The 230686-nt window shown below is 60.5% G+C and carries 213 protein-coding genes, 2 tRNA genes and 7 pseudogenes (2 of these 222 cut by a window edge); 105 read left to right on the top strand and 117 right to left on the bottom strand.

The window, feature by feature from the left end:
* The 3 genes from V1289_RS30805 to V1289_RS30795 all read right to left on the bottom strand — a co-directional run.
* Positions 1–451: the 5' portion of a hypothetical protein gene (locus tag V1289_RS30805; protein WP_334401563.1), read on the bottom strand. Its footprint begins 59 nt before the window's first position; 451 of the gene's 510 nt are visible here — the first part of the coding sequence; it begins with the start codon at positions 449–451; its stop codon lies beyond the left edge, outside the window.
* Between the two features lie 23 nt (positions 452–474).
* Positions 475–1113 carry a hypothetical protein gene (locus V1289_RS30800; RefSeq protein ID WP_334401561.1) on the bottom strand — a complete coding sequence of 213 codons (639 nt, stop codon included), beginning with the start codon at positions 1111–1113 and terminating at the stop codon, positions 475–477.
* A 305-nt stretch (positions 1114–1418) separates the two neighbouring features.
* On the bottom strand, positions 1419–1712 hold the full coding sequence (locus tag V1289_RS30795) for a LexA family protein (protein WP_334401559.1): 294 nt from the start codon (positions 1710–1712) through the stop codon (positions 1419–1421).
* A gap of 37 nt (positions 1713–1749) precedes the next feature.
* Here V1289_RS30795 and V1289_RS30790 point away from each other — a divergent pair, with 37 nt between their 5' ends.
* Positions 1750–2871, top strand: coding sequence for an IS630 family transposase (locus V1289_RS30790; RefSeq protein WP_334401557.1), 1122 nt, complete (start codon positions 1750–1752; stop codon positions 2869–2871).
* Between the two features lie 48 nt (positions 2872–2919).
* Here V1289_RS30790 and V1289_RS30785 read toward each other — a convergent pair whose 3' ends face one another.
* Positions 2920–3162 carry a hypothetical protein gene (locus V1289_RS30785; protein WP_334401554.1) on the bottom strand — a complete coding sequence of 81 codons (243 nt, stop codon included), beginning with the start codon at positions 3160–3162 and terminating at the stop codon, positions 2920–2922.
* A 1690-nt stretch (positions 3163–4852) separates the two neighbouring features.
* Between V1289_RS30785 and V1289_RS30780 the strand changes: the two genes are divergently transcribed.
* Positions 4853–5092, top strand: coding sequence for a hypothetical protein (locus V1289_RS30780; RefSeq protein ID WP_334401552.1), 240 nt, complete (start codon positions 4853–4855; stop codon positions 5090–5092).
* 590 nt (positions 5093–5682) lie between these two features.
* Positions 5683–6918, top strand: coding sequence for an IS701 family transposase (locus V1289_RS30775; RefSeq protein ID WP_334401550.1), 1236 nt, complete (start codon positions 5683–5685; stop codon positions 6916–6918).
* Positions 6919–7401: 483 nt separating this feature from the next.
* Here V1289_RS30775 and V1289_RS30770 read toward each other — a convergent pair whose 3' ends face one another.
* Positions 7402–7587, bottom strand: coding sequence for a hypothetical protein (locus V1289_RS30770; protein ID WP_334401548.1), 186 nt, complete (start codon positions 7585–7587; stop codon positions 7402–7404).
* 359 nt (positions 7588–7946) lie between these two features.
* Between V1289_RS30770 and V1289_RS30765 the strand changes: the two genes are divergently transcribed.
* Positions 7947–8231, top strand: a complete 285-nt coding sequence (locus V1289_RS30765) for a DNA -binding domain-containing protein (protein WP_334401546.1) — start codon at positions 7947–7949, stop codon at positions 8229–8231.
* A gap of 355 nt (positions 8232–8586) precedes the next feature.
* Here the strand turns inward: V1289_RS30765 and V1289_RS30760 are convergent.
* The 3 genes and pseudogenes from V1289_RS30760 to V1289_RS30750 all read right to left on the bottom strand — a co-directional run.
* Positions 8587–8712, bottom strand: a pseudogene (locus V1289_RS30760) (integrase core domain-containing protein); the annotation flags it as partial.
* A gap of 220 nt (positions 8713–8932) precedes the next feature.
* The gene (locus tag V1289_RS30755; RefSeq protein ID WP_334401544.1) at positions 8933–10069 is read right to left on the bottom strand and encodes a tetratricopeptide repeat protein; all 1137 of its coding nucleotides are present in this window, start codon (positions 10067–10069) and stop codon (positions 8933–8935) included.
* 475 nt (positions 10070–10544) lie between these two features.
* Positions 10545–10931: a hypothetical protein gene (locus V1289_RS30750; protein WP_334401542.1), complete on the bottom strand. Its 387-nt coding sequence runs from the start codon at positions 10929–10931 to the stop codon at positions 10545–10547.
* A gap of 86 nt (positions 10932–11017) precedes the next feature.
* Here V1289_RS30750 and V1289_RS30745 point away from each other — a divergent pair, with 86 nt between their 5' ends.
* The 3 genes from V1289_RS30745 to V1289_RS30735 are packed head-to-tail and all read left to right on the top strand — an operon-like array spanning position 11018 to position 14414.
* The gene (locus V1289_RS30745; protein WP_334401540.1) at positions 11018–12589 is read left to right on the top strand and encodes a recombinase family protein; all 1572 of its coding nucleotides are present in this window, start codon (positions 11018–11020) and stop codon (positions 12587–12589) included.
* Positions 12586–13497, top strand: a complete 912-nt coding sequence (locus V1289_RS30740; RefSeq protein ID WP_334401538.1) for a plasmid partitioning protein RepB C-terminal domain-containing protein — start codon at positions 12586–12588, stop codon at positions 13495–13497. Before V1289_RS30745 ends, V1289_RS30740 begins: the two co-directional genes overlap by 4 nt.
* Positions 13494–14414, top strand: coding sequence for a plasmid partitioning protein RepB C-terminal domain-containing protein (locus tag V1289_RS30735; protein WP_334401536.1), 921 nt, complete (start codon positions 13494–13496; stop codon positions 14412–14414). The genes V1289_RS30740 and V1289_RS30735 overlap by 4 nt, the downstream gene beginning before the upstream one ends.
* 212 nt (positions 14415–14626) lie before the next feature.
* On the opposite strand, the gene V1289_RS30730 is transcribed toward V1289_RS30735, so the two are convergent.
* Entirely contained in the window at positions 14627–15304 is a 678-nt protein-coding gene (locus tag V1289_RS30730) for an RES family NAD+ phosphorylase (RefSeq protein ID WP_334401534.1), read from the bottom strand.
* A complete protein-coding gene (locus V1289_RS30725; RefSeq protein ID WP_334396176.1) occupies positions 15301–15738 on the bottom strand; it encodes an MbcA/ParS/Xre antitoxin family protein in 438 nt (145 codons plus the stop codon). Before V1289_RS30725 ends, V1289_RS30730 begins: the two co-directional genes overlap by 4 nt.
* Before the next feature lie 190 nt (positions 15739–15928).
* Between V1289_RS30725 and V1289_RS30720 the strand changes: the two genes are divergently transcribed.
* Together V1289_RS30720 and V1289_RS30715 are read left to right on the top strand one after the other, a co-directional pair.
* Entirely contained in the window at positions 15929–16822 is an 894-nt protein-coding gene (locus V1289_RS30720) for a 3'-5' exonuclease (protein WP_334401532.1), read from the top strand.
* 215 nt (positions 16823–17037) lie between these two features.
* The gene (locus tag V1289_RS30715; protein WP_334401530.1) at positions 17038–17214 is read left to right on the top strand and encodes a hypothetical protein; all 177 of its coding nucleotides are present in this window, start codon (positions 17038–17040) and stop codon (positions 17212–17214) included.
* 274 nt (positions 17215–17488) lie between these two features.
* Here V1289_RS30715 and V1289_RS30710 read toward each other — a convergent pair whose 3' ends face one another.
* The 5 genes from V1289_RS30710 to zorA are packed head-to-tail and all read right to left on the bottom strand — an operon-like array spanning position 17489 to position 25859.
* The gene (locus V1289_RS30710; RefSeq protein ID WP_334401528.1) at positions 17489–18409 is read right to left on the bottom strand and encodes an ASCH domain-containing protein; all 921 of its coding nucleotides are present in this window, start codon (positions 18407–18409) and stop codon (positions 17489–17491) included.
* Positions 18406–21399: a DEAD/DEAH box helicase gene (locus V1289_RS30705; protein ID WP_334401526.1), complete on the bottom strand. Its 2994-nt coding sequence runs from the start codon at positions 21397–21399 to the stop codon at positions 18406–18408. The genes V1289_RS30710 and V1289_RS30705 overlap by 4 nt, the downstream gene beginning before the upstream one ends.
* Positions 21399–22790 (bottom strand): EH signature domain-containing protein, encoded by a 1392-nt coding sequence (locus V1289_RS30700; protein WP_334401524.1) that lies wholly within the window; start codon positions 22788–22790, stop codon positions 21399–21401. The genes V1289_RS30705 and V1289_RS30700 overlap by 1 nt, the downstream gene beginning before the upstream one ends.
* On the bottom strand, positions 22787–23659 hold the full coding sequence (locus V1289_RS30695) for an OmpA/MotB family protein (RefSeq protein WP_334401523.1): 873 nt from the start codon (positions 23657–23659) through the stop codon (positions 22787–22789). Before V1289_RS30695 ends, V1289_RS30700 begins: the two co-directional genes overlap by 4 nt.
* Positions 23660–23669: 10 nt before the next feature.
* Complete coding sequence (zorA, locus tag V1289_RS30690; protein ID WP_334401521.1) at positions 23670–25859, bottom strand: anti-phage ZorAB system protein ZorA; 2190 nt, start codon at positions 25857–25859, stop codon at positions 23670–23672.
* 694 nt (positions 25860–26553) lie between these two features.
* Between zorA and V1289_RS30685 the strand changes: the two genes are divergently transcribed.
* The 3 genes from V1289_RS30685 to V1289_RS30675 are packed head-to-tail and all read left to right on the top strand — an operon-like array spanning position 26554 to position 31630.
* The gene (locus V1289_RS30685) at positions 26554–28149 is read left to right on the top strand and encodes an anti-phage dCTP deaminase (RefSeq protein WP_334401518.1); all 1596 of its coding nucleotides are present in this window, start codon (positions 26554–26556) and stop codon (positions 28147–28149) included.
* Positions 28149–30119: a toll/interleukin-1 receptor domain-containing protein gene (locus tag V1289_RS30680; RefSeq protein ID WP_334401515.1), complete on the top strand. Its 1971-nt coding sequence runs from the start codon at positions 28149–28151 to the stop codon at positions 30117–30119. Before V1289_RS30685 ends, V1289_RS30680 begins: the two co-directional genes overlap by 1 nt.
* The gene (locus tag V1289_RS30675) at positions 30116–31630 is read left to right on the top strand and encodes an argonaute/piwi family protein (protein ID WP_334401513.1); all 1515 of its coding nucleotides are present in this window, start codon (positions 30116–30118) and stop codon (positions 31628–31630) included. The genes V1289_RS30680 and V1289_RS30675 overlap by 4 nt, the downstream gene beginning before the upstream one ends.
* Positions 31631–31909: 279 nt before the next feature.
* On the opposite strand, the gene V1289_RS30670 is transcribed toward V1289_RS30675, so the two are convergent.
* On the bottom strand, positions 31910–35698 hold the full coding sequence (locus V1289_RS30670) for an AAA family ATPase (protein ID WP_334401511.1): 3789 nt from the start codon (positions 35696–35698) through the stop codon (positions 31910–31912).
* Between the two features lie 238 nt (positions 35699–35936).
* Entirely contained in the window at positions 35937–36362 is a 426-nt protein-coding gene (locus tag V1289_RS30665) for a hypothetical protein (protein WP_334401509.1), read from the bottom strand.
* A 142-nt stretch (positions 36363–36504) separates the two neighbouring features.
* On the opposite strand from V1289_RS30665, the gene V1289_RS30660 reads away from it, so the two are divergent.
* From V1289_RS30660 to V1289_RS30645, 4 genes are all read left to right on the top strand, one after another.
* The gene (locus V1289_RS30660; RefSeq protein ID WP_334401507.1) at positions 36505–37005 is read left to right on the top strand and encodes a hypothetical protein; all 501 of its coding nucleotides are present in this window, start codon (positions 36505–36507) and stop codon (positions 37003–37005) included.
* 2 nt (positions 37006–37007) lie between these two features.
* Complete coding sequence (locus V1289_RS30655; RefSeq protein WP_334401506.1) at positions 37008–37400, top strand: hypothetical protein; 393 nt, start codon at positions 37008–37010, stop codon at positions 37398–37400.
* A gap of 13 nt (positions 37401–37413) precedes the next feature.
* Positions 37414–38193, top strand: a complete 780-nt coding sequence (locus V1289_RS30650) for a pentapeptide repeat-containing protein (RefSeq protein WP_334401504.1) — start codon at positions 37414–37416, stop codon at positions 38191–38193.
* A gap of 129 nt (positions 38194–38322) precedes the next feature.
* Positions 38323–38949: a hypothetical protein gene (locus V1289_RS30645; protein ID WP_334401502.1), complete on the top strand. Its 627-nt coding sequence runs from the start codon at positions 38323–38325 to the stop codon at positions 38947–38949.
* Between the two features lie 201 nt (positions 38950–39150).
* Here V1289_RS30645 and V1289_RS30640 read toward each other — a convergent pair whose 3' ends face one another.
* The 11 genes from V1289_RS30640 to V1289_RS30590 all read right to left on the bottom strand — a co-directional run bounded on the left by V1289_RS30640 (position 39151) and on the right by V1289_RS30590 (position 52331).
* Positions 39151–42177, bottom strand: coding sequence for a DEAD/DEAH box helicase (locus V1289_RS30640; RefSeq protein WP_334401500.1), 3027 nt, complete (start codon positions 42175–42177; stop codon positions 39151–39153).
* A 46-nt stretch (positions 42178–42223) separates the two neighbouring features.
* Positions 42224–43042, bottom strand: a complete 819-nt coding sequence (locus V1289_RS30635; RefSeq protein ID WP_334401498.1) for a virulence associated protein — start codon at positions 43040–43042, stop codon at positions 42224–42226.
* Between the two features lie 57 nt (positions 43043–43099).
* Positions 43100–43735, bottom strand: a complete 636-nt coding sequence (locus V1289_RS30630; RefSeq protein WP_334401496.1) for a M48 family metallopeptidase — start codon at positions 43733–43735, stop codon at positions 43100–43102.
* 73 nt (positions 43736–43808) lie between these two features.
* Positions 43809–47003 carry a type I restriction endonuclease subunit R gene (locus V1289_RS30625; RefSeq protein ID WP_334401494.1) on the bottom strand — a complete coding sequence of 1065 codons (3195 nt, stop codon included), beginning with the start codon at positions 47001–47003 and terminating at the stop codon, positions 43809–43811.
* A complete protein-coding gene (locus V1289_RS30620) occupies positions 47000–48121 on the bottom strand; it encodes a restriction endonuclease subunit S (protein ID WP_334401492.1) in 1122 nt (373 codons plus the stop codon). The genes V1289_RS30625 and V1289_RS30620 overlap by 4 nt, the downstream gene beginning before the upstream one ends.
* A 145-nt stretch (positions 48122–48266) precedes the next feature.
* A complete protein-coding gene (locus V1289_RS30615; RefSeq protein WP_334401491.1) occupies positions 48267–49799 on the bottom strand; it encodes a type I restriction-modification system subunit M in 1533 nt (510 codons plus the stop codon).
* 15 nt (positions 49800–49814) lie between these two features.
* Positions 49815–50465: a restriction endonuclease subunit S gene (locus tag V1289_RS30610; RefSeq protein WP_334401489.1), complete on the bottom strand. Its 651-nt coding sequence runs from the start codon at positions 50463–50465 to the stop codon at positions 49815–49817.
* A 461-nt stretch (positions 50466–50926) separates the two neighbouring features.
* On the bottom strand, positions 50927–51211 hold the full coding sequence (locus V1289_RS30605) for a hypothetical protein (RefSeq protein WP_334401487.1): 285 nt from the start codon (positions 51209–51211) through the stop codon (positions 50927–50929).
* Positions 51208–51405 (bottom strand): hypothetical protein, encoded by a 198-nt coding sequence (locus V1289_RS30600; protein WP_334401485.1) that lies wholly within the window; start codon positions 51403–51405, stop codon positions 51208–51210. The genes V1289_RS30605 and V1289_RS30600 overlap by 4 nt, the downstream gene beginning before the upstream one ends.
* 36 nt (positions 51406–51441) lie before the next feature.
* Positions 51442–51618 carry a hypothetical protein gene (locus tag V1289_RS30595; protein WP_334401483.1) on the bottom strand — a complete coding sequence of 59 codons (177 nt, stop codon included), beginning with the start codon at positions 51616–51618 and terminating at the stop codon, positions 51442–51444.
* 23 nt (positions 51619–51641) lie between these two features.
* Positions 51642–52331 carry an SDR family NAD(P)-dependent oxidoreductase gene (locus V1289_RS30590; protein ID WP_334401481.1) on the bottom strand — a complete coding sequence of 230 codons (690 nt, stop codon included), beginning with the start codon at positions 52329–52331 and terminating at the stop codon, positions 51642–51644.
* A gap of 180 nt (positions 52332–52511) precedes the next feature.
* Here V1289_RS30590 and V1289_RS30585 point away from each other — a divergent pair, with 180 nt between their 5' ends.
* Complete coding sequence (locus V1289_RS30585; protein ID WP_334401479.1) at positions 52512–53426, top strand: LysR family transcriptional regulator; 915 nt, start codon at positions 52512–52514, stop codon at positions 53424–53426.
* A 56-nt stretch (positions 53427–53482) separates the two neighbouring features.
* On the opposite strand, the gene V1289_RS30580 is transcribed toward V1289_RS30585, so the two are convergent.
* Entirely contained in the window at positions 53483–53734 is a 252-nt protein-coding gene (locus V1289_RS30580; protein WP_334401477.1) for a helix-turn-helix domain-containing protein, read from the bottom strand.
* Between the two features lie 53 nt (positions 53735–53787).
* Between V1289_RS30580 and V1289_RS30575 the strand changes: the two genes are divergently transcribed.
* The 8 genes from V1289_RS30575 (at position 53788) to V1289_RS30545 (ending at position 59587) form a co-directional block, all read left to right on the top strand.
* Positions 53788–54360 (top strand): DUF4339 domain-containing protein, encoded by a 573-nt coding sequence (locus tag V1289_RS30575; protein WP_334401475.1) that lies wholly within the window; start codon positions 53788–53790, stop codon positions 54358–54360.
* A 1-nt stretch (position 54361) separates the two neighbouring features.
* Complete coding sequence (locus V1289_RS30570) at positions 54362–54796, top strand: superinfection immunity protein (RefSeq protein WP_334401473.1); 435 nt, start codon at positions 54362–54364, stop codon at positions 54794–54796.
* Positions 54797–54844: 48 nt separating this feature from the next.
* On the top strand, positions 54845–55606 hold the full coding sequence (locus V1289_RS30565) for a PP2C family protein-serine/threonine phosphatase (RefSeq protein WP_334401471.1): 762 nt from the start codon (positions 54845–54847) through the stop codon (positions 55604–55606).
* A gap of 463 nt (positions 55607–56069) precedes the next feature.
* On the top strand, positions 56070–56315 hold the full coding sequence (locus V1289_RS30560) for a DUF3489 domain-containing protein (RefSeq protein WP_334401469.1): 246 nt from the start codon (positions 56070–56072) through the stop codon (positions 56313–56315).
* A gap of 4 nt (positions 56316–56319) precedes the next feature.
* Entirely contained in the window at positions 56320–56829 is a 510-nt protein-coding gene (locus V1289_RS30555) for a DUF2924 domain-containing protein (RefSeq protein WP_334401467.1), read from the top strand.
* A complete protein-coding gene (locus V1289_RS30550) occupies positions 56826–58445 on the top strand; it encodes a recombinase family protein (protein ID WP_334401465.1) in 1620 nt (539 codons plus the stop codon). The genes V1289_RS30555 and V1289_RS30550 overlap by 4 nt, the downstream gene beginning before the upstream one ends.
* Positions 58446–58969: 524 nt before the next feature.
* A complete protein-coding gene (gene tnpA / locus V1289_RS49900) occupies positions 58970–59293 on the top strand; it encodes an IS66 family insertion sequence element accessory protein TnpA (protein ID WP_442896093.1) in 324 nt (107 codons plus the stop codon).
* Between the two features lie 51 nt (positions 59294–59344).
* The gene (locus tag V1289_RS30545) at positions 59345–59587 is read left to right on the top strand and encodes a hypothetical protein (RefSeq protein WP_334401463.1); all 243 of its coding nucleotides are present in this window, start codon (positions 59345–59347) and stop codon (positions 59585–59587) included.
* 447 nt (positions 59588–60034) lie between these two features.
* Here V1289_RS30545 and V1289_RS30540 read toward each other — a convergent pair whose 3' ends face one another.
* Together V1289_RS30540 and V1289_RS30535 are read right to left on the bottom strand one after the other, a co-directional pair.
* Positions 60035–61006: an alpha/beta fold hydrolase gene (locus V1289_RS30540; RefSeq protein WP_442896206.1), complete on the bottom strand. Its 972-nt coding sequence runs from the start codon at positions 61004–61006 to the stop codon at positions 60035–60037.
* 50 nt (positions 61007–61056) lie between these two features.
* Positions 61057–62295, bottom strand: coding sequence for an MFS transporter (locus V1289_RS30535; protein ID WP_334401459.1), 1239 nt, complete (start codon positions 62293–62295; stop codon positions 61057–61059).
* Positions 62296–62395: 100 nt separating this feature from the next.
* Between V1289_RS30535 and V1289_RS30530 the strand changes: the two genes are divergently transcribed.
* Both V1289_RS30530 and V1289_RS30525 read left to right on the top strand, forming a co-directional pair.
* A complete protein-coding gene (locus V1289_RS30530) occupies positions 62396–63304 on the top strand; it encodes a LysR family transcriptional regulator (RefSeq protein WP_334401457.1) in 909 nt (302 codons plus the stop codon).
* Between the two features lie 293 nt (positions 63305–63597).
* Positions 63598–63723, top strand: a pseudogene (locus V1289_RS30525) (WD40 repeat domain-containing protein); the annotation flags it as partial.
* A 556-nt stretch (positions 63724–64279) separates the two neighbouring features.
* Here the strand turns inward: V1289_RS30525 and ltrA are convergent.
* The 3 genes from ltrA to V1289_RS30510 all read right to left on the bottom strand — a co-directional run bounded on the left by ltrA (position 64280) and on the right by V1289_RS30510 (position 67515).
* Complete coding sequence (gene ltrA, locus V1289_RS30520; RefSeq protein WP_442896092.1) at positions 64280–65812, bottom strand: group II intron reverse transcriptase/maturase; 1533 nt, start codon at positions 65810–65812, stop codon at positions 64280–64282.
* A 410-nt stretch (positions 65813–66222) separates the two neighbouring features.
* Positions 66223–66441, bottom strand: coding sequence for an ATP-binding protein (locus V1289_RS30515; RefSeq protein WP_334401454.1), 219 nt, complete (start codon positions 66439–66441; stop codon positions 66223–66225).
* A gap of 123 nt (positions 66442–66564) precedes the next feature.
* Entirely contained in the window at positions 66565–67515 is a 951-nt protein-coding gene (locus V1289_RS30510) for a LysR family transcriptional regulator (protein ID WP_334401452.1), read from the bottom strand.
* Positions 67516–67614: 99 nt separating this feature from the next.
* Between V1289_RS30510 and V1289_RS30505 the strand changes: the two genes are divergently transcribed.
* Both V1289_RS30505 and V1289_RS30500 read left to right on the top strand, forming a co-directional pair.
* The gene (locus V1289_RS30505; protein ID WP_334401450.1) at positions 67615–68631 is read left to right on the top strand and encodes an NADP-dependent oxidoreductase; all 1017 of its coding nucleotides are present in this window, start codon (positions 67615–67617) and stop codon (positions 68629–68631) included.
* Positions 68632–69394: 763 nt separating this feature from the next.
* Positions 69395–70078 carry an integrase core domain-containing protein gene (locus V1289_RS30500; protein ID WP_334401448.1) on the top strand — a complete coding sequence of 228 codons (684 nt, stop codon included), beginning with the start codon at positions 69395–69397 and terminating at the stop codon, positions 70076–70078.
* Between the two features lie 373 nt (positions 70079–70451).
* Here V1289_RS30500 and V1289_RS30495 read toward each other — a convergent pair whose 3' ends face one another.
* From V1289_RS30495 to V1289_RS30470, 6 genes are all read right to left on the bottom strand, one after another.
* Positions 70452–71390: an acetamidase/formamidase family protein gene (locus V1289_RS30495; RefSeq protein WP_334401447.1), complete on the bottom strand. Its 939-nt coding sequence runs from the start codon at positions 71388–71390 to the stop codon at positions 70452–70454.
* A 30-nt stretch (positions 71391–71420) separates the two neighbouring features.
* Positions 71421–72113, bottom strand: a complete 693-nt coding sequence (locus tag V1289_RS30490; RefSeq protein ID WP_334401445.1) for an ATP-binding cassette domain-containing protein — start codon at positions 72111–72113, stop codon at positions 71421–71423.
* A gap of 2 nt (positions 72114–72115) precedes the next feature.
* On the bottom strand, positions 72116–72844 hold the full coding sequence (locus tag V1289_RS30485; protein ID WP_334401443.1) for an ABC transporter ATP-binding protein: 729 nt from the start codon (positions 72842–72844) through the stop codon (positions 72116–72118).
* Positions 72844–73938 carry an urea ABC transporter permease subunit UrtC gene (gene urtC, locus V1289_RS30480; RefSeq protein WP_334401441.1) on the bottom strand — a complete coding sequence of 365 codons (1095 nt, stop codon included), beginning with the start codon at positions 73936–73938 and terminating at the stop codon, positions 72844–72846. The genes V1289_RS30485 and urtC overlap by 1 nt, the downstream gene beginning before the upstream one ends.
* Positions 73935–75551 carry an urea ABC transporter permease subunit UrtB gene (urtB, locus tag V1289_RS30475; RefSeq protein WP_334401439.1) on the bottom strand — a complete coding sequence of 539 codons (1617 nt, stop codon included), beginning with the start codon at positions 75549–75551 and terminating at the stop codon, positions 73935–73937. Before urtB ends, urtC begins: the two co-directional genes overlap by 4 nt.
* Positions 75552–75613: 62 nt before the next feature.
* Complete coding sequence (locus tag V1289_RS30470; RefSeq protein ID WP_334401437.1) at positions 75614–76867, bottom strand: urea ABC transporter substrate-binding protein; 1254 nt, start codon at positions 76865–76867, stop codon at positions 75614–75616.
* 281 nt (positions 76868–77148) lie between these two features.
* Here V1289_RS30470 and V1289_RS49895 point away from each other — a divergent pair, with 281 nt between their 5' ends.
* Both V1289_RS49895 and V1289_RS30460 read left to right on the top strand, forming a co-directional pair.
* On the top strand, positions 77149–77562 hold the full coding sequence (locus V1289_RS49895) for a transposase (RefSeq protein ID WP_442896091.1): 414 nt from the start codon (positions 77149–77151) through the stop codon (positions 77560–77562).
* Positions 77448–77798, top strand: coding sequence for a DNA methyltransferase (locus tag V1289_RS30460; protein WP_334401435.1), 351 nt, complete (start codon positions 77448–77450; stop codon positions 77796–77798). The genes V1289_RS49895 and V1289_RS30460 overlap by 115 nt, the downstream gene beginning before the upstream one ends.
* A 143-nt stretch (positions 77799–77941) precedes the next feature.
* Here V1289_RS30460 and V1289_RS49890 read toward each other — a convergent pair whose 3' ends face one another.
* The 10 genes from V1289_RS49890 to V1289_RS30415 all read right to left on the bottom strand — a co-directional run bounded on the left by V1289_RS49890 (position 77942) and on the right by V1289_RS30415 (position 87496).
* The gene (locus tag V1289_RS49890; protein WP_442896205.1) at positions 77942–78157 is read right to left on the bottom strand and encodes an integrase core domain-containing protein; all 216 of its coding nucleotides are present in this window, start codon (positions 78155–78157) and stop codon (positions 77942–77944) included.
* A 470-nt stretch (positions 78158–78627) separates the two neighbouring features.
* Positions 78628–80034 (bottom strand): amidase, encoded by a 1407-nt coding sequence (locus V1289_RS30455; RefSeq protein ID WP_334401433.1) that lies wholly within the window; start codon positions 80032–80034, stop codon positions 78628–78630.
* Between the two features lie 2 nt (positions 80035–80036).
* Positions 80037–80249 carry a hypothetical protein gene (locus tag V1289_RS30450; protein WP_334401431.1) on the bottom strand — a complete coding sequence of 71 codons (213 nt, stop codon included), beginning with the start codon at positions 80247–80249 and terminating at the stop codon, positions 80037–80039.
* Between the two features lie 38 nt (positions 80250–80287).
* Positions 80288–81721, bottom strand: coding sequence for an amidase (locus tag V1289_RS30445; RefSeq protein ID WP_334401429.1), 1434 nt, complete (start codon positions 81719–81721; stop codon positions 80288–80290).
* The gene (locus tag V1289_RS30440; RefSeq protein ID WP_045006966.1) at positions 81718–81936 is read right to left on the bottom strand and encodes a hypothetical protein; all 219 of its coding nucleotides are present in this window, start codon (positions 81934–81936) and stop codon (positions 81718–81720) included. The genes V1289_RS30445 and V1289_RS30440 overlap by 4 nt, the downstream gene beginning before the upstream one ends.
* Before the next feature lie 13 nt (positions 81937–81949).
* The gene (locus V1289_RS30435; RefSeq protein ID WP_334401420.1) at positions 81950–82963 is read right to left on the bottom strand and encodes an ABC transporter ATP-binding protein; all 1014 of its coding nucleotides are present in this window, start codon (positions 82961–82963) and stop codon (positions 81950–81952) included.
* Entirely contained in the window at positions 82963–84015 is a 1053-nt protein-coding gene (locus tag V1289_RS30430) for an ABC transporter ATP-binding protein (RefSeq protein WP_334401419.1), read from the bottom strand. The genes V1289_RS30435 and V1289_RS30430 overlap by 1 nt, the downstream gene beginning before the upstream one ends.
* Positions 84012–84923, bottom strand: coding sequence for an ABC transporter permease (locus V1289_RS30425; protein WP_334401418.1), 912 nt, complete (start codon positions 84921–84923; stop codon positions 84012–84014). The genes V1289_RS30430 and V1289_RS30425 overlap by 4 nt, the downstream gene beginning before the upstream one ends.
* On the bottom strand, positions 84924–85880 hold the full coding sequence (locus V1289_RS30420) for an ABC transporter permease (protein ID WP_334401417.1): 957 nt from the start codon (positions 85878–85880) through the stop codon (positions 84924–84926).
* Between the two features lie 11 nt (positions 85881–85891).
* Positions 85892–87496, bottom strand: a complete 1605-nt coding sequence (locus tag V1289_RS30415) for an ABC transporter substrate-binding protein (protein ID WP_334401414.1) — start codon at positions 87494–87496, stop codon at positions 85892–85894.
* Positions 87497–88542: 1046 nt separating this feature from the next.
* Between V1289_RS30415 and V1289_RS30410 the strand changes: the two genes are divergently transcribed.
* A complete protein-coding gene (locus V1289_RS30410) occupies positions 88543–88986 on the top strand; it encodes an integrase core domain-containing protein (RefSeq protein WP_334401412.1) in 444 nt (147 codons plus the stop codon).
* A gap of 485 nt (positions 88987–89471) precedes the next feature.
* A complete protein-coding gene (locus V1289_RS30405; protein ID WP_334401410.1) occupies positions 89472–90482 on the top strand; it encodes an alpha/beta fold hydrolase in 1011 nt (336 codons plus the stop codon).
* Here the strand turns inward: V1289_RS30405 and V1289_RS30400 are convergent.
* The gene (locus V1289_RS30400; RefSeq protein ID WP_334401408.1) at positions 90479–91630 is read right to left on the bottom strand and encodes an aromatic ring-hydroxylating oxygenase subunit alpha; all 1152 of its coding nucleotides are present in this window, start codon (positions 91628–91630) and stop codon (positions 90479–90481) included. The two genes, V1289_RS30405 and V1289_RS30400, sit on opposite strands and share 4 nt — an antisense overlap.
* A gap of 169 nt (positions 91631–91799) precedes the next feature.
* Here V1289_RS30400 and V1289_RS30395 point away from each other — a divergent pair, with 169 nt between their 5' ends.
* From V1289_RS30395 to V1289_RS30380, 4 genes are all read left to right on the top strand, one after another.
* Positions 91800–92714, top strand: a complete 915-nt coding sequence (locus V1289_RS30395) for a polysaccharide deacetylase family protein (RefSeq protein ID WP_334401406.1) — start codon at positions 91800–91802, stop codon at positions 92712–92714.
* 11 nt (positions 92715–92725) lie between these two features.
* Positions 92726–93643 (top strand): NAD-dependent epimerase/dehydratase family protein, encoded by a 918-nt coding sequence (locus V1289_RS30390; RefSeq protein ID WP_334401404.1) that lies wholly within the window; start codon positions 92726–92728, stop codon positions 93641–93643.
* A 110-nt stretch (positions 93644–93753) separates the two neighbouring features.
* The gene (locus tag V1289_RS30385; RefSeq protein ID WP_334401402.1) at positions 93754–94626 is read left to right on the top strand and encodes an ABC transporter substrate-binding protein; all 873 of its coding nucleotides are present in this window, start codon (positions 93754–93756) and stop codon (positions 94624–94626) included.
* A 21-nt stretch (positions 94627–94647) separates the two neighbouring features.
* Entirely contained in the window at positions 94648–96390 is a 1743-nt protein-coding gene (locus V1289_RS30380; RefSeq protein WP_334401400.1) for an amino acid ABC transporter permease/ATP-binding protein, read from the top strand.
* Positions 96391–96434: 44 nt separating this feature from the next.
* Here the strand turns inward: V1289_RS30380 and V1289_RS30375 are convergent, their stop codons facing one another.
* Positions 96435–97193 carry an SDR family NAD(P)-dependent oxidoreductase gene (locus V1289_RS30375; protein WP_334401398.1) on the bottom strand — a complete coding sequence of 253 codons (759 nt, stop codon included), beginning with the start codon at positions 97191–97193 and terminating at the stop codon, positions 96435–96437.
* Between the two features lie 716 nt (positions 97194–97909).
* Here V1289_RS30375 and V1289_RS30370 point away from each other — a divergent pair.
* Both V1289_RS30370 and rpmD read left to right on the top strand, forming a co-directional pair.
* Entirely contained in the window at positions 97910–98911 is a 1002-nt protein-coding gene (locus V1289_RS30370; protein ID WP_334401396.1) for a DUF4365 domain-containing protein, read from the top strand.
* A gap of 62 nt (positions 98912–98973) precedes the next feature.
* A pseudogene (gene rpmD, locus V1289_RS30365) lies at positions 98974–99132 on the top strand (50S ribosomal protein L30); the annotation flags it as partial.
* A 1371-nt stretch (positions 99133–100503) separates the two neighbouring features.
* Here the strand turns inward: rpmD and V1289_RS30360 are convergent.
* Positions 100504–101538 carry a hypothetical protein gene (locus tag V1289_RS30360; protein WP_334401394.1) on the bottom strand — a complete coding sequence of 345 codons (1035 nt, stop codon included), beginning with the start codon at positions 101536–101538 and terminating at the stop codon, positions 100504–100506.
* 283 nt (positions 101539–101821) lie between these two features.
* Here V1289_RS30360 and V1289_RS30355 point away from each other — a divergent pair, with 283 nt between their 5' ends.
* Positions 101822–103000 (top strand): restriction endonuclease, encoded by a 1179-nt coding sequence (locus V1289_RS30355; protein WP_334401392.1) that lies wholly within the window; start codon positions 101822–101824, stop codon positions 102998–103000.
* Here V1289_RS30355 and V1289_RS30350 read toward each other — a convergent pair.
* From V1289_RS30350 to V1289_RS30325, 6 genes are read right to left on the bottom strand one after another with little or no spacing between them, the layout of a single operon-like run.
* Positions 102997–105069: an AIPR family protein gene (locus tag V1289_RS30350; RefSeq protein WP_334407736.1), complete on the bottom strand. Its 2073-nt coding sequence runs from the start codon at positions 105067–105069 to the stop codon at positions 102997–102999. The genes V1289_RS30355 and V1289_RS30350 overlap by 4 nt on opposite strands.
* Positions 105069–106040, bottom strand: a complete 972-nt coding sequence (locus V1289_RS30345; RefSeq protein ID WP_334401390.1) for a PD-(D/E)XK motif protein — start codon at positions 106038–106040, stop codon at positions 105069–105071. The genes V1289_RS30350 and V1289_RS30345 overlap by 1 nt, the downstream gene beginning before the upstream one ends.
* Positions 106037–108793: a Z1 domain-containing protein gene (locus V1289_RS30340; RefSeq protein ID WP_334401387.1), complete on the bottom strand. Its 2757-nt coding sequence runs from the start codon at positions 108791–108793 to the stop codon at positions 106037–106039. Before V1289_RS30340 ends, V1289_RS30345 begins: the two co-directional genes overlap by 4 nt.
* On the bottom strand, positions 108790–110286 hold the full coding sequence (locus V1289_RS30335) for an ATP-binding protein (RefSeq protein ID WP_334401385.1): 1497 nt from the start codon (positions 110284–110286) through the stop codon (positions 108790–108792). The genes V1289_RS30340 and V1289_RS30335 overlap by 4 nt, the downstream gene beginning before the upstream one ends.
* Positions 110287–110290: 4 nt before the next feature.
* A complete protein-coding gene (locus V1289_RS30330; RefSeq protein WP_334401383.1) occupies positions 110291–111787 on the bottom strand; it encodes a DNA cytosine methyltransferase in 1497 nt (498 codons plus the stop codon).
* Entirely contained in the window at positions 111784–112197 is a 414-nt protein-coding gene (locus V1289_RS30325) for a very short patch repair endonuclease (protein ID WP_334401381.1), read from the bottom strand. Before V1289_RS30325 ends, V1289_RS30330 begins: the two co-directional genes overlap by 4 nt.
* 221 nt (positions 112198–112418) lie before the next feature.
* Here V1289_RS30325 and V1289_RS30320 point away from each other — a divergent pair.
* A pseudogene (locus V1289_RS30320) lies at positions 112419–113000 on the top strand (tyrosine-type recombinase/integrase); the annotation flags it as partial.
* A gap of 59 nt (positions 113001–113059) precedes the next feature.
* Here the strand turns inward: V1289_RS30320 and V1289_RS49885 are convergent.
* On the bottom strand, positions 113060–113311 hold the full coding sequence (locus V1289_RS49885) for a DNA cytosine methyltransferase (RefSeq protein ID WP_442896090.1): 252 nt from the start codon (positions 113309–113311) through the stop codon (positions 113060–113062).
* 243 nt (positions 113312–113554) lie between these two features.
* On the opposite strand from V1289_RS49885, the gene V1289_RS30315 reads away from it, so the two are divergent.
* The 5 genes from V1289_RS30315 to V1289_RS30295 all read left to right on the top strand — a co-directional run bounded on the left by V1289_RS30315 (position 113555) and on the right by V1289_RS30295 (position 117099).
* Entirely contained in the window at positions 113555–113980 is a 426-nt protein-coding gene (locus V1289_RS30315) for a hypothetical protein (RefSeq protein WP_334401377.1), read from the top strand.
* Positions 113981–113997: 17 nt separating this feature from the next.
* Positions 113998–114255 (top strand): hypothetical protein, encoded by a 258-nt coding sequence (locus V1289_RS30310; protein WP_334401375.1) that lies wholly within the window; start codon positions 113998–114000, stop codon positions 114253–114255.
* Positions 114256–114612: 357 nt separating this feature from the next.
* A complete protein-coding gene (locus V1289_RS30305) occupies positions 114613–114969 on the top strand; it encodes a DUF3489 domain-containing protein (protein WP_334401373.1) in 357 nt (118 codons plus the stop codon).
* A gap of 4 nt (positions 114970–114973) precedes the next feature.
* Complete coding sequence (locus tag V1289_RS30300; RefSeq protein ID WP_334407735.1) at positions 114974–115483, top strand: DUF2924 domain-containing protein; 510 nt, start codon at positions 114974–114976, stop codon at positions 115481–115483.
* Positions 115480–117099, top strand: a complete 1620-nt coding sequence (locus V1289_RS30295) for a recombinase family protein (protein WP_334401370.1) — start codon at positions 115480–115482, stop codon at positions 117097–117099. The genes V1289_RS30300 and V1289_RS30295 overlap by 4 nt, the downstream gene beginning before the upstream one ends.
* Before the next feature lie 609 nt (positions 117100–117708).
* Here V1289_RS30295 and V1289_RS30290 read toward each other — a convergent pair.
* The 5 genes from V1289_RS30290 to cpdR all read right to left on the bottom strand — a co-directional run bounded on the left by V1289_RS30290 (position 117709) and on the right by cpdR (position 121782).
* Positions 117709–118227, bottom strand: coding sequence for a DUF6398 domain-containing protein (locus V1289_RS30290; RefSeq protein ID WP_334401368.1), 519 nt, complete (start codon positions 118225–118227; stop codon positions 117709–117711).
* A gap of 134 nt (positions 118228–118361) precedes the next feature.
* The gene (locus V1289_RS30285) at positions 118362–119972 is read right to left on the bottom strand and encodes a DEAD/DEAH box helicase family protein (protein WP_334401366.1); all 1611 of its coding nucleotides are present in this window, start codon (positions 119970–119972) and stop codon (positions 118362–118364) included.
* A 31-nt stretch (positions 119973–120003) separates the two neighbouring features.
* Entirely contained in the window at positions 120004–120858 is an 855-nt protein-coding gene (locus V1289_RS30280; RefSeq protein ID WP_334401364.1) for a TOTE conflict system archaeo-eukaryotic primase domain-containing protein, read from the bottom strand.
* Between the two features lie 388 nt (positions 120859–121246).
* Positions 121247–121321 (bottom strand) — tRNA-Val (locus tag V1289_RS30275).
* 101 nt (positions 121322–121422) lie between these two features.
* Positions 121423–121782: a cell cycle two-component system response regulator CpdR gene (gene cpdR, locus V1289_RS30270; protein ID WP_309182138.1), complete on the bottom strand. Its 360-nt coding sequence runs from the start codon at positions 121780–121782 to the stop codon at positions 121423–121425.
* Positions 121783–122086: 304 nt separating this feature from the next.
* Between cpdR and V1289_RS30265 the strand changes: the two genes are divergently transcribed.
* Both V1289_RS30265 and hisN read left to right on the top strand, forming a co-directional pair.
* Entirely contained in the window at positions 122087–122974 is an 888-nt protein-coding gene (locus V1289_RS30265; protein ID WP_334401362.1) for an N-formylglutamate amidohydrolase, read from the top strand.
* 504 nt (positions 122975–123478) lie between these two features.
* Complete coding sequence (gene hisN / locus V1289_RS30260; protein ID WP_334401360.1) at positions 123479–124258, top strand: histidinol-phosphatase; 780 nt, start codon at positions 123479–123481, stop codon at positions 124256–124258.
* Positions 124259–124354: 96 nt separating this feature from the next.
* On the opposite strand, the gene V1289_RS49880 is transcribed toward hisN, so the two are convergent.
* From V1289_RS49880 to V1289_RS30240, 4 genes are all read right to left on the bottom strand, one after another.
* Positions 124355–124738 (bottom strand): hypothetical protein, encoded by a 384-nt coding sequence (locus V1289_RS49880; RefSeq protein ID WP_442896204.1) that lies wholly within the window; start codon positions 124736–124738, stop codon positions 124355–124357.
* Positions 124739–125071: 333 nt separating this feature from the next.
* On the bottom strand, positions 125072–125203 hold the full coding sequence (locus V1289_RS30250; protein WP_334401356.1) for a hypothetical protein: 132 nt from the start codon (positions 125201–125203) through the stop codon (positions 125072–125074).
* A 322-nt stretch (positions 125204–125525) separates the two neighbouring features.
* Positions 125526–126725, bottom strand: coding sequence for an extracellular catalytic domain type 1 short-chain-length polyhydroxyalkanoate depolymerase (locus V1289_RS30245; protein ID WP_334401354.1), 1200 nt, complete (start codon positions 126723–126725; stop codon positions 125526–125528).
* Positions 126726–126730: 5 nt separating this feature from the next.
* The gene (locus V1289_RS30240; RefSeq protein WP_334401352.1) at positions 126731–127150 is read right to left on the bottom strand and encodes a CopG family transcriptional regulator; all 420 of its coding nucleotides are present in this window, start codon (positions 127148–127150) and stop codon (positions 126731–126733) included.
* A 243-nt stretch (positions 127151–127393) separates the two neighbouring features.
* On the opposite strand from V1289_RS30240, the pseudogene V1289_RS30235 reads away from it, so the two are divergent.
* Positions 127394–128143, top strand: a pseudogene (locus V1289_RS30235) (IS5 family transposase).
* A gap of 9 nt (positions 128144–128152) precedes the next feature.
* Here the strand turns inward: V1289_RS30235 and V1289_RS30230 are convergent.
* Positions 128153–130174: a fused MFS/spermidine synthase gene (locus tag V1289_RS30230; protein WP_334401351.1), complete on the bottom strand. Its 2022-nt coding sequence runs from the start codon at positions 130172–130174 to the stop codon at positions 128153–128155.
* Positions 130175–130660: 486 nt separating this feature from the next.
* On the opposite strand from V1289_RS30230, the gene V1289_RS30225 reads away from it, so the two are divergent.
* Positions 130661–131629, top strand: a complete 969-nt coding sequence (locus V1289_RS30225) for a tripartite tricarboxylate transporter substrate binding protein (RefSeq protein ID WP_334401349.1) — start codon at positions 130661–130663, stop codon at positions 131627–131629.
* 111 nt (positions 131630–131740) lie between these two features.
* Here the strand turns inward: V1289_RS30225 and V1289_RS30220 are convergent, their stop codons facing one another.
* Positions 131741–132631 (bottom strand): LysR family transcriptional regulator, encoded by an 891-nt coding sequence (locus V1289_RS30220; protein WP_334401347.1) that lies wholly within the window; start codon positions 132629–132631, stop codon positions 131741–131743.
* Positions 132632–132715: 84 nt separating this feature from the next.
* On the opposite strand from V1289_RS30220, the gene V1289_RS30215 reads away from it, so the two are divergent.
* Positions 132716–133468: a sulfite exporter TauE/SafE family protein gene (locus tag V1289_RS30215; protein WP_334407734.1), complete on the top strand. Its 753-nt coding sequence runs from the start codon at positions 132716–132718 to the stop codon at positions 133466–133468.
* Positions 133469–133586: 118 nt separating this feature from the next.
* Here the strand turns inward: V1289_RS30215 and V1289_RS30210 are convergent, their stop codons facing one another.
* On the bottom strand, positions 133587–134222 hold the full coding sequence (locus tag V1289_RS30210; protein WP_334401345.1) for a LysE family translocator: 636 nt from the start codon (positions 134220–134222) through the stop codon (positions 133587–133589).
* A gap of 168 nt (positions 134223–134390) precedes the next feature.
* Between V1289_RS30210 and V1289_RS30205 the strand changes: the two genes are divergently transcribed.
* Together V1289_RS30205 and V1289_RS30200 are read left to right on the top strand one after the other, a co-directional pair.
* Positions 134391–136193 (top strand): adenylate/guanylate cyclase domain-containing protein, encoded by a 1803-nt coding sequence (locus V1289_RS30205; protein WP_334401343.1) that lies wholly within the window; start codon positions 134391–134393, stop codon positions 136191–136193.
* 190 nt (positions 136194–136383) lie between these two features.
* A complete protein-coding gene (locus V1289_RS30200; RefSeq protein WP_442896089.1) occupies positions 136384–137040 on the top strand; it encodes a hypothetical protein in 657 nt (218 codons plus the stop codon).
* A 138-nt stretch (positions 137041–137178) separates the two neighbouring features.
* Here the strand turns inward: V1289_RS30200 and V1289_RS30195 are convergent, their stop codons facing one another.
* Entirely contained in the window at positions 137179–138126 is a 948-nt protein-coding gene (locus V1289_RS30195) for an alpha/beta hydrolase (RefSeq protein ID WP_309182128.1), read from the bottom strand.
* 220 nt (positions 138127–138346) lie between these two features.
* Between V1289_RS30195 and V1289_RS30190 the strand changes: the two genes are divergently transcribed.
* Together V1289_RS30190 and V1289_RS30185 are read left to right on the top strand one after the other, a co-directional pair.
* Positions 138347–138823: an Hsp20 family protein gene (locus V1289_RS30190; protein ID WP_334401340.1), complete on the top strand. Its 477-nt coding sequence runs from the start codon at positions 138347–138349 to the stop codon at positions 138821–138823.
* Positions 138824–139203: 380 nt separating this feature from the next.
* Entirely contained in the window at positions 139204–139974 is a 771-nt protein-coding gene (locus V1289_RS30185; RefSeq protein WP_442896203.1) for an alpha/beta fold hydrolase, read from the top strand.
* Between the two features lie 55 nt (positions 139975–140029).
* On the opposite strand, the gene V1289_RS30180 is transcribed toward V1289_RS30185, so the two are convergent.
* A complete protein-coding gene (locus tag V1289_RS30180) occupies positions 140030–140704 on the bottom strand; it encodes a hypothetical protein (protein ID WP_334401336.1) in 675 nt (224 codons plus the stop codon).
* Between the two features lie 479 nt (positions 140705–141183).
* Here V1289_RS30180 and gltB point away from each other — a divergent pair, with 479 nt between their 5' ends.
* Entirely contained in the window at positions 141184–145917 is a 4734-nt protein-coding gene (gltB, locus tag V1289_RS30175; RefSeq protein WP_334401334.1) for a glutamate synthase large subunit, read from the top strand.
* Positions 145918–146074: 157 nt separating this feature from the next.
* Complete coding sequence (locus V1289_RS30170; protein WP_334401332.1) at positions 146075–147532, top strand: glutamate synthase subunit beta; 1458 nt, start codon at positions 146075–146077, stop codon at positions 147530–147532.
* A 37-nt stretch (positions 147533–147569) separates the two neighbouring features.
* Here V1289_RS30170 and V1289_RS30165 read toward each other — a convergent pair whose 3' ends face one another.
* Both V1289_RS30165 and V1289_RS30160 read right to left on the bottom strand, forming a co-directional pair.
* Entirely contained in the window at positions 147570–147716 is a 147-nt protein-coding gene (locus V1289_RS30165; protein WP_334401330.1) for a hypothetical protein, read from the bottom strand.
* A 234-nt stretch (positions 147717–147950) separates the two neighbouring features.
* Positions 147951–149669, bottom strand: coding sequence for an outer membrane beta-barrel protein (locus tag V1289_RS30160; protein ID WP_334401328.1), 1719 nt, complete (start codon positions 149667–149669; stop codon positions 147951–147953).
* Positions 149670–149867: 198 nt separating this feature from the next.
* Here V1289_RS30160 and V1289_RS30155 point away from each other — a divergent pair, with 198 nt between their 5' ends.
* A complete protein-coding gene (locus V1289_RS30155; RefSeq protein ID WP_334401326.1) occupies positions 149868–150881 on the top strand; it encodes a KpsF/GutQ family sugar-phosphate isomerase in 1014 nt (337 codons plus the stop codon).
* A 129-nt stretch (positions 150882–151010) separates the two neighbouring features.
* Here the strand turns inward: V1289_RS30155 and V1289_RS30150 are convergent, their stop codons facing one another.
* A complete protein-coding gene (locus tag V1289_RS30150; protein ID WP_334401324.1) occupies positions 151011–151550 on the bottom strand; it encodes a carboxymuconolactone decarboxylase family protein in 540 nt (179 codons plus the stop codon).
* Between the two features lie 72 nt (positions 151551–151622).
* Between V1289_RS30150 and V1289_RS30145 the strand changes: the two genes are divergently transcribed.
* Positions 151623–151964, top strand: coding sequence for a winged helix-turn-helix transcriptional regulator (locus V1289_RS30145; RefSeq protein ID WP_334401322.1), 342 nt, complete (start codon positions 151623–151625; stop codon positions 151962–151964).
* Here the strand turns inward: V1289_RS30145 and V1289_RS30140 are convergent.
* From V1289_RS30140 to hemH, 4 genes are all read right to left on the bottom strand, one after another.
* Positions 151961–152407 carry an NfeD family protein gene (locus V1289_RS30140; RefSeq protein WP_309182115.1) on the bottom strand — a complete coding sequence of 149 codons (447 nt, stop codon included), beginning with the start codon at positions 152405–152407 and terminating at the stop codon, positions 151961–151963. The genes V1289_RS30145 and V1289_RS30140 overlap by 4 nt on opposite strands.
* Positions 152408–152675: 268 nt before the next feature.
* Positions 152676–153674 (bottom strand): SPFH domain-containing protein, encoded by a 999-nt coding sequence (locus tag V1289_RS30135; RefSeq protein WP_334401318.1) that lies wholly within the window; start codon positions 153672–153674, stop codon positions 152676–152678.
* Positions 153675–153937: 263 nt separating this feature from the next.
* Complete coding sequence (locus V1289_RS30130) at positions 153938–154933, bottom strand: ABC transporter substrate-binding protein (RefSeq protein ID WP_334401316.1); 996 nt, start codon at positions 154931–154933, stop codon at positions 153938–153940.
* A gap of 86 nt (positions 154934–155019) precedes the next feature.
* Entirely contained in the window at positions 155020–156057 is a 1038-nt protein-coding gene (gene hemH / locus V1289_RS30125; RefSeq protein ID WP_334401314.1) for a ferrochelatase, read from the bottom strand.
* An 89-nt stretch (positions 156058–156146) separates the two neighbouring features.
* On the opposite strand from hemH, the gene V1289_RS30120 reads away from it, so the two are divergent.
* Entirely contained in the window at positions 156147–156545 is a 399-nt protein-coding gene (locus V1289_RS30120; protein ID WP_334401312.1) for an MAPEG family protein, read from the top strand.
* 224 nt (positions 156546–156769) lie between these two features.
* Here V1289_RS30120 and V1289_RS30115 read toward each other — a convergent pair whose 3' ends face one another.
* From V1289_RS30115 to V1289_RS30105, 3 genes are all read right to left on the bottom strand, one after another.
* On the bottom strand, positions 156770–157249 hold the full coding sequence (locus V1289_RS30115) for a Crp/Fnr family transcriptional regulator (RefSeq protein ID WP_334401310.1): 480 nt from the start codon (positions 157247–157249) through the stop codon (positions 156770–156772).
* A gap of 323 nt (positions 157250–157572) precedes the next feature.
* Entirely contained in the window at positions 157573–158010 is a 438-nt protein-coding gene (locus V1289_RS30110; protein WP_334401308.1) for a hypothetical protein, read from the bottom strand.
* Positions 158011–158276: 266 nt separating this feature from the next.
* Positions 158277–159137 carry a LysR substrate-binding domain-containing protein gene (locus V1289_RS30105; RefSeq protein WP_334401306.1) on the bottom strand — a complete coding sequence of 287 codons (861 nt, stop codon included), beginning with the start codon at positions 159135–159137 and terminating at the stop codon, positions 158277–158279.
* A 34-nt stretch (positions 159138–159171) separates the two neighbouring features.
* Between V1289_RS30105 and V1289_RS49875 the strand changes: the two are divergent.
* The 10 genes and pseudogenes from V1289_RS49875 to V1289_RS30055 all read left to right on the top strand — a co-directional run.
* A pseudogene (locus V1289_RS49875) lies at positions 159172–159654 on the top strand (MBL fold metallo-hydrolase); the annotation flags it as partial.
* Positions 159655–159796: 142 nt separating this feature from the next.
* Positions 159797–160210: an MBL fold metallo-hydrolase gene (locus V1289_RS30095; RefSeq protein ID WP_334401302.1), complete on the top strand. Its 414-nt coding sequence runs from the start codon at positions 159797–159799 to the stop codon at positions 160208–160210.
* Between the two features lie 79 nt (positions 160211–160289).
* The gene (locus V1289_RS30090) at positions 160290–160916 is read left to right on the top strand and encodes an FMN-dependent NADH-azoreductase (RefSeq protein ID WP_334401300.1); all 627 of its coding nucleotides are present in this window, start codon (positions 160290–160292) and stop codon (positions 160914–160916) included.
* Between the two features lie 150 nt (positions 160917–161066).
* Entirely contained in the window at positions 161067–161186 is a 120-nt protein-coding gene (locus V1289_RS30085; protein WP_334401298.1) for a DUF2798 domain-containing protein, read from the top strand.
* Positions 161187–161375: 189 nt separating this feature from the next.
* Complete coding sequence (mdcA, locus tag V1289_RS30080) at positions 161376–163028, top strand: malonate decarboxylase subunit alpha (protein ID WP_334401296.1); 1653 nt, start codon at positions 161376–161378, stop codon at positions 163026–163028.
* 13 nt (positions 163029–163041) lie between these two features.
* Positions 163042–164316, top strand: a complete 1275-nt coding sequence (locus tag V1289_RS30075; RefSeq protein WP_334401294.1) for a malonyl-CoA decarboxylase — start codon at positions 163042–163044, stop codon at positions 164314–164316.
* 148 nt (positions 164317–164464) lie between these two features.
* Positions 164465–165244 (top strand): alpha/beta fold hydrolase, encoded by a 780-nt coding sequence (locus V1289_RS30070; protein WP_334401292.1) that lies wholly within the window; start codon positions 164465–164467, stop codon positions 165242–165244.
* A 41-nt stretch (positions 165245–165285) separates the two neighbouring features.
* The gene (locus tag V1289_RS30065) at positions 165286–165711 is read left to right on the top strand and encodes an OsmC family protein (RefSeq protein ID WP_334401290.1); all 426 of its coding nucleotides are present in this window, start codon (positions 165286–165288) and stop codon (positions 165709–165711) included.
* A gap of 214 nt (positions 165712–165925) precedes the next feature.
* Positions 165926–166342: a tautomerase family protein gene (locus V1289_RS30060; RefSeq protein ID WP_334401287.1), complete on the top strand. Its 417-nt coding sequence runs from the start codon at positions 165926–165928 to the stop codon at positions 166340–166342.
* Positions 166343–166410: 68 nt separating this feature from the next.
* Positions 166411–167139 carry an SDR family oxidoreductase gene (locus V1289_RS30055; protein ID WP_334401285.1) on the top strand — a complete coding sequence of 243 codons (729 nt, stop codon included), beginning with the start codon at positions 166411–166413 and terminating at the stop codon, positions 167137–167139.
* 168 nt (positions 167140–167307) lie between these two features.
* Here V1289_RS30055 and V1289_RS30050 read toward each other — a convergent pair whose 3' ends face one another.
* Positions 167308–169068 (bottom strand): IS1634 family transposase, encoded by a 1761-nt coding sequence (locus V1289_RS30050; protein WP_334395305.1) that lies wholly within the window; start codon positions 169066–169068, stop codon positions 167308–167310.
* Positions 169069–169483: 415 nt separating this feature from the next.
* On the opposite strand from V1289_RS30050, the gene V1289_RS30045 reads away from it, so the two are divergent.
* The 3 genes from V1289_RS30045 (at position 169484) to V1289_RS30035 (ending at position 172942) form a co-directional block, all read left to right on the top strand.
* Positions 169484–170839, top strand: coding sequence for a hypothetical protein (locus V1289_RS30045; RefSeq protein WP_334401283.1), 1356 nt, complete (start codon positions 169484–169486; stop codon positions 170837–170839).
* Between the two features lie 74 nt (positions 170840–170913).
* Positions 170914–171975 (top strand): hypothetical protein, encoded by a 1062-nt coding sequence (locus V1289_RS30040; protein ID WP_334401281.1) that lies wholly within the window; start codon positions 170914–170916, stop codon positions 171973–171975.
* A gap of 289 nt (positions 171976–172264) precedes the next feature.
* Positions 172265–172942: a hypothetical protein gene (locus V1289_RS30035; RefSeq protein WP_334401279.1), complete on the top strand. Its 678-nt coding sequence runs from the start codon at positions 172265–172267 to the stop codon at positions 172940–172942.
* Positions 172943–173315: 373 nt separating this feature from the next.
* Here the strand turns inward: V1289_RS30035 and V1289_RS30030 are convergent, their stop codons facing one another.
* Genes V1289_RS30030 through V1289_RS30020 form a run of 3 tightly spaced genes read right to left on the bottom strand, consistent with a single transcriptional unit; the run spans position 173316 to position 177095 of the window.
* Complete coding sequence (locus tag V1289_RS30030; protein WP_442896088.1) at positions 173316–174383, bottom strand: nickel/cobalt transporter; 1068 nt, start codon at positions 174381–174383, stop codon at positions 173316–173318.
* Positions 174374–175018 carry a DUF1007 family protein gene (locus V1289_RS30025; RefSeq protein WP_442896087.1) on the bottom strand — a complete coding sequence of 215 codons (645 nt, stop codon included), beginning with the start codon at positions 175016–175018 and terminating at the stop codon, positions 174374–174376. Before V1289_RS30025 ends, V1289_RS30030 begins: the two co-directional genes overlap by 10 nt.
* 1 nt (position 175019) lies before the next feature.
* Positions 175020–177095: a M3 family metallopeptidase gene (locus V1289_RS30020; protein WP_334401277.1), complete on the bottom strand. Its 2076-nt coding sequence runs from the start codon at positions 177093–177095 to the stop codon at positions 175020–175022.
* Positions 177096–177344: 249 nt separating this feature from the next.
* On the opposite strand from V1289_RS30020, the gene V1289_RS30015 reads away from it, so the two are divergent.
* From V1289_RS30015 to V1289_RS29980, 8 genes are all read left to right on the top strand, one after another.
* On the top strand, positions 177345–177605 hold the full coding sequence (locus tag V1289_RS30015; protein WP_074270880.1) for a hypothetical protein: 261 nt from the start codon (positions 177345–177347) through the stop codon (positions 177603–177605).
* Between the two features lie 722 nt (positions 177606–178327).
* Positions 178328–179470, top strand: coding sequence for a type III PLP-dependent enzyme (locus tag V1289_RS30010; protein WP_334401275.1), 1143 nt, complete (start codon positions 178328–178330; stop codon positions 179468–179470).
* Between the two features lie 122 nt (positions 179471–179592).
* Positions 179593–180216, top strand: coding sequence for a GNAT family N-acetyltransferase (locus tag V1289_RS30005; protein WP_334401273.1), 624 nt, complete (start codon positions 179593–179595; stop codon positions 180214–180216).
* A gap of 10 nt (positions 180217–180226) precedes the next feature.
* The gene (locus V1289_RS30000; protein WP_334401271.1) at positions 180227–180397 is read left to right on the top strand and encodes a hypothetical protein; all 171 of its coding nucleotides are present in this window, start codon (positions 180227–180229) and stop codon (positions 180395–180397) included.
* 128 nt (positions 180398–180525) lie between these two features.
* A complete protein-coding gene (locus V1289_RS29995; protein ID WP_334401269.1) occupies positions 180526–180915 on the top strand; it encodes a RidA family protein in 390 nt (129 codons plus the stop codon).
* 104 nt (positions 180916–181019) lie between these two features.
* Positions 181020–182450, top strand: a complete 1431-nt coding sequence (locus V1289_RS29990; protein WP_334401267.1) for a homospermidine synthase — start codon at positions 181020–181022, stop codon at positions 182448–182450.
* 15 nt (positions 182451–182465) lie between these two features.
* Entirely contained in the window at positions 182466–182843 is a 378-nt protein-coding gene (locus V1289_RS29985) for a hypothetical protein (protein ID WP_334401265.1), read from the top strand.
* A gap of 184 nt (positions 182844–183027) precedes the next feature.
* On the top strand, positions 183028–183246 hold the full coding sequence (locus V1289_RS29980; RefSeq protein ID WP_334401263.1) for a hypothetical protein: 219 nt from the start codon (positions 183028–183030) through the stop codon (positions 183244–183246).
* A 13-nt stretch (positions 183247–183259) separates the two neighbouring features.
* On the opposite strand, the gene V1289_RS29975 is transcribed toward V1289_RS29980, so the two are convergent.
* The 12 genes from V1289_RS29975 to V1289_RS29920 all read right to left on the bottom strand — a co-directional run bounded on the left by V1289_RS29975 (position 183260) and on the right by V1289_RS29920 (position 192265).
* Positions 183260–184000 carry an acetoacetate decarboxylase gene (locus V1289_RS29975; RefSeq protein ID WP_334407731.1) on the bottom strand — a complete coding sequence of 247 codons (741 nt, stop codon included), beginning with the start codon at positions 183998–184000 and terminating at the stop codon, positions 183260–183262.
* A 272-nt stretch (positions 184001–184272) separates the two neighbouring features.
* On the bottom strand, positions 184273–184608 hold the full coding sequence (locus tag V1289_RS29970; RefSeq protein ID WP_334407730.1) for a hypothetical protein: 336 nt from the start codon (positions 184606–184608) through the stop codon (positions 184273–184275).
* Between the two features lie 103 nt (positions 184609–184711).
* A complete protein-coding gene (locus V1289_RS29965; protein WP_334401261.1) occupies positions 184712–185428 on the bottom strand; it encodes an MgtC/SapB family protein in 717 nt (238 codons plus the stop codon).
* Between the two features lie 34 nt (positions 185429–185462).
* Positions 185463–186479, bottom strand: coding sequence for a WD40 repeat domain-containing protein (locus tag V1289_RS29960; protein ID WP_334407729.1), 1017 nt, complete (start codon positions 186477–186479; stop codon positions 185463–185465).
* Positions 186479–187537 (bottom strand): CobW family GTP-binding protein, encoded by a 1059-nt coding sequence (locus V1289_RS29955; RefSeq protein ID WP_334401259.1) that lies wholly within the window; start codon positions 187535–187537, stop codon positions 186479–186481. The genes V1289_RS29960 and V1289_RS29955 overlap by 1 nt, the downstream gene beginning before the upstream one ends.
* A 57-nt stretch (positions 187538–187594) precedes the next feature.
* Positions 187595–188464 (bottom strand): metal ABC transporter substrate-binding protein, encoded by an 870-nt coding sequence (locus V1289_RS29950; RefSeq protein ID WP_334401257.1) that lies wholly within the window; start codon positions 188462–188464, stop codon positions 187595–187597.
* A 2-nt stretch (positions 188465–188466) separates the two neighbouring features.
* A complete protein-coding gene (locus tag V1289_RS29945) occupies positions 188467–189336 on the bottom strand; it encodes a metal ABC transporter permease (protein ID WP_334401255.1) in 870 nt (289 codons plus the stop codon).
* Positions 189337–189342: 6 nt separating this feature from the next.
* Positions 189343–190098: a metal ABC transporter ATP-binding protein gene (locus tag V1289_RS29940; RefSeq protein ID WP_334401253.1), complete on the bottom strand. Its 756-nt coding sequence runs from the start codon at positions 190096–190098 to the stop codon at positions 189343–189345.
* A 2-nt stretch (positions 190099–190100) separates the two neighbouring features.
* Positions 190101–190301 (bottom strand): hypothetical protein, encoded by a 201-nt coding sequence (locus V1289_RS29935; protein ID WP_334401251.1) that lies wholly within the window; start codon positions 190299–190301, stop codon positions 190101–190103.
* A gap of 47 nt (positions 190302–190348) precedes the next feature.
* Positions 190349–190849 (bottom strand): hypothetical protein, encoded by a 501-nt coding sequence (locus V1289_RS29930; protein ID WP_334401249.1) that lies wholly within the window; start codon positions 190847–190849, stop codon positions 190349–190351.
* On the bottom strand, positions 190846–191445 hold the full coding sequence (locus tag V1289_RS29925; protein WP_334401247.1) for a permease: 600 nt from the start codon (positions 191443–191445) through the stop codon (positions 190846–190848). The genes V1289_RS29930 and V1289_RS29925 overlap by 4 nt, the downstream gene beginning before the upstream one ends.
* A gap of 223 nt (positions 191446–191668) precedes the next feature.
* Positions 191669–192265 (bottom strand): superoxide dismutase, encoded by a 597-nt coding sequence (locus V1289_RS29920; protein WP_334401245.1) that lies wholly within the window; start codon positions 192263–192265, stop codon positions 191669–191671.
* Positions 192266–192453: 188 nt separating this feature from the next.
* Here V1289_RS29920 and V1289_RS29915 point away from each other — a divergent pair, with 188 nt between their 5' ends.
* The gene (locus V1289_RS29915; protein WP_334401243.1) at positions 192454–192957 is read left to right on the top strand and encodes a hypothetical protein; all 504 of its coding nucleotides are present in this window, start codon (positions 192454–192456) and stop codon (positions 192955–192957) included.
* Between the two features lie 43 nt (positions 192958–193000).
* On the opposite strand, the gene V1289_RS29910 is transcribed toward V1289_RS29915, so the two are convergent.
* The gene (locus V1289_RS29910; protein WP_334401241.1) at positions 193001–194497 is read right to left on the bottom strand and encodes a caspase family protein; all 1497 of its coding nucleotides are present in this window, start codon (positions 194495–194497) and stop codon (positions 193001–193003) included.
* A 183-nt stretch (positions 194498–194680) separates the two neighbouring features.
* On the opposite strand from V1289_RS29910, the gene V1289_RS29905 reads away from it, so the two are divergent.
* The 3 genes from V1289_RS29905 to V1289_RS29895 all read left to right on the top strand — a co-directional run bounded on the left by V1289_RS29905 (position 194681) and on the right by V1289_RS29895 (position 197186).
* Positions 194681–195208, top strand: a complete 528-nt coding sequence (locus V1289_RS29905) for a GNAT family N-acetyltransferase (RefSeq protein WP_334401240.1) — start codon at positions 194681–194683, stop codon at positions 195206–195208.
* Between the two features lie 92 nt (positions 195209–195300).
* Positions 195301–196674, top strand: coding sequence for an MATE family efflux transporter (locus V1289_RS29900; RefSeq protein WP_334401238.1), 1374 nt, complete (start codon positions 195301–195303; stop codon positions 196672–196674).
* 68 nt (positions 196675–196742) lie between these two features.
* Positions 196743–197186, top strand: a complete 444-nt coding sequence (locus tag V1289_RS29895) for a DUF2147 domain-containing protein (RefSeq protein ID WP_334401236.1) — start codon at positions 196743–196745, stop codon at positions 197184–197186.
* Between the two features lie 184 nt (positions 197187–197370).
* Here the strand turns inward: V1289_RS29895 and V1289_RS29890 are convergent, their stop codons facing one another.
* Positions 197371–198519 carry a DUF3095 domain-containing protein gene (locus tag V1289_RS29890; RefSeq protein WP_334401233.1) on the bottom strand — a complete coding sequence of 383 codons (1149 nt, stop codon included), beginning with the start codon at positions 198517–198519 and terminating at the stop codon, positions 197371–197373.
* Positions 198520–198706: 187 nt separating this feature from the next.
* Between V1289_RS29890 and V1289_RS29885 the strand changes: the two genes are divergently transcribed.
* Positions 198707–199369: a DUF2278 family protein gene (locus V1289_RS29885; RefSeq protein ID WP_334401231.1), complete on the top strand. Its 663-nt coding sequence runs from the start codon at positions 198707–198709 to the stop codon at positions 199367–199369.
* 14 nt (positions 199370–199383) lie between these two features.
* Here V1289_RS29885 and htpG read toward each other — a convergent pair whose 3' ends face one another.
* From htpG to V1289_RS29835, 10 genes are all read right to left on the bottom strand, one after another.
* Positions 199384–201252, bottom strand: coding sequence for a molecular chaperone HtpG (htpG, locus tag V1289_RS29880; protein ID WP_334401229.1), 1869 nt, complete (start codon positions 201250–201252; stop codon positions 199384–199386).
* A 103-nt stretch (positions 201253–201355) separates the two neighbouring features.
* A complete protein-coding gene (locus V1289_RS29875) occupies positions 201356–202162 on the bottom strand; it encodes an MBL fold metallo-hydrolase (protein WP_334401227.1) in 807 nt (268 codons plus the stop codon).
* Between the two features lie 283 nt (positions 202163–202445).
* Complete coding sequence (locus V1289_RS29870; protein WP_334401225.1) at positions 202446–202640, bottom strand: hypothetical protein; 195 nt, start codon at positions 202638–202640, stop codon at positions 202446–202448.
* Positions 202604–203452, bottom strand: coding sequence for a sigma factor (locus V1289_RS29865; protein WP_334401223.1), 849 nt, complete (start codon positions 203450–203452; stop codon positions 202604–202606). The genes V1289_RS29870 and V1289_RS29865 overlap by 37 nt, the downstream gene beginning before the upstream one ends.
* Positions 203453–203918: 466 nt before the next feature.
* Entirely contained in the window at positions 203919–204173 is a 255-nt protein-coding gene (locus V1289_RS29860; protein WP_334401220.1) for a hypothetical protein, read from the bottom strand.
* A 198-nt stretch (positions 204174–204371) separates the two neighbouring features.
* On the bottom strand, positions 204372–204989 hold the full coding sequence (locus V1289_RS29855) for a hypothetical protein (RefSeq protein WP_334401218.1): 618 nt from the start codon (positions 204987–204989) through the stop codon (positions 204372–204374).
* Complete coding sequence (locus V1289_RS29850; RefSeq protein WP_334401216.1) at positions 204961–205302, bottom strand: hypothetical protein; 342 nt, start codon at positions 205300–205302, stop codon at positions 204961–204963. Before V1289_RS29850 ends, V1289_RS29855 begins: the two co-directional genes overlap by 29 nt.
* Positions 205303–205869: 567 nt before the next feature.
* Complete coding sequence (locus tag V1289_RS29845; protein ID WP_334401214.1) at positions 205870–206331, bottom strand: hypothetical protein; 462 nt, start codon at positions 206329–206331, stop codon at positions 205870–205872.
* On the bottom strand, positions 206328–206561 hold the full coding sequence (locus tag V1289_RS29840) for a hypothetical protein (protein ID WP_334401212.1): 234 nt from the start codon (positions 206559–206561) through the stop codon (positions 206328–206330). The genes V1289_RS29845 and V1289_RS29840 overlap by 4 nt, the downstream gene beginning before the upstream one ends.
* Positions 206562–207116: 555 nt before the next feature.
* Positions 207117–208178: a YeiH family protein gene (locus tag V1289_RS29835; protein ID WP_334401210.1), complete on the bottom strand. Its 1062-nt coding sequence runs from the start codon at positions 208176–208178 to the stop codon at positions 207117–207119.
* 87 nt (positions 208179–208265) lie between these two features.
* On the opposite strand from V1289_RS29835, the gene V1289_RS29830 reads away from it, so the two are divergent.
* A complete protein-coding gene (locus V1289_RS29830; RefSeq protein ID WP_334401208.1) occupies positions 208266–209204 on the top strand; it encodes a LysR family transcriptional regulator in 939 nt (312 codons plus the stop codon).
* Here the strand turns inward: V1289_RS29830 and V1289_RS29825 are convergent.
* Together V1289_RS29825 and V1289_RS29820 are read right to left on the bottom strand one after the other, a co-directional pair.
* On the bottom strand, positions 209191–209391 hold the full coding sequence (locus V1289_RS29825; RefSeq protein ID WP_334401206.1) for a hypothetical protein: 201 nt from the start codon (positions 209389–209391) through the stop codon (positions 209191–209193). The genes V1289_RS29830 and V1289_RS29825 overlap by 14 nt on opposite strands.
* Before the next feature lie 246 nt (positions 209392–209637).
* Positions 209638–209714 (bottom strand) — tRNA-Met (locus tag V1289_RS29820).
* Positions 209715–210025: 311 nt separating this feature from the next.
* On the opposite strand from V1289_RS29820, the gene V1289_RS29815 reads away from it, so the two are divergent.
* The 4 genes from V1289_RS29815 to V1289_RS29800 all read left to right on the top strand — a co-directional run bounded on the left by V1289_RS29815 (position 210026) and on the right by V1289_RS29800 (position 214561).
* Positions 210026–211459 (top strand): coniferyl aldehyde dehydrogenase, encoded by a 1434-nt coding sequence (locus tag V1289_RS29815; protein WP_334401204.1) that lies wholly within the window; start codon positions 210026–210028, stop codon positions 211457–211459.
* Positions 211460–211596: 137 nt separating this feature from the next.
* Positions 211597–213204, top strand: a complete 1608-nt coding sequence (locus V1289_RS29810) for a GMC family oxidoreductase (RefSeq protein WP_334401202.1) — start codon at positions 211597–211599, stop codon at positions 213202–213204.
* 667 nt (positions 213205–213871) lie between these two features.
* Positions 213872–214126, top strand: a complete 255-nt coding sequence (locus V1289_RS29805) for a type II toxin-antitoxin system prevent-host-death family antitoxin (protein WP_334401200.1) — start codon at positions 213872–213874, stop codon at positions 214124–214126.
* 9 nt (positions 214127–214135) lie between these two features.
* A complete protein-coding gene (locus V1289_RS29800; RefSeq protein ID WP_334401198.1) occupies positions 214136–214561 on the top strand; it encodes a hypothetical protein in 426 nt (141 codons plus the stop codon).
* A gap of 782 nt (positions 214562–215343) precedes the next feature.
* On the opposite strand, the gene V1289_RS29795 is transcribed toward V1289_RS29800, so the two are convergent.
* Complete coding sequence (locus tag V1289_RS29795) at positions 215344–215718, bottom strand: hypothetical protein (RefSeq protein WP_334401196.1); 375 nt, start codon at positions 215716–215718, stop codon at positions 215344–215346.
* Between the two features lie 351 nt (positions 215719–216069).
* Here V1289_RS29795 and V1289_RS29790 point away from each other — a divergent pair, with 351 nt between their 5' ends.
* From V1289_RS29790 to V1289_RS29760, 7 genes are all read left to right on the top strand, one after another.
* A complete protein-coding gene (locus V1289_RS29790; RefSeq protein WP_334401194.1) occupies positions 216070–216585 on the top strand; it encodes a CvpA family protein in 516 nt (171 codons plus the stop codon).
* A gap of 135 nt (positions 216586–216720) precedes the next feature.
* Positions 216721–217503 (top strand): SDR family oxidoreductase, encoded by a 783-nt coding sequence (locus tag V1289_RS29785; protein ID WP_309182042.1) that lies wholly within the window; start codon positions 216721–216723, stop codon positions 217501–217503.
* A complete protein-coding gene (locus V1289_RS29780; RefSeq protein ID WP_334401191.1) occupies positions 217500–218489 on the top strand; it encodes an NADPH:quinone reductase in 990 nt (329 codons plus the stop codon). The genes V1289_RS29785 and V1289_RS29780 overlap by 4 nt, the downstream gene beginning before the upstream one ends.
* A 35-nt stretch (positions 218490–218524) precedes the next feature.
* On the top strand, positions 218525–219373 hold the full coding sequence (locus V1289_RS29775; RefSeq protein ID WP_334401189.1) for an MBL fold metallo-hydrolase: 849 nt from the start codon (positions 218525–218527) through the stop codon (positions 219371–219373).
* A gap of 243 nt (positions 219374–219616) precedes the next feature.
* On the top strand, positions 219617–220459 hold the full coding sequence (locus V1289_RS29770) for a fumarylacetoacetate hydrolase family protein (RefSeq protein WP_334401187.1): 843 nt from the start codon (positions 219617–219619) through the stop codon (positions 220457–220459).
* A gap of 137 nt (positions 220460–220596) precedes the next feature.
* Positions 220597–221211 carry a glutathione S-transferase family protein gene (locus V1289_RS29765; RefSeq protein ID WP_334401185.1) on the top strand — a complete coding sequence of 205 codons (615 nt, stop codon included), beginning with the start codon at positions 220597–220599 and terminating at the stop codon, positions 221209–221211.
* 12 nt (positions 221212–221223) lie between these two features.
* The gene (locus V1289_RS29760) at positions 221224–222093 is read left to right on the top strand and encodes an MBL fold metallo-hydrolase (protein WP_334401183.1); all 870 of its coding nucleotides are present in this window, start codon (positions 221224–221226) and stop codon (positions 222091–222093) included.
* A 223-nt stretch (positions 222094–222316) separates the two neighbouring features.
* Here the strand turns inward: V1289_RS29760 and V1289_RS29755 are convergent, their stop codons facing one another.
* Positions 222317–222859 (bottom strand): methylated-DNA--[protein]-cysteine S-methyltransferase, encoded by a 543-nt coding sequence (locus V1289_RS29755; protein ID WP_334401182.1) that lies wholly within the window; start codon positions 222857–222859, stop codon positions 222317–222319.
* A 187-nt stretch (positions 222860–223046) separates the two neighbouring features.
* On the opposite strand from V1289_RS29755, the gene V1289_RS29750 reads away from it, so the two are divergent.
* From V1289_RS29750 to V1289_RS29725, 6 genes and pseudogenes are all read left to right on the top strand, one after another.
* Complete coding sequence (locus V1289_RS29750; RefSeq protein ID WP_334401180.1) at positions 223047–223859, top strand: alpha/beta fold hydrolase; 813 nt, start codon at positions 223047–223049, stop codon at positions 223857–223859.
* Positions 223860–223863: 4 nt separating this feature from the next.
* Positions 223864–224672, top strand: a pseudogene (locus tag V1289_RS29745) (alpha/beta fold hydrolase).
* 38 nt (positions 224673–224710) lie between these two features.
* On the top strand, positions 224711–224965 hold the full coding sequence (locus tag V1289_RS29740; protein WP_334401179.1) for a hypothetical protein: 255 nt from the start codon (positions 224711–224713) through the stop codon (positions 224963–224965).
* Between the two features lie 87 nt (positions 224966–225052).
* Positions 225053–225826, top strand: a complete 774-nt coding sequence (locus V1289_RS29735; protein ID WP_334401178.1) for a GntR family transcriptional regulator — start codon at positions 225053–225055, stop codon at positions 225824–225826.
* A 17-nt stretch (positions 225827–225843) separates the two neighbouring features.
* Complete coding sequence (locus V1289_RS29730) at positions 225844–226644, top strand: phytanoyl-CoA dioxygenase family protein (protein WP_334401177.1); 801 nt, start codon at positions 225844–225846, stop codon at positions 226642–226644.
* A 205-nt stretch (positions 226645–226849) separates the two neighbouring features.
* Complete coding sequence (locus tag V1289_RS29725) at positions 226850–228190, top strand: NAD(P)H-dependent oxidoreductase (protein WP_334401176.1); 1341 nt, start codon at positions 226850–226852, stop codon at positions 228188–228190.
* On the opposite strand, the gene V1289_RS29720 is transcribed toward V1289_RS29725, so the two are convergent.
* A complete protein-coding gene (locus tag V1289_RS29720; protein WP_334401175.1) occupies positions 228156–229241 on the bottom strand; it encodes an NAD-dependent epimerase/dehydratase family protein in 1086 nt (361 codons plus the stop codon). The two genes, V1289_RS29725 and V1289_RS29720, sit on opposite strands and share 35 nt — an antisense overlap.
* A 433-nt stretch (positions 229242–229674) precedes the next feature.
* Between V1289_RS29720 and V1289_RS29715 the strand changes: the two genes are divergently transcribed.
* Positions 229675–230686, top strand: partial view of a TRAP transporter substrate-binding protein gene (locus V1289_RS29715; protein ID WP_334401174.1) — the 5' portion only. It continues 77 nt past the right edge of the window; only the first 1012 of its 1089 coding nucleotides appear in the window; its start codon is at positions 229675–229677; its stop codon lies beyond the right edge, outside the window.

The raw sequence follows: 230686 nt of genomic DNA, 5'->3' as shown, positions 1-230686 counted from the left end.
CCTTTTTAGCTTCCGCAATCGTCATCCTGCCCTCCCCTGCCATGGCGGCCGGCCGCGGCGGCATCGGCTTGAACTTCAATCCGCGCAACTCGATGCCCAAGTCTTTCAGCGTGCCATATACAACGGGGTTACGCAGCTCCTTCCTCCAGATTTCGGCAAGCGCAAGCTCGGCGTATTCAGATATCTGGATCCGGTAGCGCGGTTGGTTTCGCTCATTTTCGCTGCCGTCGATCTTTGCGAGTCCGGCAATTCGACCGACAAGGAAGGCAGCCCTGTGCGCAATCCCTTCAGCTCGATTTTTCCAGTCCGATCTCCTGCAACAGACGAGATATTCGAGACGGCCGGCGTTCTTCGGATTTAGAACCCAGTTCCCCGAACCTCCCTCATCCAAAATGCTCTGCTTACTCTCTGCAGTGAACACGACGACGGCGGCTTTTTCGTCCTTGGGCATCTGATCTCAATCCTGCCAATCCCTCAATCGTCGTCCCACGACAACAGAGCCTTCCGAGTAGCCCCGTGGGCGACCATCAGATCGTCTGCAGCCTGATGAAGCAAGCGGCTAGGTGCATGATGCCCGTAGGCTCCCCGCTCGTTGCGCAACCCATGAACCAACAACAATAGCTTATCCGCCAATTCACGAGGCCCGCGGAAGCCCGCCGCTTCGCACAGCCTGACTACACGGCGACGCTCGGCCTGCCAATACTGCTCGATCTCCGCGAGCAGTGGGTTCCTCGAACCTACTTCGAGTTCTGCAGCTGAGCGGGCTAGGAGCCGTTCCGGCTCGAAGCGATCATCCCTTCGCCCTTCCTCGAAAAACATCCAGTATCGCAAACGTCCTTCGGGATCGTTTGGGTATTTTCCTTCAACCTCTCGCCAATAATTCTCCGCTTCCTGAATTAGCGACTTCAAAAAAATGGAAATAAGACGCTGAGGATGACCGAAGTGTTTTAAGACGGTATCGATATTCGAAGTCGCCTCATGCGCAATCGAATGAGGACTCACCCGAATACCAAAGATCCGAAACATTTTATCGGACGTTTCCAGAATGCGCTGCTTTGCGGGCTTGTCCAATAATGAATGGGTAGGCTGTACCGTCTTGAGATCCTTTTTCACCGGAAAATCCCTCTACACATGTGCCCCATATACATAGCACAAAGTATGCCAGAAGTATCTGATCTATCCGGGCGCAGGTGGAAGTGGTCCTCGATGGTCCAAGCACGTCAACGGTTGGGCGAGCTGCCGCGACCAGGTAAGAAAATTGGTAAGCCCATGATTTATTTATGAAAACTGAATGCGTCAGTGACTCCAACTGAGCCGGCTGGGCAAATCTGCCCTCATTTGAAGGATTTTGACCCTGTGGCGGGGGCGGAAGAAGACTAAATCTCACCCATGGCCTTCCTAGTACCTCGTCACATTGATTATGACTGGTTGATTCCGAGCCAGTTCAGGATGGGCAGGTCTTTCGGAGCAACGAGGATTTGGATGCTTCGGGCGACGCCGGGTTGACGCCTGATGAGACCGTTTCGTTCGAGCGTCACGATCATCTGGTGGACCGATGGCGGGCTGACTTGAAAGTGGCGCTGCATGTCGGCTTCAGCGGGCGGGCGCCGGAACATGTGCGCGTAGGTGTAGATGAAAGCCAGGTACTGGCCTTGCTTTTCGGTGAAGCCTTGAGCCGTGAGGCTGCGAGCGGCGCCTGATTTTCGATTCATTTGTCGATTCGTCCGGTCCTCCGACAAGGAGGTCGGGATGAATCTACGTTATCGGGTCGCATTGAGCCAAGCCGAACGCAGCGAACTCACCGCGATGTTGAGCAAGGGCAAGCGGGCCGCCCGCAAGCTCAAGCGCGCCCAGATCTTGCTGGCGGCCGATGCCGGCCGCAGCGATGAAGAGATTGCCCGCGCCGTGGCGGTGGGCGGTTCCACCGTGTACCGGACCAAGCGGCGCTTCGTGGAAGGCAATCTGGAACGGGCGCTGAGCGAGGATCCGCGTCCAGGCGCGGAGCGCAAGCTCACTGGCAAGGAGGAAGCCCTGCTGGTGGCAACGGCTTGCGCAACCCCTCCGGAGGGTCGCGCCCGCTGGACGTTGGAGCTTTTGGCCGACGCCATGGTCAAGCTCACCGGGCACGAGAGCCTGTCGGGCGAGACGGTACGCCGGCGGCTGGCCGAAAACGGCCTCAAGCCATGGCGCAAGGATATGTGGTGCATTCCAAAGGTCGATGGCGAATATGTCGCCCGCATGGAAGACGTGCTCGACCTCTATGCCGAAGCGCCTGATCCCGACCGGCCGGTGGTCTGCTTCGACGAGAGCCCGGTCCAGCTCATCGGCGAGGTTCGCGAGCCGATCCCCGCCGAGCCGGGCCAACTCGAACGCTACGATTGCGAATATCGCCGCAACGGCACCGTCAATCTCTTCGTCTGCGTCGACGTGCATCGGCCCTGGCGCAAGGTCAAAGTCACAGAGCGACGGGCGGCAGAAGATTACGCCCAATGCATGCGCGAACTGGTCGATGTCCATTATCCCGATGCCGCGTGCATCCGGGTCGTGCAGGACAATCTGTCGACCCACTCCGTAGGCGCCCTCTATGCGGCATTCGCACCCGCCGAAGCCCGGCGCATCTTGCGCCGGCTGGAGTTCCACTACACCCCCAAGCATGCCAGTTGGCTCAACATGGTCGAGATCGAGATCGGCGTACTCCGCGGCCAGTGCCTGGACCGCAGAATCGACGATCCCAAGCGTCTGATCAGCGAAATCGCCGCACGGGAGCAGCAACGAAACGCCGCCGCTGCCCGCATCAAATGGATGTTCACAACCGAAAAAGCCCGCGCCAAAATGGGCCGCGCTTATCCCGCAACGTCCAAAGAGTCATAATCACTGTGACGAGGTACTAGGCCGTTTAGGCGGCTATCGCTTTTTGGCCTATTTCTTTCGCGCCATCGCGTCCCTGCGCTTCACAGTCCAATCAGTTTTTGGATAGCCGTTCATGAAGTGCTTGCCGGCTTCGTCGAGGCTGTCGAATAGCTGTAGCAGTTCCTGCTCTAGCAGGCCGACGCGCGGACGCGGCAGTGTGGTGACGGTGGCGGGCATTGCCGCGGTCGCCGGTGCAGCGCCTTTCGGGCGCCGCTTGCGGGGAAATTTGATCACGTAACAGGACATGCTCATTTGGTCACCCTGCGCGATGCCGGCGATTACATCGCGAACTTGCCGAAAAGGAATCGGACCTGCCCGAATGGCAGGATGCGGTCCAAGCGCTGATGCTGGTGGAGCGCGGCGGGCCGATGATGTTCGCGCGCAATGGCGTGATGCGAGCATTGAGCCGCGACCTCAAAACTGCTTAGCAGCCACGCATCTCAAACATGGTAACGCCACAAAGTAGCACCAAATCGGGTGGAACCTAAAATGCGAGACAAGGGGTCCACGAAGGTAGGGGTCCACATGATCTGGCTGCTCGTTTTCGTCTTGATTTGCGCAATCAACGTCGTGGCTGGCCGAGCCCATAGCCGATATCTCGACAGGCTCGAAGCGAGATCGGACTCTATCCAGCTATTTCTGGGCGGTTCCCCTGACTGCGTGGATCAAATCAAGCCTGTTGACCATTTAGCGGCGGAAAAGGATCGCAACTCCACGAGCCTCGCGCCGGGCGGGGATCGGCTTCATGACGCTCGCCGACGCAAAGTCGCTGCTTAGAGTGAGCGCCAAAGCGCGCGTTCGATCAGCCAGCACTGATGGCCAGATGAAGTGCGGCTATCCGATCTGGAAGCGCGGTTTGCATGCAAGGCGTGCGGCAAACGTGGTGCCGACGTGCGGCCGGACTTTCACTGGAACAAGCCGCCCGTCGCGGCGCTGGGCTATCGCTAGTGCCGTGGTCGAGGTTACACTGAGGAGTACGGCTGCTGCGCTGCTACCCGCCGCTTCAAGAGGTGGATTTAGTGAAACGCGGCGATCCCCGCTGCGGTGACAGATTCGAGAACCGGGACTCGTCTGGCGCGGCGCGCACCGCGCTTCCCAAGGAAGAAGCAGACACGCCCCGCACATCCGACACCAGGAACATCGCCAATGATCAAAGAGAGACTAGGAATATTGATAGTGACTTTTTTACTCTGCGTTCCGCTGTGCGCGCGCGCTCAGAGCACGTACACCCAAGGCGGCATTCGCAATGGATATGGCGGCGGATCAATTGGTACAGCGAGTTCGCCGACTTCGGCCAACACCGCTGCAGGATCGGCTTCGATCACCCCATCGGTAAATCGCAATTCGATGGGAACCGGCCAGAAGCCGTCCGAGGGCGCTCTTGGGCTTACCCCTCAACTTCAAAAAGAACTCGGGATTAGTCGGCAACAATAGTCAATCCATTGCATCCCTGAGGGGAGTTTCTGTCGCTGGTCAGTTTTGATTACTCTCTGGCTGTCTGTATTTCAGGCCGCACCTCGCACGAAAAACCCGCCGGGGTGAGCCGGCGGGCTGATAAGGCCACGAAACCATTTTCCAAGTCCGCGAAGCCGGCCGGAAACAAACCCGGCCTAACATCTCCTCATTAGACCAGAGGGGATTCGGTCATGCGGGACTTCATCAACGTTTTGTATCGCGAATTTTGCCTGGCACGTCTGGTTGAGATGCGGCAGTTGGAACTTAAGAACTGACAGTCGCGATTATGAGAAGCGAAACGCCGGTCATGGCAACCGTTTTGACGGCACTGGCAGTTGCCACGGTGGTCCGGGCAACGATAGGCCCGCCACAGCATCATTCGACTAAACCAGCCCGGGTCGCAATCAAGCAGTAAAAGAGAGGCCCGGCGCACGACGTTGCCGGACGACATACGCCGAGCCCCACCAGACCGTGGATTTCCCCTGGGATGGCCCTGTTTAAACTTGGCAAGATTCTTGGCAAAATTGCATTGGTCGCACGCGAGCAGAAAATCACTCTTGGAGAAATGCGCCACTCAGGCCCTCGCCGGCTGCTGGTCTACTGCGGCGACTACAAGTGCTCGCACTCAGTCAAGATCAACGGAGAACGCTGGCCCGATCAGGTCTGGCTGTCAGACCTTGAGCCGCTGTTCGTCTGCCGGGCCCTGCAGGATTTCTGTGATCGCTAGCCAGACTTGACCGTCACACCAAACGCCCTCTTCAGGTCAGTGACCGCCCATCTATTGCCTTTTTTTGGGCGAGAATGACAGTCTTAGCATTCCCCGTAACCTAGCGGCCACCGCAGGGGGGGAGGCTGCAATGACGGATCGATCCCACGAGATCCCGCAGGACGACCTCCGTAACCTTGTCCGCGTTGTCTCAGCTTGCACATTAGGCCTCTGGGCATTCGCAGCAGGTTTGCTGATCGGCGTCTTCCTGTTTTCGTGATCGAGGGCCTGCCCGAGCGGTCGAATTTTTTTGGCGCACCCGGCCGCCGCGCAAGAGACGATGCCGGGGTACTGGCCGAAATAAGTGTCTAAACCCGAATTTAATGGGATCGGCGGATCGCAAAACCTACATCGAAATTGTGTCGGCTCCCTCCGGCACACCTCCCTGGACTGCGGCCCCAGCTGCGCCCCCGCGCTGGGGCCGTTTCTTTGGATCACCCGCCGGATCAAAACAGGCCACTGCTCGCCGACCGGTACTGGCCTGTTTCGATCCCTAGGTGGCCTAGCACTACAGTTGCCTTTTATGCAGTTTTCTGAATCCATGGGCAACCATGATTCGAAGATCGTGGACGCGGCCAGCGTCGATTGAAGAGACGCTTGCGCTGTGGGCGGCGTCGCTTCGTGAGATCAAGAAACGGATACGTCCGTTGTTCAATCAAGATCGTGTTGCGAGGAATGCAGGCTTGTTTCTGGAAAGCCTGCTCGGAGATGAGCAACGCAAGACCGGTTGGATGCGCGCGGAGGCAGCTGGCGATCCCGGTCCTTGGCGGCAACAGGCGATCCTGGGTCGCAGGGATTGGGATGCTGATGGTCTGCGCGATATCGTCCGCGATTATGTCATCGAGCATTTGGCGGATGACGATGCGGTGCTGGTGATCGACGAGACCGGCTTTCTCAAGCAAGGCAAGGCGTCGTGCGGGGTGGCGCGGCAATACACTGGTTCCGCCGGCAAGATCACGAACTGCCAGATCGGCGTCTTCGCCGCCTACGTGTCGCGCCACGGTCATGCGTTCATCGATCGCGCGCTGTATCTTCCGAAGGAATGGACCGACGATCCAGATCGTCTGGAAGCCGCATATGTGCCTCCCGGTGCCGGCTTTGCGACCAAGCCAAAGCTTGCAACGAGCATGATCGCACGCGCCATAGCCGCGTCTGTACCATTCAAGTGGGTTGCCGGTGATACTGTCTACGGTGTTGGCGATATCGAACAGCAATTACGCCGGGCAGGCAAAGGCTACGTGCTCGGGGTCAGCAGCGCTCATGTATTTCAATCCTGGGGCAAGCGGCGATCGGTCGCCGGCAAGGCCGCGGACATCGCTCGGACGCGGCGCGCGTCCGATTGGAAACGCCTGTCGGCAGGGGCCGGAACCAAAGGACCGCGGCTGCACGATTGGTGCTATCTCGAATTGGCCGATCTCGAGGTCGAAGAATTTTACAGCGCAAATCATGGTCTTTGGACACGAGGTCTGCTGATCCGTCGTCGTATCGCCGATGGCGATCTCGCCTTCTTCACCACCTGGTGTCCAGCGGGAACATCCATCGAAACGCTGGTGGCGGTCGAAGGCCATCGGTGGGCGATCGAGGACAGCTTTGAGACCGCGAAAAACGAGTTCGGGCTCGATCACAACGAGAGCAGATCCTGGCATGGGTGGCATCGCCACGTTTCCCTGGTGATGCTCGCCTTCGCCATGATGGCGGTGATCCGCCATCGCGCCAATTCGCCGCCGCCCAAAAAAACGAAACGCCGAACCACGGCAAAACTCAAAATATCACCAATCCGTCATTGATCCGTTGGTCAATCCAGGAAGTCCGCCGCATCGCCATCAGGCTCGCCCGAAAGCGGATCCAACCCGCACACATCATCGCATGGTCACTCTGGCGCAGAGCTCACCAGGCCGCCGCCCAACGGGCCCACTTCAAAAAACGACAACTGTAATGCTAGTTTGAAAATAGCAGTGGCCTAGTTTCAATTTAGGAACCCGGCCGCCCGGCCCAAGTTTATGTTCGGGGCGACAAAAACGCGGGTGCAGTCGCTCGCCTAACACAACAACGTGGTCAAGGCATTCCCGTCGGATCGAACCGATCAGCCTTTCAGCATATGCGTTTTCACGACGTTCAAGAGTTCGTTCCGGTCGAACGATGCTTGCCGCGGGTTCGACACGGCGAAAGGATCGAGCCGGAATGTTTCGTGTTATCCGGGAACGGGATAAACGAATGGGCCTGCGCATGGCGGCGCGACATCCTCTGAAATGTTTTGGACTCGATCAGCGCTAGCGCTCGCGGTCGACCATTCGCATGTAACTCATGCGATCGAACCAGGATGGATCGCCTCCCCCGCCGTTGAGGTACCAGGACCATGCCCGGGCTCTCTCCATATCGGCGCGCTCGGTCGCTGACAGATGGCCGACGTGTTCGCCGAACGGATTCCAGATTTCATCCAAAGAGTCCCGGGGCATCGGTGTTCCTCCGCGCTTTGCCCGGCCAGTCTACAACCGCTCGCGAAATGCGGGTGCATGAAACATCAGCGGTTCGCGAAGTTTGCAATTCATTCCCTTCAATGACCGGGTTCGCATGAACCCGGACTAGGCCCGCGCCAATGAGCGGGGTATGGCGGTCAAGGCCGCCGCCCTGGCGGCGCTCGCCCTGGCCTTGACGGCCATGGGGTCGCAGACCCTGGTCTTCCAGTGATGCCCGGTCTGCATCGCGTGATGCACGACCAGCAGGCTTGACCAGAAGACTTCTTTCCGTAACCTTCAAGCGCTAGAAACGACACGTCCAGGCGAGATACCAGCTTGACCGCTTGCGAGTTTGTCCAATGAAAAAGCCGCCGCTCGATCCCGATATCGCGGACACCGCGCCCACAGATGCGATGCTGACACGTTACGACGAAGAGCACATCATCACCTATTTGCGCCTGCTGGACGCGGATGCGGACGGCGCGGACTGGCAAGAGGTGGCGCGCATCGTGTTGCATATCGATCCGGAACGTGAACCGGAACGCGCCCGGCGAGCCTTCGACAGTCACCTCGCCCGCGCGAGATGGATGACCGAGCAGGGCTACCGGCAGCTGTTGCGAGGCGGCGCATCGAATCTGAATTGATGATCGCCTGTCCCGCGTGAGCCGCAGGCGTAGCGCAGGAAAAGAGGCGTATCAGGCGGAGCGCAGCGACGACAACTCGCCGACGCCGAGACCGGTTAAAAGGGCACCCGCAGGAGCGTGAGCATAGCGACGCCGCAGGCAGCACGCGGGACCGAGTGCCCCCGGCGAGGCGTTCATTATCTTTTGCGCGAGGGATTGTCACCGGAGGCCGAGACCTGTGCCTGTCGTAAATCAAATCCGAACATATTGGTGGTGCAGGCCGCCCAGGACCGAACGGCAGAATGGTCCCGGCCAGTTTGACGGCGCGCGAGACCGGCGCATCCTTCTCCAACATGTACGACAGCAGTATATGACGGAGGTGTCGCTCGCCGAACACAACAACGTGGTCAAGGCACTCCCGTCGGATCGAACCGATCAGCCGTTCGGCATATCCATTTTGCCATGGGGAGTGCGGCGATGTCGGCCGGTCACGAATGCCCATTGATCGAAGTCTTCGGATGAAGACCTCACCATAGGCCCCATCCCGGTCACGGATCAGGTAGCGGGGAGCCTGCTCCCAACCGCATGCTTCCGTGACCTGATTTGCGATCCATTCTGCAGTGGGGTTAGCTGTGACGCCAAACCACAAAATTTGTCGTCTGCCGTGTCCTCGCCATCGACGGCGTCGGTCTCGATGTCCCATCCGTATCGGACGCCCATGTTCAGTTTTTCCCTTGCGAAGCAGTCGCAGTTCGAGGTGGCGGCAGCACGAATTTCCCTGGCATCATTGCCTCCGTTCGATGTGTGACTGAGAAAGCATTGCCGAAAAAGGGCAGGCTCGCCTCATTCGCTGGGAGCGATCGCGTTTTGGCCAGGTTCGTCCAGATAAATGGTAGTTTTACTTTTTTTTTGGAAGTCGATTTCTTTGGAGATGCCGATGTTTTCAACTGATCAAGCCTTGATTGTATCGCTACCGCCTGAGGATACGCATCGCTAACGGTCAACAAATGGGACATGACCCTTTCTGCCAAGAGCCTCGCCGCTTTCTCATAATACAATTTCGAATCAGCGCGGCAGCTCTCGTCACGGTATGTCTGTAGGAGATCGAAATTCGATGCAGCCACACCCAAATAGGCCTTCATTAGCTGTGCCGATTGAGAATCATGATCGATGTGTTCAATTGCGTCTTTCATCGTCGAGATAACTTTGTCCAAACCTTCTCGCTTCTTTTCGATCCGTGCCAACTCGTTGTAGGCGTCGGTCATAATGAAGGTTGAATCGATCCATCTATCTCGCACTTCGCCAGGTTGCCAAATGAGGAGGGCGGACCCCTTTGCAGCTATGGACTTTTTGAATTCATCTATCTCACCGGTGACTTTGCCAATCTCAAGGTGTGCAATCCCAAGGTTGGTTTGGGTGTGCGCCCAAGATGAAGAGTCTCGTTTCTGATTGATGTATTCGAGGGCTTGGTTAAACAATCGCGCGGCTTCTCTTAGCGCTTCGAGATTGTTGGTCTCTTTGCCTAATTGAAAGTTGGCTATCGCAAGATTGTATCTAACCTGTCCCTTTACATAATTGCTTGAACCGGCATCGCTTTCATATGCCTGCTTAAGATATTCAAAGCTCTTCTGTTCCATTTTAGGATCATGCGATTGCTCTCCTATGTTGCGATAGGCAACGGCTAGGTTTGAGAGGGCCGTTGGATCGCTCGATAAGTATCGGGCGCCATTCGGGTTCGCCAAAAGCTTTTCATATATCGAGACTGTTTCGAACGGACGATTCATATGAATATTGCATGCTGCGAGGTACTGCATTGCAGCGATCCAATCGTGCGATCCCACCTCCACCTTGTTGACCATGCCATCGAGAATAACCCCCACAGACTTACTGGCGGAGAGAGAGGAGCTGGGATCGAACCTTCTCTGCGTAGACCAGAGTAGTCTAGGGAACCCAGGCGGATCAGGTTCCCTTTAAAGGGGACGGCCCACCCAGCTCCCCCGGTCAGACCGCAGATGGCTGTACGGCCCCCAGCCTGCCGCGCCCCCGCGGCCAGCCAATCGATAGCCGCGACGAGCGCACGGCAAACGCCCGACATCGGCGCCATGCCCAGGTCGAGCACCCTGATTGACCGGATCCGCGAGCCCGGCGCGGGGTCATCATCCGGATTAGGCCGGCCGATGTCGCCCGCCCGGCGGCTCGCGGGTGAAGGGCTTGCGAATCCCCCAGCCGCGCGCCATGGCGGGATAAAGTCCGCCTTGTACTTCGCCGGACAGGGCTATGGTTGGTTGGCTTGTACTCCATCGAGCGCAGCGCCGAGGCCTCCAACCGAGGGACTTACTCCCCGATGATGGCCATCAACTCCAACACCTTTTGCCTCAGATCCTCTACGTTTCCACCTACAAACCGATCGTGCCGATCCGCCATCAACAAAATGGCATTTAGCACCTGGTCTGAATGCTGAGCCAATACTACGAGGTGTCGGCCGCAGGGTGCGTATCGTCCTGAAATCCAATTTCTGACCGTGCGCTCATTCGCACCCGTCCAGCCCGCCACCAACTTCGCGCGCGAGTTTCGATCCTTGAGCTCCGACGTCAGTGCCGACGCAATTTTCATCGCGAAGGCATGATCGTCAAGGCTGAAATCCGAACCGCCGTGCCCGCCCCTTTTGGGAAAGGACTTACCCCTTTTCGGAAAGGACTTACCCTTTTTTGGAAACGACATTCCAGCCTCCTGTCCCGTAGGATCAGGCGGGTAACTCATGAACGCCTTGGGGGAGGCCGGCAAACTCGCGTTGGATTGGGTGCTGATTGACAAAGCGCATCAAAAGCTTCGGCAAGAGCTCAAATCAAGGGGAAGGTCCTTCTCTAGCCGCCGCCTATGTCCGGATGTCGACGGATCTCCAGAAATACTCCACCGAAAATCAACTCGCCACGATCCGTCGCTATGCCGAACAACGTGGCTTCTCGATCGTGCGAGTCTTTGAAGATTCCGGCCGTAGCGGTCTAAGAATAGACAATCGTGATGGATTGCAATCTCTCATGCTGGAAGTGGAATCTGGCACTGCCGAATTCCAAGCGATTTTGGTTTATGATGTCAGCCGCTGGGGGCGATTTCAGGATGCGGATGAAGGTGCATATCACGAGCACGTTTGCTCTCGTGCGGGAATCCGCGTCCACTATTGCGGCGAGCAATTCGATAACGACGGCAGCATCGGTTCGATCCTGCTAAAGAACGTCAAACGGGTCATGGCCGGCGAATACAGCCGCGAGCTTTCGGTCAAGGTCTTTGCGGGGCAATGCCGACTTATCGAACACGGTTTTCGCCAGGGCGGTCCTGCCGGATTTGGTTTGCGACGCCTCTTGATCGATGAGGGTCGGAACCCCAAGGGTGAGCTCGGCCGTGGTGACCGAAAGAGCCTCCAAACCGATCGTGTTGTGCTTACCCCTGGTCCGCTTGAAGAGATCGAACACGTTCACAGCATCTATTTGATGTTCGTTGAAGAAGGAAAGTCGGAGCGGGAAATCGCGTTAGCTCTAAACCAATGGGGCATCTTAAGCGATCTTGGTCGTCCGTGGACCCGTGCATCGATCCATCAGATTCTGACTAACGAAAAATACATTGGGAACAACATCTTTAATCGCGTTTCATACAAATTAAAGCAACGCCGTGTGGTCAATCGGCCAGACACCTGGGTTCGGGCGGATGGCGTCTTCCCTTCGATCGTAGATCGAGCGCTTTTTGAGCGCGCGAGAGCCATCATCGACCAGCGGGGCAATCATTATTCCGACGAAGAGTTGCTCTCCCTGCTCCAGGCCGTCCTTGACGAAGAGGGATCGTTGTCTGGTCTTATCATCGATGAGCGCGACGGCATGCCTTCGTCGAGCCTATATCGGCACCGATTCGGAAGCCTTTTGAGGGCTTACAACCTGATCGGTTACGCGCCAGATCGTGATTATCGGTACATCGAAATCAACCGGCACATACGCGAGTCCTTCCCCGGAGTGTTAGCTGAAATTGTAGCGGGCCTCGAAAGTGTGGGCGGAACCGTCGTCTGTGACCCCATAACTCAGCTCCTTCTGATCAACAAGGAATTTACGGCATCCATCGTATTAGCGCGGTCCTTCGAGACCCAGGCCGGAGCGCTTCGATGGCAAATTCGCTTTGACACGGGTCTTGCGCCGGACGTCACGGTTGCCGTTCGCCTAGATCGCTCGAACGAACGCCCCCTCGACTATTACATTCTTCCAAGTATCGACATGAATGCTAGCCGGATACGGATGGCGGAAGACAATGCACTTTCGCTCGACGCTTACCGATTCGAATCGCTCGATTTTCTCTATTCGATGGCGGCCCACACCTCATTTCTGGAGGTAGCATGACCAAATCCAAATCGCGAGGACCTAAACATGTAAAGACCATCCCGATTGACCAGATTCGCTTTCTAAATCCGAGAGTGCGCAATCGCCGCAATTTTCAGGAGATCGTGCAGAGCATCGCCAATGTCGGGCTCAAGCGTCCGGTCACGGTTAGCCCACGAAAGAGCAATGCGGACTCGGCAAGCTATGATCTTGTGTGTGGCCAGGGCCGGATCGAAGCGTTCATTCAGCTCGGTCAGACAGAGATTCCGGCCATAGTCATTGAGGCCGAGGAAAGCGATTGCCTAGTTATGAGCCTGGTTGAAAATTGTGCCAGGCGCCAGCATCGAGCTATCGACCTGTTGCAGGATATCAGCACGCTGCGCGGCCGCGGCTATAGCGACCGCGAGATTGCACCAAAGATCGGCGTTAGCGTCGAATACATTCATATGATTGGCGCCCTATTGGAAAAGGGTGAGGAACGGCTCGTCACGGCTGTTGAAGCAGGCATTCTTCCCCTCAATATGGCGATCGAGATTGCAAAATCGAGCGATGAGGATGTTCAGCAAGCTCTGACGCAGGCGTACACGGAAAAGAAATTACGCGGAAAGAAGCTGGTCGCAGTGCGCAGGATTATCGAGCAGCGACGGCGCAGCGGCAAACACATTCATGACAGCCGGTTTGGACGGCGCGACGGCGCCAAGCGACCGCTTACCGGCGAATCGATCATTCGTGTCTATCGCCAAGAGGCGGACCGCCAAAAGCTGCTCGTCAAGAAGGCCGAGGTCACACAAAGCCGATTACTGTTCATCGTCGAGGCTATCCGAGAGCTTCGCGACGATGAGAATTTTGCAAATCTGCTTAAGGCCGAGCGTCTCGACACTATGCCTGCCTTTCTGGAACAGAGGATCGCCGATGGATTAGCGATATGAGCAAACCAGTTGATACCAGTTCCTCAAACACGATCACCCAGGCTTTTGGCTCCGATTTCGTGGTGGTGCAGATCGCCTCGATCTTGCCGGTCAAGGCGATCGAGAAAACCGTAAAATCCAGTCACAAATACCACCAGATTGCAGCCTCTATTCGCGAGATCGGACTGGTCGAACCCCCCGTCGTCATTCAGGACACAAGAGATCCCAATTCCTACCTATTGCTTGATGGCCATTTGCGGATCGAAGTGCTTCGCGACCTGGGGGAGAGCGAGGTCGAATGCCTGGTCTCGACCGATGATGAAGCGTTTACCTACAACAAGCGCATTAGCCGCCTGTCTCCGATCCAGGAGCAGCGAATGATCGCCAAAGCGATCGAGCGCAACGTCCCCAAGGATAAGATCGCACGGGCCCTGGACATCAATGTTCGCAGCATATCGCGTAAAGTTCAGCTGCTGGACGGGATATGCGAGGAGGTCGTCGGCCTATTGAAGGACAGGATGTGTCCACTGGCTGTCTTTGATGTTCTGCGCAAGATGGGCCCCCTGCGTCAGATCGAGGCCGCCGAACTCCTGATTAATGCCAACAATTTTTCTGTCAGTTATGCGTCAGCCATACTGGCCAGCACTCCCCAGGCCCAGCTGGTCACGCCACAGACGCCAAAACGGTTGAAGGGCATGACAGCCGAAGCTATTGCCCGCATGGAACGCGAGCTTTCCCGATTACAGGAAGCGATATCCTCGATCCAGGATTCTTATGGTCAGGATCACCTGCATCTCACTGTCGTAAAGGGCTATCTCCGCAAGTTGATCAGCAATGATCGCGTCGCGCGCTATCTCGAGCAGTATCAGCCTGAGCTATTTATCGAGTTTCAGAAGATCGCCGACATGACGTCAACGCTTCCGAGCGAAGCGGAATAAGGCAAAAAGGGGACCCGGACCCATAAGCGCGGGGACCGCAGGAGAAGCCGCACGCTGGGGCGGATCAATTGCGGCGATGGGGATGGCGGCGAACCCGTCCGGAGCCCATCAGGCTGGTCGAGTTTTCGCTGGCCGGACAGATGAAATGTGTGTCAGCGTGCGAGACCGGCGCACGCTGACACCTGTGACACGGTTATTCAAATCCGATAAAATCAGCCCGCGCTTATTTGTGTCACCTGAGGTTCTGGGTGGCCTTCCCATTTGCATTCGAAGTGCGCACCCGTTCGCACGTTATTGACGAGAGCGGGGCGGAAGCAAACGATACACTCGCCACCCGGATTGCGGACGCTGCGGTACCACAGGCCGTTCGATCCTCTCTCCAAGAGCGTGGCACCGAGCTGTTGGCCTGCGACGTAGCTATTCGGATCGTGACACGCATCGAACTCTGGGCTCGCTCGCACGTCATGAAATTCGGTTTCGAAATCCGCCAGGTACTGACGCATCTGAACCGTCGTTTCGAGGATGCCGCTTTCGGCGATCTCTTTGGTCCTGTGAAAAACTGTCTCCTTAATCGCAGTCTCAATTGACAGCGCCGCATACCAGGCGCCGCGGTCACTGCTCGTAAAGCGGCCACCCGTCTCGTGCGGGTGACAGTACGCTGCCATAATCGCGGTCGCATTGGCGCGTCCCAATACCCATTCCGGAGCCGGAAGAATGCTGAGCACACCAAGCTCGGCCGATATTCGATCGTTGGTCCAGCCTTCAAGCTCTGCGACCGCTTCAAAATCTTGGGGCGACGTGATGAGGTCGAGGATCCCGGTCGGCGGATAGCGGCTTGGGATCAGGCGATGCGTATCCTTCAGGCTCGCCACACTAATCGGCGGGCTCAATTCCAGCCACCTCGTCGGGCATCAAGCAGCCGCCGGACCCGATACAGCCCATCCATCCCGCCATCCGCCGTCATCCATTCGATCGGCGGGCGCCCACCAAATAGCGGATTGGAGTTCGGCAGCCTGATCCAGCGGTCTGCGAAGTCGGGGTAGAGAATATGAAGCGCCTTGAAGATGCCGATCAGGAGCGAGATACGGGTGAGGGCATCGTAGGACAGCGTACCGACGTTACCGTTGCGATAGTTGTGATAGGTCGATTCGCTCGGCCACCCCAACAGCGCGCGACGCTCGCCGACGGAGAGCTTCCAACGGTCGGCAAGATTGAAGAAGGTGCGCATCGCAGGCCCGGACATCTTCTTGCGGACGTCGGGGTCTGATCGACGGTCCAAAGCGACCGGCTCGGCGATGGTTGGGACCTTTTCGGGGATTACCATGCTAAACTCCAAATATGGAGTATATACTCCAGATCTGGAGATAGCTCAAGCGCAGCGCCATGAATCCTATTGATTTGGCAGGGGATTTAGGCTTATGGTCCTACACTATGATTAATTACCCAAACATTCGACCCGTGCGTAGCATAGGGTTGCCGTCCCATTTCGCGCCAAAATCCGCCCGAGCACGCGAATGACGACTATCGACCAAGACCTCGCCGCCATGGCCCAAACGCTCGAAGAGTCAGGAGAATATCGCGTTCTACGACGATTGGCCTTTCGGCAGCGGTTTTCGACACCGACGGAGCTCACCAAAGTCGGAATTTTACTCGACGTCGAGACCACCGGCCTGGATACCGCCTCTGACGAGGTGGTCGAGCTCGGTATGGTCAAGTTCTCCTATCATCCAGACGGCACGGTCGCAGCCGTCCTCGATAGGTTTAGCTCTCTCAACGAGCCAATCAAAACGATTCCCGAAGAAGCCATCAAGCTCCACGGCATCACCAACGAAATGGCCGCCGGCCACAAAATCGATGGCGATTCCGTCACCGCGTTTGCTTCCGACGCCGCGATCATTATCGCCCACAACGCGGCCTTCGACCGCAAATTTGCCGAAAGATATTGGCCGATTTTTGCGACCAAGCCTTGGGCCTGTTCGGTGAGCCAAATTGAATGGCGCGCCCACGGATTTGAAGGATCAAGGCTGGGCTATTTACTCAACGGCATCGGGTTGTTTCACAGGTCACACCGGGCCGTCGACGACTGCCATGCGCTGTTGGAAATTCTGGCGCACACCATTTCTGGCACTGAGCGAACCGCGTTGTCGTTGCTGCTTGAGAACGCCCGCCGAAAAACCATTCGGATTTGGGCGGAACAAGCCCCGTTCGATCTCAAAGACGAACTCAAAAAGCGCGGCTACCGCTGGAGCCCAGGCGATGAGGGCCGCCCGAAAGCCTGGTATGTCGATATCGACGAGGCCAAGCGAGACGACGAGATCGCGTATTTGAGACAATCGATTTATCTTCGGGATGTTGATTTGTTCGAACAGACCCTGTCGGCATTGGATCGATTCTCGATCCGAATTTAGCGGGATCCACCTGGCACTCGGTTTCGCCTACGCTTAAAGGCCGATTCGAAATCGTAAACCATCATCGCTCGTCAGCTTCGGTTTACCAGACCCTTTAAGCTTTCACGGCAGCAGCCGTGACATGGTGGCTGCCAGATCGGGGACACACCTCGACAGGGAAAGCGTCAGGTCAGGCCGCCAAGCGCGCCTGACCCGCTATCTTCTCGGGGAATGCAATGCGCGCGAAGACAACGCCACAGCGGTCCAAGCGCAAAAAGGCAAAGACCCAGCAGACGCCGGCCTATACCTCGCCGACGTTGCTAATGGCCACGCGAAACCTGATCAATATGGTCGCGGTCGTTACGACCTCGGGCGCGGTTCTGCTCACGCTTCTTGCCGCCAAATATTTTTGAGCCGGACGCGGATGAGAAATTATGGAATATTGGCGGGGTGCATTGCAGCATGCGCCTCACTACTCTGACATCCCACGGTCGTTGCCTAACCCGGATCGCTCTCCAAATTCCCTCGGTCGGCTGATTTTCCGAACGACATTCTTGATCAATTCCTTTTCGCGTCGATAGCACACTGCTCTACACGCCAAGCCGGTATGAACGTCGCGATGGAGAGTGCCACCGATGATACTGCCATAGCGTCGTTGGTGTGGATCATGCTGCCCTGTCCTGTTGGTTACTTACTGCGGATAAATTCGATCAGTTTGCCGAAATGCTCGCCGGCACGCTGCTCTTCCAGCAGCCAGCCATGCCCAAACGGCTCGCCGTCCTGCTGCGGCCCCTTGAAGGCCCGGAAGGCGCTGTGACGCATGCGATGGTCATTGGTCCTGGCATTGACGAAGCGCTGCGCTCCGGGAATGACCGCCACGTCAGGCGCTATCCGGCCGTCGAGCGCCGGCGCCAGGAAGATCTGGAATCGTGGCGAGGACCGCGCCATGCGGTTCACTAGGACGATCTGGTCCCCTGCCCGCGACGGCACAGTAAAACTGCGCATCTTCGTCGTCTCGGAGCCAAGCGCCTTGACCCTCACTCCAAGCCTGTCGGCGGTAGCGACGAGTTCAGCTTCCAGTGCCGGCGAAATCCTGGCTTCAGTCCCGCGAATGCGATCCGGCTCCTGCTCGGCAGCGTCGGAGATGGTGGGAGCTTTAGCCGGACGAGACGGCGCCGACGGCGGTGAGGGTCTCGCGGTCGCCACGACTGGTTCGGCCGGGCTTCCGAGCTTGCCACGCGCGACCGACTGGGTAACGCCGGGGTCAAGATTGACCCAAGTGACCGCGCCGCTCGGATGAAGATACGGGACGGGCGACGACAGCCGCCGCGCGTTGACGATCAGCCACGGGAACAGCCAGCCGTTCGCAATGGCGCTTCCCTGCTCCGATGGCGGCACGCCATGGAACTGGACGGAATCGGCAAGCCCCCGCGCATCAAGTTGAGGCAAGCTGTTAACGAGGTCGGCGACACCGACGATCTGGCCAGTGCCTTTTCGGATGAGCGCGATTTCGCCGCGCATCGTTGTGTGCTGGGTGCGCAGTTCCCACGTCTTGCTGCCGTCCATGATCATGCCGATCCATGGCTCCCTGATTATCAAGCCCTTCACAGCCGTGTCCCGCCTTCGGACGTTCCGATGGTCTCATTGAAGAGTACACCGACGTCGGCCTCCCCCACCGGCGGCGCCAGCATGTGGCGCGACAGCGAGCGCTTGGATTCAAGCAATCGGTCGAGATTGGCGTCGAAAGATCTGTCGCCGAGCGACGGATGCACGGCCATCGGCACGTGGACCGTCACCGGCTTTGATTGTCCGATGCGATAGACGCGATCATTGCACTGGTCCTCGACGGCCGGATTCCACCAGCGGCTGAGATGGATCACGTGGTTGGCGGCCGTGATGGTGAGGCCGACGCCTGCAGCTTTCGGCGACAGAACCATCAGGTTGAAGCCCGGAAGTCCGTTCTGAAAGCGATCGACGATGTCCTGGCGCTTCGCGCCCGGCGTCGTTCCGTTGATGATGACGGGCTCCGACCTCAATCCGAGCAGCGTCGCCGCCGCTGCCGCAAAGGTGGCCTGGACGTCGCGATGCTCCAGAAAGACTAGCGCCTTTTCGTCGTTCTTCTCAATCTGCCTAAGAATTGCGAAGACCTCTTTCACTCGCGCGGATTCGCTGACCCATTTGGTCGCCGCTTCCGGATCATAGGGATCGATATCGCCGCCCCCGTCGGGATGAAGCGAAATGGATCGAAGCGCGTGGATCACCTTCAGCATCGCGCCGGGCGATCGCTCGCCTGACTGCGCCTCCCGGACCGCACTCGCATAGGCCTCGCTTTGCGCTGGTGGCATCTCGACGCGATAGGGCTTGATGCTCTTTGCCGGTAGGCCGACCAGGATCTGGTCCTTCATTCGCCGCAGCATGATGGCGGGAAGACCGAGCCGCGGTTCATCAAGCTTTGCCTTGAGGTCTTTCAACGCGTCATGGGCATCTTCGGTATGGGTGGCGGAGAACGTCTTCAGGTCTCCGAGATACCCGGGCGCCACGCGGTCCATGATGCACCACAGATCTTCCAGGCGGTTCTCGATCGGCGTCCCAGTCAGGCCGAGCACGAAATCCGCATTCAGCGCCTTGGCGGCATGGGTATTGATGGTGCCCGGCGACTTCACCTTTTGCATTTCGTCGAAAATGACGATGGAGCATGGAACCCGCGCAAAGGCCCGATGATTGTCGGCGAGCGTCTCATAAGTCGTCAGGATCCAGTCCGCGCTCCGGAGCCTGTCGACATCCAGCGCATCCTCCGGCGTCCAGTCGGCCGCCTTCGCGCGCTTGAGCTTTTTGAGCCCGGAGCCGAACGCGTCGATCCGGTCACCCAGAACATCGGGCGCAAGGTGAAGCGCAGACTCCGCCGCCCAGTTTCGCAGGAGAGCGGTAGGCGCAACGATTAAGATCGGACCTTTGGCGGGCGCGCCCGAAACTCCGCGGGCCTTCGCGGTCATATTGGCTCGAACCCAGGCAATGAAGGCCAATGCCTGGAATGTCTTGCCAAGGCCCATGTCGTCCGCAAGCAGAACGCCTGGCCAGCCAGCCTCCCATGCATCAACCAGCCATTTGAGGCCTTCCGTTTGATGCGGCTTCGGCCGGGTCAGGGCAAGGCTGGCAATCGGCAAGTCCCGGCTGATCAAGACCGGCCGTCGCGGATGGCTGAGCTGATGTTCTACGCCGTCGATATTCTGCTTGATGATGAGCACGTTTTCATCGTCAACAGGCAGATCCTCATCCTCGTCAGGCTCTGGGTTTACATCAGTGCCCGGCTCTTTCGTTGGGAACCGCAAACCTGTTACGGCAGCTTCCACCTCGACGACCGTATAGATTTCCTCATCGATGGCGACGTCCGGACGCTCTTCTCGCTTAGCGACATCGACCTGCTCGATAATCTCGTCGAGCCGTTCCGGCGTCAGTTCGATGGTCCTACCGCGCAACGTGACCGGGAACGTCTCGGGTGCCCACTGCCCAGCCTTCTTCTGCATCCAGGGCAGCTTCGGCGGATCCCAGATTCCCAATCCGAGGACGCGCTCGGAATATTGCCTCGTCTCGACAAAAAGACCAATCGCGGCCAGATCAGCATCATCGCGTCCAAGCGCCGTTGCGATGGCAGGTCGTGGATTACGAAGGAAGTTGCGACGGACCTCCGGATTGGCCTTACGCATTTCGCGAACAACGTCGAGCGCAACCTTGAGGTCCGGGTCGAGGATGACGAAGGTATTGCGGGCGAGAACGTAGGCGTCGTGGGTTTTGCCTGAAGGGCCAAATCGCTCGTCGGCGAACCTCTTCTGCAACTCCGGTGGCAGCAACGCGTCGGCGCTGTCGTCGCGAAGTTCGCCATCGACGGCCTCATCGTCTCCGTCATCCTGAATTGGAGCGTTATCGTCCAGGGACGGAGCCTTGTTGCGCCCCATTAGCACGGGGACCAGGTCAGGTCCGTTTGCGGTTTCGCGCGCGTCGAGCGCGAAACTGCCGGCCTGATAGATCGTCAGTGAACCAAGAAAGCCATCCGCCTTAACCTCTGATCCAGTCACTTCCTGCAGCGCGGCCTGAACCGGTTGCCACTTCGCGATGCGGGTCTCGATATCGCGACCGACGCTGTCATTAAAGCCGTCAATCGCCTCCAGAAGCTCGAACAAGGCAGACGAGAGACGTGAAGTCTGGTCGCCGACCTCAACGAACGCGCCCACCCGATTGGCCGAAACTGAACGCGTGCGTTCGTCAAACCAACGTACGCGGATCGTCCCGTCAGGTGTGTCAAGCCGTCCATCGAACGTCAGCGTCACCGACACCAGCGAGAGCGCCGGCATATTGAGCTGGTTGGCGATCGACGCAGGCATCTTTGCAGCATACCGGTGTGACAACAGGAACGATTTTTCGTCCGCGCGCGCATCCTGGCTTTCTACAGCCGCCATCAGCACACGCGCTGCCACGCCGCTCGAACCCGCCTCATCCGCCCAATCCGACACGGCAACATCGATGGACTTGAGCAGGCGCCGGCGTTTCGCTTGAATGCGAACGCCGTCCGGCAGCAATGAGCAGGAATATGTAAGGGCCATTAGGTTACCTGATACTCGCGTTGACCAATTCGAACGCCGGTCATCTGATGGATCTTTTCCGCTACCTTAGACTGCCACGCATAATTTTCCGCACCTTGGTGCGATATTGCAAAGATGGGTTCAGCGAGATTGGAATATGCTCCTTCAGGAGCCCGCAAATCGTGGGGTCGGTAGGTAATCGCATGGAGCGCAGGAGCCCCGCCCGCTTCCGCGTCATTCCAAATGATGCATCGGCCCGCGTGACTCCATTCCGCAACGACGCCACGACCGATCCGCAGCAAGAGAACCGCCTGTCCCTTCAAAACAGAGCCACGGTCAAACGTTGCAAAAGAGATTTCTTTGCCAAAGGTGCGACGAGCGACGTCTGCACCGAGGGGCGTGAAAACAACCCAGGCATCGGAGATGAGCCCGCGATCATATACCGCGCCCCAAAACGCCCGACGGTGCTTCCACATTCTATCGTCGGCCGTCTGATCAACCACTTCGAGGAACTGTCTGAGGGACTGTTTTGTCAGCCAACGCCGAACAATTGCGGCAGCCTCCCGCATCCGGGCCCACTTCGCCGGCTGCGATCGCGGGTCGCCAAAGAGGCGGAGCAGAATTGCCAGGAATTTGTCAGTGACGCCCTCTTCGGGAGTGGTGTCGCCAAACGGCAAAAGCAGGGCATCCGCAACCAGCGGGCCATGCTCCTGAAACAACAATTCACGGCCATCCCGGAGTGCGAATGTCTTGACGCATTTCAGCCGCACCTCGTGCCGCGGCTCTTTCCCATCACGCATCTGTTCAAGCGCCCTCGCGATGCTATACTTGGCAAAACCGGATTGTGCATTCACGGCGCCCAGCCCATACCCAGACAGCACTTCTGTTGGTGATATGCTACGCTCGACCGCCATCCGCGCCAGGTTTTGCGGCCCATCCACAAAATGGAACAGGCTCAGGTCGTTTTGGAGCGGTGCCCACGGCTTACCCATGCCGCTGGCTAGGCGCATCAGAACTGAGGAGATATCCTCGATCCGATTCCGATCAGGCGCATAACTCGCCATGTAAGACGAGGCCAACGCCCGAAACGGTTGCCTCCTGCCCGAGGTCTCCGTCGCTTTTATCAGCGACGCGACTGTTGGGTTGCTCAACGCCAATGCGGGCGTCGTCTCCCACAGGCACCAGGCCGCATCGCGCGCTTCACGTCGTGTCAGTTCACCCGTGGTGATCACCTTTTCCAAAATGTCTTTGGCGACAAGGTTGTAGTTTTTGCTGGGCTTGGGTGAATCGGAGCCCGAGGCGGCAGAACCGATCTTGTCTGCCTCACGGGCAGTTCGGGTAATCGCCGGAATCGGCAAGGCGGGCAGCCGGGCGGTTCGCAAGGTTCGTATCGAAGCCTTGAAGCCACTCATTTGCGGCGCCCGCTGGCGGTCACAAGTCGGTCGATCTCGACCTTCATGGAGTCCGTCAGGTTGATGATCTGCTTAAGGCGCTGCTTGGAATCGACTTCCATGACGAAGCGGAGGTCGATTCGACGATTCCTAGCCCATGCCTCACGGTTTTCACTGGGATCGATCGGTCGTGTGGACGCGTAGCCCGAGACAGAAATGATTTCCTCATTGCGAGTGTTGCGCAAGGTACGCAGGCTAGGCGCGAAGTTGACGATCTCGCGATAGGTATTCACTGATCTTTCCGCCGAGAGCTGCCAGTTGTACCGATCGTCGCCTCCCCTGGCGCCGGTCGAATCGGTATGCCCCTCGATAAATACAGTCTCAATGCTCGACTCTAGCCCGGCGCGACATTTGTTCTGCCCCGCCGAAATCTGACATGCCACATAGTTCGGGATCACCTTTTCAAGAACGCGTGCGATCCTGTCGACGTTGAATTTGGCTCTGTCCAAGAGAACGGACTGGCTGGCATCGAACCGAACGGCGTCTTCGGTAAGGCGCAAAACGCCGTTCGCCTCGTCGATCTGGACGTCCATGCCGTCCGCTTTAAGCTCCGATTTCAGGGTCGTGAGAAGTTTACGTCGCGTTTCCTGGCTTCTGTCCATCGATGCAATTTCTGCCTTCACATCCTTCTGCAGATCATCGAGCTTGCGCGCGACTTCCCGCGCGACATCGATGGCATTGTCCTGGACATCGGTCTTGGTTCTGAAATCAAGAGCGAAGATCATGAGCATAATGATAAAAATAAACAGTACGCCGACCATCATATCAGTCATCGAGACGAAATAGTTCTCGCCTTCTTCTGATTCTGAGGCGCTCTCGTCCGCAATCATTGCTCAGTCCTCATTGCCGAGCCGGCGACCGAAGCGCGACTTTCAAATCCGAAACTGATTCCCCGAGCTCTTCGGTATTGCTCTTCAACTCCTCCAGGAATGGGTTTAGCCGCGAGATGGCCGTTGCAAAACTTTCATCGACTTTGGACGCGTAGGAGACAAGTTGCTGACCTTGAGTGCTAACTGCCTCTGACAGATCGCCGATTGCCTTTCCGAGCTCCTCGTCGACACGCTCGAATTTCTCGGAATAACCAGTCCAGACGGTGGAAAGCTGGCCAATATGTGCCCCTAGCGTCCCTGCGAAGTCCGCCGCCGATCGCTGTCCAACCTCGAAGCTTGCGACAGACCGAGTTACAGACTCAGCGAGTTTCGCGTTTGAATCGACAACGCTTACGGAAATACGCTCGCTCGCGCCGGACACGGCGGTGGTCAAGCTCTGGGTCGCGCCGGCAATTCTCTCGCCCGACTGCAAAAGCGGAGCCGATGCTGAGCGAACGTCCTGTGCCGTTGCGCCGAAAGCGTCGGCAGCCAGCCGGGTTTGATCGGTGGCGTCTCTCAAAGCTGTCACCTGCGACGTCATTCCCAGTTCGACGCTGCGGATCGTGCTGGCAAAGGTTTCCAATTCGGTTCGAATAGATTGCATCGCCGCCGCGAGGCCATCCTTCAACGCATTCGCTGCCTGAGTTGAGGCCGCCGCGACGGCGTTTACTGCGCCCGATTGGGCCACGCCAACTATTGCATTGGTATCGCTCAATCGGCGCGACATGTCCTGATGGTAAGACTCGAGCCCACCGCGGAAACTCTCAACCTGACCTTCCAGCTTCGCCATGACGCGCGCCATCGCCTCCTCGACCTTCCCAGACGCGCCCGACGCTGCCTGTCCGAGCTGTTCATCCACCTTCTGATTGGCTCGCTCAAACGTCTCGCGCAACGCGCCGACGACATCCATGAGCGCGTTCCGGCTTTGCTCGGAACTCTCATTCATCCGGCCACCAGCGTCGGAGACCAGTCGATTGAGGTTCTCGGCGGCTTCGGTCATCCGGCGCCCGAAGTCTTCGCCCGTCCGACCGATCCCGCCCTGAGCCTCTACGAGCGCACCTTGCATGGTTTGTAATGTTTTGGTCAGCTCACGAAGTTCGTCGCCAGCTCCGACCTGAAGTGTCTGGCTGAACTCCTTCATGAGATCCGAGACTCCGCTCTGGCTCGATTCGGAAATTCGCTCCATCGCGTTGTTGATACTGGCTGTGACAGGAGCCATCGCGGTAGTAAATGCCGATTGTATTTGCGGTGAAATCTTTTCGCCCATGCGAGCAAAGAAGTCAGCGCTGTTTATCTGCTTCAATTCGGTGAGCTGAGCACTAAGGGACTCATTCATATTCCAGGCGATTGACTGTGATGAGACGAATCGCACGCGTTTCTCGAGTTGGTGGTTGAGCCGATCAAAAGCGGCCTCGATCCAAACGGTATAAAATCTAAAGAAAATCGACAACACGATGGACGATCCCAAGCCAGCGATGGAGGTCGTAAATTTGAATGTCGCAACTTTCAGCAGCTGGCGAGTGGCTATTTGCATACCGTTAGCATCGTTGCTACTGACGGCCGCCGATGCCTGTTGAAGCGCCAGAACGAGTCCGATAAAAGTGAGAAGCAGCCCGACACCAACGAAGTAGCCAGGTACACTCCCCATCATCTTCAATCCGGGCAATCGCTCTCTCGCAGCGCCAAAATTGAGGAGGCTGCCGGGGCGCACCGTCGTTTGTATTGCTTTTGCTCCGGGTATGCGGAATGTCGTCTGGTCAAATACTCGCCAAGCTTGGCCAATGAGTGGGTGCTTTGACAGACGCTGGTCAATCGCATCAAAATTTTCTGCGAATAAGGCTGAGCTTCTCGCCCTCGTGACTGGCCGGCTCGCATCGAAAATTGCAAGGCTGATAAGCACCACGTGCATGATAAAGTATGCGACAGCCAATCCGAGAGCCACCGCCCCAATCATAGCGGCCAGCGCAAAGGCGAAATCCTGCGAACTCAGACCTTCAAGATGCCCGGAGGCGAAAGCTAGGCCGATCGTCTCGTGAATGAGGGGGAATTCGAGAATAGGAAACTTCAGCGAAGTGGCGTAAACGGTGGCCGAAACGATAGCCCAGAACAAGACGAAACGAATCACGCCGCTCCACAGAAGGCGCGAAGAAAAAAGTCTCATTCGAAGAGCTCCCGGGGACCTTTAGTTCCAGACGCGCCTTTTGACTGCATTTTTTCATCGGCGCAATGCCGAGTTAGGCGTCAGTTGCCCATCGTCGCTCGTCACTATTTTTCCTCCACTTGTGAAGATGTTGCGAAGATCCCGGCCAGCATTGTGTCCGTGTTGTGAGCCGTCAAGCTCTCACGTCTCGGTCAAATGACGGACACAGAAGTCCCCGCCGTTTCACAATGAAAAGCTGACTTCGGTTATCGAAGGTTACGGAATTTCTCGCCTCAAAAAATTGCAAGCGGTTGGCGTCTTCCACCAGCTCGCGCAAGTACTGGCGCGCCTGAAAAGGGCCCATCCGCCAACAGAAATATGCTGGCTGCAGGACAGTCTTTTGGTGCTCCCTAGGGAAAGCACCGAGCAAAGCCGAAAGCCACTGATTCTTCGAGTGTTTTTGGCCGACCTACCGTTGCTGGGTAGCGAATTCGCGGTTGTCCGGAGGGCTGATCTACAAAAGCTCACGGTCGAGGGTGTGGTATCCCCGCCAAAAGCTTTTATTGGCGGGTAGCTCAGGTAGTAAGGGCCTGTGAATACTCGCTATTTGTAAGCCTTGTGAGGCTTACCTCGCGACTCCGACTTCGACCTTCGATACTATGATCTTATTCGATTTCCGATTCGTATAATTTAACCCGTATCGAGAACTTTTCATATGGCAGTGCAACCAGCAATTACTCCTCCCAATGCGAGCGGATCACTAAAGCCAGCGAAATCACTCGTTTTGGAAAATGCTTCCAACGAAGTTGTATTCGCAGTCGTCGGTTATGTTGGGTCCGGGACGAGCGAGATCGCCACGGCCCTCAAAGGCCTTCTTGAAAGCCCGGCACTGCCTGACGGACAATTCGATGTCGAAATCTTGAAAGCGCGAAAGGTAATCGAAGAATGGGCACCGAAGAATGACGAGCAGGTGCCCAACACACCCCCAAACAATCTGGCCACCACCGAAGCCTTCCAAGACCTCGGCGACAAGATGCGCTCGAAAGGTGACCATGCGATTGTCGCACGACACCTCATCGAAAAGATAAGGCTCACTCGCGCGGACAAGCTTGGGATTCAGAATCCCGGAGAGAGTGAGGTGCAACCTGACGGCACTCGCCGTGCATACATTCTAGATTCGATCCGGCATCCGGCCGAAGTTGAGTTGTTGCGCCGCGTGTACCAAGATGCGTTCGTATTGGTTGCTGTGGTATGCGAAGCAAATACCCGCCTGCAACGCATCGGGAAGAAATACACCAACGCAGGAGTTGGAGATTCTGAAACATTCATGGCGCGCGATGCTCGTGCCGCTGAAAAGCACGGCCAGCGCGTCTCCGATGCATTTCACATGGCGGACTACTTTGTAGACAATACCGCCGATCAATATCTAGAAGGTCAAGAACCCAATCCAGATTGGGATATCAGCGAGAAACTATCGCGGCTTATTCGAATTATGACTGCGGCGGACGTTGTTCGCCCTTCATTAGCCGAGACGGCGATGCATGACGCCTACGGCGCGGCGATGCAGAGTGCGTGCCTGTCACGACAAGTCGGCGCAGCACTTCTAGATGCGAACGGCAATGTAATCGCTACCGGGACGAATGAAGTCCCCCGTGCCGGAGGCGGCGTCTATGGTGAGTCATTCGTAGACAGCCAAGATGACCACCGCTGCGCTTATCAAAAGAGTGGGAAATTCTGCAGCAACACGAAGGAGCAGAATACCATCATCGAGCATTTGATTGAGGACGTTCCGGAGCTCGATAAGCTCGATAACATTAGGAAGAATTCTCTCAAGCTAGAATTGAGGGGTAGCCGCGTCGGGGATCTTCTAGAATTTAGCCGAGCCGTGCACGCCGAAATGGACGCTGTTTTCTCAGCCGCGAGAAAAGGGGTCACTACCGTCGGGACGCGCCTTTTTGTGACAACTTTTCCCTGTCACTATTGCGCACGAGGAATAGTAGCCGCCGGTATCGATGAAGTTCAATACATCGAACCCTACCCCAAGAGCCAAGCACTTACTCTTCATTCCGATGCCATAACTGTTCGCGCGAGTAAATGGCTTGAACCTAGCAAAGGTGGCAACAAAGTTCTGTTTCGCGCCTTTACCGGCGTTGCTCCTCGTCTATACAGACGAGCATTCTTGAAGGATCGCGATCTCAAGGATTCTAAAACAGGGGCATTTCAGATAGGAGTGCCTGAATGGGGCACACCTTGGCACCTTCAAGGTGTTAGCTATGTAGCGCTTGAGGCAGCTTTGGCCAAATCAAAATAATGGCGGATTTCAAAAAGCAAAGACCGAACTTCCTTCGGATTGTAGAGACCGAAGAAATCGACGCGCCTATTTCGCAGGATGTGTTTGCGCGACCTGCTTGGCAAAATACGCTGTTTGCAAACGAAAACCAGTCGCTCGTTATATTCTTAAACGTTGACGCGCTCACAGAGAACGATTTTCGGACGACTATTGAAGGCTCCAAGCCAAGATATGTTTTCGACGTTCGCCGCGTACCGCGCTTTGACATAGGTAGTCTAAATCGCCGAGAGGCGTTCGCGCTATTCAAAAGTCACGCGGCGCAGTACCTCGATCTTTCCAGCCTACATCGCGGCCTCCCCTCCCACCAGAGCTCTTCGGCAAAAGCGGCCGAAACAATATGGGACACGCAACTCGCACGGGCCTTGAAAGGTCCAATTGCGATCCTCGTCGACAGCAATCAATTCGACGAAGAATACGTTGCGCAATTGCTTGAGGGCCTTCCCATGGAGTCGCACGAGCCGTGGGATGTTCTGCGTCTTCCGTTTGTCAAAGCTAGTGCGAGTCGCGCAGATACCGCACGCTCAGTAATTTTCATCAGCCACGCGAACCCAGAGGATAACGTTTTCACTCTCTGGCTAACGCAACAACTTACGTTGCTCGGTTTCGAGGTCTGGTCGGACGTAAACAATCTGAAAGCTGGTGACAAATTCTGGGAAGACATCGAGTCAACCATACGGCTCAAGTCAGCCAAAGTGATTGTCGTACTGTCAAAATCTTCTCAGACAAAGGCAAATCTACTGGATGAGATTGACTTGGCTGTTCGCGTTGAACGCGCCGAAAATATTACCCGATTCGTGATCCCCGTGCGAATTGATGAAATAGGTTTCGACCAAGTCAGAGCCAACCTTGCTCGGAAAAATATCATCGACTTCAATCAAAACTGGGCCAACGGTTTGATGGCTGTCCTTGGAGCACTCGACGAAGATAGGGTACCAAAACGGACGGGGACTCTGTCCAGTGCCATGAGCAAAATTCAGCTGAGCGGCATACATAAGGTGCCGTTAGTCACGCATAAACCAGAGCTACTAACAAGCAATTGGCTACTGATTAATGACCTGCCGGATGTTATACGTCTATTCGACGTCGCCGCACCGGGCGATAAGATCGAAAGTATTGCTCGATCGCTGCGTGTACCATCCTTTAAGTACCTCCGACTTATCGGCTCGTTCTCTAGCGGCGAAGGAATCGCGGGCCCTGACTCGGCTTTGCCCGCTTTGACGGAAAAGTACGCAATACCTTTCGATGATTTCCTCAGAGGAGCCAGCTCTGAACTGCCCGGAATGAGAGCGCGCGACGCGCACAATCTCTCTATTAGCATGCTCCGCCAAGCTTGGGACTTTGAAATGGATAAGCGAGGCTTGCGCAGTTTTGCAATGGCTTCCAATGCCCTGGCTTGGTACATGCCCACTGATTTTATCCCGAATAACAAAGTGCAGTTTCTCGACGCAACTGGCAAAAAGCGCCGAAAATCACTAGTCGGTTGGAGTGAACGTAGAAAAGTCTTTTGGCACTTTGCCGTTGAAGCGCGGCCCGTACTGGGCGCACATCCTCGCTTTGTGCTGCGCCAGCATATTATTTTCACTGCGGACGGTTCGACTCCGCTCGTTAGCAAAGATCGAATGCATGCCCTTCGAAGGCGCTTCTGTAAGAGTTGGTGGAATGACCGTTGGAGAGATATGTTGATCGCCTTCGTCACTTGGTTGAGCCCAAGTGCGGGACTTAATTTGGGTGGTGATACAGTCCTCGGACTTGATGACCAACTTTTCTCGCTTTGGTCTCCTCTATCACTCGAAGACGATGCTAAAGTCTCCGTGGAGTCGACCGACGAAATAGTGGAAGATGACGAACTGTCTGCCGACGATGATGTGGTCGATTTGGAAGATACTTCGGAGTTCTCACCTTCTGAAACATCTGAAGTGATTGGCGAATGACCGACTTTGATAAAGTCAGCGTGCTCGACGAGCCAAAGCTAGAATTCGGGTTTCGACAACAACTTGAAGATCCGAGAAATGGCCTGTTTCTCTTCGGGCCGATAAACGATCACCGCAAACCGTCGCAAATACGCGCTGGCGTTGTTGGGACGCAGCAAGGCGTCTCGATATTTCATGACTGGCTTAATGAAACAAACCGATTCATTCCGCAGGTTTCGGAGGATTCCCCGCATCAATTTGCCTTCCCTGGATTTGAGGCAGCTTTCAGAACTAAGTGGCCGGCTACTCCCGTAGTTGAGATTGCGATCTCGGCAACTGAAATCGCTAACACCATCCGACAGTCGGATAGACACAAAGCCATATTCGACACCGTTTCACTGTTTGAGAAGCCAATTCGGCGGCAACTGCGCGAGGAAGACGCTGCAGTGGACGTCTGGTTTGTGGTTATTCCGGATGAAGTTTGGCGCTTGGGAAGACCTCTTTCCCGGCTGACGAAGACGGAAACGATTTATTCTGGCCGCTCCATCGGCCCAAAAGTCGCAAAGAGGCTATTTACGGAACCCTCGCTTTTTGCAGAGGAAATGAATGCGGCGGAAATCTACCGGTACGAGGTGAATTTTCATCATCAACTCAAAGCACGTCTGATAAATTCGCGCGCTGTCGTTCAAGTCGTACGAGAGAGTACACTAACGAGCGGCTTCTCGGATGACGTCCATCAAAGACGCTTACAAGACCCTGCGACCGTCGCTTGGAATCTTTGTACAACCGCGTTCTTCAAGAGCGGTGGCCGACCATGGAAACTCGCCGATGTGCGTGAAGGTGTTTGCTACGTAGGACTTGTTTTCAAAATCAACACCGCGGACCTTAGTAAGGGGAACGCCTGCTGTGGCGCACAGATGTTCTTGGATTCTGGCGATGGAATGGTTTTTAAGGGTGCGATGGGCCCATGGTACTCGAACGAGACAAAGGAATTTCACCTTCCGAAAACCGAAGCTCGTGCGCTTATGTCTCGGCTGCTCCAGTCATATATCGACGAACACAAAAGAGAACCCGTAGAACTATTTGTTCACGGACGCACGAGATTTAATGACGAAGAATGGGCCGGATTTCGCGAGGCGGTGCCCGCTCATATAAACCTCGTTGGCGTTAGAATAACCCGCTCCCAAGAAATGAAGCTGTTTGCTTCTGGACGCATACCGCTATTGCGGGGGTCATACTATAAACTGGGCCAACGTAGAGCGTTGCTTTGGACAACAGGATATATAGCGCCTCTTGCGACCTACCCCGGCCGCGAAGTCCCGAATCCTCTTCTGATTGAGGTAAACAGAGGTGACGCAGACATTGATAGGGTGCTTGCGGACATTATGGGGCTGACGAAAGTCAACTTCAACGCCTGCCTCTTTGCGGACGGATTGCCCGTAACTTTGCGCTTTGCAGACGCCGTAGGTGAGATACTTACGGCCGCTCCTATTTTAGACGACGCTCCCTTGCCTTTTAGGCATTACATTTAATTCGCGCAGGGTCGATACGCTTAACTTATTCAAATGCGTACAATTGCCGACAAATCAGCGTAGAAAGTGCATGGCTTCGGCCAAGCTGGCGGAGAGAGTGTCCAAATTAGTATATATCGCCCTCATTCGCATACGTTCGCCGACATTCAAGAAACACATGCGCCACAGGCGCGAGCAGTGCGCCGGGCCTCACGTGCGTTCGCCCCAATTCGCGTGCAATCTTCACGCATGTATGGGCCGGAATATGGGCCAAAGCGATCGACGGAAAGGTGAAGTCGCTTATCGACCCCACAGCCGCTCGATCAATGTCCGGATCGCCGGGGTATCAAGACCCTTTTTGGGTCCGTCCTCCGTGACGATCAGCCGACCGGTGGGCGTTCCTTCGCTCCAGCGCTTGATCTTGTTCTCGGCATAGAAGGCGAGCTTGGCTTTCCAGCGGCTTGCATAGTCGGGCTGGTCGAGCATGCCGCAGTGTTCCCAGTACCACGTTTCACCGTCACGATCCTCAATCGAGAAATCCGGCCAACGCTGCCTGTTGTTTTCGCCAACCAGGACGCGTTCAAAGAAATAGCGGATGCCAAGCTTCTTTTCCGCCTCGAACAGCAGATCGGCGATCACCAGTTCGGATTTTGAGCTTACTAAGTCGCCCCTCGCGCTGCGATGGATAAGCTTCTCCTCAAGGAATGTCCGTCCAACAGTGCCGGCAGGGGCTCCCGCCGGCGGGCCCGCATCGATCATCGTCGGCGGCGCAAACAGGTTGGTGATCCGCCGTGCAACCTCGGAGAAAAAGGGCGATCGCAGGGCCCGCAAATGCGCCAAATCGCCTTGATGAAGGATAACGACACGGTCCATTTGCCGGGTGAGAGCGGTGTAAAGCATTTCGCGCGAGAGCAACCGACTGCGCGCCGGCAAGACGAGGATCACTTTACCGAATTCGCTTCCTTGCGCCTTATGCACGGTGACAGCATAGGCCAGCTCCAGGATCGCCGTGCCCTCTTCTGAAAAGTCGCGTCCGCTGAAGCCGTAGGTCAGCTCCGGCTGCGAAGAGAACTGCACCTTCGTCCAGCTGGGTTTGTTGCCTGCTTTGTAGGCATCTCCCACAACGATACCAATCTCGCCGTTGGCAACATAGCCGTCACCTTTTTGTTTATCTGCGAAAGCATAGCTCTGCCGGTTGTGATTGCGGATACAAATAACCTTATCCCCATAAGTTATCTGCTCGGCACCGCGCGGCTGGATCATGCGATATTTGATATAGTACGGTGGGCCTTCATTGGAACTACGCGCGAACCGAAGCGTGTCGCTTCGAAACGCCTCCTTGATGTGGCGATTCAGATCGATAGATCCGCTCGACTGATTGCGATGCGGCGTTAAGATTTGCCACTGGTCACATTTGGCGATGCCGGTCCCTTCCTTGAAATACACATAGTCGCCTTGAGGGCTTCCGCCGAGCGCAACAGCGAGGCTCTTTTGTTGCGCATCCTTGTCCAGGCTCAATTCGTCTAAAAGCGTCGTGTCGAGGATCGCGCGCAACTCCGAGGGCGTCTTCCAGCGAACGAAACGCAGTCGTTCATCTGCGTTGCCGGCTAGAATGCCATCCAAGACTTCGTCTTCTCCCGGGGGCAGATCGCGGCCTGAAAAAAGGTCCGCGAGCTGCACATCAGCGCATGCGAGGTCGCGCGTTAGCGTACCGGTCGCGTTCGCCGACGCATGGCGACGCCTGACGGTGAGTTCAGCCACGCCCTTTCCGGCATGATCACGTTCGAGGTGCGAGATGAGATCGACGAATGGCCGGCCCGCGCCGATCGGCGGGAGCTGGCGCGGATCGCCGACTAGAATTAGGCGCGCAGAAATCGGCAGCGCGTCGACAAGCGCGGTCAGTTGGTCTTCGGTCAACATCGACGCTTCGTCCACGATGCAGGTGGTAACTCCGCCCGCCGATGGGGCATTGGAGTCGGCGAAGTAACGCTGGGTCCAGCCGTCGTATCGCTTGTATTCCTTCAGGAACAACGCAAGCGTTTTGGTATCTTCGGCACGGCGGGTCTGCTGACCGAGCCGCACGCGCGCCTTTCCGGTCGGCGCGAGAAGCGCAACGCCGGAGCCGACGAGCTTCTTTTGTTCGAGGAGTTGCCGAAGTACCGTTGTCTTGCCAGTGCCAGCGGGCCCAATCAGAACCGACAAGCGGTTATTCGCCAATACATCTAGCGCGAACGCCTTCTCGTTACGTGCTTTCTCCTCTTCCTTATCGTCCTTTTTAAGCGGGCCAAAAGCCTTTGCGAGCTTATCCGACCAATCCACCTTTCCAGGCGTGATCTTGCCTGTAACGCGATCGGCGACAGCGCGCCTGATGATCGATCCATAATCCGCGTAGCGCTTCAATTGTAGCGCAAGACCTCCGACGCCCGGCGCTTCGAAGACCGCGATCTCATTTTCGAATTCGTCCTTGCAGAGCTTCGCGGCGGTCGCATCGAGCGGAACTGGTCGCGTTGCAGGCAATTCCTTGGCGAGCCCATGGACGGTGTCGGCACCCAGCAAGGTATGACCTCCCTCGGAGGCTGCTTTCTCTAGAAGGTAGACGCCGATCGCGCGGAGCCGACGCGGATCATCATGCTCGTCGGGATCGATCGTGCATTCCTTCGGAAGCGGATAGCGTTTTAAGACCTCAGTGTCGGGGAAAATGCCGCGGTCGATTGTCCAGATACCAATCGGATCGCGCGACGATCGATCGTTTTCGTAAAGCAGGTATGGGTTCTCAAGCACAGCGTTCACCAGGTTCGTATCTTCGAACCAGCGGATTGCCTGGTCGCGGCTCAGCTCAAAGCGGGACAAAAGGCGTAACAATGACGCGCGGCGTGGTTCCTCCTTGTGAAGGTACGCCCAACGCTTCTGAAGCATCTTGGTGATCTTTGGTGCTCCCGCCGGGGCTGCCCCACCGCGAAATATTTTATCAGCGGCGATCCACGGATCGTCAGTTTCCGCTAGCGTTGCGGAGAGCGCGAGCGCAAATAGCGTTCCGTTAAACCCATTTTCCAGGGCCGAAAGGGCGCTACCGAGACCGGGGCATGGACCGCTCAACTTCCAGAGCCGGTTTATCTGCTGATCAATCCAGGCGATCTGCTGTGGCCACGGCCCTGTCAATTTCGTCGAAGCACGTTCCAGGGCAGTTTTGCACGCAAGCAACGCGGTAATGGCCGCGCCATGCGTGACATGCTCGGAGGCATAGGAAAACTGATCGCGCGATTCATCCGGCGCGCAGGCGAGGAATTCACCGGGATCAAGCGTATCGTCCTCGGCCGCACGTTCAAGGATCGCGTGGTAAGGGAGCACGATCCCGCCGATAAAGTGCCCGGGGTTGGCGGCATCCGGCCTGATCGAATGTTGGATCGGCCGCTCCCACATCATCGCGCGCAAATGACCCTTTGGCGCATCCTTGGCGTATTTGTATTGCTCGACCTTGCCTTTGTGTTTCAGCAGACCGACAGCAACGATAACGCGGCGATCGTCGTCCGCAAGCGGCGTGCGTTTTGCGTAAAAAAACGTCAGCGATTCCTCTTCTACGGCTCGTTCCGAGAATGCATCGAGAAGAGCCTGCTGGTTTTCGTGGTCCTGAATCCAAGCCGTACGCGCAAGAAAGGCGGGCTCCGTGGGCTCGCGTTCCTGGCTGACATCGAGGTCGAGGTTTTTGGCTATCTCAAATCCACTCTCGCGCAACAACCACCGGAAAGGGACTAGCGTCGCACCGAAGGCAGGCACGGGCACTGGTGTGCGCTCGATGTGCTTATGGGCTGGACTCCAATCCGCGTAGTTAAGCCTGACCTTAAGCGTGAGACCATGCTTTGAAAGGAAAGATGCACGCTCTTTAATGCAAGGCGGCTTTCGGTCATCATCTAGATCGTGAATCCATTCGCCGCGGCATCCATCCTCGGCGAGGTCGTTCCTATTTTCCGCAATGGCCTTGAGGACCACGCAGGACTGATTATTAACAGGATCGGTACAGACTCGACCATCCCATTTCGTATCCTGCCACGGCACACGAATAGACAGATGCGTGACGGCTGGCCCTTGCATGAGTTTCCCCCGGTTGCACGCATTGTGCTACGCGCTCCATAAATTACAACCCGGATTTAGGACTTTCAGCCATGCAGGATTCGGTCTGTCTGGTGCGACCACGTTGAGTGAGACGCGACCGAGCATTTGCGTAGGTCTTCGCGCAATCCGCGTCCCGCGCCGCAGCATATTCCTTCCAGAACACGTCTAGTCGATCGCGGACCAGATTCGCACCGCAAGAACTCCGGACTTGCGACACTCACTTGCGTTTTGATTCGAAACTTCCCGGAAGCTTTGATCCGGTAAATCCCCTTTCAGTGAGCGCTCCAAAAGCTGACTTCATGGTGCCACTGCTTGTTTCAGGGCGTCGGCCGCTGTCGGCGATTTCCTTCATATTTGCCGCAATAGTTTCAGCGACGACCTTCACGCGGTCCAAAAAATTCTGCTCCATCGCGTCGAGCCTCTCGTTGAAAGCCTCCAGTCTCACCTCAAAGGACTCCAACTTTTCAAATATTGGTTTGATTGCCGCGCCTACATTTCTTTCGACCTTGCCGAGCTTGGTAGCAAGCTGCTTAGCCTGAGTCATCGAACTTCGAGCTGATTTCAGTTGTGACCGCAAATCCCTTTTGAGGGTCGCGGTCGAAGCTTCATTCTTATGTTTTGAGACTTTACGGGCCTTAGCCATAGCCATGCTCCAGCAGCGCTATTGAGAAACCGGGCGAAGCACCGGATCGCCCACCTTCCCAGTTACGGAGACTCTACCATAGCCTCTCTCTTGACTTACTCATAGCTTATTTTTAGACTAAACGGAACCTAAGGGATCTAAAATGGCTAGCGTTCCAAAAATTGTAAAAGGGCTTCAGAAGGCAAATCGTGATGCCTGGCCCACAACATTGACTTTCTTCGATTGGGCGAGCGGCGTCCGCAGCACGCCGCGTGAGACCACATTTGAGGAGTTGCAGGCCGCTCTCAAAATGACGAAGTCGGAAACAAGAGAGTTCGCCGCCGACATCGAAGCCGCCGGGATCGGTATCAGGATCTTCGGCCGCCGAGGCTTCAAATCGCGAATCAAATGGGAGTACACGCTCCAAAGCGTGGCAAAAGCGGCGCGCGGAATGAGCGAGAGCCTTGAACTCCTAAGCCAAGGCAATCTTCCGGCAGCTGCGGAAAGCAGCGAAGCAGGTGGATATTCAAATCACCCCAACGACGCCGATCATGTTTTCCAACTGCGGTCGAGCAGGCGGGTAAATTTTCGTTTGCCGAAGGACTTAACCGCGAAAGAGGCGGATCGATTAGCGGCTTTTATCAAGACACTTCCACTCGAATAACAATGGAGAAGAACATGAAGACATTCTGCGCTGTCAAAGCTGCAAGCATCCCCGGGTCGGGAGAAGAGGAAAGCGAGCCGGTCGTCTTTCACGTGCTTTGCGACGAGGACCGCAAGCCATCCCCGGGAATTTTCATCACAGGAATCTCAGGCGACCTCAAAGACAGCGGCGACCGATGCCCGTTTGTCGTCCATCCAGACGGGCGCGGAGATTACGGTGCAGCATGCGACGGCGAGCCCGACAGGTACTTCAATACGAATTTTCGGTCTAAGCGGATCGAAACCGGCGGACTTTTCACGGTCTGGTACTTCGACAGGGATCGCGGCAATGCCGAGTGCGAAGCCACTTACAGAATCACCGACGTAACGCCGCTCGCCGGCGCAGCATGGTCGTGAGCGATCCAAAATAATGAGCGTCACCAGACGGTCCTTCTTCAATAGCACCACTGCGGCAGCAGCTGCTGCTTCCGTTGACGCATTGGCGATGCCAAATATACTGAAGGCGCGCCACCGGAGGATCTCTCAGTCCGAACTAACGGCAGCGATCGAACAGCACGCCGTCTGGCTCGAAGATGGCAATCGGGGCAAGCGAGCCGTCTTCAGTGATTGCGATCTGACCGGACTGACCTTCCACAACAGTTCAGACGCGTTCGTCAATCTGCGAGGCTCCGACTTCACTGGAGCCGATTTGACCGGCGTAATTGCTAGAGACATCAGCTTCCTTTGGGCCTCTCTGCAAAACGCGCGGCTTTCCTGGTCACGACTCGAAAAGCTGACTTTCTCCCATGCGAACCTACGGTGTGCGGAATGCGACAATGTCCTTTGGGGCTGGGACGCCACATCGCTGGCCAATCCAGGCCACGCCAACCCGTGCGACGGCTCAAGCTTCCAGTACACTTATGGGGGCAAGGCCAATTTTGCGCGAGCCGCCATTCGAGGGTTTTTCCACGAGGCTCATTTCGCCGGCTGCAATTTTGCGGATGCAAGATTGTCGTATTCGGAATTTTGCGGGACGGGATTTTCCGCATCTACTTTTTATGAAGCCGATCTTACCCGGACCAAATTTAACTTTGCGAAACTCTCGCATGTCAGGTTTCGTCACGCAAATTGCACTTATACAGATTTTACGAACGCCGAAATCGGATATCACGTCACCTTCCCAGCGGGCCTTGGCGTAGGGGCGTCGTAGTTCCAAAGCTCTCGATGAGATACGCCGAGCGCATCCGATCTCGGCAGGGTTCGCCTAGTTGTACCGTATCGCCAGTTGCCATAAGACTAGGGCGAGCAACCTTCGGACGGAATCTCTGGAGGTCAATCCATGGCTGGCATCGCGTCTCTCGTCGAATGGCTGCGGAAGACAAGGGACCGCCTGCTGAAGGCAATCACAACACGCGCCGTAGCCAGTGGCAACCCGAGCATGCAGAAGATCGACGACTACAAGAAGTACTGGAATGAGGTGGTCATTCCAGACTACGACGACTTCTTCGCCGACCTCGACAACCTGAGGAAGGCCTTTCACTGCGCAGGTTCGCTCTTTCACATGGCTGACTGGCTGTACTGGGGAAACCAGGGTTACATCGACGCGAATTTTACCTGGTTCGACGGCAGCGGAGTCGCGCAGCCAGTCAAGGATGAGCGGACGTTCGCAAACGCAGTGCGCGATCTGTACCCGGATTTCGAGCTGATCAGGAATATCGCCAACGCGGGCAAGCATCTTGAGATCAAAAAAGGCAAGCACGCTGCGTCGCCTGTCAGCGCGGCAAACACCTACGTGTCGAGCACAGGATTTGGCATCGGCGGCTGGGGCATGGGGCCATGGGGCGGAACGCCGCGGGTAAGGCAGGAAGGACCAGGTGGTGCAGACCTGGAGCTGTCCGATCTCGCGACATCGGTCCGGGATATGTGGATTGCCCTTTGTGCGAGGCACGGCTTTTCGCTGAGGTAATTCCGAGGCTGACGGGCAGGACCCAGCGGATAGCCCAACGCCATCAGCCGGCCGCCCAGCCACAACGTGAAGGCATTGTCTTCCGGCGTGGCGCGACTGATCAAAATGGCGCCCCGGATTGCCGTCATAGAACGTCCTTATCAGGTCTTCCCGTCAATGCCCCAGTCACAATCTTGAATTTCAGAAGCTCATGATTGAAGGTCAGGTTAGAAGTTCGTTTAGAACGGATGTGAAATACGCGGGGTATGGACCGACGACTTCCCGTGCCTGGGCTGTCGCATTTCGCGCGGCAAGACGCGCCGATTGGCGGTCAACCACGTTCGGAAATGCCTCGGCCAACGTTTGTGCGACGACACGGTCTGCAAATCCTGCCTCAAAGAACCCTAGAGCTGCGATGGAGGTCAAACCGGACTTCATTTGTCGCTGAAGCAAAGCAAGCGCGCCCGACAACTCCCCCTCGTCACCCTCGGCAAGATCGGCAATGGTGGCAAGGATCATGGCCCCTTCGTAGCCAAGCCCACTTTCGCAGATCGCCACCGCGTCTTCGACCGTCGGATAGCGATTGTTACCTCCGATCCGGATATTTCGCTCGATGAGCAGTTGAACAATGTTGCCGAAAGTCGCGCCGCCGATCCAGCTCTCGATAATGAGCGGCATCACGGTTTGATCCGAAAGTGAAGTAATGGTGGTACTCCGATTGTAATGGAGCACCACGGCGGATACGGTGGAGAGCAGTGTCCCAACGCTGAGCGATTCAACAAGCGTGGCACGATTGGTCTCCAACCATGTTTTCAGGGTATTGACTGTGGTCGGAGCTAGCGGAGAGCGGCGAAGCGTCGCGCGAAGCTCTTCCGTGGCCGCGCCCTGTAGTATCCGTTCGGCAATCGTCTGAAACACCGCCTCGATCTGAGTTCGCTGCGCCTCGTCTGCGAGGTAATGCGCAAGCGTATTCCTGGCGAGATTGACCGCGCGTTCCGCCAAACCGTCACCGGCAAATTCAAGGTGAGCCAACAGGAACGAAGCAATGCCGTGTACGATCTGTACCCGCTCTTTTAAGTATCTCCGAAAACGTGACGCATCGACGCCGGGATTGGCCGCAACGATCTGGGTTACGTTAAATTCGACCGTCGACTCGTCGTCGAAAAGCAAGTTGTGAAGTAGATTGACATCGAGCGTGATGGTGCGGGTCGGCTGCCCGTATTCGAAGGGTTCAAATATCGCCGATATGCTGCTGGTGGACGGTTCCGAGTTCGCGAAGTCGAGTAATTCCTTGGCCGTTCGCCAGCGCCAGCGTTCGCGAACCTGCCGCCGTTTGTCGAACACCTTCGTGTCAGCAAAAAGGATGCTGCCTTCAGTGTGCATGCCGGCACGGCCCGCCCGGCCAATCAAATTGTGAAAATCCCGTACAAGAATGCGATCACCGCCCTGATAGACGCCGGTCACGATAAGATATCGGATCGGCAGATTGACGCCCTGCGCCAGGGTGGAGGTGCAAACCACAAAGTTGATGCGGCCGGTCTTCATTCCAAATTCGACGGAAAGGCGCAGTCCGTTCGGAACGCTGGCGTGATGCGGAAAGATGCCAAGCTCAGCCGCTTTTGAGGATGGGGCAGCTACGCCAATTTGCATTGCGAACAACGCCGCGAGCTTTGCAACCTCATCCTGGTCCGAATTCTCGACCGGCTTGGCAAAGTCGTCGGTGCGCTGGAACAAGTCCACGGCAGCCGCGCAAATGTTAACGGCGGTATCCTTGCGCCCGCAAAACACTGCCACGCTGCCGTTGGAAACAAGTTTAAGTCCCAGATAGAGCCCAACGGAGCTACCGTCCTCGGGTGTCGGAAAATAGCGATCCCGTGTTTCGCGTCCAAGCTTGCGAAGCGCAACACGGTCAATCACGCGCGGTACGAAGAATTCGGTGTCGTCCGGGTCAAGCGGACTGACGTATTCCAGGCGGCCCAACTGCGATTGCCAACTGGCGAAGGCGACACGCCGCGCCGTTGGCATGAGCCCTGCTCCGTCAACGATGAGGTCTTCATCGTCGATAAGCCAACCAGCGATATTGCGCGCGTTTGCGATGACAGCCGAAATAAGCACTACCTGAGTCTCTTCGGCCAACAACAACTTGAGTGAGGTCAGCAAGAGTTCATACGTCACGCCTCGCGCGCCGCTATCAAACTGATGTCCTTCATCGTAAATGACGAGGCCAATATGTTGTGCAAGCTCCGGGGTCCTGCGCAGGAGGTACAGGAGCTTTTCTGGCGTCACGATCAGAATTGTTCTCTGCGCCCAAAGGGCCTCAACGGTGAGGTCTTCCTGGAAGCTGTCGGTCGCCTCGTTCAGCACGACGTTCTCGCCAGCAAACGCGCGCGCCATGTCGCCGCGGATGTCGTGGCATAGCGAACGGAATGGGCACACGATCACTGCAAGGGATACGCGGCCGCTCAGAAAGCCGCTGCGCAAGATTAATTCGGTGGCCCGGGTTTTACCCGCGCTGGTCGGCATTTGGATGACGGCCGAGGTGCCTTGCAGGACACCTGCCGCACAAATGCGTTGCTGCGATGGCCATAGCTCACGGGGGAATGCAGTCCGCTGCAAGGCAGGAAGCCAGGTCTGGAGCGGCAGGCCTGACGCGCCGGGCAGAATCGTACGCGCCGCATTTGCGATCTTTTTACGGACAAGCGCGGTAGCGATATCTGCGTAAAGCAGTTCCCGGCCGTCACCCGTATGATAGGCCTCCTCGCGAATCCCGACGATTTCATTTACGGCGTCTTCGGCGCTACCACCGCCGGCCACATACGCAGCAACTGCGTTGAGTACAGCATCAGGATATGCACCATATGCTGTGTGGCCGATGGGCGAATAGTCGGAAAGCAGCAGACGATAGACCAGCAACGCAAGGCCCGAACCGAGCGCAACCGGCGGCGCCTCCGCGCCTCGTACAACCACCACCGCGCTTCCGGGATTGCTAGCCAGATAGTAAGCCGCGGCGCCAAGTAGATGGAAATCGACTTTGATAGTCTCGTCCAAACGGCTGTCGACATAAGCTTCAAAATAGGTCGCTGCGAACCCTAACGCCTCCTCGGTGGTTTGTTCACGCCCGACGACCGTATCACCGACCGCAATGGCCGCCGCCGCATCGCCCAGTAACCCGACCGCGAGCGAGAACAGCAGTTCGGGGCGCTGCGGCAGGGCGATATGCTCCTCCAGCGGCACGTCAAATTCGTACATTTTGGCTTTTGATCGGGTAACCGAAAGCAGCCGTCGCGCCGTTGCCTCAGGCCTCATTGGCAGCCCTTTCGTAAAGTGCATGCACAAGGGCCATCAGGGTGTCCCCGCGTATAACGATGAGCTTCAGATTCGCCGAATTGGGATGCCCGGCCGTCGTTGTTTGCGCGATCAGGGTCTCGTTATATAGCGATGAATTTAGCACGGCAGCCGCGCCACTTATCCGCTTGAACGGACGATCCGCCATGTTCTGGAAACGCTGCACTTTTAGTGCCGGCGCTTCTTCGCCACGCTCAAAGAAGCGTTGCTTGAGGGCATTGAGCGTGGTCGCTTCCCGCAAGGGATCTTTCGCAGAATCCGTCACGGCGTCCTGCAAGCGGTTCTTGGGTGTGTTACCGGAGATGGATGCCTTCGACTCGAAAACGAACAATTCATCGTTGGGATCGACGCCATCGTCATTTACGAACTGAAAGCCCAGGACATCGCAGCCCTTAGTCGACTCATTTCGGCTCCACTTTTGGTCATAACGGAGCTGGCGCGGGCACCAGTAACCAAGCTTGTACTCGATATAGTCTGCGACGAGAATTTCAGCGAAGTCCCCGGAACGAATGCTCGGCCCCGGCTTTTCAGTTGCATCAGGAAATTTAGTCTCCAGCAAATATTCGCCGTTGGTCTTGCCTGTGCCTGCGACCAGCCTTTTTAGCATCTCATCGTCGCAATAATGCTCGCGAAAATGCTTCGCCCAAGCCGACAGGACGGCAGGATCGTCGCCGTGCTGGAGTTCCCACACTTCGATTTCGACACCGTCGGCGGATGTCAGCCGCTCCCCAGTATCAACAAGCCAGTCAAGATGGGCGGGCGTGGGCATCGTGGAAAACAGTCCTTTAAAACGCTTATGGTCAGCACAATCGTTGTTTGGTGATCTCTAAGAAAGTATGCGCTCCAGCCGTAGTTTCCGGCTGCGCCAATCCGGCATCAACGTTTCCAGCAATTCGTAAAAGGCTGGACCGTGATGCGGGTGAATCAAATGAATGAGTTCGTGGGTGATGACATAGTCAATGCAGGCGGTGGGCGCGCGAATGAGGTCGGGATTGAGGGATATCCTGCCTCTCGGGCTCCAGCTTCCCCAGCGTCGCGGCATCGACCGGATTATGGGTAACGGTGGACGGCATCCCAGCTTTACGAAACGCGCCGCGATAATCGTGAAGCGATCCGCAATTCGTGTTCTTCCCTTCTCGCAGTACCAGTTTGAGACAAGCCGCTTTACGACGCTCGGCTCGCGATGTCCGGGCGAGGCCACGTGAAGAAACGCGCCCTTAAGCTTGACCTCCTCCAGGGCACTTTTGTGAAGCTTCAGGCGGTATTGGCGACCGAGATAAAGGTGGGTCTCTCCGCCGACATAGCGGCGCGCGGGCGCGCGCGGGCGGAACTGTTCAAAATGCAGCATCTGGCGGATGAGCCATCGTGCGCGCTTTCGCAAGCGCCGTTCCACCTCCGCCTGCGGGGTGGCCTCAGGGGCGATAACTCGTATCGCCCCATCGGGAAACACGGTGATCGCCATCGTCGCGCGAGCCGAAAACTGCGCGGTGTAATCGAACCTATGGTCTGAATAAGATATTGTTCCCCGCATAGGATCAATCCGGCATCCGGGTGCGGGCGATACTCAGGATACGGTCAATGATTTCATCCATGAGATCGGGCGTGAGCGGGTGCCCCTTCCCATCGCGGACGACATCGAACAGATAATCGTCCAGGTCGTTGCGCATCTCGTTCTGGATGTCGTCACGCTGCGCCCAGTTCACCACGCGCCGCCGAGCAATGATGTCGAGCATCGCCTCGGCGGCCTCCCCGGCGTCCGCCCGCACGTTGACACCCGGTGCGACGGCCGCGAGGTGCTTCTCGATCGCATGATAGAAAGCGACGGCGGTATCGTTGCCGCGTAGGTGCTGGGGCACGTCATCGTGCCGGGGGTGGACAACCTGTTCTCGCGCATCCCGCACGATATTGAGGAACTCCAGTTGCGAAATCCGCTGCGCCCGGTGATCGTCGATGGCTTTCTGGATCAACGCCGAAATCTTCTCAAAATAGACCGGGTCCTCCTCCATGCGCTCCGTAATGGTGCGCTGGGTGAGGCTGGCGATCATATCGGCCTTGGATGCCGGCGTGGCCTGCTCCCCAACCGCTTCCTCGAACGCTTTTTCGTCGAAGATATTGACGGGGGCGGTCAGCGTGATGACCTCGTTGGCGTGAATATGCTGGTCCAGCAGCTTGCGCACGCGTTCTTCGTACAGTTTGAAATCAATATCTTCCTGGTAGCGCTTGCGGACGGCGGTTCGCAGTTTTTGGAACCGACGCAAATCCTCCTTGTACGACGCAATTGCAGATTCATTGCGGGGGTCATTGATCCAGTCTGCGGTCGAGAGTGCAATCGCAAGCGTACGCGCGAACTGCGCCAGACGTTCGTAGAAATCCTCTCGGCGCTCCTCGTCGCCAAGGTGCCGCTCGAAGCCTTCCTCGTCCAGCTTGTTGGGCAATTCTTTGAAGAGGTCCCAAAGCTGGTGCTGACGCTGCGGAAGTTTCTCGATTTCTTCAAGATTCTGGGTGACGACGCCCTGAAGGTCCTCGGCCTCGAACTCAGCGAGGGCCGAGTAGGTCTTGAGCGCGGGGTCCAGCTCGCCAAGGACACCCGCATAGTCGATGATATAGCCGTATTCCTTGTCGTCCTCGACGCGGTTCACGCGCGCGATCGCCTGCAAGAGGCCGTGCGCCTTGAGCGGTTTGTCGAGGTAAAGCACGGTATTCTTGGGCGCGTCGAAGCCGGTCAGGAGCTTGTCGACGACGATGAGGATTTCAGGGTCTTCGCGATCCTTGAACGAGGCGACGATCGACCGGTTATAGCTTTTCTCGTCGCCGTAACGCTCCATCATCTTTTTCCAGAAGCGGACGACTTCTTCGCCAGATTCATCCCCCACCTCGTCATAGCCTTCGCGGTCATCGGGCGCCGAGATGATCACTTCCGACGAGACCATGCCGATTTGGTCGAGCGCGCGCTTGTAGATCAGTGCCGCGCGCTTGGACCGGGTCGCGAGCTGCGCCTTGAAGCTCGTTCCCTTCCAGTTCTTCGCAAAATGCTCGGAGACGTCGTAGGCGACACAATAGATGGCTGGCTCTGTCTGGCCGATTTCACTGTAGCGAGTGAACTTCCGCTTGAGGTCGGCGCGCTGGTCTGGCGTCAGGTTCCGGCTGACACGCTCAAACCAGACATCGATGCCTTCTCTGTTCACATCCTGCTCGACGTGACGCCCCTCGTAGAGCAGCGGAACAACCGCTCCGTCCTTTACGGCCTGGTCGATGGCATAGATATCAATGAGCCCGCCGAACTTCACGGCGGTGCTCTTTTCCCTCTTCATCAGCGGGGTGCCCGTGAAGCCTAGATAGCATGCGTTCGGAAACATCCGCTTCATGCGGGTGTGCATTTCGCCGTACTGGCCGCGATGGCTTTCATCGATCAACAGGAACACGTCGCTCGAAAGGTCGCGGTAGTCCCGGATATTCAAGGCCGTGTCGAACTTATTGATGACGGTCGCGATGATCGAAGCGCGGTCCTGCGAGACAAGTTTCAGGAGATGCCGCCCTGAGGATGCGTTCTCCGGCTCCGCGCCGCAGGCAGCGAAGGTTGCCTTGAGCTGCTCGTCAAGGTCGATACGGTCGGTGACGAGCACGATACGAGGATTCACAATTTCCGTGTCGAGCGCCAGCGCCCTTGCCAGCATGACCATGGTGAGGGACTTGCCGGACCCTTGGGTATGCCAGATGACGCCGCCCTGGCGGCGGCCTTCGGAATCCCGCTGCTTAACCTTGGCGAGGATATTCTTGACCGCGAAGAATTGCTGATAGCGGGCAACCTTCTTGATGCCGAGATCGAACAAGGTAAAGCGCTGGGCAAGATCCAGGAGGCGGTCCGGGCGGCAAAGCGCATAAAGCACCCGGTCCTGCTCGGTAACCGCGCGCCCGTCCCCCATCATGCGCTCGAAGGGAGCCTGCTCTTCCTCGAAGCCGTCGCCAAAAGTGCTTTTCGCCTCGGCTGCGGTCAGCGGCGTGGTCAGCAACGGACCGATGTCGGCGTCGGTGAACTCCCTCTCCCGCCAAAGCGCCCAGAATTTGCGTGAGGTGCCGACCGTGCCGTACCGCACCTTGTTCTTGTTGGTCGCGATGAGGAGCTGAACCGAGCGGAACAGATGCGGGATTTCGTCGGGGCCTTGGTTGCGCAGGTTCTGAGAAATGGCCTCGTCAAAATCCTCGTTCGGTCCCTTGCACTCCATAACGCAGAACGGAATGCCGTTGACGAAGAGCGCGATGTCCGGCCGCCGTGTCTTGGCTGAACCGGAACGCTCGACATCGAACTCCTTGCAGACATGAAAGGTGTTGTTGGCCGGATTGGTCCAATCGATGTATTTCAGAGACCGACCGCGCGTGTCGCCCTCGACGGGCTGATCAAGCGACGTGCCAAGCTGCAACAGATCGGTCGTCAATTCGTTCAACCGCATGATGCCGAGCGGCTCGCGGCTTCGGAGCCGTTCTATCGCGGTTTGGATATTGGCTTCGGAGAACGGATATTGCTTTCCGCGGTACTCGATGGCGTTAAGCCGCATGAGCTGGGCGCGAAGGATATCCTCCAGCAGCACATTAGAAAGCTTGCCGCGCCGCTCGCGGTCAACCTCCGCTTTGGACAACATCACCCATTTGGGCGCCATGGTCTGCAAGAGATGCAATGCCGGAATCTGCGAGAGATGCTTCTCGCCGTCCCTGAATTGGTGCCGCTTGTTCATTGCGCGGCCTCCTCGGTGACGCGGGCTGCCGCCGCATCAACGTCGCTGTCGCGAACCGGCATGCTCCATTGGCCGGTAAGGAGATTTTGCAAGAGGCCCCGCCGCTGCTTTTCGATAGCAGCCCGATAGGATTTCAAAATTTCGATTTCCTTGTCCAACTCTAAAAGATAACGCGCAATACGATCCTGTTCTGGCTTCGGCGGGAATGGAATTTCGAGCTTCAAAAACGCGGTTTTGTTGAGAACTCGGTTTCTGCCTGCACCACCCGGCGACGCGATGCCGAGGTTATGAAAAAATCGCCGCGAGCCGACTGCGTAGCCGAGAAAGTCACGATTCACTCTGTCTTCTTTCACCTCGAATGTCGGAAACCGATGCGAAACAAAGCAGCCTGCATCCTCAGCTTGGGCAAGGGCAATCGCTCCTTCCCATGCGAATGTGATATTTACGATGAGGTCGTGTGGTCCGACGACATAGACGGTCTCCATATCGATCTCTTCGGGACGTTCGATTATTCTTTGAAACGTACCCTTACCGTGGCTCCGTAAACCAAGGGCTTTATAAGCCGTCTTAGGCGTTGGTACTGGACGCGCGACCGCCTCGACAACAGACCCGATCGGGACTGTCTTGCATCGTGACCACGAAACAAGATTTCGATAGTGATAGTCGCGGTTAGATCGCTTGGCTACAATCAATCGGTCAGTCGTATCAATCGCTTCATCCCATTTGCGCAGAACTTCGACAATGCGCTTCCGCTGGACCGCTGGCGGAATCGGGACAAGGCAATATTTTTGAAGTTCAGTGGGATTAAGGTTGGCCTGTCCAATGGCCGGCGTCGCAATTCGCTTGATCGTCCGCTGCGCAAGATCCGAATTTAGCCAATAATTTAGATATTCCGGCTCGATCAGGTCCGTGTTGACGTTGAGGCGAACGAGATACGACGCGAAGACATCATCACGGTCGGCATGAACCAGCCCAACCTTTCCAACCTGATCGAGGCTATTTGTGCGGTTTATCAAAAGATCACCACAACGGAGGCGGTATGACGCCAATTCGTCTTCGCTAACATTGGTTTTGGCGAGGCGATGAGAAAGAACGCGACCGTCCTGGATGTCCTTCATTCCAACGATCGAGGTGGCGCCATCCGGGACGGACGGGCAATTCATACCGTACTGTGTACCGTGAAGGACGTCTCCAACTGTGACGAGCGTCCACTCCGGCGGCAGGTCTTCTCTCTTTACATATGACAATACGGTTCGAAGGGGATTATGCATTTACACCAAGCTCCTTCAAATAGTCCTTCATCTTTGCCTTAACGTCGATGAGCAGGCCCTCAAGCAAATCGATTTCGGATTGCACCGCCTTGATGTCGATTTTCTCCTCTGCTTCAAACGTATCGATGTACCGAGGAATATTCAGGTTGAAGTCATTGTCGACGATCTCATTTAGCGGCACGACGCGCGCATATTTCTCTATGGTTTTGCGCGCGGCGTAAGTTTCAATGATCTTAGATATATGCTCTTCGAGCAGCAGGTTTTGAGCCTTTGCCGGCTGAAACTCTCGGCTCGCGTCGATAAACAGCACGTCCTTTCGCTTTGCGAGTGGACCTCCAGCCTCACGCCGACGGTCGAACAGAAGGACCGCAACCGTTATTGGCGTCGACTGAAACAGGTTTGCAGGCAACCCGACCACGGCATCGAGCAGGTTTTCTTCGAGCACCCCCCGGCGGATTTTTCCTTCGGCGCCGCCACGAAACAGAACGCCGTGCGGGACGACGACCGCTACGCGTCCGGCCTTTTGCCGTGCTGTTTCGATCATATGCGTGATAAAGGCCCAATCACCTGTGCTCTTCGGCGGTACGCCGCGATGAAAACGCTTGTACTTGTCGTTAGCGGCATTCTCTGCACCCCACTTGTCGAGCGAGAACGGCGGATTGGCGATCACGACATCGAAAGCAAGGAGTTTGTCGTCTTCGATCAGCTTAGGATTATTGAGGGTGTCGCCCCACTCCAGTTTCGCGCCGTCGATGTCATGCAGGAACATGTTCATCTTGGCGAGCGCATGCGTGCCGCCGTTCACTTCCTGCCCGTAGAGCATGACGTTCTTTGATCCTACTTCCTGCGCCGCCTCGATCAACAAGGAGCCCGAACCACAGGCAGGATCGGCGATCTTTTCACCCTCTTTGGGCGCAACGAGCTTCGCCAGCACACGCGACACCTGGCGCGGTGTATAGAACTCGCCAGCCTTCTTGCCTGCATCGGAAGCGAAGCGTTCGATCAGGTAGATATAGGCGTCGCCGATGATGTCGCCCTTGGCGAGCCGCTTGGGACGAAGGTCCAGATCCTTGAAGTCGCCGAGCAGGTTGCGAAGGCGGCGATTGCGGTCCTTGGTTTCACCGAGCTTATTGGCGGAGTTGAAGCTGATGTTGCGGAACACGCCGTCGAGCTTGGCCTTGTTGGCTTCTTCAATCGCATCCAGCGCGATATCGATCAGCTCGCCGAGATTGTCGGCGTCCTTGTTTTCCCAAAGCTCCTGAAAGCTTGCGCCTTTCGGCAGCACGAACCGTTCGCGCTCCATGCGGCGCAACAGGCGCGCTTCGTCGCCGCCGTAGCGGGCTTTGGTATCGTCATAATGCTCACGCCATGTGTCGGAGATGGCTTTCCAGAACAGCGTGACCAGCACGTAATCCTTGTACTCGGAGGCGTCGATGAGGCCACGGAACGTGTCGCAAGCCGCCCAGGCTTTGCGGAACACGTCGTCCTTGGTGGTCTTGGTGCCGGTGTCTTGTTCGTTGGCCATGAATGACTCCTCCTATTATCGTTGGGAAATTGCGTTGTCGGGTGATTTGGCTCGAGCCGTTTTGACCGCGCTTGATTTGCCGGTCGACCCGCTCTCAGAGCCAGCGCGTGCCGCAGCCAGCAAATGCAGCTCTTGCATCCGCAGGGCGTTGAGCCGTGTCTCGATATCCGCCTGTTGGCGAACCAGCCGGCTCAAGGCGACCAGCTTGTGCTGATCGGAAAGGCTTGGGAGAGGCAAGGCAAGTTGCTCGATCGCAGAGCGGCGAAGATTGGGAATGGTCGAACCGGTCGCCAACTGGCGAAGCACCGCTTGCGTCGCGGGAAGGTTCAGGAAGAAGACAAGGTAGTCGGCGGTGACGCGCGACGGATCGGGGCGCAGAATAAAAAGCGACCCTGCAGCAACCATCGGCGGCGCGTCTTGCGGTACGGTGGCGGCCCGGTAGCTAAGCCCCCGGGTCTGAAATACCAGCTCTCCCACCGCGAGCGTGTCCGGCGCGCCTTTGCCCGGCACGTCGGCGACGCGGACCATGCCGTCAAGAACGAGGCTGCCGTCTGAGCCAACGTCCTTGCCCTGGACCACCAGAAATTTTCCGGTGGGCTCGTGCACAATGCGCTCCCGAAACGGGGAACCAACGCGGATAGTAGCGGTTTCCTCGATTCTCTGCATTTTGCAATAAAGCCTTTCACTCAAGTTCGTATAGCGGCTGAAATAACCACTGTCAACTATAATTCTGTTGAAAGCCTTTACTGCAAAATATCGAGCGGCTTATGGTATTTAGGAACGGTTTCCGGTCGAGCTACCCGCCCGATTTGGATAGCGTCGCCAAAGGCGAGACGCGGGATCCCCCCGCGAGCGGCTCATTATTTCTTCTTGGGGAATGGCGGGCCTTGGCGACCCAAGGCGATCAAACCTCAATTGGCGGATCGGCGCCCCCTCCCCGCGCCCCACAAACACAGCTGCTTTATCGCGGTTTCATGCGCCATCGATTGGGGGCGGGCTTCTCGAAGAATGTGCTGATTTTCACGCGCAGGGCTTGGCCGATGCGAAACAGTTGGCTCGCGGCGATCGAATTCTTCCCGTTTCCAAATTTTTTTGATTCTGCTGGAAGGTGACGCTGATCTCTTGGCCTACCACTGCGGCCACTTCGTCGCGTCGACGATGTGTCCCCAGATGCGCTCGCATGAAGCGTTGATCAGTAGGGCGTTATGCGAGAACAAATCAGCCTGCGACGGATTGAATCCCTCCGGCCAATGAATGTCCTTCTCGCGGTCGGCGAGGTCCTGCTTCATCGTCATAATGCTGCTCACTTGGTGATTGGCGGCGCGCGCAGGGGCCAACGATCCAGCCAGAGCGAGAGCGGCGATAGCTGCCATTCCAAGCGCTTGCCGGAAATTGCGAGTGGTGCTGGTCATGCTGCCTCTCCCTTGCCGATCAGCCCAGCAATCACGGTATCGAGGGTAACGGTGCCCTGGCGGTGTTCGCCGGCACGCTCAAAGTCGATCCAGCCTTCGTTAAAGCCATCGACCATGCGGATGCGTGGCAGGGGGTTCTTCATGCCCTGCGAGCGGAAAAGCTGTTCCCAGGTCTCGCGCGGAACGGGCTCCACGCGGACCTCGCGGCCGAGAGCGGCGGCAAGGGCACGTCAGATATCGGCGGCCGAGTAACGACGCAGTCCTCTTGAAGGAGCGCCGCGGCTGTGCGGCCGATAGCCGAGCGCGAGCGCGCTTTCGACGACAGGCTGGCAGCCGCCGCCCGGCATGCGGAACGTGCCAAAGCCAAGGCGCGGGATGCTGACGCCGCGAGTGATGATCGTGTCCATGAGTTCCTCCGTTTGCTTTTGAGTCACCAGGGCAAGGTTCGGCCGTTGCGGTCGATGAAGCGCAGGCCGGCCCGGCCGCGACTGCGCTCGACGGTTTCCACGACGAACGGGATGCTTTCTTCGATCGAGAGCGTTGCGGCCGAGGTCCCCATGTCGGTGCGGACCCAGCCTGGCGCGACCAGCAAGAGCGCGCGTGGATCGCCAGCATGGCGCGCCGAGAAGCATTTCATCAGCATGTTGAGGGCGGCCTTGCTGGAGCTGTAGAGCTCCCAGAAGCCTCTGTTTCCGGCGATACTGCCGAGTTCAGAGGTCATGACCGCGATCGCGCCGTTTGCGGGCACGAGATTTTCCAAGAGCTCAACCGCGCGCATCGGTCCGAGCGCATTGGTCAGCATCATGTCGACGAAGTCGCGTTCGTCTACCGCGGACGGCGTCTCCTCATGGGCCTTGCAAAGGCCGGCATTGACGAAGAGCACGTCGATGCGGTGCCCTCCGAGGCGTTCGCGCAAGGCATGCACGGACGCCGCCTCCACAATATCGACCGTTTCGATTTCGAGGCTACCCGGATAACGGCCCTGCAGTTCGCTCAGATCCCGCGACGCACTGCGTTGCGTAGCAATGACCTTGGCGTCGAGCTTGAGCCATTCCTCCGCCATCGCCAGACCCAGCCCGCGCGAGGCGCCTAAAATTAGAACTGTCGACTTCGTGGTCATGCGTTACTCCGATCAGAGGGGGGGACGCCGGCGATGCGCATGCGCATGGCTTCGCTGTCCCTTTGCGTTACTGGCGGGATTGATCCGATCGCCCACCGTCGGAGAGACGATGTCACGGCTTTTGCCTTGATTGTAGCGCCGAAGTGTCCGTACACTTCGGACTAGGAGTCAGTAATTGCCATGCCCTATGACGCTCGCCTTCTTTCCGGTGTGACGGTTCTGATGGCCGTCGTCGAGGCTGGTTCGATGGCCCGCGCGTCCGAGGCGCTCGGTCTCACGTCATCTGGCGTGGGTCGGGCGATCGGGCGGCTGGAAACACGGGTCGGTGTGCGGCTTCTTGAGCGCACTACACGCACCATGACTCTCACAGACGAAGGAAGACGCTTTTACGAGGAAGTCGGACCGCATCTTGATGGGATTGAGCAGGCCGCCATCACAGCCTCGGGTGCAGCAGGCATCGTGCGCGGGCGGCTTCGGGTCAATGTCGATCCATTTTTTTCGCGCGTGGTGCTGGCCGAACAGATTTCCAAGTTTCTCGATCGACATCCCGAAGTTCGGCTCGAACTAATCATGCGGGATCACGTCGGCGATCTGGTCGCCGACGGCTTCGACTTGGCACTGCGCTTCGGCGACCCGCCAGGCGGCTCCCTTATCGCGCGCAAACTGATTGAAACGCGCATTCTGACGGTCGCATCGCCAGAGTTTGTTGCACGCTACGGCCGACCGAAGCACCCGTCCGAAGTCGAGAAGCTACGATGCATAGACTTCTACGATGCGGCGAATGCACGACCATTCGATTGGGAGTTTCGTCAAGGTCGCGAAATTCTGCCTGTTAGACCGCCGGCACGCCTGATGGTGTCGGACGTCGACGCTATGCTTAGCGCGTGTGAAGCTGGGGTTGGCATCGCTCAGATTATGGCCCTCGGTTCAGGCCATCTGCTGGCAGAAGGTAAATTGATCGAGCTTTTTCCGGACTGGCCGGGTGAAGTGTTTCCACTCTACGCACTCTATCCTTCGCGGCAGCTCAGGGCCGCAAAGGTGCGGACTTTCATTGAGTTCACAAGCGACCTGCTTGTGAACTCAACATCGGTCTAGTTACATACTGCACCGTTCCCCACTTCCTTCGGAATCGACCGCACCGGCGACGATCCTCACTTCTTTTTGCGCCCTTTTCGAAGGGTCGCCGGAGGCTTTTCACCCTGCTTGGGCGCCAACAGCAATTCGGCCGCCGCTACCTCCAAGGCGGTAGCGAGCCGATCCAGGGTTTCGACGCTGGGATTTTCGACCCCGCGCTCGATGCGGCCGACGTAAGAGCGGTCAACACCGGCGTCCACCGCCAATGCCTCCTGAGACAAAGCGCGCTTCACGCGAAGCCGGGCTGAGGCGAAAGATCGGCTGCCCATGGATGAACCCTTCAACGACATTCTTGGAAGCCCACGAGGAAGCTGGGGCAATAATGAGCGAGACAACGACGAGCGACGACGCGTGGTTCTATGCGCAGCACGGCCAGCGTATAGGACCCGTACCTGCCGACAAGCTACGCGAACTCTTGGCAGCCCAGACGATCGACGGCGAGACACCGATCTGGCGTAAAGGACTGGCTGACTGGCAGCCGCTGCACGCGACAGAAATCGGGGCGCAGCTCAAGGATACCCCGCCGCCGATCTCCGCAAACCATGTCAACAACGGCTTGGTATGGGCACTCGCCTTCGCGCCGATCGCGTATTTGTTCGTTGATATCGCACTACTTAATTATCAGAACAGCCATCCTGCAGACGACACGTTCTTCGAGGCATTTCTATCGCCTCTCACCTGGCTCGTCCCGGTATTGACGAACGGAGCACTGTGCCTTGTCGACGCGGAGCAACTCAAGCGCGCCGGCTACAGCTCCGGATGGATGACGCTCTTCGCCCTGCTGTTGGCGCCCGTCTACCTCTTCGTACGCGCGCAACGCCTGCGCCAGACGCCGAGCTACGGCTTCCTCTGGATCGCATCGTTCATCGTCTCGATAATATTGCGGGCGGCGTAACATGCATCCAGCTTCTCCAGCTCCGTCGGACGACACCGCTCTCATAATCTTCCTAGGAATAGGTTTTCTCATTGTCGGCATCATCTACATTATGCCGAGCATCGTGGCATTCCGCCGCGACCATCCGAACCGTTGGATTATCGCTCTCATCAATATTGTCTTCGGAAGCACCATCATCGGCTGGGGAATCGCAATGATCTGGGCGATGCGGGCGGCTCACCGGGTTGGCTCTGCGAGCAGCGGCGGCGAGTCGGGGTTAAACCTCTTCGTCAATGACGTAAGGAAGGTTCAGCTCGTCGAGCCACCACCGCTGCCTCAAACATCCGCCGTTCAAGAGCTGGAACGCCTTCATGACCTCCTAGTCCGGGGCGCGCTTTCCCAGGTTGAATTCGACGGCCTGAAGGCCAAACTGCTGGGCGGCGCTCCATCACCATAAGAAGGTGGACGCTAATCGAAGCTGAGCTATCCCAGTGAGGCATTGGACATGACGGGCTGGACCATAGCCGCCTTCACCCATCGCGGTCGCGTGCGTCCGGCGAACGAGGACGCCATCTCCATCGATACCCGTGTCCTGACTAGCGACATGAACGCGCCTATCGTCATGACGACACCGGGCAATGGCTGCCTCCTGATGGTCGCGGACGGCATGGGAGGCCACGCGCAGGGCGCGATGGCCAGCCGTGCGGTGCTCGACTATCTGGTTGCAGCCGCCGACCGGATTTCAAATCCGGAATCATGCGCGGAGGCAATCGAGGACGCCAATCAACATCTGTACGCGCTGATGCAGCAGCACGAAGCTGCCCTTGGCATGGGGACAACGTTGGTCGGGGCGTTCCTAACTCCCACCGCGCTGCTGACCTTTAACGTCGGCGACAGCCGCTGCTACCTCTTCAGTGCAGGCCGGCTCATTCAGCTCAGCCACGACGATGTCGCCATCGAAGGAGACAACCGCTCAGGCCATCGCAGGTCGCATGCCATCACCCAAGCACTCGGCGGCTCTTCGTTTCCAATTGCCATCGAGCCCCACACCAATGTCGATGCGCCGCTTGGACCCCAAGAAGCCCTGCTGCTATGCAGCGACGGACTCACCGACATGGTGGACGATAGTGAAATCGGGCACGCTCTGAGTGTCGCCAACGATCCCATCCGAGCTGTGCGTGACCTCGCCGGAAAGGCTTTCAGCGCCGGGGGCCGAGACAACGTCTCTCTGATCGTCGCAAGAAGCTCGATTACCCGGACGCCATGACATAAACGACCGGCAAGAACTTCACCGACAGCGCTCTTTTCCCGCCACATAGGGAATATGGGCTGAAGTATGGGCCGACAAACCGTCGGATGGGGAAAGCACTGATAAATAAGGATTTTTGGGCCTACATGGCGGAGAGAGTGGGATTCAAACCCACGATACGGAAGGCAGGATTTTGGGCCCTTCCAGTGACTATTTGCTCAGAAATGACTGGCTTTCGTCCTTGATCGGAGCGTTGCTGTTGGCGACTTGGAACGGCTGAGGCCGGCTTCGGGGTCTTGCCCTGCCGGGAGTTTTGCCCGGGCGGGGCTGAGTTGGTGCGGCGGATGGCGTCGCACGAACCTCAGAGGATCCCATGACCAAACCCAAATCGAAGCTAAAGGCTGCGGCCCGCTCCACTTCACGATCCACCAGTAAGTTTAGGTCTCGCACTCGGCTGGCGCCTTCATCTTCAAAGACGGCGATGCGGCCCGACACTAAGCACGCCCGCATCCTTGTGATGCTGCGGATGCCGGCGGGAACGACGATCGCCGCGATCATGACCGCCACGCATTGGCAGCAACATTCGGTGCGCGGCTTTCTCGCTGGTGTTGTGCGCAAGAAGCTCGGTCTCAATCTGGTTTCCGAACAGACCGACAAGGGACGAGTCTACCGCATCAAGGATGGCAAGGCTACGTCCACCGCCGATCGCGTAAAGCAGGCGGCATAATGCGATGTTGGAGAAGCGTCACAGCGGTCGCACCTCGACCAAAACTTCCATTGGAGACGAGATCGCGCATCTGCGCGGTCTCGATCTCAAAGGTCTTCGTTCACGATGGCAGAGCGTATTTCAGAGACCGCCGCCCGATCACCTGCCCCGGCATTTAATGTTCGCAATTATCGCCTATCGGATTCAAGCCGACCGCTTGGGCGATTTAGATCATGAGACTGGGCAGGTGCTTGATCGGACGGACGCAAAGGACACCGGCGCGAAGATGTCCGCGCGTCTCGTCAGCTTCGATCAGAAGCGGACCGAACTAACACCGGGAACTGTGTTGGTACGAGAGTGGGATCGTCGATCGCAACGGGTGATGGTGATAGCTGACGGTTTTGCCTGGAACGGCCAGACCTATGACAGTCTCTCCAAGCTTGCCTTCGCGATCACCGGAACCAAGTGGAACGGTCCGCGCTTTTTTGGCCTGAGGGATAAAGAAGATCGGTTAGACGCAAAGGCTCGATCATGAAGGCTCCTTCGATCAGGCCCGTTCGCTGTGCGATCTATACCCGGGTCTCAACCGACCATGGGCTCGACCAGGAGTTCAACTCACTGGACGCCCAGTATGATGCTGCATCAGCTTATATAAAGAGTCAGGCCCATGCCGGCTGGACCCTGATCCGGTCGCGATATGATGACGGCGGATATTCCGGTGGATCCACCGATCGCCCCGACCTGCAGAGATTGCTGGACGATATCCGCTCTCGGAAGCTTGATGTTATTGTCGTCTACAAGGTCGATCGCCTGACGCGATCGCTGGCCGACTTTGCCAAGCTGGTGGAACTGTTCGATGCACATGGCGTGTCGTTCGTCTCGGTCACCCAGCAGTTCAACACCACGACTTCGATGGGCCGGCTGACGCTCAACGTGCTTCTGTCCTTCGCCCAGTTCGAGAGGGAGGTCACTTCCGAGCGCATCCGCGACAAAATTGCTGCCTCTAAACGAAAGGGCCTGTGGGTCGGCGGTCCCCTCCCCCTCGGCTATCACATGAAGGACGACAAGATTGCCGTCGTCGAGGGCGAGGCAGAGCAGGTCCGCCTGATCTACCGACGCTACCTCGAACTCGGCGGCGTCAACGCACTGGTGCGAGACCTCCGGGAGCGGGATATCCGAACCAAATCTAGACTGCTCGCGACCGGTGCCACCCGCGGGGGTATTCTCTTCGGCCGTGGCTCGCTGTTCTACCTGCTGCGCAATCGCTTTTATGTGGGTGAAGTCAAATACAAGGACGAGATCCTGCCCGGCGAACAGCCGGCGATCATGGATCGTGCGCTATTTGATGCGGTCCAGCAAAAGCTCACGAATCAGTGGACCACCCGATCCACGACGCGGAACGCGAGCGACCATCTGTTGACCGGACTTTTGTTCGACGATGTCGGTCATCGCATGGTTCCGACCCATGCAACCAAGGCCGGCGTTCGCTATCGCTATTACGTCTCGCTCCCGCACCTGCATGGAGAATCCAAAACGGCATCAGTCGGGTCGATCTCCCGTGTTCCGGCGACCGACATCGAAAGCATCATCGTTAAGTCTCTCAATGAACATCTGATCGCTCAGAAGGAGAAGCGGGCCTCCAGCCTAACTCACGTTAGAGATAGCAAAGCGGCCTTGGAGCAGGTCGCGCGTATCGATGTGTATGAGGATCGTCTAGCTGTTCGGTTGAAGTCAGCAGACGACGAAGAGATATCTAACGCGGGCGACGGCTATTTACTCTCTATCCCGTGGCAGAAGCCGCCCTCCAGGAGATCCAGGCAGATTCTTATCCCACACGGCATGCCCAAAAGTGAAATCCGCCCAACGCGGATCGAACGTCGCGCGCGCCTCGTCAGCGCCATCGCCCGAGGTCGTCGCTGGCTTGACGAAATCGTTTCGGGCTCCGTGACTGACGTTCAGCAGATCGCGACACGTCAAAAATGCAGCGTGCGCCAGGTCAACATGACGATCTCACTCGCGTTCCTTGCACCAGCTCTTGTGCGGGCCGCGGTCGAAGGTCGTTTGCCACGTGGCATTGGAGTCGAGCGGTTGCGTGATGCGCCAGCCGAATGGAGTCGGCAGTTCGAAGCCCTTGGATTAAATCCGCGATAACTACGGCCGGGCTCGAAACGACGCGCTTTTGGCCTCCCAAGACTCCCAAAATTCCCGGCAGCCGACCGGCATTGGCCGTCAAAACCCTGCCGCGGGGAACGGAATTTTTGGATGCAGAGACTGGAGGCTAAAAATCGGCCTGAGAGACCGCAAGGGTCACCGGAGACCGAAAGAGTGGAACGATACCGGCGAAAATCCCCACAGAAACGGCCTATCGGGAGTCGCCGCCGGGATTTGCGGTTTCGTAGGACTGGATGGTGGTGTGCGCAGTCGGATACGAACCGGTCTCCGGTGGCAATTCCCTGCTAACAGGGAAATTAACAGGGAATTTTATGATTTTCGGGTTTTTGGAGGCGATATCAGTACGAAAAACCCCTGTGCCGCAGTCACTTCTCGGCAAATTCCCTACGCAAATTAACAGGGAAAATATTGCAAGGAACAGGGAATTTTTTGCTGGTTTCAGGGAATTTAGGTAGGCGTCCATTTCTTGCACGGTAAGCGTTGATTTCTCACACACTTGTTTGATGTCCCGCGGGCGCGATCTGTTCTCCCTTTCGATTTACAGATGGAGGAGAGCGAGATGGCGAGCGAGATCCGATCATGGAGGTGCCCAGGGTGAGGTCTTCTGGCGGACGCACCACGAGGCGTGGAAGCGCAGCGACTTAAATCAACGGCAGTATTGCGAGGCGGAAGGCATCCCGCTCAAGGCCTTTGGCAACTGGCGGGCGAAGTTCAAAGCCGAGCCACAGCCGCCCGAGCGCAAGTTGCCTTACCGGCGTCGAGGATTAAGTCCCCCCTTAAGTCCGCCGTTTAGTCACCTGTCATTGTCGGAAACTCAATCCGGCTAGCAAGCGAGGCGATGCTCTTAATTGATGAGAGATGTTTGCAGCCTGATCTGGTTGGCGCTGATCGGATTGTTCCGGTCACGAGCGTCGCTGCAAGCAGAGATCTTAACGTTTCGTCATCAACTCAACGTGCTGCGGCGTAAATCGCCGCAGCGACTGACCTTCACCAGCATCGACCGTCTGGTATTTGCCGGGTTGTACCGGCTGGCACCTGGCGTGCTGGCCGCTTTGAAGATCGTCAGGCCGGAGACTGTGATCCGCTGGCATCGCGCCGGCTTCCGAGCGTATTGGCGCTAGAAATCAAGACCGCGCAGTGGCCGTCCAAAGACCCCGCTGGAAATCCGTCAGCTCATTCGCGAGATCAGTCTCGCCAACCCATTATGGGGCGCACCACGGCTTCATGGCGAGCTTCTCAAGCTCGGCATCGATGTCGGACAGATCGTCGTGTTCGGCGAGCGGCATCTTCGCCATCTGCTGCGATCTTACGCGACCTACTATAACGCGGCTCGCACGCACCTTTCACTCAACAAGGACGCGCCGTCGCCGCGAACAGTACATGCCGTTGGTCGCATTGTGCCTACGCCATTTCTTGACGGACTTCATCATCTGTATGTGCGAGTCTGATTTCCGACAGGCACAGGCAGTTGAAGCGTTCGGCCGTTAGCCAAGATGACTCCCAAACATGCGGGCGTCTGGACATTCGAAGAGCGGCACAGGTCGTCCACATTGTAGCCGGCGCAAGCTTCAGGGGTTCGAGATGCCCGCAAGCAGCGCTTTGTCGAATCGTTCGGGATCGGACATCTGCGGCGCGTGGCCGAGGTCAGGAAATTCGACGAGCTTGGCGCCGCGGATGGCCTTTGCGGCCGCCTTCCCCAATTCGGGATAATTGCCGAGCTTGGGTCGAAGCTCGGGCGGCGCCAGATCCTTGCCCACCGCCGTGGTGTCCTTTTGCCCGATCATGAGCAAGGTCGGGACCGAGATATCACCGAACCGGTAGAGCACCGGCTGGGTCATGATCATGTCGTACAAAAGCGCCGAGTCCCAGGCGACCGGCTCCTTGCCCGGCCCGCGGTTTAGACCGGCGAGCATCTGTACCCAGCGCTCATAGCGGTCCTGCCACTCGCCCGCATAATAGGTCGACTTCTCATACGCCCGGATCGCGTCGGCGTTCGTTGTCAACTCGCGCGCGTACCATTGGTCGACCGAGGTTAGAGGGACACCCTTCGCGTACCAGTCCTCAAGCCCGAGGGGATTGACCATGACCAATTGGCTAACGTCCTTCGGATAAAGCAGCGCGTAGTGGGCCGCCAGCATGCCGCCCGTCGAATGGCCGACAACGACCGGCTTCTCCACGCCGAGTTTGGCAAGTAGCGCATGCGTGTTTCCGGCGAGCTCCCTGAATGTGAACTGATAAACGACAGGCTTGGACGATTTGCAGAACCCGATCTGATCTGGCGCGACGACGCGATAGCCAGCCGCCACAAGATCCTTGATTGTCGGCTCCCAGGTCGCGGAACAGAAATTCTTGCCGTGCAGCAGGACGACCGTCCGTCCGTTCGGATGGTCCGGCTTTACGTCGAGATAAGCCATCTGGAGCGATTGGCGCTCGGAGGTAAAGCTGAAGCGCTCGACCGGGAACGGATAGTCAAATCCTTCCAGCTCTGGCCCATAGGCCGGCCCCTCCTCCGATTGCTGCTGGCCGGACGCAGCGCCCATGACCAGGGCCGAAAGCGCCAGGCCCGCGAGAATAGTCCAGATCCTGAAATTCATGATGTTCCCGCACAGTCTAAAAGATTTGCAGCCCGGCTGACATCTTCTAGCAATGAAGGTGCAGAGCTATCTTGAGAGCGTGGACGTTTTGATGTGGGGCCCTCTCGGAGCGCTAGCGCCATCACCAATCCTATGGCAGCCATGGTAGCCCCAAGAAGTGAGACTGCCGGATATCCGAGGACCTTATCGATCACCACGCCGCCAAGCACTGCCCCGACTGCATTGCCCAGGTTAAATGCGCCGATATTCATGGCAGAGGCGAGGTTCGGCGCGTCTGCCGCGTGCGACATCACTTTGAGCTGCAGTGGTGGTACCAGTGCGAAACCCGCGGCACCCCAAAGAAAGATCAGAATTGCGGTCGGTATCGGCCACTGCATGCTGCCCGCGAACAAGATGAGGAGCAAGATTAGTGCGCCGAGGGTAGCGAATAGCGTGCGATCCACTGAACGATCGGCGAAACGCCCGCCCAACCAATTTCCGGCCGTCAGTCCAATGCCGTAGACGACTAGCATTGCAGTAATGAAGACCGTGGAGGCATGTGTTTCGGAGCGTAGGATTGGGGCGATGTAGGTGAAGACGGTAAACATTGCGCTCGAGCCAACTACGGTTACTGCCAGTGCGGCAAGCACGGGCCTTCGTGTGAGCACTCGGAGTTCGGAGCGCATGTCAGCATCGGCATCGGTTGGAATGTTTGGCAATGCTAGCCGCAGTGATGCCATTGCAACCAAGCCAAGGCCTCCGATTGCCCAGAAAACGGACCGCCAACCGAAGATTTCACCTGCCCAGGTCGCCAAAGGCACGCCACCAACGTTGGCGATCGTCAGTCCCATAAACATCGCAGCGACCGCGCCAGCGCGCCGGTGGGGCGGCACCACGCTCGCGGCGACAATCGAGCCGACACCAAAAAAGGCTCCATGATTGAATGCAGTGAGGATCCGGGCCGCAAGCAACATAGTATAGTCGTGTGAGAGCGCGGCGAGAATGTTGCCTGCCGTGAAAATGCCCATGAGGCTGACCAGCAACATGCGCCGCGGCATTTTTCCCGTCGTGAGCGTCATTAAAGGCGCTCCAACCAGCACGCCGAACGCATACGCGCTGACAAGCAGGCCGGCCGTTGGAATCGACACACCCAGATCTGTGGCAATGACCGGTAGCATTCCCATCGGCGCGAATTCGGTCACGCCGATACCGAATGCCCCGATCGCCAGGGCGAGAATGGGCGGATTGATCTTCATGCGTTCGATCTCCTTCGGCTTTTGCACAAGTCATATGGAGATGCCGCTTTTCCTTCAGTAGACTGCCGTAAAGTCACACATCTTTGCGTAGGATTCACAAATGGCGCGAGAACTGGCAGATATCTCGGGAGAGATGGAAGTATTTAACGCGGTTGTGCGGACCGGCAGTCTCTCTGGTGCGGCACGAGCGCTAGATCTGACGCCGTCTGCTGTTAGCCGGATCATCACGCGAATTGAGGCGCGTCTTGGTGTGCGCCTGATCGTCCGGACCACGCGAAGCTTGATTTTGACGCCCGAAGGAGAGGGGTATCATCGTGCAGCGCGGCGTATTCTTGCCGACATGACCGAGGCTGAAGCTAGCATTGCGGATCAGGCGGCGCCCAAAGGGCGAATTAGGGTGAGTGCGGCGTTGGGCCATGGTCGCCGGTCAGTCGTGCCTCTACTCGGGGGCTTCGTCGAGCGCTATCCAGGCATCCTTGTCGACCTCAGCCTTACCGACGTTCTCGCAGACGTTCTCGGCGGCCAGGCAGATATAGCAATCCGCTTTGGGCCGCTTCTTGACAGTCCATTGACCGCTCGCAAGCTGGGCTCCAACGGTCGGACCATTGTTGCTTCACCTGCTTACTTGTCTAGGGCAGGCGTCCCCCGATCACCTGAAGACCTGCTTGAACACAATTGTCTCAACTTCAACTTTCGCCGCGCGGAACCGATTTGGCCGTTTAGACGCGATGGTGCGGATTTTGAGCTCACGGTTAGTGGGAACGTTGAAGCCAACAATGGCGAGACGCTGGTCCATCTCGCGCAACAGGGAGTAGGTATCGCGCGCGTTGGCAGCTTTCATGTTGAGGATGACATCGTCGAAGGCCGATTGGTGAGGCTTCTTGATTCTTTCAATCCTGGTGACACTGAAGAGATCAACGCTGTGTTTGTCGGCGGCGGCATCATGCCAGCGCGCGTTCGCGTCTTTGTTGACTACCTCGTTGAGCACATGGCTAAATCCAGCGGTTGATCGCGATCAAAGGGATGTGATCATCTGGAGGGATGTCGCGTTGATCGCAACAGGGGTCCTCCTTGCAGTACTGCATTCGCATTCACCTATGACATCTACTTGGAAGAACCTAGTTGGGATGGCGCGGAAGGGATGCGCTACGTCGGGAGAGGTTCAACACGCCCTCCTTGGCCGCACGAAGGCTCGCCCTTGCGGCGAGCTCGCCCTCAACAAGCGCCTGCGCATAGGGAAGGAAGGAAAACGAGCGGCGGATAGAGATCGATCTTCGGGTGCTCGCGCGTAACCCGAGATGCGAGCCGGCGATGCATGGCTGGCGGCTGGCCGATAACCGGCATATGCGGATGAGCGGTTATCCCGGCCGCGTCCGTTCGATGTCGTGGAGCGCGGGCGGCAAGGGCCTCGCCACCTCCGGCTCCGAGAAATCGCATATCAGCGCTGGCCGATCGCCAATCGACCATGAACAGTCGCTCAATTCCAGCACCACGGAGGGCGGCAACGAGACTGTGTCCAGCTGCAAGGTCGGCTATAGCGGCTCCATGCAGCGCGAGCGGTGTGCACAGCAGGGTGGGAACGCCGCTTTCGGCAATGGTAAAGTCACGTAGCCGGACTGCTTGCAGCTCGAGCGCGATCTTGCTTGGCGTTGCTCCTTCCGGCTCTTGCGGAAGGCGCAAGCCATCAGCTTCGCCTGAGAGTTCCAGGAAATGTGCCGCTATGGACGACGCAGTTTCAGCGGCTGATGCAGCGACGAGCGCCGGCCAGAAGAACGCCGCATACGGGAATTGACCTCCTAGATACTGATCCATTTGATAAATGCCCGGTTCGTCCCTTCCTGCCTTGAGCTAGGTCGAGTTCACCCCAGGAACAAGCCTGGAATGACGTGGACGCCAACGGACAGTAAGATTCGCGACATGTCTCAGTTGGGTCATTCGCGTCGGTTTGCAGATGCGCCGATCACTTTCGCGGTAGGGACGCGAGTTACCTCGCGCCCCCCGCACAGATCCGTACGGGCCCAATTCGGGCATACGGCTCCCACCTTGGATGTCTAACGGCGAAGCGCCTCGCTGGCCACGGATGAAGGATTCGCGGTTTCGGGAGCCAGTCGTCTGCCAACCGCTTGATCCGCTCCCAGGTCGTCCAGTCTTTCTGGCTCCGCTGCCGTAGCGTGCGCCGCCAGAGATTGGTAACGTGGAATAGGAACGCGGTCAGGGTCGAACTGTTTGTCGGCACCGCGTGGTAGTTGAAGTAGCCGGTGACGACCTGCTGCAACCATCTTCCCTGCTGGGGAATTGGCTGATGCATGCTCCGTCGCAATTCCTGTTTGATGGCTTGCAGCTTCGCCTGCATGCGGTCCCGCCGGGACTTCCGTTTGATTTGGAATTTGCCCCGACGAGTTTTGCTGCAGATAAAGATGAAGCCCAGGAAGGTGAAGGTCTCCGGTTTGCCGAGCCCGCGCCGCTTGCGGTTTTCCGCCGCGAAGCGTCCAAACTCGATCAGCCGGGTCTTCTCCGAATGAAGCGACAGTGCAAACTCCTGTAACCGCTTACGCATCTCGTCGAGGAAGCGACGGGCGTCGGTCTCGTGCTCGAAACCAACAATGAGGTCGTCGGCGTAGCGCACGATGATCATATTGCCCGCAGCCTCACGCCGTCGCCAGCGCTCGGCCCAGAGGTCGAAAACGTAGTGTAAGTAGAGATTGGCCAGAAGCGGTGAGATCACCGATCCCTGCCCGGTCCCCTTGTCACTGACCGTCACGATCCCGTCTTCCAGGACGCCTGCCTTGAGCCATTTCTGGATCAGGCGGATGATACGTCGGTCGCCGACGCGATGTTCCACAAACTTGATGAGCCACTCCTGGCTCACCGTGTCGAAGAACGAGCGGATGTCGGCGTCCAGTATCCAGTTCACCTTTGTGCTGGTGATCCCGACCACGAGCGCATCCATCGCATCGTGCGTGCTGCGTCCGGTTCGGAACCCATATGAGAACCCGAGGAAATCTTCCTCGTAGATCGCGCTCAGCACCGCAGCCGTCGCCCTCTGGACGATCTTGTCCTCAAGGGCGGCGACCGCGATCGGGCGTTGCCGACCATCCGGCTTGGGTATGTAAACCCGCCGTGACGGCAGTGCCCGATACGCTCCCCGATGGACGCGAGCATGCAGGTCCTCAAGATTGCGCTCAAGGTGCTGCTCGTAATCCCGCCATGTCAGCCCATCCACTCCAGCTGCAGCATTCTCCTTGAGTTCAGAGAATGCCTCTGCGAGGTGATCAATACTGACGTGATGGAAGAGCGCGGTGAACTTCTCCTTCTTCCTTTGCCCTGCAACTTGCCGTATGCGATCCAGCGCCTGTGACACGGTTCCCCGGTACTGAGCCCGGCCCGTGCTTTGCTGACTCACATTCCCCTCGGCCCCCGCCCTTGGCTCCACCAACTCCGCAGCCGATTGCCCGGCTTTGTTCGTTGGCTTCACAGCTACTATGGCGGGGTCAGACTTCTCATGATCGTACATCATCGGCTACGGCTCCTCGCCTTCCCGACACGGACCAGTGCTGCACGCATGCGACGCTGGCCGACCATGAGATCTCCCGGTTCCCAAGCAAAGAGCGTGCGCACATGCCAGTGTCTAAGACCACGCCGGGCCGTCTGGGCGCTCGCGTTATCGCGCCCATCCGTGTTGCCTTCCGTCACCGGAACGACGTCGGCACCCAGGATGAGGGTACTTTCGCGGCTCAATGGCTGGCCTATGCGCTCCCCTGTCAACGCTTCGCCAATACCCTCACGGGTACTGGCGCATGACTCGGGGTCGATGCGGTTCGCTACTCCTTCATCGTGATGGACTTGCACCATCTACTCCTTGCCGGTCTCCCGGCGCACTCCGGTCTTCCCCCATGAACAGACATCGGCAGGATCGGTCGGGATGTCTCAAAAGTGCCAACAAGCGACATACTCGATCACGATCCGTCCGCTCAGGTGGAAGGAAGTAAACTGAAAGAGAGCCCCTTGCGGTTCGCGCTTGATCGCCCACAGCTGTCCGCCGTGGGCTTCGATGATGGCGTGGCAGATAGATAGGCCCACATCCATGCCCTCGGGCTTGGTCGTGTAGAATGGCTCTATCAGGCGCGAGAGGCTCTCCGCGCTCAACCGCCATCTTGGACGCCGGACGCGGGGCCTTGGCCACGTTTGCAAGAATGAATTGGAGCGGCCCGGAATCCGAGGGTGGAGTACTCCCGGGACGAACTGTAACCCTGAAAGCGTTGCGCGCTATCAATTGAGCATCCAAGGCGGTCGCCGAAATCGCTCGGAAATCCAATCCACGAAGCTCCGCGTCTTTCCTGCCGTGAAACGGACCGAGGGGCGTATGATCTGGATCGCGCCTTCTCCTTCGACTGTCCAATCGGTCAGGATCGACACAAGTTGGCCTTCTGCACGCTCGGACGCGGCCAGCCAATCAGAGCACATGACGATGCCTGCTCCAGATATTGCCGCGGTGACGAGGCTTTGAGCATCGTCTGTGCTCAACGGTCCACTGACCATGACGGACGAAATGCGTTTCCCTTTTCTGAAGCGCCACTCGGGATGGCTGGCCAGCCGCGTGAAGCTCAAGCAGGCGTGATTGGCGAGATCGTCTGGCGTCACCGGAGTCCCTCGAGCAGCCAGATAGGAGGGCGCGGCGCAAATCAGCCGTTGGTGGCCCGCGATTCGTTTTGCCACTAGCCGACTGTCACGCAATTCGCCAAGGCGGATGGCAACATCAAAACCCTCGGCGACAATATCGACATAGCGATCGGCGTATTCCGCTTCTATCGCCACCTCGGGATGCGCAGCGAGAAACTCAGGTAGCATCGGCGCTATCCATAGACGCCCAAAGGCGGCGGGCAGCGCCAATCGCAATTTTCCTGTGACCGATCCGCTTGTGCCGGTTGCTTCAGCCTCGGCTTCCTTCATCGCGGCTGTTGCCGCTCTCATTTGCTCGTAAAAACGCAGGCCGGCGCCGGTCGGATTCACATGCCGGGTTGATCGCTCCAACAAACGTGCTCCCAGGCTGGTCTCGAGCGCACTTATTCGCCTGGAGATGATTGACGCGTCGCGCCCCACAACCCGCGCGGCTGCTGTGAAACTTCCCATCTCCACGACCGCCAGGAAGGCAGCAATCTCGTCCATTCTGGTGCCGTCCATTGATGCTCTCAACGCAAGAATATGGTTCGCATAATCCATATTATCACAGGCCTTGCAGGAATATATCGGACTCAGGATGACCCGCTGCCAGCTTTAGCGGCAGTCCCTCGTGGCCCCGTTTTGAGGAAGACCTAGCCGATGACCAATCTCCGCCGCTCGATTGTCCTGAAGAATCGCCCGAAAGGGTTGCCCGCGCTTCAGGACTTCCTCCTGGAAACCGACGCAGTGCCCGAACCCGGCGCGGGCGAGGTGCTGACGCGCACGCTTTGGCTGTCGCTCGATCCCGGGATGCGAGTCCGGATGAACGAAACAAAGACATATGCGGCACGGGCCGAAATCGGCGCTCCGATGCCGGGGGAGACGGTCGGACAGGTCATCGCATCCAGAAACCCGCGCTTCTCCCCGGGGCAAGTCGTGGTCGGCGGGCGGGGCTGGCAGAGCCATATCGTCACATCAGGCCATGCGCTGGTGGTATTGCCGCCTGGTGTGCCGCCTTCGACCTATCTGGGGGTGCTGGGAATGCCCGGTACGACGGCCTATTCGGGCATGAAGGATATTGGTCAACCAAAGCCAGGCGAGACGGTTGTGGTTTCCGCTGCCTCTGGCGCCGTGGGGTCGGTCGCTGGCCAGCTTGCCAAGAGAGCAGGCGCGCGCGCCATTGGAATCGCGGGAGGCGCTGACAAATGCAGGTTTGTCTGCGAGCAACTGGGGTTCGACGATTGTATCGACCACCGCGCTGTCGATGACCTGCCGGCTGCATTGAAGCGGGCATGTCCCGACGGTATCGACGTTTACTTTGAGAATGTTGGCGGCGACGTTCAACTGGCGGTGCTTCCCCTGATGAATACTTTCGGTCGCATGATCATGTGCGGCATGGCGGCCGAGTACAGCGATACGATACCCCGACCAGGTCCAAACCTCGGCTCGACATTTCTTAAACGGCTTCGGATCCAGGGATTCATCTGCGGCGACCATCCTGAATATTATGCGGAATGGCGCGCTTTGGCGGCCCCATGGATCGCCGAAGGTAGTCTGCGCTATCGCGAAGACATCGTGGATGGTTTGGAGAATGCGTACGAGGCGTTCATCGCAATGCTAACTGGCCGCAACTTCGGGAAGACATTAGTTCGCGTCGCAGAGCCTGAAGCAGCCTGAACAAATTGGCGATCGGAGCCTTTGAGACAAAGTTGGCAGGCCAGAAGGAACATTGCAGCCATAATTTTTTGGCCGAGTTTGCGCTTGTGCAACAATGCATCTGTCGGAGTCATTTCATTGGTTGACCTCTCCTTGAAAGCATCACAATGCGCTCCGATACGTCCTTGGGACGAATGCGGCATTCGCAACCGGCTTAGGGAGCTGTGACCGCATTTCTCATGCGATCGATCGGCCCGTCGCCCATTACCTGATAGGCAATGCTAACGTCGTCGCTTGGTGGGTAGCAGATCTCGGTAATTGGAAATCGGTCATTGCGCCAACCTCGGAACCGATCCCATCGGTCGCCGCCGGAATATCCGAGATCAACCCCCTGTGTGTACCGAAAACCTTATTCGAGTTGATGACGTGATGGAATCGCCTAAGCTGGCGGAATGATCGGGCTGTTCTGTTTCGCTCTGGCCGTCCTGGCCTCGCCATTCAAGTCGAAGTTGCGGCTTGAAGCCGAGAACGCGGTGCTTCGACATCAGTTGAATGTCTTGAGGCGCAGGCTGCATGGTCGCGTCCGGCTCACGAACCATGATCGCTGGTTCTTTGTCCAGCTGTACCGCTGATTTCCATCAATCCTGCAGGTTCTCGCAGTCCTCCGGCCCGAGACGCTCGTGCGTTGGCACAGGGCCGGCTTTCGCTGCTACTGGCGTTGGAAGTCGCGCCCATTGGGAGGGCGACCGCAGATCGACACGGAACTGCGCGCATTGTCCGGCGGATGAGCGTCGAAAACCCGCTTTGGGGCGCGCCGCGCATCCACGGCGAACTGCTCAAGCTCGGATTTGAGATCGCTCAGTCGAGCGTCGCCAAGTACATGGTCAAGCGACGGGCGCCACCCAGCCAGGGATGGCGGACTTTCTTGCGTAACCACGCGCCGGACATTGCCGCCATGGACCTGTTCGTTGTTCCAACCATCGGTTTCGACCTGCTCTATGCCTTCGTCATTGTCCGGCTGGATCGCAGAGACCTCGCCTGGATCAGCGTCACAACACATCCGACCGCAGAATGGGTTGCGCGCCAGATCACAGAAGCATTCCCGTGGAATGAAGCTCCACGCTACATGATCCGCGACCGGGATCGCATCTATGGTGCCCTCGTCACTCGCCGATTGCGCGCCATGGGCATCCGGGACAAGCCCACCGCACCGGCCTCACCTTGGCAGAACGGGTTCGCCGAACGGTTGATCGGATCGATTCGCCGCGAGTGCCTGGATCATATCGTCGTTTTGGGTGAGGCCCATCTGCGACGGATCCTGCGATCTTACGCACGCTATTATAACGACATCAGAACGCACCGGTCGTTGGACAAAGACGCGCCGGCTGTTCGCCCGGTTCAGCGCGCCGGAAGCCTAAAAACGTTCCCCGTCCTCGGCGGTCTCCATCACCGCTACCTCAGGGGTTAGGTTTTCGGTACGCACAGGTATAGAGAGCAAGTCCGCTTTGCACCCATGAGCAGACGTCGCCAATGCCGGGTGTCAGGTCCGTAAGGTGCCAAAAGCGGAAGTGACCTTCGGTTAGAATTTTTGCGAAAGACCCGCATACTGTCTTCGGTTGCTGTGCTCGCGCCACGATTGGCCATAGGGCTACGCCTCCAAGCACTTGAAATAAATCGCGCCGTCGCTTACGTCCCCACTCGTACGTTCGTGATGAACGGGTGGACTGTACAGTCTTGATGCTGTGCTAGCCATCAACCCTATGGGTGCGGTCTTTCTACGCACCCAGAGCGGCGCGGAAATCGCGCGTTCGGCGCCAAGCGAGCAACATATTTTCCGCTTCTCACAAATAGGATTTCGGCAACAGCATGTGAATGCCCTTGTTGCCGTCGACCAGTTGCGTGACACGAAGATTGCCGGCGAGCGAACACAGCATATAGGCCTGATTGCGCGACAGGTTGGTGCGTTCGCAGATATGCTTGATCATTTCGCGGACCGCCTGCTTGGCGGCGTCGTCCAGATCCTCGTCGAGGCCGATCGACATCAAATGGGTGGCGCTCTCAGCGAACGGCCATGACAGGTCCATGTCCTTGCGAACCGTGAGGCGGAATGTCCCGGTCACGCCGGTCTCGAGCGCGGTGATGCACACCTCGCCATCGCCTTGCACGCCATGCCCGTCGCCGGCAAAAAAAAGTGCGCCTTCGTTGAATATCGGCAGGTACAGCGTCGTCCCGGGACGAAGTTCCTTGTTGTCCATGTTGCCGCCGAAGCTGCGCGGCACCGGCGAGCCGCAACGTCCCCAGGCCGGCGGGGGCGCGGTGGCGATAATGCCGAAAAACGGATCGAGAGGAATTTCCAGCCCCCACGGCATCACGCAGACATTGCGATCATGGTCGACCTTGGGATGGATGGTTTCATATTCGGTGAACTCGTCCGGCAGCGTGCCGAGCAGCGGCAAAATCGACACGAAGCCCCAATCCTGTCGCACCTTCACGCTGATGATGTCGACCTGAAGGACGTCACCGGGTTTCGCCCCTTTGACGTAAACCGGCCCGGTGATGAAATGAGGTCCCGGGCCCTGAACCAACGTATCGAGGGCCGCCAGATAGTCGGCCGGAACCAGGCTTCGATCTTCCGGCAGCGTTTCCTTGCCGCCGGCGGGGAAGGAATGCAGCGTGACCGTGTCGCCGGATGCGATCTCAAGCACCGGCGGCGTGGCGCTGTCGATATAGCCCCAAACCATATTTTCGGGAGACGAGGAAATTTCGTGGCGGCGCGACATGGGTTGGCTCCGTTGATGGGGTTTGATCGGTCAGATGGCGATGTAGCGGGACAGCAGTTCACGACTGGAAGATTCGGTGCGCCCCGCTTCTGCGACGCTTCCACGCGAAAGCACCACGAAGGCGTCGGCGAGACTGAACGCGAAGTCGAGATATTGCTCGACCAGAAGCAGGGAGATCTTGCCCTTGAAAGAGGTCAGCACATCCTTGATGGCTGCGACGAGATTGGGCTGGATACCCTCGGTGGGTTCGTCGAGAATCAGAAGGCTTGGACGGGTGACCAGCGCGCGGGCGATGGCGAGTTGCTGTTGCTGCCCGCCGGACAGCGCGCCGCCTGGACGCCGCCACATCTGCTTCAACACCGGAAACAGGGCGATGGTCTCCTCCAGCGTCGCCGTGCCGAACGTGCCGTGAGCCCGCGCCGCGGCCTCGATGTTCTCGCCGACGGTCAATTCGGAGAAAATTTCGCGACCCTGCGGCACGTAAGCCAGCCCCGCCGCCGAGCGCCGGTGCGAAGACCATGCCGATATCTCGGTCTCATCGACCAACACGCGGCCCCGCGTCACCGGAAGCACACCCATCAGGCATTTCAGCAGCGTGGTTTTTCCGGCTCCGTTGCGGCCAAGCACGGCCAGGCATTCGCCCGGTATGATCTCGAAGCCAACCTGGCGCAGCACCTGCGCGCTGCCGTAATGCTGATCCAGGCTCTCGACGCGAAATCGCATGACTATCGTCCCAAATAAACGTCTATGACGCGCTCGTCCGCCCGCGCATGGGTCATCGAGCCTTCGAACAAGGTCCTGCCCTCGTGCAAGACGGTGACCCGATCGGCAATGCGTTCGACAAAGTCCATGTCATGCTCGACGACGACGATGGCGCGATCGGGGCGTTTCAGGCTGTGCACCAGCGAAACCGTGCGCTCGGTCTCTTCGTCGGTGAGACCGGCCACCGGCTCGTCCAGCATCAGGACTTTCGGGTTTGACGCCAGCACCATGCCGATCTCAAGCCATTGCTTTTGCCCATGCGCGAGCTCGGAGGCCGAGCGGTTGGCCAAGGCTGACAATCCGACCGCTTCAAGCACCTCGCTGACGCGGTCGCGAAGCGCCGGTTTTGAAAGCGATCGGTGCAGGCCGCCCTGGGCTCCGATCGCGATGTGTTGATGCACGTTGAGTCCTTCGAAAATGCTCGGCTTCTGAAATTTTCGTCGAACGCCGGCCCGGGCAATCGCGGATTCACTGGCGCGCACGATGTCGGTCGCGTCGTCAAAAATCACCTGGCCCTGTTTCGGCCGCGTGATGCCCGAGATCACGTCAAGCAGTGTAGTCTTGCCGGCCCCGTTGGGACCGATCACGGCGCGGACCTCGCCGAAATCGATCGCGAGCGACAGCACGTCGATCGCCCTGAAGCTGCCGAACTCGACGGTCACCGCATCGACCAACAGCGCCACGCCACCCATCAGCGCAACTCCGGTGTTTCGGGAGAGAGGCGCTTCGAGACCATGGGCCGCGCAAATTTGAATTTGGCGAGATCGACCAGCCCGTTTGGAAATACCAGCGCCACCAGCACGATCATGCCCGACAGGATAAAGGGCCACAGCTCCGGCGCGGCCACTGAAAGCCAGAACTTGACCGCATTGACCAGAACCGCGCCGATCACCGCGCCGATCAGGTGGCCTCGTCCGCCGATCGCTACCCAGACCGCAATTTCAAGCGACAAATCGGGTGCGAGCAGCCGGGGATTGATGATGCCGACCTGCGGCACGTAGAGCATCCCGGCCAGAGCCGCGATCAGCGCCGACAGACACCAGACAACGAGTTTCAATAGCAGCGTGTCGTAACCCAGCGTGCGCAGCCGGACTTCGTCGTCCCGCGTCGCGATCATTAAGATGCCGAAGCGGCTCTCCAGCAGCAAACGGCAGCCCAGCAGCGTCAGGCCAAGCACCAGCACCGAACAAGCCGCCATGGCGATCACGACGCCGTTGCCTCCGATCGGCCAGCCGAACACGACCGTGAAACCGGTCATGCCATTGTTGCCGCCAAAGCCGGTATCGTTCCGGAACATCAGCAACATGGCCACGTAGACCAATGCCTGGGTGATGATGGCGAAATAAACGCCGCCAACCCGCGAGCGAAACGAAACGTAGCCGAACACGCCGGCGATCGACAGCGTCACGGCAGCCGCGACCAGGATGGCATAGGAGGAGTAGCCCAGGCCGGCCCAATAGAACGGAAATTCCTTCAACCCCATGAACTGCATGAAGTCCGGCACCTTGCCGGTGACCTCGTAGGAATGCTTGAGCAGATGCATCGCCACCACGTAGCCGCCAATGCCGAAGAACAGCCCGTGGCCGAGCGATAGAATGCCGAGATATCCCCAGATCAGGTCGAGCGACAGCGCCAGCACCGCGAAGGTCGCGAGTTGCCCTATTGCGTTTGCGAGGTAGGGCGAAAGGCCGAACGGTATCGCGATCGAAATCGCGAGCAGAAGGGCCGTGGCCAGCACCACCGCCAGCAGGATCAGAAACGGACGATCCGACCCGAGCGACCTCATTTGCGGCGCCCCTTGATGGCGAACAGTCCTTCGGGCCGCCATTGCAGAAAGCCGATGATCATCAGCAGCACGATCACCTTGGCCGCGACCGCGCCCCACAGCGGCTCGATCAATACATTGACCTGCCCGATGCCAAGCGCCGCGACGACGGTGCCGACGATGGTGCCGACGCCCCCCAATACGACCACCATGAAGCTATCGATGATGAAGTTCTGGCCCATCTGCGGATTGACGCTGTAGATCGGCGCGAGCGCCAGGCCGGCCAGCCCCGCAAGGCCCGAGCCAAGTCCGAAGGCCAGCATATCGACGCGCCGCACCGGAATCCCGATGCAGCCCGCCATGGTCCGGTTTTGCGTGACCGCTCGAATGTTGAGACCTAGCGGCGTCATCCGCATCAACGCCCAGGTCAGCGCCAGCGTCACGATCGCGAATGCGATCGCGAACATGCGATTCCAGGTGAAGATGAAATCGCCGATTACCGGTACCCCGCCGGTGACGTAAAACGGAGTCACGAATTGCAGGTTCTGCGTTCCGAACGTCACCCGCACGAGATTGATGAGGAAAAGGCTCACCGCCCAGGTGGCCAGCAAACTCATCAGGGGACGGCGATAAAGGTGGCGTAACAGCACCGCTTCAAGACCGATGCCGATCGCAGCCGTCGCCAGAAACACGATCGGAATGGCGATGATCAGGTACCAGTCGAGCAATCCGGGCGCGAGGTGGCGCAGGCTCTCCTGCACCAGCCAGGTGACGTAAGCGCCGAGCATGATCAGCTCACCCTGCGCCAGGTTGATCAAGCCCATCAGACCGAAGATGACCGCCAGCCCGATCGCGGCCATGAACAGGATGCTCGCAAAACTCAACCCGTTGTACAGCGTCGCCAGCACGTCGCCGATCGCGATACCGCGGTCGATCGTCGCGGTGGCGGCGTCGACGGCGCGTTTGAAGGCCGGATTGGCAACATAGGCCGGGTCATTCACGAGCGCGCGCACCAGCGTCAGCGCCCGCCGGTCGGGAGTAGCCGCGATCCGCCCGAGCGCGGAGATGCGCTTGGCCGGATCCGGCGAATTCAGCGCGGCGGCCTGGGCCACCGCCGATATCTGTGTTTTCAGGCCTGGATCGGTTTCATCGCGAGCCGCCGCATCGAATAATTGTTCAGGCAGGCTGGATGCCTGGCGCTCCAGCGTGTGCAACGCGGCACTGCGACGGGCAATGTCCGGCGCGCTGCGCAAGGTGAGGGCCGCTTCGGCCATCTCGAACACGGCCCGGTTCTTCAGGCTGAGCAGGGGCGATCGGCTGGCTTCGCCCGCGTTGCGTTGAACGCGGGTTGCGGCGTCGAGGGATCCTTCCGCGGCAACGACCACGGCGCCGCTCGCGTCGCAACTGAGCTTTCGGTCGATCAGGGCGCGGGCGATGGACGCAGCCCAGGCCCGATCGTCAAGCGAGCCATGCGCCGAGATGTGGGTCAGGGCGCGCCCGGCGTCACCCATGGCCGCCGCGTCGCCGCAAACCTTGCTGATCAGGTCGGCCCGCTCTTCCGCCGCAGCCGCCGATAGCTGGGTGGGCAGCAACGCCGCGATGACGTAAACCGCGGCAACGCAAAGGCGACGCATCGTGCCTACCGATCATGGCCGGCCGGATCGGGCCGGCAGCCACTTGAGCCCGCGATCATAACTCAACCGTAGGGACTGAACGGAACGGGCTTGGCTGCATCCTTGGATTGCCACAGAATATCGAAGCCCTGTTTCTCGTTGACCGAGCCAATGAACACGCCGCGCGACACGTAATTGTTTTCGGCCGTCATCTCCAGCTTGTAACCCGATGGGCAATCGAAGCTGAGGCCCGCGAAGGCCTTGCGCACTTCGGGGACGTCGAACGAATTGGCCTTGGCGGCCGCCATCGCCCACAGATGGACCGCGTCATAAGCCGAAATCATGGGGTCGATGGCCACGTCGCCTTTGAAGGGCACGTTCTTGGCCTTTACATAATCGGCCCATTGCTTGAGGAAAGCGGTGTTGGCCGGCGCCTTGGCGTTCTGCAAATAGGCCCAGCAGTTGAGGTGCCCGACCAGCGGTTCGGTGTTGAGGCCCTCGAGGTCGGCTTCGACCATATCCAGGCCCAGCACCGGAACGTCCGTCGCCTTGATGCCCTGGTTGGCGAACTCACGCAGGAAGTCCGGGATCGACGAGCCCACCACGGTGAGGACCACGATCGGCTTGCCGCCCGGCTTGTCGGCGAAGGCGCGAATCTGGTTCACGAGGGTTTGAAAGTTCGAAAAGCCCAGGGGAACATATTCTTCCTGCCAGGCGGTTTCCGCGATGCCCTTGGATTTCCAGTACCCCTTGAGCTGCTTGTTGATGGTTCGCGGCCAGACGTAATCCGAGCCGAGCATGAAGAAGCGCTTGGCGCTGACGCCTTCTTCACTCATCAGATAGTCGACCGCCGGCAACACCGAACTGGCGGGCGGCGAGTTCACATAAACGACGTTCTTCGAGTTCTCGTCGCCCTCGAAGTGAAGCGGATAGAACAACAGGCCGTTGGCCTGTTCGACCACCGGCAACACGGTCTTGCGCGACACCGAGGTCCAGCAACCGAACAGCGCCGCGACTTTATCCTGTTCGAGCATTTGCTTGCCGACTTGCGCGTAGAGCGGCCAATCCGACGCGGGATCCGACACCGCGACCTCGATGGTGCGGCCATTGACGCCGCCCTTGGCATTGATCTCGTCGGCCGCCATGCGAACCACATAGTTCAGACGGCCCTCGATGTTGGCCATGGTGCCCGAGGAGGAGAACAGGCACCCGAGCTTGACCGTGCCGCCCGCGGCGTGGGCCGATCGGATAATCGCCGGCATGCCGATCGATGTTGTCAGCGCCGTTGCACCTAGTCCAGTTGCCTGAAGGAACGAGCGCCGTGAGAACCGAGCCATGAATCTTACTCCTTCTTGCAAATGCGGCTCGATTTCAGTTCATCGTCTGCGGGTAAGCAACATCAAATAGTATTCAGTGCTGCTCAAGCGGCTGGCAGCGCCGTGGTCTTTCAAGGCTTGATGTCAAATTTGTCATTTTGGGATGCGGCGACCGCATCACCTGACCGTGACACGACGTGCGCGCACCGCTCGAATTGCGGGGTCAGCGCGGCCGTATCCGCGAATTCGCGTACCCCGTCGCCTCTACCAACCTACGGGGATTTATGCGATAAAAGCGGCAGTTGAGTAATTACCCACGTATGGGGTCCGGGCCTATGCGACATTCTCAGCACACCGACCACGAGATTCTATTCCTGCTCTATGAAGCGGATGCAGGCATCTCGATTGCTGAAATTTGCAGCACGGCCGGTATATCGCTGCGAACTTTTTATCGCTGGCGCAAACGTTATGGCGGCCTGACCTCGCCCGCCCTTCGCCATTTGAAGGAACTGGAGATCGAAAACCAGCGCTTGCGGACGCTGCTGGACAAGATTTCGGAACGAAAGCATGTGTCGCACCCCGAAACGCCATTTGTGAAAGGGTGTCAGCCGCAACGTCAGGATTTCGGAGGCAGCCCGCGCTCGTCGGTGGATGCCACCCAGCCATCGCGCGGCGCGTCGCTAGGCCGCTTCGCATCCCTCCGCGGCACTCGCTGACATTGGAAGATGCGCTTATCGACCTAACGAACCGCGGCGAGATTGTTCTCGACCCCTTTCTGGGTTCCGGGTCAACCCTTATGGCCGCCGAGAATACCGGGCGGGTGTGCTGTGGCGTCGAGCTTGATCCACTCTACGTGGATGTCATCATCCGACGCTATGAAACGGCAACGGGCACAACCGCTATCCTCGCCGACTGGAGGGCCCTTCGCAACGGTTGCGGCCCGCAGGCGTAACGACGAACGCCAATAATCTTTCGGGAAAGCTGTGTGTGCCGAAAATTAGATTCTGCAATATTGATGGTGAAGGCCGCCAAAGACAGGTCGTGAGACGACGGCGCCGAGGCGCTCAATCGCGCGATGGAGAGGGGCGTCCTTGTTCAGAGATCGATGGGTCCTCGACACATTATATAATAGGCGGCATATCCGCGTAGGATCAGGCGCAGGTGCGCTTCGCCAAACACGATCATGTGGTCGAGACATTCGCGGCGGATCGAGCCGATGAGTCTCTCGACGTAAGCATTTTGCCAGGGCGATCGGGATCGGATGGTCCCGAATGCCCATTGCACGGATCCGCTGCAAGAAGACTGGACCATACGAGGTGTCGCGATCCCGAATGAGATATCGCGGCGCGTGGTCCCACGGGAACGCCTCGGTGACTTGGCGCGAGATCCACTCCGCGTTGGGTTTGCCGTCACGCCAAACGACACCCAAAGCCGTCGTCCGTGGCGCACAATGACAAGACAATACAGAATTTGGAATGCGATCGTCGGCAGGACAAAGAGGCCGATCGCCGAAGGCGATCGATCGAACCCGCCATGAAAGACATCAATATTCACCAACTGGTTAGTCGCCATTGGTGAATCAAAACGGCCAAGCGTTGAAAATATTGGATTTTTGGCCTTGACTGGCGGAGAGAGGGCGGACAATCTTCGTTGAAAGACAAAGCATTTTCGACCTTCCAGGGCCAAAACCCACCATTTGAGCCACGGCCGAAAAATGAGGTTTCGCCTACCGACAAAAGCCCGTTCCGCCAATGGCCCGTCATCGACAAACTGCCATTAGTCTAGCCTTGAGCGAGCGCCGGGCGCCGGGCGCTCAGCCCCGTTGCGGATTCAAAGGCGGCGCCGATGCGAAGCACCATGCTTTCATCGAAGGCGCGGCCGACGATCTGCATCGACAGCGGCAGGCCCGACGCCGAGAAGCCGGTCGGGATCGACATGGCCGGGTTGCCGGTGACGTTGAACGGCATGGTCTGGATCGGCCAGTTGGGCGGGTTGTTCGGATCGATATCGGCGAAGGCCGGCGCCGGTATCAGGGCGCTTGCCGTGATCAGTGCGTCATGGTTCTTCAGCTGCAGATTGACGGCGCGCGATAGCTCGCGACGCAACCGCATCGCCTGCTGGATATCGGCCCCGGTTACGAAAGCGCCGAGCGTCATCCGCAAATAGGTCAGCTGACCGAAATCGAGCGGCCGCCTCTGGTAGTCCTGCTCATGAATGGCGAACGCCTCGGTGTACATGATGATGCGGCCGCAGGCATTGAAGAGGTCGTAGTCCGGCAGCGTGATCTCCTCAACCACGGCGCCGAGCTTCGCAAGCCGCTCCGCGGCGTGGTCGATCGCCGCAACCACCTCGGCCGACACATCTTCCGTCTTGGCGAAGAAATGCCTGGGCAGGCCGATCCGCAGCCCGTCCACGCCCCGATCGAGCCCATCCAGATAGTTCGGTATGGGAATATCGACGCTGGCCGGATCGAGCGCGTCATAACCGGCGATAGTCTGCAGCGCAATCGCGCTATCCTCGACCGTCCACGACAACGGGCCGCAATGATCGAGCGTGGTGGAGAGCGGAAACACGCCGCGTCGGGAGACCAGGCCGTAGGTCGGCTTCAACCCGACCGTGCCGCAATAGGCGGCGGGGCCACGGATCGAGCCGCCGGTGTCCGAACCCATCGCCATGCGCACCAGCCCGGCGGCGACCGCAGCCCCCGAGCCGGAGGACGAGCCGCCCGGAATGTGCTCACGATTCCAGGGATTGCGCGCCGGCGGAAACGGCAGATCGAAGCTCGGACCGCCGAGCGCGAATTCATGGGTGGCAAGCTTGCCGAGCAGCACCGCGCCTTGCGCCTTGAACTTGCTCTCGACCACGGAATCGGCGGCCGGCACATGATCCAGCCGCAGCTTGGAATGGCAGGTCGAGCGGATGCCGGCGGTGTCGTAGATGTCTTTCAGCGCGTAAGGCACGCCCTGCATCGGCCCGTTGTCGATCCCCTTGGCGAAGGCGACGTCCGCGGCCACAGCATCGGCGCGGGCGCGATCGGCTGTCACGGTGATGAAGCTGTCGAGCGCGGGATCGATCGCGGCAATGCGCGACAGCGCGTCCTCGGTGAGCGCCGTCGAGGTGATCGATCCGTCGCGCAGCTTGCGGCCGGCGTCGGCGATGCTGAGCTCGAACAATTTCGTATCGCTCATGATCAAAGCCCCCGCGTCACGCTGTGGATCGAGAATGTGCCGGCCGGCTCGTCTGCTGCGGTGCGCGGCTGGCGCATCGTGGCCAGCATGCGGCGCAGATCCTTGAAGCCCGCGAACAGCGCAGCTTTGCGGTCTTCGGAAATGGCGAGGCCAGCGCGTTTGGCGAGAACGTCGAATTCAAGGGCAAGCGCGGCCTCGTCGGGCGTTTCCGGCATGATGATCATCCTTTCTTGTCGTTATAGCGTTTGATTGTTCAGACTGCTGCGATCGCCGGCCGGCGCGCATGCCAGTCGGTGTCGCGTTGATAGGCGTCGGCCGCCTGCAGCACCGCGGCTTCCGCGAACGGACGCCCGCTGATCTGCAGCCCGATCGGCAGGCCGTTCGGATCGAAGCCGCAGGGAATGCTCATCGACGGCAGGCCGAGATAGTTGAACGGCCGGGTGTTGGTGGAGATGCCGAGCGCCGCCTGCTCCGTTCCCGGCGGGCCGTCGTCGATATCGGTGGCCGCGAGCGTCGGCAGGCAGGTGCGGATGGTGGGCGTGACCAGGAGATCGACCTGGCTGAACACCTCCTTGGCGAACGCCTTCAGGATCGGGCCGCGCCGGCTTAGGGCCTCGACGTAATAGGTGGCGGGGATCGCATAGCCCGGAAACATCCGCGCATTGATATGGGTGGCGAAGTCCTGCGGCCGTTGGCGCATCCACTCGGCGTGGATCGTGGCGCCCTCCACGCGCGACACCACTGCGGCATAGGTCGCGACCGCATCCATCAGCGGCAATGTCAGAGGCACGATCGTTGCGCCGCGCCCGGCCAGCACGGAAGCTGCCGCCTCGATCGCTGCCCGCACCGGCGCGTCCACCTCGTCGAGGAAGTAGGTCGAGGACATACCGATACGGATACCGCGAAGGTCGCCGGTCAGCCCCGCCTCGTAATCAGGCACCGGCATCTCGGCGCTGGTCGGGTCGCGCGGATCGTGCCCGGCGATGACGGTCATGATCCGGGCGCAATCGCGCGCGGTGCGGGCGAGCGGGCCGACATTGTCGGCCGAGAAGGAGAGCGGCATCACGCCGCAGCGGCTGACGCGCGTCTGCGTCGGCTTGATTCCGCTTACCCCGTTCGCCGCGGCGGGAAGACGGATCGACCCGCCGGTGTCCGACCCCAGCGCCGCGAAGGTGAAACGGGACGCGACCGCCGCACCCGATCCGCTGGAGGAGCCGCCGGTGATATACGAAAGATTCCAGGGATTGCGGCAATCGCCGTGATGACGATTGTGGCCGGTGCCGTTCTGCGCGAACTCCGCCATGTTGAGGCCGGCGAACGCATAAGCGCCGGCAGCGCTGAGCCGCTCGATCACGGTCGCGCTGTAGTCCGGCACGAAATCGCGGCGAATGGCCGAGCCGCAACTGGAGAGACGGCCGGCCTGGTAGTACATGTCCTTGTGCGCCAGCGGCAGCCCGTGCAACGACCCGAGCGGTCCGCCCGCGGCACGCTTGGCATCGGCGGCACGGGCAGCAGTGAATGCAGCCTCTTTGTCCACCCAGATCGTCGCGTTGACCGCGTCCTCATGGGAGTCGAGATTGGCGAGGCACGCCTCCAGCAGCGATACCGCACTCACCTCGCCCTTGCGCACCGCATCCGCCGCTTGGACCAGCGACAGGTCGGCAACATCAAGCCTTGCCGCCATCATGCGCGCACCCCGATCGATGCCGCTTCAACCAGCGCCGCCTCGAAGCTCGCGGGCTCATCCTCGAAGCGCATGGTGCCACGCAGCGCCTCGAAGTCGCGGATCAGCTTCTCCAGATCGCCGAGCATCCGCAGGGCCACCTCGTTCGGCGGCTGCACGCCATGCCAGGTCGCGATCGACGCGACCATATCGTTCACGAACTTCGTTTTCTCACTCATGCACTGTTGTCCTTCATGCCGGCTCTCTTAGCAAACCTGGCAACACATCCGCGACGCGCAGGCAGCGAGCCATCCGGCCCGGCGCCGGGTAGACCGGGTCGGGGAAGGCCTGGCGGCATGCCTCGGTGGCGAGACCGCAGCGCGGCGCGAAGCTGCAACCGCCCGGCAGCCGCCGCAAATCAGGCGGGCTCCCCGGGATCGCGGCGATATCCTGGTCCGGCGCCTGGTCGTGCACGGTTGAGGCTAACAGACCCGCGGTGTAAGGATGCGCCGGCGCGCGCAAGACGTCCGCGACCGGCCCCTCCTCGATCACCCGCCCGGCATACATTACCGCCACGCGATCCGCGATCTCCGCCACCACACCCAAATCGTGGGTGACGAAGATGGTGCCCATCCCCAGTTCCTGCTGCAGGCGGCGCAGCAGGATCAGCACCTGGATCTGCACCGTCGCGTCCAGCGCCGTGGTCGGCTCGTCGGCCAGCAAGAGCCGCGGCCCGCAGGACAGCGCGATCGCGATCATCGCGCGCTGCCGCAGCCCTCCCGACAACTCATGCGGATAGGCATCGAGCCGGCGCGCGGCAGATGGGATCTTAACCAGATCCAGCAGTTCGAGCGCGCGGGCGCGGGCCTCAGCTCTGGTGCCGCCCTTGTGTCGGCGGATCATCTCCACCAGGTGCTGGCCGATGGTATAGACCGGGTCCAGCGCGGTCATCGGCTCCTGGAACACCATCGCGACCGCGCCGCCGCGAAAGGCCCGTAACGCCTTTCCCTCCAGCGCGAGAACATCCTGTCCGCCGAGCTCGACCCGGCCCGCCACCTGCGCTTGCTTCGGCAGTAGCCGCATCAGCGCGCGCAGCGTGACGGACTTGCCCGAGCCGGACTCGCCCAAAAGACACAGCACTTCACCTGCGCGCAGGCTGAACGTGGCTCCGTTGACGGCGGTCACCGTCGCCTCGCGGCTCACGAACTTCACGGTCAGATCCCGCACGTCCAGCAGCGGCGCAGCCGCCTCGATGTGGCCGTCCATCAGGCGGACCCCGCCAGGCTGTGACCGGAATCTGGCGTCGTCATATGACACGCCGCGACATGGGAGGAGCGGTCCTCCCAGTGTCCCAGTGTCGGCATCCGCGCTTCGCACACGGACTCCGCATGCGGGCATCGGGTGCGGAAACGGCAGCCCGAGGGCGGGTCGATCGGACTCGGCGGGTCGCCCACCAGAGGCGGCGCCTCGATCCGCCGTCCGGCGTCCATCGACAGGCGAGACCCCAGCAGCGCCCTTGTGTAGGGGTGGCGCGCTCGGGCAAATACCTCGGCCGCCGGGCCAAGCTCAACCACCTGTCCCAGATACATCACCAGCACGCGGTCGCTGATATAGCGCACCACGTTGAGGTCGTGGCTGATGAACAAATAGGTCAGGTTCAAAGTGCGCTTGAGCTGTCGCAGCAAATTGAGCACCTGGGCCTCGACCGACTTGTCCAGCGCGGAGACGGCTTCGTCGAGGATCACCATGCGCGGTCCGACCGCGAGCGCGCGGGCGATGTTGACGCGCTGCTTCTGGCCGCCGGACAGCTCGTGCGGGTAGCGCGGGCCGAACAGATCCGGCCGAAGACCCACCTTGACCAGGATCTCGTGGGCGATCCGGTGCGCCTCGGTCTTGCTGCGGCCGTTCACCATCGGGCCGAAGGCGATGGAATCCTGCACCGGCATACGCGGGTTGAGCGAGGAGTAGCTGTCCTGGAACACCATCTGCACCTGACGGCGCAAGTCCGCCACGTTGACGCCGCTACTTTCGCCCACGGCGTCGCCGTCGAACACCAGTTCGCCGGAGTCCGGCACCACCAGATGCAGCAAGAGCCGCGCCAGCGTTGACTTGCCGCAGCCGGACTCGCCGACCACGCCAAGGGTTTCACCCTTGAACAGCGTGAACGAGACGCCATCCACGGCGCGCACCACCGCGCCCTTGCCGGCACCCTTCACCCGGAAATGGCGCTGCAGCTCGCGCGCGATCAGCATCGGCTGCGCGGCGCCGCCGCGGTCGCGCGGATCCACATAGGGCTGCATCTCGACGGCGGCGCTCATCCGCGCACATCCATCGCGCCGCGCACGCCGTCGCTGACGAGATTGAAGCAGATCGAGGTGATGAAGATCGCGATGCCCGGCAGCGCGCAGCCCAGCGGGTTGACGTAGAGCGACTGGCGCAAGGTCGAGAGCATCAGGCCCCAGTCCGGCTCCGGCGGCTGCACGCCCAGGCCCAGGAAGGACAGGCCCGAAGCGAGCAGGATGCTGACGCTGACGAGGCTGGAGGCATAGATGAACACGGGTCCCAGCACGTTGCCCAGCACGTGGTGGCGGATGATTGTGAGCGTGCTGGCACCGCTGGCGCGGGCGGCCTCGATGTAGTCCAGGTTCTTCACCTGCGCGGTCGCCGTCTCCGCGACGCGGCACATCGCGGGCGTGAACACCAAGCTCAAGGAGATAATGCCGTTGATCATGCCGCCGCCCATCGCGCCGGAAATCGCGACCGCCAGCAGGATGGACGGAAAGGCGTAGAACACGTCCATGGTGCGCATGATGGCGGTATTGGCCACGCGCCCGGCGAAGCCGCCGATCACGCCCAGCATGCCGCCGACCACGGTTGCGATCAAAACCGGCGCCAGGCCCATCACCAGCGAGATACGGCCGCCATAGATCAGCCGGCTCATCATGTCGCGGCCCAACTCGTCGGTGCCCCAGGGATGGCCACGCCAGCCGAACGGCTTGAGACGACCGACGATACTCTGCTGGTACGGATCGAACGGCGCGATCAGCGGAGCCGCGATCGCCACGATCACGATCGCCAGCACCACGAGTCCGAAGGCGATCGTCATCCAGTCGTAGCGCAGACGGTGCAGCACCGACTGCCAATAGCCGCGCACCTGGATCGCGGGTGCCCCGTCGATCTCCGAAGCCGCCGGGATCGCGCCCCGGCGCCACCATCGCTCTCTCATTCATGCTCGGCGGATCCTCGGGTCCAGCACCGCTTGCAACAGGTCCACGATCAAATTGGTGGCGACGAAGATCAGCGAGAGCGCGAGGATCGTGCCCTGCAGCACGGGGATGTCGCGGTTGATGATCGCCTTGAACAGCAGGAAGCCGCTGCCGGGCCAGGTGAACACCGTCTCCACCAGAATGGAGCCGCCCATCAGATAGCCGAATTGCAGCCCCATCACCGCCAGCACCTGTGGCGAGGCGTTCTTGAGCACGTGCCGGATCACCGCGCCCTCGCCCAGGCCCATGGCGCGCAGCGTAGTGACGAAATCCTGGCTGCGGACCTCCGCCACGGCCGCGCGCGTGGTGCGTGCGATGATGCCGATCGGGATCATCGCCAGCGTGGTCACCGGCAGCACCAGGAATTGCGCGTCGCTCCAGTGCCATAGTGTGAAGGCAGCCGAGCCGGATTGCCCCATCCCGCTGGCGGGCAGCACCATCAATTCGACCGCGAAGATGATCACGAGTACCAGTCCCAGCCAGTAGTTCGGCAGGCTGACGCCGATCACCGCCGCGCCTGTCACGATGCGATCCGTGGCCCGCCCGGGGAAGCAGCCGGCCAGCGCTCCCATGCCATAGCCCGTGATGAACGAGAGCGGCGCCGCGAACAGCGCCAGCATCGCCGTGTTGCCGAGCGCGCCGAACACCTCCAGCGTGACCGCGCGCTGGCTGGCGATCGAGCGGCCGAAGTCTCCATGCAGAACGTGCCACAGCCAGATCGCGTATTGCACCGGGATCGGCCGGTCGAAGCCATAGGCGTGCTTGACGATCGCGATGGTCTCGGCCGTCGCGTCCGGCGGCAGCACCGTCTGCAACGGGTCGCCCGGCGCCAGATACACCAGGGAAAAGCATACGACGCTGACGCCGAGCGCGATCGGGATCGCGAATAGCACGCGGCGAATGACGTAGCCGAGCATGCCCGCTCCTATTAAGGATCGACCGTGATCGGCGTCAGGTCCTGGAACCAGTTCTGCGCCTGCACGAAGCCATGCACTTTCGGCGACAGCGCGCGCGGGTTGAGGTCGTGCACGACAAAGATCATCAACGCTTGTTCGGATTCGTATTCGTGCAGCCTGGTCAGCAGCGCCAGCTGCTTCTCAGGCTCGAACTCTTCGAAGATCTGCTTGACCAGCGCGTCCGCCTCCGGCGTGCCGAAATGGCCCCAATTGCTGCCGGCGGGCGACCAGTAGGCCGTGGCAACCGGTTTGATGATGGCGCTCACCGGATCCAGCAGGCCGCGCGAGGCGTTCATCCCGTCCACGTTCGGGTATTTCGGGACGCCGGAGCGAGCGACATCCAGCAGCGCGTTCCAATCCATGACGTTGAGCGTGACCTCGAACCCCGCATCTTCCAGTTGCTGCTTGACCAGCTCGTTCATCGGCAGCGACTGCATCTGCCCGGAGCCGGAAGTGGAGATGGCCAGCGTAACCTTGCAGGGCAGGCAGTTTGCTTCCTTCAACAGGGCGCGCGCCTTCTCCTTGTCGAATTTGTAGATCACCGGATGGCCGTAATACGGCAGGGTCGGCGGCACCTCGGCATATTCGGGCGTCGCCATGCCGCCGACAAGGTCCACCACGTCGTCGCGGTTGATGGCGTAATTCGCCGCCTGGCGGACGCGAAGGTCCGTGAAGGGACCGCGGGTGAAGTTCAAAACGTACGGCCAGTTGTGCGGATAGACGTTGGAGACGATCTGCATATTGGCGCGCTTCAGCACGGGAATCGCATCCGGCGCCGGCGCTTCGATAAAATTCACCTGATCGGAGAGCAGCGCCGCGGTGCGGGTCGCAGCCTCCGGCATCGGCAGCAGCACCAGGCGGTCCTGCTTCGGCACGCGCGCCTTGTCCCAGTAGTCGTTGTTCGGCACCAGCTCCATGCGTTCATGCGCGGTCATGCTGGCGAAGCGATAGGGGCCGGTGCCGGAGGGCTGATTGGCGTAGGCAGTCCAGTCGTAGTGCAACGCCTCCGCCCGGCAGCGGCTGATCATCAGCACGTAGGACATGTCATACGGAAACAGCGATTCGACGAATTTCGTGTTGATCGCAACGCTATGGTCGTCGATCTTCTCGATGCTCTCGAAGTTGGTCAGGTAGGCGCGGGACAGCGCGAATTGCTGCGTGAAAAACTGCGGTGCCTTTGGGTCGCTGACGCGCTGGAAGTTCCAGACGACGTCGTCGGCCGTGAAATCGCAGCCATCATGCCACTTCACGCCCTGTCGCAGGGTGAAGATCCAGCGCTTGTGGTTGGCCGGATCGATATGCCACTCGGTTGCGAGGCCAGGCTTGATGTCCGACGCCCTGTCGCTCTTGGACAAATCCCAGTTAATCAAGGCGTCGTACAGATTCCAGCCGACGAATCGAAAGCCTTCAAAACCTTGGTCTGGATTACCCGTCGTGACCGGCAAATCGCCCGCGGTCATCGCCACCTTCAAGACGCCGGCTGCCTGGGCCGACGGAGCGGGGGCGATCAGCCCTCCAGCAATGAGGCCGGCCATTGCGCCGCGCCACGAGAGCATCTTGAGGGCAGAACACGTCATCGTGCCTCCGTTGTCGCACCTCGCGCCGCGAGGAAGGATATCGCGCTGTGACGCAGCATAGTCGGAGGTAGATTTTGTTAGCAAGCCGCACTAATTTGCTTTTCTTGATCAATGTTTGTGCACTTGTCAGGCATTGCGCGATTTGACAGCCCGCCAAAGGCGGGCTGTCTCTTTCCGATATCGGGAACGCATGATTGCGGTAGAGTCGAGATGTGGCGCGGCCGCTTCGCTGCAAGAACCCAATGACATGCCCCTCCCGGCCCAGCCCTCTCCCTAGCCACTCCCGAAACATCCCACCGAACCCAGCCTTCTATATGGGCTCGGACACCACGCAGAAGTTTTGGAATGGCTCGCATACGGGTGCTCACCGCACTCAAGATCAAACAGAATCTCAAACCGGGAATGTATGCCGATGGGCTTGGACTGTAGAACGCCCCGACCTGGACACGATCCGCGAACAGCGCAATCGGCACCAGGGGGTTCGCCGCCGTGCGCAGATGCAGGAACAGCCAGGCGACCGCTACCTGTGTGTACCGAAAACCTTATCCGAGTTGATGCCGTGACGGAATCGCCTAGGCTGGCGGAATGATCGGGCTGCTCTGTTTCGTTCTGGCCGTCCTGGCCTCGCCATTCAAGTCGAAGTTGCGGCTTGAAGCTGAGAACGCGGTGCTTCGACATCAGTTGATTGTCTTGAGGCGCAGGCTCCATGGTCGCGTCCGGCTTACGAACCATGATCGCTGGTTCCTTATCGAGCTGTATCGCTGGTTTCCATCAATCCTGCAGGCTCTCACAATCATCCGGCCCGAGACGCTCGTGCGTTGGCACAGGGCCGGCTTTCGCTGCTACTGGCGTTGGAAGTCGCGCCCATTGGGAGGGCGACCGCAGATCCACACGGAGCTGCGCGCATTGATCCGGCGGATGAGCGTCGAAAATCCGCTTTGGGGCGCGCCGCGCATCCACGGCGAACTGCTCAACCTCGGGTTTGAAGTCGCGCAGTCGAGCGTCGCCAAGTACATGGTCAAACGACGGGCGCCGCCCAGCCAGGGATGGCGGACGTCTTGCGCAACCACGCGCCGGACATTGCCGCCATGGACCTGTTCGTTGTTCCAACTCTCGGCTTCGACCTGCTCTATGCCTTCGTCATCGTCCGGCTCGACCGCAGAGACCTCGTCTGGATCAACGTCACAGCACATCCGACGGCGGAATGGGTTGCACGTCAGATAACCGAGGCATTTCCCTGGGATGAGGCTCCGCGCCACCTGATCCGCGATCGCGACCGGATCTATGGCAGCGTCGTCACGCGCCGAGTGCGCGCCATGGGCATCCGGGACAAGCCTACCGCACCAGCTTCGCCCTGGCAGAACGGCTTTGTCGAACGGCTGATCGGATCGATCCGGCGTGAATGTGTGGACCACATCATTGTCTTGGGCGAGATTCATTTGCGTCGGGTCCTCAAATCCTACGCCGATTATTACAATCCTGTTTCATAACACCCATCTGTCTATGTGATTGGAGAGAAGAGGTTTTGCTGATCTGGATGCGATCCCGTGGGGTGATTTGCGTTCTGCCTCGCGCGATGAACGACGCGCTGAGCCGCCGGTTCGCCGAGCGTTGATCGGCTGAATATCCACGGACCATCCGGCAGAGGATGCCGCCCTTCGATCTCGCCGGTTTCGGCGGCGAGCCTAAGCGTCTTCGGAGCGAGCCTTTGTCAACGCATGCACGATTGCGCTTGATTTTGCTGCTCCGCAGCGGAGAATCACGCGGCGATCTCCATACGACGCTTTTTCGGTGTGCCCGCCGTACAGGCAAATCAGCTTAAACTGTAAGCAAGTATGTTAATTAGAGTGACATCGACTTGAATTGGATGCACTCAATCGGAATAGCGGCCATGAGCTCGCCTCGCTGGTAAACCGCATGAAAACAAAGCCAATGGCATGCCTTTTGCTCGAGTTTGTCCAAACAGGAGAGACTTATGGGCGACCTCGAATTTTTCTCGGCAAAGAATTTCGCCCTGCAGAAGGGAGGGTCGCTGCCGGAGGCCCTGCTTGGCTTCAAGACCTGGGGCACACTCTCCCCCGCCCGCGACAACGTCATCGTCTCGCCGACCTGGTTCAGCGGTGACCATAACGGCGCCGAAGCAGCCCTGATCGGCCGCGATCGGGCCTTGAACCCGGACAAATACTTCATCGTGGTACCGAACCTGCTCGGGGGTGGCGTGTCGTCCTCGCCCAGCAACACGCCTGCCCCATTCGAGCGCACCCGGTTTCCGCACACGACGCTCTACGACAACGTGCTATTGCAGCGGCTGATGCTGAAGGAACGCTTCGGTATCGACCGCATCAAGGCCGTCGTCGGCTGGTCCCTGGGCGCAGGCCAGACCTTCCAGTGGGGCGCGCAATATCCCGATATGGTCGAGGCCATCGTGCCGCTCTGCGGCTCGTCAAAAACCGCCCATTTCAACAAGGCGTTCCTGATTTCTCTAAAGCGGGCGCTGGAACTCGATCCCGTGTTTGCGAAGGGTTTCTACACGGCGCCGCCGCTGGACGGGTTGAAGGCCTTCGCCGCAATCTATGCCGGCTGGGGCTTCTCCGAACCGTTCTTCCGCATGGAGGAATTCCGCAAGATGAACGCCAAAACCAGCGAGGAGTTCGTCGAATTCTATTGGGAGCCGGCCTTCATCCACCACGACGCCAATAATCTTTTGGCCATGCTGTGGACCTGGCTCAACGCCGACATCAGCGACAGCCCGGCCTACGGCGGGGATTTCGACAAGGCGCTTGGCGAAATCAAGGCGCGCACAATCATTCTCCCCGGCCAATACGACAGCTATTTCCCGCCGGTCGACAGCGTCTATGAGGCCAGCAAGATACCGGGCGCTGAGTGCCGTCCCATTCCGTCGACCTGGGGACACATGACCTTGTGGAATCCAGACGACCGGCCGTTTATCGACGCGGCGATCAACGATGCGCTGGGCACGGCCTAAAGGTTCCGCGCCGCCTCCGGCATGCGATCCATGACCCACTGATCGAAGGTATGGACGAGATCGTCGCGCCAGGACAGCGGGCCCGGCTGAAACAGCCGTGAATGCAGCGCCTTTTGCAGCTTTTCTAGCACGCCAACATCTTCGAGGGCGACGCTTTCCCACCGCTTGTAGTACGGCGCGGCGTCAGCCTCGAAGGTCGGCTGTTCAACCGTCTTGCGCGGGAAGCAACCGCCAATCGACAGCACAGTCCGGTCGGCCGCAACCGGGCGCACGGTCAGCCACCACATGCAGTCCTGCGCGCAGCAGAACTGCGTCGTCGGATGCAGGAACATGAAGAACGTGCCTTGTTTGGCCTGGTCCGACAGACCCTCGATCGGCTGGAACGGCGGCTCGTCGCCGTTCATGACTGCGATGCTGCTCTTGGACAGCACCTGCATGCCCATCCACTCGCCCACGCCTGAGAAACTCACCGACTTCTGCGCGCCGACGGTCTCCGCGTGCACGGTGCCGGTGTGATAGGATTCCATCGCGTTTTCAACGAGAAGCTTCCAATTGCACTTCGCCTCGATCTCCTTGCGCCAAGTGACGACCATGTCATCCATGTTATGCGAAGCGAGCAGATCGGCGAGATCGCCGATCTCTTCCTTCACCGACGGCGCGTCGTTGCTGTAGTTGATGAAAACGAAGCCCGCCCAAGTCTCCAGCCGGATCGGCAGCAGTCCATATTCGGCTTTGTCGAAGCCCTCGGTCTCGTCCATCGACGGCGCCGCCAGCACGGCACCATTCAGGCGGTAGCTCCAGGCGTGATACGGGCAGAGGATCTTGCGCGCGGTGCCGCAGCCTTCCAGCAGCAGTGCGCCGCGGTGGCGACAGAAATTCGCGAAAGCGCGCAACGTGCCGGCATCGTCGCGTACGATCAGGACAGGGCCGCCCACCGTCTCGATCGAGCTGTACTGGCCAGGATTGGCCCACTCGTCGACACGCCCGACGATGACCCAGCCGCGCGCATGAATGTTTTCGACCTCAGCCTTGAAGAACGCTTCCGACGTGTAGCAATTGGCCGGAAGGCTGCGCGCCTCCGACAGTGCGGGGCCTTTCCAGATATAGCGCGAGGGCTGAAAAGCCGATGGTTTGGTCGGTGCTGTCATTACGCATCTCCAGGCTGGCACAAGACTTTCATTGGCCTAGCTCGCAAGATTCGCGCCACAGCCATGTGGAGCCGCTGCCGCGCCGAACTTGGCCCGACATGTGCTTTGGAGCAGGCGATGACGGCGTCAGCGGCCGTCGAATGGAACCAGGCGATCGAGGGATGACGACATGACCAGTCCGGCGCGGGATTTTCGCGGCTACGGCAGCCAACCGCCCCATGCGCAATGGCCGGGCGACGCGCGCATCGCCATCAATATCAACCTGAATTTCGAGGCCGGCGGCGAGCGTTCCATCCAGGACGGCGACGGCACCTCGGAGAGCATGCTGAGCGACACCGGTTTCCCCGGCTATTCCGGCAAGCGCAGCCCGATCGTCGAGTCGGCCTTCGAATACGGCACGCGCGCGGGCGTCTGGCGAATCCTGAGGATTCTCAAGAAGTTCGACGTCAAGTGCAGCGTGCTTGGCGTGGTGAAGTCGCTGGAGAGAAACCCGGACGCGCTGGCCGCGTTCATGGCCGACGGTCATGAAATCGTCAGCCACGGCTACCGCTGGCTGGATTATCAATCGGTCGACGAGCCAACCGAGCGCGAACATATCCGCCTCGCGGTCGAGAGCATCAAGGCAATGACCGGCAAAGCCCCTGTCGGCTGGATGACCGGCCGGCCGAGCGAAAATACGCGGCGGCTGCTCGCCGAGCATGGCGGATTTCTTTACGACCGCGACACGCTCAACGATGAGTTGCCCTATTGGGTCGAGGCGGGCGGCGCGCCATACCTTGTCATCCCCTATTCCTATGAGACGAACGACAATCGTTACGACCACAACGGCTTCGGCACCGCCGACGATTTCGCGCGCTACATGATCGACTGTTTCGACATGCTCTATGAGGAAGGCATTGACCGGCCCAAAATCATGAGCATCGGCCTGCATGATAGGTTGGTCGGCCGGCCGGCGCGCGCGGTCGGCCTGGTCAAATTTCTCGAGCACGTGCGCCGGCACGACCGGGTCTGGTTCTGTTCGGGAGAGGACATCGCCGAACACTGGCGCAAGACGCATCCCCATCCCGGCGCCGGCAAATCTTGAAAAGCATTGCTTTGAAAAACATCCTCGTCACCGGCGCCGCGGGCCTTGTCGGTACAGCCGTCGTCCGCCGACTTGCGGCGGATGGACAATCGCTGACCGCGACCGACATGCGCGATGCGAATGTGCCGGATGGCGTGCGCTTTGAGGCCGCCGATCTGACGAACCAGACTGCTATGGCGGCTCTGCTGCGGAGCCACGCCGTCGATACCGTCATCCACTGCGGCGCGATTTCCGGGCCGATGGTGGCGGCTGACGATCCCCATCTTGTGGCTGCAGTCAATGTCGGCGGCACGCTCAATCTGGCCGAAGCGGCCAGAAAGGCCGGCGTTACGCGGTTTCTCGCGCTGTCGTCGACATCGGTCTACGGCCTACAGGCGACATTAAACCCGGTGACCGAAGACGCGCCGCTCAATGCCACCGACGTTTACGGCGCCAGCAAGATCGCCACGGAAGCGATCTTGCGCGCCTACCGGTATGATCTCGGTGTGCCCACGATCGTTTTGCGCATTGCGTCGGTCTATGGACCCGGCCGCACGACCGATTGTTTCATTCGTGACTTGATCCGCAGCGCAGCCGCCGGGACAGCCATCAGCCTGTTCGATGAAGGCGGCTTCCGGCGTCAAATCATCCACATCGACGACGTAGCTCGCAGCATCGTTCAAAGCATTTCAGCCAAGGTTTGGAATGACTTCGCCTACAATATCGGCGGCGGCGAGTGGCTGACCGAACGCGAGCTTGCCGCATTGGCGGCGAGTATCCTGCCGCGACTTCAAGTCGCCGCGGTTTCGGCGCCGGCCAGGTGCATCGACGGCTATATGGGTCCGCTCGACTTCAGTCGGGCGTCAGCCGCTTTCGGTTACGCACCGCAGACAGATATAAGTCAGGGCATCGCGTCTTACGCCGAACATCTTGCCGTAGAAGTTCACTGACTGACCCAGAACCGAAGTGGCAAGCTTTTTGCTTAGTTCTGATTGCGCACATCTGACCGCACACAGGATCCGTTTGGACATCCTCAAAGATCGGCAAAGGAGTATCGTCTATGTCTCGTTTGAAGGGTTCACTCTCGGCGTTAAGTTCTCTCGGACTCGTCGCCGCTCTCCTTGTCAATGCGACGCCAGCATCGGCCGAAGCCAAGTGCGAACCGGATAAGGTTGCGACGAAGTATCCAACCATCGCCGGCAAGACTCTCAAGATAGGCCAGGACGGCGAGAGCCCGCCCTACAGCTTCCGTGATCCGAAGGACTTCAAGAACCTGATCGGTCTCGACGCTGACCTCGCCCGCGAAACCTTTGCATGCGCCGGCATCAAAATCGAATTCGTCACCGGTGGCTGGTCGGGACTGCTGCCGGCCGTCATCGCCGGCCAGACCGACATGATGTGGGACACGCTCTATTATACTCCGAAGCGCGCCCAACAGGCCGATTTCGTCACCTATCTGACGGCCGCAACCGGCGCCCTCGTCGCCAAGGGTAATCCGCTAAACATCAAGTCGCTCGACGATGTTTGCGGCAAGCGCGCGACCGTCGGTCTCGGCACCGTCGAAGAAGCCTCGTTCCGCGAACTCAGCAAGAAATGCGCGACCGATAACAAGAAAGAAATCTCGCTGGTAACCTACCCCGACATGCCGGGCGGAACACGCCTGATCGCGAACGATCGCGCCGATGTCATGACGACCGACCTGAACATGGTGAACTCGTTCATCAAGGGCAATCCGACTGCGTTCGACCGCGGCTTCATGATCGTCAGCGATTACAAGATCGCCGTCGGTTACACCAAGGGCAACAAGGATCTCGGCCAAGCCATTCTCGACGGCCTGACCGTTCTCAAGGAGAGCGGCAAGATGAAGGAGATTTTCGAGAAGTATGGTGTCGATTATTCGCTCGCGCGGGCCAACGAAATTTTGACCAAGTAGCCGCAATTGAAGAGAATGGCGATGCGATTGAACGAATCGCGTGCGGCCTTGCCACACGCGATTCTCGCTTTTCTCCTTGTCATGGCATCCGTCGCGCCGGCCCTCGCCGCCGAAGGCCCACCACTGAAGCCGTGGCAGGAATTTCTCTCCTACATTGTCGAGCCCTTCCTTTTGGAAGGCGCGCTGCTCGCACTGCAAATTTCCGCGCTCGCCATGATCGGCGGCATCACGCTCGGGCTTGGCCTGGCGCTGATGCGCTTGTCGCATCACCCCGCCATTCGCGGCTCGGCCTGGTTTTACATCTGGTTCGTGCGCGGAACGCCGCAGCTCCTGCAGCTGGTGTTCCTCTATGACGCGCTGCCACCGCTCGGCATCAAGCTCGACACATTCACGACCGCGGTCCTCGGCTTTGCCTTGAATGAAGCCGCTTTCAGCGCTGAAATCATTCGCGGCGGCATCATGTCGGTCAACCGCAACCAGAATATCGCTGCAACCTCGTTCGGCATGGGTCGGTTTCTGACCTTGCGGCGTATCATCCTGCCGCAAGCCATGCGCGCGATCCTGCCTGGCATGTCGAACGACGTCATCGGCATGATCAAGGGCACGTCGATCGCCTCGGTGATATTCGTCAACGAACTGACGTTCCGCAGCCAGCAGATCGTGGGCCAAAACTTCAAGTTCTTCACGGTGTTCGCCGCAGCCGGTGTCATCTACCTGATCATGACCAGCGCGGTGTCCGCCTGTCAGGCCTTGCTCGAGCGCCGTTTCAACATCGAGATCGATCGCGAGGCCGGACGTGGATCAGGCCTCAGCTTTTTCAGCTTGTCGCTGTCGCTACCCGGCTTTGGACCGAAGCCAGTCGAGCTTCCTGCGCCGGCCGCACTGGCGCCAGCGCCTGCGACGAAAGACAATGTTGCAGCCGCCGCATCGCTCGACTGGATCCGCAACATCACTAACCCGACCAGCGCCGAACTCGATGTCGAGCAAAAGCCCTTTGTCGAATTCAGGAATGTGCACAAGGCCTATGGCTCGCGTGAAGTGCTCCGCGGCATCGATCTGACCGTCAAGAAGGGCGAGGTTGTCGTCGTCATGGGGCCGAGCGGCTCCGGCAAGAGCACGCTGCTGCGACTCGTCAATCACCTCGAATCGCTCGACTGGGGCGAGATTTTCGTCGAAGGAAAATATGTCGGCTATCAACGCCGCTACAACAAGATGCGGCCGATACGGGATCTCGCCAAGGCCCGCGCCGACGCCCGGATCGGTATGGTGTTCCAGCACTTCAATCTGTTTGAGCATCTCAGCGCGATCGAGAACGTGATGGAAGCGCCGGTTCAGGTCTATGGCGAGAAGCCGGAGACGGCGCGCACCCTCGCCCTCAAACTTCTCGCCAGCGTCGGACTGAGTCAGCACGCCAGCAAACTGCCGCATCGGCTGTCCGGCGGCCAGCAGCAACGCGTCGCAATCGCCCGTGCGCTTGCTATTTCGCCGCGCCTGATGCTGTTCGACGAACCAACCTCCGCACTCGATCCCGAACTGGTCGGCGAAGTGCTCGGAGTTATGCGAAGACTAGCTGAAGCCGGCATGACGATGATCGTCGTCACCCACGAAGTTCGTTTCGCGCAAGAGGTTGCCGACCGCGTCGTATTCATGGACGAAGGCATGATTATCGAGCAAGGCACGCCTGCAGAAGTGCTCGGCGCGCCGAAGCACGAGCGCACCCAGCGCTTCCTTCGCATGGTCGAACGCGAGGCGGACCCGGTCTGACGGTCGCGAACGAGGACGCTTGCCCGTTGATGGCAAGAAGACATTCACGGCATGACGTCGCCGCCGTTCGGGTGCAACGTTTGCCCGACGTAGAAGTCGCCATCGGCAGATGCGAGCAATACCGCCGATGGCGCGATCTCTTCCGGCCGACCGACACGCCGCAGCGGTAGGCTGCCGGCCTTCCACGCCTTCCATTCGTCGCTCAGCGTGTCGTTGAGCCGTGTATCGACCGGCCCCGGCGCGATCGAGTTGACGAGAACCCCGTGCGGCGCGGCTTCCTGCGCGAAGGCGCGGGTAAAGCCAACGACACCGGCCTTGGCGGCGCTGTAATGCGCGAGACCAGGCGCACCTTTGTAGGCCAGATTGGAACTGATGTTGATGATGCGGCCAGAGCCGCGCGCCTTCATGCCGATATAGGCCAGTTGCGAAAGTACGAAGGTGGCGCGCAAATGCACATTGACCATCCAGTCGAATCTTTCGAGAAGAATGTTCTCGACCTGGACCTCCTCGCTGACGCCGGCATTGTTGACGAGGATATCTACCTGGCCCAGCGCCGCCTCCGCCTCGATATAGAATGCACGCGCCGCTGCGGCGTCGCCGATATCGCAGTGATAGGCAAAGCCGCGTTGGCCAAACTGCTGCACGTCCGCCACCACGCTCGCAGCTCCATCGGGGTCATCGACATGACAAAACGCAACATCGGCGCCTTCCTCGGCAAAGGCATGGGCGATCGCTGCGCCGATGCCCCTGCTTCCGCCGGTGATGAGCGCCTTTTTGCCGATGAGTTTTGGCGTTCTGGACATCACGATCCTGCAACTTCAGCTGATGTTCTACTCGCAAATAGCATGCCACCGCGATCGGTCATGCCGAAACCAAACTAGGCAGCTTGCCATGGGCTCCGAACCACCACGCGCCACTTCGATGGGCTTGAACAGGTACGGTTTTTGCTAGGAACGCTCCGAAGCCGTTTGCATTCCGAAGAGGTATTTGGATGATAAGGGTGCTCCGAAAGATATTTGAGCTGGCTTACGGCGATTACCTTGCGTTGGAATATGGGCGCTACGCTCACAGTCTGAGTCCTAGCGATTCCGTATCGAACACATGCAACACGCATGACGTCTTCGCTGCAATTTGGCACGACTGACCTGCCCCGCGGACACGAATGGATCGGACGGTGAACAGGGTCCCGAAACGAATTCGAGGCAGACCCGAGCTACGATGCGCTACTCCGATAGATCGCGATGAACGGCAAGCATCACGTGATGCCGTTGCGTGGCTGCGAACGGGCGGGCTCGACGAGGCGATTCGTCACGCGCTAGTCCGGGGGTAACTGAACGACGCGGTCGCCTGCGTTTGGTCGACAGCAGGAGAGGTGTACAGGCTCCGCCACAACCTGTATTCAGACGCAGCTTAATGGCTCGGTGCTCGGGGCGCGCGAGCACTGACAGCTGATTTGATTCTCGACCGCCGAGATCACTGCAATCGACGGCGTGGACGCAATTCACCTAGGAGAAATGACATGCTTCCAAAGTCAGGGCACACCTATACTCAGGAGCGTCGCGGAATAGCAGCGGTTCAGAGCTTTGCTGCTGGCACCGGGCAGATTTGGCGGGAGACGAACACCGGGGACGTAGGCATCGATGGTCACTTAGAGTTCGTGAATGCTGAAGGTTTTGCAACAGGCAAAACGGTTGCCCTGCAGGTGAAATCTGGACCTTCCTTTTTTACCCACCAAGTACCTACCGGCTGGAAATTCTATCCTGAGCCAAAGCACAGGTCATATTGGGAGGGCTATCCGCTGCCCGTGATCTTGGTGTTGCACAACCCGGATATGGCTGCATCGTATTGGGTAGATGTGCGCCAGTGCCTTCGCTCGCCTGCCAGCTCCGAGGACGCCTATGTACTCGTTCCACATCAGAACATGTTGGATGAGCACGCCGTGCCGCAGATATTCGAGACCGCTGGCGCTCAAGTGGACCCTTTCATTTATGATCTCGATGATGTTGTGAGGGAGATGGTCGCTAGGAGATCGCAAAATGGCTCATTTCCCATTTCGTATTTTGACCTATTCACGCAGGGCTTAACCAACCTTGCCCGATCAGTGTACTTCCACATGGATTTGGCCTCAAACGCGGCCGAGTGGTATCTGGCAGAGAGCGGTTCGGAATTCGGCGTGGGCGTTGGTGAAGGGGAACACGAGTTTCTATTCGGATACGTACGATTTTTGCTGGCGCAGAACTTGGCGAACGTCGATTTCGCCGATTGTCTCATAGACTGGATTGACCGCAAGATGCAGCCCCGCTTTGTGGCCCCCCTCACCGCGAGAGGCAGGCGGCTCGTAAAGGCAATTCACGCAATGGAAGCCGAGATGATAAAGGCGGGCCAATTGCCCAACGAGGAATATCTACACGTAGCGCAGGAGGGCTTCTTTGCTATGATACCTGCATCCTATTTTCGTCGGCTCCCAAGAATTCAACGATTCCAGGAGGTGATCGAAAGCAACCTGCTGGCAAAGAAGTGAAAAGCTCCAAACCACCGTATTCCAGCCCCCGCGAAGAAGCAGGAACAAAGCAACCATCAGTCATCCAAATTCAGCAGATCAAGAGTCCGATCCGTCGCCATCATCGGCAGCGGGAAACCTTAATCGGCCTTGGTCTCAACCGGATCGATCGTGTCGCCCTTGTTCCAGCGACCCCCGCTTCGCGTGGTATGATCGCCAAGGTGCAGCATCTAGTTCGCGTGCGCATCGAACCATTGTCGTCTCATCGCTTCGATGGCTTGGCCGGATATGCGCGGGCGCCGATGACCCGGGTGCTGTTTGAGGAGATCGAATGGTTCTCCACTCCAGGCGAACGCGTGCTCGGAATACTTGTGCGCGACAATACCGATCACGATTTCGGCTGGATCATTTTAGCTCGCGACGAGCATTTCCGCTTTCGCGCTATCGACGTCGGTCATTCACAGCCAACGCAAAAGGCGGCACGCGATCAACTTTTCGCGTCCATGACAGCCCAAAACGCTGCGAGCGCCCAATCGCACCATCAAGGAGATGCTAAAGGCAAGCCAACCGATTTCTTTACGCCGGTCACGCCAGAAGACCGACTCAACCCTCTCTTCAAGATACTGTCCAACGACGAGCGCTACTCGCCCGCGCGCGGCATCATCGAGGCGATGATGCGCTGGTATGGAGACGCCGACGGCAATTTCGTCGAGCAATTCCAAACGACAGGATTCAACCCACGGATTTGGGAGCTCTACCTATTCGCCACTTTCACCGAGCTAGGATATGCGCGCTCGGAAGAGTTCGCGGTACCCGACTTCTTGCTATCGGGCCCGTTCGGCAGCTTCGGCGTGGAAGCAACCACCGCAAACCCCCCTGGCGCGGAGATTCCGAACGACAAAGCTGAGCTCCAGCGGTTTATCGAAAATTTCGTCCCCATCAAAATCGGTCGGGCGCTACGAACGAAGCTAGATCGAAAAACTCCCTATTGGGAGATGCCACAGATGAAAGGACGACCGTTTGTCCTCGCGGTCCAGGACTTTCATTTTGCCAATGCGATGCAAATGGTGGTTTCTGCGGCCACGGAATACGTGTTCGGCGTCCGTCATAGCCTCAACAAAGGTTTGAAAGTGGAATGGATCGACGAGCATGTCTGGGAAGGGCTGCGCGAAAAATCAGGTTTCTTTCGCTTACCCAATGCTGAGCATATCAGCGCAGTAGTTATCAATTCTCAAGGCACGCTGCCGAAGTTCAACCGGATGGCTTACCTGGCAGAATTTGGCAACAGGCGTATCCGCATGGTCCGCACCGGCTTTGCCCGCGGCGAGCACAATCCGGGCAATCCAATGCCGAAGCCCTTCGTTCATGAGGTATATGCGCCCGCTTACAACGAAAGCTGGGTCGAAGGCATGGTCGTGCTTCATAATCCGAACGCGCTCATTCCGCTCGACCCTGAGCTCATTCCAGGGGCGAGCCATGAATTTCTCCAGCCGGACGGCCGTATTATGTCACTTGTACCGGACTTCCATCCGGTATTCTCGATGACAGCAATCTCGATCGGATAATAATCAATGAGAGCGTTGGTGCGCCAGCATCGCGTGTACGCGATGTGCTCAACTCGATGACCAAGTCCGACTATGCTGGTCGAGCCCCGGAAAGCTGATGCGCTTCCGGCCTTCGCGCCTAAAATTCACGACCGCTATCTGGTGGTTGGCGAGGGCTTTCTGGAAGTTCAGGTCCTCGACCGGGTTCTCCACGACAAGGAAGCGCCTCGGCGGCCGAGCCTGGGCGGCACCGTAGACGACGAGTTGCCCGATGGCGGTGTAGAGCGTAGAGGTGTCCTGGTTCGTCTTGATCTCGAAGAGGTGGCGAAGCTTCCCGTCCTTCGTAAGGCTGTACAGGTCCGGCTTCATCTCTTTGTGCTCTGACGTGAAGGTACAGAGCCCGCGTCGCTTGAGTTCGCGATGAAGTTCATCGACAATCAGGTCGTGCCATCGGTCGATTTCATACTCCGCGCTTCGGGTGCCTGATGTCTTGCCCACGTACCCCTGCTTGTAAGTAGGCCCTTGCGGAACGTGATCTGCGAGCCTTCCCTCCCGGGCGAGACCGCGGAGGCGCTGGGCCTCGCTGACAAATGCCCCTAGACGCTTGGTGAACCCCAGCTGCCCGATTGCTCCGATGACGAACAGGCGTTCGACCTTCCCATTTGGCCAGAGCGCCTGCTGCTTTGAAAAGCCGTTGACCTGCTGTTCAAATGACCGGGCGTCAACGACGCCAGTCCTGCCACCCTTCAGCTCTCCCTTGTGCGCGAGATAGGTGTTGCCGGCTTCGTCGACCAGGACGCGGCCGGTCAGGTACCGGTCAATTTGCCTGGCAGCGAAGTTTATTTCGATCGTCGGAACCTGGACGGGCCCGGGAGCAACATCGATCCCATAGCAGAACTGCCATCGTTTCCATTCTTCGGACCACCACATGTAAGACCAGAGCTGGTCATCCGACCGATATTGGAGGCGCGCATCGGCAATCTTTTCGGCAGGGCCGGGCCAGACAAGCCTGCGGATGTAAACCTCGGCGCCAGCACCGAGCTGTGCCTTCAATAGCCTGGAGGCCCGGGCTGTATCCCGCGGATCAGCCGCAACCATTAACATCGACAGCACCCACGTCTTTCAAAGGACCACCTCTCTTGTTGGCACCGTGCCTCACTACCCAACACTAGGCAACCATTAGGAGGTTCAGTGTCCGCCGGTCATGCCGGCGTGCGGTCGTGCTGACTGGCACAAGTGGCAGCATCCGTACACCGCACTGCAAGATTGCCTTGCAACGACTTGATGCGCCGGACATCGGACAAACAGCACCAGATCGAAGCAGGACTGATCCGATGGGGACTTGCGTCAATTCCTCTGCCGAGAGAGCATGAGCTGGGAGGGGCACGTGAAAATAATATCATTCGACCAGCTGGCTACGTCTGATCTTTATGTTGACGCCTGCTACAAGGGGCGCCGCGTTAGCAATGCGGGAGCTGATCCGCTTCCTCGCCTGCTGCGAGTTGATAGCCAGGGCGGTTTCCGCAAGCGAGGAAAGGTGGCGGGCAAGCTGCACATGCTTGTCCTGACCTCCAGTCTCGCTGATTCGGATTGGCCGGATTCGCTCGATCGCGAGACGGGAGTCTTCACCTATTACGGCGATAACAAGGAGCCGGGCCGCGAACTCCACGATACCGGTCGCGACGGCAATCTCATGCTGCAGAAGATATTTAACGCGGCCCGTTCAGGAGTTGAGGGGCGACGCGAAGTGCCACCCACCTTCATCTTCAGCGGGGCGGGCACGTGGCGCGACATGATCTTCCTCGGGCTTGCGGTGCCGGGAGCATCCGACCTGGACTCATCCGAGGAGCTTGTCGCGATCTGGCGGACGGCTGGAGGTCAGCGGTTCCAGAACTACCGCGCCAGATTCACGGTGCTGGATGCGTCGGTCATTTCCCGGGCCTGGATTGACAGTTTGATTGCCGGAGAACCCGAGGACGCGCTTGCTCCGGATGCTTGGCAGACATGGGTAAGGACAGGACGTCGTCGAGCGCTCATGTCGACGCGCTCTCTGGAGTATCGGAGCAAGATCGAACAGCTGCCCGCGGAAAAGGACGGCGAGGCCATGGTCCAGGTTATCCGGGACCATTTCAGGGAAAGCCCTCACGCCTTCGAACACTGCGCTGCCGCCATCACACGGTTCATGATGCCGGATGTCGTGACGCTGGACGTAACGCGGCCTTCTCGTGACGGCGGACGCGACGGTGTCGGCCAGCTTCGCGTCGGCACGGGGCCGAGCGGCATCCTTGTCGATTTTGCTCTGGAAGCGAAGTGCTACTCGTCGTCAAACTCGGTTGGCGTCCGGGAAATGTCGCGGCTTATTTCTCGACTCAGACACCGTCAGTTCGGTGTTCTGGTAACTACCAGCTGGGTTGATCTGCAGGCTTACAAGGAAATCAAGGAGGACGCGCACCCGATCGTAGTCGTCTCGGCAGCTGACATTGTCGATCTGCTTCGCAGAAACGGCAAAGGTAGCGCTGCGATAGTCGCCACCTGGCTTGCCGAGGAATTCCCCAGAGCCACCTAGGAAATAGCCGCAGCTTCTGCAGCGGCGGATACTTCGATCACGCCGGCACGTGCACATGCCTGATAAGCCTCAAGTGCGGGCTTGGCCTGTTTCGCAGATGGCTTCTTGTCCCATCCTCCGGCGGCGTAACTGGCTAGCGTTCGACAGATGGCCGCGACCTTCCAGTGGACCGCACCAGCCTTGTAGCCGCGCTCCGCAACCTCAAGCCACGTTGCTGCAGTAACGTTCATGCATTGCTCGATCCGCTCATAATCAGCAACCGAATGCGCTCTGGGTTGGGCTGTTGCGACTTCGTCGCCATCGACTACACCGGCATAAGACAGTTCCGGCGGGAGAGGGTCAGAAAGCGCGGGTAACCCGTTCACGATATCCAGCCAGCACTCCTCTTTCTTGAACCATTCGCTTGGATTCTTCTGGCCGGCGGATTGGCGCAGCAGCGTGTCGATCTGCGGAGCCCATGCCTCGACCAGCGTTTCAAGTTCGGTGCTGACGGACTGCCGGGACCACAGCCGTTCGAAGTCCATGCGGCCTCCGGTCTTGTGGGCCAGGCCGGAGACCACATAGGCCGTGATCTGCGCTCCGTAGGCGGGAAATTTCATGGCCCGAATCTTCTTCTCGGCGGCGCGATAAACAATGGCCTTTGCAACGAGCCGCTTGAACCACGCCGCGTCAGGCGGCGGCGGTGCGCTGTCCTTCATCCGCTGCATGAAATGCTGGAAGTTCTTCTGCCCGCCGAGGCAGACGCGGAAAGGCAGGCCGTCCCAGGCGGTGAGATAACGAGCCAAGTCAAGCTTGCTGAGCCGCCGCTGCTTGGGCGTCTGCGCACGGAATGTCTGCTGGTCGGACTTCCGGTAGGCTGCCTTTGCCTCCGCGGCCAAGTAGGAACCTCGGGCGCGTTCGTAGAACCAGCGACCCTTTCCGTCATTGAGCCACGTATTGTTGGCCAGCGTCTCGATCTCCTGATGGAAGGGATCGCCGGCCGAGAAGTCAGCGAGCTGGACGGTATTCTGCCGGTTTGCTGCTCGTGAGATGGAGGCAACCATCTCGCTCAGGTCGGCACCGCCGACCTTGATGATCTTGATGGGAACGGCGACGTTTCCGAGGTTGAGGCTGTCCTTGCGACGCGCGCGGTGGAGTGAAGCGGTGGTCTGTCCGCCATTGACAATCTGCAGACCTTTGAGCGACTTGATTGACAGTCGACCAGCCTGATCATTGACGATTTCAAGGTCGTCAACCGTTGCGACGATGCCGTTGTTGTAGGCCAGGAACATCGATGGCTGGTCGGCGATGGTGCGTCTGAGTTCTGCGTTGACGCTCTTTCGGCCTTGCAAGCCAAGGAACGCGCGCACGTTCAATTCGAGCAGACGCACGCCATAGCGGTCATAGATGCGTGAAAGCGCTTCGCCCGGCAGCACAGAAAGATAGGCGTCGTATTCTCCAGCCTGACTAGGGACGTGCAGACAGGGGACGGGAGCGCCTGTCAGAGCCTGCAGGTCGACGGCGATGTCGGCGCGCGTCTCGCCCTCGCCAAGAATTCTCTGCAGCCGCACGATATCGTAGGTATCAAAATCGACTTTGCGATCCCGCCAGTCGGTTGATCCGGCGGTCTTGTCGACTAGGCCGTTCGTGAGAAGGATGATCTTGACGCTTCCGAGCGTCGACCCCTGAGCCTCGATGAGCCTCGCAAGGTCGCTGGCATCGCTGTTGGAAGGTTCGAGCTGCGCGGCAAGACCCTCAATGCAGGCGTTGACGAAACGAATGGCACGCTCGAACGCCCGCGTCACTTCGGCCTGGGGTATCCGGGCCGGCGGAAGGTCCTCGCGGTAGATCGTCGTGTACAGTTCGAGCCGAGACCGATCCTCGTCGAACGAGTAGCCATCAATGCGATAGATCGAGTTTCGGACGCGGCCTTGCTGGAACAGCGGAAACGTACCTTCCAGCTGCTCGGCATCCTCAAGGCGCTCAAGGACGAGACGCGTGAACACTTCCTCTGAAAAAGGAATCTCGGTCAGGCCGTCGTTGACGTCGCTGACGAACTCCTTGGCGAAACGCTGTACCGCGTCGTCCATCACACCGAGGCCCCGCTCTGAAACTGTTCAAGGACCGATGACGCTGATGTTGAAAAGCCCGTGAGAGCGCGAACGTCCAGAGCATATTGGGCATCACTCACAGCCTGCGGAACGCTGGTCCTGTCCAGCCGTGGAAAGGCGGCCCCGACATTATAGGCTTCGATCGTTCTGATCTCGACGTGCGGGCTGGACCTGGCGACCGTATCGTCCGGCATCAGCCCTCGCCTGAGGAGGGCGTTTTCGAAAGTTCTGCGGGATGGCTCTTCAAGCCGCGTCACGATGTCAGACACGATAGCTCCCAGAGTTGTGCCCTCAGGCGATTCAATCAGCCGGACATGCAGTAGGTCAAGGCGTCTGAGGCCTGTCGTGTCGAGCTGGTCGAGGGTGGCGATACGGACCTGGGACGAGGGACCAAGGCTGCTCTTCACTTCCAGCGCATGACCCTCCCGGTGAAAGTCATGAAGGCCGTCGTCAGGTGCCGCCCAGAAGCCGAATGCCGAGCGATCCAAAGCGATCAGCTCTCTAAGGACGAGAAGCTCGCCGATCAGACCGGTTGCCTCTTCGCGAGAAAGGCCGCTGTTGCGTTCGCGAAGGAAGCGACGCCACGCCTCAAGCCGGTCAAGAAACACCAGCAGCGATCGGTCATTTCCTTCCGAAGCGGAAATGGCGTCAGCGCAGACGGTGGTAAAGAGATCGATCCTGTCCCGGTCTTCGAGGGAAAGGACAAGAAGAGGGCCTCGTTCATCACGAACAACGCCAAGGCGCATGCCGCCTACTTCGAAGTGATCTTCCGCGGGCGCGATCCCCTCGATGACCAGACATGGGGCGTTATCAACAGCTCGCAGCGCGGCATGTACGTCAAGCTGCAGCTGATCCGAGAGTCGTCGCGTCCGGTATGCTCTGCTCTGTGCGAAATGGCCGGCAAGTTCTTGCCACGCTTCACGAAGGCGTTCAGACCAGAGCGGATTCATTCCTGCTCCTCTCGGCTTCGCACGGTATTCTCAAGATACAGCCGTCGCCGCGCCGTGGGGCTGTCAGGGAAGCTCACGACGACACCGATGACCGGTCGGTCGGTGTCCATTTTGGGTACGCTGGGATCGAGGGGGTAGATGATCAGCAGGCCGTTCTGCGGCCGCCGGCCACGCAGATCGCGGATGCTCGGCCCGGAAGGACGATCAGTCGCCGGCTTGCTGACGGCCTGGCGTTCACTGTTGGTCTCGGCCAGTGCTGCGGTGAATTCGTCCTCGGTTAGGTCGATGGCCTCGTCGAACGGACTCAGAATCGTCTTTACGATGTAGCGGTCTTCAGCTCCTTCATCTCGCGGGGTACGCTTCACGGATTTGATCTGACGGCCGCCGACACTGACAGTTCTGCCGTCAGCGCCGGGCAGGAACACGGTCCATTCGGTGAGCTCGTTCTGCGTGATCTGCGCGCGGATATACTGTGCGAGCTTGCCGCCTTCGATCTGCAGACTCTCAGGAGGAAACGCGAGCCCCGACAGAAACTCAGCTATCGCGCGACCGGAAACATTGCTCCACAGCTCGCCTTTGGCCGTCTTCCCCGCCGAGCCGGGTCGAACAGGCGAATCTCTGCCCTGGCCAAGGCTCTCAACGAAAGCATCGGTTGCCGCTGCGTTCTGTTCGACCAGCCCTTTGTCGCGGAACATCACCGTCTGAATCTTGCCTTCACCGGCAAAGCTCACCTGCCGCGGCGTCGCATGGCGCTGCTTGCCGGGCGCGGTGACATTGAGAATACTGTGTCCTTCCACCCTGAGGCCATACTCCTTCGGAGTCGCGCCGGTCTGCTGCATATGGATAAATTCGGAGCGCAGTTCCTTGTTGGCCGTAGCAACGTGCGTGAACCAGTCCTCCATGTCAGGCGTCGTATAGAGCCGGCAGACATCCGCGAACCCGCGCCTGTAGCCGAACCAGCGCCCCATCTGCAGCAGACTGTCGTACTGACGGGCAATTCGCAGAAAGTAGCTGACCGTCAGGCCTTCGAGGGTAAGGCCACGCGAGAGCTTGTCTCCACCAACCGCAATGACCGATCGGCCTGTTTCCTTGTAGCTGTCGTAGTCGATATCATTCTTCGATTTGCCGTTGGCGAGGATGACCTGAATCTTGTCCGAGCTGTCCGGCAGGAAGTCGAGAACCTGCGACCAGGCCGACCTGATCGTCTGCCGTCCGAAAACCGTCGGGGCCAACTCATCCGCGGCAGGCTCGAAATCTTCGAGCCACATGCGGTGAAGTCGATCGATGGTCTCGCGATCACCGCCCGAGACGAGGGCGCGGGTATTGACGAGATACGCTTCGACCTGACGGTGCACAACCTGATGCACATCGACGAACCGCGAGACGTGTATGAGCATGGAGTTGTGTTCACGGCCCTGACCGCGCGCGGCACGCGAAGCGCACGCCAGCAGAAACGCATCTATCGATCTCTCCAGACTCGGCGGAATCGCGTCCTGTCCGTCGAATCTTGGAACAAGCGTCCTGTCGTGCTTGTCAGGTATCCAGGCTTCAGCTGTCTGGTCAACATGACGAATGAGAGGCAGCCCCTCGTCGTCACCCTCATCATTGGTGCCGAAGACCGCGGCAGGACCGAAATAGTCGTCCGGCGGGGTAAGCGAGACGATGAACGTTGCGGGGAACAGGTCGGCGCCATAGTCCTGGGCGCGACGTTCATCGTGCATGAGGATGTTGGCAAAAGGTGTAGCGGTGTAGGCGACATAGGCCGACCGCTCGAACGCATATAGCAGCTTGCGGATTTCGCCGTTGATGCGTTTGGGGTCATAGTCTTCGTCGAATGTACCGTCCGGCAGCAGAGGCTGATCTCCGGTGTCGACTGAGGCTTGGTCCGCCTCGTCGTCGATGACTAGCAGAGGCGCGGCACGAGATTCATCGGGAAGGCGCTTGATCCAGCGGTTCAGATTCTGCAGCACCTTGCCCTGTTTCTTCACCACAAGAAGACATGGCTGGCTCAGCGGCGCGAAGTTGGCCTGGTTGGCTACCTTCTGACTGAAATCTCCTCCAATCGACGAGACCGTAAGGCTGTCGACAATAAGGCGAGGATTGATCCTGCCAACGCCGATAGGAATACGCCTTCCGGTGTCGCTAAAGGATTTCGGGTCGGTATCGTACCCGAGAAAGTCCTTGTCGAGACGCTTCTGCGTCTGCAGCCGAAGAACATTGTGCATGCCGGCAAGTACGACAATGACACGATAGCCTGCGTCAGCGGCACGGTTGATCACACCGGCATAGTGCGCAGTCTTTCCGGACTGCACGTCACCCACGACGAGGCCTCTCCAATCCCAGGGGCCGAGGCGGTCCGGATCGTCGAGCACCTCCAGGACACGCGCGGTGCTTTCACGAAGCTGGCGCACCGACTCGTCCGCCCAGTCGCTCTCTTCAAGTTTCTGAAGATATCGCTCCATGAACGGGCCGGGCTTGCGTCGTTCTCCGACATACCATTCGGGCGGACGGCTGCGATCCGTCAGCGAAATTGATGGTCCCTGTTCGACGACGAAGATCGTTTCAAGCGAGCGGATGGCCGTCGCGATTTCATCCGCAGAATACGAACGGCCGGTGGCCGCGCCCGCAGTCGGTACGACCAGTTGAACAACCTGTTCGATCGCGCCACGGTCAACCAGCGCTCCACCTTCCTTGCGCATCAGCAGGAATTGACGAGCGCTGACGATCAGCGCAGCTACCGGGTCGCCGCTCATGCTGCAGCTCCCAGAATTTCGAGCAGATGGTTGCGCAGTCGGGCTGGTGGCTGAGGCAGGTGCCGCAAGAGAAGATCAACCCGCGCCGCGGCGGGAAGCGTCGTTGGAAGGATCTTGGCAAGCTCGGTCAGACTTCCGGTGAGCTGATCCAGCTGTTCATCGTCCATGGCGCGGATGGGTGCCCCCTGAGCCTCGGAGATGTCGAGCCAGATCCTTTCGACAGGCACCGACTGTTCGATGAGTGTCAGCAGCGCGTCGAACTGCTTGCGCTCAGCCTTCAGGCCATCGGCGAATGCGGCGAGGGCTGGATGCTTCCGGTTGATACGGTAGTTCGTGCCGTTGGGACCCGCACTGGCGAGCCACAAGGGATCACTATTTGCTTCCTGGGATCGCGCACGCGGGCCCAGGCCGCGCCAGACGAAGACTTCACGCGCCTGCGCCCTGCAATGTTCTGCAATCGCTGTGAGCCTTGCCCGCAAGGCGCCGGGAGGTCTGGCGTGGGATTTTCTGACATCGATGCGCCAGTCGGCGTCCAGCTCGGTTGGAAGGTCGACCTGAATGCGTGCGAGCCGGCTGGACTCGTCGCGGGTCCACGCACGGGCTCCTCCAAGACCCAGCCAGCTCCCGGCCACAAGAAGCCGCTTTGCACGATAGACATAGAAGCCCTGACGCGCGTTCCATCCTCCAGGGCCGCCTGCGGCTTCATATTCCGCATCGTTGGTGAAGCGGTCTCGGTGGGGAAGAATATAGGGTTTTACCTCGAAGCTGGAGCTGCCGTACCGGATTCGCTCCGACCGCATTTCGATGATCGAGGCGTGGTTCTTCTGAAAGGGGTCCCAGGGCTTCACGGTTCGCCCATTCGTAAGAATGCAAATGCGCCTGGTATCTTCGCCGAGGAACCGATGAAAAACCATGCCGAGGTGGGCGCGGATGTCCTGAAGGCGCAAATAGAAGGCGTCCTTTTGAAGCCCGGACAGCCCTCCCAGCGAGTCCATGCGATCCCACAGGACTAGCGTCCCGTGTTCAAGCTGGAGCAGTTTTGTGGCCAGCGGGTGTTGCGGTAACATCGCCGGCTCGGTCGCAAACCATCCGCGCTTTGCAATCTCGTCAACGTCGAGGACCATGGCAGATGTCCCGCCGGCCGCCCTGCTGACGATCGTAAGCCTGCGGCACTGGGACAGCGATGCCGTCTTCAGCCCCAGCCCGAACCTGCCGAGGTCGCCGGCCGTTCGCGTCGAAGTTGGACCGCTGCCGCCGAAGCGCAGAGCTTCGACCAGAGTGGCGCGATCCATGCCATTGCCGTCATCCAGCAGCGCAGCCTGCGGATGTCCATCGTTCCATTCGAGTTCAAGTTCAATGGTTGCCGCCTCTGCCGCAATACTGTTGTCGATCAGGTCGGCGACGGCGGTTTCCGGCGAATAACCCAGACCCCTGAGGGACTCTACAAGAGCTGCTGCCGAAGGCGTGATCTCGACCGGCCGCTCTTTTGCCATGTCCTTAGGCAACTTGGCGATCGTCTGTGTGATCTGCGGACTGTGCAGCCAAATCCAGCTGCTCCCGCACGACCCGCGCAACGGCCAAGCCGAGCAGCGGCGGCACTGCATTTCCGATCTGCCGGAAGGCAGCATTCATAGCGCCTGCAAACGCAAAACCATCAGGGAAGGACTGGAGACGCGCAGCTTCGCGCACGGAGACGGTCCGACACTGCTGACTGTCGTAATGGATGTGGGAATAGGTATCCTTGCCCATGTGAGCCGTCAGCGTGCGCGACGGCTTCGCGGGATCAAGCTTCCACCACCTGTTCGGGAATTTTTCGGGGTCGTAAGGCGGGACCATTTCCGCTCTGAGGTTGCGGTAAGCCGCTGAGTTCCTGGAAACGCTGCCCAGCCGCTTTCTGCGAAGGGCCTGCTCGAACATTTCTTCGGCAAGCTTCCTCGCCAGAGGGTAATCGGTGCCATGATCCATGGCTTGAAAAATGGGGAAGTCGCGCGGCGTAAGGCGGACAAGGTGACCGTCCGTACCGGCGTCGCTGGCGAATCCATCCCAGGCCCGCATCATGCTAGCGTATTCCGAGAGTGCCTTCTTGCTCTCGCGATAAGGCAGTTCGTCAGTGAGCTTGCGTCGGCGGATGACGCGAGGGTCGTTGACATGCTCGGTTATCCGAGGGAGGTCTGCGAGCGCTTGCCTCGTTCCCACAGCCGGCTTCAACGTGTCTGATGGTTCGTGAAGCTGGTGGAAGCGCCCGCTGGTCTGATCGACGTGCTTGAGGGCCACACGGCGCGTCCCCTGATAACCGCTCGGCAGCTGGGCGAAATGAGTAGGCTCAGGAAAACGGGGTGTTTCACCAAGGACGCGGGCGAGGGCTACAATGAAAAGCCGCTCTCTGATCTGCGGTACGCCAAAATAGGCGGCGTTGAGCAGGGTGTAGCCTGTCGAATATCCGGCAGCTTCCAGACTGTCGCAAATTTCCTCCGGCACGTTGTGACCGCCGAAGTTAAGAATGTCCGGGACGTTCTCGATGACGATTGCAAGCGGCTGCGTATCCTCGACGTATTTCAGAAATCGGCGATACAGCGCGGCGCGCGGGTCCTTCTGGAAAGCATCCTCTTCACCGCCGGATACGGAGCGAAGCTTCGACCGGCCGATGCGAGCAAAGGCCTGGCAGGGCAGACCGGCGGCCAGGACGTCAAACGAGTCTGCGGTGGCAGTCTGCAGCTCAAGTTCGGCTACCAGCTGATCTGCTGAGACGCTTTCCATGTTTCGCGGCGCGGCCCAGGGCCCTTCCAGGTCGCGACCACTGGCGAAGTTGAGGGCGTAGCTTTTTGCGGCTTCGGGATCGATCTCTATGTGGGCAGCAAGCTCAAATCCCGCGGTCTGCAGGCCCAGGGACAGGCCGCCGCAGCCGGAACAGATTTCGAGGGCGCGCGGGCTTCCACCCGAGCGCAGCCGGGCGAGCTTCCTTTGGCGAATCAGCAGTGCATCTGCGGTAATCATCGGCGACCCAGCAATTCCTTCAACCTCTTGCGGAGGCCGTCAGAATCCGCCGCTTCGCACTCCCAAATGACAGCGACGCGCCAACCCATCCCCTCCAGCCCGGTCTGCACGCTTTTATCGCGTACCACGTTCTTCTTAAACTTTTCACGCCAGAATTGTATATTTGATTTAGGCTCATAGCAATAAGGGCAGCCCTGATGCCTGTGCCAAAAACAGCCGTGGACGAACAGGGCGGTCTTCTGGCTGGGGAAAACCAAGTCCGGAGACCCGGGGAGCTTACTGACGTGGAGCCGGAATCTGAAGCCAAGCCGGTGCGCGGAACTCCTGACCAACAGCTCGGGCTTCGTCCCCTTGCCTCGAATGCGGCTCATTATCTCGGAGCGACGAGCCGGGGTAACGATATCTGCCACTTCGCAACATCCTTGTTGGGGCAGACATATCACATCGCCCTAACCGTAGCCCGCGCCAGGGATAAAAAATGCACCGGAAAGAGGCTCTCAGACATCTGTTGGGCCAGCCGTTTGCATGCGTTCACCGATCTCACCCTGCCACTCCCGCAACATCCCCGCCCGTCGACTGAACCCCTCGCTCTATATGGGCATGGGCTCAGACACGACGCGGAAGATTTGGAATGGCTCGCATACGGGTGCTCACCGCACTCAAGATCAAACAGAATCTCAAACCGGGAATGTATGCCGATGGGCTTGGGCTTTACCTAAAGGTCCGCCCCGGCAATTCGAAGAGTTGGATTTTCCGGTATCGCACTGGGGGCAAGCTCCGGGATATGGGCCTTGGCCCGTTTCATACCGTGTCGCTCGCCGAGGCGCGCGAGAAAGCCGAGATCTGCCGGGTCATGCGCCTCAAGGGCCTCGATCCGCTGGAGGAGCGCCTCAAGGAACAGCAAGCCAGGACAATCGAGGCGGCTGAGGCCATCATCTTCGAAAAGTGCGCTGAGACTTACATCGCCACTCATAAGGCCGGCTGGAAGAACGGCAAGCATGCCGACCAATGGACGGCGACGCTTCAGACCTATGTTTATCCCGTCTTCAAGGACAAGCCGGTCGCCGCGATCGACGACGCGCTGGTTCCGAAGGTGTTGCAGCCGATCTGGAAGGACAAGACCGAGACGGCGTCACGGCTTCGCGGCAGGATCGAGCGCATTCTCGATTGGGCTCGCATCATGAAATACCGCGCGGGCGACAACCCGGCACGGTGGAAGGGGCACCTCGATCATCTTCTGCCGAAACGCTCACGGGTCGCGGCCATCGTGCATCATGCGGCCCTGCCGATCGACAAGACGCCCGGCTTCATCTGGATTCTGCGACAGGAAGAGACGGTCGTTGCGCGTGCATTCGAGCTGCGCAGCCGGAGTGTCTCGCACGCAACGGGGTCTTTCTCGATTGAAAGGACGCTCGAGAACCTTAGCCCATATTGGGCAGTGTTCGCCGAATGAAATCCCTCGCTCAGCCCGCCAGGACCAGCGAAGATGTCAATTATCGGTATTGTCCTTGGACTTCCTGCCATTTATCCGAAATAGGGTCGAAGGCGGGCCGGCGCGGCGCGCGACGCCGCGTTTTCCCTGGTTTCTGGGCTTCATGCAAGCGCGATTGCAGAATCTCAGAAAAAGGCCGGCGCCCCTTAAAAGAGCAACAAGATTGCTCTAAGTTTCTCTCGACTTCGGCGCCGGCGCAAGCATTGGTCGAAAGGACACTGGATCTAGTCGTCTCGCATTTTCGAGGCAAGCCGTGCGAATCAGGGGGTCAAGCGATGTCACGCAAAACAGAAGCGATGGTTACCTCAGATTGCCGCCTTCCAACCCGACTTAGCCTTGAGGAAGACAGGGCGCTGCGATTTGCCGCCAGAGCCCGCGCCAAAGGCGGGACGCCCACTGTTGGTGCGATCGTTCTCATCCCCGACCCAAGAAATATCTTGCCTCACGCGAAAAGCCCAATCAAGGCGATGTTTTTGCGCGTAGGAGGCAACGCTTACCAAGTCGCATCGTTCGCGCAGGCGTCGCAGATGTTCTGCGTCGCGCGGGACAAAAGCGGCGAAGGTGCGAGCAACACCCCATCACCTCTTATTGTCGACGATGCCGGTTCGGTTATTGCTCACGTTTCCTACAATGGTCGGGTGTGGCCGGGCGATGCTTGGACCGTCGACGCGATGCCGCTCTATGACAATCGGGTGGCGTGATGCCAAACCGCGTTCAAATGATCGACGCGTTGCGCACCAAGTTAGCGGCCCGCGCCGTGGTGCCTGCAAGCCTCCCGCTTCTCAGCGAAGGCGCAACCTACCAGATGGAATTGACCGTCAGCGAAACGCTCACGAGCGCCACGCTGCGCCGGATCGTTGACGACACGCCGCTTGGTCGCGGTTTCAGTTTTCAACTGCCGGGCCGCCGAGTTTTCGTTTACGAGAAGGATTTGCGGCCCGGCCCAGACGTCATGTTGCTTGCGATGGTACCTTGAGACGATCGGAGCGACCATCGCGCGTCGCGCACTGGATCCGTAAAGACCGCGTTGAAGGCAACGTCCATTGCGGCTGGAGCGATGCACGAAGTTGGACCTCTCTCTGTGGCATTAGACATATTTGTAGCAGCGTTTCCGGCCCGCACTCACTCCTGAGTTTTCGGAACGCGCGATCGTTTTGGAAGTCTTTTGACAATTTTTCTCAGAATCGACTGGCTTTCGTACTTGATCGGAGCGTTGCTGTGTGGCGACTTGGAGCGGCTTGAGCAGCTTCGGGGGTCTTGCCCTGCCGGCTAATTTGCCCGGGCGGGGCCGTGGTGGTGCGGCGGACGGCGTCGCGTCAACTCAGAGGACTCCATGACCAAGCCCAAATCAAAGACCAAGGTTGCTACCCGCTCAGCCGCGCGAAGGATCAGTAAGGGCAAGTCTCAAGCGCGATCTGCGGCTGCGGCGTCAAAGTCTGCAGGCCGCCCCGACACCAAGCACGCCCGCATCATCACGATGCTGCGGGCGCCCGCTGGCACAACGATTGCTGCCATTATGGCTGCGACGGAATGGCAGCAACACTCGGTGCGCGGCTTTCTTGCCGGCGTCGTTCGAAAGAAACTGGGTCTCAATCTGGTTTCTGAACAGACTGACAAAGGCCGGATCTACCGCATCAAGGATGGAAAGGCTTCGTCAGCCACCGTCGACCGCGCGAAGCAGGAGGCGTAATGTGATGGTGCAGAAGCGTCGCAGCGGTCGCGTCTCAACCAAAGCTTCCATTGGAGACGAGATCGCGCATCTGCGCGGTCTCGATCTCGAAGGGCTTCGTTCACGATGGCAAAGCGCATTTCAGAGAGCGGCGCCCAATAACCTGCCGCGGCATCTGCTGTTCGCAATCATTGCATATCGAATTCAAGCTGACCGGTTTGGCGATTTAGATCACGAGACCAGGCAGGTTCTGGATCGGACAGACGCCAAGAGCACCAACGTGACGATGTCCACGCGTCTCGTCAGCTTCGACCAGAAACGAATTGAACTGACTCCGGGAACTGTGTTGGTCCGAGAGTGGGATCGACATTCTCAACGGGTGATGGTGATGGCCGATGGGTTTGTCTGGAATGGCCAAACCTATGACAGCCTCTCCAAGGTCGCCTTCGCAATTACGGGTACGAAATGGAACGGTCCTCGCTTCTTCGGCCTCAGGGATAAAGGGGACCGAACTGCCATTGGGGCTCGGTCATGACGATTCCTAGGGTCAAAGCGGTCCGTTGCGCGATCTACACCCGGGTCTCGACCGACCACGGGCTGGATCAAGAGTTCAACTCGCTTGATGCCCAGTACGACGCTGCCTCGTCCTACATAAAGAGTCAGGCGCATGCCGGCTGGACGTTGATTCGATCGAGGTACGACGACGGTGGATATTCCGGTGGGTCCACCGACCGCCCGGACCTGCAGAGATTGCTGGATGATATCCGCGCCCGGAAGCTTGATGTGATCGTCGTTTATAAGGTTGATCGTCTCACCCGATCATTGGCCGACTTTGCCAAGCTGGTCGAACTGTTTGACGCTCAAGGCGTATCGTTCGTCTCAGTTACCCAGCAGTTCAATACCACGACCTCGATGGGCCGGCTGACGCTTAACGTACTTCTGTCCTTTGCCCAGTTCGAGCGGGAGGTCACCTCCGAACGTATCCGCGACAAGATTGCCGCTTCCAAACGAAAAGGCCTTTGGGTCGGGGGTACCCTGCCCCTCGGTTATCACATGAACGACGGCAAGATCGCCGTCATCGAGGACGAGGCCGAGCGGGTCCGGCAGATTTATCGGCGCTATCTCGAACTCGGCAGCGTCAATGCACTGGCGCGAGATCTCCGGGAGCGGAACATCCGAACCAAATCGAGGCTGCTCGCGACAGGCGCGACCCGCGGTGGCATTCTTTTTGGCCGGGGCTCACTGTTCTATCTGCTGCGCAATCGCTTTTATATCGGTGAGGTCAAATACAAGGACGAGATCCTGCCCGGCGAGCAACCGGCCATCATGGATCGTGCATTGTTCGATGCGGTCCAGCAAAAGCTTACGGAGCAGTGGACCACCCAGTCCACGGCGCGGAACGCGAGCGACCATCTGTTGACCGGACTTTTGTTCGACGATGCCGGTCACCGCATGGTGCCGACCCATGCGACCAAGGCAGGCGTTCGCTACCGCTATTATGTTTCGCTGCCACACCTTCACGGAGAATCCAAAACAGCACTGGTTGGATCGGTCTCCCGTATTGCGGCGATAGAAATAGAAGACGTCATTGTCAAATCTCTCCAGGAGCATCTGATCGCTCAGAAGGAAAAGCCATCCTCGATCGTCGGGCAGGTTGGAGATCGCAAAGTAGTGCAGGATTGGGTCGTTCGCATCGATGTTCGCGAGGATCATCTGGCTATTCGGCTGAAGTCAGCAGACGACGAAGAAACATCCGGCTCGACCGACGATCATCGACTCTCAATCCCATGGCAGAAACCGCCATCCAGAAGATCCCGGCAAATCCTGCTTCCGCATGGCGTCCCCAGAAGCGAAGTTCGTCCGACTCGAATCGAGCGTCGCGCCCGCCTGGTCAGTGCGATCTCCCGAGGTCGTCGCTGGCTTGACGAGATCGTATCGGGCTCGGTCTCCGATGCTCAGCAGATCGCCACACGGCAAAAATGCAGCGTGCGCCAAGTCAACATGACGATCTCGCTGGCTTTCCTCGCACCGGACCTCGTTAGAGCAGCAGTCGAAGGTCGGCTGCCGCGAGGCATAGGAGTCGAACGTTTGCGCGATGCCCCAGCCGAATGGGGTAAGCAGTTTGAGGCGCTCGGATTGAACCCGCAATAATCAAGACCGCGTTTTACCTCGCAAGGTTCCCGGATTACCGACGGTTCAGGCCGCCGAACTCTCCTGCGGGGAACGAAATTTTTAGATGCAGAGACGGGAGGCCGAAATCGGCCCGAGAGACCGCAACCGTCACCGAAGACCGAAAGGCCGGAATAATACCGGCGGAAGTCCCCCCAGAAACCGCCCCTTTTAGGTCCGCCTGGAAATCCGCGGTTTGGCGAGACTGGGTGGTGGAGACGGTATGGTTCGAACTGCCAACTCCCCACCCAGTCATCGAACCGGTCTCTGACACTCGAGTCAGGAACGGAAATTTTCGATGCAGAGACCGGGGGCCGAAATGGCCTCATTCGCGGCGATTGCAGGAGCAGAGACTGCGCCAACCAGAGAATTTGGCAGACATGTCTTTGACATCACGACGCTATTGCGAGTGTCTATTACTCTATACAACTACAGAGTGTGCGTGGTGGGGACAATCTGGACCAAACTGCCTGCTCCCCACACAGTCATCGAACCGGTCTCTCAATTCCAACGGATTTTGGGGGTGTGTAAGCGTAAGCTTGGTACTTAAATCTCACTTTTGAAACATGGCTGCCGGTGCAAATAGGCACATCATCCGCGATCAGCAGGGATGTAGGGGATCACGCCTTTCTGAAATGCAATCTCCTGAACCTCGCGCGGCATCTGACGCAAATCCACCAATATGCCATTAACCTCCGCCATCCACACCAGCGGGTTTTGATCCATTAGTCTTTGTAGCGACCATTTCGGATCAAGTTGGTGAGTTTTCAGCGTGTCGAAAATGATGCGCGCTTTTGCACTGGCGGTGCTCTGCCCGACTCCACATGCGGTACATACGTCGGCCATTGTCATATACGGCTTCATTGATTGATCTGATAGGAAATTTATCTGACCCAACACGTAGATGATGGCACAGGCCCAAGTACGTGGCTGCCCCGAGGAGACCGGGCTAGTTCGCTTGCGACAGAGCGCTGCAGCCATGAGCCGCGCTAGCTCGCGGTATTCGTTATCCAAGTGATCACGACAGACTTTGTCAGTGAGAGCAACGATGGCGTCATAAGTTGCCCGCATGTCCGGGGGGATTGATTTTGCGCCGCTATGTTTTGCCATTCGGACGCTCACCGGAAATTGATGGTTCTCTCATTGCTGCGTCGAGTGTATCCAAGATTCTGCTTCAGCACAGTGTCGGCGATCTCAAACTCATCCACCGCTTCCAACCTTCAGAGTTAATCCATTCAGAAAAATCACACACTCATTCTCGCGAGCCCCTCAATATCGCCGGTGAACAGCTCCCCCGCACGAGTGACATCGTAGCCAAGAGCCCTGTAGCCGGCCTCCCGTTTGGCAGCCATTTTCGCCAACATGGGTTCGTTCTCGTCGACGTAATCGTAGATAACCACCTCTCGCTTCGTTGCATGCAGACGATGAAGTCTGCCAGCATACTGGGCGAGGGTTCCTCGCCATGATATCGGGATGGTGAGAAACAGCGTATCAAGGCGTGCATCATCGAAGCCCTCACCGAGATAGCTACCGGTTGCCACTATGACCCGCTCCTCGGCGTCGGGGATGGCTTTCAGTGCCTCGCTGACGTGGCTGCGTTCCTTCGGCTTCATTCCCCCTTTTAGCACAATGACATTCTTAGCGAACTTCACTAAACGCTCTGAAATCGTCTGAAGATGGTCTTTGCGCTCAGTAATCACTACCGGGGAGCGCCCTGCTTCAAGGGCGGAGAGGACGTCATCAAAAATCATTTGATTGCGAGCCTCGTCGCGCGCCAGGGAGGCATAGAGTTCGTGTATCGACATGGCCCCATCCGGGCTCTGCCGTTCGGCACGGAACGTAGTTTTCTTGACGATAACGCGGTGTGAAAATGGCCTTGTTGCAGCTTGTTTCCTCGCGTCGACGCGATAGCGGATCGGACCGCATTGCATGAAGATGATCGGGTGGTGACCGTCTTTCCTCGTCACAGTCGCTGATAGGCCAAGCACATATTTCGCCTTGGCGGCGCGAGCTACTGCCTCAAAGCTGACGGCAGACAAGTGATGGCATTCATCCACAATGAGTTGGCCATAGTCCGCCACGAGATCGGATACATCCCCCTTCCTCACCAAGCTTTGGATGGTGGCGACATCGATCACGCCCGTCGGCCGCTTCCTGCCGCCACGGATGACCCCGATGCGGTCCTCGTCGATGTCGAGGAATGCACGTAGCCGCGCTACCCATTGATCCAACAATTGCTGTCGGTGCACCAAGATCAATGTATTGGTGTTTCGTTCCGCTATCAGCTTGGCGGCGATCACGGTCTTCCCGAAAGCGGTAGTGGCCGCGAGTACGCCAGTGTTGTGCGCTATTAGAGCATCTGCCGCTGTCTGCTGTTCTTTGGTTAGCGTTCCAAGAAAGCGCGTCCCAATGGGTGTGCCGCTAAATCGCTCATCTCTCAACTCTGGCCGGATACCAATGGTAGTAAGGAGGTCGATAGCGGCATCGAAGCAGCCTCGCGGCAGGGCCACGTGCTCGGCAAATAGCTCGGCACAGGAAATTACGCGCGGTTTGCCAAACGTCGGCAGTCGCATCGCTTGAGCCGCGTAGAATTCAGGATTTTGAAAGGCAGCAAGACGGATCAAACGATTGACGAGCGCGGGCGGCAATGTTCTCCGATCAATGTACACCTGATTGCTTGAAACCACCTCGACCCTCGCCGGCATCACACCAACGATCGGCTGCTCGGCCTTTCGCCGCGACGGCGGAGCCGTCCAAGGCTCTTCGTTATCGTCATCGAGCGGAAGGCGTACTCCCAGAATCCGTCCAGCGACCGATGCGTGTTCTACCAGCGTGGTGACTTCGGCCCGGCTCATGCGCCGATGGCTCGACAGGAAAGCCCACTGGTCATCGTATGGTCGTAGGTTGTCGTCCACGAAAGACACTGTTTCCCTTCTGTCGCGGTTCACTCTGTAGTGGCAACGCTATCAAATTGCCGAACCCGCCGGCAGGCATAGTGTCCTGACTGGGAAAGAACCGATCGTAGGATTCGAACCCAAGGTCGGGACAACGCTCCATCGTCTCCGTAACTAAATGCGCACCGAGTCTGCGTGCCTCTGAAGCGGGAACCGGTTCCGAGAAAAAGATCCAGACGTGCGCCCCATTGCCGGAGCGGGAACGCTCAAGGGCTGCAGGCACACTCCTTTCCCGGCATGTCGCCAGGAACGCTAGCGCATCGCGCTGCCAATACTGCTTGTCGAAGTCGGCGGCTAAGAACCAGCAAGTCTCGTCCATCAAGAGCGGATACACGCCGGCTACGAACGGCTCCGCCCGCTCCGGCTTAGCGATATTCCGTCCCAGGAGATGGCTTCTCACAATCTCATCATTCACAGGCACGAATGCCTGGTTAGGGCAGTTGCCGCATTTGACCCGCGGCTTCTCGCAGATACCGCGAACCCATTCGTTGTGGCACGCAGGTGCGTAGCCTACCTTATTTGTCTTTGAATTTTCCCACCTGCGCGGAAAGACATCGTCGCGACCATGGAAGAGCGAATGAAAAAGGGCGACCTTCTCGGCATTTGACGGCGCCGTAGTGGTGGTTGAAATATCTCCTGCCGTTTGCATTGGCAGCCCTGGCTGCGCCGCAGCCTTACTTCGCAACTTCAGTTGTTCAAGCGCGGTAAGAAGCGTCGCGCGCTCGCGGTCAAGTTCAGCGAGGCGCTTTTGGAGATCTGCAGTCTCCTTGTTGAGGGGATCGTCCACCGACCAGCACTCTCATGTCTTCATCACGTCGCCTAGAATCCGCCGAAAGCTCGTGCGGAGAATATAAAATTACTTGGGCTCCGCGAACTCCTGGCGGAGAATAGCAGGCATCACCCTGATCGGTCGATGCCGACGGCGGAAATGTCCGAGCTGCTTTAACGCCATCAAGCGTCCGAAAATGCCAACTCCCCTCCCAGTCATCGAACCGGTCTCCGACACACGAGTCAGGAACGGAAATTTTCGATGCAGAGACCGCGGGACGAAATGGGCTCATTCGGCTCGATTGCCTGAGCAGAGACCGCGCTAACCAGAGAATTTGGCAGACATGTCTTTGAGATTGCGGCACTACTGCGAGTGTTCTAACAAAGATACAACTATAGAGTGTGGGTGGTGGGCGCGACAGGGATCGAACCTGTGACCCCTACCATGTCAAGGTAGTGCTCTCCCGCTGAGCTACGCGCCCTAAGTCGTATTGGGTGGGGTCCGTATATCGGCTCCAAAGCGGGCAGGCAAGGACACCTGGGTGCTATTTGGAGCCTTTAATTGATGCTTTTGGGGACCGAATCAGGCCGCCAGCATCTTGTTCACTTCGTTGACCAATTCGCGCAGGTGGACCGGCTTTGACAGCACCTTGGCGTTTTTCGGCGCCTCCGAATCGGAATTGAGCGCCACTGCGGCAAATCCGGTGATGAACATGATCTTGATGTCGGGATCGAGTTCCGAGGCGCGGCGCGCCAGCTCGATGCCGTCCATCTCGGGCATCACGATATCGGTGAGCAGCATCTCGAACGGTTCTTCGCGCAGCCGCTGATAGGCCGACATGCCATTGTCATGGGGCGAGACCTGAAATCCGGCGTTTTCCAGCGCCTTGACCAGGAAGCGGCGCATGTCGTTGTCGTCTTCGGCGAGGAGGATTTTGTGCATGGGGTTTGTTCGTCGAATCCGGCTCATGAAATTGGGTCCGCACACTAAGCCCGATAGAGGGTAAATTTCGGGTGAAAGGCGATGGCGTTAGGTCGGTGGCCTGCTCAGCTATTTCTGTACCGGAATCCGCCCCAAAGCAATGAAGACGGGCGTTTCGGCGCATTAAGACTTGTTCCAGCACGTTTGCGACGTTTTTCACTTGGCAGATTGGTTGTGATTACCGACAATGTCTCTCATAAAACCTCCGATTTTCTGGCAGAATCGCCTGACTCAGGAAGCGCGGATCAAGGGACGGCGCCCGACGATGACCGAGTTTGATGGCGAATTGTCGCCTCCGTTCGAGATCGTGGAGCCGGCCGACTGGCGGGCGCCGATCATCTTCAATTCTCCCCATTCCGGTTCGGTCTATCCGAGCGAATTCCTCGACGCGTCGCGGATCGATCTGCCGTCGCTGCGCCGCTCCGAGGATTCGTTCATGGACGAATTGATCGCCGATTTGAGCGATCGCGGATTCCCGACTGTCCGGGTCAATTTCCCCCGCTCCTATGTCGACGTGAACCGCGAGCCCTATGAGCTCGATCCGCGCATGTTCACCGGGCGACTGCCGAGCTTTGCCAATACGCGCTCGATGCGGGTCGCCGGCGGGCTCGGCACCATCCCGCGTGTGGTCGGCGACGGCCAGGAGATCTATCGCGAGCGGCTCAGCGTCGACGAGGCGCTGGGACGGATCGAGACGCTCTACAAGCCGTATCACCGCGCGCTGCGGCGGCTGATCAACAAGGCGCACCAGGCTTTCGGCGCCGTGATCGTGGTGGATTGTCATTCGATGCCGTCGGTCGGCGTGTCGCGGGACGAGCCGCGGCGACCCGATATCGTGATCGGCGACCGCTACGGCACCAGTTGCGCGGGCCTGCTTCCCGATATCGTCGAGGAGATCATGAGCGGGCTCGGTTATTCGATCGGACGCAACAAGCCCTATGCCGGCGGCTTCATCACCGAACACTACGGCAACCCCGCCAGCGGATTGCATACCGTGCAGCTCGAACTCAACCGCGCGATATATATGGACGAGCGGCGGCGCGAACGCGGGCCGCGGTTTACACAAGTCGTCGCCGATTTCGCCACCCTGGCCGATGCGCTGGCGCAGGTATCGCTCGGCGATCTCGGCCCGTTCCAGGCGGCGGCGGAGTAAGTCCGCGTCGTCATTCCGGGTTCGCTTCGCGCCCCGGAATGACTCCCCAAAAGAAAAAAGGGCCGCTTGAATGAACAAGCGGCCCAAGTCTAGGGAGGAAACGCCCAAGGAGGGCAGCGATAGCGCGAGGCGCTACCGCACCGCACCAATATGCGACCGCGCTGCACAAAACGCAAGTCCTTTCGAAACCTTTCCAGCGCAATCTTGATGCGGCTGGCTGTTAAGCCACAGGTCGGTTAAATTCTATTTTCATAAACAAAATCAATATATTGCACGAACCTATCCGTGAAAACCCGTGTGACGGCGGGGCCACAATCGATAAAATCTCGACTTCGTGAATGGCCGTGACATCGAAAATGCATGGCTAAAACGAACCTGATTCGAAAGCCGGAAGTGGCCGATGACGGTAGGATAACGCTCCGTTAACCGTGCGCGGATCGCAGGATTGAGATAGGCAATAGCGCTCCGGATTCTCCTCCGCATCGTACGCCCTAAGGAACTGCCGTGACGGTCATCGATTTTACAGCCTTCATCGGCCGCCTTGCGACCGCTTCCGGCGAAACCATCCTGCCGTTTTTCCGGACATCGCTGTCGATCGACAATAAGAGCGCCAGCGATTTCGATCCGGTCACCGAGGCCGACCGCGCCGCAGAAGCGGTGATGCGGCGGCTGATCAAGGGCAACTTTCCCCAGCACGGCATCGTCGGTGAGGAATTCGGCAATGAGCGCGAAGACGCCGAATATGTCTGGGTGCTGGATCCGATCGACGGCACCAAATCCTTCATCGGCGGCTTTCCGATCTGGGGCACGCTGATCGCGCTGCTGCACAAGGGCACGCCGGTGTTCGGGATGATGCACCAGCCCTTCATCGGCGAACGCTTTTCCGGCGACAGCGGCTCGGCGCATTACTCCGGACCCTCGGGCGAACGCAAACTGGCGGTGCGGCGCTGCGCGGCGCTGAACGAGGCAACCGCCTACACCACGAGCCCGCTGTTGATGAACGCCCCCGACCGCCTGGCCTTCGGCCGGGTTGAGGATGCGGTGCAGCTGACGCGCTATGGCGGCGATTGCTATTCCTACTGCATGCTCGCCGCCGGCCATCTCGATCTCGTGGTCGAGACCGAGTTGAAGCCTTACGACATCGCCGCCCTGATCCCGATCATCACCGGGGCCGGCGGCGTCGTCACCACCTGGGACGGCAAGCCCGCGCAAAACGGCGGCCGCATCATCGCCGCGGGCGACCCGCGCGTGCATGAAGCGGCGATGAAGCTGCTCAACAGTTAGGGCGTGAACCCATAAATTCGAGCGGTCGGCGGAACGTCCGCTTTGGTGCGCATTCCGGACTCGAGTCGGACATCGCGCGAGGTCAGAAAAGTGCCATTAGCGGAAGTGAGCTGGCTGTGAAGCGGATGGTTTCCATCGCGGACAGTCCTTGATCGCTATTCCTCCAGTTCGCGGCGTGCAAGCCATGCTTCCTGTGCGAATCGAAACAGCGCAACCCCCAAGAGCAACGTGGCCACAAAAAACAAAATGCCCGCGCCAATAGACATGTTTCAGGCCAAAGAACTGGCTCGCGAAAAGGGCTGCAAGAAGGAGCGTAGCGCAGACCCCGCCGCCGAGCGACAATATGATGCCGTCATTCAGCAGGCGCGCACGGCGCGTGAGCGAACGAAGTGCCATGCTGCTTCCAACCGCAGAGCGGTCTTGATCTGGGAGTGCTCTGGTCGCTTTGATGTATGCGTTGACGGCCGCGAGCCGTGACATCATCAGGGACACGAAAGCAGCAATAGCACCAAGAAAGAACGAGGGTGCAAGGCATTTGAAAAAATCTGCGTAAGCCTGTCAATGTCTGGAACCAATTCCATGCTTCGGTTGCTCCATCCCCTGGCCTCGTGTGAATTTGCGATTTCGGTCAACTTTCTTCCACGCGAGCATCGGTTGATCTCTGCGGGCGAGACGTAGTGATGCGCAATGCGCCTATCAGCGCCTGCCGACACGGTTGACCGGGCCGCGATGACACTCGTTCGACGGGATGGCACGTCAGTATCTTGCCACAAACAGTCATCGCATAATGCAACCTTTGGGGACACCGCGCGTCTAGCAATAGACAACGGGGCCAGCAGCCGGCGCGACGACAACCGGAGCCGCGACAGCCGGACGCGCGACGCAGCCCTTTGGCACGCCGACCGTCTTGCAATAGACGACAGCGTTGGCCGGCCCGGCACTCATGGAGACTCCGATAAGCAGCGCGAACCCCGTGCATGACAAACTGACGACTCGAAACATGATCATTCCTCCACCGCAGGTAGGATCCTGTCGTAAGGCTTGTTCAGTTAAGGGGCCGTTTGACTGAATAGTAAGTCAACATTGCTCACCAATGAAATCAAATGCAGTCGCCATTCCATTTGAATGACAAGGGCGCACTCACTCCATGTCCCTTCGGGGTCAAAAGCTACTGACGGCCCCGAAGTCCGACTTCCGCTTTACCCTCGAAGGCGGACTCAACTCGGACATCGCGCCGTGTCTCAAAAGTGCCAGAAGCGGACGAACTCTAACCTGCCTGCTGTGGGAGCGAATGCTCGAGGAAGAAACGCAGCATTTCCCTCGTGGCGTCCGGTCCTCGCGGATCAGTGTAAGAGCCAGCAGGGCTGCCTCCCGACCACGCGTGTCCAGCTCCATGGATGTTCCAGTGCTCAAAAATTCCGCGTCCGCTCGCATCGGTATGGATCGTGCGGGTAAAGGCGTGTCCTCCGGGTACCCGCCCGCGATGCACCTTCTTTTGCGTGCTCGTTGTTCTCATAGACTGCTCAAGAATATGATCGCCGTTCTTTGGATGCACTGTGATGTCGCGATCACCGTGAAAAACAATGGTCGGGACAGGTGGCCCGTCACCTAGAATTACGCTGTCATCGGACCCGCTACCTTGTCGCATGGCGACAAACGCAGAAGGAATGTCAGTGGCGGCCCCACAGGCGAGGCCAGAATGTATGCCGATTGCCGCGTACAGATCGTGGTACGTTGCTCCCATGATAGCAGCCGCGGCCGCTCCGGCCGACATTCCACCAACGTAAACGCGCTTTGGATCGACCGCATAGTCGCGCATGATCTGGCGGGTGATGCCCGCAATTAGCGAAGGCTCGCCTCTGCCCCGCTGCTGGTCGGCTGTGCGAAACCAGTTCCAGCACTTCGCCTGGTTTGCCTCACTGCGCTGTGCAGGGTAGACCACAAAGCAGGTTTGTTCTTCTGCGATAAAATTCATCCTCGTACCGGCGGCGAAATCGTCTGGCGACTGGGTGCAGCCGTGTAGCATGACGACCAATGGAACCGGTTGCCCCTGATAACGGCTGGGGATGAAGAGCCTGTAGGCACGGCTTCCCGCCGGATTGCTGTAGGTACCTTCGATGAACCTTGCGCCCTCCGGCACGATGTCCGGCGTGGACAGCGGGGCGCGCGTAATCACACCTCGCAGTCCGAGCCCAGAGTGCTCCTTTGTGCGATCGGGGAACGCGCCGAACATGCGCGGTTGAGCGGGTGTGGCCCGCGCTACGTGCGGACTATCCGTCTCCTCAATGTTATTGGCCTTCGCGTCAATGATTGGCAGCTCGCGTCCTGTAAGAGCGATGCGACCGGTGGTGCGCAATGTCGGCGCGCTCGCACCGCGAAGCATGCGCTGAAGGAGCACGGTGGCCTCGACGAGTTGGCCCGAGCGCGTGAGGCGTGTGGCTTCGCGAACTATGTCCTGTTTCAGCATCGCCTTCACCGCGTCCTGTCGGCGAGAGCGGCCTTGACCGCCGGACTGGCATGCAAAGCTCCCAGCACGGAGATTGAGGCAATCGTCGCTCGAGCAAGCTCGGGTGTGACGTCTTGGGCGATAGTGGCAAGGCCTAGAACATTGATGTGCAGCTTCTCGCCGGCTCGCCGCGCCGCTTCGAGATCCTCGCGGCTGTAGTTCCGCAGACCGAGGTCCAGACTTTTTCGTGCCGTGGACTGCTTGACCACGTCTGCGTGGCGTTCGAGCTGGTTGCGGATTGCGGTCCGAATGAAGTCGGTACGGTTCGAGTAGAACCCTTCCTGCACCATTAAATCGACGTGACCAAGATCGACATAATTAAGATTGATCGTGATTTTTTCGGTGTCAGCGGGCTTTGGTCGGAGTTCGTGGACATTGTCAGCCATGATTATTACCATCCATGCACCATCTAACTGGATGTTATATGGATGTCTGCGAGCGCCTGTCAAGTGCGTACCCGCGTCAGAAGCGATCTTGCCAATGACCGTTTTGGGTCATTCGCGTCGGTTTTGGAATGTCCCCAGCATGTCCGGTTAGGGGTTAATCTCGGAAGTGCCGATTGTCCGGGTTTGCCGGTTGAAGGCACCGGTTTTGACGTGATTCAAGCGTCCAAAGCGGGGCCTCGAATCATGCGGTATGAACTCACGGACTTTGAATGGACGGCCATCAGGTCGTTCCTTCCGAACAAGCCGCGTGGCGTTCCCCGTGTTGACGACCGACGCGTCCTGAATGGCATTTTTGGGTCTTACGCTCAGGTGTTCCCTGGCGCGATCTGCCGGAAACCTATGGCCCTCGCACCACTTGCTATAACCGCTTCGTTCGTTGGCGGCGGGCTGGCGTATGGGACCGGATCATGGATGCACTGGCCGCCGGTCATGACGCGGCAGTGCAGATGATCGATACCTCCGTCGTGCGAGTGCACCAGCATGGAGCCTGCGTCGCCGACAACGATCAACAAGATATGGGCCGCTCACGAGGGGGCCTGACAAGCAAGATTCACGCGGTGGTGGATACCAATGGCCTGCCGGTCCATCTCGCCATCACGCCGGGTGAGGCGCACGACAATCGGTTGTGTTCGGTTCTTCTCGGCGCATTGCTTCCAAAGGCAATGTTACTCGCGGATCGCGGATACGATGCGGACTGGATCAGGGAGCTTGCCCGCCGGCAAGGAGCGTGGGCAAACATTCCGCCGAAGCGCAATCGCATAGACCGCTTCAACCCATATCTGTATCGCGCGCGCAACTTGATCGAACGGTTTTTCAACAAGATCAACCAGTGCCGTCGCGACTCGATATGACAAGCTCGCGGCCAACTATCTAGCCTTCGTCAAGCTCGCATCCATCCGCATTTGGCTGCGTGCTAATGAGTCCACGCCCTAGTACGACAGCCTACCAGGCCAACTGCTTGCGCAGCATCGCGCCCAGAATATTGGAATAGTCGTCCGTCCAAATCGCGCTGGACGGGTCGGGCTGCAACGGTGTCCAGCTTTCGGCGACGGCGCCGACATCGCGCGGGCCGCGCCCCAGCACGATCACCCGGGCGTTGGCGTGCAGGTCGGTGAAAATTCCGCCGGCCGCCCGGTCCTCCCTGAGAAAGGCCACCAGCCCCAGCGACTGCGCGACGTTCGCAACCACGGGCGCGAGATCGAGATGGCGATTGGAGATGTGGGCGAGGATGACGCCGTGCGGCGATAGTTTTGCAAGGTAGCCGCGGAAAGCCTCGCGCGTCAAAAGGTGAACCGGGATGGCATCCGACGAAAATGCATCCAGCACGATCAGATCATATTGGCCGGAAGCAGCCGGCAGGGTCAGCCGCGCATCGCCAAGCATGATCGAGGCGTCCGGCTCGCAAGCCGACACGAATTTGAAGAAATGCGGATCGCTGGCGATACGAACCACCTCCGGGTCGATCTCGAAGAAGTCCCACCGCTCCGAACTCTTGCGAAGACAGGCAAGGGTCCCGGTGCCCAGTCCGATCACCGCCACACGATCGAACCCGCCCAGGGCGGTGCGCGCGGACCCGATGCTTTCAGCGAACGGACCGCCTGCATAATAATAGGAGGCCGGCGCCGGCGGGCCGTCGATGGACGTACCGTCGTCGCTGCGCAGGACCTGCGCGCCATGAATCGTGGTGCCGTGATAGAGCAGGCGCGCCTTGCCGTCGGCGGTTTCCACGACCTTGTGAACACCAAAGAAACTTCGCGCGGTTTCGATCGGGGCCAGCCCTGGACGCCAGAACGCCGTGATCGTGAACCCCAGCATCACGAGCGCGAAGAAGCGCATCGGCCGGTTCCGCTGCAGCAGCATGGCGGCGGCCAGCACGGCGGAAGCAACCTGAAAGGGCAGTTCAAGTGTCGCCGGCAGCTTGAGGCGGGTGAACCACCAGACCAGCACCAGCACCGCGCTCAGCGCCAGCCACGGCAATGCTTCCGCCGCTCCCTTGCGCACGCCGGTGAAGAAACCCGGCATGCACAACAGCGCGGCGGCGATCAGGATCGGATATTCGTAGTTGCCGTTGAATATCTGCGGGGCCAGCAGGCCGGCGAATGCGCCGCCGATCACCCCGCCCAGCGAGGTGAACAGATAGAATTCCGTCAATCGCTGCGCGCCCGGACGGCGCGCATAGACCTCGCCATGGCACATCAAGGTCAGCAGCGCGAATGCTGCGAGATTGAGCAGGATCGTCGCTACCCAGTAGACCTTGTCGCCGCCGATCAGGCTGACGGCGAGTGGCGCCACCGCAAACGGGACCAGCCAGACCACGGTCGTGTGCGCAATCCATGGCCGCTCGCGAAAGATGGCGACGAAGGTCAGCAAGTAGATCGCCAGCGGGACCACCCACAGGAACGGGGCTGCCGCGATATCGGTGGTGATATGCGCTGTCACCGCGACCACGAGGCCTGACGGAATCCCGGCGAGCACCACCCATCGCGCCCGTTCGCCGATACCGGTTGCGGAATCATCCAGCGGCTTGTGCCGTGTCGCGGTGCTGGAGCCGGTATCCCCGGCGAATAGTGCGGCGGCTGCGACCAGAACCGCCAGGATCGCGAATCCAGCCGACCAGATCCGCGTTTGGACGCCGAGCGTCAGCCAGGGTTCGATGACGACGGGATAGGCGAACAGCGCGGCGAACGAGCCCAGATTGGACGCCGCATAGAGCACATAGGGGTTTTCGGCTTGCGGATGCCCGCTCGCCGCGAACCAGCTTTGCAGCAGCGGCGCGCTGGCCGACAGCGTGAAGAACGGCAGGCCGATCGAAACCGCGAACAGACCGAACAGCCACAGCGCAATCCCGCTGGACGGCGGCGCGCCCCATCCGGCAGCAATGCCGATCGGCAGCGTCATCGCGGTCGCGCCGATCAACAACAGATGCAAGAGCGCGGCGCGGCGACAGCAACCGCCCGAGAACATGCGCGTAGCAGTAACCCGCCAGTAACGCCGTCTGGAAAAACACCATCGCCACCGACCACACCGCCGGCGCGCCGCCGAGCCGCGGCAGCACCATCTTTGCGAACATCGGCTGGATCGAGAACAACAGCAGCGCCGAGACGAACAGGGTGGCCGCGTAAAAATAGGGAACAAGGCGGCCGGCCGCCGCGCGCGGATTGACCGACGCCAGAGTCTCGGAAGAGGCGCTCTCAAAGCTCGACATCGTCGCCACCGTTGCAATGTATGCGTGCACGGTAGCCGTCGGCCCCTAAGCAAGATTTAATACATGGCCCGAAATGCCCGGATTGGGGCATGCGCGTCAGACGCTGACCCGAACGCCCGCCACGGCGACAGGGACGGCAACCTCTGGAATCCGACCACGGCAAACGGCATACTGATTCCCGCCACGGACGACAACGCCGGTTTTAAGGGCCTGCGCCGCAAAAAGATCCGTGCCTGGGGGCTCGCATGAGAATCGCACGCACGCTGGTGGCTGGATTATTGCTGCCGCTGTTGACCGCAGCAGCCTTCGCCCAGGATTTCCCTGCAAAACCGATCCGGCTGATCGTGCCGTTTCCCGCCGGCGGCCCCAACGACATCATTGCGCGCATCGTCGGCCAGCGCATGTCGGAACTGATCAAGCAGCCGGTGCTGATCGACAATCGCGGCGGCCAGGCCGGCGTGCTCGGAACGGATGCGATCGCGAAATCCGCGCCTGACGGCTACACCATCGGCATTGTCAGCGCGAGCGCCTTGGCCATCAGCCCGGCGATGGAGAAAGTCGCCTACAATCCGCAAAAAGATCTGGTGCCGGTCACGCTGGTGGTGACCGTGCCGGAGATGCTGGTGATCGCGACCAACGTTCCCGCCAACAACATGAAAGAACTGGTCGCGCTGGTGAAGGCGCAGCCCGGCAAGCTCAATTTTGCTTCCTCCGGTCAAGGCAGCCTGCCTCATCTGGCGGGCGAACTGTTCAAGCTGACCGCCAAGCTCGACGTCGTTCACGTGCCCTATCGAGGTGCTGCACCCGCCATCAACGATCTGCTCGGCCAGCAGGTGCAGATGACGTTCCTCGATCTGCCGGTGATCCTGCCGCACATCAAGGCCGGCGCGCTGCGCGGAATCGCACTTGGCGCGCGCGAGCGCGCACCGACGGCGCCGGATGTACCGACCACCGCCGAAGTCGGAATGCCGGATCTCTTGATCGAAAACTGGTACGGCATGATCGCGCCGGCGGGAACGCCCGTAAAGATCGTGGCCGCCTTGAACCGGATCGCGAACGAGGCGATGGCCGATCCGGGCGTCAAGTCCAGGCTTGCCGATCAAGGCCTCACCACGGCCGGCGACACGCCAGAACATTTTCGCGGATTTATCGACGCCGAAATCAAGAAATGGGCTGATGTCATCAAGAAAGCCGGCGTCGAGACGACGAAGTAATTTGACGCGACGCGCTTGCACGTCCGTCATGGCCGGGCATAGCCGTCCAAAGGACGGCGTCGCGTCCACTCGCCTATGCCCGGGCATGACGAACCTTAATTCTGCTGCCCCTCACGTCACCGCCTTGCGCAAAAATTCCGCCAATTGCTTGGCCGGGCGCGGTAGCGCCTTGAAGCTGCGGGCGCAGATCGTCAGCTTCCGGTTGGCCCAGGAATCGCGGATTCGGATCATCATGATCGGCATCGATCGCGCGCAGCGCCTGGCCGCGGTTTCCGGCATCACGGCGACGCCGACATCGGCGGCGACCATCTGGCAGATCGCGTCGAAATCGCGCATCCGGGCCCGGAATCGCAGGCGCGCCCCTAACCGGGCGGCGTGTTTTGAGATGTGGACCTGCAACGCGGTCGACGCCGTCAGCCCGACGAAGTCGCGGCCGGTCACCTCCACAAAATCGATCTGGCGGCGGTTGGCGAGATCGCTGCGCTTTGATGCCACCAGCATCAGCCGGTCCTCGCTGAATAAAAAGCGTTCGACGCTGTCCGGCAGCGCGTGCTCGGCCGCAAAGCCGAGATCGGCCGCGCCGGTCGCAATCGCGGCCGCGATATCCGCGCTTTCGCGTTCCTCGACATCGACATTGATATCCGGATGTTCACGCAGGAACGCGGCGAGCGCCCGCGGCAGATGCTCCGAGAGGCCCGAGGTGTTGGCGAGCAGCAGCACGCTCGCCCTGACGCCGCTGGCGAAAGCTGAAAGATCGCCGCGCATCGCCTCCACATTGTGCATCACGATCCTGGCATGATCGAGCAGGCTTTCACCGGCCGCGGTCAGTTCGACGCCGCGGCGGCCGCGCTTGAGCAGCGAAATGCCGAGCGCCGCCTCCAGGCCCTTGATCCGTTCGCTGGCGGACGCCAGCGCAAGATGGGCGCGCACAGCACCTTGCGTGATGCTGCGCGCGTCGGCCACCGCGATGAACAGTTGCAGGTCGACCAGGTCGAAACGCATGGTGCACCTGCCTTCGGCATGGACGAAGGCTATCTCCGTAATCTCCAGATTGTGCCGATAACGCCGATCGGTCAATATGCCCGGATGTTCGATTCCCTGTTGCTTCTCATCACCGCCGCGTTCCTGCTCGCTGGCTTCATCAAGGGCGTGCTCGGGCTCGGCCTGCCGACGGTCGCGATGGGCCTGCTGGCGGTGACGATGCCGCCGGCGCAGGCGCTGGCCATCGTCATCGTGCCGGCGATCATCACCAACGTCTGGCAGACCTTTGTCGGCCCCTATCTGCGCGACATCGTCCTCAGGCTATGGCCACTGATGGTCGGCACCGCCGTCGGCATCTGGCTCAACAGGGGAATGCTGACCGGCCCCTACGCGCCCTATGCCGCAGTCGTGCTCGGCGCGCTGCTGGTGATCTATGCAATCATCGGCCTGAGCAAGTTCCGCTTCAAGGTCGCCCGCAGCGACGAGAAATGGATCGGCGGCATCGTCGGCCTGATGACGGGCGTGATCTCGGCGACGACCGGGGTCCAGGTGATCCCGTCGATGCCGTTCATGCAGGCAATCGGCATGGAAAAAGACGAACTGGTGCAGGCGCTCGGGGTGTTCTTCACGGTGGCGACCGTGGCGCTCGCCTTCAACCTCACCACGGCGGGCCTGCTGACGGCGGCGACCGCGCTGCCCGGCGCGGTGGCGATGGTGGCGTCCTTCGCCGGGATGTTCATCGGGCAGGCGGTTCGAAACCGGATGCGGCCGGACTTATTCCGCCGCTGGTTCCTGATCGCGATGATCTTCCTAGGAATCTATCTTGCCGCCAGCGCGCTGCTGAAAATTCACGGCTGAAGGGAGCCCGGTTCTGACCGGGCTCCAGCTTTTTGTTTTGACGCGTTTTCTTGACGCGAACCGGTTACCACCCCGGATCAAGTCCGGGGCAGGCTTTCGCTTGAAAACGCTTTGCTAATTACCGCGCCTGAAGCATCGCGACGCGGACGCCGAGATAGACGAACATCCCGCCGAGGGCGCGATTGATCCAGGCGATGACGCCCTGCGACTGCCGGATGCGGCCGGCGGCCCTGGCCGCGAACGCCGCCAGGCCGAAGCACCAGAGCGTGCCGGTGGAGATTAAGATCAGGCCGAGCAGCAGGAAGGCGAGCGTCTTGTGCGGCGAATCCGCTGCGACAAATTGCGGCAGGAACGCCAGAAAAAACAGCGCCACCTTCGGATTGAGGGCGTCGGTGAGTACGCCCTGCCAGAACACTCGGCGCAGCGATATTCCATCACCCGGAACTGCGACCTCCGCAACCGGGCGCGGACGCGACAGCAGTATCTGCAGGCCGGTGAAGAGCAGATAGGCCGCGCCGACCAGTTTCACCGCCGCGAACGCGGCCGATGAAGCCATCAGCAGCGCCGACAGGCCGATCGCGGCACCGAAAACGTGGACCAGACAGCCGCAACTGATGCCGATTGCGGCCGCCGCCCCGCCGCGCCACCCCAACTGGATGCTGCGGCCGACGATATAGGCGGTGTCCGGACCGGGCACGACGTTGAGCATCAATCCGGACAGGACGAAGAGCCAGAGTTCGTGAATGCCGAGCATGATACGGACTTCCTTGCCTCGCCGCGCCAGCCAAAGGGGTGGATTGCTTTAATTTAATATGACGGCCGGACCGGACTTCCGCCACATAAGCATGCTTTATAATGATTGGATTCCGGCGACCAACGACGTATTACGGCGGTCATCTGAACATTCTGGGGCACAGGAGACATGGAGAGACGTCTGGCTGCGATCGTGTGCGCTGACGTTGCCGGCTACTCCCGCATGATGGGCGCCGACGAGGAAGGCACGCATGCCACCTTCAAGGCGCATCGGACCGCGATTTACCCGATCATTCTCAATCATGGCGGCCGGGTCGTGAAGAACACCGGCGACGGCTTCCTGCTGGAGTTTCCCAGCATCGTCGGCGCCATCGAGGCTTCGATCGCCATGCAGTCCCTGATGGCGGAGCGTAACAACCACCTCCCCTCCGACCGGGTCATGCAGTTCCGCCTGGGCATCCACATGGGCGATGTCATGGCCGATGAGGAAGAGGTGTTCGGGGACGACGTGAACATCGCCGTCCGGCTTGAATCGGTGGCCGCGCCCGGCGGCATCGCGGTTTCGGCCAAGGCCTATCACGAGGCGGGAAGGCATCTCGGCACCGCGCTGGTCGACGCCGGCAGCTACCGTTTCAAGAACATTGCCGAGGCGGTCGCGGTCTGGACCTGGGAACCGACGGGGATCGACAGCAGCCGCAGCCTGGCGCCGAAGGACACGACGAACCTCGCGGCCCAATACCGGACGGCGATCGTCGGCGTGCTGCCATTCGCCAATCTCAGCGACTCGACCGACGAATATTTTTCCGACGGACTGACCGAGGACCTGATTCACGCGCTTTCGCTGCAATCCTTCTACCGGGTGCTGAGCCGGAATTCGACCTTCGCGTTCAAGGGCAAGAACCAGAGCACGCGCCTGATCGCGCGGGAAATCGACGCCAGCTACCTGATCCAGGGCTCGGTGCGGCGCGCCGCATCCAAAATTCGCGTCACCGCCGAACTGATCGCGCCGGAAAGCGGCGAGCAGTTGTGGAACGGCCGGTATGACCGGGACATCGGCGATCTCTTCGCGATGCAGGACGAGATCACCACCAGCCTGTCGGCGGCGATCGCGGCCGAGATCTATCGCGCGGAAGCTGCCGCGCCGCCCCGGGCATCGTCGAACGATCTGACCGCCTGGGACCGATTCCTCAAGGGGCTGTCCCACTATTATCAGGGCACCAAGGCGGATTTCGAAACCTCGATCGCCCTGTTCAAGGAGGCCATCGCGCTCGATCCGACGCTTTCGATCGCCCGCGCTTATCTCGCCACCATCATGATCCAGGGCACCCAGTTCGGCTGGATCAAGAGCACGCGCGAATTGTGGACCACGGCGATGAGCCTCGCCGAAAGCAGCGTCAGGCTCGATCCACGCTCGTCCTTCGCATTCCAGATCCTGGCCTACCTGCACGCGACGGAAGGCCATTACGAGGCCGCCATGGACGCCTCGCGGCGCGCCGTCGAGTTGAACCCGTACGATATGGGCGCCCGCGGCGTTCAGGGGATGTGTCACTTCGTGATCGGCGAGCATCGCCAGGCGATTGCGCTGTTTTCGATGGCGGCCCAGCGCGGCAACAGCGATCCCAGATATCAATTCGCGGCGACCAACGCGTTCAGCCACTATCTGCTGGGGCAATATGACGCTTCGCTGTCCTGGGCGCGCGAGGCGCTCTATGTGAATCCAAACCATCTGCAGGTGCTGGCCGTCAGGGCGGCGGCGCTGGCGCAATTGGGACGAACCGAGGAGGCGGTGAAAGCCGCGGGCGATCTGCAAACCAACTATCCCGGCATCACCGTCGAGCGGCATTTGAGGAATTTCCGCTGGAAGCTTGCCGACGACGTCGCGCATTATCGCGACGGACTTGTGAAGGCCGGCGTGCCGCTCGGCAAATTGGTGCTGGTCGAGCCGACGCCGAAGCTTGCAGCGGATTCGTAACGGCGCTGTCGTTTGGCGGCGAGCCGCCTGATCCTCAAGCCTTCGGTTGACACGGCTTCGAATTCCGCCAAAACTCACGTGCATCCTGAAGTAGTGCGTCGCCGGAAAATTCGCCTTTCGGGAGCTTCATTCACTTCGAATCGAGGCGCGTTCGCTTTTCATCATTCGCTGTTTTCTAGGATTTGGATCCATGCAAGACCAGCCCATCATTCCAGGCCAGCCGCCCGCCGAGCAGATCGCCGTTTCGCCCGATAATCCCTGCCCGTTCCTGCGCGGGCTGGTCGCTGGCGGCTATGTCGACGGCCACACCGTCCCGCTGCAAAAGCTCTGCAACACCATCGAGGCCGCCAGCGGCGAACGGGGCGCGAAGGAAAAAGTGGTGGGCATGGAGACCTACATGGTCGCCGTCGGCGCCAATGGCCTCAGCCCGCTGCGCCTGCTGAAGAGCGCGACCTCCGGCGCGGATCTCGACGAGCTGCGCAATGGTCCGCTGGACAAGCACGGCGCCGGTTCGCGCATCCTGGATGCGACCGCGCATGTGCACGAGGACGAAATCGACCGTCTCGCCACCTTCGGGAAAGATTGCAAGGATCCGTCCGGCGGCACCGAGCGCGGGCTGACGAGCCAGGAGATCACCACCTTTATGGCGGCCAATATCAAGCGCGCAGGCGACCAGGCGCGATGGTATTACCCGATGCTGATGAAGGGCGAATGGCCGGTGTTGCTGAACATCATGGGCAAGGGCGAAGGCGACGAACGCTATCTCAGCGTCGCCGAGGTGAGGACGCTGTTCGTCGAGCGGCGCTTCCCGGATCGCATTGTCGCACGGCTGCAGCACGGCCCTTAGGGTTCTCGGTTTTTGTTCTGACGCGCTTTCTGCCGCAGATAAGTCTACGCAATCTGCGCAAGCTTGATTGCTATGCGAACCGGTATCCACCCCGGATCAAGTCCGGGGCAGGCTTTCGCTCGAAAACGCTATGGACCCTCACTTGAACAGCGGCGTGCCCGGCACGAAGGCGTCGAACGCGGCCCAGAATTGCGCGCGGTAGCGGTCCTGTTCCTGCAGGATCTCGTGCTTGGAGCCGGCGATCACCAGATGCGAGCCGGCGCGCAAGTGATAGGCGAACTCCTCGATCGCCGCCGTCGAGACGATGGTGTCGCTGCTGGCGGCCAGCATCAGGATCGGCTGGCGGATTTCCAAAGGGTAGTTGGCCGCGCGAAAACCGTGCATTGCCCGGAAGGCGGTATCGGCCCAGGCCACCGTCGGCGAGCCGATGCCGAGGGTCGGATCCTCCTCCAGGATCGCGGTGTTGCGGGCGAAACGCACGGGATCGCTGGTGAAGGGATTGTTGATGAAGGATTCCGAGCCGGTCAGCGCGTCGCTGCCGCCGGGAACGTAGCGGCCGCCCTGCCCGGCGAGCCGCATGACCCGCAGCAGCGCACGCGCCGGAAACGAGGTCGCGCGGCCGGGAAGATCGATCATCGGCGCCGACAGCACCATGCGGTCGAACCAGCGCTTGCCTGAATGGGCGACCCGCAGCATCACCGCGCCGCCCATCGAATGCGCCAGCGCGAAAAAGGGCGGCGGGCAATCCGGCAGCACCACCTGCTGCACGAAGGTTTCGACATCGACTTCGAAATCGGAGAAATCGCGGACATAGCCCTTGCGCGGATCGCGCAGGCGCCGCGACGAATGGCCCTGGCCGCGCCAGTCGATCATCGCCACCGCAAAACCGCGGTCGCGCAGATCGCGCACCGTCTCGAAATATTTCTCGATCTGCTCGCCGCGCCCGGTGAAGACGCAGACCGTGCCCTTGCGGCCGGCCGGCGGCGCCCAGCGCGCGAAGCGCAATTCGGCGCCGTCGGGCGTCTTGATGGTGCCTGAGACGACATCCTCCGGAACCGGATTGGCAGGGATCGAGACGAGCGTCATGGACGGGGAACCGGCTAGGTGAGAGGGGCTGGAAATCAAGGCGTGCGCGCCAAAAAGGACCTGGTTTCGGCCCTCTTGAACGCCGTTTCACCCCTCCCATATCATTTCCGTGCAGGCCGCTACCAGCGTTTCGGAACCGGAACGAATGGCTGCACACAGACTAGGCCCGGCCCGATGGCGGGCGGGTAATTGCAACAGTCGCTCAATGGAGGACTACCCTATGCGTACCTACGATCTCACCCCGTTCTATCGTTCCACCGTCGGCTTCGACCGCTTCTTCAACCTGCTCGATCAGGCCACCGCCGACGGCAGCCCCGGCTATCCCCCCTACAACATCGAGCGCACCGGTGAGAACGCCTACCGCATCAGCGTTGCGGTCTCCGGCTTCTCGCAGAGCGAGCTTTCGATCGTCGCCAAGGAAAACACCCTGACGATCAAGGGCGAGAAAACCGCCAGCGAGAACGGCAACGACAATTCCAAGGTGCTGTACCGCGGCATCGCCGCGCGTGCCTTCGAGCGCGCCTTCCAGCTTGCCGATTTCGTGCAGGTCAAGAACGCCTCGCTCGAGAACGGCCTGCTCCATGTCGATCTCGTCCGCGAGATCCCCGAGGCCAAGAAGCCCCGCAGCATTCCGATCTCTTCGGGCGCCGAGGCGCCGCAGGTGGTCGACGGCTCGGCCGCCAAGGTCGCCGCGTAACGCGGTTCGAGCGTCAGCAGATATTTGGCTGAACGTGAAAACGCCCCGGGAAACCGGGGCGTTTTTTGATGCCCCGTCATTGCGAGGAGCCAACGGGTCCCGCCTTCGGCGGGCCCGATGATAAACTCCGCGACGAAGCAATCCATTCTTTCTTTACGCTGCTGGATGGATTGCTTCGCGGAGCCTGTCATCGGGCGCGCGTTCGCGCGACCCGTTGGCTCGCAATGACGTCGCTACTCAACTCGCGCGCCGTCCCACCCGCCTTTCAATGCTTCACAACGCCGTGTGCCTCGTAACATCGCAGGCCATCGGATCGAAACATCTGCGTGGAGCATCCGCATCGCGCGGAAGACTTAAATCACGGAGTTGGTTCGATGAAGATGGTACGGTTTGCAACGGCACTGGCGATCGGCGTGCTGGCGGGCACGCTTGGCGGATTCCAGGCGCAGGCGCAAACGGCCGCGCCGGTCGTGGCGAAAAATGTCGTGCTGGTGCATGGGGCGTGGGCGGATGGCTCAAGCTGGGCGGAAGTCATTCCCTATCTGCAAGCCGCCGGGTTGAAGGTCACCGCCGTACAAAATCCGCTGACGTCGCTGGAAGATTCCGTCGCGGCGACGCGCCGCGCCCTGGCGCTGCAGGACGGCCCGACCGTGCTGGTCGCCCATTCCTGGGGCGGCACCGTCATCAGCGAGACCGGGGTGGACCCGAAAGTGTCGGCGCTGGTCTACGTCGCCGCGCGCGGCCCCGACGCCGGCGAGGATTTTGTCGCGCTGTCCGGAAAATTTCCGACCGGCGCGGTCCGTGCCGGCATCAGGGAACATGACGGTTTCACCAAACTGTCCGAGGAGTCTTTCCTCAAATATTTCGCAAATGGCGTGGAGCCGAAAAAGGCCGAGGTACTCTATGCCGTGCAGGAGCCGACAGCCGTGTCCCTGTTCGGCGGCCGAACCACCGTGGCCGCGTGGCGCTCAAAACCGTCATGGTATGCGGTCTCGAAGCTCGATCAGACCATCAACCCCGATCTGGAGCGATTTCTGGCCAGGCGCATGAACGCAACCACCGTGGAACTGGACGCCGGTCACCTGTCGCTGGTGTCGCATCCCCGGGAGATCGCCGACCTGATCCTGGCGGCCGCCGGACACAAGGAATAGGCCTCGATTGGCTTCTCGTTGCCGGGCATCGCCGTCCGACGGGGGGCTGCCCCTTCTACTCCAACCCCTGCGCGGCGGGCATTTCCTGCGTCGGCTGGATCGACGGCGCGGCGGGCTTGGCCTGGCCGACGGTGGGAGCCGCGGCCGGCGGAACCGGCGCCGTTTCAGCAGGTTTTGCCACGGCCGCCGCTTGCTGGGCCGGCTCCGGCGCGGGCCTGGTGGCGAGCGGGCTTGCCTTCGGCACCGGCACCGTGCGGCTGGCGACATGCGGGATCGGTCGCGGCGGACGCGGCACGCCCCGGACAGTGGCGATCGGCGGCAGCGGTCCTGGCGCGCCATAGGTGATGTTCAGATCGTCGTTGAAATTGTCGCCCATCCGGTCGGCCGGCATGAAGCGGATGATCCGCCCGGTGCGCGCGTCGATGACGAGCTTGCCATCGTCGCCGCCGCGGTCGATCACGGAAATCGTGTAGACGACGCCGCGCTGCTGCGGAATGCCGAGCGGCGAAAACCCGGCCTCGCGAACCACGGTGTAGACCTCCATCGGCGGCAGCAGCGTCGGCCCGTGACCGTAGCGCGCAACCGGCGCCTCCGGCGGCATCGCCGCATAGGGCCCGCTGACATCGGATACCGCCGTGTAACCCACATGGGGCGCCGGCAACTGTGCCTGCGCTCCGGTCGCGGCCAGAGCCAGTCCGGCCGCCACGACCCATCCTGTGAACAACTTCATCGCCGATGCTCCTGTAAGCCGCTGGTAGGTAAGCCGCTGGTAGGCCCCTTGGCGTCTTCGCGCCCTTGTCCCGGCGCGAATCTGGTGGCCGAATCCGGCGGACCTTGGGCCGGATCGCGGCGCGTTTGCTTCAAATCCGGGGCGGGCTGTTCGTACCCGCAACAGCCAAGGATCAGCCATGCGGGCGGGGACTTTCACGCGCTTGTGTGATACAGAAAAATTTGGCATGGTCGGAGTTAGGACAGTATCACTGTCTCAATTACGGGGCTTTCCCGGCACAGGGATTGCAACGAAAACTTGGCGCTTCGAGCACCAAGGAAAGTGCAGGCAAGGCCGTTCCTCAGGGACGTTGAACGCCCAGGCCTGAATTTATGAAATTGCGGCTCGCGGAGGACGAGCGGTGGCCCGGTGGGTGCCGCAAGCGCCCAAGGTGCGCCGACGATGACGGTGAGGCCCTTAGCCTGATTGAGAGGATTGAGATGAGCGGGTCGGAAATCGAGCGCGAAAACATCGTGACAGAATCGCTGTCGTCGACCGCGGCCTCGAAACCGGCGGAAGTGGCGCGCGAGCACACCTGGCGTCCGCCGGCCGAGGGCCTATACGACCTCAGCCTGGAAAAGGATTCCTGCGGCGTCGGCTTCATCGCCAACATCAAGGGCAAGAAGTCGCATCAGATCGTCTCCGACGCGATCAGCATTCTCTGCAACCTCGAGCATCGCGGCGCGGTCGGCGCCGATCCGCGCGCCGGCGACGGCGCCGGCATCCTGGTGCAGATCCCGCATAATTTTTTCGTGCGCAAGGCGGCCGAGATCGGCTTCCAGCTGCCGAACCCCGGCGAATATGCGGTCGGCGCGCTGTTCATGCCGCGCGAGACGGCATGGCGCAATATCATCAAGAGCATCGTCGCCGAACAGATCAAGCAGGAAGGGCTGACGCTGCTCGGCTGGCGCGACGTGCCGACCGAAAACTCTTCGCTCGGCGAAACCGTCAAGCCGACCGAGCCTGCGAACATGCAGGTGTTCATCGGCCGCAACGGCACGGCGAAGACCGAGGACGATTTCGAGCGCCGGCTCTACATCCTGCGCAAGTCGATCTCGCAGGCGATCTATCAGCGCCGCGACCGCGGTCTTGCCGGCTACTACCCGGTCTCGATGTCGTGCCGCACCGTGATCTACAAGGGCATGTTCCTGGCCGACCAACTCGCCAAGTATTATCCCGATCTGCACGAGCCCGATTTCGAGAGCGCGCTGGCGCTGGTGCATCAGCGCTTCTCGACCAACACTTTCCCGACCTGGTCGCTGGCGCATCCGTACCGCATGATCGCGCACAACGGCGAGATCAACACGCTGCGCGGCAACGTCAACTGGATGGCCGCGCGACAGGCTTCCGTGCATTCGGAACTGTACGGCAAGGACATCAACCGGCTGTGGCCGATTTCCTATGAGGGCCAGTCCGACACCGCCTGCTTCGACAATGCGCTCGAATTCCTGGTGCAGGGCGGCTACTCGCTGCCGCATGCGGTCATGATGATGATTCCGGAAGCCTGGGCCGGCAATCCGCTGATGGATGAGACGCGCCGCGCCTTCTACGAATATCACGCCGCGCTGATGGAGCCGTGGGACGGCCCCGCCGCGATTGCGTTTACCGACGGCCGCCAGATCGGCGCCACGCTGGACCGCAACGGCCTGCGCCCGGCGCGCTATCTCGTGACCAGGGACGACCGCATCGTGATGGCGTCCGAAATGGGCGTGCTGAAAATCCCCGAGGAAGACATCGTCACCAAGTGGCGGCTGCAGCCCGGCAAGATGCTGCTGGTCGACCTCGAACAGGGCCGGCTCATTCCCGACGACGAGATCAAGGCGCAGCTCGCCAAGAGCCATCCCTATCGCGACTGGCTCGGCCGCACCCAGATTCAGCTCGAGGAATTGCCGGATGCGGCCTCCAAGGGCATGCGCTCCAACCTGCCGCTGCTCGACCGCCAGCAAGCGTTTGGCTACAGCCAGGAAGACGTCACGATCCTGATGACGCCGATGGCGGCCACCGGCGAGGAAGCCGCGGGCTCGATGGGCAACGACACGCCGATCTCGGCGCTGTCGGACCGGCCGAAGCCGCTGTTCACCTATTTCAAGCAGAATTTTGCGCAGGTGACGAACCCGCCGATCGATCCGATCCGCGAGGAGCTCGTCATGAGCCTCGTGTCGATCATCGGGCCGCGGCCGAACCTGTTCGACCTGCAGGGCATGGCGTCCACCAAGCGCCTCGAAGTGCGCCAGCCGATCCTGACCGACGCGGATCTGGAAAAGATCCGCTCGATCTCGGACGTCGCCGAAGCCCATTTCAAGTCGCGTACGCTGGATACCACCTTCCACGCCGGCTTCGGCGCGGCGGGTCTGGAACAGGTGCTCGACGAATTGTGCGCGCGCGCCGAAGGCGCGGTGCGCGAAGGCATCAACATCATCATCCTGTCCGACCGCATGGCGGGCTCGGACCGGATTCCGATCCCCTCGCTGCTCGCTTGCGCCGCCGTGCATCATCATCTGATCCGCACCGGCTTGCGCACCTCGGTCGGGCTCGTGATCGAATCCGGCGAACCGCGCGAAGTGCATCATTTCGCCTGTCTGGCCGGTTACGGCGCCGAAGCGATCAATCCATATCTGGCGTTCGAAACCATCATCGCGATGAAGGACCGGCTGCCGGGCGCGCTCGGCGACTACGAAATCGTCAAGCGCTACATCAAGTCGATCGGCAAGGGCCTGCTCAAGGTGATGTCCAAGATGGGCATCTCGACCTACCAGTCCTATTGCGGCGCGCAGATTTTCGACGCCGTCGGATTGAAGGCGGACTTCGTCGCCAAGTATTTTGTCGGCACCCACACCCGCATCGAGGGCGTGGGCCTGGCCGAAATCGCCGAGGAAACCGCACGCCGCCATGCGGACGCATTCGGCGATGCGCAGGTCTACAAGACCGCGCTCGACGTCGGCGGCGAATATGCCTACCGCACCCGCGGCGAGGATCACGCCTGGACGGCTGAATCGGTCTCGATGCTGCAGCATGCCGCGCGCGGCAATTCGCTGGAGCGTTACAGGTCGTTCGCAAAGATCCTCAACGAGCAGTCCGAGCGGCTGTTGACGCTGCGCGGCCTGTTCCGGATCAAGACCGCCGAGGACGAGAAGCGCAAGCCGATCAAGCTCGATCAGGTCGAACCGGCCAAGGACATCGTCAAGCGGTTCGCCACCGGCGCGATGAGTTTTGGCTCGATCTCGCGCGAGGCGCACACGACATTGGCGATCGCGATGAACCGGATCGGCGGCAAGTCCAACACCGGCGAAGGCGGTGAGGAAAGCGATCGGTTCAAGCCGCTGCCGAACGGCGACAGCATGCGCTCGGCGATCAAGCAGGTCGCTTCGGGACGCTTCGGCGTGACGACGGAATATCTCGTCAACTCCGACATGATGCAGATCAAGATGGCGCAGGGCGCCAAGCCCGGTGAAGGCGGACAACTGCCCGGCCACAAGGTCGACGCCATCATCGCCCGCGTCCGGCATTCGACGCCCGGCGTTGGCCTGATCTCGCCGCCGCCGCACCACGACATCTATTCGATCGAGGATCTGGCGCAGCTGATCTACGACCTCAAGAACGTCAATCCGGACGGTCAGGTCTCGGTCAAGCTGGTCTCCGAAATCGGCGTCGGCACGGTTGCGGCCGGTGTGGCCAAGGCGCGCGCCGACCACGTCACCATCGCAGGTTTTGAGGGCGGCACCGGTGCCTCCCCCCTCACCTCGATCAAGCACGCCGGCTCGCCGTGGGAAATCGGGCTCGCCGAAACCCACCAGACGCTGGTGCGCGAGCGGCTGCGCAGCCGCATCGTGGTCCAGGTCGACGGCGGCTTCCGCACCGGACGCGACGTCGTGATCGGCGCGCTGCTCGGCGCCGACGAGTTCGGATTTGCCACAGCACCGCTGATCGCGGCCGGCTGCATCATGATGCGCAAGTGCCATCTCAACACCTGCCCGGTCGGCGTCGCGACGCAAGATCCCGTGCTGCGCAAGCGTTTCACCGGTCAGCCCGAGCACGTCATCAACTACTTCTTCTTCGTCGCCGAGGAAGTTCGCGAGATCATGGCGCATCTCGGCTACCGCACCTTCGACGAGATGGTCGGCCAGACCCAGATGCTCGACCAGTCCAAGCTGGTGGCGCACTGGAAGGCCAAGGGACTGGACTTCTCAAAGCTGTTCGTGCGCCAGAAGGAACTGCCGGGCCAGAAGATCTATCACTCGGAAAAGCAGAACCATCACCTGGAGGCCGTGCTCGACCGCCGGCTGATCGAGAAGGCGCAGGCGGCGCTGGACCGCGGCGCGCCGGTCAAGATCGAAGAGGAGATCAACAATACCGACCGCTCGGCCGGCGCAATGCTGTCGGGCGCGGTAGCGAAGATCTACGGCCATGCCGGCCTGCCGCATGACACCATCCAGGTCAGCCTCAAGGGCACCGCGGGTCAGGCGTTCGGCGCCTGGCTCGCGCGCGGCGTCACCTTCGATCTCGAAGGCGAAGGCAACGACTATGTCGGCAAGGGCCTGTCCGGCGGCCGCATCATCGTCAAGCCGCCGCACAATTCCGGCATCGTGCCGGAGGAATCCATCATCGTCGGCAATACCGTGATGTATGGCGCGATCGAGGGTGAATGCTATTTCCGCGGCATCGCTGGCGAGCGCTTCGCGGTGCGTAACTCCGGCGCGATCGCCGTGGTCGAAGGCGCCGGCGACCATTGCTGCGAATACATGACCGGCGGCATCGTGGTGGTGCTGGGCAAGACCGGACGCAATTTTGCGGCCGGCATGTCGGGCGGCATCGCCTATGTGCTGGACGAGGCCGGCGACTTCGCAAAACTCTGCAACATGGCGATGGTCGAACTCGAACCGGTGCTGTCGGAAGAGAATATCAACGCCAACACCTATCACCACTCCGGCGATCTCGAAGCGCATGGCCGGGTCGACGTGTTCCAGAACCTGCTCGATTCCGACGTCGAGCGGCTGCACGTCCTGATCACGCGCCACGCCAAGCTGACCGACTCGAAGAAGGCCGCCGAGATTCTGGCGAACTGGAAGATCTGGCTGCCGAAATTCCGCAAGGTGATGCCGGTGGAATACCGCCGCGCGCTGAAGGAAATGAAGGCCCACGCCGACGCCGAGCCGAAAATCGCGATCGGGGCATAGGCACAAGAGAACTCAAAACCGTCATTGCGAGCGCAGCGAAGCAATCCATCAGGCCACAGGCGAAACATGGATTGCTTCGTCGCTCCACTCCTCGCAATGACGGGGGAACGACGGGAAGCAACGAAGACGAAGTAGGTATGCAGGGGCGTCAGGTTTAATGGGCAAGATCACAGGTTTTCTCGAGATCGACCGGAACGAGCGCAAGTACTCGCCGGTCACAGAGCGCGTAAAGCACTATCGCGAATTCGTCATTCCCTTGAGCGAGAAAGACACCCGCGACCAGGCCGCGCGCTGCATGAATTGCGGCATTCCCTATTGCCACGGCACCGGCTCGGTGCAGCCGGGCACGCCCGGCTGTCCGGTCAACAACCAGATCCCCGACTTCAACGACCTCGTCTATCAGGGCAACTGGGAAGAAGCCTCGCGCAATCTGCACTCGACCAACAATTTCCCGGAATTCACCGGCCGCATCTGTCCGGCGCCGTGCGAGGCTTCCTGCACGCTGAACATCGACGACAACCCGGTCACCATCAAGACCATCGAATGCGCCATCGTCGACCGCGCCTGGGACAATGGCTGGCTGAAGCCGGAAATCGCCCCCGCGAGGACCGGCAAGAAGGTCGCGATCATCGGCTCGGGCCCGGCGGGGCTTGCCGCCGCCCAACAGCTCGCGCGCGCCGGCCACGACGTCCATGTCTACGAGAAATTCGCCAAGGCCGGCGGCCTGCTGCGTTACGGCATTCCCGACTTCAAGATGGAAAAGCACATCATCGACCGCCGCGTGGCGCAGATGGAAGCCGAGGGCGTCACGTTCCATTACGGCGCCCATGTCGGCGGCAGCACACAAGGCGCGATCGATCCGCGCGAACTGCTCAATCAATATGACGCGGTGGCGCTGACCGGCGGCGCCGAAGCCGGCCGCGATCTGCCGATCCCCGGCCGCGATCTCGACGGCATCCATTTTGCGATGGATTTCCTGCCGCAGCAGAACCGCCGCGTCTCGAGTGAGCCACTCGGCGACGTTTCGGAAATTCTCGCCGCGGGCAAGCACGTGGTCGTGATCGGCGGCGGCGACACCGGCTCCGACTGCATCGGCACGTCGTTCCGTCAGGGCGCTAAATCGGTGACGCAACTCGAGATCATGCCGGCGCCGCCCGAGCATGAGAACAAGGGCCTGACCTGGCCGAACTGGCCGCTGAAGATGCGGACCTCGTCGAGCCAGGCCGAAGGCGCCAAGCGCGAATACGCGGTGCTGACGCAGAAATTCTCCGGCGTCGACGGCAAGGTGCAAAAACTGCATTGCGTGCAGGTCGACGACAAGTTCAAGCCGATCGCCGGCACCGAATTCGACCTCGACGCGCAGCTGGTGCTGCTGGCGATGGGTTTTGTGCATCCGGTGCACGAGGGCCTGCTGAAGATGCTCGGCGTCGATCTCGACCAGCGCGGCAACGTCCGCGCCAATTTGACCGACTACAAGACCTCGCGCCCCAACGTGTTCTCCGCCGGCGACATGCGCCGTGGCCAATCGCTGGTGGTGTGGGCGATCCGCGAAGGCCGGCTGTGCGCGCGGGCGATCGATCAGTATCTGATGGGAAGCACGACGCTGCCGAGGTGAGGCGGCGTCGGTACCGGGCTTGTCCCGGCAACCCGCGCTACGATGACCGGTCGTAGATCGTTTCCGGTTTCGCGACCGCCTTCACGCCTTCGCTCTCCCGGAGAACGCGCCGCAGCCTGCGGGCGGCCAGCAGGGCTGTTTGAACGTTCTTGTCGCTTGAGCTCTCTTCAAAAAAGATGACCACTTCGCAACTCGGGCATTGCCTGGAATATCCGGGCTGAACCCTTCGCGCCCTGTCCCGAAAAGTGGACCGGCATCGTTTGCAATGGATCTGGACTGAATCGGACATGATGCTCCCCGCCCCAGGGGCAGGTTATTTCGCACCGGTTAAGTTTCGGTCTTCTTTGGCGGAGGAAGCCGGCTGACGATCCGACCTGATAGCCGGCGCGGCCCAGCTGGTATCGCCCGCGTATCAGCCCTAGTGCTGCAGCCTCACGCCCAGCATCACCACCGTCGACGCGGTGCTGTTGCCGGGGATGTTCGAATTCAACCAGTCGCGGCGCAGCGTGCCCGTGACCCAAAAACTGCGGTTCATTTTGTAAACGAGGTCACCGGAGATCGAATAGATGCGGTCGAAGCGCAGATCGCCCTGATAGGCCTGCGTGCCCCAGGTGAATTTTCCGATGCCCGTGAGCCAGCGGCGGAAATCGTGATCGACTTCCGCGGTGTAGAGATGCGTCAAAACGCCGGAGACGCCGGGCACCGTGGTCTCGTCGATCGACGTCGTGGCGATGAATTTCGCCGTCGTCAACGGCGTCGCGGACCATATCAGCGAGGCCGACGTCAGCAGGCCCTGCAACGGCAGCAGCCGCTGATCCTCGTAGGTGCGCGCCGCCCAGCCGATCGAAGCTTCGCCGATCAAAATCCGGGAGAATTCGAAGGTGGTGCCGGCCCTGACGCTTCCGCCGCTGGAATTGCGCTGATAACCGTTGCGATCGACCAGCAGGTCGTGCGAGCGGACGTTGCCATCGATCTCGCCGAACGGCTTGAGGCCAGGTATCAAATCGTAGCTGACACGGCCGAGGCCGCCGAACTGATTGTAGTTGCGATCGTCGTTGCTGGTGACGGAGCCATCGGTCAATACCGAGTTCTGATAGACGGTGCGGTCGACCGTGGCGCCTCCGGAGAGCTGAAGCCGGTTGAAATTCTGATCGAGCCCGAAGGTGCCGCCGAACGTCGCGTAGACCGGATATCTGGCGAGGCCGACCTGCACGTTCGGGCTGCCGGGATTGTCGGTGGCGACGCGCAGCCGCGTCTGTGCCAACAACCTTGTGTCATGGGTGACATCGAGCCGGCCATCGACATGGCCGATGAAATCCGGGCGATCGACATTGGTCGGCGCCGACGACGCCACGCCGTCCACCGGCGGAAAGGTGTTGGTGTAACCCGTGAACGATCCCCGCAAGTCAGCCACCAGCGCGTGGCGCTCCCAGTTGGAGACGGCCAGGAATTCCGGCGCGATGACGTAGACCGGCGAGCCCTTCGGGACAAAGGTGCGCCCGGGATTGGTGTCGTAGCCGCCTCTCAATTCGAGCGCCGACTTGATCAGGAAACCGCCGGCGTAATCGCCGACCGGGCCGAACGGATCGTCGTCGATCCTGAGCCGCTTGCGCGGCGGCTGGCCTGCGACCGTGCCGGCCATCGCCGGGGGGATCGGCGCCTTGTTGGCGGATTCCGACGGCGGAATCGAAAGCCGCGGGGGCGCATTCGATGCAATCGGCGGCGGCAGACTGCCGGGTCCGGTCGGCGGCTTCGGCTTCACCTGGCCCGGATAATATTTCGGCTTCTTGCGCCTGCGATTGAGCGAGTCATAGCCGATGTCGGCGGCGCCGCTCGCGGCGGGCAGGCCGTAACTCGGGATTTGCCCGATCCGCGATGGCGCCGGGGTATCGGTGTCGCGTTCGCGGAGCCTTGCGTCGTCGGCGGCATTGCCGGTTTTGTCGACGGTGCCGATGCCGGTGCGGCGCAACGGCGAATCCGGCGCGGTGATCTGGCTGGAGCGAGTCGGGCTGAACAGGTCGGGCGTGACGGTTTGGGCCAGCGCCGGCGCCTCACCTGACGCGATCAGCGCAAGGCATGGCAAAAGCGCGCGGAAGAGGGTCGCGCGCCTGCTTCGGCCCCTTGCTGGACCCGCCATCACGATAAAAATACCCCAACAAATTCACTTACTTAAGCGACGGGTTCCAAGCGCGCGTGGAAACGTCGTTAATGGAGTTAAAACAATTATGGTTAATGAGCCGTTGAGAGCCGGAAGGGCGCGTCGCCTCACGCGGCGGGCCATGCTAAGGAGGGCTCCGGGGCCGAAGAGACCGAGGCCCCCTCCCTGGGACCAGACATGGCCAATCCGAAACCGCTGATGGCAAAATCATCCGGCACCGATTCCGCGAATGCCGCTGTCAAGTCGGCCCTGCGCACGCTCGAGGCGGAAGCCGGCGGCATCGCGGCCGTGACCGCGGCACTGCAATCCGATCTCGGCGCCCTCTTCAATGCGGCGGCCGAGTTGATCCGCAACGCCAAGGGACGGCTGATCGTCACGGGACTGGGCAAATCAGGCCATATCGGCCGCAAGGTCGCGGCGACGTTTGCCTCCACCGGCACGCCGGCGTTTTTCGTGCATGCCGCGGAGGCGAGCCACGGCGATCTCGGCATGATCACCGCCGACGACGTCATCCTGGCGCTGTCATGGTCCGGCGAGCAGCCGGAGATGAGGAATCTGATCAGCTATGCCGCGCGCTTCCGCATCCCGCTGATCGCGATCACGGCAGAGCGGGAATCGACGCTTGCCAAGGCGGCCGACTTCGCACTGACGCTGCCGAAGGCGCGCGAAGCCTGCCCGCACAATCTCGCGCCCACCACCTCTTCGCTGATGATGCTCGCGCTCGGCGACGCACTGGCGATCGCACTATTGGAGGGCCGCGGCTTCACCTCGGTCGATTTCAGCGTGCTGCATCCCGGCGGCAAGCTCGGCGCCATGTTGAAATATACCCGCGACCTCATGCATTCCGGCAACGCCGTGCCGCTCAAGCCGCTCGGCACCAAAATGTCCGACGCGCTGGTCGAGATGACCTCGAAAGGCTTTGGCTGCGTCGGCATCGTCGACAACAGAGGCCAGATCGCCGGCATCGTCACCGACGGCGATTTGCGGCGCCAGATGCGGCCGGATCTGATGACGGCACTGGTCGACGAGGTCATGACCAGGAATCCCAAGACGATCGACCGCGACACGCTGGCCGGCGAGGCGCTGGAGATGCTCAATTCGTCCAAGATCACCGCGCTGATCGTGACCGACGCGAACAAGCCGGTCGGCATCGTGCATCTGCACGATCTGTTGCGCGCCGGCGTGGCGTAGTCCTCGTCATTCCGGGGCCCGTCGAATACGCGAACCTCAGATGCGCAATTGCGCATCGGGGAATCTCGAGATTCTCAGGTGCGCAATTGCGCACCTAGCTCGATGCTTCGCATCGACCCGGAATGACGGTTACCGCGGAAACCGCGCCGCCGTCGTCTCCAGCGGCAAGGCCAGCGTGTTCGCCAGATACGACACCGTGCGATAGAAGCCGCAGAGCATGATGATCTCCAGGATCTTTGCATCGTCGCAATGCGCCGACAGCGCTTTGAATTCGGCATCGCTGAGCGTCGCGCGTTCATGCAGCGCGTCGACGGCGGCAATCAGCGCCTGTTCGGCCGCCGACCAGCATGCGGCATCGGATTCCCCGAGTACGGTGGCGCGGACCTGCTCGTCGGTGAGCTGGGCTGCTTCCGCAAACGCCGCGACATGCACGCCCCATTCATATTCGCAACCGTTCCGCGCGGTGGTACGATCGATGACGATCTCGCGTTCCCGCAACGACAGCGGCCCCCGGTCCAGCAGGCTGCCGCCGCGAAACTTCTCCCAGGCGCGGGGCTGGCCGGCCATGACGCGGAACAGCACCAACGGCGGCGCGCCGCGCATGATGCGGTCGAACTGCTGCTGAATATCCGGCGCGTAAGGCGGTTCGAGCGGCGCAATGCGTGACATGGCTGGCTCCTGTGCTACACTAATTGTAGCAATACGCTACAATATCTGTAGCAGTCCGCAAGAGGGTTTTCGATGCCGAAACCGGCTTCCGTCACGAAGAAGCGCGCCGTCCGCGGCTCCCGCACGGGCCGGCCGATCATGGCGCTGCTCGACCTGCTGGGCCGGCGCTGGAGCCTGCGCATCATCTGGGAGCTGCGCGAGGCGTCGCTGACCTCGCGCGCCTTGCGTACCGCGTGCGATGAAGCTTCCCCCACCATCCTGCAGACGCGGCTGACGGAGCTGCGCGAGGCGGGCTTCGTCGAACTCGTTGCCGGGGACGGCTATCGCCTCACCGAATTGGGCAAGGAGCTGCAGGAGAATTTTCTGGCCGTGCATCACTTTGCCGAGCGCTGGAGTAAACGCGGGACGGGCTAAGCCGCCGCCACCGTCAGGCTGGCGCCGTCGGCCTGCACGATCCTGACCCGGCTGCCGGCCGGCGTATCGGGACCGGCGACGCGCCAGACAGTGTCGTCGATCCGCACCGTGCCGGCGCCGTCGACGATCGGCTTTTCCAGCGTGAACACCCGGCCGATCAGCGCTTCGGTGCGCTTGTTGAGGAACGGGTTGCTCTGGCTGACGCTGCCCTCGCTCTTCGCAAGCCGACGCCATACCGGTACCGCCGCGGCCGCGAACACCGCGAACATCAACAATTGCGTCTGCCAGGATGGATCGATCGCGAACGACAGCAATCCGACCAGCAGCGCAGCGAGCCCGAGCCAGAACAGGAACACACCGGGTGCCGCCAGCTCCAGCGCCATCAGGATGAAGCCGAAGATCAGCCAATTCCAGGTGCCTAACGTCGAAAACATCTCGGCCATGACACGACCTCTATTTTGTAACGAACTCGACAATACGACCGCGGTGCGCCCCCTCTCCCAACCAACTCGGATTTACCCGAGTTGGCATCTTAAATTGTCGAAGTCGGATATATCCGACTTCGATGGGAGAGGGTTGGGGTGAGGGGTTAAGGTCTATCGATAGTCCGAGACCCCTCACCCGGATCGCATCCGGCGATGCGATCCGACCTCTCCCAATGGGAGAGGTGAACGAGATCGCATGCGCCGATGCACTCATTACCAAACAACTTTACCTCTGCGGCGCCACCGGCGGCGGTGTGGGGCCGGCTGATGGCACCGAGGAGCGGCGCGCGGCGGCCGTGGCGGATGCGGCGCTTTCGCCGAAGGTCGCTTTTGCGATCTCGCCGATGCCGGCCAGCGAGCCCAAAATGCTAACCGCCTCGATCGGCAGCATCAGGAGCTTCTGGTTCGGCGAGTCCGCGAACTGCCCGAACGCCTTGATGTATTTGTCGGCGATAAAATAGTTCAGCGCGGCGACGTCGCCCTTGGCGATGGCTTCACTGACCATCTGCGTCGCCTTGGCCTCGGCTTCCGCGGAGCGCTCGCGCGCTTCGGCGTCGCGGAATGCGGCCTCCTTGCGGCCTTCGGCCTGCAGGATCTGGCCCTGTTTTGCACCCTCTGCGCGCAAGATTTCAGATTGCCGCTGGCCCTCGGCCTGCAGAATGTCGGCACGCTTGACGCGCTCGGCCTTCATCTGCCGGCCCATGGCTTCCACAAGGTCCGCGGGCGGCACGATGTCCTTGATCTCGATACGGTTGACCTTCAGGCCCCACGGCGAGACGGCGGCGTCGACCACCCGCAACAGGCGCTCGTTGATCTCGTCGCGATGCGACAGCACCTGGTCGAGATCCATCGCACCCATCACCGAGCGGATGTTGGTCATGGTCAGCACGATGATCGCCTGATTGAGGTTGGAGACCTCGTAGCTGGCCTTGGCGGCGTCGAACACCTGGAAGAACGCGACGCCGTCGACGGTCACGGTGGCGTTGTCCTTGGTGATCACTTCCTGCTCGGGAATGTTGATCACCTGCTCCATCATGTTCATCTTGCGGCCGACGCGGTCGAAATAGGGAATGATGAGATTGAGCCCCGGCGCCAGCGTGCGGGTGTATTTGCCGAACCGTTCGATGGTCCAGTCATAACCTTGCGGCACGGTCTTGACGCCGGCGAACAATGTAACAATGACGAGCAAAACGAGTGCGATCGCGAAAAAGTCGAAACCAGTCATAAATTCCTCCAAAGCCGGCAAGAACCGTTGCCGGGCGCGGTCTCAATATTTGTCTGCCCACCGGCAGCGCCGGTTCACCCGGCTGTTCTCGGTCCGGATAGGTATGTATCCCTTTCGCCATCGCCAGATGGTTGGCTTCCGAACGCCCGACAAGTAGCTTGTTTTGTTCGGAAAACGCCCTGCTTCAATTAGCCGTGTCCTCCGTTAATTTCAGGCCGGCGATAGGCTGTGCATTGCGCGAGTACGGCTAAGCGAAATTCATTTCATTCGATGACCGCATCGGCTGTGGCGAGAAGGGCCGGCGGCACATCGATGCCGAGCGCCTTCGCGGTCGTGCGGTTCACCGCCAGCTCGAATTTGGTCGGCTGCTCGACCGGAATATCGGATGGCTTGGCCCCCTTGAGTATCTTGTCCACGTAGGTCGCGGTACGGCGATTCAAATCCGGAATATTCGCCCCGTAGGAAATGAGACCGCCGACTTCGACAAACTCCCGGGCGTTGTACATCGCGGGCAGCCGGTATTTTGCGGCAAGGTCGACGAGACGCTTTCTCTCCTGATAGAACATGGGGCTTGGAAACTCGAACAGCGCATCGGCGTGCGCGTTTGCCATATCGGAGAATGCGCGCTCGAACTCATCCGGACTGCGCACTTCGGCCAATTGCAACCGCAGGTCCCGGCTATCAGCAGTATCCGTAACCTGCTTCAACATGCCTGATGTCGTCTGCTCGGAGAACGCGCCGGGGTGCCAAAGCACGGCGATCTTCGATATCGAAGGCATCAATTCCTTCAACAGGGCAAGACGCTTGGGGACAAGCTCCGGACCGAGGAAGGTGGTCCCGGTAAGATTGCCGCCGGGACGCGACAGGCTCGCCACCAATCCATCTTGCACGGGATCGCCCATCGAGCCGACGACGATCGGAATCGTCGAAGTTGCATGCTGGGCGGCACGGCCGGCTGGCGTCGCCATGGCCACGATGACATCAACCTTGAGACCCACGAGTTCGGAAGCAGCGGCCGGGAGCTGGTCGATTGTGCCGTCCGTCCCCCTCGGTTCAAAGACGATATTCTTTCCCGCGACATAGCCGAGTTCGGCAAAAGCCTGGCGAACGATGTCAAAGCCCACACGGACATCCGGCTGTTCAAGGGAGCCGTTGACCAGGAGGCCTATCCGCGGGATTTTCGCTGCTGGCTGCGCGCGCGCAGCGAACGGAAGGGCCGCCGCGGCGCCGAGGACGGTGATGAAATCGCGTCGCCTCACGGGCTCCCCTTATAATCTATCAATGAACCCTAACATGCGCCGACCAGATCAGGGCCTCATCATTGACGAGGCAACGCAATTAACAATCAAATCCAGCCTTGCAATTCGCGCAAGACCAGCTGGCGGATGACGTCCATGCCGGGTTCGCTGTCGTTCAGGCAGGGGATGAAGGCAAATTGCTCGCCGCCATTGTGCTTGAAAATCTCTGCGTTTTCCTGCGCGATCTCTTCCAGCGTCTCCAGGCAATCGGCGGAGAAGCCGGGGGTCACCACAGCAATGCGGCGCACACCATCTTTCGCCGATTTTTCGATGGTCTTGTCGGTATAGGGCTGCAGCCATTGATCGAAGCCGAAGCGCGATTGAAAGGTAAGGATCAGTTTTGTCGCATCAAGGTCCATGCACTTGCGCAAGGCGTCCGTTGTTGCGACGCACTGCGCATAATAGGGATCGCCCTTGTCGACATATTCTTGCGGCATGCCGTGATATGACGCGACGATCAGCTCGGGCTGGAACGGCAGCGTCGAAAGATGCGCATTGATCGAGACCGCGAGCGCCTCGATATAATCGGGGTCTTCGTAATAGGGCGGCGTCACCCGCAGGATCGGCTGCGCGCGCATCCCGGCCAGCACGCGAAACACTTCATCGCACACGGTGGCCGAGGTCGCCGCGGAATATTGCGGATAGAGCGGCACCACCAGCAGCCGGTCGCAGCCTTGCGCGGCCAGGGCCTCGATGCGCGACTTGATCGACGGATTGCCGTAACGCATCGCCCAGTCGACCACGACATGGTCATGGTCCGAGATCGCCGCGGCGAGCTTTTCGGCCTGTGCGCGCGTGATCGTCTTGAGCGGGGATTCGTTTTTCTCGGTGTTCCATATCTTCTGGTAATCGCGCGCCTTGCGGCCGGGCCGGATGCGCAGGATCACCCCGTTCAGGATCAGCTTCCACCACAGCCCCTGATCTTCGATCACGCGCGGATCGGACAGGAACTCCTTCAGATAGGCGCGAACGCCTTTGGCGTCTGATGTGTCGGGGGTGCCGAGATTGACCAGCAGCACGCCGACGCGTTCCGGCTGCGACTCCGGCGCCGGCTTTGCACTTTCAAAGGGAGCGACCACGGTCATGATTTCAGTGGCTTCGCGCGTTGCACCATCCTTGTCAAGATAATGGCTGGTTCGATATTGTCCATGGATTACCGCGGTCTGGAGGAACCATGACGGTTGCCGAATGGTGCGTTTTCGGAACGCTGATGCTCTATCTGTTGACGATCGCCTCCGTCAAATGGATGGGGCATCAACGCTTCGACAATGCAAAGCCGCGCGATCCCGACTTCTACGAGGACCCGATCCGGGCGCGGGCGCTCGGCGCCCATCAGAACGGCATCGAGGCGTTTCCGTTCTTTGCGGTCGCCGTGCTGCTGGCGGAGTTTCGGCTGGGGCCGCTGCGGCTGATCGACGAGCTGGCGGTGCTGTTTCTGATCGTGCGGATTGCCTATGTCTTCACCTATCTCGGCAACCGCCCGACGCTGCGTTCGATCCTGTGGAGCCTCGGCTTTGCAATCAACATCGCGATCTTCTTCCTGCCGGTGCTGCGCGGTTATTTGCCTGTTTGAATCCTCATGGTGAGGAGCGCGTCTTCGCGCGTCTCGAACCATGAGGCCCGTGGCCATCCTTCGAGACGCCGCTTCGCGGCTCCTCAGGATAGACAACGGCGCGCTTGCGCCGCGCGCAAACCGGACGACCGGCACCTCCGAGATTGCCCCCTGACCGGACATGCCGCAGAGATGTTAAACTCGGCGCGATTGACTCATTTGAGACATGGGCGATTCTGGCTGCGTCATCGACTCGCGTGAAGCATCTGCAGCTCGGCAATGCGATTGTCGGCGCGGCGGAGCCGGCGACAAAGCTCGCGGTTGATATTCTGCATCACCATCACATACGCATGGATGTCGGCCTTGTAGCACGCGTAGAGTTTTTGGGCCGTGAGTTCGTACAGCACGGTTGGGCTCTCCGCGACGACGGTGGCTGATCGGTTCTGCATTTCGATGAGCGTCATTTCGCCGAAAAAATCGCCGGGCTCAAGGCCCGCCATGCGAATGACGCGCCCCGAATCCCCCAGCTTGCTCACCACGAGCTCGCCGGAGTGAACAACGAACATTGAGCGCCCCGGTTCTCCTTCCGCTACGACAGTGGCGCCCACGTCGAAGCAGCGCTCGACCAGCATTGAGATCAAGAGATCGAGGCTTGCGTCTGAGAGGCCACCGAAGAAAGGTGTGGCGAGCAAGAATGCTTTCAGATCGGGGGAGCTGACAGCCATGGACGAAATATACTCCCGCTCCCAGCGGCGGCAAGCGGGCCAAGCCCGACGGGACGTATCTACGATAAATACTCGCGCGGGGGCGCCGGCTGCCGATCGAGCAGGCAGCCCCGCCTGATCATTGCGCCAAGAGGCTCCGTGGGGCTGGCGGCCTCTTTCTGACCCCATAACGTGTTTTCGGCTGGCACCTTTGGGACATGCCGACTGCGTCGAGCGATGTCCGCTGTCGGGGGTAACCGGAAGACATTTGCTCAGACTGGGTTCTTCCGAGTTTGACCCAACTGAAGCATTCCAGGTGATCAACATGCTTTAATGGAGATCGATCACACTACGAAAATTCCGACCAGCAAGATCGTCGACAAAACACTGAACGCGGTGACGTTCGCATCCCATAACCACGGTCCTACCGGCGATCGAAAGGGCGGGTAGCCGTTTTGATCATAGAGGGCGCCGCCAAACAGCTTTCGCGCAACTAGCGTGGCGAAAAAAGCCCCATAAACCGCAGCGCCAAGCGCCCCCGCAAACAACAACCTTTCTCGCGGAAGCGGTCCTTTCAGCCAAATCAGGCAGAGGGCGATGACAGCGATTCCAGTATAGCTCAGTACCTGCCACACGACGTGGAAGCGTGCGTGCGGCGTCCATAATGGATTAGTTGCATGGGTGCGATTGAAATCGGCTTTGATCGTCACGAAACCATATCCGATGGCCGCAAGCGTCAAAAGAAGCCTTGATAGCAAATGTCCGTCGCTGATGCTTTCCATTGGCCGCCCTCAATCGAGAATTGTGATCTTCATGCCCGTAGATCATTCCGGCTGTATCCAATCACAATCAAGACCCGGATGGCCACTTCCGCTGTTGCGAATATTTTCGGTCAACGCCAGGCATGGATGCCTGCCTGATCGGGGCGGCTTTTCGTTGGCACGCATCGTCCGCCGATGTCCGAGTCTGGCGCCAGAAGCGGACCTTCCTCAAATCCAGCTTTTGACAACCCACAGCCGGCTCTCGACGATTGAAGGGCCGGTTCTTCTCAGATCGCCGGGCGCGATGGCCCCTGCGCAAGCGTCGGCAGAACCGCAGCCAGTGCCGCGGCGGCCTTGTCGGGCCGCGCCTTCTCGTAGATCGCGAACTCAAGGTCAGGAAGCCGCGGCAGCCCTTCTTGCACACCGAGAATGCGCAAGCCCGCAATCAGCGCGCTGGCAGGAAGCGGGGTGATGGCGAGGCCCGCGAGCGCCGCCGCGCGCACGCCTGTCAAACTGGGGCTGGTATAGACGATCTCCCAGGTCAGTTCCTTGTCATTGAGCGCGGCGAGTGCAGCCTCGCGAGAAACGGATCGCTCGCGATACAGGGCCAGCGGCAGCGCCGCACCCGTAACAAGATCGAACGTGTCGGCCGCGGCCCAGACCAGCGGCTCACGCCACACCAGACGCCCTTTCGAGGTTCCGAGCGGGCGCTTTGCGAAAACGACGTCAAGCCGCCCCGCATTAAGTTGCTCGATCAATTCCGCGCTGACGCCGATCTGCACCTCGAGCTTCACGCCGGGATGGAGCTTGGCGAAGCGGCCGAGAGCCGAAGGCAGCGAGCCGCCGGCGACCTCCTCGACCACGCCGAGACGCACCGTGCCAGACAGCCGCGGCCCCGCCAGGCGATGACGGGCCGCTTCCTCAAGTTGCAACAGGCGACGCGCGTCGCCGAGCAGCATCTCGCCATCGTCGGTCAATACGACACTGCGCGTTGTCCGCCGGAACAAGGGCCGTTTGGTCTCGAGTTCAAGCCGCTTGATCTGCTGACTCACCGTCGACTGCGTCAGGTTGAGCCGCTCCGCAGCGCGGTGGAAACCGCCGCAATCGGCCACGGCAACAAAGGCACGTAACAACTCGAATTCCATCATCGGCGATTAATCCGATTCAACGATCAATCATATTATGAAATATCGCTTCTGTGATCAATACCGACGCCTATTCTCGAATGATCAAACGTCAAACGATGGAGAAAGAGACATGCTCACGCTCGACCGCCGGACGCTCCTGCGTGCCGGCTCTGCCGCCGTCGGGGCCGCCGCACTCGCCCCCACCGCCCTCGCCCTCGCCCGTGCGCCCCAGGCGGGCAAGCAGGCGCAGCCCGGCTTCTACCGCTTCAAGCTCGGCACCATCGAGATCACCGTCGTCAGCGACGGCACGCTCGCATTCCCGGCCGAAACGCTGTGGGGCGATCGGGCCGAGGACGCAAGAGGCCTGCTCACATCCACTTTCCAGCCGTCCAGCCCGGTGGGACTGCAAATCAACACCATTCTCGTCAACACCGGCGACAAGCTGGTGTTGATCGACGCAGGCTGCGGCGTCGACAAGTTCCAGAACACGAACGGCAGGTTGCTTGGCAACCTCGCCAGCGCGGGCTACGCCCCGGGCGATATCGACATGATCCTGTTCACTCACTGCCATTTCGACCACCTGTGGGGTATCAGTGACGGCAAGAACGCGTCGCTGCTGTTTCCCTCGGCCGAATTCGTCGCCAGCGAGACCGAGGTCCGCCCCCGATCTGGTCGGCAAAGTGTCCGCCAAGCAGCAGCCGCTGGTTACCCAGGCGAATCTGAAATTGGCCAGCCCCCGCCTGCGCCTGATCAAGGCCGGAGCGGAGGTGGCGCCGGGCGTGACCACCTTCGACACCGCCGGTCACACGCCAGGCCACATGTCGGTGCATATCAGTTCCGGCAGGGAAGAAATGCTCCTCACCGGCGACGTCGTAGTCGACACGGCGATCGGCTTCCAGCATCCGGAGTGGGCGTTCGGGTTCGACCTGGACGTGCCACAAGCAACAAAGACGCGCATGGCCTTCCTCGACCGCGCAGCGGCCGACAAGACGCTGGTCGGTAGCTACCATCTACCCTTCCCTGGCTTCGGGCACGTAGTACGCGAGGCGAGCGGCTACCGCTGGCTGCCGGCAGATTGGCAGTGGACGACCTGACCACCACGCCGGGCGGGGGGTGCTCCCCCGCCGGCCTCATAAGCGCTACGCAGAACCCTAGGTGAGAAGGCCAGCGAAAATGAATCTCTTGAACATAGTGACCTCGCCGCGAAAGCAAAAATCTGCGTCCACCGCTATCGTCAATGCATTCCTCTCGGAATTTGGGGAGCACGTCCGTGACGTTACAGTTGATAGGTTGGATATTTGGCAAGAGCGACTTCCCGAATTCGACGCGGAGGCAATCAATGCCAAATACAAGGGCGTATCCGGCGAAACGATGACGCCGGTCGAGACGGCAACATGGGAAAAGATTAGAGAGTTGGCGTCACGCTTCCAACGGGCAGATCGCATCGTTCTGGGCGTGCCCATGTGGAATTTCTCTGTCCCTTACAAACTTAAGCAGCTGATTGATCTGTCTTGTCAAAGAAACATGCTGTTTACGTTCGACGGAGAGTTCTATGGACCGTCGTTGAGCATCGATAAGGCTTTCGTTGTGTATGTCAGGGGACAAAGCGACGAGGCCGGCTTTAAAACTGTCTCACAGCCAGGCTTCGAATATCTCAGCGGGTACGTCGAATTTTGGCTGCGGTTCATAGGCGTCCGCAGTGTCGTAACTCTCACCGTCGAACACACTTGGGACGGCCGCGCGGTCGACATGATCGACGCCGGAAAGAGACAAGCGATAGTACTGGCGAGGCAATTTTGATTGTTGCCCAATACCTCAATGCAAAGGCTCCGCGAGACGCATGGAAGGCAAAGCAAGATTTGTCTTTCCAGTCGTGATCACCGCCATTATCGCTTTTGTCGTGAGCGAGCGTTGACGTTCTTCAATATCGGCTGACGGAATGATTTTGTGGTGCGATGGTGGTCCGCCTTCGCCATCGGCTGGCCGATCGCGGCCAGCACCGCTTATCTCGCGATCCCCTTCGCCCGCAGCCTCATCCAGCGCATCGTCGCCGCCATCGAAAGGACCTGAGCAGCTCCTTGCGGGACGGCTTGACGTCGTGTTCGCCAGGGGTCTGCTCGGCACCTCGCACAGACGCTCGAAATCCAGATGCAATTGATCCTATTTTTAGATCAATCATATTATAGAATATCGTTTCTATAATCAATGAGGGCCTCCTACCTTTCGCATCAAGACAGCATTGAGCGAAGGAGGCCCATCATGTCAGGCACGTCACGACGCGGAGCAGATCACGCCTCCCGTCTCGCGCGGGCTGCCGCGCTCAGCGGGACGAGCGGAAAAGTCTGCCCCGCCGACCGCGCGACGCGGTTGCTCGAAGCAATCATCGAGCCTGGCGACCGCGTGACGATCGAAGGCGACAATCAGAAGCAGGCGGATTTTCTCGCCGCAGCCCTGGCGAAGGTGGATCCTGCGCGGGTGCACGATCTGCACATGGTGCAATCTGTGTTGGCGCTGCCCGACCATCTCGCCGTGTTCGAGCGCGGTATCGCGAACCGCCTGGATTTCTCCTATGCGGGGCCGCAAAGCCGCAAGCTTGCCGAACTCGTCGCTGCGAACGCGGTCAGGATCGGCGCGATCCACACCTATCTCGAACTCTACGCGCGCATGCTGGTGGACCTGACGCCGCAGGTCGCACTTGTCGTCGCCGACAAGGCCGACCGCGACGGCAATCTCTATACCGGCCCGAACACAGAGGATACGCCGACCATCATAGAGGCGGCGGCGTTCCGCGGCGGCATCGTAGTCGCGCAGGTCAATGAGATCGTGGACCGCCTGCCGCGGGTCGACGTGCCCGGCGACTGGGTTGATGTCGTGGTGCCGAGCCCGAAGCCCTATCTGATCGATCCGCTGTTCACGCGCGATCCCGCCAAGATCAGGAACGAGAACGTGCTGATGGCGATGATGGCAATCGCCGCGGTCTACGAGCCCTATCAGGTGCAGCGGCTCAATCACGGCATCGGCTATGCGACCGCGGCGATCGAACTGATCCTGCCGACCTTTGCCGCCCAGCGCGGACTGAAGGGCAATATCGCCAGGCATTTCGTGCTGAACCCGCACCCGACCCTGATCCCCGCGATCGAAGCCGGCGTCGTCGACAGCGTCTATTGCTTCGGCTCCGAGTTGGGCATGGAACGCTACGTCTCGAGCCGCGCCGATATTTTCCCGGTCGGCGCCGACGGTAATCTGCGGTCCAACCGCGCGCTCGCGCAGGTCGCCGGACAATACGCCTGCGACCTCTTCATCGGCGGCACGTTGCAGATCGACCCGCAGGGCAACAGTTCCACGGCCACGAAGGGCCGGATCACGGGCTTCGGCGGTGCGCCGAATATGGGCGCCGACCCGCGTGGCCGCCGCCACGACAGTCCGACCTGGCTGCGCGCCGGTCAGGAAGCCGGCGAAAGCCTGCGCGGACGCAAGCTTGTGGTGCAGATGGTCCAGACCCATCAGCCGAATGGCACACCGAGCTTTGTCGAACGGCTGGACGCGTTCGACCTCGCAGCCTCGGCCGGTTTTGCGCTACCGCCGGTGATGATCCATGGCGACGACGTCACCCATGTCGTCACCGAACGTGGCGTGGCCAACCTTTTGCGCTGCCGGTCGCCGCTGCAGCGCGAGGCCGCATTGCGCGCCGTCGCCGGCGATACTGAGTTCGGCAGGCGACAGTCGCCCGAAACAAGCGACAGCCTGCGCCGCCGCGGCATCGTGATGCTCCCCTCTGACCTCGGCATCGATGTCAACAGCGCAACCCGCGACTGGCTCGCGGCGCAAACCATCGACGACCTCGTGACGGCGTCAGGCGGACTCTACGTGCCGCCGGCGAAATTTCGCCGCGCCATCGTCACTCACACTTGAGAAGGAGATAGCGATGACCCCGATCAGCCTGACTTCCAGCGTCCTGTCCAACCCGAAACTGACGCCTCTCGACCGCGCGAAGCAGCTCACAGCAACGCTGCTGTCCGAACGCAGTGAGGCGTCGGGAGCGCTGCTCGCGCGGCAATTGCACGAGGTGCTGCGCGCTCTCGACGCCAGCGATCGACACGGCTTCCAGCGCTATCTCGCCACGGAGTTCCAGCCCGACAGAGCGGCGCTGTGCGCGGCGGCGGAGCGCTATCTCGCCGACGGCACGGCGGAAGCCGCGGCCGCTCTCGCACGGGCCGCCGATCCGCCCCGCCAGGAATTGCTGCGGCGAATCAACATGGCACCCGGAGGCACCGGCGCGCTGATGGCGATGCGCAGTGAAATTGCTTCATGGCTGCGGGGCGAACCGGAACTGAAGCTGCTCGACGCCGACCTCAAGCATCTGTTCGCCTCGTGGTTCAACCGCGGCTTCATCGAGTTGAAGCGCCTCGACTGGCAGACGCCGGCCGCGGTGCTGGAGAAGCTGATCGCCTATGAGGCCGTGCATGAGATCAAGGGCTGGGACGATCTGCGGCGGCGCCTTGCGCCCGACCGCCGCTGCTTCGCATTCTTCCATCCCGCGCTTCCCGGCGAGCCGCTGATCTTCGTCGAAGTCGCATTGGTGCAGGGGTTGGCCACAGCCATGCCGCCGCTGCTCGCACGGGAGACGGATGAGGAGGCCGCACGGGCGCAAGCTGCGCGCGCCGACACCGCGATTTTCTATTCGATCTCCAACTGTCAGGACGGCCTGCGCGGCGTAGCGTTCGGCAATCTCCTGATCAAACAGGTGGTCGAGGAGCTCAAGGCAGAGTTTCCGCAGCTGAAGCGTTTTTCCACCCTGTCGCCGGTGCCGGGGTTTCGGCGCTGGCTCGGTCCACGGCTTGCGAATGGAAGCGACCCCGACGCCGCGCTGTTGCCACAACTCGAGAGCGGCGATTGGTGGAATGACCCAACGCAGAGCGAGAAGCTGCGCGCCCCGTTGCTGCGGCTTTGCGCCCGCTATCTGACGCGGCCGCCATCGATACGCGTCGACCCCGTGGCGCGTTTTCACCTCGGCAATGGCGCGCGGCTCGAACGGATCAATTGGCTCGGAAACAGCGCGCCACGCGGCATCCAGGAATCCTTCGGCATCATGGTGAACTACCTCTACGACCGCGACGCCATCAACGACAACCACGAAGCCTTCGTGCGTGACGGCACCGTCGTGCGTTCGCCGGAGGTCGACGCGCTGCTCCAATCGTGAACGAGCGGGGGCGCTCGCATCAGCGGCGGCAGAAAGGTGGTGAATGACGACAACAGATCAACATCCCGGCGTGCGGCACCATACCTCGGCGCCCGCGCCACGCAGCGAGACACTCCCAACTTAACCCTGACGATGAAGGAAGAGAATCGTGATGATGAATAGACGCAGTTTCTCGACGGCCCTGCTTGCTGGTGCGGCAGCCTCGTTGATCTCCACACGTGGCATGGCCGCAAACTCAACTCCGGTGAAGGCGCGCAACGTCGTGCTTGTGCACGGGCTGTTCGCCGACGGCTCGTGCTGGTCGGAGGTGATCGCGCGATTGCAGGCAGCGGGGCTCAACGCCACGGCCGTGCAAAATCCGCTGACGACGCTGCCGGAGGCGGTGGCTTCGGCCGAGCGTGTGCTGGCGCGGCAGGATGGCCCGACGGTGCTGGTGGGTCATTCCTTCTCCGGGATGATCGTCACGGAGGCCGGGGTGCATCCGAACGTCTCCGCGCTCGTCTATGTAGCGGCACGCGCGCCAGATGCGGGCGAGGACTACACGGCGCTGGCGAAGACCTATCCGACGCCGCCGGCGACGGCCGGGATCGTGTTCGACGGCGATGAAGGACGCCTTTCCGAGAAGGCTTTCCTTCGCGATTTTGCCGGCGACCTGCCGGAAGCCAAGGCCAGGGTGCTCTACGCCGTGCAGGAGCCGTTCCAAAAGGCTCTGCTCACCGGCAAGACCACGCACGCGGCCTGGCGATCGAAGCCGAGCTACTATGCGGTATCAACGGAAGATCGCACGATCAACCCGGACCTTGAGCGCTTCATGGCCAAGCGGATGGGCGCCAAGACCATCGAGGTGAAGGCCAGCCATCTCTCGCTGATCTCCCATCCGGACGAAATCACGCGGCTGATCCTCGAAGCCGCAGGACAGCAAGCCTGACGAGCCCAGCACATGCACAACACGAAAGGAAGCAAGGAGCCATGAAACGTTTTGGATCTGCCGCTTGGAACGGCGGCCTGCGTGAAGGCAAGGGCTCGGTCTCGACCGAGAGCCGCGCACTGGAAACCTATCCCTACACGTTCTTCAGCCGCTACGGTGAAAAGCCGGGCACCAATCCGGAGGAGCTGCTTGGGGCGGCTCACGCCGCCTGTTTCACCATGTCGTTCGTCAGACTACTCGGCATGGCGAACTTCGTGCCGGAGCAGGTCGACAGCAAATCAGAAGTCGTCATCGACAAGGACGGCGATGGCTTTTCCATCACCTCGGTCCATCTCACCGTCACCGCGAAGATACCGGGCATCGACCAGGTCGCGTTCCAGTCAATCGCCGCAAAAGCAAAGGCCGGTTGCCCTGTCTCCAAATTGATGAGGGTCGAGATTGGCTTCGGAGCCACTCTCCTCTCGTGAGTCTGCGCTGAAGGGGTGCGCAGGGTGGATCGCCGCGCTGCGCGCCTCTTATTAGAGCGGGATGAGATCAGGCTTGGTCATATCCGGCATTGGTGAAGTAGTTTGCGCACTCAGCGGATGTGACTGTATCGAGGATCGGCAGGATGGCGGCCAAGGCGTGCGCGCACTCAGCGCATCAACGCAATTGGTACATCCTAAACCGTGGAGACTGGAGATGCCGTTTGTAACCTTCACCGTCCGGCGCGGCCTCAGCGCGGCCGACAAGTCCCGCTTGTCGGAGGCAATGTTAGAAGCCCAGGTGGCCGCCGGCTATCACCGAGCCGACCGCTTTCACCGCTTTCTTGAGGCCGACCAGGATGACCTTCTGGTAGATCCCCGCTTCCCCGACTACGCAACGGACAGAACCGATCGGTTCATGGTCGTTGAGGTAGTCATCTCCAGCGGGAGGCCGACAGGAACCGCCGCCACCATTGCGGACGAAGCGGTCAGACTGTTCGGCGAGCGCCTACACCTCGCGCCTCAGGACATCCTATTCGTCTTCCACGAGGTGGAACCGAACCTCCCGCGCTTTCCTGCTGCGTTGATCAGGCGAGAGGCGACCGCGGATGCCGGGCGCCAAGGCCGTCCTTGATCCCCGACATACCGCGCTTGGGATTGCTATACTGCGGCGCGTGGTGATCCCGGCAAGGTGGAGACCCTATGACGAGAGAATTGGAAGGCAAGGTTGCCGCCGTGACCGGGGCCGCGTCGGGCATCGGATTGGCCAGTACCGAGGCGATGTTGGCTGCAGGCGCGCGCGTGGTGATGGTCGACCGCGACGCGGCAGCGCTGAAGACGCTCTGCAACAAGCACGGCGACGCAGTGATCCCGCTGGTCATCGACCTGCTCGATCCAAAGGACTGCGCCACGCTGCTGCCGAGAGTCCTGGAGAAGGCAGGCCAACTCGACATCCTGCATGCAAATGCGGGTACCTATGTCGGCGGCGACCTGGTCGATACCGACACCGGGGCTATCGACCGGATGCTGAACTTGAATGTCAACGTCGTGATGAAGAATGTGCACGACGTGCTGCCTCACATGATCGAGCGTCGGACCGGCGACATCATCGTCACGAGTTCCCTGGCGGCCCATTTTCCGACGCCATGGGAGCCGGTCTATGCGTCGTCCAAATGGGCGATCAACTGCTTTGTCCAGACGGTGCGGCGCCAAGTCTTCAAGCATGGCATTCGCGTGGGCTCAATCTCACCCGGCCCTGTCATCAGCGCCCTGCTCGCGGACTGGCCGCCTGAGAAGCTGAAGGAAGCCAGGGCGTCGGGGAGTCTGCTGGAGGCCAGCGAAGTGGCTGATGTGGTCACGTTCATGTTGACGCGGCCACGCGGCATGACAATTCGCGACGTGGTGATGCTGCCGACTAATTTCGATCTGTAGCGGGCGTCCTCATGTCCGTTTCCGGGGGAAGACCGGAAGTAGCCGGCCGACGCTCCAAATGACGCGATTGACCACGAACGGACATTCCTTGATCTAGACCGAAGTTTTCACCCATGAATCGCATAAGTATCTGATGCGGTTTGATCATTCGTCCGCGAGGCTACTCGGTTACTGGACACGAACGGGATTGAGCCCGAGCAGATCGAAGGCCGCCTCCTGGAGGGCGGTTGGTTTGGAGTGAAGGGTAAAGCGGTGCTTGGGGCGCGCGGGCACGTGCATGGTGTTGCGAGCGAGTGTTCCGAGATGCGCAATGAGGTCACCGAAGCTCATGACGCGCTGACCGTCTGCCGATCGCCTGGTTGTCTTCTTGACCTTGACGACGTCTGACGGTGCGGTGGCCGCAACTGGAGAAGTTCGCTCCGCTTTGGCTGCTGCCAGATCGGTGTCGTGGAACAACAGCGGCGCTAGGGCCTCCCGTAGGAGCCACTCGACATGGTAGGCGAGCATGCACAGGAAGACATGAGCCCGCACCCTGTCCGCGGTCCAATGACGGATCGGCCGGATTTCCAGATCGACGCTCTTCAGGGATCGGAATGCCCGTTCGACGTGCGAGAGATCCTTGTAGGCCTGAACTGCTTCTGCGGCATTCAGATGCTCGGCAGGCATGCTGGTTCGGATCACATAGATGCCGTCGAGGCGCGCCTCTGCCTCGATCTGATCGAGCCGTCTATGCCAGGAGAGATGACCATCGCGGATCGTAACGACGAAGTGCTTGGCCATCTTTCTTTTGTTAAGAACCGCGCCGACCGCCAGACCTATTTCGGCAGCGTCACGCAAGGGAGCGTTCCTGCGCCGGACCTTGGCTTCGATCCGGGCCAGTTCGCGTTCAGTCACTGCTAACAAGTCCTCACGCTTGCGCGCCCGTTCGGCGGCGAGGTCGTGATTGCGGCACGCGATCAGCCGTTCGCCTGGGAACATGTCCGGCGCGCTGATTTCGGCGAGATCGCGATCATCGAACAACGACAGCTGTAACGGCCCATTTTCCGCGGCCAGCGCCTGCACCGCCGGTGCACGCAGGCAGGTGATCCAATCGAGATTCGCGGGCCTAAGTTCGTCGCGAATGCGGGCCGAGGTGATCATGCCGCGATCTCCGACCAGCACCAGACGACTGATCCTGAAGCGATCCTTCACCTTCTCGATCTGCGCGCTCAAGGTTGAGGGATCCGCGGTGTTGCCGTCGAACACCTCCACGGCGATCGGCAGTCCCTCGCGTGTGCAGAGCAGCCCATAGACAATTTGCGGCCGGTCCTTGCGGTGATCCCGGCTGTGGCCATAGCGCGCCAGCGGGCAGCAGCGGCCCTCGAAGTAAGATGAGCTGACGTCATAGAGGACCAGCACGCCGTCTTCGAGATGCCGCCGCGCCAAGCCATTTTCGACGCGGCCCTGACGTTCGAGCAGCCAATCCAGCGCCTCATAGGCCTCCCGCTCCTTGACCCGGCCAAGGTGCAAGACCGCGCCCAGACTCGATACCGCCGTCTCCTCATCGATCGCGCGGACAAAGCCCAGCTTCGATCGTGGCGCAATCAACCGATCAACCACCATGGCGACAACGAGATCGCAGCAGCGTCGCGAGGCCGGATCCTTCGCCGCACCCAGAATCAACCGGTCGAGGCCAATCTTGCGGATCATTCCAAGCGCCGCCGCAACATGGCCGTGCGGCAATGAGCGCTCGACTTCCAGTTCCTGCGGACCAGTGCCGATGACCGTTCCGCCCTTCAGCACCGCCTTCAACGTATCGATCATATCACGCGGCAGCTTGCTGAGATTGGCCAACGTCCGCTTCTGCGAACGGCCTTGCTCGTCGCGATAACTCTCCCGCAGCAACACCGCAGGCGGAGAGTCTCGATTGGGCACCATCTCGATGAACATGCCCGAATCGAATCATATCCTCGCCGATTTGGGAATCCCCTTACATGGACACAATCACAGGATCATTCCCACCCTAACCCACTGCACTGACTCAAGTCTCTCCTGACGACACGAGCAAACTTCGGTCTAGATCAACCACGAAGAGCGGAGGGACCCATTCCTTGACGCGTCCATGTTTGCTTTTGACCTGGGGTGGTCACGGACGGTCAAAAGTTTTTTCCGTATTGCGTGATCCAGCTCACAATAGGTTCTCCGTCTACGTGGTGCTCTAATATGCGTTAGGACGCCCGCGCAAATCAGTTGCCGGTTACCGCTGCGCCTACGAAATCGTCAGCGACCCTTTTAACCGGCGACTAATCATAAAGCCCTGCGGGCCTGCACTGCGGAGACGTGACTATTCTTCCGGAGAAGACTTATGAGGAGAGTGGTTCGTCTGACCCAGCTTCTGCTCTTGTCGGGGGTGTTCCTCGGTCCGTCGGTCGCCCATGCCACTTTATCAGCCCACCTTCAACGCGGTGAGAAGATCGTGGATCTCCCGGTAGCAGGCAGAAATGCCGAGGTCTGCGTAATTCCCAAGCATTTCGCAGGTGGCGAATATTCCGACAAGGATATCGAGGTCGAGACCAGGCTCTGCAATATAGACGGGAATTCGAACGCCGCAGTTTGTCCGAAACTAAACAGCACGAACCCGGGTCTCGATTTTTATTCGCTTCCTCAAGGTGTCGCCCGTGACGACGTCGCGGCGCGTTGCGAGACATCAGGCGCCAAAAAGATCGCCAAATATAAGCTCAGCACGAGCTGCAGCTATACGCCTTCCATCCTGGGCTATTATCACATGTCGCGTATGCTTGGCGGTATCGGTAACGTTCCGCCGACAGTTCTACGCACGTTCGATCTGAAAAATCACATTGCTCTCGGTCACAAGGCCTTGGACCAGACCAAATCGGGCACTCTTATTCATCAAACCTGGGCAGGCCTGATGGCGCAGTTGACGGCCGGCGCCGAAGCCAACAGACGGGATTTCTTGCTCACCGACGATTTTGCCCAATCGTATGGCGCGCTCAGCGAGAACCCTACGAAAGAAGAGTTCTACAAAGAGTTCTTCAATGGTGGTGCAACCAATGTTGCGCGCGCGCAGAACTTTCGCAACGGGAACCCGATCATCGGAATGCTGGCCCGCAACTCGGACATTAGTACGCTCGTGGGACGAAACTTCACGACCGAAAATTTTCAGAAGATGGTACAACTCAAAGATGCTGCGGACCTGATCGTGATCGACACCCTTATGAACCAGCAGGACCGCTTCGGCAATATTCACGATCTCCAGACCTATTACTATCTCGATGCCAACGATCTGAACCAGGACGGCAGCGCCAAACTGAAGTCGAGCAAGAGCTTAACTCCCGAGGAGGCTGCGCGGGTTGGAGCCGTTCAAGTCAAGAAGATGCTCCTGAAGGATAATGACTGCGGCGTCGCCAAAGATAATATCGCAAAGCAAACGGGCTTAGCTGATCGTATTGCACACATCGATCCAGGGACCTATCGCCTCGTTCTACGTTTTGACGGTATTGCCGATTCTGCGGAAACCAGAGAATTCTTCGTTCGAGAATTGGTTTTCACCGCCAATGATTATGCGGCAGTCCGCAAGAATCTGAAGGATCTTGCGACGAAGCTGCATCAAACCTGCCTACAAGGCCGACTGAAGCTTGATCTGGATCTTCAGACACACTTTTCGGCTCAACCTCTGAAAGCGCAGAGTTGTGACCTCTAACACTTTGGCAGCGGTCACTTGAAGTAAGATGTGCTTGTGAGACCGCCAGCGAGAAAAAACGTTGGAACCAGGCTATGGGTACGAACGCGACGAGCGGTCAATTCGATCAGGTCGAAGTGTCCAAGAACCTTTCGCAACTGATCCGCAGCAATACGCCCCACTATTGGACCTACATGAAACATCGGGCGGATCTAAGCAGCTTGAAGCAATATCTTCCGTTCGAAGGGATAGTAAGCGGCGACCCGCACATGGGCAATTTCTCGGTTCTGCCTCTAAAACAGGTGGGCGGATCACGACAGATGAGATATGCCGACATCGACTTTGACGATGCCGGCCGCGGACCGTTCGTACTAGACATAATTCGCTACCTGATAGCTTCGAAGTCTATAAGCGGGAAAATCAAGAAGCGTCCGCTGGAAATAAGCTATCTTGCGGGCATCGCGGGCAAAGAGTTGGATCCGCCAAAAGAGATGCGATCGCTGCTGGCTATGCCGGTCTCCGACTATGACGACATGGCGACACGGTATGTCGAGAAAAACTCTTCAAAACACGGATTCGTATTCAGAAAGGGAAAGATCGAGCCGTACCACGCGAAGATTGCCCGCTCGACGATCGAGCGGCTGTTTCCCGCTGAGAAAGTCATCGATCTGGCAATCCGGCCCGAAGAACGTGGCGGGAGCGTCGATCAGCTGCGCATCTGGGTCCTGGTCGAACAGCAGAAATCCCGGCGCATCGTCGAGTTGAAGCAGTACGGCAAGCCTGCGATTGCCAACTACCGGGCTCAGCCACCGGTTCATGAATGGCTGAACGAGGTTCGCCGGACATTCTGGCCAGGCCTGGATGGCTCTGCCTATGACCTTGTCGACCTTCCCGGTGCCGGCCTGTTCTGGATTCGCGAAAAGCACGTGTCACTCATCGACCTGCCTTATTCGAGCGAAAAAAGCAGCGATATCGCCTGGTTGGATGATATCGCGCGTTACGACGCCAATGTGCTGGGTCTGGCGCACGGACGCCAGGCCGAAGCCGCTCACTACCGCGCCGTCGTCGAAAAGGACGCCGACGCGTTCCACAATGCAACGGCACCCGTCGCCAAGGCTTATCTTGAACTTGCTCGCGGAAATTTCCGCGACGAGTGACGCTGACTGGTTGCCTTGCCAAACAAAGTTCAGTCGAAGTGACGCTTACGGCTGTGCGATAGATACGTAACCGCCTTCTCGATCGACCGCACAAATCCGCTATCGGCAAATTTCGATTGGCAGTTTGTGATCACCTTCACAGATGTTTCCCGTTCGTAGGCGCAGAGTGCTCAATGCGACAGCGATCCTAATTCAACGAACCGAAGAATCTTCTTTGAAGTCGGTTGACGACGATCTCCGCGGTCACAGCAGCGTGCAATTGCCCACCCAATTAACGTGAGGAAACGCAATGTGCAAAATCGCCAGATTTTTTTCAGTGCTGTTTTTGGGTTTGTCAGTCGGCGTTGGCGCCCTTGCGCAGCCCGCAGGAACGGAAGACGCCGACATGACGAAAGAGAAGCTTTTCCCGGTTGGGGGCGGTGTAGGACTCACGCACTTCCGAGTTGTCATGCCCGGAGTCCTTTATCGCGGCGGCACGGAAGGCCCGCGCGCGAGCGTCGATGGACCACGGCGGCCGCTTCAAAATCAATCTCTCCAGGCGCTATGCAAAGCCGGCTTTTCGCAAGCGGTGTACGCGTATCGAACCGGATGGAATGGAACCGAGAATGTCAGTTGCGGCGCCAATTCGCTGCAATATGACTATCACAAGTGGGACAACCGTGTGGCCTTGAAACAGGTCTTCGTCAAACTGCATGACATCATCACTCAGGATAAGGGGGCGATGTACGTCCATTGCTGGTATGGCCTGCACGCTTCGGGTTTTATCTCGGCGACCGCGCTCGCTCAATTTTGCGGCACAGCGGGATGGGATTCCCGCAAAGCGGCAGCATATTGGGACAGCGTGATCCCGCCCTCAATTCGTTATCCAAAAGAGCATGATGAAGTCGCAAATTTCGTGCGATTCACGGATCCTGAGCTGCAGATTTCCGAGCAAGACTCGACGCGCGTTTGCCCGCCGCACAATTGAGCGCGGCCTGAGAGCGCTAAGGGGGCGGTCTCTTTCGTTTTGTCCGCTTTTGGCAGATAGTGTTGCAAAAGTCCCAAACAGTCCTGCGGCGGAATATCCGCCAAAGGACGAAACAAGCGACAATCGCCGACCAATGCAGCCTCAAACCCGTTAGCGGAATCGCCTGTGAGTTTGGCGCACGGCGACGTAGTCCCCCACATTATTATTCGATCGTCGCGCCTACGGCTCGGAGAATTTGAGTTCCCTACCGCAAAAAGACTTTCGCAACACTATCGGCACTTGTCGGACCTCACCCCATGTCCGACTTGAGTCCGGAATGCGCGCCAAAACGGACGTCCCCCGACCGCCCTGAATTTATGGGTTCGCGCCCAGACTACAAACACGTCACCCGCTCGGCCGCGAGATAGCCGAACAGCAGGCCGAGCCCGAACAGCAGCACCAGTCCGGCGGCGCCGAATTCGATCCCGCGCATAACCAAGGTGCCGCCGCCGTCGCGGCCGGCGCTGAGGCGCTGCGCCAGGCCGCGTGCGGACACCGCGACAGTGGCGATGGTCGCGACCGTGATCGCAGTGCCGAGCCCCATCACGAAGGTCGCGGCGATGCCGGCCCAGAACAGGCCCTGCGCCAGCGCGAACACCAGCACCAGGATCGCGCCCGAACAGGGCCGCAAGCCCACGGCGAAGATCGTGCCGAGGCCGCGCCGCCAACCGCCGGGACCGGCGAGTTGGTCCGGCGTCGGGCCATGGGAGTGGCCGCAATGCTCGTCATGGTCGTGGTCATGATGATCATGGCCGTGATGATGGTGATGGCCGTGATCGTGATGGTGATGCACCAGGGCCAAAGCGGGCGCCGGTCGCGGCGCCTGCAGCGCGCGCATAAAGCCGCCGCCCTTGGTCCAGACCAGCCGGGCGCCGAACGCGGCGATCAGGGCGTAGCTTGCGATCTCGATTCCCTTCTCCGCCCCGCACATGGTCTTGGCGGTGGCGTTGAGAAGCCAGGCGCAGATCCCGACCACCACCACTGCGACCAGCGACTGCAGCAGCGCCGAGGCAAACGACAACACGATGCCGCGCCGCGCGGTCTCCTGGTTGGCGACCAGATAGGACGAGATCACCGCCTTGCCGTGGCCGGGGCCGGCGGCGTGAAAGATGCCATACGCAAACGAGATCGCAAGCAGCGTCCAGACCGCCGAGCCGTCGGATTTCGCGGCGCGGATGGTCGCCGATATCTCGCGATAGAATTCCGCCTGCTTTGCCAGCAGCCATCCGACGAAGCCGCCGACCTGCGGCTCGGCGGCGGCGCCCGCCCGCGGGCCGCCGAACGGATTTTGTGCCAGCAGGTCGTGCAGCGCGCCGTCGAACAGCACGACGGCGGCAAGTACCGCCACGCCAAGCCAGAGATGGCGCGCGGCGTTCGATCGGGGGTTTGGCGTCACGGGCAATCCACGGTGATCTTGTTGGCGAACATCATGCCGTAGGTCGAGCCGGCGCCGCCCATGAAATTCTGCTCGCCGAGCTTTTGTGCGCCGGCGGTGCCGTCATTGGGCCGCTGGAACTGCGTCTTGCAGTCGGCGGGTGCGCCGACCAGTTTGATCGGGTCCTGGTCGGCATATTTGAAGTCGATGAAGAACTCGGGATCGAACACTTCGAGCACGAGCTGCTTTGCCTTGAACGGCGTCTTCACCGGCAGCGTAAAATGCAGCGTCAGAGCTGAGTCCTTGAATTCGAGGAAGTAGTCCACCGGCTCCAGAAAATTCTCCTTCTTGCCGTCGGCCTTGGCGAAGGTGAAGAAGCGGAATTCCTTCAGCGACTCGACATTGGTCTGCGCCAGCGATGCGAGTTCCTCGCGGCTGTAGGCGCCTTTGACCTTGGCCTCGATGCCCTGCAGGGCATAGGTCGAGAACATGTCGTCAAAAGTCCAGGCGTGGCGGACGCCGGTGACGGTGCCGTCGGGCGCGTAGATCAACTCGCTCTTAGCCGTGATCCAGACATGCGGATGCGCCTCCGCCGTCGCGGCGCAAAGCGCGACGCCGCCGGAAACCAGCAGCCCGAGCCCCCAGCGTAAGGCGGCCTTCACCTCAGGCCGCCTCGGGCGTTTCCAGAAGCCCCCGGCGCCGCAGCAGCGCGTCGGGCTCGGGCTCCCGGCCGCGGAACGCGACATAGGCGTCCTCGGGGTCGCGCGAGCCGCCGGACGAATAGATATCGTCGTGCAGGCGTTTTGCGACAGCGGGATCGAAGATGTCGCCGGCCTCCTCGAAGGCGCCGAAGGCGTCGGCGTCCATCACTTCCGACCACATGTAGCTGTAATAGCCGGAAGCATAATGGTCGCCGGAGAAGATGTGGCCGAACTGGGTCGGCCGGTGCCGCAGCGCGATTTCCGCGGGCATGCCGATTTTTTCCAGCTCGGCCTTTTCGAACGTCCGCACGTCGCGGCTGGCGGCGGCCGGCTGGGTGTGGAATTCGAGATCGATCAGCGCCGAGGACACGAATTCCACGGTGGCAAAACCCTGGTTGAATTTGCGCGCGGCGAGGAAGCGGTTCAGGAGATCGTCCGGCAGCGGTTCACCGGTCTCGTAATGTTTTGCGAACTTCCGCAGCACCTGCGGCTGCTCCTGCCAGTGCTCGTAAAGCTGCGAGGGCAGCTCGACGAAATCGGTGAAGACGGAGGTGCCCGATAGCGAGGGATAGGTCACATCAGACAGCATGCCGTGCAGGCCGTGGCCGAACTCGTGGAACAGGGTGCGGGCGTCGTCCGGCGACAAAAGCGACGGCACGCCGTCGGCGCCCTTGGCGAAATTGCAGACATTGATGATCAAAGGCGCGATCGCGCCGTCGAGCTTCTGCTGGTCGCGCAGCGAGGTCATCCAGGCGCCCGAGCGTTTTGAGGACCGGGCGAAGTAGTCGCCATAGAACAGCGCCTTGTGCTGGCCGTTGGCGTCCTTCACCTCCCAGACCCGGACGTCCGGATGCCAGGTCGGAACGTCCTTGCGCTCGGCGAAGGTGATACCGAACAGCCGGGTGGCGCAGTCGAACGCGGCCTCGATCATGTGGTCAAGCACCAGATAGGGTTTTATGGCGGCATCGTCGAAATTGGCGCGTGCCTGCCGCAGTTTTTCGGCGTAGTAGCGCCAGTCCCACGGCGCCAGCGCGAAATTGCCGCCCTCCTCCGTGACCAGCGCCTGCAGCGCGTCCCGGTCGGCCAGCGCCCGGGCGCGGGCCGGCTTCCAGACCCGCTCCAGCAGGCCCCGCACCGCCTCCGGCGTCTTGGCCATGGAATCCTCCAGCCGATAGGCGGCGTAGGTCGCAAAGCCCAGGATTTTGGCACTCTCCTCGCGGAGGCTGAGGATCTCCACGATGGCCTCGTTGTTGTCGTTGGCATTGCCGTTGTCGCCGCGCGCCGTAAACGCCTTGAAGACCTTTTCACGCAGGTCGCGGCGGGTCGAGTTCTTCAGGAACGGCTCCACGAACGACCGCGACAGCGTCATGATCGCCTTGCCGGCCATGCCACGCTCTTCCGCGGCGGCCTTTGCACCCGCCACAAAACTGTCGGACAGCCCGGCGCGGTCGTCCTCGCCGAGCTCCATGAACCAGTCCTGCTCGTCGCCGAGCAGATGGTGGCTGAACGCGGTGCCGAGATGCGCCAGCCGCTCGTTGATCTCGGCCATCCGGGTTTTTGCGGCCTCGTCGAGGCCGGCGCCGGCGCGGTGGAAGCGGGTATAGGTCCGCTCCAGCAGCCGCATCTCCTCACCTGACAGCCCGAGGCTGGCGCGCTTCTCGTGCAGCATCGCGATGCGGCCGAACAGCACCGCATTCATCATGATCGGATTCCAGTGCCGCGCCATCCGCAGGGAGACCTCCTTGTCGATCTCCAGGATCGCCGGATTGGAGTTCGCCGAGACCAGGTCGTAGAACACCGCCGAGACCTTGGAGAGCAGCTTTCCCGAGCGCTCCAGCGCGGTGATGGTGTTGGCGAAGTCGGGCGTGGAGGGATCGTGGGTGATCGCCGCGATCTCGGCGGCGTGATCGGCAAAGGCCTGCTCAAAGGCGGGCATGAAATGCTCAGGGACGATCTCGGCAAAGGGCGGCGCCTCGAACGGCGTCTGCCATGCTTTCAGAAGCGGATTGGTGACTGCCGTTTGCTGGGTTTCTGACATCGCAATTCCCGTTTTTCGCCACTGGAGCCCTTTCGGGCTCCAGGCTTGTTTTTGACGCATTTTCTACCGCAGATAAGTCTACGCAATCTGCGTAAACTTGATTGCTATGCGAACCGGTACCCACTTCGCTCGAAAACGCTTTGAAAGATGGCCCAATCTATATCACGCGATACGGCATTTTTGGGCCTTTTGTGCTTGATACACGGGCACTTTTCGGAGAGATTGCGGCCCCTGAACAGGACCTGATCCATGAGCCCACAGTCTTCATCCACCGGCAAGAACGAGATCGTCTGGCCGAGCGTCGTCACCGTCATCTCGGCGGCGATCCTGATCGGTGCGGAGGTGTTCGGCGCGGCGTTTGCCGGCGGCTGGGCGCTCGCGATTCTGTTCGGGCTCAACGACACCGGCGCGCACATCCTGCAGGCGGCGTTGTTTGCGATCGGCGTCCTCATCATGGTGGCGTTCATCCGCGCCGCCCAGCGCGTCGAGCCGTTCACAAAGCGCGCCTGACGCGCCCGCACAAAACGTGCCTGACGCGCGCCCGCACGAAGCGCGCTTGCAGCGAGCGAGCGAGAAACCGCTGCGGCACAGGCGCCAAAGCACTTACGCTTTGTTCAGAAGTCTTAACGCCTGTTCATGTTCAGCGCGGCCCGAGCGCGGCATTGCAAGCTCGCGTTAGGGAAATTTGCGCACAGCCTAAAAAAAATGTTGCGAAGCGGACTCAAAAGAACTATTTCCCGTTTTGCCCAATTTCGCACGTGCCTGTGGTCGTGTGTCAGTCGGTAGGTATCCGGACAAGAGGCCGGACAGCCGCCAAGGGATGAAGAACCGAGGGTCGCTCAAGTCCAGGACCGAACAGGTCGACGTCTTGAGAGGCCAGCATCTCTCTCAAGAGATGCCGTTGAAGGTCTCTGCATCCTTTGCAACCGTGACTGGCAGCCGGAGGCGAACCGGCGCACCCCGCTCTCAACGGGGGACGCGACTTAAAGCAACGACGGATCGGGCTTTTTTGGTCTCTACCGGCATTCCAACGCCGGCGCGGGCTACTGAAAAGGCTTGTCCTTCATTGCCAGGTGTGCGGGCGGGAAATTTCCCAACCAATCCACGGCAGCACAGTCTGGTTTGAGTCTTTTGGCTTCGTTGCGCCTCCAAAGCGTGATGTGGCCGGAGCGCTCTTATCCGACATCATTTTTTGAACGGATCCCCGTCGCTGGGCCGTTTGGGAGAGTGCTATGACCGAACGTATTCAGGAATTCCTGCGCAACCGCCGCAGCGAGGGCCAGGACACCGAGCCTTGCCTCGTGGTCGACCTCGAAGTCGTGCGTGACAACTACCAGACCTTCGCCAAGGCGTTGCCGGACAGCCGCGTGTTCTACGCGGTGAAGGCTAATCCTGCGCCAGAGGTGCTGTCGCTGCTGGCCTCGATGGGCTCGTGCTTCGACACCGCAACCGTCGCCGAAATCGAAATGGCGCTGGCTGCCGGTGCGACGCCCGACCGCATCTCCTATGGCAATACGATCAAGAAGGAGCGCGACATCGCGCGTGCCTTCGCGCTCGGCATTCGCCTGTTCGCGGTCGACTGCGCCGCCGAGGTCGAGAAGGTCGCCCGTGCCGCCCCCGGCGCCAAGGTGTTCTGCCGCATTCTCTATGACTGCGCAGGCGCCGAGTGGCCGCTGTCGCGCAAGTTCGGCTGCGACCCGGAGATGGCGGTCGAGGTGCTCGACCTCGCCAAGCGTCTGGGCCTGGAGCCGTGCGGCATCTCGTTCCATGTCGGCTCGCAGCAGCGCAAGGTGAAGGCGTGGGATCGTGCCCTGTCGATGGCCTCGACGGTGTTCCGTGACTGCGCCGAGCGCGGGATCAACCTCACCATGGTCAACATGGGCGGCGGATTCCCGACCAAGTACCTCAAGGACGTTCCTCCGGTCGTACAATACGGCCGGTCGATCTTCCGTGCGCTGCGCAAGCATTTCGGCAACCAGATCCCGGAGACCATCATCGAGCCGGGACGCGGCATGGTCGGCAATGCCGGCATCATCGAGACCGAAGTCGTCCTGATCTCCAGGAAGAGCGACGAGGACGAGGTGCGCTGGGTGTATCTCGACATCGGCAAGTTCGGCGGTCTCGCCGAGACGATGGACGAGTCGATCCGCTACGCCATCCGCACCCCGCATGACGGGGCGGACATGACGCCGTGCGTGCTCGCGGGTCCGACCTGCGACAGCGCCGACGTGTTGTACGAGAAGATGCCGTATCCGCTCCCGGTGACGCTCGAGATCGGCGACAAGCTGCTGATCGAAGGCACCGGGGCCTATACGTCGACTTACTCGGCGGTGGCGTTCAACGGCATCCCGCCGCTGCGGACCTACCACATCTAAGCTGCCTCTTTTGAGGCTCGACTAACCGGGAGCCGGCATGCCGGCTCCCACCCCTTCATTTGCGAATTTTCTGACAACGCTGCCGCGGCGTGATCGCCGTTGGCAGTGAGGACTGACGTGCCATGACTGCTTTGCGGAACACCACCGTTGCCCTCATCCCTGACGCCGCTCCGTTCGCGATCCGTGCGGAGCGAGCTTCAGACGTCGTTGCGCGTGAAGCGCTGCTGGATGCCTGCTTTGGCGACAATCGCCATGCGCGCACCTGCCAGCGCCTGCGCGACGGACGCGCGCCCGCCGAAGGCCTTGCCCTCTCGGTCGTGCGCCAGGAGGGGCAAGGCCGGTTGGTCGGAACCGTGCGGTTGTGGCACGTCAGCGCGGGGGGCAAGCCGGCGCTGATGCTGGGGCCGCTGGCGGTCGACGCGACCTGCCGCGGCCTCGGCGTCGGCGCTGCACTGATGAACCACGCGCTGGCTGTCGCCAAGGCGCGCGGCCATGGCGCAGTGATCCTGCTCGGCGATGCGCCCTACTACGCCCGCTTCGGCTTCTCTGGTCTCAAGACCGGCGAGCTGTCGCTGCCCGGCCCGTTCGAGCGCGACCGCCTGCTCGGCCTCGAGCTCTGCGAAGGCGCGCTCGATAGCGCTTGGGGCATGATCGCCCCGACCGGCGCATTGTTGCTCAAGCCCAAGGCGGAGCGGAAGGCCGTCCGGGCGAGGAAGGCACTCCAAATCGTGCCGCACGCGGCGTAAGGCGCGCGCGATGTCGGAGAGCCTCCCTCAACCGCGCGATGCTGCGCGCCCGCGCCTGAGCGGCTTCATCACGACCATCCTGATGATCCTGATCTCGGTCATGATCGTCAGGGACATTTTTGTGCGCCGCTGGGGCGCTGCCACGCCTCCGGCCTCCGACGTGACAGAGCGCTCACGCTGATACAGCGAACGCTTGCGTGTAGCCGGGAAATGCCCCTAAACACCGCGGAAAGCTTTTGTATTTGATGCGTTTTCTTCACGCGAACCGGTACCCACTTCGCTCGAAAACGCTATGAAACCGAGGTCCTGATGCCCCGCCGCCTGATTTCCACTGGCTCGCCGTTCGAGAAGACCGCGGGCTACAGCCGCGCCGTCATCGACGGCGATTTCGCCTTTGTGGCCGGCACCACCGGCTACGACTACACCACCATGACGATGCCGGATGATGTCACGAGCCAGTCACGCAACTGCTTCAAGACCATCGAGGCCGCCCTGAAAGAAGGCGGTTTCGCGATGGCCGATATCGTCCGCGCGACCTACTACATCACCGACGCCAAGGACGCGGACGCCCATTTCGCGGTCTGCGGCGAAGTTCTCGGCGACATCCGCCCGGCCGCCACGCTGCTGGTGGTCGCGGGTCTCTACAAGCCCGAGATGAAGGTCGAGATCGAAGTGACCGCCAAGCGACGTTCCGCCTGATCCCCCAGTCTTTTGTTTGACGCGTTTTCTTCACGCGAACCGGTATCCACTTCGCTTGAAAACGCTATAACGCCGCAGCCAGCCTTAATCTTCTGGAGATATTCATGAGCCCGTCCGCGCCAATCCACGCGAAAATTTCCGGCCCCATTGTCATGATCGGCTTCGGCTCGATCGGCAAAGGCACGCTGCCTTTGATCGAGCGGCATTTCGATTACGACAAATCGCGCTTCGTGATCATCGATCCGCATGAGGACGGCGAGATCGCCAGGCAGCATGGCGTGCGCTTCATCAAGCAGGGCATCACCCGCGACAATTACCGCGAGGTGCTGGTGCCGTTGTTGACCGCCGGCGGCGGCCAGGGCTTTTGCGTCAACCTCTCGGTCGACACCTCCTCGGTCGATATCATGACCATGTGCCGGGAGATCGGCGCGCTCTATATCGACACCGTGGTCGAGCCATGGCTCGGCTTCTATTTCGACAAGAACATCGGCCCCGAAAAGCGCTCGAACTACGCGCTGCGCGAGACGCTGCTGGCAGCCAAGCGCAAGACCCCGGGCGGGCCGACCGCCGTTTCAACCTGCGGCGCCAATCCCGGCATGGTGTCGTGGTTCGTCAAGCAGGCGCTGCTCGACATCGCCCGCGACACCAAGATCGAATTCAACGAGCCGAAGAGCCGGGAAGGCTGGGGCCAGCTTGCCCACAAGCTCGGCGTCAAGGGCATCCATATCGCCGAGCGCGATACCCAACGCTCGAAGAAGCCGAAGCCGATGGACGTGTTCGTCAACACCTGGTCGGTGGAGGGCTTTGTCTCCGAAGGCATGCAGCCGGCCGAACTCGGCTGGGGCACGCATGAAAAATGGATGCCGGACAACGGCCGCCAGCACACTGAAGGCTGCGGCGCCGCGATCTATCTTCTGCAGCCCGGCGCCAACACCCGCGTGCGCTCCTGGTGCCCGACGCCGGGCGCGCAATACGGCTTCCTCGTCACCCACAACGAGTCGATCTCGATCGCGGATTATTTCACGGTGCGCGACGGCGCCAAGGTGATCTATCGCCCGACCTGCCATTACGCCTATCACCCCGCCAACGACGCCGTGCTCTCGTTGCACGAAATCTTTGGGGCGACCGGCCAGATGCAGCAGAAGTGGCACATCCTGGACGAGAACGAGATCGAGGACGGCATCGACGAGCTCGGCGTGCTGCTCTACGGCCACGCCAGGAACGCCTATTGGTACGGTTCGCAGCTCTCGATCGAGGAGACCCGTGAGATTGCCCCCTACCAGAACGCCACCGGCATGCAGGTGACTTCAGCCGTGCTCGCCGGCATGGTGTGGGCGCTGGAAAATCCGACCGCCGGCATCGTCGAAGCCGATGAGATGGATTTCCACCGCTGCCTCGAAATCCAGCGGCCGTATCTCGGCCCGGTGAAGGGTTTCTACACCGACTGGACCCCGCTGTCGGACCGGCCCGGCCTGTTCCCGGAAGACATCGACACCTCGGATCCCTGGCAGTTCCGCAACGTGCTGGTGCGGTGAACCGGCGAGGCTTCTGTGCAGAAGCCGGCCGGTTCCTGGCGACCTATCCACAGCCATGAGAAGGGCGATGATGACGCGCTTGTCATCGCCGCGTTATCTTCACGCCGGGGTAGTGACCGACTCACCGGCGGGCACAACATGAACCATGCATCACTTCTCAATCCGTTCCACCTGAACCAGGAGCCGGCCAGGCCGGTCCGGATCGTCAATCGAGCGATAGCGCGATCGAGGCCGGTCTGTTCAAGCTGCCAGTCCGACGACATTATCGCCCACGCCACCGTTCAGTGGAGCAACGAATCGCAGGAATGGGAACTGGCCAGCACCTTCGGTCGGCCGACCCACTGCAATCACTGCGACGGCGCATGCGAGATCACCTGGTTGCCTTTGAAATAGCTTCACTGTGAGGGCAGACCGGGAGGATGCGCGAAGCTGACAAACGACCCGACTCATGATGCGGATCATGGTAACCGGGGATTAATCACATCGCGCCATTCTGCGGGGTACCTTGTTCTGCGAGGACTTGGAGCCGTCGCCGCAGCCTCATTCCAGCGACGGCTCCCCCAGTGGAGCGATGAACATGCGCGCCATGATCGCCATCATGCTGTCGGCAGCGACGCTTGCCGCCTGTACGCCCGAGAATACTGACGTGACCGGCTCGATCGGAACCTGCGTCAGGAAGCTTTATAGCGCCTACAATCCCAAGGACATGAAGCAGTGTGTCGGTGCCTGCATCGCCTGCGAAAGCGGCGTCGTCACGACCTGCTCGACCTCCTGCACGCTCAAGGGCGCGCAGTAACCCGCCTGCGGCGTTACTTCGCCGTATAATCGAACGCCACCGTCCCCAGCCCCAGCGTCAGATCCGCCTTGAAGTGCAGCGCCGAGATCACCTCGCGCACCGGCAGCCGCGCGACGTCGCAAAGCGCGTGGGGAAACAGGCCGAGCGCGGCCGGGCCGGTCCAGGCTTCCTTCAGCGTGATGTCCTCGAGATGGAAGCGCACCAGTTCGCAAATCCGCGGACTGCCGTCGACATGCGGAATGATTTTCAAAATGAAGTTCGGCGCCTTCAGGCTCTTGAGCACGGTGTCGTGGTCGACCGGCCGGTGCTTGTAGCCCATGGTGGCAGAGGCGCAGAGCACCGAGCCGTAATGCAGCGCGCCGACCAGCACGTCGCTCTCGACGGCGATCTTCGGCGACGCCAGCTTTTTCGGAAATCCCCAGAGTTCGCGGCCGCCGGCGATCGGGCCTTCGTCGTCCAGGTACATCGCATGGGTATAGCCGCCCTCCACACCGTCGAGGCGGACCGGGATCACCTGCCCGGTTTCGGTGTAATCGCCGAAGCCGGTTGAATCCGGCATGCGGATGAATTCGTATTTGACGATCGAATCAACAATCTCGAGCGGCTCCGGCACCACGGCGGCCAGCGCTTCCGGATCGGTCCGGTAGGTGATGATGAAATATTCGCGATTATAGAAACGATAGGGCCCCGGCGGAAACGAGGGATTGGTCAGCGGCATCGAATAGGCGGTTCGCCTGACATCGTCGATCTTCATCATCTGCCTCACCTGTCGCCGGCGCTCTCGCGCGATGAGCGATTATGGGGCAGCCAGGTGACACAGGCGAGACTGTAAAATCGGCAGGCCAGTCAAAACGGCGTCAGAGATCCCTGTCGACCTCATGGTGAGGAGCGCGCCCTTGCGCGCGTCTCCGGACGAAGCTTCGCATCGCCGGGAGAACCATGAGCATCCGCGGCCCATCCTTCGAGACGCGCCCCTTAGGGGGCGCTCCTCAGGATGAGGGGCGAGGATGTGGACAATCAAGAAACCTACTTTTCCTTGATCGGCGGCGCGGTCTTTTCCGCAGGCGCCGGCGGCAGCGCGGGCTCAGCGCCCGCCTTCTGTGCTTCGGCATCCGGACGGGCCGGCTGCGGCGGAACGTTGGACGGCCGTGTACCCGTCGTGACCGGCTCGGCCGGCGCCGACGGTTTCGTCTCCGCGCCCGGCGTCGACTGCAACGGCGGTGTCGCCTGCGCCAGTTGCTGCGGATCGTGGGTTTTGAGTTGGGTCAGCGAAAGGCCAGAAATCACCAGCCCGGTCGTGACCAGCGCGACCGCGAGCAGAAAATCCTTCGTGTAACCGCGTTTCCTGTCCTCGGGAGACATATCGTTCACCGCGAAATTGTTCGCGATATCAACGATTCCGGCGGCGCATGGTTCCGGCGGCGCAGCGCCCGGAAAGCTGGCGAAAACGCCTCAAAAGCCGCGATTAGTCCTTGGTATTCAGTTCCCAGGTGGCGTGCCGCACGCCGGGCTGCCGCTCCAGATCGGCGGCTACCGCGTCCAGCTCTTTGGGATCGATGGCGGTAGAGACCAGCGTCGCCACGATCTCCAGCAGATCGTCGCCATGTTCGGCGACTTCGACATCGGCGACCGGATATTTGGCGCTTTCCAGCCTCTCCACCAGATGGTCGCGCATGCCGGGCAATGCTGCCGGGGTGACCGCGAGCTTGAAATAATAGGTCGCTTCCGACGACCGCTCGTCGAGCGGAATGCGGTTGATGGCGTTCACCAGCGGACGCAGCAAGGTGTTGCCGGCGAGCACGAACACGGTCAGCGCCGCCGCTTGCGCGATCATGTCGGCGCCGGCGCAGGAGCCGACCGCGGCGGAGGCCCACAACGTCGCCGCGGTATTGAGGCCGCGCACGTCCATGCCCTGCTTCATGATGACGCCGGCGCCGAGGAAGCCGATCCCCGAAACGACGTAGGCAATCACCCGCACCGCGCCATCGGCGCCGGAAAGATGCATCGCAAGATCGACGAAGGCCGCGGCGCCGACGGCGACCAGCACATTGGTGCGCAGCCCCGCAGTGCGCTGCCGGTACTGCCGTTCGGCGCCGATCAGGGTGCCCAGAATGAACGCCGCCGCCAGGCTGACCAGCGTGTCGAGAAAATCGGCGGTCTGGAAGGTGGTCAGGAATCGCATGCTGCCTGCCTAGGCGAGAGACATCACGGTCCTATCACAATTCCAGCAAGCCCGCGTCGCCATCCTCGGCCGCGTAGGCCAGCAGCGTGCCCTTGGCGTTCCAGGCCAAGCCTGCGACCGCGGCGCCGCCGTTCCGGCGCACCAAAATCTCCGCGCCGTCTTCGAGCCGCACCATCAGCACGGTGCCGTCGCTGTAGCCCGCCGCCAGAATATCCTGCTTCGGATGACAGGCGACCGCGGAAACCCGCACCTGCAGCGGCGCCAGCATCGCCGGCTCCTTGCCCATCGGGCCATCCTTGCTGCCGAACGGCCAGACGATCACGGTATCGGCGCCGGAGGTGGCGAGGCCCTTGCCGCCCGCGCTCCACGACATCGAACGGACGCGGCCGGGATAACCGCTCATCCGCATGTGCCGGTTGTCGGCCAGCCGCCAGCCATGCATCGCCGGCTCGTGCATCGCGGTGACCAGGAATTTGTTGTCCGGACTGAACGTCACCGCAAGATGCGAGCCGGCCCATTCCAGAAATTCCGGCTGCGCGGCCATGTTGGGAAACCACAGCGTCACGCCGTTGTAATGCGCGACCGCCAGCCGCAGGCCCTTTGGCGCAAACGCCAGCCCGCCGACCGTCGAGGGCAGATCGAAGGATTTCTCCTCGCCCTTGCCGCTGCGCACATAGGCGGTCTTGCCGGCCGACCACGCCACCGGGCCGTCGGGGTGAACAGCGACATTGTCGATCCAGCGGCGTTTGGCGTCGGTCGCAAGCTGCGTAACCTCGCCCTTGGCATTGAACGCAACGACCTTGCCGTCATCGCCACCCATGACGATGCGCGCGCCGTCGGACATCGCGCAGAGGATGCCGCCGCCATGAACGGGGGTTTGCGCAATATCGCCCTTGGCGTTGACCACGGACACATTCTCCTCGGCACCGACAAAGCAGGCGCTGTCGCCGAGGAAATGCACTGACGTGACGGACTGGCCGAGCGGCAACGGCCGCACTTTGTCGGTCACCGACACGATGGAGGCGGATTCGCCCGGATCGAACTCTTTCATCACGTGGTGATACAGCCTTCGAAACCGTCGCGGATCATCTGTTCCGGCAATTCGCGACCGATGAAGACGAGGCGGCTCTCGCGTGCCTCGCCGTCCTTCCACTTCCGCTGGTGATCGCCCTCGAGCATCATGTGGACGCCCTGGAACACATAGCGGTCGTCGTCGTCGGTGAAGGCCAGAATGCCCTTCGAGCGCAAAATCTTCTGGCCTTCGCTGGCGACCAGGTTCTGCAGCCACGGCATGAATTTGGTCGCGTCGAGCGGCTTGTCTGATCGCAGTGACAGCGATTGCATGTCCTCGTCGTGGTAGTGCTTCAGCCCGCCGTGGCTGTGGCTATGGCCGTGATCGTGGTCATGGCCGTGGTGATGACCGTGATCGTGGTCATGATCGTGCCCATCGCCGGCGTCCAGAAATTCCGGTTCGATTTCGAGGATACGGTCGAGATCGAACGCGCCGCGCTCCAGCACGTCCGACAGTGCTACCTTGCAGCGCTCGGTGCGGTGCAGCTTGGCATAGGGATTGATGGCGCGGATCCGCGCCTCGACTTCGGCGAGTTCCGGCTTGGAGACGAGGTCGGTCTTGTTCAGCACGATGACGTCGGCGAACGCGATCTGGTTCTTGGCTTCGGGGGCATCCTTCAGCCGGTCGCTCAGCCATTTGGCGTCGGCGACGGTCACGACCGCATCGAGCCGGGCGTGCTTCTGCACGTCCTCGTCGACAAAGAAGGTCTGCGCCACCGGCGCCGGATCGGCCAGCCCCGTGGTCTCGACGATGATGGCGTCGAACTTGCCCTTGCGCTTCATCAACCCGTCGAGGATGCGTACGAGGTCGCCGCGCACGGTGCAGCAGACGCAGCCATTGTTCATTTCGAACACTTCTTCGTCGGCGCCGATGATCAGGTCGTTGTCGATGCCGATCTCGCCGAATTCGTTGACGATGACGGCGTATTTCTTGCCGTGGTTTTCCGACAGGATGCGATTGAGCAGCGTGGTCTTGCCGGCGCCGAGATAGCCCGTCAGTACGGTCACGGGAATTTTGGAGGAAGAAGGTTCAGACATAACAACTCCGAAAGCGGGGACTTCTGGCGCGCCCCGGCCAGCAGGGAGGCCCCTGCCCTAGTTGGCGAGCGCGCTGGTCAGGGCCTTTATATTGTGCCTGACCATATCAATGTAAGTGGGGGCATCGCCCTTTTCGGGCGTCAGACTGTCCGAATAAAGGGTCCCGCCGACTTTGGCGCCGGTTTCGGCCGCGATTTGGCGGATCAGCCTGGGATCGCTGATATTTTCAAGAAAAACAGCCGGAATTTTCGCGGTTTTGACCTGGGTGATGATGACAGCGATATCGCGGGCGCTGGCCTCGGATTCCGTCGAGACGCCCAGCGGCGCGATGAAGTCGACGCCATAGGCGGCGGCGAAATAGCCGAAGGCGCGGTGGGTCGAGATCACCTTGCGGCGGGCGTCCGGAATCTGCGCCACAGCTACGCGGACCTCGCGGTCGAGCGTATCGAGCTTTGACAGATAGGCGCCGGCATTGGCCCGGAATGCCTCGGCGTCCGCGGGGTCGGCGGCAACCAGCGCGTCGCGGATATTGCCCACATAGATTTTCGCGTTGACCACGGATTGCCAGGCATGCGGATCGGCGTCGGAACCGAGCCTGAGCGGCGCGATGCCGGAGGTCGCGGTCACGATGACGGCCTTGCCGCTGGCGGACTGCACCAGCCGCGGCAACCAACCCTCGAGCCCAAAACCGTTGACGACGACGAGCTTCGCATCCGCGATCTTTTTCGCGTCCGCCGGCGTCGGCGCGTAGACATGCGCGTCGCCGTCGGGACCGACCAGCTCCGCGACGCTGACGCGGTCGCCACCGACATTGCGGACGAAGTCGCCCAGGATCGAGAAGCTCGCGACCACGTTGAGGCGATCCTGCGCGCGGGCCGGAAGGATGGCCGTCGCGAGCATGAGGAAAATAAGCCAGAAACGTCGCATCGCTACGCTTCCAGATGGCGGCCGGGAAACAGCTGCCGGACCAGCCCGCTGACGCTGCCGAACAGCACCGACACCACATAGAGCCCTGCCGCCACCAGAATGATCGCGGGACCCGAGGGAATGCGGGTCTGGAACGACAGCACCAGCCCGGCATAGCCGGAGATCATTGCGCTCGCGACCGCGATGCAGATCATGCCGGTGATATCGCGCGACCAGAATCGCGCGATGCCGGCGGGCAGGATCATCAGGCCGACGCCCAGCAAGGTGCCGAGCGCATGAAAGCCGTTGACGAGGTTGATCACGACCAGCGCCAGGAACGCCAGATGCGCGGGCGCGCCGGCCCTCGAGACCGTGCGCAGGAACACCGGATCGACGCATTCGATCACCAACGGGCGGTAGATCACCGCCAGCACCAGCATCGTGATGGTGGCGTTGAACGCGATCACCAGCAGCGTCTGATCGTCCATGGCGAGGATGTTGCCGAACAACACGTGCAGCAGATCGATATTGGTGCCCTTGATGGAGACAATGGTGACGCCGAGCGCCAGCGACACCAGATAGAAGGTCGCCAGCGACGCGTCTTCCTTCAATTCGGTGGTGCGCGCGACCACGCCGGCGAGGATCGCGACCGTAAAGCCCGCGATCAGGCCGCCGGTCGTCATCGCGAACAGACTGAGCCCGGAGATCAGGAAACCGATCGCCGCCCCCGGCAGGATCGCATGCGCCATGGCGTCGCCGACCAGGCTCATCCGCCGCAGCATCAAAAACACCCCGATCGGCGCGCCACCGAGTGAGAGCGCGATCACGGCCGCGAGCGCGCGGCGCATGAACTCGAATTCGGTGAAAGGCGCGATCAGCGCATCGTAAATCATCGGAGGTCAGGCCGCCCGCGAAGGCGCGTGCACGACACAGGCGGCGGCGCCATCGTCGAACGCCTCGCACATCCGCCGCGCCTCGATGAGGTTTTCCGCGGTCAGCACCTGCGCGGTCGGGCCCCACGCCACCTCGCCACGGGCCAGCAGCAGGGTTTCGGGGAAATTGCTACGCACTAGATCCATGTCATGCAGCGCCGCCAGCACCGTGCGTTTTTCGCCGTGCCAGCGCTTCACCAGCGCCAGCAGGTCGGCCGAGGTCTTGGCGTCGATGGCATTGAACGGCTCGTCCAGCACGATCAGGCGCGCGTCCTGCAGCAGCACGCGGGCGAACAGCATGCGCTGCATCTGACCGCCCGACAGCGTGCCGATCGTGCGGTTCTCAAAACCGTTGAGGCCGACGGCGGCCAGTGCCTGCGCAATCTTGTCCTGCGCCGCCTTGCCCATGCCGCCGAAAAATCCGGTCGAGCGCCACAACCCGGTGCCGACGAAATCGAACACCGAAATAGGAAAGCTGCGATCGATATCCACGGTCTGCGGCAGATAGGCGATATCCCTGTGGTCGAGACCGCCGCGCGCGATCGAGCCGGCGAGGGGCTTGAGGATGCCGGCGATGCCGCGAAACAGCGTCGACTTGCCGGCGCCGTTAGGGCCGATCACCGCCAGCAGCGCGCCTTCGGCGACCTCGCCATCGAGGTGATGCACCGCCGGATGCCGGTCATAGCCCAGCGTGACGTCGCGGAATTGCAATCGCGCGGCCATGCTCACCTCATCGCCAGCCATACGGCCGCCCACAGCGCGGCGCTGACCGCGACCGCAGCACTTAGCCTGGAAAGCACGGTCATGCGCAGGATCGACCAGGGTGCCGCCTGCGCCGGATGCGGCGTCGCCGGCCCATGGCTGTGGGAACCGCCATGGGCGTGGCCGTGGTGATGTCCATGGTCGTGGGAATGGGCGTGAGGCATCCCAAAATGTTATATTATAACATTACCTGAGTCCACCTTTGGGGGTCTCACGGCTTCCCGATCGCCATCGCGATCGCCGCCGCCAGGAACGGAAACGGCACCGACACCGCCGCGCGGAACCAGACGAAGCGCGCCGGCATGAACGGGATTTCCCACAGGATCAGGCGCTGAAACGCGAACAGCGCCCAGGCGACCACATAGGCAATGACCTGCGGCGTCCCGCCGCCGGACTTCAAGGCGACCGCGCCGATCGAAAAACCGACCACCGGGCCCCCCGGCGTCGCGCCGCCGGCGATCACGGCGGTCAGCACGCCGAGCCAGCCGCTGTTCGGCCCCAGCCAGCCGGTGATGATCTCCTGCGGAATGACCGCGGCGATGTAGCCCGAGCCGATCACACCGAGCGCGATGCGCGGCACGATGTTGATGAATTCGAGCGATCCCTCACGGAGCGACGACACCAGCACCAATTTCCCGCGCTGCCGGGCAATCAAGCCAAGGGCTACGACCGAGCCCCACAGGATGATGTCGATGATCAGGGCGGCGCTCATTCCGGCTCGCCCTTCGGATACATCCGCACAAAGACGAACCGCCCGAGCGCGCCGGCCAGGACCGGGATCGGCAGCGAGATCACGATCCGCCACAGCGTAAAGTCGACGCCCATGATCGGCAGCTCCCAGGCGACGGCCCGGCCGTAACCGATCAGCGTCCAGCTCACCACCATCGAAATGGTCGCGCCGAAATCGGCGCCGACCGTGAGCAATGCCGCCGCCACCGGATAGGCGGTGAACGGCCCGCCCGGCAGGATGGCGCCAAACGCGGTGCCGATCAAAAGCCCCTTCAATCCGGATTTCGGCCCCAGCGAGCGCGACACTTTTTCGTGCGGCAGGATTTCGGCGATGAAGGCGCCGAGCAGGCAGCCGGCCAGCACGCGCGGCAGGATGCCGCCGAACAGCGTCAGATCGTGGGTCAGAATTTCCAGCACCCCGGCCATGCCGTCGCGCCGGTAGACCAGCGTCGCGCTGACCACGACAAGCACGGCAATGAACAGCATCGACCAACTGATCGGCTTGCGGACCCGCAACGGCCGCGGCTCGGCATCCGCGTCATCGGCAGGCGCCGGGTCTTTCAAGGAAGATTCTGACAAGGCAATGAGTCGGACGGGTGATGGATTCCACCTTGCTTAGTCCCGGCGCCCCACTGAAGCAAACGGAAGCTGGACCATACCCATGCGCATCTCAGGGATGGCCATGCGGGAGTGACACGCGGCCCGGTTCAGAGGTGAAGGTGAAGGCGAGCAGGCGGCGCGGCGTTAAGCAAAACAAAGGGCGGCAGCGAAACGCTGCCGACCTGGATTTCTCTCGAATGGATCAGAGCTTGCCGAACAGCTCGTCGACATAGTCCCAGTTGACGAGATGATCGACGAACGCCTTCAAGTAATCCGGACGGCGGTTGCGATAGTCGATGTAGTAGGAGTGCTCCCAGACGTCGCAGCCGAGGATCGGCGTTGCGCCGTAGCACAGCGGGCTCTCGCCGTTCGCGGTCTTGGAGACTTCGAGCTTGCCGTTCTTGACCTGCAGCCAGCACCAGCCGGAGCCGAACTGGCCGACGCCGGCGGCGGCGAAATCGGTCTTGAACTTCTCGAGGCCGCCGAGGTCTTCGTTGATCTTCTTTTCCAGCCGGCCGGGCAATTTGCTGCCGCCGCCATTCGGCTTCATCCAGCTCCAGAAATGCAGATGGTTGAAGTGCTGGCCGGCATTGTTGAACACGGCCGGGTTCTTCCCGAACGATCCCTTGACGATGTCCTCAAGGGATTTGCCCTCGAATTCGGTCCCCTTGATCGCGTTGTTGCCGTTGGTCACGTAGGCTTGGTGATGCTTGTCGTGGTGGTATTCCAGCGTTTCCTTGGACATATGGGGCGCAAGGGCGTCATGGGCATAGGGCAGATTGGGCAGCGTAAAGGTCATGGGGTGATGTCCGAACTGGTGGGAGACGTGATCTAACGGGAACCCTTATAGAAGGTTCCATCGCGCTTAAACACCGCAATTTGGCAAAACCGGCCGCCAGTAGCGGCGCACCGGTTTGCAAAACCTGATTTCATGGAATTAAATCCAAAATATTGTTGGGAATGAATTGCTTATGGGGGAGGGAAATCATGCAAGCCAGAATGCCCTGCGCCATTGCGGTGCTGGCGGCCTCGATGCTGGCGACGGCTGGTCCCGGCGAAGCCGCCGGGACTTCGGTTCGCGCGCGCTTCAGCTTCGATGCGGTCGCCAATTGCGAGAAGCCGGCCGTACAGAACTATCCGGTCCACGCCGAGGGGACAGGCGTGCTCTCCACCGATCGCACGGCAACCCTCGACATGAACTCCAATGTCGAGGGACGGGTTCGTTATAACGCCAAGCTCGGCGCCAAGCCGACCGAGGCGATCGGCGGTTCGGCTTCGCTGCGCGTCGCGGGCAGGCACACGCTGCAGGCGGTACGCGATTATCCGAACAATTCAATCGTCGTCTACATGACCGTGATCGGCAATTCCTGTTCGTTGCGGATCGAAAACCGGCTGAAGCCGGGCAAGCGGCAGTATACGTTCACTGGCAATCTCGGCGTCGCCTATTGCTCGAAGCCGCGCATTATCCATACCGAATGCACGCCTTACTGAGATATCGGCCGGATCGGGAAGCGCCCGATGGGCGCGGCGCTTTTCATTCGCAGAATGAGGTGCCGTTATAGACGAAGCATTTGCCTCCGCCCCGCTTCGGCCCGGCCGGTGCGTGGTGCGCGCGTTCTGTCACCCGCGGCGCGCGCTCGGGCCGTTTTTGGCAGCTGCCGTTCGCGCCCGGCACAAAACCTTCGTCACAGGTGATCTTGACGCATCGATCGCCGCTGGCGCGATATCCGCGCTCGCAATCGAGCGGGCAGACGCGGCCGATCCTGGCGCGCACCGCGTCGAGCGCATCGATGCTGGCGAGCTTGACGTCGAATTTGGTCCCGGCGCTATCGTTGAACGCGGAAAGCGCGCGGCGGGCCGATCCGTTCCATTCCCCGTCGATGTCGCCGGTCTTGCAACCGACCCGCTTCAGTTCGGCCTGCAGCAGGCGAGGAATATCCTGCGCGACCGGCTGCTCCGGCTTGACCTCGGATGGCGAGCGCGAGGCCACCACCGGGTTCGCAGGCTTGGCCGCAGCGGGCTGATCTTCTTTCGGCGGCTCGGCCGGAGCGGTACTGGTTTCCTCAGGCCTTTTTGCGCTCTCGGTCGCGGTGCTTCGCTCGGCCTCCGCGGCAAGCTTGTTGCGCTGCGCCTTGGCCAGATCGGTGTAGAAGCCGGACGGGTGGGCCGCGACAAACGAATCCCAGGCTTCCCTCGTGCCGACGCGTTCGGCCAATTCGTAGTCGCGGCGGACATCGGTATTGGCGTTGCCGGCTGCAGCAGGCGCGGGCACCAGCGCCACGTCGTTGCCGCCCAGCGAATTCGTCGTGTAGGGCTCCTGCTGGTTGCCGGTCGCGTTCATGACGTCGTCGCGGACAAATCCGAAGGCCTTGCGGATATCGAGGCCGGGCCTGGTCAGGTGTTTCACCAGCGCCGCCGAAAACGGGCTGTTCGTGCCGTCACCATCGGCGGCGGTCGAGCCCTCCTTGGCGGCAAAGGCGATAAACGTGTTCGGCCTGTTGGCCTCGACGCCGACCAGGCCCCGGCCCAGCGACCGCGAGGCGATGGTTCGCTTCATCTTCTTCGCAAACGGATTGTCGCGGCAGGCATCGAGGATGATCAGACGCAACTTCGTTGCGGGCTCGGCCGCGAACAGAATCCGGTTCAGCGCGATGGCTTCGTCATCGACATCCGCATCACGCTCGAGGGTTGCGTCGACCGGCACGACGTAATTGACGCCATCGACCTCGAGCCCGTGACCGGCAAAATAGATCACCGCGATATCTGCACCGCGCGCCTTGTCGGTGAAATCGCGCAGTGCCCGGCGCATTTCCATGTATTTCAGGTCGCGGCGCGATTCGACCACGTCGAACGAGGCTTTCCTGAGCGTCTCGGCGATGGCGGTGGCATCGTTGGCGGGATTGGTAAGCGCTGCGACGTTCTGATAGTTCGAGTTGCCGATGACCAGCGCGACGCGCTTTTCCGCCAACGCGGATTGACTGGCAAAACACAGTGCCAGCACGGCAACGACCAATGCGGTAAGCCGGCGCATCGATATTCCCGGGGTTCGATCGCGGAAACATACCATTTGCCGTTATCTCAGCAAGATAACGGCCGATGATCTGTGATTTCGATCACTAAATTCGCTCGATTTGAGAATTTTGTTCGAGGCCGCGCCGGAATCGGTAACTTTCCAGCCGCGCAACGGCTATGACGGGAGCGCGAAAGGTCTGCAATGAGCATCGAAATCGACGTCCTGAACGGGGACGCCTCCTGGAAATTGGCCGAACCGCTGCTGGAGGCGGTCTGGCCGCCGCATGTGCTGGAAAAGCTGCCCTGGGGCGATGTCGTCTTTGCCCATGCCGACCTTAGGGTGCTGATCGATGCGCCCTCGGGCGGCCTCGCCTGCCATGTCGGCATCTATTTCCGCACCGTCACCTGGAACGGCCGCAAGGTTAGTGTCGGCGGCATCGGCGGCGTTGCGACCCGCGAAGACTGCCGCAGCCACGGTTATGCGAGCGTGGCGCTCAACGCCGCAATCCAGACCCTGCGCCACCACGAAGCCATCAGGTTCGGACTGCTGTTCTGCGAGCCGCACAATTTCGCATTTTACCAGGCGCGCGGCTGGCATCCCTTTTCCGGCGAAATCTACGCCGAACAACCCGGCGGGCGAATTCGCTTCGAGGCATTGGCCCCGTTCGTTCACGACATCGGGCGGGCGCCGCGCGACGGCAGCATCGACCTATGCGGCCTGCCGTGGTGACCCTTGCACGGCCATGGGTGGCCTGCGCGGGCGACGCCCCATAATATGTTAGCCGTAATCTTTTGAATTAAAGGCCGACCGATCGGTGACGCATGACCATTGACGCCCCGATCGACGTGCGCCCGGCGGCCGTCCCGATCAACAGCCTGTTGACCGCGCCGATCCTGCCGACGCTGTTGAAGCTCGCCATTCCCAACACGATCGCGATGTTCGGCAGCACATTGGTTGCGGTGGCCGAAACCTCCTATATCGGCCGGCTCGGCACCGAGCCGCTGGCCGGAATCGCGCTGGTGTTTCCCTTCATCATGCTGACGCAGATGATGTCGGCAGGGGCGATGGGCGGCGGCGTTTCGTCGGCGATCAGCCGCGCGCTCGGCGCCGGCAATCGCGACCGCGCCGCGGCGCTGGCGCTGCACGCCGCCATGATCGGCGTCTGCGCCGGACTGTTCTTCACATTGATGATGCTTGGTTTCGGCCGCGAATTCTATTTCTCGCTGGGCGGCCGCGGCGGCGTGCTCGAACAGTCCATGCAATATTCGCAGGTGCTGTTCTCCGGCGCGATTTCGATCTGGCTGGTGAATACGCTGGCCTCGGTGCTGCGCGGCACCGGCGATATGCGCCTGCCGTCGGCGACGCTGATCGCAACCGCGATCGTCCAGATCGCGGTCGGCGGCGGCTTCGGCCTCGGGCTGTTCGGCCTGCCGAAGCTCGGCATGCGCGGCGTCGCCACCGGTCAGCTCACCGCCTTCACGCTCGGCGCGATATTCCTGGCGTGGTATCTCTTGAGCGGCCGCAGCCGGCTGACGCTGAATTTTGCAACCTTCAAGTTCCAGAGCGACATGTTCGTCGATATTCTCAAGGTCGGCGCGGTCTCCTGCCTGTCGCCGCTGCAGACCGTGCTGACCATCCTGATCTTCACCAAGATCCTGGCGAGTTTCGGCACCGAGACGCTGGCCGGTTACGGCATGGGTTCGCGGCTGGAATTTTTGCTGACCCCGATCGCATTCGCATTCGGCGTCGCCTCGGTGCCGATGGTTGGCATGGCTGTCGGCGCCGGTCTCGTGACGCGGGCGCGGCGTGTGGCCTGGACCGCGGGCATAGCTGCCGGGTTGACCGTGGGTTTCATCGGCCTCGTGGTCGCGATCAGGCCTTCGTTGTGGGTGTCGCTGTTCACCAGCGATCCCGGCGTGAACGCGGCGGCCTATTCCTATTTCGCTCTCGCAGGTCCCGCCTTCGGCTTCTTCGGCGTCGGCGCCTGCCTCTATTTCGCGGCGCAGGGTGCGGCGAGAGTTGGCGGGCCGGTGCTGGCCGGCACCGGACGCCTGCTGCTGGTGGGCGTGGGCGGCTGGTGGCTGGTGGCGTCGGGTGCGCCGGCCTGGACCTTGTTTGCGCTCGTCGGCGCCGCGATGGTGGTGTACGGGCTCGGCACAGTGCTGGCAATCAAGGTCACGAGCTGGGGCAAATAGCCCCAGTTTGTTTGGCATTGCACAAATTCGATTTGTTGTTATTCAGGCCTGCTCTTCGAGGATGATTCATGGCCTGCAGATTCGCATTTTTCGTCGCAATGTTGATCGCGTTGCCGGGCGTATTGCCCGCGCGCGCACAGACGGCCGGCGATCCGTCCGGCCTCTGGCTGACGCAGGCCGGCGATGCCAAAGTGCGCGTCAGCAAATGCGGCGCGGGGATTTGCGGCGTCGTGGTCTGGCTGCGAGAGCCGGCCGATCCCGCCACCGGCAAACCTCAGGTCGATGACAAGAACCCCAATCCGGCCCTGAGGCAGCGTCCGATGATCGGGCTTCCGCTGTTCGGCGGCATGCGCGCCAGCGCGCCCGGCAAATGGTCCGGCCAGATCTACAACGCCGACGACGGCAGCACCTATGCAAGCAACGTCTCGGTGACGGGTCAGGATACGCTCCGGGTCGAAGGCTGCGTCGGCGCGCTCTGCGGCGGCGAAAACTGGACGCGGGCGGGACGCTAAGTAGATATTGTCCTCATCCCTGCGTAACGGCTTCGCCGTTATCGCTGGAGGAGGGGCGTCGGAGTTTATCATCGGGCCGCGCTTTGCGCGGACCCGTTGGCCGCGTCTCGAAGGATGGCGGCATCGGGGCTCTCATGGTTCGAGACGGCGCAAATGCGCCTCCTCACCATGAGGAATGAACATTCTATGCCGCCGTCGCCTTCAGCGCTGTCGCCGCCGAGGCATAACCGCCGCGCGCGCCGTCGATGAAGTGGACGTGGTCGCTGCGCATCACCGACGGCGTGAAGCAGGTCATCATCGCGGCGTCCTGCCGGTGCAGGCCGTAGCGCACGATCCCGCTTGAGGCTGCCGCCACCAGAATCTGCGTCAGCGCGCGCTCGAGCTCCGGCGTGCAGTCGAGGATCATCCGCAACCCGTCGTCATATTTGCGGAAGTCGGAATTCTCCACCACCTGCTGCAGGTAGGTTTTCGGCACGAAATTGCCGACCTTGATGCCGAAGCGCATGACGACGTAGGCCCACAGGGTAACGGCAAGCACCACGCCGCGGCGCTTCAATAGCGAGCCGCCTCGCGCAGCACGAGCCTCGTATTCCACACCCTGCGGCGGCCATCGCAGCGGCGGACCGCCCGGCGGCACCGGACGTCCCGCGTCGGGGCTGCGCTCGGAGAGCGCGATGACGTCCTCGATCACCTTGCGGAAGGCGCGCGGATCGGCGCCTTGCGCCGGCACCACCAGCACCGAGAGGATGAGACCGCGCGCGGAAGGAATTTCCTCGAACCGGCACGAAAGCCCGGATAGATCGGGCTGCGTGCCCGGAGACGCGGGCTGAACCGCGAACTCGCCGCGCTTCATCGCCGCATCTGCCCAGCCAAGACCGCCGCCGGAAAACATCGCATAGGACAGATTGGGCGATGGTCCGAACCGGGCGACGCGGACATCCAACCCGTTTGCCCGGACCGCCGCAACCGGCACCAGCGCCACCCGCATCACGAGGTCGAGACTTTCTTCGACCCAGGTCGCGGTCGCCGCCAACGCCTTGCGCGCGTGTTCGAGATCGCCGGGCGACACCGCAAAGCTGGCGCCATCGCCCCCGAACACGAACGGAAATTCGCGGCCGTCGAGCGCATTGGTGACAGCGGCGATGACGGAGGCGCCGGCCATGTTGACCGCCTTGTAGCGCTGCGCCGCGATCGCCTTGGTCGATTCCACGATGTCGGCGACGCCGATGCTCCAGTCGTCCGGCAACGGCGAATACAGCGCCGGGTCCATCAGGCTGCCAAAGCCACGAAAGACCGGAATGCCGCCGTAGAAGGTGTCGCTGCCGTCGGTCATCGTGATCCGGACTTATCCCGTGCTCGAAGCTGTCTAGCAGATACGGCCGAATTTGGCATTCGGTTCGCACGGCGGCCGGACGAAATCCGAACTCCCGCGCTGCAACTGTGTCCTACTTCACCAACACGTCATATCCTTGGGTTGTATTCATACTTCCGACAATCAGGAAATCGGAAGGAGTGCCGCCATGACCCTTGCCTATGGATACGTCAAGACCAAGGTGACCTCGGAGCCAATCATGAAGCCGTCGCGTCATGGACACGAAACCCAGTATCACCTGCACTGCAATCTGCAGGTCGATGGCGCCACCTGGGACGTCGCCGTCAATGTCGGCACCAATGACGCCGACGATCTGCTCAAATACAAGCTCGCGTTCGATTTCCGCCACCCGCTGATCCAGACGCTGGGGGCCGCCGCTGCCGGCTCGCACGATCTGACCGGCCAGGCCGCACTTCCCGCGCTCGACTTCCTGCGCAGCGACCTGCTTGCCAATACCGGCAAATGGCGCGACAGCGACGTGATGGACGGCTCCGACACCGCCGAACCCGCGGGCTCGCTGAAGCGCCTGTTGTCGAAAGCGCATCAGGAAAATATCGACGTCTATATCTTCGGCCGCTTTTACAGCGAAGGCGACGGCCTGCACGACGTCCACCTCAATCAGGGATCGACCCAGAGCTTCATCCATCGCCCGGGCAACGATTCCAACGACCACAACGACGTCTGGCAGGACGGCGCGGTGCTGGTCGATGTCGGCAATCCGGAGTGGGCGGCGTACTTCTCCGCGTTCAACCAGCAGCTGGTGCCGACCGACGACCTCGGCAATCCCCTGCCGGGTGGTGCTACGATTTGAAGTCGCGCGCCTGCCTATCCCTTCGCCAGCCCGCGCAGCACCAGCTGATTGAGCCGGCCCGCGAACGCCGCCGGGTCTTCCGGCAATTCGCCGTCCAGGATTTGTGCCTGCTCCAGCAGCAGCAACGACAGATCCGCGGCCGCGTCCTTTGCGCCGGAAATCGCCGCGACCAGCGGATGGCGCATGTTGATCTCGAGGATCGGCTTTGTAACCGAGCCTTTGTTCTGCTGCGCCAGCAGCCGCTCCAGCATGCGATCGCGCCCGTCACCGCCGGCGACCAGACATGACGCGCTCGACGTCAACCGCTGCGATGCCCGCACGTCGGAGACGCGATCGCCGAGCGTATCCTTGATGACGGCGATGGTCGCGGCCTCGTCGGCGGCGGAGTCCTCCTTCTTGTCGTCGGCCTTCTCCTCGAGCAGCGGGATCAGGCCGAAATCGACATCGCCCTGGCTCAGCGACTTCAGCGGCTTGCCGCCGAAATCCAGCGGCGCCGAGGTCCAGAACGCGTCGACCGGATCGGTCAGCAGCAACACCTCGATGCCGCGGGCCTTGGCGGATTCCAGCTTCGGGTTCGATTTCAGCCGCTCGATGCTGTCGCCGGTAAGGTAATAGATCTCGGTCTGGTTCGGCTTCAGGTCCTCGACATATTGCTTGATCGAACGCTTCTCGCCCGACGTCGTGGTGAAGCGCGACAGCGCCAGCAATTTCTCGCGCCGCTCGTAATCCTCCCAGAGGCCTTCCTTGATGACGGCGCCGAACGCGTCCCAGACTTTTGCGAACGTCTCCGGCTCCCTGTCGCCGAGGCTTTCGAGTTCGCCTATGACGCGGCTGGTAACGGCCTTGCGGATCTGAGTCAGCTGCGGATTGTTCTGCAGCATTTCGCGGGAAATATTGAGCGGCAGATCCTCGCTGTCGATGACGCCGCGGATGAAGCGCAGATAGGCCGGCAGCAGATCGGCGTCGTCGGCGATGAAGACGCGGCGGACATAGAGTTTTACCTTGCCTTTGCGCGCCTGGTCGAACAGGTCGAACGGTTTTGTCGAGGGCGCAAACAGCAGCACCGCATAGGACTGCCGGCCCTCGGCGCGGTAATGCAGCGTCATCGCCGGCTCGTCGAAGGCGCCGGCGATCGATTGGTAAGCCTGCTTGTAGTCCTCCGCCGTCAGCTCCGATTTCGGCCGCTGCCACAGCGCGCTGGCGGAATTGATCTGGCGCGGCTCGCCTTCTTCGGAAACTAGCTCGATCGGAAACTGGATGTTGTCGGAATAGGCGCGGACGATGCGCTCAATCTCGTTGGCCTCGAGATATTTTGCCGCGTCCTTTTTCAGGTGCAGCACAATCTCGGTGCCGCGCGCGACCCGCTTGCCGTCTTCCTCGCTGGCCGGCGCGATCTCAAAACCGCTGCCGCCCGATGAGGACCAGGTCCACGCCTCATCGGCGCTGGCGCGGCGGCTGGTGACCATGATGCGGTCGGCGACCATGAAGGCGGAATAAAAGCCGACGCCGAACTGGCCGATCAAATTGGCGCCGTCCTTGGCCTCGGTGAGGCGGGACAGGAAGGATTTGGTGCCGGAGCGCGCAATGGTGCCGAGATTGTCGATCAGCTCCTGCCGGTCCATGCCGATACCGCTGTCGACCACCGAGAGTGTGTCCGCCTTCTTGTTGGGCTGGATGCGGATTTTGGGCGGCGCGCCGTCGGAAATCAGATCGGGCGCGGCGATCGCCTCATAGCGCAGCTTGTCGCAGGCGTCCGACGCATTCGAGATCAACTCGCGCAGGAAAATATCGGTCTCCGAATAAACCGAATGCACCATCAGGTGCAGGAGTTCGGCGACCTCGGCCTGGAACGGCTGGGATTCGGGGGCGGTGGTAGTGGTCATGACGGGGCTCGATGGTCAAACGGAGTGACGGGAAAGGCCTGATATAGCAACGCTATCTCGGGTGGCAAGATTATAACGGCCACATCACTGCCCGCGGTCCAGCCTAATCCGAAATCGCCGCGAGATATCGCCGGACCGAGGCATCGAACGCAGCCTTCGCGCCCGCCGCGATATTGCGCCCCCACCACGCCCCGTAGATGCGATCGAACGCCAGCGGCTCGACCGCGCCGGCTATCCTGCGCACCGACGCCGCATTCATGGGAATGTAGTTCGGATAGCTGTACATGAAGCTCAGGGATCGCCGGTCCATCGCCACCATGGCGACATCGCCGGTGAGCAGCGCCCCCCGGCCATCGGCGCCGGTGCGCCAATGCATGATCGTGCCGCCGGCGAAATGCCCGCCGGTGCGGACGAGAACAATGTCGTCGGAAATCCGATGGCTTTCTCCCGACCACCGCACGATCGCGGGATGCGGCCGCGTGATCCACTGGCGATCGTCGCCGTGCAGATAGACCGGCACGCCGCCGAACGCCTCGCTCCAGTCGGCGACCGCGCCGTAGTAATGCGGATGCGAGATCGCGATCGCTTTCAGGCCGCCGAGCGACCTGACGTGGTCGACCGCCTCGCTGCTGACGAGGGGAAGGCAATCCCACATTACGACGCCATCCGGCTCCGGCACCAGCAGCGCGCGCTGCCCGATCGCAAAACCCGGCTCAACGCCGATCCCGGAAATCCCGAGGTCGTCGCGCCAGACAAGTTTATGGCGTTTCGCCAGCTCCTCCCGGGTGAGCCACGCCTGCCCTTTCCAGTTCACAAACTGCCGCTCGTCCTCGCAGATCAAGCATGACGGGGGCGGCGCGGCGTTTTCGGGAAACTGGGCACCGCATTGTTCGCACGTCCAGAACGGCATCAATGGCTCTCCAATCCGGAGAGAAAGGTAACGCAAAATGAAGCGGACGAAAGCGCAAATTAAAGCGCCTCAACCGGGTACGGCTGAGGCGCTTTCTGGAGGCTCGACCGAAGTTAGGGCGACTTCGTCAGGGCAACCACGTGCAGGCGGGTCATCCGCACATAGACAAAGACCGGGAGAAGGCCGCGCTTATTCGGCGCCATGCGATATTTTTCGAATCGACGGATCTGCCGACCGCCATCCGAGCGACGCGCAGGCTAGAGACATGCCAGCGCATACGGCCTCAACGCGTCGCTGCGGTAAACGCATGCTCAAAGCTCGCGAGCTTCTCAATCGGCAAATCCGACACGGCAACATAGGTGAATTCGTGATCGCTCCAGCTTCGCATGTTGTAGCTGGCGACGACGCCGTCGGGTACGGATTGTCCCTGCTGCAGACTGATCAGGCTGATGGTATGCGCGGCATGCTGATAAACCAATGTCGCAACCGGAATGTGCCGATGACGTCGACGCGTCCTCCGGCAAGCCTGATTCCCTGCGCCGCGAGATCAACGACCTGGGGCGACTCCGGCAGCCGCGCGGTGAACCAGGGCTTGACCGTGTGACGATCCGACGACGCAATGTCGAACGGCTGCGGCGCGAGCAGACTTCGAATGTGACCCGCCGCGATCTCGCGAGCAACGTCGGGCTGCAGGTCCGCGCGTTCGATCGTCGACATCACCGAACCGCCGAGAACCGCACCGACAATGGTCGACGCCGCCGGCGCGCGCCAGGACCAGCTTCTTGGCGCCGGATACCCCGCCTCGGGATCTATCACCGCGGCCTGTTCGCGTGCCGATGCGAGCGCGGCGCTAACCCTGGCGTGCAATGTCACGGGGATGTGGTGTTTCGGAAGCGATCGCAGCGCGTCCCGCAAGGCGATGATGTTGTCGTACCTTGCCGTCAGCGATGCGTCGGAGGCGAGGGGCGTTTCTGCACGCGCGCCATACGCGCCCTCCTGTTCGATCTGCAGCAGTTCGGCCGCTGAAGGCTCTTCAGCCGGGACGACCATCTTCGAACGATTTTTTGCCAACCAGGTATAGGCGGTATTACGGACGATCGAGAGTGACCACGCACGGGCATTGCCGGCGCCAAACCCCCGAATGGCGCGAAAGGCGCGCAATGCGGCGTCCTGAACGACATCTTCGGCGTCCGAGGCGCTGCCGGTAAACCAGCGCGCCAAGCGATAGGCCTCCGCCATATGCGGCAGAAATGCTTCATCAAACAGAGTGCGCTCGTCTTTATCCTGCACGATCGAACCAGCCGCCGACCTTTGGCCAGACGATGGGTCTGGACCCGAGCGTTGCTCTTTTGAAATGCGTTCGTATCGCAAGACCCTATCCCGGCCAGCGCAACGACAAGGGACCTCCCAGGGACCGACCCGAGACCGCGTTCAAGACTTGACGATCACTGTTTCGACCGTCCTTCATCGGAAACAGCGACTGGTAATGTTGACTCGGCTGGCCGGCGATTTACTCTCGGGAGCCGTTCGACGTTGCCTTCATGCGGCGTTGCAGGCGAAGAGGTCGCCGCACGGCCATTCGGGCGCCCGAAGCATTCGCTCAAGCCGCGGATACAACTCTTGCAGTTCTTCGGCATCGATGCGCTGGACTTGGTGCCCACAAAATAGAAAGGGCGGTCTGGACGAACCGCCCTTTCCCCTGGCTACCCCGGCTGCCATGCTCAATCACAGCCGGAGCAACCCGAGCGAAAAATATCTATCGCGTGACGCCGGCCGCACCGCCGCGTTGCATCCGCGGCGTTGTCACCGGTGCCGGCGCCACGTTGCGCGTCGACGCCATGGCGTTGGACGCGCCGCCTTGCGGCCACGCCGTACCGATGCCGAGGCTGGAATTCGGATAATAGAACGACTGCGCGCCTGGCTCCTGCACGACCGGTTGCGCCGACAAGGGCGTCACCATCGACGCCGCTACAATCGCAGCAACCCCAAGAGCCATCAGACCTTTGATCATCGAACTTCTCCAACAGTTGACCCGGCGTTAGTGCAATGGGCCACTGCGACATTGACTCGAACAGGCGCCGGAATATTCCGTCCCTCTCAACCGGCTGGATCCACGTGGCCGTAACCAGCAAGTGAAGAGAGCGCGAGCGCTTCAGCGATGATGCAAATCCGCCGGGAGCGCGTGCACGCCCCCGGCGGGTAGAGCCGGTCAGAACGGATAGTAACGAAGCTGCGTCATGACGATGTGATCGTCGGTCTTCGGAGCGCCGCCAACGCCCGCAAAGGCGAAACGCTGGTCGTAGGAATACTGGGTACCGACCTTCACCGCGCCATACGCGCCCTTCAACACGGTGTCGTAAAAGCCGATCGTGTATTGCCGAACTTCCGATGTATTGCCGTTGCAGGTTGCAGCCGGCGAATTTTCGATGTTGCAACCGGTGTTGTTGTAAAGCGGGTTGCCGTAGCCAAACGGTACGGTTCCAACATTGGAGAACGTGGGGCGCGTTTTCTCGAGCCCAACATAGGCGTAGAGATCGAGCGCCGGCGTCGTATGCCACACCCCGCCCGCCTGCAGCGCCGTAATGGGTAGCAGTTGAATCGAACCGTCCTGCCGCAGCACCGCGTCGGAGAAGGGTGCCGCGGTGAATCGCCCGAGGGCGCCATAGTCCGCCGAGACCGTGACGTCGAACGTCTTCGGAATCACCTCGAGCGCGACGTGGGTTCCGAAGCTGACATTGTCGACGCTGTGGTTCTCGAAATTGAACCGGTCGTAGAAATTCCGGTACAGCGCCCACCCTTCAACATGGAATTTGTTGGCGCCAAGCAACGGAATCCCACGCGGCCTTCGCCGTGATGTCGGGAATACGGTTGAGGCCGAGATTGTTGGCGTTGTTGAAGAAGCTGCCGCCGGGTCCGGTCAGGTTGACCAGCAGGTTGGGATTGAGCACCCCTTGCGGCCCGACCGCCGGCGTGCCGACGAACAACGTATTGCCGCCGAAATAGGCCGTCTGCGGATTTTCCGCCGAGAGGCCGAGCTGAAACTTCGATCCGATATTCTGCCAGACTCGGATGCCCGGCACCTTTCCTTCCGGACAGGGATCGAACGCCGACGGTCCCTTGTAGACCGACGCCGGCTTCATCGCAGCGAGCTTCGCACGCGTCGTTGTTCGAGTAACGTGCGCCTCCCTCAAGACGGGACCGAAAGCAGCGATGCAAAATTCCCGATCGCTTTTCTTTTCTTAATTTTCTTTAACAAGGCGCATCGGTTTCGTAATGGCCGTTCGTCGGTTTGACTGAATCGATTTGGAAACACGCCTCAGCCTCGTGCGAGGCCGAGGCGTGTCCGGGAGTAGTCATGGAGATGTTTCGACACGATCTGAGTTCGGCTTGCTTCTGACCGGGAGAACTCACTCGCTCTCTCGGACAGACACGCGCCTCCCTCAGAAGAGATATCGACAGCCGAAGCGAAACATTCCCGGCTGGATAAAAAATTTTTTGATGGTCCGCGTCGGCGCGACAAAACGTCCGCCCAAAAAAAGCGCCTCAGCCCGGGGAAGCTGAGGCAAGTTTACGCCATGAGACTTTCGAATACCTGCAGGATCTTGTCGGTGCCGAAGGCGGTGTTGTTGACGGTGCCGAGCGTGTAGCCCGCGAGGAAGTCGTTGCCCGCCGCCAGCGGCGTTTTCGGATTGGCGAAATCGATGTGCTCATAGCCGCCGAAAAGCTTGAGCGGGGCCGTAGGCGTATTTGGCCAGCAGCATGACGCTGGTGTTGTCGGAAACCGTACCGGAGACGAAACCGTTGCCTGGATTGATCAGCGTCGCAGGCAGGACGGTTCCCACGGGCAGCGGCGCCGAGGTAACGGCGTCGGTCATTTTCCCGACAACGGCATCGACCGACAACCCGAGATAATCCCCGCCGACTTGACCTTGAATGAACGTCCGCGGACCCGCGCCATCCTGCGCACCGATCGAGGTCTCGACGACAGCACGGAATCCCCCGTAGCTGACGGCATATTTGAGCGCCCTGTCCAGAATGCGATCCTCGGTAGCGCCACCGCCACCGGTGGCGCCCTGGAAACCGATCGGCGAAAAGGCTGCCGAACTGCCCAACGGGTCGTAGGCGACCACCCCGTCCGACGTCAGCGCTCCCTGTCGTCCGAACGTCAACCCCACGCCGCGATGTTGAACGGCTGGCCGTCTCTCGCGGAATCGGCGAACGAATTCTGGGCGCCGACCGCCAGACCGTTGTTTTGCACGATCGAGCCGAGTCCGTCGGAAAGCTTGCCGGACTGGGGATTAAACGCGGTCTGCAGATTGAATACCCCATACACATTGTCGATCAGCTCCTGCTTGCCCTTCAGCCCGATGAACGAGCCGCCGAACGGATTGGGCGCCACCAAACTGCGAGCCGTTGCTGTTCTTTGCGATGAGATAATTCCAACCGGCGCCGGCCGAATTGTTCAGCGGCGCGCCGTGGTTCTGATAAACCGCGCCGACGTCGACCTGGCCGTAGAGCGTGATGCCGTGCCAGGTCAGACTATCATCCTGGTCGAGCTTCTTGACCACGGCCTTGTAGGACGCGGCCATGGCGTCAGCAGGATTTGCGGATTTTTGCGTGAGGGCCTTGGGCGCGACAGCCGGGCTGGACTCGAGCTTGCGTTGTCGTTCTTTCAAGATCGGCTATCTTTTTGGTGAGGACTTCATTTTGCTGACGGAGCTGCTCCGACTGGCTCTTGAGATCCGATAACTCTCCGGCGTTCGCAGCCGTCGCCATGCCGAGACTCGCGGCAGCAATTATCAATGCCCTTTTCAAGACCTGGTCTCCCCCTGTCGGGGCCGATGGAACGAGACCCCACAGAGAGATGACTGGAATTCAAAGCAGGAAATTCTCGAGCTGCATTTTCATTTTCTCGCGTCGCGTCGCGCCGCTGTGCGCATCGCGCGGGCGCATCTCAATGGAACAGATGAACCAGTCCGATGCTGATCGCGAGCAACGCGAGCAAGGACAGCGTGACCGCTGCCGTCACCTTGCCGCCAATGCCGGCGAGAAGACGAATATCGACGCCGAGCCCGAGTGCGGCCATCGAGACCACCGTCAGGAACGCCGCGATCCTGGTGACGGGCGCCACAACGCCATCCGGGACCAGCTGCAAGGAACGAAACGCGGCAAGGACGAGAAAGCCGATGATGAACCAGGGCACCAGCGTGAACGGGCTCATCGCCTTCATCGACAATCCGCCCGCCCGCTTGCGCGACATCAGGATGGAAAGACCGACCACGACCGGACCCAGCATCAGCACGCGTATCAGTTTCACCAACGTTCCGATCTGGGTGCTGACCAGACCGGCGGGCAATGTGGCCGCGAGCACCTGCGGGACGGCGTAGACCGTAAGCCCGGCAAGAATTCCGTACTGCGTCGCCGATAGACGTAAGAGCGGAATCAAGAGCGGCAGACCCAATACCATCAAGACGCCGAGAATGGCGGTAAAGGAGATCGAGGACGCGATGTCATCGGCGTCGGCGCCAATGACGGGCGCCACCGCCGCGATCGCGGAGTTTCCGCAGATGGAATTGCCGCAGGCAATCAGGATCGCGAGCCTGGTCGACAGGCCGAACATTCGACTGAGGCTGTAACTGACGGCGAGCGCAACGACGACGGTCGCAACGATCGCGGCCATCAGGAGGGAGCCGGCGGCGGCGATCGCAGCGAAGCTGATCGACGCGCCCAACAGCATCACGGCGAGTTCGAGCAGTTGCTTGGCGCTGAATGCGATACCGACCGACCAGCGCTCGAGCGGATTCCAGACGGTGCGGATGGCGGCTCCCAGCAGGATCGCGATGACGAGCGCCTCGACATAGGGATGCGCGAAGGCGCGCTCTTCCAGGCTCTGGGCACCCAATGCGACCAGTGAAATCAGCGCACAGAGCGCGACGCCGGGCAACAGCGAGATCAGCCGGCTGACCGTGCGTCCCAGCCGGCTTCGGGAATTGGAGGGATCCGCGTCTTCAGGCACAAAAACTCTCCCCTGTTAGGAGAATTTATGCGCCGAACCCGCAATTAAAGATAATATCTTTTCGGCCTGCCCCCATAGAGAGAAGTTATGTCCCTCAATCTGCATCTGCTCCGCTTGTTCGCCACCGTGGTCCAGACCGGGAGCTTCTCACGCGCGGCCGAAATCCTGAGCATCAGCCAGCCGGCGATATCCAAGGGGGTACGGGACTTCGAGTTGCAGGTCGGCTGTCGCCTGCTGGACCGCACCCGGAAAGGCGTGCGGCCGACCCGGGAAGGACAGGCGCTTGCCCGGCACGCGGAAACCCTGTTCGCAGCCGAACGCGCCGCCGAAGACGAGCTTCGCTCGCTGCGCAGTCTCGACAGCGGATCGCTCCGCGTCGGCGCGAGCACCACGATCGCGACCTACATGATCCCCGAATATCTCGGCATCTTCCACCGGACCTATCCGGGTATCGATCTCCACATCGTTACCGCCAACACCCGCGACATCGCGGACCTCATGGCACGACACGAGATAGAGATCGCGCTGGTCGAAGGTCCGGTGGAAGACGACAGTCTGGTCAGCGAGCCCTGGCGGACCGACGTCATGAGCCTGATCGTCGGGCCGCTTCACCGGTTTGCGTCATCGAAGGGCCCGGTCGACTGCAGGGAGCTCGAACAGGAAATTCTGATCGTGCGGGAGCCCGGCTCCGGTTCGCGTGAAGTCGTGACACAAGCGCTTGCTGCGCAACGCGTGGAGCCGCTGAGAACACTGGAAATCGGAGGCACCGAAGCGATCAAGCAGGCGGTCGCCGCCGGCGTCGGCGTATCGATCGTGTCGACGGTTGCCGTCGCCGATCAGGTCAGGCTCGGGCGCCTCAACGTGATACCGCTCAAGGACCTGCGCATCGAACGCATGCTGTGGCAGCTGAAGACCCCGGGCCGGCTCGACATTCCGGCGGCCACGGCCTTTGAGCGCATGATCCGCGAGCCCGTTGGCGAGCAGGCGGAACGCAAGCGCGCGCAGGTCAGGCTCAGGCGGGATTAATGAACGCGAAGATGCCGCCGCTGCCTGGTTCGAAGTAGATCGCGCGTGCAACGACGATGGTGAAAACCAGCAACCAGAACACGGATGCGCCGAGCCACATCAAGCGCTTCGAAGCCCGCCCGCGCGAACCTGCCGCGTCGGCAACCGCCTTCGACATCGTGAATGGATCAAATTCAGGCTTGCTCACAATCGCTTCCACTGATCGCAATGACTGGGATAGATGTCGCGAATTTCGGCCGGGAAGCAATGGAAGCAAAATGTCTTTTGATGCACCGGGCTGGAAACTTGTTCTCGATCCCAATGCCGGACGACGGTTTCCTTCTCGATGCCTTAATTCGACATCGGAGACGCGACGGTCCAGCTGCGGCGGTCAACGCAAGCATCAAAACGAAACCCCAGTAATCCATTAAGATTACTGGGGTTTTCATCAACTTGGTTGCGGGGATAGGATTTGAACCTATGACCTTCAGGTTATGAGCCTGACGAGCTACCGGGCTGCTCCACCCCGCGTTAAACCGTTGCGCGCCTTTTTCCGAAAAACCAGTGCCGAAACGATCCCGGCGAACGCCAGATGGCGCCGATCGATCCCGTCCGGAGGCTTCCTGAGAAGGCGACCCGGGCCGAAGCCATCGGGTGCGAGCGCTATGTATCAACGTGGCTCTGGTTTGGAAAGGCCCAAAGACCGGTTTCTGCGCTTTTTGTGACGTCCAAACCGGAGGTTTTGCGCCCCAACACGGTAAGTGGAACCGCACTTGCCAGAAACACCGCAAAAGCGGAGCTTTGCGCCAAGATTTGCGCCAAGAGACGACCGGGAGAGCGCCATGGACCAGCCACTGAAAAGCCCGGGGCAGCACGCCCTGGAGGAGGCCTTTCATCGCCAGTTCGAGCTGTCGCGCATCGAGCCCGCACCGGCGCTTGCGCTCAGGCTCGACCGGCTGAAGCGGCTGCGGGTGGTGATCTCGGAGAACGAGGCGGGGTTCGAAGCGGCCATCTCGGCGGATTTCGGCCATCGCAGCCCGATCGAGACCGCGATCGCCGAGGCCATGCTGGTGCTCGGCGAAATCAAGCACGCCGCCAAACATCTGAGGAAATGGATGGCGCCGCAGCGCATCGCCACCACGCTGCAATTTGCGCCCGCCAAGAACCGCCTGATCCCGCAGCCGCTCGGCGTGGTCGGCATCATCGCGCCCTGGAATTATGCGCTGCAACTGACCCTGGCGCCGGCGGTGGCCGCCCTTGCCGCGGGCAACCGCGTGATGATCAAGCCGAGCGAGCTGGTGCCGCGGTTCTCCGCGCTGCTCCAGGAAGTGCTCGCGCAAAAGTTCGACGCCACTGAGATGATCGTGACCGGGATCGACGACGAGATCGCAAAAGCCTTTGCCGCGTTGCCGTTCGATCATCTTGTCTTCACGGGCTCGACCCGCGTCGGCCGTCTCGTGGCGGAGGCGGCCGGGCGCAATTTGACGCCGGTCACGCTCGAGCTCGGCGGCAAATCGCCCGCGATCGTCGACCGCTCCGCCGATCTCAACGAGGCAGCCGAGCGCATCGCCTACGGAAAACTGCTCAACGCCGGCCAGACCTGCATCGCGCCCGATTATGCACTGGTGCCGGAAGCATCCATGCTGGATTTCGTCGTCCGGCTCGAGGGCCACATGCTGCGGATGTTCGGCACCGATCCCGACAACAAGGATTACACCTCGATCGTCTCGGACCGGCACTATGCGCGGCTCGAGGCCTTGGTGGCGGACGCCGCGGCCAAGGGCGCCAGCATCCTGCAGGCGGCAAAACCCGGCGATCCCGCCTGGAAATCGAAGCGTAAGTTTCCACCGACGATCATCGTCGGCGCGACATCCGAGATGACCGTAATGCAGGAAGAGATTTTTGGGCCGCTGCTGCCCGTGGTCGGTTACAGGAATGCGGGCGAGCCGATCGCCTTTATCAACGGGCGTGACCGTCCGCTGGCGCTGTACTGGTTCGGCAAGGACGATGCCGCGCGCGACGAGGTGCTTTCGCGCACGGTCTCCGGCGGCGTCACCGTCAACGATTGTCTGTTTCACTTTGCCCAGATCAACCAGCCGATGGGCGGGGTCGGCGCGTCCGGCACCGGCGCCTATCACGGTGAATGGGGTTTTCGGACGTTGACCAAGCTGAAGCCGGTATTCTATCGCTCGCCTTTCAACCGGCTCGCCGATCTCTATCCGCCCTATGGCGCGAAGATCGCGCGGCTGCAAAAACTGCTGAGGTTCTTGTCGTAACAATTCGAACGTAACCGTCATTGCGAGCGCAGCGAAGCAATCCATAGGGCCACAAAACAAGTGTGGATTGCTTCGTCGCTTCGCTCCTCGCAATGACGAGGACTGACAGAGCGAACAACAAACCTGGGGGAACACGCGTGACGGATACATTTGATTTCGTGGTGGTGGGCGGCGGCTCCGGCGGCTGCGCGGTGGCGGGACGGCTTTCCGAGGACGCCGGGACGTCGGTGGCGGTGCTGGATGCCGGCGGCAAGAACGACAATTGGGTGGTCACGACACCGTTCGCGCTGGCCCTGATGGTCCCGAGCAAACTCAACAACTGGGCGTTCGACACCGTGCCGCAGAAAGGCCTCAACGGCCGCATCGGCTATCAGCCGCGCGGCAAGGGTCTCGGCGGCTCGTCCGCGATCAATGCGATGGTCTATATCCGCGGCCACCGCTCCGATTACGATCAGTGGGCCTCGCTCGGCAATCCCGGCTGGTCGTTTTCCGACGTGCTGCCCTACTTCAAGCGCGCGGAAGACAATGCCGATTTCGGCGGCGAGTATCACGGCAAGGGCGGCCCGCTCGCCGTCAACAAATTGCGCTCCGACAATCCGGTCCAGCAGACTTTTCTGCAGGCCGCCCAGGAGGCGCAGTTTCGCCTTCGGGAAGATTTCAACGCCGATGAGCACGAAGGGCTCGGCGTCTATCAGGTGACCCAGAGGAACGGCGAGCGCTGGAGTGCAGCGCGCGCCTACATTCATCCGCATATGGGATCGCGCGCCAATCTACGCGTCGAAACCCAGGCGCAGGCGACCCGGATCCTGTTCGAGGGCAAACGCGCGGTCGGCGTCGAATACCGGCAGGGCAAGGCGTTGAAGCAGATCCGCGCGCGGCGCGAGGTGATTCTCTCCTCCGGCGCGTTCCAGACGCCGCAATTGTTGATGCTGTCGGGTGTCGGCGACAGCACCGCGCTCGGCAGCCACGGCATCGCAAGCGTCCATCACCTGCCCGGCGTCGGACAGAATCTGCAGGATCATGTGGACTTTGTGTTCGGCTACATGTCGGACGATCCGAATTTCAACGGCCTTTCGTTCAAGGGCCTGCCGCGGCTGTTGCGGGCCATCGGCCAGTACCGGCGCGAACGCCGCGGACCGATGACCTCGAACTTCGCCGAGTGCGGCGGTTTTCTGAAGACCCGGCCCGACCTCGACATCCCCGACATCCAGTTGCATTTCGGCATGGCGCTGGCCGACGATCACGGCCGCAAGCGCCACATGGGCACCGGCTTCACCTGCCACGTCTGCCTGTTGCGGCCGAAGAGCCGCGGCGACGTCGCGCTCGGCAGCGCCGATCCGTTTTCCCCGCCGGTGATCGATCCGAATTTCTTCGGCGAGCCGGACGATTTGGAAACAATGGTCGCGGGCTACAAGACCACGCGACGGCTTTTGGAAACGCCGGCGCTGCGCGCCCTGCAGAAAAAGGACATGTTCACCGAAGGGGTGCGCACCGACGACGACATCCGCGCCGTGCTGCGCGCCCGCGCCGACACCGTCTATCACCCGGTCGGCACCTGCAAGATGGGCGTCAATGATCCCCTCGCCGTGGTCGATCCCAAACTGAAAGTCCACGGTCTCGAAGGCCTGCGCGTGGTCGACGCTTCCGTCATGCCGACCCTGATCGGCGGCAACACCAACGCACCGACCATCATGATCGGCGAGAAGGCCGCCGACATGATCAAGGCGGAGCTGCGGGCGAATTGATTTCTTGCGCGAACGATCCATCCTCGCCGTCATTGCGAGGAGCAAAGCGACGAAGCAATCCACTCTTCCTTGCGTAGCAGCATGGATTGCTTCGCTTCGCTCGCAATGACGTGGATAGGCTGCCCGTGCGATGCAACACCATCGTCGTCCCGGCGAAGGCCGGGACCCATAACCACCGATGTGGCTTGTGAAACGAACTGGAGCTCCATCCTGACATAATCTGAGCATCGGCGATGGGTCCTGGATCGCTTATCCGGACGACAAAAATTATCTCGCGGCGCGATGCGTCAAGCGCTCCCCAAAATCATCCCCCGTCTCGCAGGCTGGCGCTTCTCGGCTCGCTCAAGCGCCAACAGCGGATCGGGTTCGTATCGCGACAGACAAGCCGCGGCATCCGCGCCAGTTACAGCGACAGTGCACTTAATCCGTTTGGCAGCGTCGCAAGATTATGAACGCACGTGAGGTCAGAGCTAGCCGGTCAAATTAAGTGCATAGCAATTCCTCCCGTGATTCCTGTGGTCGCCAGATAGCTCGAAAGGAACTTGATCGGCGCGGCAGGCCGGCGAAGGAGCCGGGAAAATCTCGACAATCCAAGGGAGGAATTGACCCAATTACGTATTATACGTATAATGCAAACTTGATCAACTGCTCTGGGAGATACCCCATCATGGTCCAGACGAGCGCCCTGGAATTCCAGCGCAAATTCGGAGAGTTTCAACACCAGGCCCAGCGCGAGCCGGTGGAAATTACGCGTCACGGCCGGCGGGAGTTCGTGCTGATGTCGGCTGAGCATTATGACTGGCTAACGGCGGCTGCCAAGCGCACCACCCGAACAGTCGATGCGACGCAGGTGGTGATCGACGCTGTTGAACGGGCCGAGATGGACCCTGAACATACCGCGCTTGACGAACTGCTCAAGTGAGCAGGTGAAGTGGCCTTTCCCGAGCCCAAGCCGGGCTTCGTCGTCCGCTATGATTATCTTTGGACCCATGAAGCGGCCGCGGGTCGTGATCAGGGAAAGGACCGTCCGGCCTGTCTCGTCGCGGCAAGCGACAGCCAGACGCGGCCGCGTTTTGTGGTCCTGTTGCCGATCACCCATACGCCACCCGATGGGGATACGATCGGAATTGAGATTCCGGCGAAGGTCAAAGAGGCAATCGGTCTCGACGATGCGCGGAGCTGGGTCATCGTATCCGAGCACAACATCGACGAATGGCCGAACGCCGGTCTTTCACCGCTTCCGGGGAAGCCGGGTGTGTTCGGCTATGGCTTCATTCCACCCGGCCTGTTCGCTCAGATCAAAGCCAGGTTTCTCGAACTCGCTCGACAGAACAAGAGCGGGGCGGTGCGCCGTTGATTGCGAACGGATGCAAGGGAAGCAGGGAAGCCTTCGATATGCGGGGGATGGGTGGAGTACGCAGCAACCACGATCTGCTGCCCAAACAGATTAAGTGCACCGCAACTGCGTGAGAAGTTGATACGACGATCCGGGAGTTCACGAGGCGAGGGCGGCTCAGAAGGAAGGCTAGCCTAGTAACTCTTTCCTGGCATTTTTATACCAAGGAGCATGCTTCGCGTCATCCCAGTTGTGAGGCATAAGCATCAACCGAGGTAGAGTATTGAATTCCTCAAGAAGAGACAGAAGAGAATATATATTATTGACGACTGCCTTATTTATCTCCTTCATTTCAGAATCGTGGATTCGTGAACAAGCAGTCCACGGTATTTTATCTCCGCCATCGAGTGTAGTCACAATGACTTCGGAATCATCGGCATACTCCCCCTTCGAGTTCTTAGGCCACATACCGCGTGTATGTCCTCAATGGGTGTATTGTTTCTATAACCGTGAGCGGCGAGTATTTTTGCGACAAGTTTTGTTCCGTCTTTTTTCACGATAGTAACTCCTTCCAAAGGACGTCTGGGCTTTTGCTTTGAGTACTAAGCGGCGAAACTCAATGCCGAATTGCCGTGACAGTGCACTTAATCCGTCTTGGCTACGGCTCACGCGATGCGGATCGCTACCGGTCAATTAAACGCACTGTCACCATAACCCGTATTCGGTGTTTGCGGCGACAGCCCCCTCACCCGTCGCCTCACTTCGTGAGGCGCCACCCTCTCCCACAAGGGGAGAGGGGCGGACTATTTCACGCGCGCGTCGTCGATCCACCACTTCCGGCCGTTGACGGACACTTCCACGTAACCGTCGCCGTTTTCGTCACTGGCAACCATCTCGACCCTGGTCCCGGCGGACAAGCGGATGGGGCAGCTCTCGTTGGCTTTCACACCCTCCCTGGTCAGCGATGCCCGGGTGTACGCATACGCCGCCGCCCAACTTGTGCAGGCAAAGGCTTCGCGGGTGATGATGCCTTGTCTCGCAAGCGCCGCGCCCATCGACGCGGCGAGCGCGACAAATGTGGTCTTAATGGCTGTCGTTTGCATGATGCATAGAACCATCGAAGCGCGCGAAATGCCAGCCGTCGTTGCTCTCATGATCGGCGAGAAAGCCGCCGACATGATCAGGGCCGAGTTGCGGGCGAATTGATTTGCCACTTCACGCCAATTCCGCCGTCATTGCGAGGAGCGAAGCGACGAAGCAATCCATTCTTTTGTGGGCTGGCAAGATGGATTGCTTCGCTTCGCTCGCAATGACGTGGATAGACTGCGCCGCCGAGATTGGATTCGGCGCCGACCCGGCGTTGCGGAATCCCCGGTGATGAGGATGATTTCTTTACTGACGTCGAATAGGTCAGACATGACGCGGTCCTTCGCAACAAAGCGGGCTCATTGATACCTACATTTTAGCGATCGCAACCCGATTCATTGGCCAACCACCGAGGCGCCGGCAACAGGCGGAGACTCTGATCCATGAACAGTTTCGATGTTGTCGTCTATGTCGGATTGCTCATTGCCGTGGTTACCGGCTTCAACACCGGCCTGCTGCGCAGCGCGATCACGATCCTCGCCTATCTGTTCGCGATGCCGATCGCGGTGTGGGCAACGTCGGCCCTCGCCCCGCAGCTCGACGGCAGGCTCGGCTCGCCGCTGACGCAGAATTCACTGCTGTTCTTTGGAACTTTTCTGATCGCCGGCATGGTGCTCGGAAAATGCGCGCGCATGGCGCTCGATGATACGATCGGATCGGAAGCCGGCATCGGCGACCGGCTTGGCGGCGCGGCGCTTGGCGCGGCGCGTGTCGGCCTGGTCGCGGTCACACTGGTGCTGATCTTCGACCAGCTCGTTCCGGTCGATCGCCAGCCGGCATTTTTGACCGGCTCGCAGCTGCGGCCGCTGTTTTCAGCGGCCGGGCAAATGGGATTCCGGTCCCTGCCGCCCGACGTCGCCGCCACCGTCGATCGCCTCAAGCGCGAACAGCGGATCTAGACCGGGCGGCCGGCGCGATAGCCGCTTGCTGATATGCATTTTGACCGGACCCGCTCCCTTATCAGAGCCGGGAATGTTGGCTACAGTGATACGGTCGAACTTCAAAAAATCACCTGACATAACGGGAGTGAAACTGTGGATCTTGGGATCAAAGGCCGTCGCGCCATCGTTTGCGCATCGAGCAAGGGCCTGGGGCGCGCCTGCGCGATGGCGCTGGCCAATGAGGGCGTGCATGTCACCTTGACGGCGCGCGGCGCCGAGGTGCTGAAAAAGACCGCCGATGAAATCCGGAAAGCGCATCCTGGCGTCACCGTGACCGAAGTCGCCGGCGACATAACCACGCCGGCGGGTCGCGAGGCCGCGCTCAAGGCCTGCCCGGATCCGGACATCCTGATCAACAATGCCGGCGGCCCGCCGCCCGGCGATTTCCGCAACTGGACCCGCGACGACTGGATCAAGGCAATCGACGCCAACATGCTGACCCCGATCGAACTGATCAAGGCGACCGTGGACGGCATGATGGCGCGCAAATTCGGCCGCATCGTCAATATCACCTCGGCCGCGGTGAAGGCGCCGATCGAGATACTGGGCCTGTCCAACGGCGCCCGCGCCGGCCTCACCGGCTTTGTCGCCGGCATCGCGCGCAAGACCGTGATCAACAACGTCACCATCAACGGCCTGCTGCCGGGCCCCTTCAACACCGATCGCCTGCGCGGCACCGCCAAGGGCGATGCCGACAAGCGCGGCCTCACCGTGGACCAGATCTTGGCGGAGCGTGCCAAGCTCAATCCGGCCGGGCGTTTCGGCGATCCGGAAGAATTCGGTGAGGCTTGTGCGTTCCTGTGCAGCGCCAAGTCGGGCTTCATCACCGGGCAAAACATCCTGCTCGACGGCGGCGCGTTCCCGGGCACGCTGTGAAGGCTGTCTGGTACGAGCGAACCGGTGCTGCGCCGACGGTGCTGACCGTCGGCGAGATGGCGACGCCGACGGCGGGTCCGGGCGAGGTCCGCGTCCGGCTGGAAGCCTCCGGCGTCAACCCGGCCGATGTCGGCCGCCGCGGCGGCAGCTATCGCGCGTTGGAATTTCCGCGCGTGATCCCCAACAGCGACGGCGCGGGAATCATCGATCAGATCGGCGACGGCGTCACGCGCTTTGATGTCGGCGACCGGGTCTGGCTGTTCAACGGCCAGCGCAACGGCCGCGCCTTCGGCACCGCGGCGGAATATATTGCGCTGGCGGATTATCTGGTGACGCCGTTGCCCGAGGATGTTTCCTTTGCCGCCGGTGCGACGCTCGGCATCCCCTGCATGACCGCATGGTGCAGCCTGTTCTGCGACGGGCCGATCACGGGACAAACCGTTCTGGTCACCGGCGGCGCCGGCGCGGTCGGCCATTACGCGGTGCAGCTTGCGAAATGGGGCGGTGCTACCGTGATCGCAACCGTCAGCTCGCAGCCTAAGGACATGGAGGCACGGCTGGCCGGCGCCGATCTCGTCATCAACTACCGGACCGAGGATGTCGTCTCAAAAGTGATGGCGTTCACCGACAAGCGCGGCGTCGACCGCGTGGTCGATGTCGACTTCGGCGGCAACATCGCGACCACGCTGAAAATCATGGCGCTCAATTCGACCATTGCGGTCTACGCCACCAACGGCAATCGCACACCGACCATCCCGATGCGCGACCTGATGGAAAAATGCATCGCGCTGCGCACGCTGGTGCTGTTCGCACTGCCGCCGCCGCTGCTGGCCGCAGCCCAGCAAGACATCTCAAGATGGCTGGCCGCGGGAACGCGCGTCCACAACATCGCCGCACAGTTCGCGCTTTCGGAAACCACGCAGGCCCATCTCGCCGTGGAGAAGGGCGACAAGATGGGCACGGTGATTGTCGACTGCGCGCGCTAGCACGCGATCAATTGGCTCGGAAGGAAAAGTGCCGGATGCACTGGAATGTAGGTAAGGTCAGGATCACGAAAATCGTCGAACTGGAGACGGTCGGCAGCACGCGATTCATCCTGCCGCTCGCCACCAACGAGGAAATCCAGAAGCTGCCCTGGCTGATTCCGCATTTCGCCAATGACGAGGGCCGCCTGAAAATGTCGATCCACTCGCTCGTGGTGGAGACGCCGCAGCGCCGGATCATCGTCGACACCGGACTCGGCAACGACAAGCAGGGCCGCAATGTGCCGACCTGGAATAACCGGAACGATCCCTTCCTCGATACCCTGACCAAGGCGGGTTTTTCCCCTGACAGCATCGACACCGTGCTGTGCACGCATCTGCATGTCGACCACGTCGGCTGGAACACCACGCTCGTCGGCGGCAAATGGGTGCCGACATTTTCGAATGCGCGATACGTCTTCGGCAAGACCGAATACGAATACTGGCGCGACCACAGCGTGGAGCCGGACAAGATTGCCGTGTTCGCGGATTCCGTGAAGCCGATCGCCGACGCCGGCAAGGCCGATCTCGTCGCCAGCGACCACAAGCTTGCGGATGAAATCACCTTGATCCCGACGCCCGGCCACAGCCCCGGCCATATGAGCATCCACATCCAGTCGGACGGCGAAGCGGGCCTGCTCTCCGGCGACGTCGCCCATCATCCCTGCCAGATGGCCCATCTCGACTGGTCGTCGACCGCCGATTCCGACCCCAAACAATCGGCCGTGACGCGGCGCGACCTGTTCTCGCGCTTTGCCGATACGCCAACCCTGGTGATCGGCGGGCACTTCAATGCCGGCCATATCAGGCGGGAGGGGGATGCCTTCAAGTTTATCGCGCTGGGATGACGGTGTCCCTCATGGTGAGGAGCGCGTCTTCGCGCGTCTCCGGACGATGCTTGGCATCGCCGGGCGAACCATGCTGCCCATCCTTCGAGACGCGGCCTGCGGCCGCTCCTCAGGATGAGGGTAGCTGCAATGCAGCGGCAGTCTGCCATTGAATTTCCCGCCGCGCTGTTCCATGAAGCATCCCGGTAAGAGCGCAAGAAACCCTGAGAAATCCTCAAAAAACCCCGTAGGGAGTGATCAAAAATGAAGCTTGTTCGGTATGGCGCGAAGGGTGCGGAAAAGCCCGGCCTGATCGATAAATCCGGGCAGTTGCGCGATCTTTCCGCGCATGTGAAAGACCTCGACGGCGAGGCCTATTCGCCCGCCTCGCTGGCCAAGCTCGCCGGGCTCGATCCGTCAAAACTCCCCGCCGTCGACGGCAAGCCGCGCTTCGGCGCGCCGGTCACCGGCATCTCGAAATTCGTCGCCATCGGCCTAAACTATGTCGATCACGCCAAAGAAACCGGCAACCCGATTCCCCCGGAGCCGATCTTCTTCCTGAAGGCCAACACCGCGCTCTCCGGCCCGAACGACGCCGTGGAGAAGCCGCGCGGCTCGACCAAGCTCGACTGGGAAGTCGAAATCGCCGCCATCATCGGCACCCGCGCCAAATATGTCAGCGAGGCCGACGCGCTCAACCACGTCGCCGGCTACTGCATCTGCAACGACGTTTCCGAGCGCAATTTCCAGATCGAGCGCGGCGGTCAATGGACCAAGGGCAAGTCGCACGACACGTTTGGGCCGGTCGGCCCGTGGCTCGCGACCAAGGACGAAATCGCCGACGTGCAGAAGCTGTCGATGTGGCTCGACGTCAACGGTCAGCGCCGCCAGACCGGCTCGACCTCGACCATGATCTTCACCATGGCGAAGTGCATCTCCTACGTCTCGCAGTTCATGACGCTGTTGCCCGGCGACATCGTCACGACCGGCACGCCTCCGGGCGTCGGCACCGGCATGAAGCCGCCGCAGTTCCTCAATGCCGGCGACGTCGTCACGCTCGGCATCGAAGGCCTCGGCGAACAGCGCCAGGAAATCATCGCGGCGTGAACTACCACCGTCATCCTGAGGAGCGCGCCACCGGCGCGCGTCTCGAAGGATGGGCCACGACGACCGTCATCCTTCGAGGCTCGCGAAGTGCTCGCACCTCAGGATGACGGGCACCTTCTTGTTTAGGGAATTTCAGCATGAAACTCACTTTCTCCCCCGCCTCGCCGTTCGCCCGCAAGGTTCGCATTGCCGCGATCGAGACCGGGCTGATCGACAAGATCGAATTCGTTCCATCAGCGGTGGTGCCTGGCCAGTCCAACGAGGAATATTCGCGCATCACGCCGCTGAAGAAACTGCCGGTGCTGATCCTCGACAATGGCGACGTCATTCTCGATTCCTACGTCATAACAGAATATCTCGACGAGCTCGCCGGCGGCGGCAAGCTAATCCCGGCCTCCGGCCCGACCCGCTGGCAGGTGAAGACCGATCATTCGCTGCTGCAGGGCATGCTCGATTCCATGCTGCTGTGCCGCTACGAAAAGATGGTGCGGCCGCAGGGACTGCAGTGGCAGGCCTGGTCCGACGACCACTGGAACCGGGCCTGGACCGGCATGGCGCGGTTCGAGAACAAGCCCGAGGTGCTGTCGCGGCCGTTCGACATCGTGCAGATCGGGCTTACTTGCGTGCTCGGCTACGCCGATTTCCGTTTTGCCGATTGCGGCTGGCGCAAGGCCTATCCGAAGCTCGATGCGTTCCATCAAAAGATGCTGGAGCGGCCATCGGTGAAAATCTCGGTGCCGCCGGCGGCGTAAGCGGAGATCCCCATGAGCCTCAAATTCAGCGTCGGCGATCTCACCATCCATCGCGTCATCGAGCAGGAAACCACCTTCCTGCCGGCGCTTGAGATGCTGCCCGGCCTGACGCCGGAGCTGCTGGCCGAGAACCGGGCGTGGATGCAAAAGGCCGGCGCGCTCGACGCCAGCGACGTGCTGATCCTGTGTTTCCAATCCTACGTCGTGAAGACGCCGCACCATACCATTCTGGTCGATAGCTGCATCGGCAACGACAAGCCGCGGCCGACTCGCCCGAAATGGAACATGAAGACCGACGACACCTACGCGCGTGCGCTGGCGGCGGCAGGATTTTCCGTTGGCGATATCGACTATGTGATGTGCACGCATCTGCACGTCGATCATGTCGGCTGGAACACGCGGCTGGAGAACGGCCGCTGGGTGCCGACGTTTCCGAATGCGCGCTATGTGTTCGGCAAGACCGAGTTCGATTACTGGACCGAGCAGAATGCGAAAGCGCCGGTGCCGCCGTTTGGAGACAGCGTGCTGCCGATCGTCGAAGCCAGCAAGGCCGAGATCGTACGCAACGATTATCGGATCGGCGATCACGCGCGCATCCTGCCGACACCCGGCCATACGCCCGGCCATGTCGCCTTCACCTTCGGCCGGGCTAAGGACGACGCGGTGTTCGCCGGCGATCTGATGCATTCCCCGCTGCAGACGCGTTATCCCGAGATGTCGGCGAAGTTCGATGTCGATCAGGCGCAGGCCGCGACGACGCGGCGCGGCTTTCTGGAACGCTATTGCGACGCCGACACGCTGTGCTGCACCGCGCATTTCCCCTCGCCCTCGACGGGGAAAATCCGGCGGCTGGGGAACGGATTTTCCTGCGAGGCGGTTTAACCCGACGCTGGGCTCAGCTCACCTCTCCCCGCTTGCGGGGAGAGGTCGGATTGCGCAGCAATCCGGGTGAGGGGGTACCGGTCTATCGATTGGCATCGACTCGCTGATAGTGCCCCTCACCATAGCCGATGCTTCGCATCGGCGTTCTTCCCCTAAGAACGGCGGCCATAGGCCGCTTACGCCTCTCCCCGCAAGTGCGGGGCGAGGGAGCAAATCCACAGATTCAATCAAACAAACTCGGCGTGTGGTTCACCACGGCACCCTCGATCGCCAGCATCTTCAGCTTGGTGACCACGCCGCCATTGGCGGAGAAGCCGCCGGGCTTGCCGCCCGCCGCCAGCACGCGGTGACAGGGCACCACGATCGGGCACGGATTGCGCCCGAGCGCCTGGCCGACATCGCGCGACAGTTCGACGCCGCCGAGTTTTTTGGCGATATCGCCATAGGTCATGGTCTTGCCCGGCGGAATTTTCCGCGCGATGTCGTAGACGCCGCGGTTGAATTCGGGAACGCCGTCGAGGTCGAGCACGACTTCCGCAAGATCGTTCGGCTTGCCCGCGAGCAGCTCGAGAATCCCGTCGATCGCGCCTTGCACTTCCGCCGTCGGCGGGGCTTCCGTGACATCGCCATCGCGCTGAAGAATGCGCTTGCGGGTCTTGTCCTCGCTGCCCATCGGCAGTTGCACGCCGGTGATGCCGCGCGCGCCCCACACAATGCCGCAAGGTCCGATCGCGGTGTCGAAGATCGCAAAATGCTGGCCGGTCATGGCTGGCTCCAAATCCTGTAATCCCTGTTGTGAGCTTGCTATCTCGCTGCAATATGGGCTTGGAAATTGTTGCTATCCACCCGAATCCTGAGGGAACTTGACGGCGTAAACAAGTTCCGATGATCTGGGTCGTCGCAGCGCCATGCAATGGCGACAAGCCCCACTCGCCTCACCCCACGAGCCCCCGATGCAAACGCTTCACGTCAACGGATACGACATGGCCTATCTCGAGGTCGGCGAGGGGCCGCCGCTGGTGTGCGTGCATGGCTCGCTGTGCGACTTCCGGATCTGGTCGGCGGTGCTGGGACAGCTATCGAAAAAGCATCGCGTGATCGCGGTCAGCTTAAGGCACTTCTTTCCCGATCGTTGGGACGGCGTCGGCGACACCTATTCGATCGCCCAGCACGCCGCCGACGTCATCGCCTTCATCGAGCAGCTGGATACCGGGCCGGTCGATCTGATGGGCCATTCCCGCGGCGGGCACATCGCGTTTCGCGTCGCGCAGCGCCGGCCTGATTTATTGCGAAAACTGATCCTGGCCGAACCCGGCGGCGAGTTCGACGCCACGCTCGATCCGGCCTTCAAGCCCGGGCCCTCACCGCTGGCAGCGAGGATTGCCGCGGCCGCCGAGGTCATCGCCAAGGGCGATATCGACGGCGGCTTGCAGATCTTTATGGACGCGCTGGAAGGCCCCGGCGCCTGGAAGCGGCTGCCGGCGACGCCAAAACAATTGCTACGCGACAACGCCACCACCCTGATCGGCCAGACCCGGGACAAGCGTCCGCCGTTTTCCAAAGCCGATGCGGAGGCGATCGAGACGCCGACGCTGTTCATCGGCGGTGCCAACACCAAGGGCGCGCTGGCGCAGGTGCTGCATACGCTGGCAGCGCATGTGAAGGGCGCGCGAACCGAGATGATTCCGGGCACCACGCATCCGATGTTCGAACAGGCGCCGCAGAAATATTGCGAGATCGTGCTCGATTTCCTGACCGGGGCGTGAACCGATGCAAACGCTGCGCGTCAACGGTTACGACATGGCCTATCTCGAAGTCGGAAAGGGCCCGCCGCTGGTCTGTGTGCACGGCACGCTCGGCGATTTCCGCACCTGGTATGCGGTACTGGGGCCGCTGGCGCACCAGCATCGCGTGATCTCGGTCAGCCTGCGGCATTTCTTTCCCGAACACTGGGACGGCGCCGGCAGCGATTATCTGATGTCGCAGCATGTCGCCGACGTCATCGCGTTCATCGAGCAGATCGCGCCCAAACCGGTCGACCTGATGGGCCATTCGCGCGGCGGCCACATCGCCTTCCGCGTCGCGCAAGCACGGCCTGATCTGCTGCGACGCGTGGTGCTGGCCGAACCTGGCGGCGACCTCGACGCGTCGCTTGATCCTGCCCCGGCAGCTTCCGGTCCCTCGCCGCTTGCGGCGCGGATGCCGATCGCGTTGGAAAAAGTCAGGAGTGGCGACATCGACGGCGCGATGATGCTGATCGTCGACATGATCGACGGCGACGGCGCGTGGGCCCGCCTGCCAACTGCCGCGAAGCAGCAGCTGCGCGACAACGCTTTCACGCTGATCGGCCAGGTCGGCGAGAACCGAGGGCCTTTTGCAAAAGCCGAAGCGCAATCGATCACGACGCCGACGCTGCTGATTGGTGGCGGCGATACCAAGGGCTCGTTATCCCGGATATGGCGCGTGCTCGCCGAGCATATTCCGGGCGCAAGGACCGCGGTCATCCCCGGCGCCCGCCACTGGATGAACAGGCGCCGCAGGAGTTTTCGAAAGCCGTGCTCGCGTTTCTGGCGGGGTAGCACTTCACCCTCTCCCCTCGTGGGAGAGGGTGGCGCGTTTGAGCGAAGCGAAATTGCGCCGGGTGAGGGGTCTCTATCCGCGGAGACAGACCCTTCCCGAAACCTTCAAGGGCCGCGCGCGGGCAGCAAAACCCGCGCTGGTCGACGGCGCACTGGCGCTCGCCGTCATCTTCGGCGGACAATTGCGCATCGTGCTGCGCCTCACCATCAGCGGCGACCGGATCGCCGCGGTGGAGGCGGTCGCCGATGCCGCGCAGATCGCCGAATTCGATGTGGAGGTGCTTGAGCGCTGAACCGGCTCAAAAGTGCCCTTGACCGGCGTCTTCGCCAGCGGTACTCATTTGGAACACGGAATTCCGTATTCTATATTGGGCACCGGCATGATCCCGTTAGGCCCGCTCCCCAACTTGATCGACCAGGTCTATGCGCGGATCCTGGAGGCGATCATCGATCGCACGTTGCCGCCGGGGCAGCGCATCCGGCAGAACGAGCTGGCCGAGAAACTCGGGGTGTCGCGTCAGCCGGTTTCCCATGCACTGCATCTGCTGCACCGGCAGGGTCTTGTTGCCGAAAGCGGCCGTCGCGGCTTTGAGGTCACCCAGCTCGATCCGCAGCGCATCCGGCAGCTCTACGAGGTGCGCGGCGCCATCGACGCACTCGCGGCGCGATTGGCCGCCGGGCGGATCAAGACCGATGCCTCCGGCCGCGCGCGGCTGGAAGCGGCGCTGCAGGCCGGACGCGCCATCGACAAGACGACACCACTGGCGAAACTGATCGCGCTCGACGTCGATTTTCACAGCGCGATCCATCGGCTGTCCGGTAATCCCGCGATCGAGGAGATGATCGCGCCGCAATGGCCGCATATGCGCCGCTCGATGGCGACGGTGCTGGCCGAACTCGATTATCGCGAGAGCGCCTGGGCCGAGCACGAGGCGATTGTAGCGCAGATCGTTGCGGGCAACGCCAAAGCGGCCGAAGCCGCAGCGCTGGCGCATGCGCAGACCGCAGGACGACTGACGGAAGAGAGACTGAGGGCCACCGACGAGGCGTGCCTGAATGAAACGCCGTCATTCCGGGATGGTGCGCCAGCACCAGACCCGGAATCTCGAGATTCCGGGTTCGCGCTTTGCGCGCCCCGGAATGACAAAAAATGAACAACAGGAGGAAAGCCATGAAACTGACCCAGCAGCAGATCGACACTTTCAACCGCGAAGGCTGGCTGTTTCTGCCTGAGCTGTTCAGCCAGGAGGAAGTCGATTATCTCGCGCGCGAGGCCGTCGGCATCTACGACGCCGATCGCCCCGAGGTGTGGCGCGAAAAGAGCGGCGCGCCGCGCACCGCCTTTGCAGCCCATCTCTACAACGAGGCGTTCGGCGCGCTCGGCGCGCATCCGCGCATGATCGAACCGGTGGAACAGATTTTTGGCGAGAAGGTCTACATGCACCAGTACAAGATCAACGCCAAATCCGCCTTCACCGGCGACGTCTGGCAATGGCATCAGGATTACGGCACCTGGAAGCGCGATGACGGCATGCCGGAGCCGCGCGCGATGAACATCGCGATCTTCCTCGACGAGGTGATGCCGATCAACGGTCCCTTGATGCTCGTGCCGAAGAGCCAGCACGCCGGCGACTTGCAGGCTGCGCATGATCTTCAGACCACATCCTATCCGTTGTGGACGCTGGATGAGGCGACGGTGACCAAGCTCGTAAAGGAAGGCGGCATCGTCGCACCCACCGGCAAGGCCGGCGGCATGCTGATGTTCCACGGCAATCTGGTGCATGGCTCGGCCGGCAACATCACGCCCTATCCGCGCAAGATCGTCTATCTGACGCTGAACGCGGTCTCGAACTATATCCGCACCCCGACGCGGCCGGAATACATCGCCCATCGCGATTTCACGCCGATCCAGACCGTGGCTGACGACGCGCTGCTGCGGTTGGCGCGTGCGCATCGCCAGGCGGCGGAGTAAGCTAGCGCTCGCGACACTAAATACGTCGTCATGCCCGGCCATAGCAGTCAAGCTTGCGCAGACTGCGTAAACTTGTCTGCGGTGCCGGGCATCCACGTCTTCACGCGGCGGGACAAAAGACGTGGATGGCCGGGACAAGCCCGGCCATGACGGAATAAAATGCCGGCCGCTTTCGCAACAAATTCATTCCCCGGATCCTTCCCCCATGAACCTTTCCCACCTCCTCAACGCCCGCAGAGCATCCGGCAAACCGGTTCGCGTCGCCCTGATCGGGGCTGGCAAATTCGGCTCGATGTTCCTGTCGCAGGTACCGCATACACCGGGGCTCGAGGTGCCGCTGATCATCGACCTCGACCGCGACCGCGCCCGCGAGGCCTGCCGCACGGTCGGCTGGGATGAGGCGCGGATCGCCGCCACCGCCTTCACCGACGACGGCGCGCGCGCGATCGCGGGCGGCGCGATGGATGTGGTGGTCGAAGCCACCGGCAATCCCGCGGTCGGCATCCGGCACGCACGGGCGGCGATTGCGGCGGGCAAGCATGTCGTGATGGTCAATGTCGAGGCCGACGTGCTGGCAGGGCCGCTGCTGGCGGAGGAAGCGCGTAAAGCGGGCGTGGTCTATTCGCTGGCCTATGGCGATCAGCCGGCGTTAACCGCCGAAATGGTCGATTGGGCGCGCGCTACGGGATTCCGGGTCGTCGCCGCCGGTAAAGGAACAAAGTATCTGCCGGCCTATCACGACGTGACGCCGGAAGGCGTCTGGAGCCATTACGGGCTCACCGCGGGCGAAGCGCAATCGGCGGGCATGAACCCGCAGATGTTCAATTCGTTTCTCGACGGCACCAAATCCGCGATCGAAATGGCGGCGATCGCCAACGCTTGCCTGCTCGATGTCCCGACCGACGGCTTGCTGTTTCCGCCCTGCGGCGTCGACGATCTGCCGCATGTGATGCGGCCGCGCGACAAAGGCGGCGTGCTGGAAAAATCCGGCGTGGTCGAAGTGGTGTCGTCGCTGGAGCGCGACGGCCGGCCGGTGTTCCGCGACCTGCGCTGGGGCGTCTATGTCGTGCTGGAGGCGCCGAACGATTATGCCGCCGATTGCTTCAGGCAATACGGCCTGAAAACCGACGCGTCGGGGCGATATGCCGCGATGTACAAGCCGTATCATCTGATCGGACTGGAGCTGAACATCTCGATTTTGTCGGCAGCATTGCGCAACGAGCCGACCGGCCAGCCGCATGGTTTTCGTGGCGACGTCGCAGCGGTCGCCAAACGCGACCTGCGTGCCGGCGAAATGCTCGACGGCGAAGGCGGCTACACGGTGTGGGGCAGACTGATGCCGGCGGCCGCCAGCCTTGCCGCCGGCGCGCTGCCGATTGGGCTGGCGCATCGCGTCAAGCTGAAGAACGATGTCGCCCACGGCGCCGTGGTGCGCTGGAGCGATGTCGAGGTCGACGCCAACAACGACACCATCAAGACCCGCAAGGCGATGGAAGCGGCATTCGCGGGCGCTAAGGCAGCAACCGCAGCGTCCGTGCCTGCCTGAACCATTTCTGGAACATCGCTTCGGTATCCATCATTTCGGTGAAACCGGCCTGATTGATCTTCACCGTCGAGACGATCGAGGGCGGGCCCGATTGGGTCTGGCCATGACGCATGCTGTAGTCGGCATATTGAAACGACAGGTCGACGAACGCCTCCAGATCCGGTGAGATCAGATTGTGCCTGCGCCGCAGCTCATCCCACGGCGCGATCCATGCGGGATATTGCCGCGCCAGCGACAGCGGCACCGCATCGCCCGGCTTCATCTCCAGCGCATCGGCAATGGCCGGCCAGATATTCTCCCAGGTGAAGACGTCGCCATTGGTGACGTTGAAGACCTGGTTGCGCGCAGCGTCGGCTTCCCCGGACCAGGCGATCGCGCGCGCCAGCAGGTCGACGTCGACCGCCTGCGACACCCGCGCGGCGCCGCCGGGATAATCGAGCGGGCGTCCCTGCTTGCGCAGCATCGCGGCATAGACGCCGAGCGGCGGGATCAGGTCCATGGCGCCGCCCATCGCAAGGCCTATGATCAGGACCGGACGCAGAATGCTCCAGTGCCAGGCCTTGCCCTGCTGCAATTCGCGCAGAAAATTCTCTTGCGCCCAGTAAAAATTCGGCTGCTCGTACATTTCCGAGCGGCCTTCGCGCGCCGGCACAATGAGCGGGCGGACGTGAACGCCGTAGGCCTTGGTGCCCTGCAGCAGCGCGACGTGCCTGAGTTGCGGCGCGACCGGCTCGAGCGCGGCCATCAGGTTGCGCAGCATCAGGTCGTTGGTGCGGATCTGGTTCGGATCGAGCCAGCCGTCGATCAGGTTCGGCGCTTCGTACAGCGCGGCATAGGTCAGATGCGTTGTGCCCTGCAATTCCGTCGCGGCGCCGGCGCATTGCGCTGATATGGTGAGGTCGATCGGCACATGGCGCGCGCCATGGAGCTCGCGCGGCTTGCGCCGCGACAGCGCGACCACTTCGCATCCGCCCAATGCACCGAAGTGCCGCAAGGCGGCATTTCCCACCAGCCCCGTCGCGCCCGCGACCACGACTTTCCTGCCCGCCATTTCCAACTCCGCTGCGATGACCTGCTCTAGAGTTTCGGTTCTGATTGAATCAGAACCGAAGCTCTAGATTCTTGTTTTGACGCGTTTTCTTCACGCGAACCGGTATCCACTTCGCTCGAAAACGCTCTAACTAGCAAATTGCGGCCGACGCCGCAGCGTGCCGTCTTAGACTTTCGTCAGACGGACCAGGCCTGGCGGCCCTCTTCGCAACTGCGGTGGAAGCACAACGCTTGATTATCGGCCGTCGATTGTTCATCCTGCCCGTGGAACCGCAAATCTCTGATTTGATTGCGTCCAAAACCAAGAGCCTTTGAAGGCCCACGAGCCTTTGAAGGCGGGGCTTCATCAACAACTTAACGTCGTCCGTCGGCGAACAAAAAACGGCATCAAGATCGTTGTCCCTCGTCGAGGTATCGGCACAAAGGGGAAGCGCATGAAACGTCGTGATTTTTTGAAGGTGGGCGGCATCGGTCTCGCCGCGAGTGCAGTTGCTGCACCCGCGATCGCGGAATCAATGCCGGAAGTGAAGTGGCGGCTGGCCGCCAGCTGGCCGAAGGCGCTCGATACGCTCTACGGCGGCTGCGAATTCTTTTGCAAGCGGGTTGCCGAGATCACTGACAACAAATTCCAGATCCAGTCGTTCGCCGCCGGTGAAATCGTGCCGGGCTTGCAGGTGCTTGACGCCGTCTCCAACGGCACCGTCGAGATGGGCAACACCGCGCTCTATTACTATTGGGGCAAGAACCCCGCGTTTACGTTCGGCACGGCGCTGCCGTTCGGCCTTAACACGCGCCAGCATATTTCGTGGCTGGTATGGGGCGGCGGCACCGATATGCTCAACGATCTTCTGAAGGAATATAACTGCCTGGGTATTCCGACCGGCTCTACGGGCGCGCAGATGGGCGGCTGGTTCCGGAAGGAGATCAAATCCATGGAGGATTTCAAAGGTCTCAAATTCCGCGTCGGCGGGTTCGCCGGAAACATCATCGCCAAGGTCGGCGGCGTACCGCAGCAGATCGCGGGCGGCGATATCTATCCGGCGCTCGAGAAGGGTACCATCGATGCAGCGGAATGGGTCGGTCCCTATGACGACGAGAAACTCGGCTTCGTCAAGGTCGCGAAGTTCTACTATTATCCCGGCTGGTGGGAGGGCACCGGCCAGGGCCACAATTTGATCAACCTGGCCAAGTGGAACGCGCTGCCCAAGCACTATCAGGCGGTGCTTCAGGCGGCCTCGGAAGACACATATACCTGGGTCACCGGGAAGTATGACTACGTCAACCCGCCGGCGCTGAAGCGGTTGCTGGTCGCAGGCGCGCAGCTGCGGCCATTCCCGCAGGAAGTGCTGGAGACCTGCTATAGCGCCGCGAACGAGATCTATGCCGATCTCTCGAAGAGCAACCCGCACTTCAACAAGCTGTACGCGAGCCTGTCAGCCTACCGCA

The sequence above is a fragment of the Bradyrhizobium sp. AZCC 2289 genome, from assembly GCF_036924615.1.
Classification (GTDB): domain Bacteria; phylum Pseudomonadota; class Alphaproteobacteria; order Rhizobiales; family Xanthobacteraceae; genus Bradyrhizobium.
The sequence above is the reverse complement of the archived record's forward strand: the minus strand, read 5'-3'. Positions and strand labels throughout refer to the sequence as shown.

Coding starts and splice junctions, on each gene's coding strand:
- V1289_RS30715 (WP_334401530.1), top strand. CDS start 17,038: ATGCGCGCGAAGACAACGCCACAGCGGTCCAAGCGCAAAAAGGCAAAG.
- V1289_RS29890 (WP_334401233.1), bottom strand. CDS start 198,519: ATGACCGACGGCAGCGACACCTTCTACGGCGGCATTCCGGTCTTTCGT.
- V1289_RS30665 (WP_334401509.1), bottom strand. CDS start 36,362: ATGGCTAAGGCCCGTAAAGTCTCAAAACATAAGAATGAAGCTTCGACC.
- V1289_RS30285 (WP_334401366.1), bottom strand. CDS start 119,972: ATGAGCCGGGCCGAAGTCACCACGCTGGTAGAACACGCATCGGTCGCT.
- V1289_RS30575 (WP_334401475.1), top strand. CDS start 53,788: ATGAGCGAGACAACGACGAGCGACGACGCGTGGTTCTATGCGCAGCAC.
- V1289_RS30585 (WP_334401479.1), top strand. CDS start 52,512: ATGCCCTATGACGCTCGCCTTCTTTCCGGTGTGACGGTTCTGATGGCC.
- V1289_RS30200 (WP_442896089.1), top strand. CDS start 136,384: ATGCAAGACCAGCCCATCATTCCAGGCCAGCCGCCCGCCGAGCAGATC.
- V1289_RS30400 (WP_334401408.1), bottom strand. CDS start 91,630: ATGACAGCACCGACCAAACCATCGGCTTTTCAGCCCTCGCGCTATATC.
- V1289_RS30290 (WP_334401368.1), bottom strand. CDS start 118,227: ATGGCAAAACATAGCGGCGCAAAATCAATCCCCCCGGACATGCGGGCA.
- V1289_RS30670 (WP_334401511.1), bottom strand. CDS start 35,698: ATGCAAGGGCCAGCCGTCACGCATCTGTCTATTCGTGTGCCGTGGCAG.
- V1289_RS29750 (WP_334401180.1), top strand. CDS start 223,047: ATGCAAACGCTTCACGTCAACGGATACGACATGGCCTATCTCGAGGTC.
- V1289_RS29900 (WP_334401238.1), top strand. CDS start 195,301: ATGACCATTGACGCCCCGATCGACGTGCGCCCGGCGGCCGTCCCGATC.
- V1289_RS30050 (WP_334395305.1), bottom strand. CDS start 169,068: ATGTTCATCGAGATGGTGCCCAATCGAGACTCTCCGCCTGCGGTGTTG.
- V1289_RS30770 (WP_334401548.1), bottom strand. CDS start 7,587: ATGCCCCGGGACTCTTTGGATGAAATCTGGAATCCGTTCGGCGAACAC.
- V1289_RS29860 (WP_334401220.1), bottom strand. CDS start 204,173: ATGATCAAAGGTCTGATGGCTCTTGGGGTTGCTGCGATTGTAGCGGCG.
- V1289_RS30210 (WP_334401345.1), bottom strand. CDS start 134,222: ATGCTCGGCATTCACGAACTCTGGCTCTTCGTCCTGTCCGGATTGATG.
- V1289_RS30370 (WP_334401396.1), top strand. CDS start 97,910: ATGCTTCCAAAGTCAGGGCACACCTATACTCAGGAGCGTCGCGGAATA.
- V1289_RS30195 (WP_309182128.1), bottom strand. CDS start 138,126: ATGACGCTCGTCTCGATCCCTGCCAATCCGGTTCCGGAGGATGTCGTC.
- V1289_RS49880 (WP_442896204.1), bottom strand. CDS start 124,738: ATGTCACGGCTCGCGGCCGTCAACGCATACATCAAAGCGACCAGAGCA.
- V1289_RS30705 (WP_334401526.1), bottom strand. CDS start 21,399: ATGGCCCTTACATATTCCTGCTCATTGCTGCCGGACGGCGTTCGCATT.
- V1289_RS30445 (WP_334401429.1), bottom strand. CDS start 81,721: ATGATGGCGGCAAGGCTTGATGTTGCCGACCTGTCGCTGGTCCAAGCG.
- V1289_RS30450 (WP_334401431.1), bottom strand. CDS start 80,249: ATGCCGGAAACGCCCGACGAGGCCGCGCTTGCCCTTGAATTCGACGTT.
- V1289_RS30610 (WP_334401489.1), bottom strand. CDS start 50,465: ATGCAGAGAATCGAGGAAACCGCTACTATCCGCGTTGGTTCCCCGTTT.
- V1289_RS30215 (WP_334407734.1), top strand. CDS start 132,716: ATGTTCGATTCCCTGTTGCTTCTCATCACCGCCGCGTTCCTGCTCGCT.
- V1289_RS30110 (WP_334401308.1), bottom strand. CDS start 158,010: ATGGAAAGCATCAGCGACGGACATTTGCTATCAAGGCTTCTTTTGACG.
- V1289_RS30700 (WP_334401524.1), bottom strand. CDS start 22,790: ATGAGTGGCTTCAAGGCTTCGATACGAACCTTGCGAACCGCCCGGCTG.
- V1289_RS30555 (WP_334401467.1), top strand. CDS start 56,320: ATGTTGGAGAAGCGTCACAGCGGTCGCACCTCGACCAAAACTTCCATT.
- V1289_RS30765 (WP_334401546.1), top strand. CDS start 7,947: ATGAAAAAGCCGCCGCTCGATCCCGATATCGCGGACACCGCGCCCACA.
- V1289_RS30160 (WP_334401328.1), bottom strand. CDS start 149,669: ATGGCGGGTCCAGCAAGGGGCCGAAGCAGGCGCGCGACCCTCTTCCGC.
- V1289_RS30790 (WP_334401557.1), top strand. CDS start 1,750: ATGAATCTACGTTATCGGGTCGCATTGAGCCAAGCCGAACGCAGCGAA.
- V1289_RS29945 (WP_334401255.1), bottom strand. CDS start 189,336: ATGATTTACGATGCGCTGATCGCGCCTTTCACCGAATTCGAGTTCATG.
- V1289_RS30360 (WP_334401394.1), bottom strand. CDS start 101,538: ATGTTAATGGTTGCGGCTGATCCGCGGGATACAGCCCGGGCCTCCAGG.
- hemH (WP_334401314.1), bottom strand. CDS start 156,057: ATGACCGTGGTCGCTCCCTTTGAAAGTGCAAAGCCGGCGCCGGAGTCG.
- V1289_RS30005 (WP_334401273.1), top strand. CDS start 179,593: ATGACTGCTTTGCGGAACACCACCGTTGCCCTCATCCCTGACGCCGCT.
- V1289_RS30540 (WP_442896206.1), bottom strand. CDS start 61,006: ATGGGCGCTGCGTCCGGCCAGCAGCAATCGGAGGAGGGGCCGGCCTAT.
- V1289_RS30740 (WP_334401538.1), top strand. CDS start 12,586: ATGACCAAATCCAAATCGCGAGGACCTAAACATGTAAAGACCATCCCG.
- V1289_RS30040 (WP_334401281.1), top strand. CDS start 170,914: ATGGGTACGAACGCGACGAGCGGTCAATTCGATCAGGTCGAAGTGTCC.
- tnpA (WP_442896093.1), top strand. CDS start 58,970: ATGTCCCGCGGGCGCGATCTGTTCTCCCTTTCGATTTACAGATGGAGG.
- V1289_RS30150 (WP_334401324.1), bottom strand. CDS start 151,550: ATGTCACGCATTGCGCCGCTCGAACCGCCTTACGCGCCGGATATTCAG.
- V1289_RS30075 (WP_334401294.1), top strand. CDS start 163,042: ATGACCCCGATCAGCCTGACTTCCAGCGTCCTGTCCAACCCGAAACTG.
- V1289_RS29980 (WP_334401263.1), top strand. CDS start 183,028: ATGCGCGCCATGATCGCCATCATGCTGTCGGCAGCGACGCTTGCCGCC.
- V1289_RS29915 (WP_334401243.1), top strand. CDS start 192,454: ATGCAAGCCAGAATGCCCTGCGCCATTGCGGTGCTGGCGGCCTCGATG.
- V1289_RS30250 (WP_334401356.1), bottom strand. CDS start 125,203: ATGAGTGCCGGGCCGGCCAACGCTGTCGTCTATTGCAAGACGGTCGGC.
- V1289_RS30780 (WP_334401552.1), top strand. CDS start 4,853: ATGGCCCTGTTTAAACTTGGCAAGATTCTTGGCAAAATTGCATTGGTC.
- V1289_RS30240 (WP_334401352.1), bottom strand. CDS start 127,150: ATGGCTGACAATGTCCACGAACTCCGACCAAAGCCCGCTGACACCGAA.
- V1289_RS30500 (WP_334401448.1), top strand. CDS start 69,395: ATGAGCGTCGAAAACCCGCTTTGGGGCGCGCCGCGCATCCACGGCGAA.
- V1289_RS29775 (WP_334401189.1), top strand. CDS start 218,525: ATGCACTGGAATGTAGGTAAGGTCAGGATCACGAAAATCGTCGAACTG.
- V1289_RS29940 (WP_334401253.1), bottom strand. CDS start 190,098: ATGGCCGCGCGATTGCAATTCCGCGACGTCACGCTGGGCTATGACCGG.
- V1289_RS30660 (WP_334401507.1), top strand. CDS start 36,505: ATGGCTAGCGTTCCAAAAATTGTAAAAGGGCTTCAGAAGGCAAATCGT.
- V1289_RS30695 (WP_334401523.1), bottom strand. CDS start 23,659: ATGATTGCGGACGAGAGCGCCTCAGAATCAGAAGAAGGCGAGAACTAT.
- V1289_RS30035 (WP_334401279.1), top strand. CDS start 172,265: ATGTGCAAAATCGCCAGATTTTTTTCAGTGCTGTTTTTGGGTTTGTCA.
- V1289_RS30205 (WP_334401343.1), top strand. CDS start 134,391: ATGGAGAGACGTCTGGCTGCGATCGTGTGCGCTGACGTTGCCGGCTAC.
- V1289_RS30570 (WP_334401473.1), top strand. CDS start 54,362: ATGCATCCAGCTTCTCCAGCTCCGTCGGACGACACCGCTCTCATAATC.
- V1289_RS29770 (WP_334401187.1), top strand. CDS start 219,617: ATGAAGCTTGTTCGGTATGGCGCGAAGGGTGCGGAAAAGCCCGGCCTG.
- cpdR (WP_309182138.1), bottom strand. CDS start 121,782: ATGCACAAAATCCTCCTCGCCGAAGACGACAACGACATGCGCCGCTTC.
- V1289_RS30735 (WP_334401536.1), top strand. CDS start 13,494: ATGAGCAAACCAGTTGATACCAGTTCCTCAAACACGATCACCCAGGCT.
- V1289_RS30435 (WP_334401420.1), bottom strand. CDS start 82,963: ATGGACGGCCACATCGAGGCGGCTGCGCCGCTGCTGGACGTGCGGGAT.
- V1289_RS29725 (WP_334401176.1), top strand. CDS start 226,850: ATGAACCTTTCCCACCTCCTCAACGCCCGCAGAGCATCCGGCAAACCG.
- V1289_RS29805 (WP_334401200.1), top strand. CDS start 213,872: ATGGTCCAGACGAGCGCCCTGGAATTCCAGCGCAAATTCGGAGAGTTT.
- V1289_RS30620 (WP_334401492.1), bottom strand. CDS start 48,121: ATGAAGGACATCCAGGACGGTCGCGTTCTTTCTCATCGCCTCGCCAAA.
- V1289_RS30775 (WP_334401550.1), top strand. CDS start 5,683: ATGATTCGAAGATCGTGGACGCGGCCAGCGTCGATTGAAGAGACGCTT.
- V1289_RS30750 (WP_334401542.1), bottom strand. CDS start 10,931: ATGTCGTTTCCAAAAAAGGGTAAGTCCTTTCCGAAAAGGGGTAAGTCC.
- V1289_RS30190 (WP_334401340.1), top strand. CDS start 138,347: ATGCGTACCTACGATCTCACCCCGTTCTATCGTTCCACCGTCGGCTTC.
- V1289_RS30330 (WP_334401383.1), bottom strand. CDS start 111,787: ATGATTACCGCAGATGCACTGCTGATTCGCCAAAGGAAGCTCGCCCGG.
- V1289_RS29720 (WP_334401175.1), bottom strand. CDS start 229,241: ATGGCGGGCAGGAAAGTCGTGGTCGCGGGCGCGACGGGGCTGGTGGGA.
- V1289_RS30140 (WP_309182115.1), bottom strand. CDS start 152,407: ATGGCCGAGATGTTTTCGACGTTAGGCACCTGGAATTGGCTGATCTTC.
- V1289_RS30595 (WP_334401483.1), bottom strand. CDS start 51,618: ATGGACACGATCATCACTCGCGGCGTCAGCATCCCGCGCCTTGGCTTT.
- V1289_RS30720 (WP_334401532.1), top strand. CDS start 15,929: ATGACGACTATCGACCAAGACCTCGCCGCCATGGCCCAAACGCTCGAA.
- htpG (WP_334401229.1), bottom strand. CDS start 201,252: ATGACCACTACCACCGCCCCCGAATCCCAGCCGTTCCAGGCCGAGGTC.
- V1289_RS29950 (WP_334401257.1), bottom strand. CDS start 188,464: ATGCGACGTTTCTGGCTTATTTTCCTCATGCTCGCGACGGCCATCCTT.
- V1289_RS30795 (WP_334401559.1), bottom strand. CDS start 1,712: ATGAATCGAAAATCAGGCGCCGCTCGCAGCCTCACGGCTCAAGGCTTC.
- V1289_RS30675 (WP_334401513.1), top strand. CDS start 30,116: ATGACCGACTTTGATAAAGTCAGCGTGCTCGACGAGCCAAAGCTAGAA.
- V1289_RS30060 (WP_334401287.1), top strand. CDS start 165,926: ATGCCGTTTGTAACCTTCACCGTCCGGCGCGGCCTCAGCGCGGCCGAC.
- V1289_RS29895 (WP_334401236.1), top strand. CDS start 196,743: ATGGCCTGCAGATTCGCATTTTTCGTCGCAATGTTGATCGCGTTGCCG.
- V1289_RS29730 (WP_334401177.1), top strand. CDS start 225,844: ATGAAACTGACCCAGCAGCAGATCGACACTTTCAACCGCGAAGGCTGG.
- V1289_RS30490 (WP_334401445.1), bottom strand. CDS start 72,113: ATGCGATTTCGCGTCGAGAGCCTGGATCAGCATTACGGCAGCGCGCAG.
- V1289_RS30405 (WP_334401410.1), top strand. CDS start 89,472: ATGGGCGACCTCGAATTTTTCTCGGCAAAGAATTTCGCCCTGCAGAAG.
- V1289_RS30410 (WP_334401412.1), top strand. CDS start 88,543: ATGGCGGACGTCTTGCGCAACCACGCGCCGGACATTGCCGCCATGGAC.
- V1289_RS30350 (WP_334407736.1), bottom strand. CDS start 105,069: ATGGACGACGCGGTACAGCGTTTCGCCAAGGAGTTCGTCAGCGACGTC.
- V1289_RS30605 (WP_334401487.1), bottom strand. CDS start 51,211: ATGACCAGCACCACTCGCAATTTCCGGCAAGCGCTTGGAATGGCAGCT.
- V1289_RS30295 (WP_334401370.1), top strand. CDS start 115,480: ATGACGATTCCTAGGGTCAAAGCGGTCCGTTGCGCGATCTACACCCGG.
- V1289_RS30630 (WP_334401496.1), bottom strand. CDS start 43,735: ATGGCGATCACCGTGTTTCCCGATGGGGCGATACGAGTTATCGCCCCT.
- V1289_RS30020 (WP_334401277.1), bottom strand. CDS start 177,095: ATGTCAGAAACCCAGCAAACGGCAGTCACCAATCCGCTTCTGAAAGCA.
- V1289_RS30645 (WP_334401502.1), top strand. CDS start 38,323: ATGGCTGGCATCGCGTCTCTCGTCGAATGGCTGCGGAAGACAAGGGAC.
- V1289_RS30090 (WP_334401300.1), top strand. CDS start 160,290: ATGAATCTCTTGAACATAGTGACCTCGCCGCGAAAGCAAAAATCTGCG.
- V1289_RS30245 (WP_334401354.1), bottom strand. CDS start 126,725: ATGCTGAAACAGGACATAGTTCGCGAAGCCACACGCCTCACGCGCTCG.
- V1289_RS30430 (WP_334401419.1), bottom strand. CDS start 84,015: ATGAGCGCCGCCGTCGAGATGCAGCCCTATGTGGATCCGCGCGACCGC.
- V1289_RS30305 (WP_334401373.1), top strand. CDS start 114,613: ATGACCAAGCCCAAATCAAAGACCAAGGTTGCTACCCGCTCAGCCGCG.
- V1289_RS30065 (WP_334401290.1), top strand. CDS start 165,286: ATGAAACGTTTTGGATCTGCCGCTTGGAACGGCGGCCTGCGTGAAGGC.
- urtB (WP_334401439.1), bottom strand. CDS start 75,551: ATGCGTCGCCTTTGCGTTGCCGCGGTTTACGTCATCGCGGCGTTGCTG.
- V1289_RS30625 (WP_334401494.1), bottom strand. CDS start 47,003: ATGAACAAGCGGCACCAATTCAGGGACGGCGAGAAGCATCTCTCGCAG.
- V1289_RS30420 (WP_334401417.1), bottom strand. CDS start 85,880: ATGCTCGGCTACGTCATTCGCCGCGTGCTATTCGCGATCCCGATCGCG.
- V1289_RS29830 (WP_334401208.1), top strand. CDS start 208,266: ATGTCCCTCAATCTGCATCTGCTCCGCTTGTTCGCCACCGTGGTCCAG.
- V1289_RS30185 (WP_442896203.1), top strand. CDS start 139,204: ATGGTACGGTTTGCAACGGCACTGGCGATCGGCGTGCTGGCGGGCACG.
- V1289_RS29995 (WP_334401269.1), top strand. CDS start 180,526: ATGCCCCGCCGCCTGATTTCCACTGGCTCGCCGTTCGAGAAGACCGCG.
- V1289_RS29850 (WP_334401216.1), bottom strand. CDS start 205,302: ATGAAGCCGGCGTCGGTCTACAAGGGACCGTCGGCGTTCGATCCCTGT.
- V1289_RS30335 (WP_334401385.1), bottom strand. CDS start 110,286: ATGGCAAAAGAGCGGCCGGTCGAGATCACGCCTTCGGCAGCAGCTCTT.
- V1289_RS30485 (WP_334401443.1), bottom strand. CDS start 72,844: ATGGGTGGCGTGGCGCTGTTGGTCGATGCGGTGACCGTCGAGTTCGGC.
- gltB (WP_334401334.1), top strand. CDS start 141,184: ATGAGCGGGTCGGAAATCGAGCGCGAAAACATCGTGACAGAATCGCTG.
- V1289_RS30785 (WP_334401554.1), bottom strand. CDS start 3,162: ATGAGCATGTCCTGTTACGTGATCAAATTTCCCCGCAAGCGGCGCCCG.
- V1289_RS30655 (WP_334401506.1), top strand. CDS start 37,008: ATGGAGAAGAACATGAAGACATTCTGCGCTGTCAAAGCTGCAAGCATC.
- V1289_RS30000 (WP_334401271.1), top strand. CDS start 180,227: ATGTCGGAGAGCCTCCCTCAACCGCGCGATGCTGCGCGCCCGCGCCTG.
- mdcA (WP_334401296.1), top strand. CDS start 161,376: ATGTCAGGCACGTCACGACGCGGAGCAGATCACGCCTCCCGTCTCGCG.
- V1289_RS30120 (WP_334401312.1), top strand. CDS start 156,147: ATGACGGTTGCCGAATGGTGCGTTTTCGGAACGCTGATGCTCTATCTG.
- V1289_RS29885 (WP_334401231.1), top strand. CDS start 198,707: ATGACCCTTGCCTATGGATACGTCAAGACCAAGGTGACCTCGGAGCCA.
- V1289_RS30440 (WP_045006966.1), bottom strand. CDS start 81,936: ATGAGTGAGAAAACGAAGTTCGTGAACGATATGGTCGCGTCGATCGCG.
- V1289_RS30300 (WP_334407735.1), top strand. CDS start 114,974: ATGGTGCAGAAGCGTCGCAGCGGTCGCGTCTCAACCAAAGCTTCCATT.
- V1289_RS30425 (WP_334401418.1), bottom strand. CDS start 84,923: ATGAGAGAGCGATGGTGGCGCCGGGGCGCGATCCCGGCGGCTTCGGAG.
- V1289_RS30505 (WP_334401450.1), top strand. CDS start 67,615: ATGACCAATCTCCGCCGCTCGATTGTCCTGAAGAATCGCCCGAAAGGG.
- V1289_RS29910 (WP_334401241.1), bottom strand. CDS start 194,497: ATGCGCCGGCTTACCGCATTGGTCGTTGCCGTGCTGGCACTGTGTTTT.
- V1289_RS30265 (WP_334401362.1), top strand. CDS start 122,087: ATGACCGAGTTTGATGGCGAATTGTCGCCTCCGTTCGAGATCGTGGAG.
- V1289_RS30220 (WP_334401347.1), bottom strand. CDS start 132,631: ATGCGTTTCGACCTGGTCGACCTGCAACTGTTCATCGCGGTGGCCGAC.
- V1289_RS30380 (WP_334401400.1), top strand. CDS start 94,648: ATGCGATTGAACGAATCGCGTGCGGCCTTGCCACACGCGATTCTCGCT.
- V1289_RS30635 (WP_334401498.1), bottom strand. CDS start 43,042: ATGCCCACGCCCGCCCATCTTGACTGGCTTGTTGATACTGGGGAGCGG.
- V1289_RS29765 (WP_334401185.1), top strand. CDS start 220,597: ATGAAACTCACTTTCTCCCCCGCCTCGCCGTTCGCCCGCAAGGTTCGC.
- V1289_RS30055 (WP_334401285.1), top strand. CDS start 166,411: ATGACGAGAGAATTGGAAGGCAAGGTTGCCGCCGTGACCGGGGCCGCG.
- V1289_RS29920 (WP_334401245.1), bottom strand. CDS start 192,265: ATGACCTTTACGCTGCCCAATCTGCCCTATGCCCATGACGCCCTTGCG.
- V1289_RS30680 (WP_334401515.1), top strand. CDS start 28,149: ATGGCGGATTTCAAAAAGCAAAGACCGAACTTCCTTCGGATTGTAGAG.
- V1289_RS29955 (WP_334401259.1), bottom strand. CDS start 187,537: ATGTCTGAACCTTCTTCCTCCAAAATTCCCGTGACCGTACTGACGGGC.
- V1289_RS30010 (WP_334401275.1), top strand. CDS start 178,328: ATGACCGAACGTATTCAGGAATTCCTGCGCAACCGCCGCAGCGAGGGC.
- V1289_RS29965 (WP_334401261.1), bottom strand. CDS start 185,428: ATGCGATTCCTGACCACCTTCCAGACCGCCGATTTTCTCGACACGCTG.
- V1289_RS30315 (WP_334401377.1), top strand. CDS start 113,555: ATGTCACGCAAAACAGAAGCGATGGTTACCTCAGATTGCCGCCTTCCA.
- V1289_RS29815 (WP_334401204.1), top strand. CDS start 210,026: ATGGACCAGCCACTGAAAAGCCCGGGGCAGCACGCCCTGGAGGAGGCC.
- V1289_RS30045 (WP_334401283.1), top strand. CDS start 169,484: ATGAGGAGAGTGGTTCGTCTGACCCAGCTTCTGCTCTTGTCGGGGGTG.
- V1289_RS30145 (WP_334401322.1), top strand. CDS start 151,623: ATGCCGAAACCGGCTTCCGTCACGAAGAAGCGCGCCGTCCGCGGCTCC.
- V1289_RS30385 (WP_334401402.1), top strand. CDS start 93,754: ATGTCTCGTTTGAAGGGTTCACTCTCGGCGTTAAGTTCTCTCGGACTC.
- V1289_RS29960 (WP_334407729.1), bottom strand. CDS start 186,479: ATGAAAGAGTTCGATCCGGGCGAATCCGCCTCCATCGTGTCGGTGACC.
- V1289_RS30415 (WP_334401414.1), bottom strand. CDS start 87,496: ATGACGTGTTCTGCCCTCAAGATGCTCTCGTGGCGCGGCGCAATGGCC.
- V1289_RS30530 (WP_334401457.1), top strand. CDS start 62,396: ATGGCGCGAGAACTGGCAGATATCTCGGGAGAGATGGAAGTATTTAAC.
- V1289_RS30135 (WP_334401318.1), bottom strand. CDS start 153,674: ATGACTGGTTTCGACTTTTTCGCGATCGCACTCGTTTTGCTCGTCATT.
- V1289_RS29760 (WP_334401183.1), top strand. CDS start 221,224: ATGAGCCTCAAATTCAGCGTCGGCGATCTCACCATCCATCGCGTCATC.
- V1289_RS29930 (WP_334401249.1), bottom strand. CDS start 190,849: ATGAGCGCCGCCCTGATCATCGACATCATCCTGTGGGGCTCGGTCGTA.
- V1289_RS29795 (WP_334401196.1), bottom strand. CDS start 215,718: ATGTCGGCGGCTTTCTCGCCGATCATGAGAGCAACGACGGCTGGCATT.
- V1289_RS30550 (WP_334401465.1), top strand. CDS start 56,826: ATGAAGGCTCCTTCGATCAGGCCCGTTCGCTGTGCGATCTATACCCGG.
- V1289_RS30725 (WP_334396176.1), bottom strand. CDS start 15,738: ATGGTAATCCCCGAAAAGGTCCCAACCATCGCCGAGCCGGTCGCTTTG.
- V1289_RS30650 (WP_334401504.1), top strand. CDS start 37,414: ATGAGCGTCACCAGACGGTCCTTCTTCAATAGCACCACTGCGGCAGCA.
- V1289_RS30340 (WP_334401387.1), bottom strand. CDS start 108,793: ATGAGCGGCGACCCGGTAGCTGCGCTGATCGTCAGCGCTCGTCAATTC.
- V1289_RS30115 (WP_334401310.1), bottom strand. CDS start 157,249: ATGGCTGTCAGCTCCCCCGATCTGAAAGCATTCTTGCTCGCCACACCT.
- V1289_RS30535 (WP_334401459.1), bottom strand. CDS start 62,295: ATGAAGATCAATCCGCCCATTCTCGCCCTGGCGATCGGGGCATTCGGT.
- V1289_RS30310 (WP_334401375.1), top strand. CDS start 113,998: ATGATCGACGCGTTGCGCACCAAGTTAGCGGCCCGCGCCGTGGTGCCT.
- V1289_RS30565 (WP_334401471.1), top strand. CDS start 54,845: ATGACGGGCTGGACCATAGCCGCCTTCACCCATCGCGGTCGCGTGCGT.
- V1289_RS29990 (WP_334401267.1), top strand. CDS start 181,020: ATGAGCCCGTCCGCGCCAATCCACGCGAAAATTTCCGGCCCCATTGTC.
- urtC (WP_334401441.1), bottom strand. CDS start 73,938: ATGAGGTCGCTCGGGTCGGATCGTCCGTTTCTGATCCTGCTGGCGGTG.
- V1289_RS30455 (WP_334401433.1), bottom strand. CDS start 80,034: ATGAGCGATACGAAATTGTTCGAGCTCAGCATCGCCGACGCCGGCCGC.
- V1289_RS30170 (WP_334401332.1), top strand. CDS start 146,075: ATGGGCAAGATCACAGGTTTTCTCGAGATCGACCGGAACGAGCGCAAG.
- V1289_RS30155 (WP_334401326.1), top strand. CDS start 149,868: ATGGCCAATCCGAAACCGCTGATGGCAAAATCATCCGGCACCGATTCC.
- V1289_RS30640 (WP_334401500.1), bottom strand. CDS start 42,177: ATGTACGAATTTGACGTGCCGCTGGAGGAGCATATCGCCCTGCCGCAG.
- zorA (WP_334401521.1), bottom strand. CDS start 25,859: ATGAGACTTTTTTCTTCGCGCCTTCTGTGGAGCGGCGTGATTCGTTTC.
- V1289_RS29975 (WP_334407731.1), bottom strand. CDS start 184,000: ATGAAGATCGACGATGTCAGGCGAACCGCCTATTCGATGCCGCTGACC.
- V1289_RS30470 (WP_334401437.1), bottom strand. CDS start 76,867: ATGGCTCGGTTCTCACGGCGCTCGTTCCTTCAGGCAACTGGACTAGGT.
- V1289_RS30345 (WP_334401390.1), bottom strand. CDS start 106,040: ATGAATCCGCTCTGGTCTGAACGCCTTCGTGAAGCGTGGCAAGAACTT.
- V1289_RS30230 (WP_334401351.1), bottom strand. CDS start 130,174: ATGTTCTCGGGCGGTTGCTGTCGCCGCGCCGCGCTCTTGCATCTGTTG.
- V1289_RS29735 (WP_334401178.1), top strand. CDS start 225,053: ATGATCCCGTTAGGCCCGCTCCCCAACTTGATCGACCAGGTCTATGCG.
- V1289_RS29970 (WP_334407730.1), bottom strand. CDS start 184,608: ATGTCTCCCGAGGACAGGAAACGCGGTTACACGAAGGATTTTCTGCTC.
- V1289_RS29875 (WP_334401227.1), bottom strand. CDS start 202,162: ATGCCGTTCTGGACGTGCGAACAATGCGGTGCCCAGTTTCCCGAAAAC.
- V1289_RS30615 (WP_334401491.1), bottom strand. CDS start 49,799: ATGGCCAACGAACAAGACACCGGCACCAAGACCACCAAGGACGACGTG.
- V1289_RS29905 (WP_334401240.1), top strand. CDS start 194,681: ATGAGCATCGAAATCGACGTCCTGAACGGGGACGCCTCCTGGAAATTG.
- V1289_RS30395 (WP_334401406.1), top strand. CDS start 91,800: ATGACCAGTCCGGCGCGGGATTTTCGCGGCTACGGCAGCCAACCGCCC.
- V1289_RS30755 (WP_334401544.1), bottom strand. CDS start 10,069: ATGGTCAACAAGGTGGAGGTGGGATCGCACGATTGGATCGCTGCAATG.
- V1289_RS49890 (WP_442896205.1), bottom strand. CDS start 78,157: ATGGTCCAGTCTTCTTGCAGCGGATCCGTGCAATGGGCATTCGGGACC.
- V1289_RS30375 (WP_334401398.1), bottom strand. CDS start 97,193: ATGTCCAGAACGCCAAAACTCATCGGCAAAAAGGCGCTCATCACCGGC.
- V1289_RS30180 (WP_334401336.1), bottom strand. CDS start 140,704: ATGAAGTTGTTCACAGGATGGGTCGTGGCGGCCGGACTGGCTCTGGCC.
- V1289_RS49885 (WP_442896090.1), bottom strand. CDS start 113,311: ATGGCAGGAAGTCCAAGGACAATACCGATAATTGACATCTTCGCTGGT.
- V1289_RS30580 (WP_334401477.1), bottom strand. CDS start 53,734: ATGGGCAGCCGATCTTTCGCCTCAGCCCGGCTTCGCGTGAAGCGCGCT.
- V1289_RS30105 (WP_334401306.1), bottom strand. CDS start 159,137: ATGATGGAATTCGAGTTGTTACGTGCCTTTGTTGCCGTGGCCGATTGC.
- V1289_RS30015 (WP_074270880.1), top strand. CDS start 177,345: ATGAGCCCACAGTCTTCATCCACCGGCAAGAACGAGATCGTCTGGCCG.
- V1289_RS30510 (WP_334401452.1), bottom strand. CDS start 67,515: ATGGATTATGCGAACCATATTCTTGCGTTGAGAGCATCAATGGACGGC.
- V1289_RS30560 (WP_334401469.1), top strand. CDS start 56,070: ATGCGGCCCGACACTAAGCACGCCCGCATCCTTGTGATGCTGCGGATG.
- ltrA (WP_442896092.1), bottom strand. CDS start 65,812: ATGATGTACGATCATGAGAAGTCTGACCCCGCCATAGTAGCTGTGAAG.
- V1289_RS29935 (WP_334401251.1), bottom strand. CDS start 190,301: ATGCCTCACGCCCATTCCCACGACCATGGACATCACCACGGCCACGCC.
- V1289_RS30495 (WP_334401447.1), bottom strand. CDS start 71,390: ATGTCGCGCCGCCACGAAATTTCCTCGTCTCCCGAAAATATGGTTTGG.
- V1289_RS30590 (WP_334401481.1), bottom strand. CDS start 52,331: ATGACCACGAAGTCGACAGTTCTAATTTTAGGCGCCTCGCGCGGGCTG.
- V1289_RS30225 (WP_334401349.1), top strand. CDS start 130,661: ATGAGAATCGCACGCACGCTGGTGGCTGGATTATTGCTGCCGCTGTTG.
- V1289_RS29755 (WP_334401182.1), bottom strand. CDS start 222,859: ATGACCGGCCAGCATTTTGCGATCTTCGACACCGCGATCGGACCTTGC.
- V1289_RS29790 (WP_334401194.1), top strand. CDS start 216,070: ATGAACAGTTTCGATGTTGTCGTCTATGTCGGATTGCTCATTGCCGTG.
- V1289_RS30685 (WP_334401518.1), top strand. CDS start 26,554: ATGGCAGTGCAACCAGCAATTACTCCTCCCAATGCGAGCGGATCACTA.